Annotated in this window: 139 protein-coding genes, 2 tRNA genes and 1 pseudogene; 89 read left to right on the forward strand and 53 right to left on the reverse strand. The window is 69.8% G+C overall.

Annotation, left to right across the window (positions count from 1 at the left end):
• Positions 1-251 precede the first annotated feature (251 nt).
• The 4 genes from ACLJQ7_RS38990 to ACLJQ7_RS39005 all read right to left on the reverse strand — a co-directional run bounded on the left by ACLJQ7_RS38990 (position 252) and on the right by ACLJQ7_RS39005 (position 5,612).
• Positions 252-1,496: a helix-turn-helix domain-containing protein gene (locus ACLJQ7_RS38990; protein WP_410653214.1), complete on the reverse strand. Its 1,245-nt coding sequence runs from the start codon at positions 1,494-1,496 to the stop codon at positions 252-254.
• A gap of 36 nt (positions 1,497-1,532) precedes the next feature.
• A complete protein-coding gene (locus ACLJQ7_RS38995; RefSeq protein WP_410653347.1) occupies positions 1,533-2,723 on the reverse strand; it encodes a helix-turn-helix domain-containing protein in 1,191 nt (396 codons plus the stop codon).
• Positions 2,724-3,063: 340 nt separating this feature from the next.
• Entirely contained in the window at positions 3,064-4,053 is a 990-nt protein-coding gene (locus ACLJQ7_RS39000) for an alpha/beta fold hydrolase (RefSeq protein ID WP_410653215.1), read from the reverse strand.
• Positions 4,054-4,391: 338 nt separating this feature from the next.
• Positions 4,392-5,612 (reverse strand): helix-turn-helix domain-containing protein, encoded by a 1,221-nt coding sequence (locus tag ACLJQ7_RS39005; RefSeq protein ID WP_410653216.1) that lies wholly within the window; start codon positions 5,610-5,612, stop codon positions 4,392-4,394.
• 312 nt (positions 5,613-5,924) lie between these two features.
• On the opposite strand from ACLJQ7_RS39005, the gene ACLJQ7_RS39010 reads away from it, so the two are divergent.
• A complete protein-coding gene (locus ACLJQ7_RS39010) occupies positions 5,925-7,121 on the forward strand; it encodes a helix-turn-helix domain-containing protein (RefSeq protein WP_410653217.1) in 1,197 nt (398 codons plus the stop codon).
• Here the strand turns inward: ACLJQ7_RS39010 and ACLJQ7_RS39015 are convergent.
• The 3 genes from ACLJQ7_RS39015 to ACLJQ7_RS39025 form a co-directional block, all read right to left on the reverse strand.
• The gene (locus tag ACLJQ7_RS39015) at positions 7,061-7,600 is read right to left on the reverse strand and encodes a GtrA family protein (protein ID WP_410653218.1); all 540 of its coding nucleotides are present in this window, start codon (positions 7,598-7,600) and stop codon (positions 7,061-7,063) included. The genes ACLJQ7_RS39010 and ACLJQ7_RS39015 overlap by 61 nt on opposite strands.
• A 7-nt stretch (positions 7,601-7,607) precedes the next feature.
• Entirely contained in the window at positions 7,608-8,822 is a 1,215-nt protein-coding gene (locus ACLJQ7_RS39020; protein WP_410653219.1) for a lipase family protein, read from the reverse strand.
• 154 nt (positions 8,823-8,976) lie between these two features.
• Positions 8,977-9,549 carry a hypothetical protein gene (locus ACLJQ7_RS39025; RefSeq protein ID WP_410653220.1) on the reverse strand — a complete coding sequence of 191 codons (573 nt, stop codon included), beginning with the start codon at positions 9,547-9,549 and terminating at the stop codon, positions 8,977-8,979.
• 488 nt (positions 9,550-10,037) lie between these two features.
• On the opposite strand from ACLJQ7_RS39025, the gene ACLJQ7_RS39030 reads away from it, so the two are divergent.
• The 7 genes from ACLJQ7_RS39030 to ACLJQ7_RS39060 all read left to right on the forward strand — a co-directional run bounded on the left by ACLJQ7_RS39030 (position 10,038) and on the right by ACLJQ7_RS39060 (position 19,205).
• The gene (locus tag ACLJQ7_RS39030) at positions 10,038-11,264 is read left to right on the forward strand and encodes a DUF6801 domain-containing protein (RefSeq protein ID WP_410653221.1); all 1,227 of its coding nucleotides are present in this window, start codon (positions 10,038-10,040) and stop codon (positions 11,262-11,264) included.
• A 73-nt stretch (positions 11,265-11,337) separates the two neighbouring features.
• Positions 11,338-12,459 (forward strand): DUF6801 domain-containing protein, encoded by a 1,122-nt coding sequence (locus ACLJQ7_RS39035; RefSeq protein WP_410653222.1) that lies wholly within the window; start codon positions 11,338-11,340, stop codon positions 12,457-12,459.
• A 470-nt stretch (positions 12,460-12,929) separates the two neighbouring features.
• A complete protein-coding gene (locus tag ACLJQ7_RS39040; RefSeq protein WP_410653223.1) occupies positions 12,930-15,158 on the forward strand; it encodes a heavy metal translocating P-type ATPase in 2,229 nt (742 codons plus the stop codon).
• A gap of 48 nt (positions 15,159-15,206) precedes the next feature.
• Positions 15,207-17,090, forward strand: a complete 1,884-nt coding sequence (locus ACLJQ7_RS39045) for a serine/threonine-protein kinase (protein WP_410653224.1) — start codon at positions 15,207-15,209, stop codon at positions 17,088-17,090.
• A 9-nt stretch (positions 17,091-17,099) separates the two neighbouring features.
• Positions 17,100-18,944, forward strand: a complete 1,845-nt coding sequence (locus ACLJQ7_RS39050) for a serine/threonine-protein kinase (RefSeq protein ID WP_410653225.1) — start codon at positions 17,100-17,102, stop codon at positions 18,942-18,944.
• Between the two features lie 79 nt (positions 18,945-19,023).
• Positions 19,024-19,098, forward strand: a tRNA-Val gene (locus ACLJQ7_RS39055).
• 35 nt (positions 19,099-19,133) lie between these two features.
• Positions 19,134-19,205: transfer RNA gene (locus tag ACLJQ7_RS39060), tRNA-Val, on the forward strand.
• Between the two features lie 307 nt (positions 19,206-19,512).
• Here the strand turns inward: ACLJQ7_RS39060 and ACLJQ7_RS39065 are convergent.
• Entirely contained in the window at positions 19,513-20,109 is a 597-nt protein-coding gene (locus ACLJQ7_RS39065) for a TetR/AcrR family transcriptional regulator (protein WP_410653226.1), read from the reverse strand.
• Positions 20,110-20,197: 88 nt separating this feature from the next.
• Between ACLJQ7_RS39065 and ACLJQ7_RS39070 the strand changes: the two genes are divergently transcribed.
• On the forward strand, positions 20,198-20,617 hold the full coding sequence (locus tag ACLJQ7_RS39070; protein ID WP_410653227.1) for a VOC family protein: 420 nt from the start codon (positions 20,198-20,200) through the stop codon (positions 20,615-20,617).
• Here the strand turns inward: ACLJQ7_RS39070 and ACLJQ7_RS39075 are convergent.
• The 4 genes from ACLJQ7_RS39075 to ACLJQ7_RS39090 are packed head-to-tail and all read right to left on the reverse strand — an operon-like array spanning position 20,592 to position 28,649.
• Positions 20,592-22,082 (reverse strand): MFS transporter, encoded by a 1,491-nt coding sequence (locus tag ACLJQ7_RS39075; RefSeq protein WP_410653228.1) that lies wholly within the window; start codon positions 22,080-22,082, stop codon positions 20,592-20,594. The genes ACLJQ7_RS39070 and ACLJQ7_RS39075 overlap by 26 nt on opposite strands.
• On the reverse strand, positions 22,079-26,275 hold the full coding sequence (locus ACLJQ7_RS39080) for a beta-ketoacyl synthase N-terminal-like domain-containing protein (RefSeq protein ID WP_410653229.1): 4,197 nt from the start codon (positions 26,273-26,275) through the stop codon (positions 22,079-22,081). Before ACLJQ7_RS39080 ends, ACLJQ7_RS39075 begins: the two co-directional genes overlap by 4 nt.
• On the reverse strand, positions 26,272-28,011 hold the full coding sequence (locus ACLJQ7_RS39085) for a fatty acyl-AMP ligase (protein WP_410653230.1): 1,740 nt from the start codon (positions 28,009-28,011) through the stop codon (positions 26,272-26,274). Before ACLJQ7_RS39085 ends, ACLJQ7_RS39080 begins: the two co-directional genes overlap by 4 nt.
• 35 nt (positions 28,012-28,046) lie before the next feature.
• Positions 28,047-28,649, reverse strand: a complete 603-nt coding sequence (locus ACLJQ7_RS39090) for a hypothetical protein (protein WP_410653231.1) — start codon at positions 28,647-28,649, stop codon at positions 28,047-28,049.
• A gap of 504 nt (positions 28,650-29,153) precedes the next feature.
• Between ACLJQ7_RS39090 and ACLJQ7_RS39095 the strand changes: the two genes are divergently transcribed.
• Genes ACLJQ7_RS39095 through ACLJQ7_RS39105 form a run of 3 tightly spaced genes read left to right on the forward strand, consistent with a single transcriptional unit; the run spans position 29,154 to position 32,256 of the window.
• The gene (locus ACLJQ7_RS39095; RefSeq protein WP_410653232.1) at positions 29,154-30,200 is read left to right on the forward strand and encodes an alpha/beta hydrolase; all 1,047 of its coding nucleotides are present in this window, start codon (positions 29,154-29,156) and stop codon (positions 30,198-30,200) included.
• On the forward strand, positions 30,197-31,030 hold the full coding sequence (locus tag ACLJQ7_RS39100) for an SDR family NAD(P)-dependent oxidoreductase (protein ID WP_410653233.1): 834 nt from the start codon (positions 30,197-30,199) through the stop codon (positions 31,028-31,030). The genes ACLJQ7_RS39095 and ACLJQ7_RS39100 overlap by 4 nt, the downstream gene beginning before the upstream one ends.
• A complete protein-coding gene (locus ACLJQ7_RS39105; protein WP_410653234.1) occupies positions 31,027-32,256 on the forward strand; it encodes a glycosyltransferase in 1,230 nt (409 codons plus the stop codon). Before ACLJQ7_RS39100 ends, ACLJQ7_RS39105 begins: the two co-directional genes overlap by 4 nt.
• A 370-nt stretch (positions 32,257-32,626) precedes the next feature.
• Here ACLJQ7_RS39105 and ACLJQ7_RS39110 read toward each other — a convergent pair whose 3' ends face one another.
• A complete protein-coding gene (locus ACLJQ7_RS39110) occupies positions 32,627-33,061 on the reverse strand; it encodes an SRPBCC family protein (RefSeq protein WP_410653235.1) in 435 nt (144 codons plus the stop codon).
• A 200-nt stretch (positions 33,062-33,261) separates the two neighbouring features.
• On the opposite strand from ACLJQ7_RS39110, the gene ACLJQ7_RS39115 reads away from it, so the two are divergent.
• The 5 genes from ACLJQ7_RS39115 (at position 33,262) to ACLJQ7_RS39135 (ending at position 38,644) form a co-directional block, all read left to right on the forward strand.
• Complete coding sequence (locus ACLJQ7_RS39115; RefSeq protein ID WP_410653236.1) at positions 33,262-34,065, forward strand: LLM class flavin-dependent oxidoreductase; 804 nt, start codon at positions 33,262-33,264, stop codon at positions 34,063-34,065.
• Positions 34,066-34,224: 159 nt separating this feature from the next.
• Complete coding sequence (locus ACLJQ7_RS39120; RefSeq protein WP_410653237.1) at positions 34,225-35,208, forward strand: TerC/Alx family metal homeostasis membrane protein; 984 nt, start codon at positions 34,225-34,227, stop codon at positions 35,206-35,208.
• A 255-nt stretch (positions 35,209-35,463) separates the two neighbouring features.
• Positions 35,464-36,690: a PP2C family protein-serine/threonine phosphatase gene (locus ACLJQ7_RS39125; RefSeq protein WP_410653238.1), complete on the forward strand. Its 1,227-nt coding sequence runs from the start codon at positions 35,464-35,466 to the stop codon at positions 36,688-36,690.
• Positions 36,687-38,210 carry a sensor histidine kinase gene (locus ACLJQ7_RS39130; RefSeq protein WP_410653239.1) on the forward strand — a complete coding sequence of 508 codons (1,524 nt, stop codon included), beginning with the start codon at positions 36,687-36,689 and terminating at the stop codon, positions 38,208-38,210. The genes ACLJQ7_RS39125 and ACLJQ7_RS39130 overlap by 4 nt, the downstream gene beginning before the upstream one ends.
• Entirely contained in the window at positions 38,207-38,644 is a 438-nt protein-coding gene (locus ACLJQ7_RS39135) for a response regulator (protein ID WP_410653240.1), read from the forward strand. The genes ACLJQ7_RS39130 and ACLJQ7_RS39135 overlap by 4 nt, the downstream gene beginning before the upstream one ends.
• A gap of 56 nt (positions 38,645-38,700) precedes the next feature.
• Here the strand turns inward: ACLJQ7_RS39135 and ACLJQ7_RS39140 are convergent, their stop codons facing one another.
• Entirely contained in the window at positions 38,701-39,498 is a 798-nt protein-coding gene (locus tag ACLJQ7_RS39140) for a DUF2382 domain-containing protein (RefSeq protein WP_410653241.1), read from the reverse strand.
• A gap of 371 nt (positions 39,499-39,869) precedes the next feature.
• On the opposite strand from ACLJQ7_RS39140, the gene ACLJQ7_RS39145 reads away from it, so the two are divergent.
• Positions 39,870-41,471, forward strand: a complete 1,602-nt coding sequence (locus tag ACLJQ7_RS39145; protein WP_410653242.1) for an ABC-F family ATP-binding cassette domain-containing protein — start codon at positions 39,870-39,872, stop codon at positions 41,469-41,471.
• 4 nt (positions 41,472-41,475) lie between these two features.
• Here ACLJQ7_RS39145 and ACLJQ7_RS39150 read toward each other — a convergent pair whose 3' ends face one another.
• The 3 genes from ACLJQ7_RS39150 to ACLJQ7_RS39160 all read right to left on the reverse strand — a co-directional run bounded on the left by ACLJQ7_RS39150 (position 41,476) and on the right by ACLJQ7_RS39160 (position 45,471).
• Positions 41,476-42,297, reverse strand: coding sequence for a class I SAM-dependent methyltransferase (locus ACLJQ7_RS39150; protein WP_410653243.1), 822 nt, complete (start codon positions 42,295-42,297; stop codon positions 41,476-41,478).
• A gap of 418 nt (positions 42,298-42,715) precedes the next feature.
• The gene (locus ACLJQ7_RS39155) at positions 42,716-43,729 is read right to left on the reverse strand and encodes a YdcF family protein (protein WP_410653244.1); all 1,014 of its coding nucleotides are present in this window, start codon (positions 43,727-43,729) and stop codon (positions 42,716-42,718) included.
• A gap of 122 nt (positions 43,730-43,851) precedes the next feature.
• Positions 43,852-45,471: an ABC-F family ATP-binding cassette domain-containing protein gene (locus tag ACLJQ7_RS39160; RefSeq protein WP_410653245.1), complete on the reverse strand. Its 1,620-nt coding sequence runs from the start codon at positions 45,469-45,471 to the stop codon at positions 43,852-43,854.
• Positions 45,472-45,534: 63 nt separating this feature from the next.
• Here ACLJQ7_RS39160 and ACLJQ7_RS39165 point away from each other — a divergent pair, with 63 nt between their 5' ends.
• Together ACLJQ7_RS39165 and yidC are read left to right on the forward strand one after the other, a co-directional pair.
• Positions 45,535-45,891: a DUF6412 domain-containing protein gene (locus ACLJQ7_RS39165; RefSeq protein ID WP_410653246.1), complete on the forward strand. Its 357-nt coding sequence runs from the start codon at positions 45,535-45,537 to the stop codon at positions 45,889-45,891.
• 66 nt (positions 45,892-45,957) lie between these two features.
• The gene (yidC, locus tag ACLJQ7_RS39170) at positions 45,958-46,740 is read left to right on the forward strand and encodes a membrane protein insertase YidC (protein ID WP_410653247.1); all 783 of its coding nucleotides are present in this window, start codon (positions 45,958-45,960) and stop codon (positions 46,738-46,740) included.
• On the opposite strand, the gene ACLJQ7_RS39175 is transcribed toward yidC, so the two are convergent.
• Together ACLJQ7_RS39175 and ACLJQ7_RS39180 are read right to left on the reverse strand one after the other, a co-directional pair.
• Complete coding sequence (locus ACLJQ7_RS39175; RefSeq protein ID WP_410653248.1) at positions 46,730-47,377, reverse strand: GOLPH3/VPS74 family protein; 648 nt, start codon at positions 47,375-47,377, stop codon at positions 46,730-46,732. The genes yidC and ACLJQ7_RS39175 overlap by 11 nt on opposite strands.
• A 114-nt stretch (positions 47,378-47,491) precedes the next feature.
• The gene (locus ACLJQ7_RS39180) at positions 47,492-49,840 is read right to left on the reverse strand and encodes an excinuclease ABC subunit UvrA (RefSeq protein ID WP_410653249.1); all 2,349 of its coding nucleotides are present in this window, start codon (positions 49,838-49,840) and stop codon (positions 47,492-47,494) included.
• 56 nt (positions 49,841-49,896) lie between these two features.
• On the opposite strand from ACLJQ7_RS39180, the gene ACLJQ7_RS39185 reads away from it, so the two are divergent.
• Entirely contained in the window at positions 49,897-50,868 is a 972-nt protein-coding gene (locus ACLJQ7_RS39185; RefSeq protein ID WP_410653250.1) for a helix-turn-helix transcriptional regulator, read from the forward strand.
• A 46-nt stretch (positions 50,869-50,914) separates the two neighbouring features.
• On the opposite strand, the gene ACLJQ7_RS39190 is transcribed toward ACLJQ7_RS39185, so the two are convergent.
• Positions 50,915-51,385, reverse strand: a complete 471-nt coding sequence (locus ACLJQ7_RS39190; RefSeq protein ID WP_410653251.1) for an Lrp/AsnC family transcriptional regulator — start codon at positions 51,383-51,385, stop codon at positions 50,915-50,917.
• Between the two features lie 162 nt (positions 51,386-51,547).
• Here ACLJQ7_RS39190 and ACLJQ7_RS39195 point away from each other — a divergent pair, with 162 nt between their 5' ends.
• From ACLJQ7_RS39195 to ACLJQ7_RS39210, 4 genes are all read left to right on the forward strand, one after another.
• The gene (locus ACLJQ7_RS39195; protein WP_410653252.1) at positions 51,548-54,997 is read left to right on the forward strand and encodes an indolepyruvate ferredoxin oxidoreductase family protein; all 3,450 of its coding nucleotides are present in this window, start codon (positions 51,548-51,550) and stop codon (positions 54,995-54,997) included.
• Positions 54,998-55,112: 115 nt separating this feature from the next.
• Positions 55,113-56,021 carry an aminoglycoside phosphotransferase family protein gene (locus tag ACLJQ7_RS39200; RefSeq protein ID WP_410653253.1) on the forward strand — a complete coding sequence of 303 codons (909 nt, stop codon included), beginning with the start codon at positions 55,113-55,115 and terminating at the stop codon, positions 56,019-56,021.
• A 391-nt stretch (positions 56,022-56,412) separates the two neighbouring features.
• A complete protein-coding gene (locus tag ACLJQ7_RS39205) occupies positions 56,413-59,730 on the forward strand; it encodes a fibronectin type III domain-containing protein (protein WP_410653254.1) in 3,318 nt (1,105 codons plus the stop codon).
• Between the two features lie 53 nt (positions 59,731-59,783).
• On the forward strand, positions 59,784-60,089 hold the full coding sequence (locus ACLJQ7_RS39210; protein ID WP_410653255.1) for a hypothetical protein: 306 nt from the start codon (positions 59,784-59,786) through the stop codon (positions 60,087-60,089).
• Between the two features lie 191 nt (positions 60,090-60,280).
• Here the strand turns inward: ACLJQ7_RS39210 and ACLJQ7_RS39215 are convergent, their stop codons facing one another.
• Entirely contained in the window at positions 60,281-60,421 is a 141-nt protein-coding gene (locus tag ACLJQ7_RS39215; protein WP_410653256.1) for a hypothetical protein, read from the reverse strand.
• A gap of 64 nt (positions 60,422-60,485) precedes the next feature.
• Between ACLJQ7_RS39215 and ACLJQ7_RS39220 the strand changes: the two genes are divergently transcribed.
• Both ACLJQ7_RS39220 and ACLJQ7_RS39225 read left to right on the forward strand, forming a co-directional pair.
• Entirely contained in the window at positions 60,486-61,709 is a 1,224-nt protein-coding gene (locus tag ACLJQ7_RS39220; RefSeq protein WP_410653257.1) for a hypothetical protein, read from the forward strand.
• Positions 61,706-62,128, forward strand: coding sequence for a hypothetical protein (locus ACLJQ7_RS39225; RefSeq protein WP_410653258.1), 423 nt, complete (start codon positions 61,706-61,708; stop codon positions 62,126-62,128). Before ACLJQ7_RS39220 ends, ACLJQ7_RS39225 begins: the two co-directional genes overlap by 4 nt.
• On the opposite strand, the gene ACLJQ7_RS39230 is transcribed toward ACLJQ7_RS39225, so the two are convergent.
• Entirely contained in the window at positions 62,110-62,508 is a 399-nt protein-coding gene (locus tag ACLJQ7_RS39230; protein ID WP_410653259.1) for a winged helix-turn-helix transcriptional regulator, read from the reverse strand. The two genes, ACLJQ7_RS39225 and ACLJQ7_RS39230, sit on opposite strands and share 19 nt — an antisense overlap.
• A 98-nt stretch (positions 62,509-62,606) precedes the next feature.
• On the opposite strand from ACLJQ7_RS39230, the gene ACLJQ7_RS39235 reads away from it, so the two are divergent.
• On the forward strand, positions 62,607-63,440 hold the full coding sequence (locus ACLJQ7_RS39235; RefSeq protein WP_410653260.1) for an alpha/beta fold hydrolase: 834 nt from the start codon (positions 62,607-62,609) through the stop codon (positions 63,438-63,440).
• A gap of 21 nt (positions 63,441-63,461) precedes the next feature.
• A complete protein-coding gene (gene bluB / locus ACLJQ7_RS39240; RefSeq protein ID WP_410653261.1) occupies positions 63,462-64,109 on the forward strand; it encodes a 5,6-dimethylbenzimidazole synthase in 648 nt (215 codons plus the stop codon).
• Positions 64,110-64,262: 153 nt separating this feature from the next.
• Here bluB and ACLJQ7_RS39245 read toward each other — a convergent pair whose 3' ends face one another.
• The 3 genes from ACLJQ7_RS39245 to ACLJQ7_RS39255 all read right to left on the reverse strand — a co-directional run bounded on the left by ACLJQ7_RS39245 (position 64,263) and on the right by ACLJQ7_RS39255 (position 66,495).
• On the reverse strand, positions 64,263-65,252 hold the full coding sequence (locus tag ACLJQ7_RS39245) for a HEAT repeat domain-containing protein (RefSeq protein WP_410653262.1): 990 nt from the start codon (positions 65,250-65,252) through the stop codon (positions 64,263-64,265).
• Positions 65,246-65,911 (reverse strand): HEAT repeat domain-containing protein, encoded by a 666-nt coding sequence (locus ACLJQ7_RS39250; RefSeq protein WP_410653263.1) that lies wholly within the window; start codon positions 65,909-65,911, stop codon positions 65,246-65,248. The genes ACLJQ7_RS39245 and ACLJQ7_RS39250 overlap by 7 nt, the downstream gene beginning before the upstream one ends.
• Before the next feature lie 83 nt (positions 65,912-65,994).
• Positions 65,995-66,495 carry a MarR family winged helix-turn-helix transcriptional regulator gene (locus tag ACLJQ7_RS39255; RefSeq protein ID WP_378444744.1) on the reverse strand — a complete coding sequence of 167 codons (501 nt, stop codon included), beginning with the start codon at positions 66,493-66,495 and terminating at the stop codon, positions 65,995-65,997.
• Positions 66,496-66,691: 196 nt separating this feature from the next.
• Here ACLJQ7_RS39255 and ACLJQ7_RS39260 point away from each other — a divergent pair, with 196 nt between their 5' ends.
• From ACLJQ7_RS39260 to ACLJQ7_RS39300, 9 genes and pseudogenes are all read left to right on the forward strand, one after another.
• The gene (locus tag ACLJQ7_RS39260) at positions 66,692-67,738 is read left to right on the forward strand and encodes a leucyl aminopeptidase (protein WP_034314998.1); all 1,047 of its coding nucleotides are present in this window, start codon (positions 66,692-66,694) and stop codon (positions 67,736-67,738) included.
• A complete protein-coding gene (locus ACLJQ7_RS39265; RefSeq protein ID WP_410653264.1) occupies positions 67,735-68,532 on the forward strand; it encodes an aspartate/glutamate racemase family protein in 798 nt (265 codons plus the stop codon). Before ACLJQ7_RS39260 ends, ACLJQ7_RS39265 begins: the two co-directional genes overlap by 4 nt.
• On the forward strand, positions 68,510-69,781 hold the full coding sequence (locus ACLJQ7_RS39270; protein ID WP_410653265.1) for an FAD-dependent oxidoreductase: 1,272 nt from the start codon (positions 68,510-68,512) through the stop codon (positions 69,779-69,781). Before ACLJQ7_RS39265 ends, ACLJQ7_RS39270 begins: the two co-directional genes overlap by 23 nt.
• A gap of 34 nt (positions 69,782-69,815) precedes the next feature.
• The gene (locus tag ACLJQ7_RS39275) at positions 69,816-71,204 is read left to right on the forward strand and encodes an MFS transporter (protein WP_410653266.1); all 1,389 of its coding nucleotides are present in this window, start codon (positions 69,816-69,818) and stop codon (positions 71,202-71,204) included.
• Positions 71,201-72,067 (forward strand): FAD binding domain-containing protein, encoded by an 867-nt coding sequence (locus tag ACLJQ7_RS39280; protein WP_410653267.1) that lies wholly within the window; start codon positions 71,201-71,203, stop codon positions 72,065-72,067. The genes ACLJQ7_RS39275 and ACLJQ7_RS39280 overlap by 4 nt, the downstream gene beginning before the upstream one ends.
• Positions 72,064-74,461: pseudogene (locus ACLJQ7_RS39285) on the forward strand (xanthine dehydrogenase family protein molybdopterin-binding subunit). The gene ACLJQ7_RS39280 and the pseudogene ACLJQ7_RS39285 overlap by 4 nt, the downstream one beginning before the upstream one ends.
• Positions 74,458-74,958: a (2Fe-2S)-binding protein gene (locus ACLJQ7_RS39290; RefSeq protein WP_410653268.1), complete on the forward strand. Its 501-nt coding sequence runs from the start codon at positions 74,458-74,460 to the stop codon at positions 74,956-74,958. Before ACLJQ7_RS39285 ends, ACLJQ7_RS39290 begins: the two are co-directional and overlap by 4 nt.
• On the forward strand, positions 74,955-75,602 hold the full coding sequence (locus ACLJQ7_RS39295; RefSeq protein ID WP_410653269.1) for an SRPBCC family protein: 648 nt from the start codon (positions 74,955-74,957) through the stop codon (positions 75,600-75,602). Before ACLJQ7_RS39290 ends, ACLJQ7_RS39295 begins: the two co-directional genes overlap by 4 nt.
• The gene (locus ACLJQ7_RS39300) at positions 75,589-77,058 is read left to right on the forward strand and encodes an isochorismatase family protein (protein ID WP_410653270.1); all 1,470 of its coding nucleotides are present in this window, start codon (positions 75,589-75,591) and stop codon (positions 77,056-77,058) included. The genes ACLJQ7_RS39295 and ACLJQ7_RS39300 overlap by 14 nt, the downstream gene beginning before the upstream one ends.
• Before the next feature lie 140 nt (positions 77,059-77,198).
• On the opposite strand, the gene ACLJQ7_RS39305 is transcribed toward ACLJQ7_RS39300, so the two are convergent.
• Positions 77,199-77,975 (reverse strand): TSUP family transporter, encoded by a 777-nt coding sequence (locus ACLJQ7_RS39305; RefSeq protein ID WP_410653271.1) that lies wholly within the window; start codon positions 77,973-77,975, stop codon positions 77,199-77,201.
• Positions 77,976-78,087: 112 nt separating this feature from the next.
• Here ACLJQ7_RS39305 and ald point away from each other — a divergent pair, with 112 nt between their 5' ends.
• The 6 genes from ald (at position 78,088) to ACLJQ7_RS39335 (ending at position 84,770) form a co-directional block, all read left to right on the forward strand.
• Entirely contained in the window at positions 78,088-79,203 is a 1,116-nt protein-coding gene (ald, locus tag ACLJQ7_RS39310) for an alanine dehydrogenase (protein ID WP_410653272.1), read from the forward strand.
• 64 nt (positions 79,204-79,267) lie between these two features.
• Positions 79,268-80,731, forward strand: a complete 1,464-nt coding sequence (locus ACLJQ7_RS39315; RefSeq protein ID WP_410653273.1) for a PLP-dependent aminotransferase family protein — start codon at positions 79,268-79,270, stop codon at positions 80,729-80,731.
• 130 nt (positions 80,732-80,861) lie between these two features.
• Positions 80,862-82,490, forward strand: a complete 1,629-nt coding sequence (locus ACLJQ7_RS39320; protein WP_410653274.1) for an amidohydrolase — start codon at positions 80,862-80,864, stop codon at positions 82,488-82,490.
• Positions 82,487-82,699 (forward strand): DUF3311 domain-containing protein, encoded by a 213-nt coding sequence (locus ACLJQ7_RS39325; protein WP_037339284.1) that lies wholly within the window; start codon positions 82,487-82,489, stop codon positions 82,697-82,699. Before ACLJQ7_RS39320 ends, ACLJQ7_RS39325 begins: the two co-directional genes overlap by 4 nt.
• Positions 82,699-84,138 (forward strand): sodium:solute symporter family protein, encoded by a 1,440-nt coding sequence (locus ACLJQ7_RS39330; RefSeq protein WP_410653275.1) that lies wholly within the window; start codon positions 82,699-82,701, stop codon positions 84,136-84,138. The genes ACLJQ7_RS39325 and ACLJQ7_RS39330 overlap by 1 nt, the downstream gene beginning before the upstream one ends.
• Before the next feature lie 434 nt (positions 84,139-84,572).
• Positions 84,573-84,770, forward strand: coding sequence for an Rv0909 family putative TA system antitoxin (locus ACLJQ7_RS39335; protein WP_410653276.1), 198 nt, complete (start codon positions 84,573-84,575; stop codon positions 84,768-84,770).
• Here ACLJQ7_RS39335 and ACLJQ7_RS39340 read toward each other — a convergent pair.
• Genes ACLJQ7_RS39340 through ACLJQ7_RS39350 form a run of 3 tightly spaced genes read right to left on the reverse strand, consistent with a single transcriptional unit; the run spans position 84,753 to position 88,180 of the window.
• Entirely contained in the window at positions 84,753-86,441 is a 1,689-nt protein-coding gene (locus tag ACLJQ7_RS39340) for a cobaltochelatase CobT-related protein (protein ID WP_410653277.1), read from the reverse strand. The genes ACLJQ7_RS39335 and ACLJQ7_RS39340 overlap by 18 nt on opposite strands.
• Positions 86,438-87,370, reverse strand: a complete 933-nt coding sequence (locus ACLJQ7_RS39345; RefSeq protein ID WP_410653278.1) for an AAA family ATPase — start codon at positions 87,368-87,370, stop codon at positions 86,438-86,440. The genes ACLJQ7_RS39340 and ACLJQ7_RS39345 overlap by 4 nt, the downstream gene beginning before the upstream one ends.
• Positions 87,371-87,379: 9 nt before the next feature.
• On the reverse strand, positions 87,380-88,180 hold the full coding sequence (locus tag ACLJQ7_RS39350) for an IclR family transcriptional regulator (protein ID WP_410653279.1): 801 nt from the start codon (positions 88,178-88,180) through the stop codon (positions 87,380-87,382).
• A 144-nt stretch (positions 88,181-88,324) separates the two neighbouring features.
• On the opposite strand from ACLJQ7_RS39350, the gene xsc reads away from it, so the two are divergent.
• From xsc to ACLJQ7_RS39365, 3 genes are all read left to right on the forward strand, one after another.
• A complete protein-coding gene (xsc, locus tag ACLJQ7_RS39355; RefSeq protein ID WP_410653280.1) occupies positions 88,325-90,133 on the forward strand; it encodes a sulfoacetaldehyde acetyltransferase in 1,809 nt (602 codons plus the stop codon).
• A gap of 451 nt (positions 90,134-90,584) precedes the next feature.
• The gene (locus ACLJQ7_RS39360) at positions 90,585-91,949 is read left to right on the forward strand and encodes an aspartate aminotransferase family protein (RefSeq protein ID WP_410653281.1); all 1,365 of its coding nucleotides are present in this window, start codon (positions 90,585-90,587) and stop codon (positions 91,947-91,949) included.
• 67 nt (positions 91,950-92,016) lie between these two features.
• Positions 92,017-93,009, forward strand: coding sequence for a phosphotransacetylase (locus tag ACLJQ7_RS39365; RefSeq protein WP_410653282.1), 993 nt, complete (start codon positions 92,017-92,019; stop codon positions 93,007-93,009).
• Here ACLJQ7_RS39365 and ACLJQ7_RS39370 read toward each other — a convergent pair.
• Positions 92,987-93,982 (reverse strand): YeiH family protein, encoded by a 996-nt coding sequence (locus tag ACLJQ7_RS39370; protein ID WP_410653283.1) that lies wholly within the window; start codon positions 93,980-93,982, stop codon positions 92,987-92,989. The genes ACLJQ7_RS39365 and ACLJQ7_RS39370 overlap by 23 nt on opposite strands.
• Before the next feature lie 72 nt (positions 93,983-94,054).
• Here ACLJQ7_RS39370 and ACLJQ7_RS39375 point away from each other — a divergent pair, with 72 nt between their 5' ends.
• Positions 94,055-94,942 (forward strand): LysR substrate-binding domain-containing protein, encoded by an 888-nt coding sequence (locus ACLJQ7_RS39375; protein WP_410653284.1) that lies wholly within the window; start codon positions 94,055-94,057, stop codon positions 94,940-94,942.
• Between the two features lie 194 nt (positions 94,943-95,136).
• Positions 95,137-96,519 carry an amino acid permease gene (locus ACLJQ7_RS39380; protein WP_410653348.1) on the forward strand — a complete coding sequence of 461 codons (1,383 nt, stop codon included), beginning with the start codon at positions 95,137-95,139 and terminating at the stop codon, positions 96,517-96,519.
• Positions 96,520-96,796: 277 nt separating this feature from the next.
• Here the strand turns inward: ACLJQ7_RS39380 and ACLJQ7_RS39385 are convergent, their stop codons facing one another.
• The gene (locus ACLJQ7_RS39385; protein WP_410653285.1) at positions 96,797-97,138 is read right to left on the reverse strand and encodes a hypothetical protein; all 342 of its coding nucleotides are present in this window, start codon (positions 97,136-97,138) and stop codon (positions 96,797-96,799) included.
• Positions 97,139-97,144: 6 nt separating this feature from the next.
• Positions 97,145-98,026 carry an alpha/beta fold hydrolase gene (locus ACLJQ7_RS39390; protein WP_410653286.1) on the reverse strand — a complete coding sequence of 294 codons (882 nt, stop codon included), beginning with the start codon at positions 98,024-98,026 and terminating at the stop codon, positions 97,145-97,147.
• A 63-nt stretch (positions 98,027-98,089) separates the two neighbouring features.
• Here ACLJQ7_RS39390 and ACLJQ7_RS39395 point away from each other — a divergent pair, with 63 nt between their 5' ends.
• The 3 genes from ACLJQ7_RS39395 to ACLJQ7_RS39405 are packed head-to-tail and all read left to right on the forward strand — an operon-like array spanning position 98,090 to position 99,888.
• On the forward strand, positions 98,090-98,737 hold the full coding sequence (locus ACLJQ7_RS39395; RefSeq protein ID WP_410653287.1) for a winged helix-turn-helix transcriptional regulator: 648 nt from the start codon (positions 98,090-98,092) through the stop codon (positions 98,735-98,737).
• Positions 98,738-98,744: 7 nt separating this feature from the next.
• On the forward strand, positions 98,745-99,212 hold the full coding sequence (locus ACLJQ7_RS39400; protein WP_410653288.1) for a hypothetical protein: 468 nt from the start codon (positions 98,745-98,747) through the stop codon (positions 99,210-99,212).
• Between the two features lie 4 nt (positions 99,213-99,216).
• Complete coding sequence (locus ACLJQ7_RS39405; RefSeq protein ID WP_410653289.1) at positions 99,217-99,888, forward strand: acetyl-CoA hydrolase/transferase C-terminal domain-containing protein; 672 nt, start codon at positions 99,217-99,219, stop codon at positions 99,886-99,888.
• Positions 99,889-99,898: 10 nt separating this feature from the next.
• Here the strand turns inward: ACLJQ7_RS39405 and ACLJQ7_RS39410 are convergent, their stop codons facing one another.
• Positions 99,899-101,437, reverse strand: a complete 1,539-nt coding sequence (locus tag ACLJQ7_RS39410) for a hypothetical protein (RefSeq protein WP_410653290.1) — start codon at positions 101,435-101,437, stop codon at positions 99,899-99,901.
• Positions 101,438-102,155: 718 nt separating this feature from the next.
• On the opposite strand from ACLJQ7_RS39410, the gene ACLJQ7_RS39415 reads away from it, so the two are divergent.
• From ACLJQ7_RS39415 to ACLJQ7_RS39425, 3 genes are all read left to right on the forward strand, one after another.
• Complete coding sequence (locus ACLJQ7_RS39415) at positions 102,156-102,464, forward strand: hypothetical protein (protein WP_410653291.1); 309 nt, start codon at positions 102,156-102,158, stop codon at positions 102,462-102,464.
• Positions 102,465-102,496: 32 nt separating this feature from the next.
• Positions 102,497-103,744 (forward strand): nucleotide sugar dehydrogenase, encoded by a 1,248-nt coding sequence (locus ACLJQ7_RS39420; protein ID WP_410653292.1) that lies wholly within the window; start codon positions 102,497-102,499, stop codon positions 103,742-103,744.
• 82 nt (positions 103,745-103,826) lie between these two features.
• On the forward strand, positions 103,827-104,363 hold the full coding sequence (locus tag ACLJQ7_RS39425) for an EF-hand domain-containing protein (RefSeq protein WP_410653293.1): 537 nt from the start codon (positions 103,827-103,829) through the stop codon (positions 104,361-104,363).
• A gap of 35 nt (positions 104,364-104,398) precedes the next feature.
• On the opposite strand, the gene ACLJQ7_RS39430 is transcribed toward ACLJQ7_RS39425, so the two are convergent.
• The 6 genes from ACLJQ7_RS39430 to ACLJQ7_RS39455 are packed head-to-tail and all read right to left on the reverse strand — an operon-like array spanning position 104,399 to position 109,764.
• The gene (locus ACLJQ7_RS39430; RefSeq protein ID WP_410653294.1) at positions 104,399-104,800 is read right to left on the reverse strand and encodes a DUF6917 domain-containing protein; all 402 of its coding nucleotides are present in this window, start codon (positions 104,798-104,800) and stop codon (positions 104,399-104,401) included.
• A complete protein-coding gene (locus ACLJQ7_RS39435) occupies positions 104,733-105,677 on the reverse strand; it encodes a Gfo/Idh/MocA family protein (RefSeq protein WP_410653295.1) in 945 nt (314 codons plus the stop codon). The genes ACLJQ7_RS39430 and ACLJQ7_RS39435 overlap by 68 nt, the downstream gene beginning before the upstream one ends.
• Positions 105,674-106,723: an Ldh family oxidoreductase gene (locus ACLJQ7_RS39440; protein ID WP_410653296.1), complete on the reverse strand. Its 1,050-nt coding sequence runs from the start codon at positions 106,721-106,723 to the stop codon at positions 105,674-105,676. The genes ACLJQ7_RS39435 and ACLJQ7_RS39440 overlap by 4 nt, the downstream gene beginning before the upstream one ends.
• On the reverse strand, positions 106,720-107,940 hold the full coding sequence (locus ACLJQ7_RS39445) for a M20/M25/M40 family metallo-hydrolase (protein ID WP_410653297.1): 1,221 nt from the start codon (positions 107,938-107,940) through the stop codon (positions 106,720-106,722). Before ACLJQ7_RS39445 ends, ACLJQ7_RS39440 begins: the two co-directional genes overlap by 4 nt.
• A complete protein-coding gene (locus tag ACLJQ7_RS39450) occupies positions 107,937-108,755 on the reverse strand; it encodes a sugar phosphate isomerase/epimerase family protein (protein ID WP_410653298.1) in 819 nt (272 codons plus the stop codon). Before ACLJQ7_RS39450 ends, ACLJQ7_RS39445 begins: the two co-directional genes overlap by 4 nt.
• A complete protein-coding gene (locus ACLJQ7_RS39455; protein WP_410653299.1) occupies positions 108,745-109,764 on the reverse strand; it encodes a Gfo/Idh/MocA family oxidoreductase in 1,020 nt (339 codons plus the stop codon). The genes ACLJQ7_RS39450 and ACLJQ7_RS39455 overlap by 11 nt, the downstream gene beginning before the upstream one ends.
• A 252-nt stretch (positions 109,765-110,016) precedes the next feature.
• Here ACLJQ7_RS39455 and ACLJQ7_RS39460 point away from each other — a divergent pair, with 252 nt between their 5' ends.
• From ACLJQ7_RS39460 to ACLJQ7_RS39500, 9 genes are read left to right on the forward strand one after another with little or no spacing between them, the layout of a single operon-like run.
• Positions 110,017-111,081, forward strand: coding sequence for a DegT/DnrJ/EryC1/StrS family aminotransferase (locus tag ACLJQ7_RS39460; RefSeq protein ID WP_410653300.1), 1,065 nt, complete (start codon positions 110,017-110,019; stop codon positions 111,079-111,081).
• Positions 111,078-112,199, forward strand: coding sequence for a DegT/DnrJ/EryC1/StrS family aminotransferase (locus ACLJQ7_RS39465; protein ID WP_410653301.1), 1,122 nt, complete (start codon positions 111,078-111,080; stop codon positions 112,197-112,199). The genes ACLJQ7_RS39460 and ACLJQ7_RS39465 overlap by 4 nt, the downstream gene beginning before the upstream one ends.
• Positions 112,199-112,837 (forward strand): class I SAM-dependent methyltransferase, encoded by a 639-nt coding sequence (locus tag ACLJQ7_RS39470; protein WP_410653302.1) that lies wholly within the window; start codon positions 112,199-112,201, stop codon positions 112,835-112,837. The genes ACLJQ7_RS39465 and ACLJQ7_RS39470 overlap by 1 nt, the downstream gene beginning before the upstream one ends.
• On the forward strand, positions 112,834-113,760 hold the full coding sequence (locus ACLJQ7_RS39475; RefSeq protein ID WP_410653303.1) for a UbiA family prenyltransferase: 927 nt from the start codon (positions 112,834-112,836) through the stop codon (positions 113,758-113,760). Before ACLJQ7_RS39470 ends, ACLJQ7_RS39475 begins: the two co-directional genes overlap by 4 nt.
• A complete protein-coding gene (locus ACLJQ7_RS39480; protein WP_410653304.1) occupies positions 113,757-115,061 on the forward strand; it encodes a protoporphyrinogen/coproporphyrinogen oxidase in 1,305 nt (434 codons plus the stop codon). Before ACLJQ7_RS39475 ends, ACLJQ7_RS39480 begins: the two co-directional genes overlap by 4 nt.
• The gene (locus ACLJQ7_RS39485) at positions 115,058-116,551 is read left to right on the forward strand and encodes a class I adenylate-forming enzyme family protein (protein ID WP_410653305.1); all 1,494 of its coding nucleotides are present in this window, start codon (positions 115,058-115,060) and stop codon (positions 116,549-116,551) included. Before ACLJQ7_RS39480 ends, ACLJQ7_RS39485 begins: the two co-directional genes overlap by 4 nt.
• The gene (locus ACLJQ7_RS39490) at positions 116,542-117,333 is read left to right on the forward strand and encodes a class I SAM-dependent methyltransferase (RefSeq protein ID WP_410653306.1); all 792 of its coding nucleotides are present in this window, start codon (positions 116,542-116,544) and stop codon (positions 117,331-117,333) included. The genes ACLJQ7_RS39485 and ACLJQ7_RS39490 overlap by 10 nt, the downstream gene beginning before the upstream one ends.
• Complete coding sequence (locus tag ACLJQ7_RS39495; RefSeq protein ID WP_410653307.1) at positions 117,330-118,703, forward strand: CoA transferase; 1,374 nt, start codon at positions 117,330-117,332, stop codon at positions 118,701-118,703. The genes ACLJQ7_RS39490 and ACLJQ7_RS39495 overlap by 4 nt, the downstream gene beginning before the upstream one ends.
• Complete coding sequence (locus ACLJQ7_RS39500) at positions 118,700-120,160, forward strand: class I adenylate-forming enzyme family protein (RefSeq protein ID WP_410653308.1); 1,461 nt, start codon at positions 118,700-118,702, stop codon at positions 120,158-120,160. Before ACLJQ7_RS39495 ends, ACLJQ7_RS39500 begins: the two co-directional genes overlap by 4 nt.
• A 4-nt stretch (positions 120,161-120,164) precedes the next feature.
• Here the strand turns inward: ACLJQ7_RS39500 and ACLJQ7_RS39505 are convergent, their stop codons facing one another.
• Together ACLJQ7_RS39505 and ACLJQ7_RS39510 are read right to left on the reverse strand one after the other, a co-directional pair.
• Positions 120,165-120,341: a hypothetical protein gene (locus ACLJQ7_RS39505; RefSeq protein WP_410653309.1), complete on the reverse strand. Its 177-nt coding sequence runs from the start codon at positions 120,339-120,341 to the stop codon at positions 120,165-120,167.
• A 359-nt stretch (positions 120,342-120,700) separates the two neighbouring features.
• Entirely contained in the window at positions 120,701-121,426 is a 726-nt protein-coding gene (locus ACLJQ7_RS39510) for an SDR family NAD(P)-dependent oxidoreductase (RefSeq protein ID WP_410653310.1), read from the reverse strand.
• Positions 121,427-121,519: 93 nt separating this feature from the next.
• Here ACLJQ7_RS39510 and ACLJQ7_RS39515 point away from each other — a divergent pair, with 93 nt between their 5' ends.
• Both ACLJQ7_RS39515 and ACLJQ7_RS39520 read left to right on the forward strand, forming a co-directional pair.
• Positions 121,520-122,083 (forward strand): MarR family winged helix-turn-helix transcriptional regulator, encoded by a 564-nt coding sequence (locus ACLJQ7_RS39515; protein WP_410653311.1) that lies wholly within the window; start codon positions 121,520-121,522, stop codon positions 122,081-122,083.
• Between the two features lie 216 nt (positions 122,084-122,299).
• Entirely contained in the window at positions 122,300-122,905 is a 606-nt protein-coding gene (locus ACLJQ7_RS39520; protein WP_410653312.1) for a LysE family translocator, read from the forward strand.
• A gap of 361 nt (positions 122,906-123,266) precedes the next feature.
• Here the strand turns inward: ACLJQ7_RS39520 and ACLJQ7_RS39525 are convergent, their stop codons facing one another.
• Both ACLJQ7_RS39525 and ACLJQ7_RS39530 read right to left on the reverse strand, forming a co-directional pair.
• Entirely contained in the window at positions 123,267-124,427 is a 1,161-nt protein-coding gene (locus tag ACLJQ7_RS39525) for a cytochrome P450 (protein ID WP_410653313.1), read from the reverse strand.
• The gene (locus ACLJQ7_RS39530; protein WP_410653314.1) at positions 124,424-124,954 is read right to left on the reverse strand and encodes a MarR family transcriptional regulator; all 531 of its coding nucleotides are present in this window, start codon (positions 124,952-124,954) and stop codon (positions 124,424-124,426) included. Before ACLJQ7_RS39530 ends, ACLJQ7_RS39525 begins: the two co-directional genes overlap by 4 nt.
• Positions 124,955-125,085: 131 nt before the next feature.
• Between ACLJQ7_RS39530 and ACLJQ7_RS39535 the strand changes: the two genes are divergently transcribed.
• The gene (locus ACLJQ7_RS39535) at positions 125,086-125,496 is read left to right on the forward strand and encodes a hypothetical protein (protein ID WP_410653315.1); all 411 of its coding nucleotides are present in this window, start codon (positions 125,086-125,088) and stop codon (positions 125,494-125,496) included.
• A gap of 132 nt (positions 125,497-125,628) precedes the next feature.
• Positions 125,629-126,423, forward strand: a complete 795-nt coding sequence (locus tag ACLJQ7_RS39540; protein WP_410653316.1) for an SAM-dependent methyltransferase — start codon at positions 125,629-125,631, stop codon at positions 126,421-126,423.
• An 18-nt stretch (positions 126,424-126,441) separates the two neighbouring features.
• On the opposite strand, the gene ACLJQ7_RS39545 is transcribed toward ACLJQ7_RS39540, so the two are convergent.
• Positions 126,442-126,852, reverse strand: a complete 411-nt coding sequence (locus ACLJQ7_RS39545; protein ID WP_410653317.1) for an ArsR/SmtB family transcription factor — start codon at positions 126,850-126,852, stop codon at positions 126,442-126,444.
• A gap of 130 nt (positions 126,853-126,982) precedes the next feature.
• On the opposite strand from ACLJQ7_RS39545, the gene ACLJQ7_RS39550 reads away from it, so the two are divergent.
• The 13 genes from ACLJQ7_RS39550 to ACLJQ7_RS39610 all read left to right on the forward strand — a co-directional run bounded on the left by ACLJQ7_RS39550 (position 126,983) and on the right by ACLJQ7_RS39610 (position 155,071).
• On the forward strand, positions 126,983-127,387 hold the full coding sequence (locus tag ACLJQ7_RS39550; RefSeq protein ID WP_410653318.1) for an arsenate reductase ArsC: 405 nt from the start codon (positions 126,983-126,985) through the stop codon (positions 127,385-127,387).
• A 30-nt stretch (positions 127,388-127,417) separates the two neighbouring features.
• Complete coding sequence (gene arsB, locus ACLJQ7_RS39555; RefSeq protein ID WP_410653319.1) at positions 127,418-128,482, forward strand: ACR3 family arsenite efflux transporter; 1,065 nt, start codon at positions 127,418-127,420, stop codon at positions 128,480-128,482.
• Positions 128,483-128,529: 47 nt separating this feature from the next.
• The gene (locus ACLJQ7_RS39560) at positions 128,530-128,775 is read left to right on the forward strand and encodes a hypothetical protein (protein ID WP_410653320.1); all 246 of its coding nucleotides are present in this window, start codon (positions 128,530-128,532) and stop codon (positions 128,773-128,775) included.
• A 357-nt stretch (positions 128,776-129,132) separates the two neighbouring features.
• Positions 129,133-132,591 carry a beta-ketoacyl synthase N-terminal-like domain-containing protein gene (locus tag ACLJQ7_RS39565; protein WP_410653321.1) on the forward strand — a complete coding sequence of 1,153 codons (3,459 nt, stop codon included), beginning with the start codon at positions 129,133-129,135 and terminating at the stop codon, positions 132,589-132,591.
• A 141-nt stretch (positions 132,592-132,732) separates the two neighbouring features.
• Positions 132,733-136,188: an amino acid adenylation domain-containing protein gene (locus ACLJQ7_RS39570; protein WP_410653322.1), complete on the forward strand. Its 3,456-nt coding sequence runs from the start codon at positions 132,733-132,735 to the stop codon at positions 136,186-136,188.
• A 13-nt stretch (positions 136,189-136,201) separates the two neighbouring features.
• Positions 136,202-141,535 carry an SDR family NAD(P)-dependent oxidoreductase gene (locus ACLJQ7_RS39575; RefSeq protein WP_410653323.1) on the forward strand — a complete coding sequence of 1,778 codons (5,334 nt, stop codon included), beginning with the start codon at positions 136,202-136,204 and terminating at the stop codon, positions 141,533-141,535.
• Between the two features lie 196 nt (positions 141,536-141,731).
• Positions 141,732-144,761: a non-ribosomal peptide synthetase gene (locus ACLJQ7_RS39580; RefSeq protein WP_410653324.1), complete on the forward strand. Its 3,030-nt coding sequence runs from the start codon at positions 141,732-141,734 to the stop codon at positions 144,759-144,761.
• The gene (locus tag ACLJQ7_RS39585; RefSeq protein WP_410653325.1) at positions 144,758-150,184 is read left to right on the forward strand and encodes an amino acid adenylation domain-containing protein; all 5,427 of its coding nucleotides are present in this window, start codon (positions 144,758-144,760) and stop codon (positions 150,182-150,184) included. The genes ACLJQ7_RS39580 and ACLJQ7_RS39585 overlap by 4 nt, the downstream gene beginning before the upstream one ends.
• On the forward strand, positions 150,181-151,452 hold the full coding sequence (locus tag ACLJQ7_RS39590) for an ATP-grasp domain-containing protein (RefSeq protein WP_410653326.1): 1,272 nt from the start codon (positions 150,181-150,183) through the stop codon (positions 151,450-151,452). The genes ACLJQ7_RS39585 and ACLJQ7_RS39590 overlap by 4 nt, the downstream gene beginning before the upstream one ends.
• Positions 151,449-152,726: an ATP-grasp domain-containing protein gene (locus tag ACLJQ7_RS39595; protein ID WP_410653327.1), complete on the forward strand. Its 1,278-nt coding sequence runs from the start codon at positions 151,449-151,451 to the stop codon at positions 152,724-152,726. The genes ACLJQ7_RS39590 and ACLJQ7_RS39595 overlap by 4 nt, the downstream gene beginning before the upstream one ends.
• The gene (locus tag ACLJQ7_RS39600; protein WP_410653328.1) at positions 152,723-153,658 is read left to right on the forward strand and encodes a TauD/TfdA family dioxygenase; all 936 of its coding nucleotides are present in this window, start codon (positions 152,723-152,725) and stop codon (positions 153,656-153,658) included. The genes ACLJQ7_RS39595 and ACLJQ7_RS39600 overlap by 4 nt, the downstream gene beginning before the upstream one ends.
• 96 nt (positions 153,659-153,754) lie before the next feature.
• A complete protein-coding gene (locus ACLJQ7_RS39605) occupies positions 153,755-154,666 on the forward strand; it encodes a trypsin-like serine peptidase (protein WP_410653329.1) in 912 nt (303 codons plus the stop codon).
• Positions 154,667-154,855: 189 nt separating this feature from the next.
• Positions 154,856-155,071 (forward strand): hypothetical protein, encoded by a 216-nt coding sequence (locus tag ACLJQ7_RS39610; protein WP_410653330.1) that lies wholly within the window; start codon positions 154,856-154,858, stop codon positions 155,069-155,071.
• A gap of 27 nt (positions 155,072-155,098) precedes the next feature.
• Here ACLJQ7_RS39610 and ACLJQ7_RS39615 read toward each other — a convergent pair whose 3' ends face one another.
• The gene (locus ACLJQ7_RS39615) at positions 155,099-155,392 is read right to left on the reverse strand and encodes a hypothetical protein (RefSeq protein ID WP_410653331.1); all 294 of its coding nucleotides are present in this window, start codon (positions 155,390-155,392) and stop codon (positions 155,099-155,101) included.
• A gap of 73 nt (positions 155,393-155,465) precedes the next feature.
• On the opposite strand from ACLJQ7_RS39615, the gene ACLJQ7_RS39620 reads away from it, so the two are divergent.
• The 3 genes from ACLJQ7_RS39620 (at position 155,466) to ACLJQ7_RS39630 (ending at position 158,864) form a co-directional block, all read left to right on the forward strand.
• Positions 155,466-156,116, forward strand: coding sequence for a GNAT family N-acetyltransferase (locus tag ACLJQ7_RS39620; RefSeq protein ID WP_410653332.1), 651 nt, complete (start codon positions 155,466-155,468; stop codon positions 156,114-156,116).
• 115 nt (positions 156,117-156,231) lie between these two features.
• On the forward strand, positions 156,232-158,415 hold the full coding sequence (locus tag ACLJQ7_RS39625) for a DUF6461 domain-containing protein (RefSeq protein ID WP_410653333.1): 2,184 nt from the start codon (positions 156,232-156,234) through the stop codon (positions 158,413-158,415).
• 74 nt (positions 158,416-158,489) lie between these two features.
• Positions 158,490-158,864 carry a hypothetical protein gene (locus ACLJQ7_RS39630; protein WP_410653334.1) on the forward strand — a complete coding sequence of 125 codons (375 nt, stop codon included), beginning with the start codon at positions 158,490-158,492 and terminating at the stop codon, positions 158,862-158,864.
• Positions 158,865-159,610: 746 nt separating this feature from the next.
• Here the strand turns inward: ACLJQ7_RS39630 and ACLJQ7_RS39635 are convergent.
• From ACLJQ7_RS39635 to ACLJQ7_RS39665, 7 genes are read right to left on the reverse strand one after another with little or no spacing between them, the layout of a single operon-like run.
• Positions 159,611-160,774, reverse strand: coding sequence for a serine hydrolase domain-containing protein (locus ACLJQ7_RS39635; protein WP_410653335.1), 1,164 nt, complete (start codon positions 160,772-160,774; stop codon positions 159,611-159,613).
• Positions 160,771-161,967 (reverse strand): cytochrome P450, encoded by a 1,197-nt coding sequence (locus ACLJQ7_RS39640; RefSeq protein ID WP_410653336.1) that lies wholly within the window; start codon positions 161,965-161,967, stop codon positions 160,771-160,773. Before ACLJQ7_RS39640 ends, ACLJQ7_RS39635 begins: the two co-directional genes overlap by 4 nt.
• On the reverse strand, positions 161,964-163,244 hold the full coding sequence (locus ACLJQ7_RS39645; protein WP_410653337.1) for a cytochrome P450: 1,281 nt from the start codon (positions 163,242-163,244) through the stop codon (positions 161,964-161,966). The genes ACLJQ7_RS39640 and ACLJQ7_RS39645 overlap by 4 nt, the downstream gene beginning before the upstream one ends.
• Before the next feature lie 15 nt (positions 163,245-163,259).
• On the reverse strand, positions 163,260-164,879 hold the full coding sequence (locus ACLJQ7_RS39650) for a flavin-containing monooxygenase (protein ID WP_410653338.1): 1,620 nt from the start codon (positions 164,877-164,879) through the stop codon (positions 163,260-163,262).
• A gap of 22 nt (positions 164,880-164,901) precedes the next feature.
• On the reverse strand, positions 164,902-165,600 hold the full coding sequence (locus tag ACLJQ7_RS39655; RefSeq protein WP_410653339.1) for a hypothetical protein: 699 nt from the start codon (positions 165,598-165,600) through the stop codon (positions 164,902-164,904).
• 34 nt (positions 165,601-165,634) lie between these two features.
• A complete protein-coding gene (locus ACLJQ7_RS39660) occupies positions 165,635-171,904 on the reverse strand; it encodes an SDR family NAD(P)-dependent oxidoreductase (protein ID WP_410653340.1) in 6,270 nt (2,089 codons plus the stop codon).
• Positions 171,897-173,315, reverse strand: a complete 1,419-nt coding sequence (locus ACLJQ7_RS39665; protein ID WP_410653341.1) for a cytochrome P450 — start codon at positions 173,313-173,315, stop codon at positions 171,897-171,899. The genes ACLJQ7_RS39660 and ACLJQ7_RS39665 overlap by 8 nt, the downstream gene beginning before the upstream one ends.
• Before the next feature lie 534 nt (positions 173,316-173,849).
• Between ACLJQ7_RS39665 and ACLJQ7_RS39670 the strand changes: the two genes are divergently transcribed.
• The 5 genes from ACLJQ7_RS39670 to ACLJQ7_RS39690 all read left to right on the forward strand — a co-directional run bounded on the left by ACLJQ7_RS39670 (position 173,850) and on the right by ACLJQ7_RS39690 (position 177,628).
• Positions 173,850-174,434: a TetR/AcrR family transcriptional regulator gene (locus ACLJQ7_RS39670; RefSeq protein WP_410653342.1), complete on the forward strand. Its 585-nt coding sequence runs from the start codon at positions 173,850-173,852 to the stop codon at positions 174,432-174,434.
• Positions 174,431-175,864 carry an MFS transporter gene (locus tag ACLJQ7_RS39675; RefSeq protein WP_410653343.1) on the forward strand — a complete coding sequence of 478 codons (1,434 nt, stop codon included), beginning with the start codon at positions 174,431-174,433 and terminating at the stop codon, positions 175,862-175,864. The genes ACLJQ7_RS39670 and ACLJQ7_RS39675 overlap by 4 nt, the downstream gene beginning before the upstream one ends.
• Before the next feature lie 309 nt (positions 175,865-176,173).
• Entirely contained in the window at positions 176,174-176,500 is a 327-nt protein-coding gene (locus tag ACLJQ7_RS39680) for a hypothetical protein (protein ID WP_410653344.1), read from the forward strand.
• A 135-nt stretch (positions 176,501-176,635) separates the two neighbouring features.
• Positions 176,636-177,151 carry a TetR/AcrR family transcriptional regulator gene (locus ACLJQ7_RS39685; RefSeq protein WP_410653349.1) on the forward strand — a complete coding sequence of 172 codons (516 nt, stop codon included), beginning with the start codon at positions 176,636-176,638 and terminating at the stop codon, positions 177,149-177,151.
• 93 nt (positions 177,152-177,244) lie between these two features.
• The gene (locus ACLJQ7_RS39690; protein ID WP_410653345.1) at positions 177,245-177,628 is read left to right on the forward strand and encodes a hypothetical protein; all 384 of its coding nucleotides are present in this window, start codon (positions 177,245-177,247) and stop codon (positions 177,626-177,628) included.
• A 635-nt stretch (positions 177,629-178,263) separates the two neighbouring features.
• On the opposite strand, the gene ACLJQ7_RS39695 is transcribed toward ACLJQ7_RS39690, so the two are convergent.
• Positions 178,264-178,504 (reverse strand): hypothetical protein (locus ACLJQ7_RS39695; RefSeq protein ID WP_410653346.1); only part of this gene is annotated, 241 nt, incomplete at its 5' end.

Raw genomic sequence — 178,504 nt, forward strand, 5'->3', positions numbered from 1 at the left:
ACCATGGAGGAGCAGCTCATTAATTTGACAATCGCCGCATGTCTGCCACATTGCCACGTGCGCATCATCCCGACAGCTTTCGCAACGTCGGCCGCACCCGGTCTCCCGACCCGCCCGACGATCCCGTCGCGCGTGAAGGTTGAGTTCGTCGGCCGAGCGTGGTGTCCCCACAGTCCGCGGCCGAAGTCCGTGAAGGCCTCCTTGAGGGACCCAGAGTCCCTCAAGGAGGCCTTCACGGACTTCCAAAAGCCTCAAGAGGGGGCGGCCCGCAGGGCCAGGATCATCTCGAACCGCCGCTCCGGATCCCGCAGCCCGTCCGCGAACAGCGCCTCCAGTTCCTGGGCACGTGACCGCACCGTCTGCGGGTGCACCGCCAGCCGTTCCGCCACCTCCCGGACGTTCCCGCAGGTCTCCAGCCACGCCAGCAGCGTCCCCGCCAGCCGCGAATGCTGCTTCCCGGTCAACGCGGCCAGCGGCCCGAGGCGTTCCCGGACGAGCTCGGCGGCCAGAAACGGTTCCTTGAACAGCCACAGGCGCGAAAGGTGGTCGGCGCACCACGTCACGGGCTCGTCGGCGAGCGCGCCGGAGTCGACGAGCCGGAGGGCTTCGCGTGCGGCCCGCAGCGAGCGTGCCGCGAAAACGGGTGGGACGGCGGGGCCGATCGCGGCCCGCCAGCCGGTCAGTTCCTCGGCGAATCGATCCCGTTCGTCCGGTTCGGGGGCGGGGAGCAGAAGACAAGGGGAGGCGCTTTCGAAGTCGGCCAGCGCGCTCGACGCGGCCGCCGGTGCTTCGTCCGACGGCCGGTCGAGGGCGATGGCGACAAGCCGGTCCGGTAGTTGCCAGCGGGCAAGGTCGGCAGCGTGTTTGACGACCTCGGGCGGTGATGGCGGCTCGGCGAGCAGGAGTTCCATCAACCGGTGCCGCCGGCGCTCCAGTGCGCCGGCGGCCTTTTCCCGTGCCTCCGCGTGACCCTCGACCGACAGCGCCGACAGTTCGTCGATGTAGGCGAAGATGGCTTCCGCCAGCAGGCACAGCGTCGCCGAAGGAACTCCCGCGCGGCGGCCCGCTTCGGCCACCCGGCGCCAGGTCACCCTGGCGCCGACGCGGTACGCCGCCTGGAGGACGTCGACGTTGCGGCCCTGCTGGAACTCCTGGACGCCCAGGCTCAGGAACACGCTCCGGCGGTCCTCCGACGGCGCCTCCGGGTTGCCGATCCGTTCCACGAACTGCAGGAACGCCATCTGGACGCCGGTCTTGAGCGCCTTCCCGAACGCCCCGTCCAGCGGCCGGGCGTAGTCGGGGATGGTCCGCTGGATTTCGCGGACCACCTCCCCGGCCACGTCGGCCAGCACCGGCCTGAACACCGTCGCCAGTTCTCTCGGCAGCAGCGCCCAGAGCTGGACCGGGCGCCCGCTCGGCCCACCCGGCCGGGCAGGCGTGAGCAGCGGACCGTACGTCGCCTCGACCCCGCTGCGGGCGTCCTGCGGTCGGGTCACCTCGTCACCTCGTTGTGAGTGGGAAACGCTGATCTGTCAGTCCTCGGCGAGAAGGGCCTCCGCGCGCAGGGCGATCTCCATGTCGAGCCGGTCGTCGGCGTTGTTCAACCGGTCGCCGAAGAGATCGATGAGCTGGTGCATGCGGTACCGGACGGTCTGGGGGTGGACCTTGAGTTTCTTCGCGATCTCCGGTGCGCTGCCCCGGGATTGCAGCCAGATCAGCAACGTCTCGCCGAGCCGCGCCCGCTGTTTGGGGGTGAGGTCGTCGAACGGGGCGAGGCTGCGCGTGCACAGTTCCCGGACCAGGAACTCGTCCGCGAGCAGCCACAGGGTGGACAGGTGATCGCTGTACCGCGTGACCGGATTGTCCGGAAGGACCCCTCGCTGGACCAGCCGCAGCGTGCGGCGGGCCCACAGCAGGGAGCGCGGCGCTTCGGCGAGCCGCACGGATGGGCCGATCACCGCGCGCCAGCCGGGAAGCCGTTCGGCGAGATCCTTCAGGTGCTTGTCCGGATCGCCGGTGACCAGGCAGGGTTTGGGACCTTCGAAGTCGACGAGGACGTCGGCGTCCAGGTCGGCGCTGTCGGGGTCCAGCGGGCCGAGCCGTCGCTCCAGCGCGACGACCGTGATCTCGGTGGGCAGCGCCCACTGCGCGTTGGCGGCGTGGGACGCGATGGACTGCGGTGAGGATGGGGGATCGGAGAGCATCAGTTCGAGCAACCTGCGCCTGCGTCTGGCCCTGGTGCCCGCGGCCCGCTCCTGCGCGGCCGTGTAGCCCTCGATGGACAGTGCGGAAATCTCGTCCACGTAAGCGAAAATCGCTTCGGCCGCGGTGCACAGGAGATCGGCGTCCGCTCCGATCGCCTGCCCGAACTCCGAAACGTGCCGCCACGCGACGCGGCCGCCGACCCGGTAGGCCGTCTGCAGGCAGTCGAGGCTGCGGCCCTCGTTGAATTCGACCTTCCCGAGGTTGCGGAACACCGCCGACCACTTGTCGAGCGGCGCCGTCCCCTGACCGACGGTATCGAGGCAGTGCAGGATCGCCTGCCGGATACCCTGCGTGATGATCTGTCCGAACGCGCCTTCCAACGGCTGCGCGTATTCGGGGACGGCTCGTTGCACCTCCTGAAGGATGGCTCGTGCCAAGGGGTCGGCCCGCGGCCGGAACCGCTCGCCAAGGTCTCTGGGCAGTGACGCCCACAGTCCATTCGCACCGGTGCTGCGCACAGGTCGGTTCTCCACTGGGGTTCTCGGTGCCGGCGTGAAGGCGCGCGGTCGCTGGACCGGACCCGGTGGCTGGCGGAGCGGGGTGGCGGGGTGACGCACGGCGGGGTCGGGCCGTGCGGGCCGCAGATCGTGCCGCGAGAATCCGGTATCCAAGTCGGTCATGTTTTTTATCCTTGCTGGCAACAAAATCAGCCTCTTCAACGGTGAAGCCGATCCAGATTTTGTGGCTCACGCAACATAAAATCCGGCCGAGAGAACTGTCAACGGCTGACGGGAGCTTGATCGGCCACCTGGATGGACTACACCCGAACGGGTGGTCCGATCCGATGGTGAGTGACATTTAGGCAGGCCTGAGATGACGCCCGGATGACAATTTTTCCGGGACGTTTTCGGCCGCTTCCGCCGCCTCGCTGGCGCGGATGAGCACCTCGACGACCTCGTCGAGGCTCAACCGGGCCGGCGCGGTCCCGGTGAGGAAGCGTTCGAGCTCGTCACCGAACCGGGCCGGGTCGGCCACATGTGGAAAGTGTTTCGCATTTTCGAACACCGTCAATCGGCTGTCCGGCAGCACTTCGGCCGTCGAGCGGCCGTGGGCGACCGGGATGAGCGGGTCGTGCGCGCCCCAGACGACGAGGGTGGGCACCTCCCGGGCGAGATAGAGCTTGTCGATCGCGCTCGCGCGCTGACCCCGGAGGTCGATCAGGCTGCGCGCGATGAACAGGAACGCCCGCCGCCTGCCCGGGTCGGCCAGTGACGCAAGGTGACGGGTCAGCTCCCGGGTCTCGGCGGAGAGTTTCCCGCCGAGGGCGCGGCACGCCGCGGCGAGCCCGTGCGCGATCGCGACGGTGACCGGGTTGACCGCGAGGGTGAGCGTCGCGTTGGCCCCCGGCAGCGCCGTCGCGCGCAGCACCGGGGTCACCTGCGGGCCGAGGCCGGCACTTCCCACGAGCACCAGCCGGGCGCACATCTCGGGGAACTGGTAGGCGAACTGCATCGCGATCCCGCCGCCGAGGGAATGCCCGACGATGGTCGCGTGCCGGTTCCGGGTGAGCGCCAGGACGTCACGGACCACGCTGGCCATCGCGCCGAGGCCGTAATCGGCCCGAGGCGCGGCCGAATCACCATGGCCCGGCAGGTCGGGCGCGAGGACTTGGCGCCCGAACCCCGTCCGTTCGAAGTGGTCGAGCAACGGGACCCAGGTCTCGCTGCTTCCCGAGATACCGTGCAGCAGCACGACCGGTTCACCCGTGGCGTCCTTTGTGGACGGAACGTATTCCCGTAGCCGGATTTCCCGCCCGTGCAGGGTCAGTGTGCGCGCTTCGAGGGCCATGTCCCGCCTTTCCGTTGTCAGGCGTCAAAATAACGTGTAGAACGCCGGGTGTGTCAGCATGTCGCGGGACACGTCCGGCAATTGCGACCCGGGTGACAAGAATGCCGGTGCGGACCCCGAGGCGGATGCCAAAACCGCGCGGGCCGGGCAATTGCGCATCGACATTCTCCCACCGTCCCGGTATTCAGGAAAGCGTCGGTAAACACCCGTAACGACGGAGAACGCGATGGCCTGCCGGGCGGATTTCCACGTCGATCAGCCGAGGGCGAAGCGTGCCCGCCGCGGCCTCCGCTGGGTGCTCCCCACCGTGCGGCCACCGGAACGGCGGGTCCGGCGGGTCAACTCCCTTGCCGTCCTTCGTCGCGGCGGTGGGCGCGCATAAGCCGCTGCGCGCGGAGCGCGAGTTGCATGTTCAGCCGGTCGTCGGCGTCCTTGAGGCGGTCGCCGAACAGGTCCTCCAGTTGACGGAGGCGGTTCCGCACAGTCTGCGGGTGCACGCCGAGCCGCTGCGCGATCTCCGGCGCGCCGCCGCGCGTTTCCAGCCACGCCAGGAGGGTTTCGCTGAGCCGTTCCTGCTGTTTCCCGCTCAGCGAGGTGAACGGGTCAAGGCTCTGCTTGGCGAGTTCTGCGCCGAGGAAATCCTCGGCGAGCAGCCAGAGTGTGGCGAGGTGGTCCCGGCACCAGATGACCGGTCCGGGCGCGTCTTCGCTGTTCAGCAGTAGCGCGCGGCGCGCGGTGCGGAGGGCGGCCGGGGCGTCGGCGAGCGGCACGACGGGGGAGACCGCCACGCGCCAGCCGTCCAATGCGTCCTTCAGCGGGGCGAGATCGGTGTCCGGATCAGCGGTGAGCAGGTACGGCTCGGCCGTGTCGAGGTCGGCCAGCACGGTGGCGTCCAGGAGATGGGCCGGGAAGGCGGGCGCGCCGGGAGCGCGCTGCAGCGCGACCATGGCCGCCGCTCTCGGAACCCGCCAGCCGGCACCGTCGGCGAGGCTGGCGATGCTGCACGCGGAGCCTTCGGGTGCCTGGGAGATCAGTTCGAGCAAGCGACGGCGCCGGAGCGGGATCGCGCTCGCCGCCCTGGCTTCCGCCTCCTGGTACCCCTCGATCGTCGTGGCGCACAGTTCGTCGACGTAGACGAAGACGGACTCGGCCGCGAGCGCGATGACGTCGAGGCCGACGCCGAGCCCGCGCACGATGGGCCGCATCGCCCGCCACGCCGCGCGTGCGCCGACGGTCACGCTGTCGTGCAACGGTTCCAAGCTGCGGCCCTCGGTGAATTCGACCCGCCCGCGCATGCGGTAGAAGTCGATCCAGTGGTCGTGGGGCACGTCCGGATCGCCGATGCAGTCGACGTAGTGCCGCACCGCCCGTTCGCAGGAGACGACCAGGACGCGGCCGAAGACCCCGCGCAACGGCTGCGAATACGCGGTGACCGAGCGCTGCACCTGCTTGACCATGGCGGCCGCGGCGTGACCGGTATACGGACGCAGTTCTTCGCCGAGCGAACGCGGCAGCGCCGCCAGCATGCCGAAACCGCGGTACTCGACCACCAAGACCACCCTTTGATTTTTTTCGAACGCCGGAAGGAAACATGAATCCGTTTGCATAACCACGTCGGATCGACGGAACGGTGCGGGCCGTTTGTACTGGATCGGCGGACGGCGTGTACCCCGAATGTGACGTTGAATTTGCCACGGAAAGTCGTGACGCTCAGCCACGTGACAACGAGCGGGTGTTTCGGTGTGACGTCTTTTGACACGGATGTGGCAACGGTTCTACGCTCCGTGCATTCGAGTGCGCCGGTGGCGCGCGGACGAAAGGGAATGGGTGCCCGTAATCGTCGGCCTACTTCACAGCGGGGGATCGCACACGTGAGCTGGCAGCCCGTTGGCGTGTTGTGGGAACGCCTGCCGAGGGAACTCGGTGACGCCATCCGTCCGCGGATCCCGGCGATCGCCCGGCACTGCGTCGAAGGCGTGGTGTCCGAGATAGGCGAATGCGCCGAAGTGTTCAGTGACGGCGAAGCCCGTGCCGCGGCCGTCGAGCTGACCAGGCGCAGTATCGAACGCGCCATCGACCGGGTCGGCGTCCCCGAACTCCTGCAGAACGACCTCCTGGTGGATTTCCGCGCCCAGGGCCGGATCGCGTTCCAGCAAGGGCTCAGCCGGGAGGCCGCGCAGGCGGCGTTCAGGGTCTCGAGCCGGGTGCTGTGGCGTTCGATCGCCGCGATCGGCCGCCAGCTTCAGCTGCCCGGCGACGTCCTCTACGGCGCGGCGGAGTGCTTGTTCGGTGACGTCGTCGAGGTGACGATGGCGCTGACGGACGGGTACAACGCCGCGCAGGCCGAGGCGACGGGGCCCGCGGAGCAGAGGGCGAGGCTGTTCCGGCTGCTGACCGGTGGCTCCGGGTACAGCCAGGCCGACGCGGGCGCGCTCGCCGTCGCCATCGGCTGGCGGATCCCCGAACGGATCACGGCGGTCGTCTTCGCCGCGGCGCCCGGTGCGCCCGCGTTCCCGCCGGGCCTGTTGCCCTCGGGAGTTCCAGTGGACCTGGTCTCCGACGCGCCCGGCGCGCTGGTGGCCTGTCCGGAGGCGGACCTCGGCGGCCTGCGGGAACTGCCGTCCGGCTGGTCGGCGACGGTCGGGGTGTCCGTCCCGGCCGCGCAGGCCGCCGAGTCGTTCCGGATCGCGCGGCGCGCGTCCGAACTCGCCCAGCGGGGCATGATCACGACGGTCGGCCCGGTGCTGTGGTGCGAGGAGCACATCACCACACTGCTGTTGCTCGCCGACGAGTTCCTGCTCGACCGGCTGGCCGGCGAAGCGCTCGAACCGTTGTCGGGGCTGGCGCCGCGCCAGCACGACGAACTGGCGGCGACCCTGCTCACGCAGGTGCAGACCAGGGGAAGCGCACCCGAGATCGCCCGGCGGCTCGCCGTGCATCCGCAGACGGTGCGGGCACGGCTACGGCGGCTCACGGAGCTCTTCGGCGAACGGCTGGACGATCCGGATCAGCGGCTGCGGATCGAACTGGCGCTGCGCGCGGAACGGCTGCGGCCCGCCGACGTCTGACCCGCGACCGCCACCGGGAACACCCAGCGGCGGTACCCCCACCAGCGGAACGCCGAACCCGCCGCGGTGCCCAGCAGCATCCCGCTGACGAAGTCGGCGATCTCCTGGACAAGGAAGCTGACTTCGGGCACCTCGAGCCGCAGGACGTAGCGCGAGATCAGCGGCGGGCACAGGGTGATCATCACGGCGATCGCGTTCACGACGAGGAACAGCGCCGCTTCCGGGAAGCCGCGTCTGCCGCCGCGGGCACGGAACGCCCAGCGCCGGGACAGCAGATACGCGAAGGCGGTCGCCACGACGGTCGCGATCGCGAGCGCCGTGACCGGTTTCTCCTGCAGGACGGTGAGTTTCAGCCCGTAGCCGATTCCGAGCGTGAGCCCGAACGCGGCGAGGCCGACGGTGGCGAACCGGAGCAGCTCACGTCGCTTCCCGGTCCGCGCACCGTCGTCCACAAAGGATGCCGGGGCGGTTCTGAGCACCTCCCGCTCAGCAGTTCGACGTCGCCGGGGCGCCCGCGACCCGGTCCTTGAGGAAGGCGAGCACGTCGGCGTTGCCGGTGTAGACCGCCGTGATGTGGTCGGTGTCGAAGGTCTTCCAGGTCGTCTTGACCCCGGCCGCGCAGTAGGCCTTGTGCAGCGCGTCGGCCTGCGCGAACTGCACGAGCTGGTCCTGGGTGGCGTGGTAGAGGAACACCGGGACCTTGGGCGGAGTGCCGCCGAGCTTGTTCTCGTTGAGCCGCTTCACCCATTCCGGCCGCACGTAACCGGCACTGGTCGTGTAATCGGCGATCTTCTGGTTCGCGTACGTGGTGAGCAGCTCGAACGTGCACGCGCTCTTCTGCATCTCCGCCAGCTTGACGCGGCCGTTGTCGCTGAGGAACGAGTCCAGTTTCAGTTCGGGATAGGCGTGGTCGAGGCCGACCAGGGCGTAGGCGAAGACGCCGAAACCGAACTTCCCGTCGAGTTGCAGGGTGACCTGGACGAGGTCGGCGGGTACGCCGCCGGCGGCGACGCCGACGAGGTTCAGCTCCGGCGCGTAGGCCGGTTGCAGTTCGCCCGCCCAGGCCGCCGCCCCGCCGCCCTGCGAGTACCCGCGGAAGAGCACCTTGGCGTCGGTGGACAGCTTCGCCTCAGACAGGCGCTGTGCGGCGCGGACCGCGTCGATCATCGCCGGTCCTTCCGAGCGCCCGACCACGTACGTCGTCTTCGGATCCTGGCGATAACCCTCGTAGTCGGTGAGTGCGACGGCGAATCCGGCGTCGAGCGCGTCGTCGAGACCGGACTGCTCATAGAACGCGCCGATGTCGATCATCTTCGAGGGCGTGCAGTGGAAGGCGGGGCCGTGCGTACCGGCGCCGAACGAGACGATCGGTGCCTTCGCCGGGTCCACGTTCTTCGGCACCAGCACGGTCCCGGTCACCGCGTCCGGCCGCCCGAGGGCGTCGGTCGACAGGTACATCACCTGCCACGCGTTGACGGAATCCTTACGCGGACCGGCTTTCGAGACACGCGAGCGGATGATGTCGCCCGGTTTTCCCGCCGGGAGCGGCGAGGGCGGGGTGTAGAACGAGTCGTCGGCCACCGCCGGGGCGGCGGAGCTCGCCGGGTTCCCGCTCAGCACGGTCAGGAGACCGGCGGACAGGACGATCGCCAGTGCGACGGCGAGTGTCCGGCGGGACGGGTGGGGGAACGGGGTCGGCACGGCCGGGCCTCCATGACGGATGGGCTGAACGTCGGATTCGGGTTGTTCGCGGGCGGACGGACCCGGACAGCGGCGCGTTGCGAAAGCCACTTTCGCAACCTTGATGGTTGTGAAAGTGGCTTTCGCGACACCGCTTCCGCGCCGGTCACGGCCCTCAGGCGTTGCCGCCGTAGACCTGGCGGCAGGTCGTGGACTCGGCGAACGCGAGTTCCAGTTCGGGGTTGGCGCGCAGATGCTTGATGGGGCCTTCCGGCTCGCTCATCCCGCTCATCGTGCTGTCGGCGTCGGCGACCACCTTCTGCAGGCTCGCCTGGTCGGTGACCTTCGCGTCCTGCATCCGCGCCAGGGTGGCGGACACCTTCGACTTGGTCTCGCCGAGCGTGGTGGTGGCCTTGTCCACAGCGGACTGTCCATCCGGGACCGGCGGCACCCCGGCGTTCCGGATCCCGCCCGCCATGTCGTCGAGCGCGGCGGAAAGCGTATTCAGGAAACCGACCATGGCGGTCTTGGTCCCCTGCGGGTCGGCAGGGTCGAACGCGGGCGGCTGGGACAGTTTCGCCGAGCCCGTCGCGACACCCGAGCACACCTTGTCCACCCAGGCGAGCGCGGCCGGGTCGGCGTGCCTGCCGGCGGAGGCGGGGTCGTCGGACCCGCAGGCGCTCAGCAGGACCGCCGCGGCGGTCGTGGAGACGGCGGCGAACGCGATTCGCGCTGCCGTGCGGCGCATTCTTTTCATGGTTTCCCCGTCGAATTCGGCGAAAGAGGGCCTGCCCCGCCCGCGACGAGCAAGATTTCGCGCTGGTCGGCGGCGACCGGCTTGCTGAACCGCGAGGTTACTCACGAAAGATTCCGGCAGGCAAGGCGGTGCCGACCTTGAAAAGGGTGATTGGCACGCGCGAGATAGTTTTCCGCGGCGCGATTGTCACCCTCGTCAGCGGTTCCGTGAACCGGCTTACCTGGCTCTGAACTGGGGAAACCCATGTGTCGCTACTAGGAAGCAGTCGGTCCTACCGTGCCTGCGTGACAATTTATCCGTTGCCGGTCAACTTTTCCGGAGAAGCACTTGATAGCAGTGTGGACGCGTCGTTAGTTTACTGTTCGGTTGCGATCCGTCAGACATCGTCGCTACCCGGAGAATTCTCTCGGGCCGATATTCATTGCTCTGGGGAATTGTACGCCGTTTCGTATCATCGTTGATACCACGGAAGGACGATCGTGAGTCACCGTAGAGGAACCAAGAAGGCGGTCGCCGCCGCCGCTGCCGGTGCTGTGGGCCTTGCCGCCGCGGTACTCGTGGTCGGGGCACAGTCCAGTGTCGCCGATCCGATTTCGCTCCCGCTCAACTACCACTGCGACCTGCCGCTCGTGGGGTCGCAGTCGCTGAAGGTGGTGATCAACACCGATCTTCCGCTGTCGGTCAAGACCGGTCAGCCGACCGGCACGTTCGACATCAAGGCCGTCTCCACGATCAACGCGGACACGGTCAGCGGGCTCAACCTGATCGGTGCGACCACGCTGGAAGGACAGGCCATCGCGGCGGCGACCGTGGCGGCACCGGGGCTCAACCTCCCGGTCAGCGTCCCGAACGACATCGCCAAGCAGAACATCCCCACCTCGGGCGAGATGACGGTCAACGCGTCGGGCAAGACGCCTTCGCTGACCTTCAACCAGCCCGGCGAGGCGAAGATCACCGTGGGCGACCTGCGGCTGAAGGTCACCCCGCGCAAGGCCGACGGTTCGGTCACCGGCATCACGCCGGACGGCACGATCGACGCGCCCTGTAAGCAGGATCCCGGCCAGAACAACACCCTGGCCACGATCAAGATCGGTGACGGCGGTGGCGGCACGACCACGCCCACCACCCCGACCACGCCCACGACGCCGACCACCCCGACCACGCCGACGACCCCGCCCACTACCACCACCCCCGGTGGCGGCGGGATCAAGTACGCGTTCGGGATCAAGGGACAGACCGCGCTGAAGGCACTCGGCAGCACGGCGGCGATCAACGGTGGCTTCGACGCGGACGTGGATCTCGCGTCGAAGACGTTCACCGGCGACCTGAAGCTCGACCCGTCGTCCACCCAGTTCAAGCTGTTCGGGTTCGTCGACGGCCGTTCGGACATCAAGGTCGAGCAGGTCGGCAAGCAGTCCGGTGAGCTCGTCGGCACCGGGTTCAAGGCGCACATCAAGTTCAACGTGTTCCTGACGAGCGTGCAGGTCTTCGGGATCCCCATCAGCAGCGACCCGAAGTGCGGCACGGTCAGCCCGTCCACCAGCGAGATGACCACCGGTCCGGACTTCGACCTGCTCAAGGGCGGGAAGCTCACCGGTACCTACTCGCTGTCGGCCCTGCAGAACTGTGGTTCGTTCAACGACATGATCAGCATGTTCGCCAAGAGCGACGGCAACACGCTCGATCTGAACCTCACCAAGAAGTAAGTCAGGCAGCCGGTCCCCGTCGCGTTCCGTGACGGGGACCGGTGCCGTTTCCGTGCCGTCCAGGAAGGCGACCATGCCCCTTCGCATCAACGTCCGGATGCTGCTCGCGGCGGGCCTCATCGTCCTGCTCACGGCGGGCTGCCTGCTGTTCGTCGCCGTCCGCAGCGCGGCGGCCGGTACACCCGTCGACAAGAAACTGTCGTTCACCTGCCCGTTCCCGCTGATCGGATTGCAGAAGCTCGACGTGAACATCAAGGCCGACTTCGAGGTGCCGACGGCGCCCGGCGGCACGCTCACCACGTCCGGGCTGACCATCACCGTGACCGTGCCGGACAAGGCGGCGCGCGGGCTCAACCTCGTCGGCGCCACCACCATCGAAGGCACCGCGGCGGCAGGCGTGACCCTGGCCAACGGCGACGCGAACCCGCTTCCGGTGCGCATCCCGCTGAACGTCGGGAAGACCGACATTCCGCCGTCCGGCACGTTCAGCCCGGTGGCGACCGGCTTCGTGCCCACCATCACGCTGGCGAAACCGGGCAAGACGACGCTGACCGTCGGCGATTTCACCACCCGCCTCACCCCGAAGAAAGCCGACGGCTCCTTCACCGGGCTCGGTTCCTTCACCTCGGACTGCACGCTCGACCCCGGCCAGGACCCCGTCCTGCTCTCCTTCGAACTCGGCGACAAGCCCGCGGGGCACCGGTTCGCGATCGCCGGGAAGACCGGTGTCAAGGCACTCGGTGCCGACGCGCCGCTGACCGGCACCTTCGAGCTGAGCCCGACCGCGGCGACGGTGTTCAGCGGCGGCCCGGTGTTCGACAAGGCCCACGCCGACTTCCGGCTGTTCGGCTTCCTGCCGGGCTCGGCCGATCTGGAGTTCGTCGCCGACGGACCGCAGGGCGGCGACCTCGCCGGCACCGGTTTCGTCGCGCGATCCCGGTTCACCACCGTCCTTCCGCTGGTGACGCTCGTCGGCATGCCGGTCAGCACCGGACCGGGCTGCCGGACGTCGACCCCCTCGACGGCGGAACTGCGCACCGGCGACGGTTTCACCATGGCGAAGGGCGGCGCGCTCAGCGGCACCTACTCGCTGGCGCCGCTGACCGGCTGCGGCGCCTTCACCTCCTACGTGAGCACCCTCGTCCAGGGGGACGGCAACACCTTCGAACTCGCGCTGACCCCGCGCCAGACCTAGTGCTCGCGGTGGTCGCGTGCAGTACATGAAGGTCCCCTTCCTGTACCCAGGCGCAAGGAAGGGGGCCTTCATGTACTGGGGAGGCCTCGCGTACAGGGGTTTCGCGTGACTCTGTGGACGACACGCGTGATCCGATGGACGACACGCGTGATCCGATGGACGACACGCGTGATTGGACGGACGACACGCGTGATTGGACGGACGACTCGACCGCGGCCAGGCTCCGCCGCGAGTCGTCCGCTGGATCACGTGTGTCGTCCCTTCAATCACGCGTGTCGTCCATCTGGACACACGTGACCGCCACCTCCGCACCCGCGAAGGCCCGGCTCTCCGGCACCTGTTTCACCACCACCGCAGTAGTCGGGCCGACGGCGGGCCCGGTTCCCGGCGGCGGTAATCTGCCTCGCGACACGACCCGGACACCTGTTCCACCACCGAGGAACCACTGGTGAACCTGGGAGTGCCACGAAATGACGATTGCCGCGCCGGAGTCCGCCGTCCGCACGGTGGAACTGACCGTGTCGGGGATGACCTGCGCCGCTTGTTCGGCGCGGGTGGAACGCACGCTGAACAAACTGGACGGGGTCCGCGCGTCGGTGAACTACGCGACCGAGCGCGCCACCGTGCAGGTGCCCGAAACGCTGGCCGACGACGTGCTCATCGAGCGGGTCCGCAAATCCGGCTACACGGCGGAGCTTCGCGGCGAAGAGGATCCGGACATCGGCTTCGCCAGGGTCCGTGATCTCCGGCGACGGCTGGTCGTCGCGGCACTGCTGGCGATCCCGCTGGGAAACCTCTCGATCACCCTCGCGCTGGTGCCGCGGCTGCGGTTCCCCGGCTGGGAACTGCTGTGCCTCGCCTTGGCCGTTCCCGTGGTGTTCTGGTCCGCGCTCCCGTTCCACCGGGCCACGTTGCGGAACCTCCGTCATCGGTCGTCCAGTATGGACACTTTGGTGTCACTGGGCGTGCTCTCGTCGTTCGCGTGGTCGGCGTGGTCCGCCTTCGCGGGCGGCACGGAGCCCGGATATTGGATCGGCTTCGGTCCGACGGCGGCCGGCGCCGACGCGATCTACCTCGACGTCGCCGCCGGCGTGACCACCTTCCTGCTGGCAGGCCGATACTTCGAGAGCCGGTCCAGGCGCAGTGCCGCCGGGCTCCTGGCCGCGCTGGACGCCTTGGCGGCCAAGGACGTCCGGGTGCTGCGGGACGGCGCCGAGTACATGGTCCCGGTCGGTGAGCTGGCCGTCGGGGACCTGTTCGTGGTCAAGCCGGGGGAGTCGATCGCGGCCGACGGAGTCGTCCACAGCGGACTGTCCACAGTGGATGTCAGTGCGGTGACCGGCGAACCGGTGCCCGCGGAAGTCGCCACCGGGGACCGGGTCGTCGGCGCTTCGGTGAACCGGGACGGCAGGCTCGTCGTCCGCGCGACCGCGGTCGGCGCGCATACGCAGCTGGCCCAGATGACCGCGCTGGCCGAACGCGCGCAAGCCCGCAAGGCCGCGGTGCAACGGCTGGTCGACCGGATCTGCGCGGTGTTCGTCCCCGCCGTGCTCGGCGTGGCCGTGCTGACGCTCGCGGTCTGGCTGCTCGGCGGGGCACCCGCCCGTGAGGGATTCGCGGCGGCCGTCGCCGTCCTCATCATCGCCTGCCCGTGCGCGCTCGGGCTGGCGACGCCGACCGCGCTGATGGCCGGGGTCGGCCGCGGCGCCCAGCTCGGCATCCTCATCAAGGGGCCGGACGCGCTCGAGGCGAGCCGCACCGTGGACACCGTCGTACTGGACAAGACCGGAACCGTCACCACCGGGAAGATGACCGTCACCGCGTGCCGTCCCGCCGACGGGTTCACCCGCGGCGAACTGCTACGGTTCGCCGGGGCCGTGGAGGCCGGTTCGGAGCACGCGATCGCGGCGGCCGTGGTGACCGCGGCGCGGGCGGAGTTGCCGGATCTGCCCCCGGTCGAAGGATTCGGCGCGTTGCCCGGGCTCGGTGCGAAGGGCGAGGTCGAGGGGCACGAGGTCCTCGTCGGCAACGCGCGCTTGTTCGCCGAACGCGATACTGCCGTCCCCGACGGCTTCACGGCGGAGGACGGCAGCACGGAGATCCTCGTCGCGGTGGACGGCCGGATCGCCGGGCAGCTGGCGATCCGGGACGTCGTGAAGCCGTCGGCGCGGGCGGCCATCGACGCCCTGCACGCGCTGGGCCTGCGGACCGTGCTCCTGACCGGTGACAACGAAGCCGCCGCCCGCGTGGTCGCGGACGAGATCGGCGTCTCCGACGTGCGTGCCGGAGTGCTGCCCGCGGAGAAGGCCGCGGTGATCGAGGAACTGCGGGCCGGGGGAGCGCGGGTCGCGATGGTCGGCGACGGGATCAACGACGGCCCGGCGCTGGCCACCGCGGATCTCGGCATGGCCATGGCACAGGGCAGCGACATCGCGGTGCGCTCGGCCGACATGGTGCTGGTCCGCGAAGACCTGCGCGTGGTCCCCGACGCCATCCGGCTCGCCGACCGCACGCTGCGGATCATCCGGGGCAACCTGGCCTGGGCGTTCGGGTACAACGTCGCCGCGATCCCGCTCGCCGCGCTCGGCCTGCTGAACCCGCTGATCGCCGGGGCGGCGATGTCGCTTTCCTCGGTGCTCGTCGTGTCCAACAGCCTCCGGCTCAAGGACTTCGGCCGGGCGGACCGACGCGCCGCGTGACACTTGCGGGTGGTTTTGTACCATCGCCCTCGGAACAGGGGGGCCTTCGTGAAGCCGTTGAACACCGGCGAACCCACCGGCGTGGGGCGCTACCGGGTGTTCGCCGCGCTCGGTGAGGGCGGGATGGGCCGGGTGCTGCTCGGGATCTCCGCAGACGGGCGCCTGGTCGCGATCAAGCAGGTCCACCCGGGTTTCGCGCACGACCCCGGCTTCCGCGAGCGGTTCCGGCGGGAGGTCGAAACGTCCCGCCTGGTGTCCGGCGCGTACACCGCACCGGTCATGGACGCCGATCCGAACGCGCCGACACCGTGGCTGGCGTCGGTGTTCGTGCCCGGACCGGCGCTTTCGGAGGCGGTCTCCGCCGCCGGTCCGCTGCCGCCGATGGCGGTCCGACACCTGGCCGCCGGGCTCGCGCTGGCGCTGGGCGACATCCACCGTGCCGGGCTGATCCACCGCGACCTGAAACCCAGCAACGTCATCCTCACCGGCGACGGCCCCCGGGTGATCGACTTCGGGATCGCGCGTGCCGTCGAAGGCGACTCCGAACTCACGCACACCGGCGCGGTCATCGGTTCGCCCGGGTTCATGTCCCCGGAACAGGCCGAGGGGAAACCGCTGACCCCGGCGAGCGACATGTTCTCGTTCGGCGCGCTGCTGGTGATGGCCGCGAGCGGACGCGGCCCCTTCACCGGGACGTCCACTCCGCACACCTTGTACAACGTCGTGCACCTCCAGCCCGACCTGCGGCAGGTGGCGCCGGAACTGCGGCGGATCGTCGAGCCGTGCCTGGCGAAGAACCCGGCGGACCGGCCGCCACCCGCCTGGGTGCTGGAGCGGCTCGGCCCGATCCCGCCGATGACCAGCCCGTGGCCGCCGGTCGTGTCGCATCTCATCGAGACACAACAGGCCGAGGTCCGGCGGCTGCTGAACCCGCCACCGCCGAAGCGATCCCGGCGCGGCCTGTCCGCGGGACTGGCCGCGGCCGCCGTGGTGCTGCTGGCCGGTGGCACCGTCGCGGCGATCTCGCTGTCCGGAGATGACCCGCCGCCGGCCGCGATCGCGCCGAGTTCGGCACCGCAGCCGGACGAACCGGTCGCCACCCCGGTCAACCAGGATCCGCTCGGCCCGGACAACCTGCGCCGGGTCGATCTGTGCAAGGTGCTCGCGGGCAGGGACGTGCCCCGGTTCGGCAAACTGAGCACGAAGATCGACATCCAGTTCGACTCGTGCACGTACACCTCGCCGACGGGCAAATGGCTGGAGCTGAGCGTCGGCGGCGACCTGGTCGAAGGCGAAGCCGGTGGCGAGCTGGAAGGGCTTCCGCTGCGGATCAAGGGCTCCGACGACGCGTGCGCCGTCGCCGTCCCGGTGAGCGGCCTGCCGAACACCAAACTCAGCGTCGACGTCAACTCGATGTCCACAAAGGACGAAGCGTGTTCGGTGGTGAAGGCCGCGCTCGCCGACGCGGTCAAGCGGATCCGCGCCGGAGGCCACGAACGCGAGCTTCCGGCGGGCACCCTGGCTCCGCTGGACCCGTGCGCGCTGCTCGGCCCCGCGACCACGGATCGGCTGATCGGGCCGGTCGTCGAAACGATCCGCGAACACCTGCACCAATGCCGGTACGACGCCGCGGGCAGTGTCCGCCTGAGCTTCGTGCGCGCGTACCCGCCCGCGGAATTGAAGGACTCGTACTACACGGCGACCGCCACCCTGGATCTCGGCGGCGCCAAGGTGTACCTGGCCAAGGTGGACGACGGCATCGCGCGCTCCACCTGCTCGCTGACCTGGCAGCACCGGCCCGTCAGTGACCGCGTCGGGGAGAACGTCGAGCTGACGGTCGGGACCAGTGGTTCCAAGATGACCGCGGACGAAGCCTGCGAAAAGGCGAAAGGCTTCGCCGGGGCGTTGCTGCCGAAACTTCCGAAACCCTAGGGCTGGCCAGTGAAACCGTTGAATCCCGGCGAAGCCCGGCAGATCGGCCCGTACTGGATCATCGCCGAGCTCGGTGAAGGCGGGATGGGCCGTGTCGTGCTCGGCCTCGCCCCGGACGGCAGGCTCGTCGCCGTCAAACAGCTGCACGCCCAGTTCGCGCACGATCCCCGCTTCCGTGAACGGTTCCGGCGCGAGGTCGCCACGTCGCGGTTGGTCTCCGGCGCCTACACCGCCGCCGTCATGGACGCTGACGCGGAAGCGGAAACCCCGTGGCTCGCCTCGGTCTTCGTCACCGGACCGTCCTTGAAGGAGGCCGTGGACGGTGCCGGGCCGCTGCCCGTCGAGTCGGTGCGGCTGCTGGCGTCCGGGCTCGCCGCGGCACTGACCGAGATCCACCGTGCCGGGCTGATCCACCGGGATCTCAAGCCCAGCAACATCATCCTGACGAGTGACGGCCCCAGGGTGATCGACTTCGGCATCGCGCGAGTGGCGGAGGACGCGCAGGACCTCACCGGGACCGGCGCGATCATCGGATCGCCCGCGTTCATGTCCCCGGAACAGGCGGGCAGCGGGCAGGTCACCGGCGCGAGCGACGTATTCGCCCTCGGCGCGATCCTGGTCATGGCCGCGACCGGCCGCGGCCCCTTCACCGGCCCGACCGCGCCGCAAACCCTGTATAACGTCGTGCACGCCGCGGCGGATTTCAGCCACGTCCCGGACGAGATCCGGCGGATCGCCGAGCCCTGTCTGGCCAAGGATCCAGCGCGGCGGCCGACTCCGGAACAGATCCTGGACTTCCTCGGCCCCGTGCCACCCGGCGCGGCGCCCTGGCCACCCGCCGTGCACGCCCGGATCCAGCGGCAGGACGCGGAAGTTCGCTCGGTGCTGGCCCTGCCGCTGCCGATCTGGCGCCCACAGCCCAAGAAGATGGCGCCGCGGACGAAGAAGATCCTGTTCGGCTCGCTCGCCGCGGCCGTCCTGCTCGTCGTTTCGGCGATGGTCGCGCTCGGCCTCACCATCGCCGACTACGCCAAGCCGGAGAACCCCGGGACGACCTCGCTGTCGGCGAGCGAGGCGCTCGGCGCGGAACGCCTGCGTCTGGTGGATCCGTGCAAGGTGCTCGCGGGCCGGTTCGTGCAGGAGTTCGGCACCCTGAAACCGGAGACGCGCCCGACCTACCCCGCCCGCTGCAAGTACACCGGTCTCAGGGGCGTCACCTTCGAACTCCGGCTCGGCGAAGGAGTGAGCACCAGCAGCCTCGAACGGACGGACCGCACGGCCGAAGGATTTCCGTTGCTGCGCAGCACGATCAGCGGCGGATGCGACTCGGTGGCCCAGTTGCCCACGGACCGGCGGCTCGGCATCGTCGTCTCCCATCCCGGCCGGGATGGTGATCCCTGCAAGGCCGCCGACGACATGCTGACCGCCGCGCTCACCCGGCTGCGCACGCACGAGGTCGACCGAGCGGGTGAACCGGCGAGCCTGCTCCCGCTCGATCCGTGCACGATCGCCGATCCGGCGGTGCTCGGCAAGAGCATGCCCAACGCGCAGCCGGCGCCGCGGACCTTGCGGATCTGCGAGTGGGTGGGTGGCGGGGACACGCTGACCATCGAGTTGCAGCGAGGTTCCTACGCGCCGGAGGGGGCGCCGATCGACCTCGGCGGCGGTGTCACCGGCGACATGCGGGAGTTCGGTGGCTCGAACTGCGCCGTCACCTGGCAGCATCGCCCGCTGCCGGACCGCGAAGCCGAACATGTCGCCGTCCGGCTGCTGGCGCGCGAGGGGAGCGGAAGCCCGTGCGACCGGGCGAAGGAGATCGCGGGCTCGGTCGCCTCGCGGCTGCCGGGACCGTGAGCTTCGGGGGTAGGGGAACCCCTGTGGCGGCCCGGAAACGGGGTCCGCTAAGCTATCGCCGGTACGAACGACACACCACGCGCGTTTAGCTCAGCGGGAGAGCGCTTCCCTGACACGGAAGAGGTCACTGGTTCAATCCCAGTATCGCGCACCAGGTTCGCTTCCCCGGCGGACCGGAGTTCGTACCGCGGGCGATTAGCTCAGGGGGAGAGCGCTTCGTTCACACCGAAGAGGTCACTGGTTCGATCCCAGTATCGCCCACCGCAGTGAAGGCCCCACCCGGCGAGGGTGGGGCCTTTTTGCGTCTCTTGAGTGGCCCGGAACCGTGGCGTGCCTGTACCTGCGTAAATTCCGGGTTTCATCCAGGCCCGGGTCCGTGAAGGCCTCCTTGAGGGACTCTGGGTCCCTCAAGGAGGCCTTCACGGACAGTGGGTTCAGAGGCAGCGGCCGACGTTGCGAAAGTGGCTTTCGCAACTCCTCCGGCCAGCCCGGCACCCAACAGCCCCCGAAGTACATGAAGGCCCCCTTCCTTGCGTCAGGCGCAAGGAAGGGGGCCTTCATGTACCACTCACGAGACCGGAAGCCGTAGTGCCTCGATCATCGGCGTGAGCGTGTCCATGGTCGCGGCGAGGTCGGCCTTCGGATCGGGGGAGTGGGCGAGCCAGACGGCGGCCTCGTTCATCGCGCCGGAAAGCAGGCGTACCAACGGTTCGACCGGCCGCTTCGCCAGGACGCCCTCGGCCATCAGCTCGGTCAGCGCTTCGGCGAGGTGCCGGGCGGAGGACTCCGCGTCCAGTTCGCGCCAGTCCTGCCAGCCGACCACCGAAGGACCGTCCAGCAGCATGATCCGCTGCGTCACCGGATCGGTCGCCGCGGCGAGGAACGCGCGGCAGCCGGCGAGCAGCCCGCCCCACGAGTCCGGCGCGGCGTCCGCGGCCCGCGCGATCTGCTCGCCGACGTCGTGCTGTACGACGCCGAGCACGTGCCGGAACAGGTCCGCCTTGCTGCTGAAGTGGTGGTAGAGCGCGCCTTTGCTCACGCCCGCGGTCTGCGCGATGGTCTCCAGTCCGACCTTTCCGTACCCGTGCTCGGCGAACAGCCGCCGGGCGGTGGCGGTCAACGCCTCCATCGTCTCTTCGCGTTGCTGCTGCTTCGTGCGGGCCATGACCGGAATCTTGACATACCGACCGTCGGTTGGCTAACTTCGACAAAACAAACCGACGGTCGGTATTGTTCGTGAGCAAGGTGGCATCATGCGTCTGACCAGCTTCTACCCCGTTCTCATGACCGAGAAGATCGCCGAGACCCGGGACTTCTACCGCGACCTCTTCGGCTTCGAGCTCACCTTCGAGGCCGACTGGTACGTCAGCCTCAAACGCGGCGAGTGGGAGCTCGCGATCCTCGCCCCCGGGCACGACACCATTCCCGCCGGGGCGGGCAAACCCGTGCAGGGGCTCTTGCTGAACTTCGAGGTCGAAGACGTCGACGCCGAGCACCGGCGGCTGGTCGTGGAGGCGGGGCTGCCCGAGGCGCTTTCCCTGCGCAGCGAGGAGTTCGGGCAGCGGCACTTCATCGTCGCCGACCCCAACGGCGTGCTGATCGACGTGATCCAGGAGATCCCGCCGACCGGGGAGTTCGCCGAGCAGTTCACCGACGACGCACGCCCGAGCTGACGACGACGGCCACCACGAACAGTCCACAAGCGACGGCCGCCGACACCTGCAACCCAGTCGTGCAGGCGGCCTTCGCGGCCTCCAGCAATTCGTCGGCTAAACGCGATGCGAGGCCGGACGTGGCCGCTTCGGCTTGAGCGGGCCCCGACAAGGCGAGCACCCGCGCCGGTTCCGGCACGCCGGCCGGGACGGCCAAGTGGCCCGCGTACACCGCGGCGGCCAGGGAACCGAACACCGTCGTCCCGAAACCGGCGCCCAATTCGTAGCCCGTCTTCTCCACCGCCGCGGCGCCGCCCGCCTGGTCCGCCGAAGTCGCCGAAAGGAGGGTGTCGGTGCTCGACGTGAGCGCGAGCGCCATCCCCAGGCCCAGGCCGGTCAGCCCGGCGCCCAGCAACACCGGCGACGTCAGCGCGGCCGGACCCGCTGCCGGGACCAGCAACGACACCGCCGCCACCGCGAACCCGGCCGTGCGGACCCGGCCGTTGCCGAAGCGCCCCAGCAGCGACGGGGTCACGACGCTGCCGACTGCCGAAGCGCCCAGCACCAGGAGCAGCCGGCCCGCCGCCGCGGTGGGCGAAAGCCCGAGCACCACCTGCAGGTACTGGGCGAACAGCAGGCCCAGCCCGACGAGCGTGCTCATCACCAGCAGCACCCCGCCCACCGCGGCCCGCACTCCCGGCCGCCGGAACAGAGTGAGGTCCAGCAGCGGTGGATCGGTCCGGCGCTGGCGGCGCAGGAACAGTCCGATGAGGACACAGCCGGTCGCGCCCGAGGCGACGGCCGTGGTCCACGCGCCCGGATGCCCGACGGCGAAAGCGATCCCGAAGACACCGCCCGCGGCGAGGGCGGCGCTGAGCGCGTCCCACGGCCGCCGGCCCGGCCGGGTACGGGGGAGCCATCGCAGCGCCAGCACGACCGCCGCCAGGATCACCGGTGGATTCAGCAGGAACGTCGCCCGCCAGCCCCACGACTCGACGAGCACTCCGCCGAGGATCGGCCCGAACACCGATCCGGTGCCCGCGATCCCGCTGCACACGGCGATCGCCGTGCGGCGATGGCGCTGCTCCGGGAACAGTTCGCGGAGCAGCGACATCGTCACCGGCATGATCATCGCGCCGCCGCCACCGAGCAACGCGCGGAACGCCAGCAGTACCGGGACGTTCGGCGCGAACGCGCAGCCCAGCGACGCGATCCCGAACACGACGTACCCGGTGACCAGCACCCGTCGCCGTCCGTACCGGTCGCCCAGGGTCCCGAACGGCAGCAGCAGCGGCGCGGCGGTCAGCGGGTAGATCGCCACGATCCACACCTGGGCCGTCGCGCCGGGCCGCAGCTGCCGGACGAGATCGGGCAACGCGACGTGCAGCACGGTCGCGTCGACCGCCACGAGGAAGAGCCCGGCGCCGAGTACCGCCAGCAGCGGCCAGGCGCGGTCGACCGCTCGCTCGGCCCGGGCCGTGGTCACAGGAGTCCCGCCAGATGCCTCGCCACGACATCGACGTGGGGCGGGTCGACGACCGACAGGTGATGCGCCTCGACCGGCACGATCTCCAGCCCCGGGCACAACTCAGCCCAACCCGCCGCGAGATCCGTGCGTGAGTACCGCGGTTCCATCGCCAGCCCGGCCGCGTACTGTTCGGTCGCCCGGTAGAGCACGACCCGCCCGTCGTACCGGCGGGGCGTACCGCGTTCGGCCGCCAGCGTGTCCAAAAAGGACTGACGCTGGTGCCGGAGCACGCCGGGGCTGAGTAAACCCGCCTCGGCGACGCGCCGCATGGTCAGCTCGATCTGCTCCACTTCGGGTAGCGGAGCCAGCTCCTCGTGGCCGAGTCGCACTTCGCGGCCGTAGGTCCCCTCGACGTAGCCGGTGAACCGCAGGAACCGCCGGGCGGACGACGCCCTCGGGTCGAGGTCCGGTTCCGGGAGCGGGAGCATGGTGTCGATCAGCGCGACGAACTCGACCTCTTCGCCCTCTTCCGCGAGCCGCGCGGCGACGCCGTAGGCCAGCGCCCCGCCGAACGACCAGCCCGCGAGCCGGTATGGCCGGCCGCGACGCTGAGCCCGTACCAACGGCAGCAACTGCTCGACTCGTTCTTCGATGGTGATCCCGGGGACGCGTTCGAACCCGACGCACGGCACCGAAGCGGGCAGCCGGTCCAGCAACGGCCGGTACACGGTGCAGGTGCTGCCGCCGGGGTGGAACAGCAGCAGCGGCGCGACGCCCTCTTCACCGGGAGCGAGGACGTGCACCGGTCCCCGCTCCTCCCTCGTGTCGAGGACGGCGCGGGCGACGTCGGCGATGGCCGCGAGCGTGTCGTGCCGCCGGAGTTCGGCGGCGGTGACCGGTGTGCCGAGTTCGGTGCTGAGCCCCTCGGCGAGCAACTCGGCCAGCCGGTCGGGGGTGCCGGTCTCGGTCAGCCGAACGTGTGTACCGGTCGCCTCGATCCCGGTGTGCTCCTGCCACAGGCGCAGGACGAGGCGATCGGCCGCGTCCCAGGCGCGACCCCGGGAAGGCAGTGGTTCCTCGTTCTCGCGGGGCGCGAGATCGCGGCTGAGGTCGGCGAGGGTGGCGCCGCGGAGGACGCTGACGGCGTCGGGTTCCGTACCGAACTCGCGGCGGACGGCATCCCTGATCCTGTTCGCCATCAGGGAATCCAGCCCGAGTTCCACCAGCGGTACGTCGGCGGCGAGCCGATCGGGACGCAGTCCCATGACGGCGGCGACGATCTCGGTCAGCCGGTCGCCTCCGGCGGTCCGCGCCGGTTCGGGTTCCGGTGCGCGCGCGGCGAACGACGGCGGTGCTTCGGCGGTGGTGTACCAGTGGCGTTCGTGCCGCCACGGCATCGGCGGGACGTCGACCAGCCGGGCACCGTCGTCCGGATCGGCGGTCGTGATCCGGGTGCCGGCGCAGTACAACCCGGCCGCGGCGGCACCCAGCGTGCGGACCTCATCCTGGCCCCGGCGCAGGGTTCCGGTGACGACGGCGTCCTGGACGCCCTCGGCTTCGAGCGTCCTCGCCACCGAGCCCCGCAGGATCGGATGCGGCGACACCTCGAGGAAGACTCGGTGCCCGTCCGCGGCGGCGGCCGCCACGGCCTGCCGGAACCGCACCGGACGGCGCAGATGCGCGGCCCAGTACCCGGCGTCGAAGTCCGGCAATTCCCGCGGATCGGCCAGAACCGTGTCGTACCAAGGCACCGTCGGACGGCGGCCGCCCAGTTCGACGAGCGCCTCCCGGAGCGCGGGCAGCACCGGATCGACGCGAGCGGAATGCCCGGCGACCTCGACCGGCAGCCGTCGCGCGGTCAGCCCGGCGGCTTCGAGTTCCGCGACGAGCAGGTCGAGCACGGTCGCGTCCCCGGCCACGGTCAGCTGCCCCGGCGCGGATTCGACGGCGAGTTCGATGTCGGGGTACAGCTCCAGTTCCTCCGGCGCCAGCTCGACCGCCGCCATCGCGCCGCCCGGCCCGAGGGTGCCCAGGAGCCGGGCACGGGTCGCGACCAGGTGGACGGCCTCGTCGGGGGTGAGCACGCCGCTCACCACGGCCGCGGCCGCGGAGCCGAGCGAATGCCCGACGACGGCCGATGGCCGGACTCCGAGTGCCTCCCACTGGGCGGCCAGCGCGACTTGCGTCCCGAAGATGGCCGTCTGGGTTTCGGGCAGGGACAGGGGTTCCGTGCTGGTGAGCAGCGCACGCAGTGAACGGCCGGTGTGCTCGGTGAACAGGTCGTGCAGCTTGTCGACCTGCGCGGCGAACGCGGGTTCGTAACGCAACAGCCCTTGCCCCATACCCGGCCACTGCGAGCCGTGGCCGGAGAACACGAAGACCGGCCCGTCGGCGCTCCCGGCGGTGCCGGTGACGGCGCCCGCGGGCAGCGGATCGGCGCCGGAGCCGACGGCGCGCAGCAGTTCGGCCAGCTCGGCGGTGTCCCCGGCCACGACGGCGGCACGGTGCGGCCCGCCGTTGTCACGCCGGGACAACGTGTGGGTGACGTCGGCGAGGGAAAGCGACGACGTGGAGTCCAGCCAGTCCGCCAGCTGCGTCGCCCGTTCGGTGAGGCGATCGCGGGTGCGGGCCGACAGCAGGCCGATCCGGACATCGGCGCGGTCCGGCGCCGGTTCCAGCGGCGGCGCCTGTTCGAGGACGACGTGCGCGTTGGTCCCGCCGAACCCGAACGCGGACACCCCCGCCGTGGCGCGGCCGGATCGGCGCGGCCACGGCGTCGGTTCGGTCACCACCTTCAAGCGCAGGTCGTCGAACGGGATGTGCGGATTGGGCGCGGAGAAGTGCAGCTGCGGCGGCAGTTCGTCCCTGGTCATCGCGAGGACGACCTTGATCAGCCCGGCGATCCCCGCGGCCGCCTCCGCGTGCGCGATGTTCGTCTTCACCGAGCCGATCAGCAGCGGGGCGTCGGCCGGGCGGTCCTTGCCGAGCACGGCGCCGAGCGAGCGGGCCTCGATCGGGTCACCGAGCAACGTGCCGGTGCCATGCGCCTCGACGTAGTCCACAGTGGACGGATCGAGCCGGGCGCCGTGGTACGCGGTGCGCAGCATGTCCTGCTGGGCGACGGGATTCGGTGCCGCCATACCCTGTGACCGGCCGTCGGAGTTGACCGCGGTGGAGCGGATCACCGCCAGCACCCGGTCACCGTCGTACTCGGCGTCCGCCAGCCGTTTGAGTACGACGACGCCGCAGCCCTCGGCACGCGCGATACCGTCGGCGTCCGCGGCGAACGTCTTGCACCGCCCGTCCCCGGCGAGCAGGCCGGCGGCGGCGAACGCGGCGGTCGGACCGGGCAGCAGCATGAGGTTCACCCCGCCCGCCAGCGCCAGATCCGCCTCGCCGTCACGCAGCGCGCGCACGGCGTGGTGCACCGCGACCAGCGACGAGGAGCAGGCGGTGTCCACCGCCATGCTCGGCCCGCGCAGGTCATAGACGTAAGAGAGCCGGTTGGCCGAGATGCTCCCGGCCGCGCCGGTCGCGGTCCAGAGATCGACGCCACCGCCCGCCATCGTGAGATGCCCGTAGTCGTGGGTCGAGATTCCGGTGAACACGCCGGTCCGGCTGCCGCGCAGGGAGGCCGGGGCGATCCCGGCGTGTTCGAGCGCGGCCCAGGCGACCTCCAGCAGCATCCGCTGCTGGGGGTCCATTGTGGACGCCTCGCGCGGGGTGATGCCGAAGTGGTCGGCGTCGAAACCGGCCACGTCGTCGAGGAAGCCGCCGACGACCGGGGCAGCGTCGGAGTTCCACCGGCCAGGCGGCGCGGTCCGGACGGCGTCCCGTCCGCTGCGCAGCAAATCCCAGAACTCGTCGAGGCCGTCCGCGCCGGGCCAGCGGCAGCCCAGGCCGACGACGGCGATCGGATCGGTTCGGCGGCGGTCGGTGCCCGTCTGCTCGGGTTCGGGCTCCGTGCCGCCGGTGAGCGAACGGGCCAGGTGGTCGATGGTCGGGCTTTCCCACAACAGGGTGGCCGGGAGCGGGGTGCCGAGCAGATCTTCGAGGTCGGCGGCGATTCCCACGGCCTGGCGGGAGGACAGGCCGTAGTCGCTGAGCGGGCGGTCGGCTTCGAGCCGCGCCGCGTCGACGCCGGTGTGCCCGGCGACGGTGTCGAGCAGCCAGCGGCGCAGCGCCGGGGTGTCGAACGTCGGGTTTCTCATCGCACCAAAGCCTTTCCGTAATCACCGGCGAGGTAGCGGTCGCGGCAGGCGCTCCGCGCGATCTTGCCACTGGAGGTCCGCGGGACCAGTCCCGCCGGGACGAGCACGACGTCGCGCAGCGCGAGGCCGTGCGCGTCGGAGACCAGCCGCCGGATCGACACGGCGAGGGCTCGTTCGTCCTCCGTGGTCAGCGTGGTGTGACCGCGGTGCTCGGCGACGACCACCGCGGCTTCGGTGTCGGTGCCTTCGACGGCGAACGCGGCGACACTGCCGGGACGGATGTCGCGATCGGCCGAAGCCGCCGTCGCTTCGACGTCCTGTGGGTAGTGATTGCGGCCGTCGACGATGAGCAGGTCCTTGATCCGGCCCGCGATGTAGACCTCACCGTCGTACCGGACGCCGAGGTCGCCGGTGCGCAGCCACGGACCCGCGGGCAGGTCCCCGTGGTCCCCGGTCAACCGGGCGCCGAAGGTTTCGGTGCTCTCCAACGGTTTCTGCCAGTAGCCGGTGCCGACGTTGGGTCCGTGGACCCAGATCTCACCGACCGCGCCGTCTTCCAGCGCGACGCCGGTCTCCGGGTCGACCAGCGCGACATGCTGACCCACCGGGACGCCGCAGGCGACGAGCCGGAGCCCGGTTTCCGCCTCCCGTGCCGTTCCCGCACCCAGCGCGACGCGGTCGAACGTCGTCACACGCGGAGGGACGCCGGGGCCGGTGGTGACGAAGACGGTCGCCTCAGCGAGCCCGTACGAGGGACGCGTCTTGTCCGGCGTGTACCCGGATCCCGCGAAGGTGTCATGGAACCGGTCGAGCACTCCGGGGTTGATCGGCTCCGCGCCGTTGACGATCGCGGCGACGCGGTCGAGGCGGAGCTTGGCGCGGTCCTCCTCGCGCACCCGGCTCGCGGCGTAGTGGAACGCGAAGTTCGGGGCGGCGCTCCAGCTCGCGTTGTGGTCGCCGAGCAGCTCCAGCCAGCGCACCGGGCGCTCGATGAAGGCCAGCGGGTCCATCAGCACCGACCGCATGCCCATGGCCAGCGGCGTGATCAGGCCGAGAACTAGACCCATGTCGTGGAACAGCGGCAGCCACGAGACCGTGGTCCCCGCCGGGTCGATGCCGAGGCCCCGCACCGCCTGGCTGACGTTGGCCAGCACGTTCGCGTGGGTCAGCACCACTCCCGCCGGGCTGCGGGTCGAACCGGACGTGTACTGCAGGTACGCCACGTCGTCCGGGGCCGAGGCCGGGGTGGGCCACGCGCGTCCGGGCCCCGCGGGCTTGTCGGCCGCGACGACGGCGACACCGTCGCCACCGGGAAGGCCCACCAGGAACTCGCGGACCGAGTCCACCGACGCGGAAGTGGTGACCACCGCGGTGGGGGAGCAGTCGGTCAGCACCGCGGCGAGCCGTCCGGCGTGCCCGGGCAGTCCGGGGTCGAACAGCGGCACGGCGATCGCGCCCGCGGTGATCGCGCCGAGGAACGCGACGACGTAATCGGCGCTCTGCGGGCACAGCACCGCCACCCGGTCGCCGGGCTGGACGGGCAGCGCCGCCGCGACGGCCTCGACACGTTCCTGGAGTTGCTTCCAGCTCAGCGTCTTCCGGCGTCCGGCGCGATCGGTCGAGAAGTCGGCGAAGGTCAGCGCGGGCCGGTCGCCGTCGGTGTCCGCCCAGTGCCGGAGGCAGGCGGGGAGGGTGGGGCCGGCCGTGGCGGGCAGGTTTTCGGGGGCCAGGGACATGGCGTCTCCTCGGGGGTCGGCGGGTGGTGCGGGGATCAGCGGCCGAGTGGACCGGCGGCGTGCCGCCAGGCGGTGACGGCGAGGGCGTCGAGATCGAGGCCGGTCGTTCCGGCGTCACGAAGCACGACCAGTACGTCGTCGGCGGCGATGGCGACGGTGCGCAGACGCAGTCCCGGCAGCTCGGGGGGCTGACCGGGTAGCGTCAGGAGTTGTTGGTAGGAAAGGGTTTTCGCCCCCTGAACGGCGGGAGCGGGGTGGACGGTGACGGTCGACACCGCGGTACCGGCCGCGTCGTCGACCGTCACCTTCGAGCACCGCCCGGCCTGCGCGGCCCATGCCGCCAGATCGGGCGGGTTCGTCGTGCGCGCGACGAGTTCGGAAACCTGGCCGCCGGGTACGGCGGACTGGAAGCCCTGGCCGGTGGCGCCGTCACCGACCAGCCTGCCGTGGACGACGTCCTCGCATCCGCCGACGTCGACTCTGCCGCTCCGCCCGCGGTCCGAGGTGGACAGTGCCGAGGCCACGTCGAAACCCTCGCGCGCGGAGGTGTCCTGGACGGTTTCCGGCGGTAACAGGGCGGCGGGCGGAACAGTGGGGGAAGGTGGAGCGGGCGCCGCCTGAATCGATTCTCCTGGCACACCGGAAATGGTCAGCAACGCTGCGGACGACAAGACTAGTGCGCGAATTCGGGCAGTCATGAGTAGCCCTTTCGGAAGGGTCCTGATGGGGTCTGGTCCCTTCGGTGGGACGCGGGGCGCCGGGTCGCGTGAGGGACGTCGAACCCAGGCGGCACGACGAAGGCTACGACGGGAAATCGAATACCGGAAGGCGTCAAGAGAACGTAAATGTCCTTCGTGTACACGGTGTGACCTGCATGTTCCGGGATTTTCGCTGGTGCGCGCGCCCATTTGGTACCCCCGTGCCACAGTTCTTCACTGTCCGTGAGCGACGGGTCACCCGGATGGGGGAGGTGGAGGCATTTCTTGTTTCCCTGGCATTCACATTGTCCTCCCGGAATGTGGGCAGGACAATTGCCTGGAAGGGGTCCGTCCGCTTAACGTGTCGCCACCTTCGATTTCTTTCTCGGGTAATCGCCGTCACATTTTCGGATTCGATCGATCGACCGGGACAAAGGATTGCGTATGCGCACTACTTCGAGGCGGCTACGGGCCGTCGCGTCGCTGACGGTCGCGGCGTGCTTGCTGCCGAGCGTCGCCACGGCACCGGCGCGGGCCGAGGGCGGGATCCCGGACGCCCGTGCCGACGACGGCTCGCACGTCGTCGCCCAGACCACTGTGGACGGTGACCCGCGGATGCTGGACCTCACCGTGCGCTCGGTCGGCGTCGGGAGCTACGCGATGGTCCGCCTGATCCTGCCGTCACGATGGGAAGCCGAACCGGAGCGGAAGTGGCCGGCGGTGTATCTGCTCGCCGGGGAGACCCGCCTGCAGGACTACCGTGGGTGGACCGCCAACACCGACATCCGGAAACTCGCCGACGACGCCGGCGCGCTGGTGGTGATGCCGGGTTCGGGTTCCGCCGGGTTCTTTTCCGACTGGTGGAATTACGGCAAGGACGTCGTGCTCAACCAGTGGGAGACGTTCACCGCGGTCGAGATCCCGCAGCTGATCGACCGCGGCTATCGCGGGGACGGGCGGCGGGTCGCGGCGGGACTCTCGCTCGGCGGGTACGGCGCGGTGGAACTCGCCGCCCGGCGGCCGGGGGTGTTCCGCTTCGCCGGGTCGTTCAGCGGCAACCTCAACCCCACCGGCCCGTACGGCGAGCTGCTGACCAGCGCGATCGTCGCCTCGGCCCGGCAGGATCCCGAAGCGCTCTGGGGCGACCGGCGGCGGGAGGCGTCCCGCTGGGACGCGCACGATCCGCTGGTGAACGCCGACCGCCTTCGCGGCACCGAGCTGTATCTGTCCACGGGCAACGGCCTGCCGGGGCCGTTCGACGGGAAGCTCCCGATCGACGTGCTGCCCGGCGCGATGCTGCTCGAATTCCTGTGCTCCGGCCAGACCACCGCGATGGCGGACCGGCTGAACCGGCTCGGTGTCCCGGTCATGACGGATTTCTACGGGCCGGGCACGCACCACTGGGCGTACTGGCAGGACCAGCTGCACAAGACCTGGCCGAAGATGCTGCGGGCGCTTTCCGCGCCGGTGAAACAGGGGGAGGTGTCGTGACTCGTCCGTCCTTTGTGGTCACCGGGGCGTCGAGCGGGATCGGCCGGGCGTGCGTGACCGAACTCGTGCGGCGGGGCGCCCACGTCTGGGCCAGTGTGCGCACCGACGCGGACGAAACGGAACTCACGCGGGTTCACGGTGAGGCCGTCACCGTACTGCGGATGGATCTCCGCGATCCGGCGTCGATCACGGCGTGCGGTGAGAAGGTCGCGGCGGCGGGGCCGCTGTCCGGTCTGGTGAACAACGCGGGGATGGCCCGGCCGGGACCGCTGGAACACGTTCCGCTCGAGGACTTCCGGCAGCAGCTGGAGGTCAACGTCACCGGTCAGCTGGCCGTCACGCAGGCGATGCTGCCCGCGCTGCGTGCCGCGCCCGCCGCCAGGGTGGTGACGGTCGGGTCGATGGGCGGGCGGATCGCCGGGCCGATGGTCGGGCCGTATCACACGTCGAAGTTCGCCCTGGTCGGCTTGACCGACAGCCTGCGCGCCGAACTGGCGCCGTCCGGGATCGGCGTCGTCCTCGTCGAACCCGGTGCCGTCGCCACGTCGATCTGGCCGCGCGCCCGCGCCGCCGCCCACGAGGTGCGCGCCGCCCTGCCGGAAGCCGCGCGGGAAAGGTATGCGGCGCAACTGGACGAGGCCGAACGCAGTGCGGAACGGTCGGCACGGAACGGTGTGCCGCCCGAGCGGGCGGCGCGGGTCGTCGTCCACGCGCTGACCGCCCGGCGGGTCGCGCCGCGGTACCTGGTCGGCAGGGACGCGCAGATCGTGGCGGTACTGGCGAAGTTGCCGTTCCGCCTCCGCTACCGGTTGACGGCGGCGAAGCGATGACCCGGCTCGTCGTGATCGTCGCGCCGGGTTCCCGCGGCGACGTCCAGCCGTGCATCGCCTTGGGGCGTGGCCTCGACGGTGACCGGGTCAGGGTGCTGGCGGCCGAGCGGTTCCGCACCCTGGTGACCGGGCACGGTTTGGATTTCGCGCCGCTTTCCGCCGACCCGAGCGAGATCCTCGGCTCGGACGGCGGACGCGAATGGACCGAGGGACGCACGCCCGCGGCCTTCCTGCGCGGGCTGCGCGGTGCGCTGGCCCCGGTGATGAAGCGGCTGCTTGCCGATGTCCGGCAAGGAGCGGCCGGTGCCGATCTCGTTCTCGCTCCGACGCTCGGGTTTCTCGGCGCGCATCTGGGTGCGTCGCTCGGCGTCCCCGACGTCGAACTGCACTACCAGCCCAGCGTGCCAACCCGGGCGTTCGCGCATCCGCTGGTGCCGTGGGCCGCCAGGACCGGGTCGTGCGGCAGGCGGCTGAGCTTCCACGCCGTCGACACCGTCGCGTGGCAGGTGCTGAGGCCGGAGGTGGACCGGTGGCGCGAACGGTCACTTGGCCTGCCCGCCGCCGGCCTCCGTGGGCCCCGGCGATCGGAAACGCCGGTGCTGTGCGGTTTTTCCGACGCGGTCGTGCCGCGGCCGACGGATTGGCCATCGAGGGTGCATGTCACCGGGTACTGGTTTCTCGAAGCGCCCTCGGCGTGGCGGCCGGACCCGCGGCTGCGTGATTTTCTCGCGTCCGGACCACCTCCGGTGTACGTCGGTTTCGGCAGCATGCGGCCGTCGGAGGCGGAGCGGATTTTCGCCGCGGTCCGGACGGCGTTACGCCGTGCGGGGTTGCGCGGCCTGCTCGGTACCGACTCCGTGTCCAACGACGATGATCTGCTGACGATCGGCGACGTCCCGCACGCGTGGCTGTTCCCGCGCACGGCGGCGGTGGTGCATCACGGCGGCGCGGGTACGACGGCGGCCGCGTTACGCGCGGGCGTCCCTTCGCTGATCTGCCCGGTGTTCTCCGATCAGCCCTACTGGGGTGACCGCGTCTTCCGGCTCGGTGCGGGGCCTCGACCGCTGCCGCTCCGCGATCTCACCGCGGACTCGTTGACCGCGCGGTTGCTGGAGCTGTCCGGCAACCTGTTGTTCCGCCGCGGCGCCCAGTACGTCGCCGGGCGCCTGCGGGAGGAAGACGGGGTGGCGCGGGCACGGGAGGTCTTGCGGACTCTGGCCTGTTGAGGGTTGATCTCGAGGGACCGATGTCCATTCGATGCTTATCTGTACGGTTTTTGGCCGGGGGTCGTGAGTGGTAAGTGTCGTTAGAGCGACACTTACCACTCACGGCCCCCGGCACCGGCGATGTCACGTGACCGACCGGACGACACGCGTGACCGACCGGACGACACGCGTGATCAGGTGGACGACACGCGTGATCAGGTGGACGACACGCGTGATCAGGTGGACGACACGCGTGATCAGGTGGACGACACGCGTGATCAGGTGGACGACACGCGTGACTGGAGGGACGACACGACGCGCGACCGTGCTCCGCCACAAGTCCGGGGGGCGGTCTCGTTGGCGTTGCCAACCTCGCCACGCACCGTTTGCCTTAACGTTGCTCCGCGAGGTGGGTGACGAGGCGGCCGAAGCAGGACTGCCAGCCTTCGACGTGGCTGTCGCGTTCGGCCACTGTCTCGAAGATCGCCTGGTGAAACTCCATTTCGGTCTTGCCGTCGAGGTCGGAGAGGACGACCGTGACGAGGGTGTCGTGCCCGCGGGAGCCTACCGGTTCCTCCCAGGCGAAACTGAAGACGAGCCGCTCCGGCGGGACGATCTCGTGATAGACGCCCGACGCCCAGAGCTCCGTCTCGCCGTCGCTCATGCACATGCGCCACTTGCCGCCCTCGGTGAGGTTGACGGTGCAGGACTTGGTGGTGAACCCGACCGGGCCCCACCACTGGGCGAGATGGTCCGGGTCGGTCCACACGCGGAAGACGAGCTCCCGGGGAGCGTCGAGGAGGCGGGTGATCGTCAGGTCGGTCATCGAATTCTCTTCCGCAGGGCAATCAACCACGAGGTTAATCAACGTACTGGTTGAACTGTAGCGCTGGTGTCAAGCGTCGCTGGAGACACGCGAGTTACGGCTCCAATCACGTGAGTTACGGCTGGAAGCACATGAGTTACGGCTTAGCGCACGTCCGGAACTCGCCGCGACTGTCGGTGCCGGTCCGTACGGTCGCCGTCATGACACTGCGTTCAGCACTCTGGCTGCCGATCTTCGACGAACTCGCCGATCCGGTGGTCATCGCGCGTCTCGCCGCCGAAGCCGAGGAAGCGGGCTGGCACGGCCTGTTCGTGTGGGACCACGTCCGCTGGCGTGAGCCGGTGCGGGCGATCGCCGATCCGTGGATCACCCTCGCCGTCGTCGCGTCCGCCACCGAGAATCTGGCCATCGGCCCGATGGTCACGCCGCTGGCCCGCCGTCGTCCGGTCAAGCTGGCGCGGGAGACGGCCACCCTCGACCGGCTGAGCGGCGGAAGGCTGATCCTCGGCGCGGGGCTCGGCAGTGACCGCTTCGGCGGCGAGTTTTCTAAGACCGGCGACGAAGTGGACGATCGCCAACGCGGCGAGATGCTCGACGAGTCACTCGAGATCCTCACCGCCGCCTGGTCCGGGGAGCCCGTGCAGCACCGCGGCGTGCACTACACCGTCGATGACATCACCTTCCTGCCGCGGCCGGAGCGGCAGATTCCTGTCTGGCTGGCGGGCTTCCCCGGGAAGGCGAAGCCGATGCGCCGGGCGGCGCGGTACGACGGCTTCTTCCCGGTGCACCTGCCGCACGCGGACGAGTTCGCCGAGGTGGTCGAGACGATCACCGCGTTGCGTGAGGACGGCGAGAAGCCGTACGACTTCGCCATCGGTATCCCCGCGGGCACGGATCTCGCGCCCTACGAACGGGCGGGTGCGACCTGGTGGATGGCCGAATTTCCCTGGGACGACCTCTCCGTCGACGCGGTGCGCGGCGTGCTGCGGGAGGGCCCGGCTTGACCCGCCCTTTAATAACTCTTTACCAAGTGCGATACTGGACCGGCGAGGGGAGTACTTCCCAAAGGTCTGCCCGGTCAATACGGACGCTCCGCTGGTGTCCCCGGGAGGCCGCCCCGCAGGGGTGAAGGAGACCTCGAACTTCGAGTTCGAGGAGGCTTCATGCCCGAGTCCGTGGCAACCGTGGGATCACCGGGGTTGTGGGCGATCAGCATCGCCGTCCTGCTCGCGCTGCTCGTCGCCGATTTCGCCGTGACCCGTCGCCCGCACGAGGTGTCGATGCGGGAGGCCGTCGGCTGGTCCGTCTTCTACCTCGCGCTCCCGGTCGTGTTCGGGCTCTGGCTGTGGCTCGAGTTCGGTGGCGGCCAGGCGCTGGAGTTCATGACGGGTTTCGTCGTCGAGAAGTCCCTGTCGGTCGACAACCTGTTCGTCTTCATGCTGTTGCTAGCGGCCTTCGCGGTCCCCGCGGAAGTGCAGCAGCGTGTGCTGCTGTACGGCATCGTGGGCGCGCTGGTGCTCCGCGGTGTGTTCATCGCGGCCGGTGCCGCGATGCTGTCGGCGGGCACCTGGGCGTTCCTCGTGTTCGGCGTGATCCTGCTCGTCTCGGCGATCAAGATCCTGCGCGAGGCCATGTCCGGCGGCAAGGACGAGCTGGATCTTTCGCAGCTGCGGTCGGTCCGGTTGCTGCGGCGGCTGATGCCGGTCACCGACGACTACCGCGGCACCCGGCTCACCGTGCGTGAACACGGGCGCCGCGCGCTCACCCCGCTGGCGGTCGTGGTCGTCGCGGTGTTCGCCACCGACGTGGTGTTCGCGGTCGATTCGGTGCCCGCGGTCTACGGCATCACCGAAGACCCGTACCTCGTTTTCGCCACCAACGCCTTCGCGCTGATGGGCTTGCGCGCCTTGTACTTCGTTCTCCACTCGGCACTCGCGAAGCTGGTCCACCTGAACCACGGCCTCGCCATCATCCTCGCCTTCATCGGGGTGAAGCTGGTGCTCCACTGGGCACACGGGATCTGGCCGTCGGTGCCGCAGGTCCCGACGCCGGCATCGCTGGGTGTGATCATCGCCGTCCTGGTCACGGTTTCGTTCACCAGCCTGTACGCGCGCCGCCGCGAAGCCGCCCGGACGGCACAGGAGTGAGCGATGATCACCGCACTCGTCGTGGGCTTCCTGATCGACCTGGCGGTCGCCGCCCTCTTCCTCGCCGCGGTGTTCCTGGTCTTCGCGGCGATGCGGCCGCCGCGGCCGCCACGCGGTCCCTGACCGCGGGAAGCGGGCAAGGCGGGTGTCCGGACCGGCGGCATGTCAGGTGCTGCCGGTACGCTCGCAGCGGTTGAGAAGACAGCCGTCTTCTGTTCGTGCGCCGGAAAGCCCGGTGAGGAAAGGTGGCTGTCCGTGTCCAACGCCGTGCGCTACGGCGAGCAGTCTCCGCCTCGCAGGTCTTCGTCCCAGCCGACTCGGCTGCATGTGCTGCTGATCGAGGACGACGACGGCGACGCGCTCCTGGTCGAAGAGATGCTCGCGGACGCCGCCGACAGCCTGGAACAGGTCGTACTCGACAGGGTGACGACGCTCCAAGGGGCACTCGCGCGCCGGATCACGGCCGATTGCGTGCTGCTGGATCTCCAGCTTCCGGACGCCACCGGACTGAGCGGTCTGACCAGGCTGCGGGAGCACGCGCCGTCGACCGCGGTGATCGTCCTGACCGGCCAGGAGGACGAGGCCACCGGGGTGGCGGCGCTGGGTGCCGGCGCCCAGGACTACCTGGTCAAACAGCATGTCGACGGCAGGCTCCTGGCCCGGACGCTCCGGTATTCCTGGGAACGCAGCCGCGCCGAACGCGTCGAGCAGCAACTGCTGCAGCACCAGTTGCTGGCCAGGGAGAACGCGCGTCTCGAACGCGGCCTGCTGCCGACCCCGCTGGTGACCGATCCCCGCCTCGGGCTCGCGGTGCGGTACCGGCCGGGGCGGAACGGGGCCTTGCTGGGCGGTGACTTCTACGACGCCGTCGAACTTCCCGACGGCACGCTGCAGCTGGTCATCGGGGACGTGTGCGGGCACGGTCCGGACGAAGCGGCGCTCGGTGTCGCGCTGCGGATCGCGTGGCGTTCGGTCGTGCTCGCCGGGCTGCCGATGGCGGAAACCCTGGCGATGGTGGAGAAAATGCTGGAGCACGAGGCATTGGGCCCGTTGTTCGCCACCGTCTGCATGATCACGGTCGCCCCGGACCGCCGGTCGCTGAAGATGGCGCTGGCCGGTCATCCGCAGCCGCTCCTGATCGACGAGTCGGGTGGCAGGTTGCTGTCCAGGGAGAAACTCGGCCCGCCGCTGGGCGTCGTGCCGGGTACCGGCTGGCAGGAGCTGACGGTGCCGATGGGGCCGCGATGGTCACTGCTGCTGTACACCGACGGTCTTTTCGAAGGACGCGTCGAAGGCAGCGGAGAGCGGGTCGGGCTCGAACGGATGGCCGCCGCCGCACTGAAGAGCCTCAAGGCCGAAGAAGGTTCCGACTCGGCGCTCGACCACCTGATCAGTGAGATGGACGTCCTGCACGGCGGGCCGTTGGACGACGACGTCGCGCTGGCGCTGCTCACGTTCGACTCCGGGGAGCCGCCTCGATGAAGCCCGTTTGGTCGATCAGCCGCTGGGCCGCGCTGTCCGGGGTGATCGCCGGCCTGCTGCTCGGCGGCGCGATCGTGGCCGGGTCGCTGGCCTTGACGAATCTCACCGAGTCGCGCGCCAGGCTGCTGGACGTCACCGGCCCGCAGGTACTGCGGTCCACTTCTCTCGCGACGGCGATGCTGAACCAGGAGACCGGTGTCCGTGGCTACATCCTGGCCGGGCGGAGCGAATTCCTGGAGCCGTACCGGGACGGGTTGCGGGCACAGGACGCGGCCGTCACCGAGTTGCGCCGGCTCGGCGCCGTTCCGGGGACGGCGGCCGGTGACGACCTGGACCGGGTGCTGGCCGCCGCCACGACCTGGCGGAGGACGATCATCGAACCCCTGCTCGACGGCGCTCCGGCCACCGGCGCGCTGGTCGACGCGAGCAAACCGCTGTTCGACGAGGTCCGCGCTTCACTGAGCGTGCTGCAGAACCGGCTGGAGGTCGAACGCCTGGACGCACGCGACGACCTGTCGTCCTCCGCCGACGTCCTGCGGGTGATGCTCATCGTGATCGCGGTCCTGCTCTGCGGCGCACTGGCACTGGTCTTCCTGGTTCTGCACCGGAAGCTGATCCGCCCGATCCGGCAGCTGGCCGTCGAGGTCCGTGACGTCGCGCAGACCGACATCCACCGCGCGGTCCGCGGTTCCGGTCCGAAGGAGATGCGCGAACTCGCGTCCGATGTGGAGTCGCTGCGCTCCCGGCTCCTCGAGGAGGTCGCGGAGCTGGAGCGGGCGCAGGAACTGATCGTGACCAGGACCCGCGAGCTGGAACGGTCGAATTCGGACCTGGAGCAGTTCGCCTACGTCGCCTCGCACGACCTGCAGGAGCCGCTGCGCAAGGTGGCCAGCTTCTGCCAGCTGCTCCAGAAGCGGTATCAGGGAAAACTGGACGAACGCGGGGACCAGTACATCGGTTTCGCCGTCGACGGCGCGAAACGGATGCAGGCACTCATCAACGACCTGCTCGCCTTCTCGCGCGTCGGCAGGCGTCCTGGGGAGAACGTCCTCCTGGAATCCGGTGACCTGCTGGCTACCGCGCTGGGCAACCTCGAAGACGCGATCATCGAGTCCGGTGCCCGGGTCACCCACGGCGAACTTCCCGTCGTCCACGGGGAGAAGACCCTCCTGACGGCGGTCTTCCAGAACCTCGTCGGCAACGCGATCAAGTTCCGCGGGGAGGAGCCGCCGGAGATCGAGATCGCCGCGGAGCGTGACGGCGAGGACTGGCGGTTCTCCGTCACCGACAACGGGATCGGCATCAGCGACGAGTACGCCGAGCGGATCTTCGTGATCTTCCAGCGCTTGCACGGCCGCGGCGAGTACCCGGGGACGGGGATCGGCCTCGCCCTGTGCCGCAAGATCCTCGAACACCACGGCGGGAGGATCTGGCTGGACACCTCCGTCCCGACCGGGACCCGTTTCTGCTTCACCCTGCCCGCAGCCCAGCATCCCGACGAAGGAAACGAGCGACCATGACCGACTCACTGGAACCGATCCACATCCTCTTGGTCGAGGACGACCCCGGTGACGTCCTCATGACGCAGGAGGCGTTCGAGCACCACAAGATCCGCAACACCCTTTCGGTCGTCTCCGACGGTGAACAGGCACTGCAGTTCCTGCGCCGCGAAGCGCCGTACGAGGACGCGGATCGGCCGGGGCTGATCCTGCTCGACCTCAACCTGCCCCGCAAGGACGGCCGCCAAGTGCTCAGCGAGGTCAAGGCGTCGCCGGAGCTGCGCACCATCCCGGTCGTCGTGCTCACCACGTCCGAGGCCGAAGAGGACATCCTCCGCAGCTACGACCTGCACGCCAACGCCTACGTGACGAAACCGGTCGACTTCGACCGGTTCATCGACGTGGTGCGCCAGATCGACAACTTCTTCGTCACCGTGGTGAAACTGCCCCGCTGACTCAAGGGCGCTGACACCCCGGGGGGCGGCCTTCGCCGGCCGCCCCCCGCCGCGGGTCAGGACTTGCGGCGCTTGCCGTCGTCGTCGGTGACCTCGAACTGTTCCTTGCGCACCTTGCCGGAGATCGTCTGGTCCTCGGTGACGGTCTCGGTCTTGAGCCTCGCCCGTTCCACCGCGACGGTTTCCTTGTTCACCACCGGCTTCTCGGCGTGGAGCACGACTTCCTGTTCGTCCTCGCCGATCTCGGCGCGCTCGCCGCCCGGCTTCGTGATCGGTTCCCGTTCGATGCGCACCTCCTCGTGACTGACCGGCACGGTGATCTGCTGCTCTTCGGTGACGACGTACTTGCGCAGCCGCACGTGTCCGGTCTCGACCTGCTCGGTGCCGACGTTCAGCCGCTCCTCGGACCGCGTCATGGTGGGCTCGGCGTCCCGGTGCTTCTTACCGGTGTCCCTTCCCGTGTCCATGCCGGCCCTGGCCCGGCCGGCGTCGCCCCGGCCCTGTACCCGGTCGTCCATCCGGCCGTCCGGCGAGGTCCGCGGCATCGGCAGCCCGTAGTGCTTGTAGAGCTGCGCGCTCTCCTCGGCGGACAGGTGGCCGTCGGCCTCGATTCGAGGCGCGTCGGTGACCGCCTCCTTGTCGACGCGGACATGCACGCCATCCCGGTCCGTGTGCGCGCCGGAGAGCGGCACGAAACTTTCCTTGGTGCCGAACAGGCCCGTCTTGACGGTGATCCATTCCGGCTGGCGAGTCGCGTCGGCGAGGTAGACGTTGCCCACCTTGCCGAGCTTGTTGCCGGTCGGGTCGACCACGGCACTGTCGATGAGTTCCTGCGGCTGCATGGTCTTCGCCATCGGTCCCGCTCCTCTCGGAAGATCCTTGCTGAGAAGCCCACCGTCGAACGCGCCGGTGATCATGGCAACCGTCGTGATGCACCTGTGGGTGACCCCGGAAAGTGGTGGTTTGAAGCCGCGAACATGGGCAAGGGGTGTCGTGTCTTCGCAGGTGAAAGGGGGTCTCCGCGGGGTGACCGGCGGTCGCGGGTGATGGCGCGAACGTGTGATCCCGAAAATCGGATGCGGTGGTCCGGATACGTGACCTACCCTCGTGATCGTGATGCAGCAACTTCTGTTCCTCTGAGGAACGACGCCTCCACCGGTACCGCGAGCCGCGGTACCGGACTTCGTTCTTCCTGCTCATCACCTTCACCGGAGGCAGTTCCTTCATGTCATCCCCTCTTTCGCCCGCGCCTGTGCGCGCGGCGCACGTCCGCCTGTCCGGCGTCCACCTCTCCTTCGGGGGACGGCCCGTCCTGTCCGGGGTCGACCTCGTCGCCGCGGCCGGTGAGCGGGTCGCCATCGTCGGGGAGAACGGTCGCGGCAAGACCACCCTTCTCCGCGTACTCGCCGGTGACCTGGCCGCCGATCGCGGCGAGGTGCACCGCTCCGGTTCGGCCGGCGTCGCCGACCAGCAGATCCCGCTCGGCGCGGACGACACCGTCGGCGCGTTGATCGACCTCGAACTGGCCGCCGTCCGCGGCGCGCTGGCCCGGCTCGAGGCCGCCACCGAGGCGCTCAGCGACGGACGTCCCGGAGCCGACGACGCGTTCGCCGTGGCACTCGAAGAAGCCGAGGCCCTCGACGCGTGGGACGCCGACAGGCGTGTCGAAGTGTCACTGGCGGCCCTGAACGCCGTCGACGACCGCGACCGTCCACTCGGGACACTGTCGGTCGGGCAACGGCACCGGGTCCGGCTGGCCTGCCTGCTCGGCGCCGGGCATCCGGTCCTGCTGCTCGACGAGCCGACCAACCATCTCGACGCGGCGGGGCTCGACCATCTCACCGAGCGGTTGCGCGCGTATCCGGGCGTGGTCGTCCTGGTCAGCCATGACCGGGCGCTGCTCGCGGACGTCGCCACCACGGTGATCGACCTCGATCCGTCGAGCGACGGACGCCCGCGCGTCCACGGTGGCGGGTACGCGGCCTATGTCGAGGCCCGTCAAGCCGAACGCGCCCGCTGGGAGTCGGCGCACGCCGACCAGATCGCCGAGCGGCAACGGCTGGCCGACGACCTGTCCGCGGCGCGGAACCGGTTGCGCGACAACTGGCGGCCGTCCAAGGGCACCGGCAGGTACGTCCGCGCCACGCGCGCGCCCGGACTGGTCCGCGCGGTCCACCGGCGGCAGGAAGAGCTGGCCGAGCACGTGGTGGCCGTTCCACCGCCGCCCGCCCGGTTCGCCATGCCCGAGCTACCGGCGCACGGAGGCGCGACGCTCCTCCGTGCCGCCGGGGTGACGGTGGCCGGACGGCTCGCGCGCCCGGTCGACTTGGCCCTGGAAAGCGGCGACCGGCTGGTCGTCACCGGTCGCAACGGCGCGGGAAAATCGACGCTCCTGTCCGTGCTGGCCGGGGAGCTGGAGCCCGGGACCGGTACGGTCACGCGTTCGCGGTCCGCGCGGATCGGCAGGCTGGGCCAGGAATCCGACCTGCCGGGCAGGCGGACGGCGATGGAGCTGTACGACGAACAGCTCGCCAGGACCGGGATCCCCGGGCCGGGGCTGGGCGAACTGGGGCTGCTCGCCGGTTACGACCGGCACCGGCCGGTGGCCGAACTGTCGGTCGGCGCCCGGCGACGGCTTGACCTGGCGCTGGTGCTGGCTCGCCGCCCGCACGTCGTGCTGCTGGACGAGCCGACCAACCACCTCTCCGCCGCACTCGTCGACGAGCTGACCGCCGCGCTGGAAACGACCCCGGCCGCGGTGGTGATCGCCACGCACGACCGGCAGCTGTCACGGGACACGAAGTCCTGGCCGAGGCTCGCGTTGTGAGCCGTCAACCGCGGTGGGCGAGGGTGTAGCGCACGGTCTGCGCGAGCACCACGCTACCGTCGTCCTCGCGGAGCGGTTCGAGCTCCGTGAGGACGGCCTGGCGCACGGCGTCGAGGCGGTCTTCCGGGACCAGCTCCCAGAACATCCGCTGGCCGTGCGACCAGGACCAGGTGATCCAGTGCCCGGGGTCGGCGAACTTCACCGGATAGACGCGTTCCACGGACGTGACACCGGTGAAGCCCGCCGACTCCACGGCCTGGCCGAATCCTTCGAGGGTGGCGAACAGGCCCGACCTGATGGCCAGTGTCCAGGCCAGCTCCGGCGGAACGAACGGTTTGAACACCTCGCGCACGGCCGCCCACCGGGGATCGTCGGCGCCGAACGTGGTGACGCCCAGCCGTCCGCCGGGTGCGAGAAGGCGATGCCAGGACCGCAGGCCGTCGACCGGATCCGGCAGGAAGAACACCACGAACGACGCGAGGACGGCATCGAAGGCGGCGTCGTCCAGCGTCGGTTCTTGGGCGTCCATAAGGGAAACCGAGGCGTTGACCCCGCGTGACTCGATGTCTTTCGCGGTGCGCTCGACCATCTCCGCGGAAAGGTCGATACCCAGCACCGATCCTTCCGGGCCGACCCGCTCGGCCGCCGGGAACAGCACCGCGCCCCGGCCGCAACCGACATCCAGCACGCGCTCACCGGGGACGAGCCCGACGCGGTCGAGCAGTTCCGCGGCGAACGCGCCGAAGAAGTCGACGCCGAGCGCGTCGTAGGTCTCCGCCGTCCGGTCGAACAGCCGCGCCATCGCCTGCCGGGTGTAAGCGCTCATGCGCAGGACGATGACCCGGTGAAAACGGTGTTGTCAAACGGATGCGGAGGATTTGTCATGTCGCTCCGAGCGAGGGTGCCCGGCATTCGTCCCGGGGTGCCGGTTTCTTGTGCCGACCGTTCGGGCCGTTGCGAAAGCCACTTTCGCAACCTTCAACGTTGCGAAAGTGGCTTTCGCAACACGCTCGCTCATCGGTGCCGTCCCGCACCCCAGGCCCGGTCCGTGAAGGCCTCCTTGAGGGACTCTGGGTCCCTCAAGGAGGCCTTCACGGACTTGGCAAACACCACGCGCACCAGCAGTCACTACAGACGCGCGTGAAGGCCCCCTTCCCTCGGCTCAGCCGAGGGAAGGGGCCTTCACGCCAGGAACCACCTGGATCACGAAGCCCATCGAACAGACGTACCGGACAGTGCCTGACTCACGTGAAGGCGCGGGAGACCTGCGAAAGCACGATGAGCCCGCAGATGACGAGGTTCTTGTACTTGTGGTCCACCAGGATGGCCACGAATTCGCGAAGGGTGGCGCTCGGCCAGAAGTACCAGGCCGTCGGCGATCCGATGACCTGACCGTTCACCTTGGCGCGGCGCGCGGTGAGAGCGGCGCGGAGCACGTGGAAGTTGTTCGTGACCACCGTGCACCGGTAATCCGCTTTGCGCTGCTCCATGATCTCGGCGCTGAAGGTGAGGTTCTCGAACGTCGTCCGCGAGCGGTCTTCGAGGAGGATCCGCTCCTTCGGCAGCCCGTGCTCGACCAGGTAGCCGGCCATGGCGTGGGATTCCGGCAGGTCCTCATCGGGTCCTTGCCCGCCCGAGGTGACCACCATCGGCTCCCGGCCGCGTCGGGCTTCGGCGTCGATGACGCGTTTGGCCCGGTTCAGACGGCCCGCCAGCAGCGGCGGCACCCGGTGGCCGTCGAGCAGGCCCGAGCCCAGCACCACGACGAAGTCGATGCCCTTTTCGGTGCGGATGCGGCCGTAGACGATCGAATACAGGAGAAAACAGACGAAAAGGAACGAGAAGTAGACGACGATTCCGTTCAGGATGCCCCGGACGATGTCGAGCGGCTCCCAGGCGAGTTGCGTGACCGTCGCGTTGAAGACGATCAGCGCGCAGATGCCGAGCCCCGTCAGCAGCGAAAGGACGTTGGCCAGCCTGCGTCCCTCGCGGCGGAGCATGGTGATCCCGTTGCAGATCAGGAAGACCGTCAGCGCGAGGACCGTCGGGATGATCAGCAGGATCACGCCGATCGCGACGAAACCCGCCGCCTCGGGCGACACCGAGGCGAGCAGCGCGATGAACGTCACGCCGAGGAACAGCAGCGCGAAGAAGAGGTAAAAGCCGTTTCGCAACCGGCGGCGGTCGCGAAGGAAGCTCACCAGGAACGCCGCGCAGCACAAGGCCGCGATGGCGAAGGGGATTGCAGCGGCCTTCACGAGAACTCCAGCCTGGGGACGATGCGAGCACTCGGGTGTCGGCACGCGGCGGCATTCAAACACACGGCGGAACCGCTGGGAGCATCTCCCGCGGGTGTGTCGCCTTTCCTAGCCCGAGTGAGTCACCGCGCGCGTCGCACCGGCCGCTCATCCCATACCGGTTCCGCGGTTTCCCGCACGTGCCCGTCCGAGCCGAACACGAGGTACCGATCGAAGGAGCGCGCGAACCACCGGTCGTGCGTCACCGCGATCGTGGTGCCTTCGTAGGCTTCCAAGGCCTGCTGAAGCGCTTCCGCCGAGGCGAGGTCGAGGTTGTCGGTCGGTTCGTCCAGAAGCAGGATCGTCGCGCCGCCGATCTCCAGCAGCAGGATCTGGAACCGCGCCTGCTGGCCGCCGGACAGCTTCTCGAACCGCTGGTCGCCCTGGCCGTCGAGTTCGTAGCGGCGCAGGATGTTCATCGCGGGCCCGCGGCTTCGCGCGTAGCCGGTCCAGAGGATGTCGACGAGTGTTCGCCCGAGCAGTTCGGGATGGGCGTGGGTCTGCGCGAAGTGGCCGGGGACGACGCGGGCACCGAGTTTCCACAGTCCGTCGTGCGTGACGTCCTCGCCTGCCAGCAGTCGCAGGAAATGCGATTTGCCGGAGCCGTTCGAGCCGAGCACCGCGACCCGTTCGCCGTAGAAGACCTCCAGATCGAAGGGTTTCATCAGGCCGCGGAGTTCGAGCCCTTCGCAGGTGACGGCACGGACACCGGTCCGGCCGCCGCGCAGGCGCATCGTGATCTTCTGTTCGCGCGGAGGAGCGGCGGGCGCCCCGGCCTCCTCGAACTTCCGCAACCGGGTCTGCGCGGCGTGATACCGCGAAGCCATCTCGTCGCTGCGCGCGGCGTACTGCCGCATGTCGGCCACGAGTTTCTTGAGCTGGGCGTGCTTTTCGTCCCAGCGACGGCGGAGTTCCTCGAAACGTTCGAAGCGTTCCGCGCGTGCCTGGTGATAGCTGTCGAAGCCGCCGCCGTGCACCCAGACGTCGCCGCCGGCGGGACCGGGTTCGACACTGATGATCTTGTTCGCCGCCCGCGCGAGGAGTTCCCGGTCGTGCGAAACGAACAGCACGGTCTTCTGGGTCTCACGCAGCCGCTCTTCCAGCCACTGCTTGCCGGGGACGTCGAGGTAGTTGTCCGGCTCGTCGAGCAGGAGCACGCCGGACCCGCCGAGGAGCAGCGCCTCCAGCACCAGCCGCTTCTGTTCGCCGCCGGACAGCGTGCGCACCTCGCGCCACCGCGCCTTCTCGTACGGCAGGTTGAGCGCCGCCGTCGTGCACTTGTCCCACACGACTTCGGCTTCGTAACCGCGAGCGTCGCCCCAATCGCCGAGCGCCCGCGCGTACGCCATCTGGTTCGCTTCGTCGTCGCGTTCCATCAAGGCGAGTTCGGTCTCGTCGACCGCGCTGGCGGCGGCGCGGAGCGCTTCCGGTGACACCGATACGAGCAGATCCCGCACCGTTCGTTCGTCGCGTACGGAACCGACGAACTGAGGCATCACCCCGAGCCCGCCGCTGATGGTCACCGAGCCGCCGCTGGGGGACAGTTCCCCCGAGATCAGCCGCAGCAACGTCGTCTTGCCCGCGCCGTTGGCGCCGACGAGCGCGCAGACGCTGCCCTCCCCGACCCGGAACGAGACGTCGTCGAGAAGCAGTCGTCCGTCGGGCAGGTGGTACTCGACGTGTGCGACCTCGACGTGACCCATTTCGACAGACTGCCCGCGCCGCCGGGAGTCACGCAACGCAATATGTCCGGTAGTGTCGGTGACGTGGAGCGAACCTACTTCGGCGTGCGGCTCAAGCTGATGCTTGCGCTGTTCCTGCCCGAGTTGTTCGTCGTGCTCCCGGTCGTCGGCGGGATGAACCCGCTGAGCCTGGCCACCGCGCTGACGGCGTCGGTCGCGGTCGCCAACCCGCTCGGCCTGGCCGCCGCCCTGACCGCGTCCCTCGCCGCCGTCCTGCTCGCGCTGGCGGTGCATTTCCGCCTGGAACCGGCGGCCGCCGCGATGCGGGTGCGCGCCATCAGCCTGCGTGAACGCGCGCGACTGTTCTTGAGCCTGCGCGATCCCGACGCGCGTGGCCGCGTGCGGCCCCGAGCTCCGTCACTGGGCATCGCGACTGCCTGACCTTCCGTTCGAAGGTGAGGCAGTCACTCCTGCCCACACACCTTCGACCGACGGAGTGACCTGGTCATGTTCGATGTCTTCCTGTACCCCGTTTCCGCCATTCTCTGGTTCTGGCACAAGGTTTTCGGCGCCGTTTCGAGTCCTGACTCCGGCGTGGCCTGGGTGCTGTCCATCGTGTTCCTCGTCTTCACCCTGCGCTTGCTGCTGGTCAAACCCGCCCTCGGCGCGCTGCGCGCGGGCCGTCGCATGCAGGCGCTCGCTCCGCGGATGCGGGAGATCAAGGAGAAGTACGGCAAGGATCGACGGCGGATGGCGAACGAGATCCAGAAACTGCACGCCGAAACCGGTGCGAACCCGCTGGGCGGTTGCCTCCCCGCGCTGATCCAGCTGCCGGTGTTCCTTTCCCTGTACTGGGTTTTGCGCGATTTCACCCCGGGTGCGCAGTCGAACCACGTGTTCGACCAAGCCGGGGTGCTTTCGTTCTTGAACGCCGACCTCTTCGGCGCGAAGCTCGGCAACTGGCTTTCCCAACCGGCGGCGGAGCTGGCCGCGTTCGGCACGGATCACGGCCACATGATCGCCGTCGGGGTGCCGCTGATGCTGATCGCGAGCCTGGCGACGTTCTTCTCGATGCGCTCGGGACTCGCGCGGCAGGCCGCGACCGCCCCCGAGACGGCGGGGATCACCAAGCTGATGATGTACCTGGCGCCGGTCGGCATGCTGGTCTCGGGTGCGTTCTTCCCGGTGCCGATCGGGGTGCTGCTGTACTTCCTGGCCACCAACGTGTGGACGCTGGGGCAGCAGCATTTCCTCACCAAGATCGTCGACAGCGAGGAGACTAGCCGCTGACGGATCGGCGGGCGGCCACCGAGTACTGGACCGCTTTCCGTAGCCCGGGCAGGGCGGTGTCGACGTGCGCCGCGAGTGCCTTGATCGCGCCGCGGTTCGCGCGGTTCTCCTTCGAGGTGAGGACCGTGCGGACGTCGCCCTCGTACGACAGCAGGGCCAGGGCCGCGTCTTCGACCGGGACGGTGACGGGGTCTTCGCCGCTCAGCACCACGTTCCGGATCCGCTCGCGCAGCGCTTGCGCCCGCAGAGGATCGGCCAGCGTGATGTCACGAACCGGGAAGATCCCCATCGCCCGGTGCTTGTCGACGCCGATCGTTCCGGAAGCGGCGAGCTGGTCGCGGACGATGTTCTCGGCCTTGTGCCAGTCGCGGTCGATGAGGGCGAACCAGCGGCGAGGCTTCTCCCCGGGAGAGTCTTCCAGCACTTTCGCGAGGAAGGGGTCACCCGGAATGAGATCGGCCGCGGCCGTGCGCTCGGCCTTGCCGTCGCGATCCGCGAGGAGACCCCCGATGACCAGTTCGGCCACCGCCGCCGCCCGCAGGAGCGTGCCTCGCACGACGGCACTGGTGGGGTCGAGCCGGTTCTTTTCGGTGTCGTAACCGAGCAGGTACATCCGCTGTGGCAGTGAGTCGGTCATTTCGGCCTCCCGTCGTACAGCTTTCCCCTCCGCGGGAGGAAGGGCCAGGCGGGAGCGAATATCAGGGCGAAGAACTGTTCGGTACCGGCGTGTCGGGCAAAGCCCGATGGGGAATCATCGCGCTCGCCCGGGAACTGTTCCCGGGCGGGTGGGTGTTCCCGGCGCCATCCGGCGCCGGGAACGCGTTCGCAGATGCCGCCCGGTGATCGACGCGGAGTCCTCGGCCAGCGCCGACGGCGTGCCCTCGAACACCACCGTCCCGCCCTCGGCTCCCGCGCCCGGCCCGATGTCGATGACGTGGTCGGCGTGCGCGATCACCCTCTGGTCGTGTTCGATCAGGACGAGGGTCGCGCCGCCGTCGACGAGTTCGTCGCAGAGGGCAAGCAACCGGTCGACGTCGCTGCCGTGCAGTCCGGCGGTCGGTTCGTCGAGGACCAGCCGCAGTTCGTCCGCGGGGCCGGCGTCGGCGAGATGGCGGGCGAGCAGCAGCCGTTGCCGTTCGCCACCGGACAAGGTGTCGAGGCTCTGCCCGATGGTCAGGTAGCCGAGCCCGACCCGGTCCAGCCAGCGCAACCGCTGCCCGATGGCGGACCGCTCGCCGAACAGGCCGGCGGCGTCCGCCGGGTTCATCGCCAGGACGTCGGCGATGGTCCGGCCGTTCAGGCGCGCGGCGAGCGTGTCCGGGTTGAACCGGGTGCCGCCGCAGGCGTCGCAGCCGGTCTGGACGTCGTCGAGGAAGGCCAGATCGGTGATGATGACACCCTTCCCCTTGCAGACCGGGCACGCGCCGCGGCTGTTGGCGCTGAACCACGACGGATGCTTCCCGGTGGCCTTTCCGAAGGTTTCGCGAATGGGCTCGGCGACGCCCAGCACCGTGGCGGGGGTGGAACGGATGCCACCGCGCAGCGGGGCCTGGTCGACGACGACGAAATCGGGATGCTGCCGGGGGAGTTCGCCCGTGATGAGGGTGCTCTTGCCGGAACCGGCCACACCCGAGACGACGGTCAGGACGCCGAGCGGCACGTCGACGGTGACGTCACGCAGGTTGTGGCTGCGGGCGCCGGAAATCGTCACGACGCCGCGCGCGGCGCGCGTCCGCTGCCGGAAGTGAAGCGGGGTACCGAGGATTCGCCCGGTCTCGGTGCCCGCCGCGACGAGTTCGCCGGGACTGCCTTCGAACTGGATCCGCCCGCCGCCGTCACCGCCGCCGGGTCCGAGATCGATGACGTGATCCGCGGCCGCGATGACCGCGGGATGGTGCTCGACCACGAGGATCGTGTTGTGCGCGTCCCGGAGTTCGGCCAGCAGTTCGAGGAGACGGTGCACGTCGTGCGGGTGCAGGCCGGTGCTGGGCTCGTCGAACACGTAACAGACGTCGCTGAGCGCGCTGCCGAGATGGCGGACGATCTTGACACGCTGGGCTTCACCGCCGGACAGCGTCCTCGACTCCCTGGACAGGCTGAGATAGCCGAGACCGACCGAGTCCAGCGCGTCGAGGCGTTCGCGGATCGCCTGCAGCAGCGGCGCCACCGACGGATCGCACACCTTCGCGACGACGTCTCGCAATTCGCCGACCGGCAGCGCCGACCAGTCCGCGATGGAGCGCCCGTCGATCAGGCTGCCGCGCGCCGCCTCGGAAAGGCGGGTTCCCGCGCACTCCGGGCAGACGCCGCGGGCGACGACTCCGGCGAGTCCTTCCTGTTCCTCGGCCGTGAGCCGCGACGGCGTCTTGCGCAGGTACGTGTCACGCAACCGCGGGACGATTCCGTCGAAGAGACCGTGCTTGGGGTAGTCGGAGCCGGGGGAGTCGAGGACGAGTCCTTCGGCGTGCAGCAGGGTTTCGACCTTCGCCGACGGCAACCGTTCCAGCGGGACATCGGGGTCGACGAGTCCGGAATGGACGAGCCGTTTCCACCGGTAGGTCCCGGGGGCGAACGTCGGGAAACGCACGGCGCCTTCGCGCAGGCTTCGCGAGCGGTCGAGCAGCCGGTCGAGGTCGATCTCGTCGACCACGCCGAGCCCTTCGCAGCGCGGGCACATCCCGACCGGATCGTTGAACGAATAGGCGGGCGAAAACCCCGCGTTCGGTTCGCCGACGCGGGAGAAGAGCAGGCGCAGCAGTGGAGCGATGTCGCTCGCCGTACCCACGGTGGACCGCGCGTTGCCGGTGAACCGCCGCTGATCGACGATCGTGGTGAACACCAGGCCGTCGATCCGGTCGACGTCGGCGGGCGGATGCTGGGGCAGCCGGTTCCGCACGAAGGCGGGGTAGCCGCCGGTGACCAGGCGTTCGGCTTCGGCCGCGATCGTGTCGAAGGCCAGCGACGACTTCCCGGACCCGGACACGCCGGTGAACACGGTCAGCCGGTGTTTCGGCACCCGCACCGATACGTCGCGGAGGTTGTGCGTGCGGGCGCCTTCCACGGTGATCCACCGGCCACGGTCAGCTTGAACTTTCACCATGAACCGAGGTTACGATGAGATGTGGCCGGTTTGCGGCCACAATTACGGGAGGCATCGTGACGGCACCACGGGAACGAATGCTGCGGTTGTTGTCGCTTCTGCAGTCCGGCCGGGCGTGGCCCGCCGCCGAACTCGCGACGGCCATGGAAGTCCCGCCGCGCACCCTTCGCCGGGACATCGACCACCTTCGCGGTCTGGGCTATCCCGTGGAGAGCAGCCGCGGCCCGGGCGGCAACTACCGGCTCGTCGCGGGGACCGCGCTACCGCCGCTCATGCTGGAACACGACGAGGCGATCGCCACCGTGCTCGGGCTGCGGCTCGCCGCGGCGGGCGGCACCGGCGTCGACCTGACCGCCGAATCGGCCGACCGCGCCGCCGCGAAACTCCGGCGCGTCCTGCCGGCGGCACTGCGCAAACGGACCGACGAGATGCTCGCCGCGGTCGAGTTCGGGAGCGGTGAACAGCCGCGGGTCACCCAAGACGTCCTGAACGTCCTCGCCGCGGCGATCGCGGCCCGCCGGTTGTTCGAGTTCGCGTACACGGCGAAGGACGGCCCGTCGTCACGGACGGTCGAGCCGATGCGCCTCGTCCAGCTCGGCAGGCGGTGGTACCTGTACGCGTGGGACCTCGGCAGGCGGGACTGGCGGAGCTTTCGCCTCGATCGCATCGCCGGGCCGAAGACGACGGAGGTGGCGTTCGAACCCCGTGAGCTCCCGGTCGACGACGTCGCGGCTCACCTCCAGGAACGCTTTCACAGCCCGAAATCGCTCCGGATCACGCTGACCCTGGACGTCGGTGCGGACGAGGCCGCGGCCCGTCTGCATCGGGTCGACGGGAGTTTCGAAGCCCTGGGCGACGACAGGTGCCGGTATGTCGCCCATGTCGACTCGTTCGAGTGGCTGGCCGTCGTCCTCTTGCTCACCGACATCGGGTTCACGGTGGAGGAACCGGCGGAATTCGGCGAGTATCTCGCGCGGATGGGGGAGCGGCTGATGCGGGGGAGCGAGAAATCCGGTCCGGGAGGCTGACCGGCACCGTGGCCTTGGGCGTGACTCGCGTGATTGAAGGCGTAACTCACGGGTGGTCCGGGTGGGGCCATTGCTGACCGCGCGTCCAGGAGTCCAGCACCATCAGGGTTTTCGTGCCCGTCACCTGGTGATGCCGCCGGATCTCGTCGATGGTGTGCTGCAGGTGGCCCATGTCCCGCACCCGCAGCCAGACGAGCGCGTCGGGGTCGCCGGCGATGGTGAACACCGCCTGGGCCTCGGGCATCCGGGTGGTGGTGCGGACGATCTCGCCGACCTTCGTGGTCCCGGTGAACCGCAGTTCGGTGAACGCCTCGATGGCCCAGCCGAGTTTGGCGTGGTCGATCTGGACGGTGTAGCCCACGATGACGCCGTTCTCCTGCATGCGGTCGATACGGCGTTTGACGGCCGCGGTCGACAGCGTGACGCGGGCCCCGATGTCGCCCAGCGTGCGCCGGGCGTCCTCCCGCAGCAGTTCGAGAATCTCGCGATCGGTCTCGTCGATGAGCTGGTCCGCCATGAGCCAGGATGGTACGCAGACGCAACAGATCTCGGCCACCGGAGAGGATGGGCCGGATTTTTTGCGTGCCGGGTGCCAATAGACTGCCGCCTGTTGCGGCGGCCCGCGCGGTCGGGTCTCCTGTCGTGACGTCGCGCGGGGGTGCCGAAGGAGGCAGGTCTGGTGGAACAGTTCACGTTGGAGGACCGGTATCTGCGGGAGGACGGCACCGTCTACCTCAGCGGTGTCCAGGCCCTGGTCCGGATGCTGTTCGACCGGGTACGGCACGACCGCGCCGCCGGCGCGTCCCCCGCCGTGTTCGTCTCCGGCTACGAGGGATCCCCGCTCGCCGGGTACGACCTCGAGCTCGGCCGCCGCTCCGTCCTGCTCGAGAAGCACGACGTCGTGCACCGCCCCGGTCTGAACGAGGAGATCGCCGCGACGGCGGTCATGGGCAGCCAGCTCACCGCGTCGGTCGGCTCGTCGCGCGGCGGGGTCACCGGGTTCTGGTACGGCAAGGCGCCCGGCCTGGACCGGGCGACCGACGCCCTGAGGCACGCCAATCTCGCGGGGACCGACCCGGCGGGCGGTGCGGTGGCCCTGGTCGGCGACGACCCGAACGCCAAGTCCTCCTCGGTGCCGTGCGCCTCCGAACTCGCGCTGGCCGACCTGGCGATGCCGGTGTTCTTCCCGTCCGATTCCCAGGACGTGCTGGACTTCGGCCTGCACGCGGTCGAGCTGTCCAGGGCGAGCGGGCTGTGGTCGTCGATGAAACTTGTGGCGAACGTCGCCGACGCCGCGAGCACCGCCCACGTCCGCCCGCGGTGGACGGCGCCGGAGCTGGCGTTGCCCGCGTACCGGCACAAGCCCAGCTCCCGGTTGCTCGGCACCACGTTGATGGCGCTCGAACGCAGCCTCTACACCGAACGCCTGCCGCTGGCCGTCGAATACGTGCGCGCGAGCGGGATCAACCGGATCGTCCAGGAAGGACCCGCGGACCGCGTCGGCATCGTCACCGCCGGAAAGTCCTATTTGGACCTCATGCAGGCGCTTCGGCTGCTCGGTTTGGACGCCGAGGCGTTGTCCCGGTACGGGATCCGGATCCTCAAACTCGGCGTCATCCACCCGCTCGAACCGTCGATCGTCCGCCGGTTCGCCGACGGCCTGAGCGAGATCGTCGTGGTGGAGGAGAAACGTTCCTTCGTGGAATCGGCGATCAAGGAGGTGCTGTACGGCACCGCCGGCGCGCCCGCCGTGTACGGCAAGACCGGCCCGGACGGCCGCACCCTGTGCACCGAACTCGGCGAACTCGACCCGGACGCCATCGCCAGGGTGCTGGCCGGCCGTTTGAGCGACCACCACGAGATCCCGTCGGTGACCGCGTGGCGGCAGCGGCGGCGGCGTGAGCGCATCTCGGTGCCGTTGCTGACCAGGACGCCGTACTTCTGTTCCGGCTGCCCGCACAACTCCTCGACCAAGGTGCCCGAGGGAACCGTGGTGGGCGGCGGGATCGGCTGCCACGCGATGGCGCTGTTCATGGAGCCGGAACAGGTCGGGGACGTGGTCGGCCTGACCCAGATGGGCGGCGAGGGCGCGCAGTGGCTCGGAATGGAGCCGTTCGTCGACGCCTCGCATTTCGTGCAGAACATCGGCGACGGCACGTTCACCCATTCCGGCAGCCTCGCCGTCCGCGCGGCGGTGGCCGCGGGGGTGAACATCACCTACAAGATCCTCTACAACGCGACCGTCGCGATGACCGGCGGTCAGGACGCCGTCGGCGGGCTCTCGGTGGACCGGCTGGCGTCGCTGCTGCTGGTCGAAGGCGTCGCGAAGGTGGTCATCACCAGTGACGAGCCGAAGCGGCTCCGCGGCGTCCGTCTGCCCGACGGCGTCGAGGTCCGGCACCGCGACGAATTGCTGAGCACGCAAGAGGAACTGGCGCGGGTTCCCGGGGTGACCGTGCTCATCCACGACCAGGAATGCGCCGCCGAGAAGCGCCGCAAACGCCGTCGCGGCAAACTGGACACCCCCGCCGCCAAGGTCGTGATCAACGAGCGGGTGTGCGAAGGATGCGGCGACTGCGGCGAGAAGTCGAACTGCCTGTCGGTGCAGCCGGTCGGCACCGAGTTCGGCCGCAAGACCACGATCCACCAGTCCTCGTGCAATGTGGACTATTCGTGCCTGGCGGGGGACTGCCCGTCGTTCATGACGGTGGTGCCCACCGGGCGCAAGCACCGGGCGCGGCTCGCGGAGATCACGGCGGCTGAGCTGCCCGAGCCCGAGACCTCCGGCACCGACTTCACCGTCCGGATCACCGGTGTCGGCGGGACCGGGGTGGTCACCGTCGCGCAGATCCTCGCCACGGCCGCCGTGATCGAGGGCAAGCAGGTCCGGACACTGGACCAGACCGGGCTCGCGCAGAAGGGCGGCGCCGTCGTCTCGGATCTGAAGATCACCGCCGGCCCGACGCCGCAGGCCCCGAAACTCGCGGCCGGGGAATGCGATCTCTACCTGGCCTGTGACGTCCTCGTCGGCGCGGACCCCGCGAATCTGACGGTGACGGACCCCGGCCGGACCACGGCCGTGGTCTCCACGACCGAGGTGCCGACCGGCCGGATGGTGGTCGACACCACCGTTTCGTTCCCCGACGCGGCGGCGGTGCGGGGCGCGATCTCCGAGAGTGCGGCGCGGACCGTGGCACTCGACGCGCGGGCGCTGGCGGAGACCCTGTTCGACGACGACCAGTTCGCCAACATCCTCCAGCTCGGCGCGGCTCACCAGACCGGCGCCATCCCGCTTGACGCGGCGAGCGTGGAGCGCGCGATCGAACTCAACGGGGTCGCCGTCGCGGGCAATCTCCAGGCGTTCCGGCGCGGCAGGCAACTGGTCGCCGATCCCGATGGACTGCAGGCCGCGGTCGCCCCGCCCGCCGTCGCCGCGGCTCCCGCCCCGTCGGCCGCCACACTGCGTGCCCGCGCGCTGGTCCACGCCGAGCCGGGGTCGGAACTCGCGCGGCTGCTGGACATCCGCGTGCCGGAACTCGTCCTGTACCAGAACGTGCGATACGCGCGGGAGTACGCCGAGTTCGTCGAGCGTATCCGGGTCCTGGAAGGGGATTCGACCGCCGTCACCGAAGCGGTGGCGCGAAACCTGCACAAACTGATGGCCTACAAGGACGAGTACGAGGTCGCACGGCTCTCGCTCGATCCCGCCGTACTCGCCGGGATCGAGGCGGAGTTCGGCGTCGGCAGCCGTTACGCCTACCGCCTGCACCCGCCCGTGCTCCGCGCGCTGGGCATGAAGCGGAAGATCGCGCTGGGCCCCAAGTTCCGCCCGGTGTTCGTCGCACTGCGCGCCGCGCGGAAACTGCGCGGCACTCGCTGGGACCCGTTCGGAAAGGCGCAGGTCCGGAAGGTGGAGCGGGAACTCGTCGGGCAGTACCGGGAAACGATCCTGGCCGCTTTCGGCGCCGAGGGCGCGGACCGGGGCAGGCTCCTGGCTCTGGCCGAACTGCCCGATCTGGTCCGTGGGTACGAGGACGTCAAACTGGCGAACGTCGAGGCTTACCGGCGGGAACAGTCCGCGCTCCTCGCCGGACTCGTGCAGGGGGACCGGCTCGGCGCGAGCACCTGACGGCCGGAATTCGGTGCCGTGAGCGATCGTACGCGGGCAGGTCCGTCCGCTGAATATCCGCTGGACGGCGGGACGAGACTCGGTGTGGGTATCTCATCGAATGAAGGAAGTCGTCTTGGGCAGTACGCCGGATCTCGGCCCGCCGCCGCGGCGGATCACGGTCGACGTGGCACAGGTTCGCCGCCTGATCGCCGAGCAGTTCCCGGAGTGGGCCGGTCTTCCGGTCCGGCCGGTGGCCGAATCCGGTTGGGACAACAGGACCTTCCGGCTCGGTGAGGGAATGGTGGCGCGGCTGCCGAGCGCCGCCGAATACGCCCTGGCGGTGGACAAGGAACAACGGTGGCTTCCGGTTCTCGCTCCGCGGCTGCCGCTGCCCGTCCCGATCCCGCTGGCGAAGGGAAAGCCCGGAGCGGGCTACCCCTTCTCGTGGTCGGTCCATCGGTGGCTCGACGGCGAACCCGCCGGCGCGGGCGGGATCTCCGACCCGGTCCGGTTCGCTCTCGATCTGGCGGGTTTCCTGGTGGCGTTGAGGAACGCCGACGCCGCGGACGGCCCTCAGCCGGGCAAGCACAACTGGTTCCGGGGCGGCACCCTGCGCACCTTCGACCCGCTGGCCGAACGCGCGCTCACGGCGCTGGACGGCGAAATCGACGTCCGCTCGGCCCGCGACCTCTGGAAGTCGGCGCTGGACGTTCCCTGGGACGGCGTGGATCGGTGGTTCCACGGCGACGTCGCGCCGGGGAATCTTCTGCTCGCCGGTGGGCGGCTGGCGGCCGTCATCGATTTCGGTACCTGCGGAGTCGGCGATCCGTCTTGTGACCTGGCCATCGCTTGGACGTTGCTGACCGCCGACGGCCGGGAGGCGTTCCGCGAGCGGCTTTCGGCAGACAGTCCGGAATGGGAGCGTGGGCGTGGCTGGGCGCTGTGGAAGACCTTGGTCACCTGCGCCCGGACGCGGGGCCGCGCCGACGACGAAGCGGTGAACGCGCGTCGCGTCTTGGCCGGGATCCTGGCCCTTCGCTGAGGCCGGGTGGTACCGCGGTCGAACCTCTCCGGCCACCGGAGCCTGGCCGACTCGATCGCGGCCATGTTGGCCAGTAACCACCCCCGCGGAGGTGTGGTCGGTCGTTTTGGGGGTGCGGCTGACAGATTCGCGAACGGTGAATCGACCGCGTATGACAAAGACGAAGAATGGTCGCGCGGTCTCTGTGATTTTGCTTGCCTGGCGTGCCTCACGGGTGTGTTAATTCCCTGTGGCATACCCGTAAATGTGCACACGCGCCCACCGGGAAGAGCCCGCGAAAGCGGGCATTAATCATTTGTCCAGTGGTTTCGGCGGGCGTGGTCTATGTGTTGGAGAGGTACCTGTGAAACACAGAAGACGTAGTCGAAGACTGGCCACTGGGGGCATCGCCGTGGTGAGCACGGCGGCCTTGGTGGCACTGGGTCTCGCGATAGGCTCGGGCACCAGTGCCGCGGCTCCGGGTGAGCTCACGCAGAATTACTCGTGTCCGTTCCCGTTGATCGGAAATCAGAACGTCTCGGTCACCATCAAGACCACGCAGCCTTCGACGATCGAGACCGGGAAACTGACTCCCGCCATCGAGATCACCGCCGTGTCCAACGCGGGCAAGACGGCGACGGAAGGTCTTCGTCTCGTCGGTGCCGAGTCCATCAAGGGCACCGCGAAGGCGACCTCGACCGTGACGATGCCCGGCACTCAGGGCACGATGACGGTGAAGGTCGACTCCGACGTGCCGAACCAGCCCATCCCGCCCGCGGGCAACGACCTCGTCGTCAACGCGACGGGCAGCGCGCCCGCGCTGAGGTTCGATCAGCCGGGTACCGCGTCGCTCGCGGTGACCGGACTCCAGCTGGTGATGACCCCGCTGAAGGCCGACGGCACCCCGACCGGTCTCGGCACCTTCACAGCGGACTGCACGCTGGCGGCCGGGGCCGAGACCGTCCTGCAGACCTACACGGTGACCGGTTCCCCGGTCGCCCCGGAAGCCGTTGTCGGCACCGGGAACCGTCCGCCGCTGCGGCAGGTCTACAGCTGCCCGTTCCCGTTGATCGGGAACCAGGACGTTACGGTCGACATCAACGCCACGCTGCCCGACACGATCCCGGTCGGCCAGTTCACGCCCAAGATCGACATCACGGCCGTCTCCAACGCGGGCAAGACCGCGACCGAAGGGCTCCGGCTCGTCGGCGCCGAGAAGATCAAGGGATCGGCGCTTGCCACCTCCCTGGTCTCCAGCCCGCAGGGACATCTCGCGGTCGGCGTGCCGACCCCCGTCCCGCTGCAGCCGATCCCGCCGACGGGCAATGACCTGATCGTCAACGCGAGCGGTGCGGCGCCGTCGTTGCGCTTCGACAAGCCGGGAACGGCGACGCTTTCGGTGCACGATCTGGTGCTCACCATGACGCCGTTGACGGCTTCCGGCGCGGAGACCGGCCTCGGCACGTTCGTCGCGGACTGCACTCCCGCGAACGGCCAGGCCAACGTGCTGCACACCTTCACCGTCACCGCGGCCGCGGACACCACCCCGCCCTCGGCTCCCGGTGCGGTGACGGTCGGCGAAGTCACCCAGAACAGCGTCGCGTTGTCCTGGGGCGCCGCCACCGACGAGGTCGGCGTGACCGGCTACGACGTCTACCAGGGTGCGAACCTCGTCAAGTCCGTGACCGGAACATCGGCCACGGTCGACGGTCTCACCGCGGACACGGAGTACTCGTTCACGGTCAAGGCGAAGGACGCGGCGGGCAACGTCTCGCCCGCCACCGCGCCCGCCACCGCCCGGACCGCGAAGGCTCCGGACACGCAGGCGCCGACGACACCCGCGAACGTGCACTCGACCGGAACCACCCAGACCAGCGTGACGCTGGCCTGGGACGCGTCGAGCGACAACGTCGGTGTCACGGGCTACGACGTCTTGAAGGGCGGCGAGGTCGTCAAGTCGGTGACGGAACCGCAGGCCACGATCGACGGTCTGACGGCGGACACCGAGTACGGCTTCACCGTCGTCGCCAAGGACGCGGCGGGCAACGCCTCGGCGGCCAGCGCCGCGGTCACGGCCCGGACGCAGGCCGCGCCCGACACGCAGGCTCCCGGTGTGCCGGGCAACCTGCACTCGACCGGTACCTCGGCCTCCAGCGTCGGCCTGGCGTGGGACGCGTCCAGTGACAACGTCGGTGTCACCGGTTACGACGTCTACAACGGCACCACCCTGGTGAAGTCGGTGACGGAAACCAACGCCACCGTCGACGGTCTCGCCGCCGACACCGAGTACACCTTCACCGTCGTCGCGAAGGACGCGGCGGGCAACAGGTCGGAGCCCAGCGCGGCGGTGACCGCGCGGACCGCCACGGTCCCCGACACCGAAGCGCCCAGCGTTCCGGCCGGTCTCGCCACGACCGACGTCACCCAGTCCAGCGTCGCGCTGTCCTGGAACGCGGCGACGGACAACGTGGGTGTCACCGGTTACGACGTCTACAACGGCTCCACCCTGGTGAAGACGGTGACGGGGACTTCGGCCACTGTGGACGGTCTCGCGCCGGACACCGAGTACTCGTTCACCGTGGTCGCGAAGGACGCCGCAGGCAACGCATCGGCGCCCAGTGCCGCGGCGACGGCGCGGACGCAGACCGCGCCCGACACCCAGGCGCCGGTCGCACCGGGCAACCCGCGCTCGACCGGGGCCACGCAGACCAGCGTGAACCTCGAGTGGAACGCGGCGACGGACAACGTCGGTGTCACCGGGTATGACGTCTACAACGGCTCCACGCTGGTGAAGTCCGTGACGGGGACTTCGGCCACTGTGGACGGTCTCGCGCCCGACACGGAGTATTCGTTCACGGTGGTCGCGAAGGACGCGGCGGGCAACCTCTCGACTCCGAGTGCCGCCATCACCGTCCGGACGCACGCCGCGCCCGACGCGGTGGCTCCGAGCGTGCCGGGCAACCCGCGCTCCACGGGAACCACGCAGACCAGCGTGAGCCTCGAGTGGGACGCGGCGACGGACAACGTGGGTGTCACCGGGTATGACGTCTACAACGGCTCCACGCTGGTGAAGTCCGTGACCGGGACTTCGGCCATTGTGGACGGTCTCGCGGCCGACACGGAGTATTCGTTCACCGTCGTCGCCAAGGACGCCGCGGGGAACAAGTCGCCCGCCGGCGCGCCGGTCACGGCGAAGACGCGGCCGAACACCTCCCCGGTCGTCAAATACAGCTACGACCTGACCGGGAAGACCCAGCTGAAGAAGCTCGCGGGTCCGATCGACCTGCGCGGCGGCATCAACGCCGCGATCACGCTGGCGAACGGGACCTTCGACGCCGACCTGGCGCTGAACCCGACGAGCGCGAACCTCACGCTCTGGGGTTTCGTCCCGGTCAAGGCGAAGATCGAGTTCGCTTCGGCGGGCAAGACCACGGGAACCCTGGCCAACGGGGTGCTCAAGTCGAGCTCGGCGGTGACGGTCAAGCTGCCGCGGATCAGTGTCTTCGGCTTCCCGGTCTCGGCGAGCCCGGGCTGCCAGACGAAGACGCCGGCCCAGATCCCGCTCCAGTCGAAGGCCGGCTTCGACCCGCTGGCCGGTGGCAAGCTCACCGGCTCGTACACCCTGCCGCCGTTGCAGGGCTGCGGGTTCCTCAACGACATCGTCAGCGGTGTCGCCTCCGGCCCCGGCAACACGGTGGAGGTGAACCTGAAGCCGCGTCCGGTCGGCTGATCCCACGGAAACCCTGATCCGGCCCCGTCGCATTTCGCGGCGGGGTCGGATCCATGACCGGACCAGCGGCGCGAGTGGTCCGGGTTACGCCGATCGGCCCTGCCGGTGAAGACGGCCCGCTCGGCGACGCCGCCGGCCTGATTCGATGGCGCAGTTCATGCGACGCGAGTGCCCGGATCGAGACGCTGTCGGTGGTCAACCAGCAGTACAGCGCGGCGTGCTCGGCCGACTATCCTTTGTGGACGGCGAACGTCACGCTGTCGAAGGGGCTGCTTCCCGGGTCCTGGACAACGACGGGATCTACCGCCCTTGGTTTCTGGAGGGGCCTGGGGTTGCGAAAGCCACTTTCGCAACGTTGAAGGTTGCGAAAGTGGCTTTCGCAACACCTCCGGCCAGGCACGGCATCCGGCTGCAGGATGACAAGGTACATGAAGGGGGCCTTCATGTATTCAAGCGAGCAAGTCGCCGCGACGAACGCGGCCACCGTCACGACGAGGTAAGCGAGAAGGATCAGAACACCCGCGTCGACCATCGCGATCGGCAGCACGTCCTAGCGAAGCACGACCGTCGGCACGGCGATGACCAGCGCGAACGCGACACTCAAGCCGCTCCTGCGGCGCTCGGGCAACCAGATCCGCGCCGTCGACCGGGCCAGTTTCGCATGCGGTACTCCGTTCCAGTGATGTGACATTTCGTTGCAACCTGTCAGACTTCGGGAGCGTCGAAGGGACGCTTCCGAAGTACGAGGGGGACGAATGGGGCAGGGATTCTCGGTCGAACCGGACGCGGTGCGCGCGCTCGGTGACCTGGTCCTGAGGGCGGGCGCGGGTGCGGACTCCTATCGGCGGTGGTTCGACCGGCTGGTCAGTGCCGGGGCCGGGTTCGACACCGAACGCGGCGAAGGCTTCCTGGCCGCCGCCTGGTCGAAACTGGACGAGTGGCAGCGCGCGGGGTTGAGCCAGTCGCGGTTCGCGGCCGATCTCGCCGCGGGCGGCGGGCACGAACTACGGTGCGTCGCGCACTGGTACGGCGTGGTGGACGCGCACGCGGCCGAGTTGCTGGACCAGCTCAACCCGGAGCCGGACGCCCCTCGGATCCCGGTGGACGAGGTGCGCGACCCGGCGGCGGCCGCGGTGTTCCGCGACGCCGTCCTGGTCGGCTACGGCGGACCCGACCCGGCGGCCATCTCCGACCCGTCCTGGTGGCCGGTGAAGGCCGAGCAGGAGCGCGAGAAGCTGCTCGACCTCGGCGGGTCGCTGGGTGACGTCGCCGAGGTGATCAAGATGCTCACCGGGTCGGACAAGGACTTCATCACCATGCTCGCCGACCTGCTCGTCGGTGACTGGACCGTGCTGCAGGAGCAGGCGGTGCTCTACCACGACGCCGCGATCGGGCTGGAGAACATCGCGGCCAACATCAACCAGGGCCGGTTCGGGATCCAGGGGGCGTGGAAGGGCGAGGCCGCGGACCGGGCGAAAAACTGGCTGGCCGACTACCGCGCCTGCGTGCTGCAGCTGGCCCAGTACTTCCACGGCGCGTGCCGGGCGATCCAGGCGCTGGCGAAGCTCGCGTACCACATGATGCAGGAGATCAGGCACGGTTACAGCTCGGCGATCGACATCGTGCTGCTGATCCTCACCAAGGGCAAAAAACTCGGGCTGGAACGCGGGGTCCGGGTGGCGGAGGTGATCAGCGAAGCGCTGTCCCAGCTGGGACGCCGCGGCAAGCTCGTCAACATCTTCCAGGAGGCCGAGCTGCGCGACATCATCCATCTGGTGCTGTCCTTCAACGAGATCGTCGGGATCATCCAGACCTGGATCAGTGCCGCGCTCGGGCTGGCACACGCCTTCGCGGGGGAGAAGACGCTCGACGAACTGCTGGAAGCCACCATCGCGATGGGCGAACCGCCGCAGTGGCCGCAAGACTACGAACACCGGGACGCCGAGTGCCCGGCCAAGGGCAGGCGGGTGAAGCTGTGACGGGACACGAGCTCTTCGGATCCGAGCAGGGCGAGCGGGCGCGGCAGACGGCCATGCGACTGCTGGCGGCGACCGGCGGGGCCGCCGGGGACTTCGCGGGGGAGGTGCTCGCCGGGCGACGGCGGCCGCACGAACTGCTGGCCCACGGCCCGGTCCTGGACGAATTCGTCCAGGAGGCACGAGGCTGGTGGCAAATCATCGACGCGTTGCCCGCCGAGGAACGTCAGCGGCTCGCCGGTGAAGCCTGGTCGTCCTTGGAACGGCAGGTCGGCGAACTGGCCACGTTGGACGTCGACGACGCCGTCGCGGAGCTGGAAAAGCTGTCCGCGCCGGCGCCGGAACCGCCCGTGCGGAACCGTCGTCCCCGGGATGACGAGGACGACGACTGGTCCGAGCGGTCCTATCTGGAGCCGCTCTGAGCCGGGGAGTCGTCCGCCATCGCGTTGGCCTCGTCGATCCGGGCCATATGCTCTTCGGCCCAGTTCCGGAGCGCCGCCAGCGGCACGTCGAGCGACCGGCCCAGGTCGGTCAGCCGGTAGTGCACGCGGGGCGGCACGGTGGGCTCCACCCGGCGGTCGACGAGGCCGTCCCGGACCAGGCTGTGCAAGGTCACCGACAGCATTTTCTGGGATACGCCGGGGATCCTGCGCCGTAACTCGGCGAACCGAACCTCCTCCGGAGACGCCTCCGCGAGGACCTTGACCGCCATCGACGTCCATTTCGTGCCGACGCGGTCCAGCAGACGGCGGGTCGGGCATTCGGGATCGAACAGGTCGCCACGCTTCTGCCGGGAGGTCACCTGGAGCTCACCACCTGTGCGGAAAGTGCCGTCTTGGCGGCACGCTGAGAGTTACCTACGGTTTGCTGGTAACCAATGGTAACCACAGTGGAGGCGACGTGCCCCGGCTACGACGGATCGGCAGCAACGGCATCGAGGTCACCGTGGCCATCGCGGGCACCGGACCCGCGGTCCTGCTGCTGCACGGCATCCCGCACACCTGGCGGCTCTGGAGCGAGATCATCGGCCCTTTGGCCGAGCGGCACCGGGTCATCGCCCCGGATCTGCGCGGGCTCGGCGACAGCACCCGCGCCGCGGACGGCTATGACGCCAGCACGCTGGTCACCGACGCCGAAGGCATCCTCGACGCCCTCGGCGAAACCGAGGCGGACGTCGTCGCCATCGACGCCGGCACGCCGGTCGCCGTCCTGCTCGCCCTGCGGCGGCCGGATCTGGTGCGGCGGCTCGTCGTGATGGAGTCGCTGGCAGGTTCGCTGCCCGGCGCCGAGGATTTCCTCGCGGGCGGCCCGCCGTGGTGGTTCGGCTTCCACGCCGTTCCCGGCCTCGCGGAAACGGTCCTGATCGGACACGAGGCGGAATACCTCGACTGGTTCCTCGCGGCGGGAACCCTCGGACGCGGTGTGCCGCCGGAGATCCGCGATGCCTTCGTCGACGCCTACACCGGGCAGGAAGCCCTGCGCTGCGCCTTCTCCTACTATCGCGCCCTGCCGGTCACCGCGCGCCAGATCGGTGAAGCGGCGGCGGGCAGCAGGCTGACGATGCCCACGATGGCGATCGGCGCCCACCCGGTCGGCCGAGCGCTGGAAAGGCAATTGCGTCCCGTCGCCGACGATCTCACCGGTCACCTCATCGAGGACTGCGGCCACATCATCCCGCTGGACCGGCCCGCGGAACTGTTACGCCTGCTGACCCCGTTCCTCGCCGTTCCTTGAGTCCCAGGCACGATCAAGCGCATGACGCGTGAGACAGAGGACGGTTCGCTCTACGGCACGATCTTCCGGCGACGGGACACCAGGGGCGAGTTCACCGGCGAGCCGATTCCGGAAGAGGTGCTGCGCCGAGTGCTGAGCGCGGCGCACGCCGCCCCGAGTGTCGGTCTGTCGCAACCTTGGGACTTCGTCGTGGTGTCCGAAATGGACCTTCGAAAGCGGTTTCGCGAGCACGTGCTGGCCGAACGCGAGGTGTTCGAAGACCGGTTGGACGTCGAGCGGGCCCGTGTCTTCGCGAACATCAAGATCGAAGGGATCGTCGAGTCCTCCGCCGGGATCGTGGTCGGCTACGACCCGGCACGCGGCGCGCCCGACGTGCTGGGAAGACACGCGATCGCCGACGCCGGCCTGTACTCGGTGTGCCTCGCCATTCAGAACCTGTGGCTGGCGGCGACCGCCGAAGGGCTCGGCGTCGGCTGGGTCAGCTTCTACCGCGAGGAGTTCCTGCGTGATTTGGTGGGATTCCCCGGAAACGTCCGTCCGGTGGCGTGGTTGTGCGTCGGGCCGGTGCGGGATCTGCCCACCGTCCCCGATCTGGAGCGGCACGGTTGGCGGGACCGTCTTCCGCTCGACGCCGTGCTCCACTACGAACGGTACGAGCCGCGTGGATGATCAAGCGCCCGACTCAGGCGATCGGCACGGGGGTAAGGCAAACGTGGCGTGTTGCGAAAGCCACTTTCGCAACGTTGAAGGTTGGGAAAGTGGCTTTCGCAACGTCAGTGCCCAGGTGGTTTGTGCGCGTCTCCCTTGATGGACCCCGGTGGGTCATCGGTCCCGGGCGGCGAGGGCGGACGCGATCAGCGCGACAGCCGGATCGGCGTCCCCGGCGAGCCGCGCCAGCATGCCGCCCGCCTTCGCCCCCGGAATCTCCGCCAGGGCCTGGACCACGCGGATCCGGACCGCGGAATCCTCGGTGAGCGCGTCGGCCAGGGCGGTCATGATCCGTTCCTCGGACCGGGGGTTCTCCACCAGCGTGCCCAGGACCTCCGCGGCTTCGACGTCGTTCGTGCCGTCGACCACCATCCCGACGAGGGCGGGGATGGCCGCGGTCGTGCCCCTCCCGCCCAAGGCGAGCGCGGCGGGCCCCCGCACCCTCGCGTCGGAGTCCCCGAGCGCCTCCGTGAGCGCCTTGTCCGCTTCCTCGCCGGGGATCTCGGCGAGCGCCAGCACCGCGCGCTGCCGGACGTCCGCGTCGCCCGCGCGCAGTCCGGCCGCCACCTCGGCCACTCCTTCGCCACCCGCCCGTGCGAGAGCCCAGCGCAGGGCTCCGGCGACATTCGGGTCGGCCTCGGTCAGGATCGCGCCGGCGAGCCGGTCGGCGGGGACCGGCAGGTCTTCGGCCGGGTTCAGGGCGGCCTGCTGGCGGCGCGCCGCATGCGGCGAAGTGAGCCCTCGCAGGAGTTCCACGATGCGAAGGGCGTCCTGCCAGTCCGAAGGCGCGGACGCGTCGACCGTGCGCAGCCGCGCGAGCAGCTCCTGTTCCCGGTTCAACCGGTCCTCCGCCTGGCGGATGAGGTCGCCGACCAGCGTCGACGGCGTGAAGGTCGGGTCCTCCAGCGCGCGGGAGATCTGGCGCAGCGACAACCCCAGCGAGCGCAGGCTCTCCACATGGAAGATCCGGCGGATGTCCTCGTCCTGGTACTCCCGGTAGCCGCCGACGGTGCGTCCCGTCGGCCGCACCAGCCCGAGGGAATCGTAGTGGCGCAGCATTCGGGAGCTCACTCCCGAACGCCGCGCCACTTCGCCGATCAGCACGCCGATCCGCCGGCTCGCTGCGGACCGAGCGCGATGATCCGTTTCGCTTCGTCCGTGGTCACGTCGAACCCCGCTTCCGGGTCGCGGAGGAGTCGCTCCGTGGCGAAGGCGTGTGCGCGTACCGCGTCATCGCGGCTCTCCGAGGCCTTCCGCAGGGCCGGTTCGCAGGCGTCCCCGAGCGCGATGAGCGCCCGGCTGAGGCTCAGCCGCCTGTTCCGGTCACCACGGCCGAGTTCGATGGCCAGCTCCGCGGCGAGTTCGGCTCGCGACCCCTCCGGCACGAGGATGACTGCCGCACGCCAGGCACTTCGCGCCACCTCGTCGTCGGCGTCGTGCAGCAGGGACGCGGTGATCGCGGGCCATGCGGCGCGGTCCCCGATCTTCGACAGGGTGTGCAACGCCTGGCTCCGTGCTTGCGCCGGCCCGGACCGAAGCTCCACCAGGAGCAGGGGCACCGTGCTCGCCGGCGGGAGGCGGGTCAGCGCCCAGGTGAGCATGTCGCGGACGAAGAAGTCGGGCTCGACCGCGCATCGCGCGACGAGGGCGTCGGTGAAGCGCGGGTCGGGCCGAGTGCCCGCGGCCATGGCGGCCTTGAGCCGCGTCGACGAGTCCTCGGCGCCGAGCGCGTCGAGCAGCGTTGTGTCCGTGGTCGGGTTCATGGGAACCACCTCCTGCGCTTCAGTGAAGACCTTGTCACGATGTCAAGGTCAACCCCGGAGCGCCGGAACCCGGCGTGTCGGCCTCAGCGCAGCTTGTCGACCTCGGCGATCCGCTCCCAGCGGGCGCCCAGCGCGTTGAGCAACGCCGCCATGTCGATGTCGTCGTCGCCGTCGAGGAGTGCCTTGTCCAGACGGCGGGCGCGGCGGTTCACCTGGCTCAAGACCGACTTGCCTTCGTCGGTGAGCGAAAGCAGTTTGCGGCGCGCGTCGTGGGGGGATTCGACGCGCTGGATGAGACCTCGCCGTTCGAGCCTGCGGCACAGATCGGCCATCGTCGAGGTGTCGAGCGCGACGGCGCCCGCGAGGGAACTCTGGTCGCTGCCGGGATAGGCGCGGACCGCCGACAGGACCGCGAACTGCGGGCCGGTCAGCACCGGGTCCACATGGCGGTTCCACGCGGCGAGGTACGCCTGGTACAGCCTGCGGGCGCCGTAGCCGGGAGCCGCCAGCAGGTCCGACGGCGGCGCGGGTGTGACGGCCGGTGTGTCGTCCCTGCGCCGGCCCGTGCGCGCCGATTCACCCATCGCTGCTCCTTGTCGGCTCCAACCCGCTGCCCGGGCCCCCGCGGTGATCCTACGTGTCCGGACGGTCGCTCACCGGCAGGCCGCCGAGATCTGTCTTCGGTCACCCCTTGCGTATCCGGATAGTACGTGTTCGTATGAAGACAGGTCTTCCGTACCCGGATAGTACGTGCTCGGATTAATATGGAGGTGGTCGGCGATGGACCGGAACCTGTTCAACGACATCTGTTTGCGCCAGTTGACGTTCTCGGGGGTGCACGAGGGCGAGACCGTGGTGGTGCTGACTCGCGGCGGGGAGCGGGCGGAGTACGCCGACGCCTTCCTGTGGGCCGCCCAGCAGCTGGGCGCCTCGGCGTACCACATGCGGCTGCCGTCGCCGGTCAGCGCCGCGGGCGCGTGGGCGGTCGGCGACTCGGGGCTCGGGAACATCCCGCTGGCGGTCGAGGCGCTCAAGAGCGTGGACATGGTGGTCGACTGCACGTTCCTGTTGTTCAGCAAGGAACAGTTCGCCATCCAGGACGCGGGCACCCGGATCCTCACCGCCGTCGAACCGCCCGAACTGCTGGCCCGGCTCATGCCGACGAAGGAACTGCGCGAGCGGGTGGAGATCGGCGCGGAACTCCTCGCCAAGGCGGGCACGATGCGGATCACCAGCCCGGCGGGCACCGACGTCACGTATCAGCTCGGCGTGTACCCGACGCTGTCCGAATACGGCTACACCGACACCCCCGGCCGCTGGGACCACTGGCCGGCGGCGTTCGTGTTCACCGGCGGGGCCGACGACGGCGTCGACGGGAAGATCGTGCTTTCGCCGGGGGATGTGCTGCTGCCGTTCAACACCTACGTCCAGACCCCGGTGGAGATCACCATCGAGCAGGGCTTCATCCGGGACATCCGCGGCGGCGCCGGATCGTCCGGGCTGGACGCGGATCTGCTGCGCTCGTACATCGAGAGCTTCGAGGACCCTCGCGGCTACGGCATGAGCCACGTCGGCTGGGGGCTCGACGAGCGCGCGCACTGGCACGGCCTGACCCAGTTCCCCGGCGGGATGGGCATGGAACTGCGGAGCTTCTACGGCAACGTCATGTTCTCCATCGGCCCCAACAACGAACTCGGCGGCCCGAACGACACGCCCTGCCACTTCGACATCCCGATGCGCGGCAATTCCCTTTACCTGGACGACGAACTGATCGTCGACAACGGTGAGCTGACGGTCGCCGAGATGCGCCCGGCGGCCCGCCGATGAGCGACCACCACATCGGGATGATCGTCCCCAGCTCGAACCTCACCATGGAGACCGAGCTGCCGCGGATGCTGCGTGCCAGGGAGGAGGCCGAGCCGGGGGACCGGTTCGTCTTCCATTCCGCGCGGGCCAGGATGCGGCACGTCGAACCCGAACAGCTGCGGGCGATGAACGCCCAGGCCGGCCGCGCGGCGGCCGAACTCGCCGACGCCAAGCCCGACGTGGTCGCCACCGCGTGTCTCGTGGCGATCATGGCCCAGGGACCCGGTTACCATTGCACGGCCGAGGACGACATCACGCGCGTGCTGCGCGAAGAGGGTTGCGAGTCGCCGGTCGTCTCCAGTGCCGGGGCCCTGCTGTCCGGGCTCGGCGCGCTCGGTGCCCGCAGGGTCGCGATCATCACGCCGTACCTGAAGCCGCTGACCAAGGCGGTGGCGGACTACATCGAGGACGCCGGGTTCGAGGTCGCCGACGCGCTTTCCCTCGAAGTGCCGGACAACCTCGCCGTCGCCCGGCTGGACCCCGCCGGGCTGCGAGAGCATCATCGAAAACTGAATCTGTCCGATGTGGACGCTCTGGTGCTCTCCGCCTGTGTCCAGATGCCTTCGCTGCCCGCGATCCAGCCGGTGGAGGACGAGATCGGGATTCCCGTTCTGTCGGCGGCGACGGCGACGACGTTCCGGATCCTCTCGGAACTCGGCGTGAAACCCTGGGTTCCCGGTGCCGGCAGCTTGCTCAGTGGCGGGAAAGCCATGACGAAGACGGGAGGCGGGCATGGCCGCGAGTCAGTCGTTTGAGGTCGTTGTCGTCGGTGGCGGGCTCGGTGGACTCTGCGCGGCGTTGTCCCTGCGGCAGCGCGGTCTGCGCGTGACCGTGGTCGAGGCCGCCCCGCGACTCGGCGAGATCGGGGCGGGGATCCAGACCGCGCCGAACGCCAGCCGGATCCTCATCGGGCTCGGCCTGCGGGCCCGGCTCGAGCGGGTGCGGACGGAGCCGCAGGACCAGGTGCGCCGTCGCTGGGCCGACGGGAGCATCATCGCCCAGCTGGAGCTGGGCGGGCGCGTGACCGACCAGTACGGCGCGCCCTACTGGCACTACCACCGCGCCGACCTGCACGGAGTCCTGCTGGACGCCTGCCTCGATCCGGAGCTTCCCGGTCCGGTGGTGCGGGTGGCGACCGGCGCACGGGTGGTCGACCTCGACCGGTCGGCGCCGGACCGGCCGGCCGTGATCACCGCGGACGGACGCCGGTTCACCGGTGACGTCGTGGTCGGGGCGGACGGCATCCGGTCTTCGGTGCGCGATCTCGCCGGCTTCGACGACACCCTCGCGTTCTCCGGCGAGATGGCCTACCGCGCCCTGATCTCCGGCGACCTGATCGCGCAGGACCCCGCCACCCGGTTCCTCGTCGACCGCTACCACTCCACGATCTGGTACGGCCCCAACAAACACCTGGTGCACTACATGATCCGCGGCGGGGAGTACCTCAACGTGGTCGCGATCGTGCCGTGCACCGAAACGGTGGCCAAGGACTGGAGCGGCCCGGCCACCGCCGCCGAACTCGCCGCGGAGTACCACGACTGGGACGATCGGGTACCGACGATGCTGGCGAAGGCGAAGGACGAGGACGTCTCGGTGTGGGCGATGTACCGCCGCCGCCGTGACCCGGTCTGGGTCGACGGCCGGGTCGCCCTGCTCGGGGACGCGTGTCACGCGATGCTGCCGTATCAGGCGCAAGGCGCGTCCCAGGCGATGGAAGACGCGGCGGTGCTGGCCGAGGAGCTGGGGCGCGTCACCCGCGATGGGATCGACGGTGCTTTGATCCGCTACGTGGACCGGCGCGCCAAGCACGCGGGCATGGTGCAGGACGCCTCGCTGCAGAACATGGACTTCTACCACCTGCCCGACGGTCCCGAGCAGCGCGAACGGGACGAGAAGCTGCGGCGCTTCGACGGCGAATCCGACGTGTCCTACGACTGGCTGTGGAACGGCAGCCCGCTCACCGACCCCGACACCGAGTCCATCCACTACCAGTTCGCCCGCTGAGGCGCGCTGGCCGTCAATCGCAACGGAGCGGTTCATGCGTACTGGTGACCAGATCGTCCAGGACCTGCCCTGGCGTTGGAGCGTGCAGGGAAAGATCTTCCTCATCGGCGGGCTGGGCTACATGTTCGACGCCTGGGACGTCGCGCTGAACGGATTCCTCACCCCGCTGGTCGGGGCGGAATTCGGGTTGTCCGCCGGCGCGAAAGGGCTGGTGGCGACCGCGAACCTGATCGGCATGGCCGTGGGCGCGGTCGCCTGGGGCACGATCGCGGACCGGATCGGCCGGAAGCGGGCGTTCAGTGTCACGCTGCTGCTGTTCGCGCTGTTCTCCGTGCTCGGGGCGTTCGCCCCGAACGTCGAGACGTTCCTGGCCCTGCGTTTCCTGGCGGGGATCGGGCTCGGCGGGTGCATCCCGGTCGATTACGCGATCGTCAGCGAGTTCTCCCCGCGCAAGCATCGCGGCCGGGTCCTGTCCGCGATGGACGGCTGGTGGCCGATCGGGACCACGCTCGCCGCCGTCACGGCGACGCTGCTGCTCCCGGTCCAGGGAAACTGGCGCTGGATGCTGGTCTTGATGATCCTGCCCGCGCTGTTGCTGTTCTGGGTGCGGCGCGGTGTCCCGGAATCGCCGCTGTACCTGGTGCGCAAGGGGCGCGAGGCGGAGGCGCGGACGGTGATCGACGACCTCGTGCGGCGCACGGGCGCGACTCCGGAGCCGTACTCGGTCCCGCCCGCGGTGGTCGAGGACACCCGCGGTGGCGCGGTCGCGGCCGCGTTCGACCAGCTGCGCCGGGTGTGGGCGTTCAACCCGCGGATCACGGCGGTGGCGTGGTCGCTGTTCATCAGCGTCATGCTGGTCTACTACGCCGCGCTCAGCTGGATGCCGTCGATCCTGCGGGCGCAGGGCTTCGGCGAGATCGCCGCCTTCGCGTCGACCGCGCTCATGAACGCGACCGGCATCGTCGGGGTCGCGGTGGCCGTGCTCCTGGTCGACAAGGTCGGCCGCAAACGGATCATCATGGTCGCCGGCCCGCTCACCGCGCTGTCGCTCGTGGTGTTCTCCCTGCTGCTCGACACGCCTGCCGCGGCGGTCGTGGCGATCGGCGCGTTCGGCCTGTTCGCGTTGGTGGTGATCCCGGTGATGTACGCCTACGTGTCCGAGCTCTATCCGACGGAACTCCGGGCTTCGGGGTTCGGCTGGGCGTCGTCGTCGAGCCGGGCGATCACCGGTTTCGCGCCCCTGCTGTTCGGCAGCGTGCTGTGGCCGGTGCTCGGGCTGCCGCTCACCTTCACCGTGCTGGGTGTGCTCGTGGTGGCCGCGGCCGTGTTCATGATGACGGGCGCGCCGGAGACCCGCGGCCGCGAACTCGACCGGATCGTCGACCCGGCCGAGCCCGCCGCCGAGACCAGGTCGGCTCTGTGAAGCCCGCCGCGTTCCGGTACCACCGGGCCCACGACGTCACCGACGCCGTCGGACTGCTCGGCGAACTCGCCGCGGCGGGCGAGGACCCGAAGCTCATCGCGGGCGGGCAGAGCCTGATGCCGATGATGAACTTCCGGCTCGCCCGGCCGACGGCGCTGGTGGATCTGGGCCCGTTGCGGCGGGAACCGGCGCTGAACTCCTTGCGGCGTAACGGTCCCAGCCTCACGATCGGCGCGATGGTCACCCATCGGGCGGTCGAGGTCGCCGAGCTGGGACCGGACTACGCCGTGCTTTCCCGCGCGATGCGGTGGGTGGGGCATCTGCCGATCCGGTCCCGCGGCACGGTGGCGGGCAGTGTCGTCCACGGCGACGCGACCGCGGAATGGTGCCTGCTGGCCCTGCTGCTCGACGCGGTGATCGTCGCCGAAGGCCCGCGTGGGCCCAGGGAGATCCCGGCCGCGGAGATGTTCCACGGCTTCTACACCACGGCCGTCGAACCCGATGAGGTCGTGACCGCGGTGCGCTTCACCCGCCCGTCACCCCGGGCCGCGCTGACCGAGTTCGCCCGCCGCCACGGCGATTTCGCGATCGTCGACGCCGCGGTGAGCATCGACGCGGAGCACGGGGGCCGCGTCGTGCTCGGCGGCGTCGCCCCCGCGCCCGTCCGGGTGCCCGAGGCCGAGGCGCTGCTCGACGGCGGTGTCCCGGGACCGGAGCTGTTCGCCGAGTGCGGGGAGGCCGCGGCGGCGGCCATCGATCCGCCCGGCGACGCGGCGGGAAGTGCCGCCTACCGACGGCGACTGGCGCGCACCCTGGTCACCCGGGCGCTGCACGAGGCTTGGGAGAAAGGAGAAACGCGATGACCGCGCGGTTCGACGGGCGGAACGGCCGCTGGGTCGGCGCGTCCGTGCCCCGGCGCGAAGATCCCCGGTTCCTCACCGGCCGGGGCCGCTTCGTCGACGACATCCGGCTGCCCGGGATGCTGCACGCGGCCTTCGTCCGCTCGACGGTCGCGCACGGCACGCTCACCGGGATCGATCTGTCGGCCACTCTGGCGGTCGACGGCGTCGTCGCCGCCTACACGGCGCGGGATCTCGATCTCGGTGACATCGTCGCCCTGCTCGACCGCCCGCCCGAGGAGTTCTCGCCGACCGCGATGCCGATCCTCGCCAGGGAGAAGGTGCGGTTCACCGGTGAACCGGTGGCGCTGGTCGTCGCGCGCGATCCGTACAGCGCCGAGGACGGCGTCGAAGCCGCGGTGGTGGAGTACGAGCCGCTCGGGGCGATCGTGTCGGAGGAGACGGCGTTCGCCGCGGACGCGCCGCTCGTGCACGACGAGGCACCGGGCAACGTGCTGGTCGATGTTCGACACCCCCGGTGTCGACGCGGCGTTCGAGGCGGCTCGCACGGGCGGCGGCCGCGTGGTCGAAATCGTCACCAAGAGCGGACGGCAGAACGCGCTCCCGCTCGAAACGCGGGGAGTGGTCGCCTCCTGGGACGACCGCGACGACCAGTTGCTCGTCCAGATGTGCACGCAGGTGCCGCATCAGGTGCGCACGGCGATGGCCCGTTCGCTGCGGGTCCCCGAACGCACCGTGCGGGTCACCGTCCCGGACATGGGCGGGGGTTTCGGCCAGAAATGCGTCGTCGGCCGCGAGGAGATCGCGGTCGCGGCGGCGGCCCGGCGGCTGAACCGGCCGGTGAAATGGATCGAAGACCGGCGTGAGGCGCTCACGGCCGGATTCCTCGCCAGGGAACAGCGTTACCGCACGCTGGCGGCGTTCGACGAGGACGGGCGGATCACCGCGTTGGACGTCGACGTCGTCTGCGACATGGGCGCCTACTCCTGCTACCCGTTCACGGCGGGGATCGAGCCGCTGATGGCGTCGGCGGAGATGCCGAGCGTCTACCAGGTGCCCGAGTACCGCGTCCGTGCCCGCGCCATCGCGAGCAACAAGGCACCGACGGCGCCCTATCGTGGCGTCAGCCGTCCGCAGTACGTGATGGCGATCGAACGGGTCGTGGAACGCGCGGCGCGGGAACTCGGCCTCGACCCGGTCGAGATCCGGCGGCGCAACGTGATCACGCAGTTCCCGTACACCGGTGTCAACGCCATCACCTACGACCCCGGCACCTACCGCGAATCGCTCGAACTCGCCGAGGCGGCGATCCGGGACGAGGGCTGGTACGAGATCCGGGAGCGCGCCGCCGCCGAGGGCAGGCATATCGGCATCGGGTACTGCTGTTTCTCCGAGCGGACCGGGTACGGCTCTGGCGCCTTCGCCAAGCGGAAGATGGCGGTGGTCCCCGGTTTCGACATCTCCGAGATCCGGATGGACACCACCGGCTCCGTCGTGGTCACCAGCGGCACCATGAACCACGGCCAGTCCCACGAGACGACGCTGGCGCAGATCGTGGCCGACCGGCTGGGACTGCACCTCGACCAGGTCAAGCTCCGCCAGGGCGACACCGAGCGCATCGCCTACGGATGGGGGACCTTCGCCTCCCGCTCGGTGACGATCGGAGGCTCGGCGGTGTCCCTCGCGGCCGGCAAGCTCGGCGAACTGCTGTGCAAGATCGCCGCGCACCTGCTCGAAACGAATCCTGACAACGTCCGCCTCGACGGTGACGGAGGCGTCGTTCAAATCGACGATCCGGAGCGGCGCGCGTCGTTCGAGGAGATCGCCGATGTGGCCTATCTGCGCAGTCACCTGCTGCCCAAGGACGTCGAACCGACGCTGACGGCCACGGCGAGTTTCGACGTGCCCGGCGACGGCACCTTCTCCAACGCCACGCACGCCGTGGTCGTCGAGGCCGATCCGGGTACCGGCCAGATCAAGATCCTGCGCTACGCCTGCGTGGAGGACTGCGGCGTGGTGATCCATCCGCAGGTCGTCGACGGTCAGTGCCGCGGCGGGATCGCGCAGGGCATCGCCGGCGCGCTGTTCGAGGAGGTCACCTACGCGGGTAACGGGGAACCGTCGGCCGCGAGCTTCATCGACTACCTCGTCCCGACCGCGACGGAAATCCCCGACATCACCGTCACCCACCTCGAAACCCCTTGCGCTTTCACGGAAAACGGTGCGAAGGGGGCGGGGGAGGGCGGCACCATCGGCGCGCCCGCCGCGGTGCTGAACGCGATCAACGACGCGCTGCGCCGGACCGGGATCGAACTCGACACGACCCCGGTCCACCCGCAGACCGTGCTCGCCGCGCTCGACGCGGAGATCCACCAGGAAGTGAGCGTCCCATCATGAGCGACCGGCATCTGATCGTCCTGAACGTCAACGGCGAGTCACACGAGGCGCTCGTCGAGCCGCGCAAGACCCTGCTCGACGTCCTGCGCCACGACCTCGGGCTCACCGGCACCCACGTCGGCTGCGAGCACGGGGTGTGCGGCGCATGTACCGTCCTCGTGGACGGGGAGCCGGTGCGGGCGTGCCTGATGTTCGCCGTCCAGGCGGAGACATCCGAGATCCGCACGGTCGAATCGCTGGGGCGCGACGGCGAACTTTCCGATCTACAGCGGTCTTTCAGCGAGCACCACGGCCTGCAGTGCGGGTTCTGCACGCCCGGATTCCTCATGCTGGCCGAAGGATTCCTCGCCCAGCGGCCGGACGCGGGGCGCGAGGAGATCCGTGAGGCCGTCTCGGCGAACCTGTGCCGCTGCACCGGTTACCAGACGATCGTGGACGCGATCGAGGCGACCGCGACCCGTCGATGCCACACCCACGAGAAGGAGGCGACAGCGTGATCCTGGAAAACCAGCTGTCCGTACCGGCCGGACCCGACGAGGTCTTCGCCTTGATCAACGACGTCGAACGGGTGGCCGGTTGCCTGCCGGGCGCGACCCTCGACGGGCGGCAGGACGACGCCTATCTCGGCCGCGTGAAGGTCAAGGTCGGCCCGATCACCGCCGCCTACTCGGGCACCGTGCGGTTCACCGACGTCACCGCCGCCGACCGCAGCCTGCGGCTGGTGGCCAGGGGAGCGGACGCCCACGGCAACGGCGACGCCGAGGCCGACGTCACGCTGACCGTGCGCGAGGCACCCGGCGGTGCCACCATCGAGTTGCGCACCGATCTGTCGATCCGCGGCAAGCTCGCCCAATTCGGCAAGGGCGCGATCGGCGCCGTTTCCACCCGGCTGCTCGACCAGTTCGCCCGCAACCTCGCGGACCGGTTACAGGCGGGGCCGGACGCTGTTCCGGTCGCGAAACCCGCTCCGGCCGACGGCGGCGAAGCCCTCGACGGCCTCGCGATGCTGGTGCCCGACAACGTCAAACGCTATGGCGTGGTCGCGGCGGCCGCGGCCCTCGGATTGTTCCAGGGCTGGCTGCTGGGCCGGATCCGTACTCAGGACAAACTGATCAAGGAGTTGCAGCGTGCCCGCCGATGAACGTCTCGACAGCGTGTACGAGCGAGCCGGTTTCGGCGCGAGCGTGCCGCGCGGATCGCGGCCGGCCCTGGTCGTGGTCGACCTGACCCGCGGGTTCACCGAACCCGGTTTCCCGTCCGGAGCCGACCTGACCGCCGAGGTGACCGCGACCGCCGCCCTCGTCGCCGAGGCGCGGCGGCAGGAAGTACCGGTGATCTACACCGCGATCTCCTACACACCCGCCGAAGCGAACGGCGACGCCGTCGCGTGGCTCCGGAAAGCGCCCGGGATGCGGGCGCTGCGCGAAGGCAGCGAAGCGGTCGCCCTCGACCCCCGGCTCGAACGGCGCGAGGGCGACCATCTCATCCAGAAGAAGGGCGCCTCGGCGTTCCATGGCACGTCGCTGGCCGCACTCCTGACGAGTCTGGGCACGGACACCGTCGTCGTCTGCGGCGCGACGACTTCGGGATGCGTCCGCGCGACCGCCGTCGATGCCGTCCAGTCCGGCTTCACTACGTTGGTCGTGCGGGAAGCCTGCGGTGACCGGGCTCGGGGACCGCACGATGCCGCGTTGTTCGACCTGCAGGCGAAGTACGCCGACGTCGTCGGCCTCGACGATGCCTTGGCGTACCTCGCGGATCAGGATCGCCGCACACTGGGGCAAGCCGCGCTGGCGGATCTCGGCGACGTTCCGGCGACCAGCCGCTGGGTGCGCTCGGGGCCGGTCCGGTTGCACGTACTCGACTACGGGCCGTCCGACGGGGTTCCGGTGGTCGTGCTGCCAGGGATCACCAGCCCGGCGGTCACGATGGACTTCGTGGCGCGGGAGCTCACCGACCTCGTGCGGCCGCTCGTGCTCGACGTCCGCGGGCGCGGGTTGTCCGATGACGCGCCGGATTACGACCTCGCGAGTTACGCCGCGGACGTCGAGGCGGTCGTGGACGGGCTCGGGCTGCGCGATCCGATCCTGTTCGGACACTCCATGGGCGCGCGGATCGCCGCACGGGTCGCCGCCACTCGGCCGTTCCGGGGCACGGTGCTGGCCGACCCTCCGCTGAGCGGTCCCGGACGGGCGCCGTATCCCACCACCCTCGACGCCTTCCTCGGGCAGCTCGCGCAGGCCCGCCGAGGCACCGATGCCGACGAGGTCGCCCGGTCCTGGCCACGATGGCCGCGCCGCGAACAGGAACTGCGCGCCCGCTGGCTTTCTTCGTGCTCCCGCTCCGCGATCGCCGCCACCCACGCCGGTTTCGAAAGCGAGGACTTCTTCGACGACTGGCCGAAGGTGCCCGCTCCGGCCTACTTCCTGTACGGCGGCGCGAGTCCGGTCGTCACCGCCGACGGCGCGGCCGAAGCGGCCGACCGCAATCCGGCGGCGGAACTCGTCGAGATCGCGGGGGCCGGGCACATGATCTTCTGGGACGAGCCCGACGCCGCCCTCGGCGCTTTGCGGGACGCGTTGCGAAAACTGTTGTGAGCGCTCAGGTCTTGTCGGCGAGTCCAGTGCCGCTGCGACTCCTGCTGCAGGTGTGGCGATCATCGAGTCCGTGAAGGCCTCCTTAAGGGACCCAGAGTCCCTCAAGGAGGCCTTCACGGACCACGAGGTCGAGTCGCGCCTCAAGCGGCATGCGCCAGCGTCAGTGCACCACCCGCCGCCGAAAGCCCCAAAACGGACCAGCGGACGGCCCGTTCGCCGACCCGGCGGCTCAGCGCTCGCCCCAGCAGGTCACCGGCGAGCGCCGCGACCGCCACCGCGAGGAGAACGCTCACCGGCACCTCCACCCAGCCGAGGCTGGGCAGCGCGACCAGGCCGAGCAGGAAGAAGTAGATCGACAGCGTCCCGCGTGTCTCGTCCGCGCCCCAGCCCGCGCTCGCTCCGTACACCGCCACGGCGGGGCCGGACAGCCCGGCGACGGAGTTCATCGCCGCGCTCAGCACGCCCGCGCCGACGGCACCTGTCCTGCCCGCCAGCCGCCGACTGGTGACGCCGCTCGCCAGCACGCCGACGGCGAGGACACAGCAGCCACCCGCGGCGAGCAGCAGGGGGCGCGGGGGAACGCCGCGCACCACGAACGCGACGACCGGGGTGAAGACCACCGCGGGCACCGTCAGCCAGGCGACCTGCGTCCACCTGATCGCCCGCCAATGGGTGATCGCGACCGCCAGGTAGACCGGGAAGCCGAGCAGCAGGGTGAGCCGGACGGCGTCGAGCGGGCCCAGCGCCAGCGCGAGAAACGGTACGCACAGCAGGGAAAGACCCATCCCGGACAGACGTTGGGCGACGACCCCGGCCGCCGCCGCGAGCGAGGTCATGGCCAGGGTTCCCACCGGTCCATTGTGGAGCCGGTGCTCGAACACCGGTAGCCGGTATCCGGCGAGGACGTCATAGCTCATCGCTATGACTCGCGAACTGGACCCGCCGATCGCGCTGGTTCTGGCACTTCTGGCCGTTCCAGCCGTGCCGCACGCTCAGCGTCACTGCCTTTGGAACAGACGGGAGCGTGAGATGAAGATCGGTGTCCCTCGTGAAGTCAAGAACCACGAGTACCGGGTCGCGGTGACGCCCGCGGGCGTGCACGAATTCACTTCGGCCGGGCATGAGGTGTTCGTCGAGCGCGGAGCAGGCGAAGGCTCCTCCGTGCGCGACGAGGACTACGCCGCGGCCGGGGCGAAGGTGCTCGACAGCGCCGACGACGTCTGGGCGACCGGAGACCTCGTGCTCAAGGTCAAGGAGCCGATCGCGGAGGAGTACCACCGGCTGCGCCGCGACCAGTTGCTGTTCACGTACCTGCACCTCGCCGCGAGCGAGCCGTGCACGCGGGCGCTGCTGGACGCGGGCACGACGTCGGTGGCGTACGAGACGGTGCAGCTGCCCAACGGCTCGCTGCCCCTGCTGTTCCCGATGAGCGAGGTCGCCGGACGGCTGGCCCCGCAGGTCGGCGCACAGACGCTGATGCGCGCCAACGGCGGCCGGGGTGTGCTGATCGGCGGCGTCTCCGGGGTGGCCCCGGCGCGGGTTGTCGTCCTCGGCGCCGGTGTCGCGGGGATGAACGCGGTCGCCGGCGCGGCCGGGACCTGGGCCGACGTCGTCCTGTTCGACAAGAACGTCGACAAGCTCCGCGCCGCCGACCGGATGTACCAGGGCCGGATCCGCACCGCCGCGGCCAACGCGTACTCGATCGAGGAGGCCGTGCTCGAAGCTGACCTCGTGATCGGTGCCGTGCTCGTGCCCGGGGCCAAGGCGCCGAGCCTGGTGTCGAACGAGCTCGTGTCCCGGATGAAGCCGGGCAGCGTGCTCGTCGACATCTCCGTCGACCAGGGTGGCTGCTTCGAGGACACGCGGCCGACCACGCACGCGGAACCGACGTTCGCTGTGCACGACTCGGTGTTCTACTGCGTCGCCAACATGCCCGGCGCCGTCCCGCACACCTCGACGTACGCGCTGACGAACGTCACGCTGCCGTACGCGTTGGAGCTGGCGAACAGCGGTCTCTCCGGCGCGCTCGCACGATGCCCGGAACTGCGCGGTGGGGTCAGCACGGTGGACGGGCGGCTGACATCCGCGCCGGTCGGCGAAGCACTTGGAATCGACTCCGTTTCGCTCGACGACGTGCTCGGCTAGTGGTGTCGGCCGGGATCTGGAGCTAGGTTCAGATCCCGGCCCCGTCGCCGAAAGGGAGGTGCCGTTGCCGCGAACGTTGATCGAAATCGACCGGTCGTCCGCCGAGCCGCTCTACCGGCAGGTGCGGCGCGCCATCGAGCACGGCATCGCGATCGGCACCTTCGACCCGGCGCACCGGTTGCCGAGCTCGCGTGAGCTGGCCGCCGAACTGAGCGTTTCCCGCAACACGATCAACCTCGCTTACCAGGAGCTGGTCGCCGAAGGGTTCGTGGAGAGCCGGGAGCGCAGTGGGCTGTTCATCAACGCGGAGATGCGGCCGCATTGCGCGGTGCAGGAGCGCGGCACCACCCCGGCCATCGACTGGAGCGCGCGGGTGCGCCGATACCCGGACGCCGGGGTGCCGCATATCGAGAAACGCCCGGACTGGCACACCTATCCGTACCCGTTCCTCGCCGGTCAGGTCGACGTCACCGCGTTCCCGGCGCGGTCGTGGACCCGCTGCCTGCGCGACGCGCTGTACCGGCCGCACGTGTTCCCGAGCCTGCAGGACAGCGTCGGCTCGGACGATCCGATGCTGGTCGACCTGATCTGCCGTCAGCTACTCACCGCGCGGGGGATCGAGGCCAACCCGTCCGAGGTGCTGATCACCGTCGGTTCGCAGCAGGGGCTCGACCTGCTCGGCCGCGCGCTGCTCGGATCGGACAGCGTCGTGGCGATGGAGAACCCGGGATACCTCGACGCCCGGCATATCTTCCTCCGCACCGGCGCCGGGCTGCGTGGCGTCGACGTCGATCAGAGCGGCCTGCGCCCGCCGGAGACACTCGACGGCGTCGACCTGCTTTATCTCACCCCGAGCCACCACCACCCGACGAACGCGACGTTGAGCATCGGCCGCCGCCGTCGGCTGCTCAGCCTCGCCGCGAGTGCGGGCACGGTCCTGGTCGAGGACGACTACGACAGCGAGTTCCGGTACCACGGCAGCCCGACGCCCGCGCTCAAGGCACTCGACGGCACCGGTGACGCGATCTATCTCGGCACCTTCTCCAAGTTCCTCTCACCCGGTCTGCGGCTGGGGTACCTGGTCGGGCCGCGCGAGCTGGTGCGGGAACTGCGGGAGATCCGGCGGTACGTGCTGCGGCATCCGCCCGGTCACCTCCAGCGGGCACTGGCGCTCCTCATCGACAGCGGCGAGTACCACCGGTCCCTGCGCCGCTACCGCACGAAGCTGATGCGGAAATGGGAGGCGACCTGTGCCGCGGTCACCGAACACCTGCCGTGGACGCAGACGGCGTACCCGCCGGGCGGGGTCAGCCTCTGGATGACCGGGCCGTCCGAACTGGACTGCCGGGCGCTGATCGAACGCGCCGAGCGCGACGGCGTCCTGATCGAGCCCGGTGACATCTTCTTCGTCGGGGAAGACCCACCACGGAACCACTTCCGGATCGGTTTCGCGGCGGTGCCGCTGCGCGACATCGACCCCGGTATCCGGCTGCTCGGCGAAGCCTGCCGCGACCTGCTCGGCGGCTGAGCGCGCGACTGGTACCACCGCACCGGAGCGTTCTGGACCTGTTCAGGCGGCCAGATGTGCCGCACTGTCTGGGGATCCCTCGTGAGCCCGGGAGGCCTGTGTGGAGTTCCCTCGAGAAGATTCCCAGCGTGTGGCCGATTTCGTCGCGCTCGGCGGCACCGTCCTCACCCTCGACGCGGCGGGGAGACGGGTCCGCGCGCTGGCCGCGAGCGGCGGGCGGATCACCGCCCTCGGTCCCGATCGGGAGATCTCCCGGTTGATCGGCCCGGAGACCAGCGTGCTCGACCTGGCCGAGCGCACGGTGATCCCCGGTTTCGTCGAGTCCCACAACCATCCGGCGTTCTTCGGGATGACGCTGGCCGCGCCCGTCGACGCCGGCAGCCCGCCCAACGACACCATCGCCGACATCGTCGGCCGGGTCGCCCAGGCGGCCAAGGATCTCGGGCCGGGGGAGTGGATCCGCGGTTTCCGCTACGACGACACGCTGCTCGCGGACGGCCGTCATCCGACGCGCGCGGACCTCGATCCCGTCTCCGCTCGCAACCCCGTGGTCCTGACCCATGTTTCCGGGCATTTCTGCACCGCGAACTCGCTCGCGCTGCGCGAAGTCGGGATCACCGCCGAGACCCTGGACCCACCCGGTGGCCTCATCGTGCGCGACGCGCGTGGCGAACCGACCGGGGTACTCGTCGAGACGGCGGCCTTCCTCGTCACGTCCCGGCTCCCCGGGCAGAGCGCGGGAGAACTGGCCGCGGCATTGCTGCTGGCGGACGAGGAATACCTCGCCAACGGCGTGACGTCCGTGCACGACACCGGAATCGGCCTCATCGGCGGCGCGGCGGAACTGGAGGCGTACGCGTTGTTGCGGCGGGCCGGAAAACTGCGCGTCCGCGTGCGCGGCTATCTGTTCGACCGCCTGCTCCCCGGTCTCGACGAGGGTGAACCGGAAGCTCCGGAAGGCGGTGCGGACGAGAAGTTCGCGATGACCGGCGTCAAGATCGTCGCGGACGGGTCGATCCAGGGCAAGACCGGCTGCCTCGCGGAGGGCTACACCTGCGACCCGGACGAACACGGCATGATGCTGCTCGAACCCGCCGACCTCGGCCGCCGGATCGCCGCGCTCGACGCGGCGGGCTGGCAGGTCGCCGTGCACGGCAACGGGGACGCGGCGATCGACGCGATCATCGACGGCTATTCGCGGCTGGGCTCGCCGCGCGGCACCGGCAGGCGGCACCGGATCGAGCACTGCCAGACGGTGCGCGAAGACCAACTGGACCGGATGGCCGCCCACGACGTCCTCGCGTCGTTCTTCGTCAAACACGTCTACTACTGGGGAGACCGGCATCGTGACGTCTTCCTCGGCCCCGAGCGGGCCCGCCGGATCAGTCCGCTGGCCTCGGCCCGCTCGCGAGGAATCCACTTCGGACTGCATTCGGACACCCCGGTGACTCCCGTGCCGCCGCTCGAAGGGATCTGGTGCGCGGTACGCCGGATCACCAGGCAGGGCAAGGTGCTCGGCCCGGAACAGGCCGTGGACGTCGACGCCGCGCTGCGCGGTTACACGATCGACGCCGCGTACCTGGCGGGCGAGGAGGACGTCAAGGGCAGCTTGGAGGTCGGGAAGCTCGCCGACCTCGCGGTGCTGTCCGGTGACCCGACCACGGTCGACCCGGACCGGATCCGCGAGCTGACCGTGGAGGCCACCGTCAGTGGCGGCGAGGTCGTCTGGCGGCGCGAGAGGACGGGAGCACGACGATGATCCGCAGCTGGCCAAGTGTCCTCATAGGACTGTTCGTTCCCGCTTTCGCCCTGCTGGCGGGAATTCTGCTGCTCTCCGGATCGACGGCATCGGTACTGGGTATCCCGGTGCTGTTCTTCTGGGTGTTCTGCTGCTGCCCGCTGACCACCCTGTGCCTGTGGATCAGCTGGCGTTTCTTCGACCGCGCCCACTACCCGGAGGACGACTGATGCTGATCGCGATCGTGGCGGTGGTGATGGCGGGTTCGATCGGGCTCGCGGTGTGGGCGGGGCGGTCGACGCGCGGCGGCGGGATCTCGGAGTTCCTCGTCGGTGGCCGGTCGTTCCCGGCGTGGCTGGTGTACTTCCTCGCGGTCGGCGAGGTGTACAGCATCGGGACGATGATCGGGTTCCCCAGCGGTATCTACGCGCACGGCGCGAGCTACGGGATCTGGTTCCTGGGCTACATCCTGCTCGCGTACTCACTGGGCTATTTCTTGGCGCCGTTGGTGTGGCGGGCGGCGAAACGGTATGACGCGATGACCGTGCCGGACGTGTTCGGGCGGCATTTCGGCAGCAGGCGGCTGGAGCTGATCACCTGTGTCACGATGCTGATCGCGCTGGTCCCGTGGGGCCAGTACCAGTTCATCGGTCTCCAGGTGGTGCTGAGCAATCTGGGACTGCGGCTGGATCCCGTGCAGTGCGTGGTACTGGCCGGGATCGTGGCGTTCGTCTACATCGCCGTCTCCGGGGTGCGGTCGCCCGCGTTCGTTTCGATCCTCAAGGATTTCTTCATGCTGCTCGGCGTCGTGCTCGTCGGGGTGGCCGTGGTGATCGCCGCCGGCGGCACCGCGAAGGTCAGCGGACCCGAGGTGCTGAGCGCGGCACAGACCACCATGGGCGGCTCGGAACTCACCTTCGCGATGACGACGATCCTCTTCCAGAGCATCGTGTTCTACCTCGGTTTCGGTGGCGCCTATGTGTTCCCGGCCCGTTCCGAACGCGCGGTGAAGAGTTCGACCGTGTGGATGCCGATGTACATGCTGATCTACCCGTTCCTGGTGCTGGCCGCCTATTACGGCGTGCGCGCGCATCCGGATCTGGAGAACCCGAACACGGTGTTCATGGTGACCGCCAAGGGGTTGCTGCCGGACTGGCTGCTGGGCCTCGTCGCCGCCGGAGCGGCGCTGTCGGGCGTGCTGGTGCTCGCCGCGACCGCGCTCACCATCGGCGGCATGGTCTGCCGCAACATCGCGCCGAACGTCCCGGCCGCGGCGCAACGCCGGTGGACGGTGGTCGCGGTGGCGAGCTTCCTGGTGCTGGCGGCGGTGCTGACCCTCGTCGCGTCGACGTTGATGCTCACCATCCTGAACCTGACCTACAACCTGCTCGCCCAGGTCGTCCCCGGCTGGCTCGCGATCCTGTTCGTGCGGCGGGTGCGGACCGCCGCGGTCGCCGCCGGGATGGTCACCGGCGTGCTCACCGCGATCGTCCTGTACGTCACCGGCGCGACGTTCGGCGGTTTCAACGCAGGCCTGGTGTCGCTCGGGGTGAACCTGGCCGTGGTGGCGATCTGGAGTCTCGCGGCGCCGGACCAGGCCCGGGTTCCGGTGGCGAGGTCGGCCGACACCGCCCCGGACGCCGAGGCGGTGCCCTCCCTGAGCCGGTGACGTAACTCGCGAGTTACGGCTCCAATCACGCGAGTTACGGCTAGCTCGACCGGGTCCGCCACGACCGCAACGCGAGGCGAGGCGTCGCGTCGCGGGCTGAGCCGCCTCGGCCACTGGACTTCCGTACACCGCCTTCGCGACCGAGAGCTTCAAGTCCCGGTAGCCGATCAGAGCTGACCCCAGGGATACGAACACGAAAGGGCTAAAAGCGCCGATCGTGATCCGGTGAGGCGGTGGCAAGGTCACCCGAGTGAGCTACCTCTGGCGATGTGTTCGCGGTGGTCGACTTCGATTTCCTTACTGGCAAAGGGTAAATGAGGTGAAGTTCAGCAGACTCACCCAACCGTCCGGCTCAAGTTGCGATGGAGCGCGAAGGGACTTTGATGGAGTTGTGCGCCGGTAGCCGGCGTATTCACAATAGGTGAGGAGTTCTCATGGGTGTCGACTTCGAAGGCATGAAGGACAAGGTGAGCGGCGAGCACGTCGACAAGGCCGCCGATTTCGCGAAATCGCGTTTCGGCGACCACTCCGACAAGATCGACTCGGCCGCAGACAAGGCGAAGGACTACCTCGGCGAGTCCGGCGGCGAGCAGCAGGGCGAAGGGCAGCAGGACTCACCGCAGGGTCAGTAACCCGAGGACGTCCCGGAACGGCGCGTACCCGGACGTGACCGAGGTGTCGAGCACCCGGGAGCGGCGGTAGTAGGGGCTGAGGTCGAGCCCCACGCCGATCCCGCGGATCTCGACGGTGTTCTCCTCCCGCAGCACCGTTTCCCGCAGATGCTCGTCCAGGTAGTGCGGATCGTTCGCCAGGCTCGTCGCGCCGTCCATGGGGCTGCCGTCGGAGAGGACGAGCAGGATCCGGCGTGACTCCGTTCGCGCGCGCATCCGTTCGCAGGCCCAGGCCACCGCCTCGCCGTCGATCCCTTCCCGGAACAGATCGGCTTTCAGCAGCGCCGCGAGGTCCGGGCGCGCCCGGCGCCATGGGGTTTCTGCGTCCTTGAACACGAGGTGCAGACGTTCGTTGAGCCTGCCGGGATGGCGCGGCCGTCCCGCTCGTCTCCATTCCCGCGCGGGGCCGCCGCCGTTCCAGGCGGCGGTCGTGAAGCCGAGTACCTCGCAGGACGCACCCGCGAGTTCGATCGAGCGCGCGAAGAGGTCGGCCAGCGCGGCGACGGGTTCCGCGTGCGCGGTCATCGAACCCGAGCAGTCGATCAGGAACGTCACGAGGGTGTCCGCCACGGGTTCGATCCGCTCGGTGCGGAAGATCCGGCGTTCGGTGGGCGAACTGATCAGCTGCGCCAGGGTGCGGCCGTCGAGGTGGCCCTCCTCCTGGCCCCCGTCCCAGCCGTCGCGCGCGGGTTCGGCGAGCACCGCCTTGAGGTCGCGTGCCAGCCGCCCCGCACCGACGCCCTGCCTGGCGACCCGCCGGTCGAGCCGTTCGCGGAGTTCGGCCAGCAGTCCGGGCCGCACCAGGTCCGACGCGCGCCGTTCGCGGTCGTACGCGGTGGTGAAAACCCGGTACACCGCACCGGATTCGCCCAAGGTCCGGCTGGTTCCGGCGGTCGCGGAGGGAATCTGCTCCTCGCGGCTCGCGTCGTGGTCGATCACGAGGCTGAACCGCGGATCGGTGGGATCACTCTCGTCCTCGGCGTCCTGCTCGCTCCCGGCGAGCAGGACGCCGATCGTCCGGGCGATCGCCAGCGCGTGTTCGGCGAACGCCTTCTGATCCGTCCGGTGCCGCCGAAGCCCGGCGAGGTCGTGACCGAGCGAAGGCGCCAGCCCGAACCTGGTCGCCTCGATCAGGTCCTCGGTCTCCTCGACCACCGGTTCGCCGGTGATCCGCGACCGGCAGCTCTGCGCGACCGTGTACAGCAGTAGCCCGCGTGCGGTTTCGGTCAGGCCGGAGCGGTGGAACTCCAGTGACCAGCGCACATGACGGAGGCGCAGGTTCCGCCGCATGCCCGGCAGATCCGCGGGTGGGAGCGACTCGACGCGAAACTGTTCCAGCAGCTCGAAGATCCCGCGTTCGGCCGGGTCGCGCGGGCACCGGCTCCGGTGCAGGACGGCGTCGGAGGACGTCAAGCGCAGCGCCATCCCGTCCGCGATCCCGCGCGACGACAGCAGGTCGTCGTCGGCCGACTGACGAAGATGCGGTGCGTGCAGGGGGAGCGGTTCGCGTCCGCGGTGCAGCCGTCGTGCCCGGAAATGGAGCGCCGGATCGCCGCTGAGCGCCCGGACCGCGGCCGCGCACAGCTCTTCGACCTGGTTGCGGCGCCGGGTTTCCGTCTGCGCCGTGGTCATGCCGAGAGCAGCTGGAGCTCGTCGTCGAAGCAGCGCTGGAAGTACTCCGCCACCAGGTCCCGCTCGGCTTCGTCGCATTTGTTCACGAAGGACAGCCGGAAGGCCGTCGCCGGGTCACCGAAGATCTCGATGTTCTCCGCCCAGGTGATCACCGTGCGCGGGGACATCAAGGTGGACAGATCACCGGCCTGGAAACCCTTGCGGGTCAAGGCGGCCACCGCGACCAGCGACGCCGCGAGCGACTCGGAAACGCTGGGAACCCTCGCCCGCACGATCGCGATCTCCTCGGCGGCGGGCAGGTAGTTCAACGACGCCACGATGTTCCACCGGTCGATCTGCGCGTGGTTCAGCCGCTGCGCACCGTGATAGAGCCCGTTGAGGTTGCCCAGCCCGACCGTGTTGGCGGTGGCGAACAACCGGAACGACGGATGCGGCCGCAGGACCCGGTTCTGCTCGGTGAGGGTGAACTTGCCGTCGCGTTCGAGGACTCGCTGGAGCACGAACATGACGTCCGGGCGGCCGGCGTCGTACTCGTCGAGTACCAGCGCGACCGGACGCTGCAGCGCCCACGGGAGGATGCCCTCCTGGAACTCGGTGACCTGCTTGCCTTCGCGCAGTACGACGGCGTCGCGGCCGACGAGGTCGAGGCGGTTGAGGTGACCGTCCAGGTTGACGCGCACGCACGGCCAGTTGAGCCGTGCGGCGACCTGCTCGATATGGGTCGACTTCCCGGTGCCGTGCAGACCCTGCACCAGCACCCGGCGGTCGCGGGTGAAGCCGGCGAGCAGGGCCAGCGTCACGTCCGGGTTGAAGCGGTACGCCTCGTCGATCTCGGGTACGTGCTCGCCGCGCTCGCGGAACGCGCCGACGACGAGGTCCGAATCGATGCCGAAGACTTCGCGTACCGGGAGCCGTAGCTCGGGGACCATGAGAACTCCTTACGACGGAACACTTTCCGGTTCGGACGCGCCCTCGGCGTCGACGCGGCTGATCGCCTCGGCCGCCCGCTGCAGCGCGGGAAGCGTCTGGAGCGCCTTGTCCGGCGTCAGCCGCATGACGGGCGCCTGCACGGCGACACAGAGGTTGGCGCGCCCGGCCACGAGGACCGCGACGCACACCAAGCCGGGCAGGAACTCCTCGTCGTCGAGCGCGAACCCGTCGCGGCGGATGCGGGTGAACTCGGGTTCGAGCGCGTCGAGGTCGGTGTGGGTCTTGTTCGTGTACTGCTTGAGCGGCGCGTGCGCGAGCAGTTTCCGCCGCTGCGACGGGCTCATCTGCGCGAGGATCATCTTGCCGCTGGCCGAACAATGGATCGGCACGCGCGAACCGGGCCGGAGGTAGAACCGCAGCGGCTCGGGCGTCTCGACCCGGTCGAGGTACACGATCTCGTTGCCCGACAACGTGGTCACGTTGCAGCTCTCGCCGAGTTCGTCGACGAGGTGGCGCAGCACGGCGTGCCGGGCGCCGTGGTGGGTCGCGTTGAGGAGCAGGTTCTCCGCGAGCCGTCGCAGCCGGTGGCCGGTGCCGTAGTGGCGGCCGTCGGCCTGGCGGACCAGCAGGCCCGCCCCTTCGAGCTGCTGCAGCATGCGGTGCAGGGTCGGTTTCGGCAGGCCGGTCTCCTCGACGAGGCCCTGCAGGGAGACCAGCTGATCCTTGGCGGCGATCAGCTCGAGCAGGGAGAACAGCCGCATGGTCGGCGTGTCCCCGTTGATCGGATCGGGTTCGCGAAGCAGCTCCATGTTCCGGAAAGTAGCACAAGATGTCTCGATTTTCAGAATCTAGCGTTGACGCTCGGCGATCCGCGACCTATCGTCGGTCGCATCCTGATTTCAGGAACGCCACGTATCGTTTTTTGTAAATCTCGCCTGTCGAAGGAGCGGAACATGACGGAACGGAAGACGGGTGACGGCCGCGTGGTCGTCAGCGGCCGGAAGAAGATGACCCCGTCCGAGGCCTTCGTCGAGACGCTCGTGGCGAACGGCGTCACCGACATCTTCGGCATCATGGGGTCGGCGTTCATGGACGCGATGGACATCTTCGCGCCGGCGGGCATCCGGCTGGTACCGGTCGTCCACGAACAGGGCGCCGGGCACATGGCCGACGGCTACGCCAGGGTGAGCGGCAGGCACGGTGTCGTCATCGGGCAGAACGGCCCCGGCATCAGCAACTGCGTGACCGCGATCGCGGCCGCCTACTGGGCGCACAGCCCGGTCGTCATCGTGACGCCCGAGGCGGGCACGATGGGCACCGGTCTCGGCGGCTTCCAGGAGGCCAATCAGCTGCCGATGTTCCAGGAGTTCACCAAGTACCAGGGGCACGTCAACAACCCGAAGCGGATGGCCGAGTACACCGGCCGGTGCTTCGACCGGGCCCACTCGGAACTCGGTCCGACGCAGCTCAACATCCCGCGCGACTTCTTCTACGGCGAGATCGAGGCCGAGATCCCGGAGCCCGCCCGGCTCGACCGCGGCCCCGGCGGCGAGCGGAGCCTCGACGAGGCCGCCGCGCTGCTGGCCACGGCGGAGTTCCCGGTGATCATCTCCGGCGGCGGCGTCGTGATGGCCGACGGCGTCGAAGAGTGCAAGGCGCTCGCGGAACGTCTCGGCGCGCCGGTGGTGAACAGTTACCTGCACAACGACTCCTTCCCGGCGAGCCACCCGCAGTGGTGCGGACCGCTGGGGTACCAGGGTTCCAAGGCCGCGATGAAACTGATCTCGCAGGCGGACGTCGTGATCGCGCTCGGCTCGCGCCTTGGCCCGTTCGGCACCCTGCCGCAGCACGGCATGGACTACTGGCCCAAGGACGCGAAGATCATCCAGATCGACGCGGACCACAAGATGCTCGGCCTGGTCAAGAAGATCACCGTCGGCATCTGCGGCGACGCCAAGGACGCGGCGGTCGCGCTGACCAAGCGCCTGGCGGACCGGACGCTGGCGTGTGATTCCACAAAGGACGCTCGCGCGGCGAAGATCAAGGCGGAGAAGGACGCCTGGGAGGCCGAACTCGACGCCTGGACCCACGAGACCGACCCGTTCAGCCTCGACATGATCGCGGAGCAGGAGGGCGAGGAAGGCAACTGGCTGCACCCGCGGGAAGTGTTGCGGGAGCTGGAGAAGGCCATGCCGCCGCGGGTGATGGTGTCGACCGACATCGGCAACATCAACTCGGTCGCGAACAGCTATCTGCGTTTCGAGGAGCCGCGCAGCTTCTTCGCCCCGATGAGCTTCGGCAACTGCGGGTACGCGCTGCCGACCATCATCGGCGCCAAGGCCGCCGCGCCCGACCGGCCCGCGATCTCCTACGCCGGCGACGGCGCGTGGGGGATGAGCATGGGCGAGATCATGACCGCGGTCCGCCACGACATCCCGGTGACCGCGGTGGTGTTCCACAACCGGCAGTGGGGTGCGGAGAAGAAGAACCAGGTCGACTTCTACAACAGGCGGTTCGTCGCGGGCGAGCTGGAGAGCGAGAGCTTCGCGGGCATCGCCAAGGCGATGGGCGCGGAAGGGATCGTCGTCGAGAAACTCGACGAGGTCGGCCCCGCGTTGCAGCGCGCCGTCGACGCGCAGATGAACGAGGGCCGGACCACCGTCATCGAGATCATGTGCACCCGCGAGCTGGGCGACCCGTTCCGCCGGGACGCGCTGTCCAAGCCGGTGCGATTCCTGGAGAAGTACAAGGACTACGTGTAGGCCTCGTTTCGCGCGTGAAGGCCCCCTTCCCTCGGCTCAGCCGAGGGAAGGGGGCCTTCACGCGCGTTGGGGTAGGGGGAGGTGGTGCGTTGCGGCGGCGCGTTGCGAAAGCCACTTTCGCAACCTTCAACGTTGCGAAAGTGGCTTTCGCAACGTCGGCAAGGGGCGAGTGTGGTGCCGGTGCTGCCGTGGCGTGTCGCGAAAGTGGTTTCGCGACAGGAGCGACGGGCCGGGCAGGGGGTGACTGGATCCATCGGACGCCACCGCGGCGGCGTGTTGCGAAAGCCACCTTCGCAACGTCCGGTGCGATCGGCAAGCGAGCGCGTGGGCGTTCGAGCGTGACGCGAGGCAGCCAACTGGACCCATCGAACGCCGCCGCTCTGGTGCTGGGCCGGTGCCGGCCGGGTTGCGAAAGTCAAAGCACAGACTCGTGTCTCGAAGGAGGTCTCCGGTGGACGTCACCCAGCTGCGAGCGCAGGCTCGACGGCATCTCGGCCCGCACTTCACCCGCAAGGACACCTGGGCCTCGGATTTCCCGGTGTTCGTACGCGGTGAGGGAAGCTACCTGATCGACACCGAAGGACGCCGCCATCTCGACGGTCTCGCCGGGCTCTTCTGCGTCAACATGGGTCACGGCCGCGCCGACATCGCCAAGGCCGCCGCCGACCAGGTCGGCACCCTGGCCTACGCGAGCAACTGGGGTTCGGCGCACACCCCGGCGATCGAGGCGGCCACGCTGCTGGCCGAACTCGCGCCCGGCGACCTCGGGACGACGTTCTTCGTCAACTCGGGCTCGGAGGCGGTCGAAACCGCGCTGAAGTTCGCCCGGCAGTATCACCGCAGCCAGGGGCGGCCCGAGCGGACGAAGATCATCAGCCGCGACATGGCCTACCACGGCACGACCATCGGCGCCCTCTCGGTGACCGGGCTGGCGAAGATCAAGGAGCCCTTCGGCCCGCTCATGCCTGGTGTCCGGCATGTGCCGAACACGTTGGGGCTGCTGGGAGACTGCGGTCCGGCGTCCGAATTGGACTGTGTCACGTCGATCGAACAGGTCATCCTCGAAGAAGGGCCGGAGACCATCGCGGCGCTGTTCGCCGAGCCGGTGCAGAACGGCCGGGGCGCGCTCGTGCCGCCGAAGGGCTACTGGCCCGCTTTGCGCGCCCTGTGCGACAAGTACGGCATCCTGCTCGTCTCGGACGAGGTCATCTGTTCGTTCGGCAGGCTGGGACACTGGTTCGGGCACGGTGTCACCGGGGTCGTGCCGGACCTGATCACCTTCGCCAAGGGATCGACGTCGGGGTACGCGCCGCTCGGCGGGGTGATCGTGCGCGAGAAGCTGGTCACCGAGCTGTACGACTCGCCGAAGGGCGGCGTCTTCACCCACGGCGCCACGTGGGGCGGGCATCCCGTCGCCACCGCCGTCGCCGTCGCGAACCTCACCGCGATGCGGGACGAGCGGGTGCTCGACAACGTGCTCACCGAGGGCCCGGAGCTGTTCGCCGCGCTGAATTCGCTCAAGTCCGCGCACCGTTGCGTCAAGGACGTCCGCGGCACCGGGTTCTTCTACGCCATCGAGCTGATGGCCGACCGCGACAGCGGCCGGGAGCTGACCGAGGCCGAGTCGCTGAAGGTGCTTCGCGAGGTGCTCCCGGAGGCGTTCCGGCGCACGGGCGTCATCCTCCGCGGCGACGATCGCGGCGCGACGATGCTGATGATCTCGCCGCCGCTCGTCGCCGATCGCGAGGTGCTCACCGAGCTTCTCCACGGCGTCGACGCGATGCTCAACGACGTCGAGAAGGCCGTCCAGCCCTGATCCTCTTTTCACCACGTGGGGGTCGCCGTCTTCCGGCGGCCCCCACTTCGTCCGTGGAGGTACTTCGATGAGCCTGACCACCGAGGTCACGCCGGACGCCACGCTCGACGGCTGGCGGGAGGCGTTGCGCGGCCGGAATCTCCGCGTCGCCTTGCCGGACGGCGACGACGAGCGCGCCGTCCGCGCCGCACTGACGCTGCGGGACGACGGGATCGTGCGGCCGCTGCTTTTCGGTGATGGGGCGCGCCTTCGCGCGGCAGGCGCCACGGACGACCTGATCATGGACGTCGCGGACGCCCTCGGTGACAAGGGGATCGAGGCCGCCCTGACAGCGGGATTCGCGCGTCGTCCGGAAAACCTCGACGCGGCGCGGCGTGATCCGGTGTTCGTGGCGGCCGCGGCCTTGCGGGCGGGCGTCGTGGACGCTTGTGTGGCCGGCGCGACCCGGCCGACCGCCGACGTCCTGCGCGCGGGTCTGCGGGTCGTGGGCCTCGCTCCGGGAGTGTCCACTTTGAGCAGTTGCTTCCTGCTGCTGCTCCCGAACGGACGGCGGCTGACCTTTTCGGACTGCGCCGTGGTGCCCGAGCCGGAGGCGGCGCAACTGGCGGACATCGCCCTCGCCGCCGCGGCGACCCATCGCGGCCTGACGGGCGAAGACCCCGTGGTCGCGATGCTGTCGTTCAGCACGCAGGGGAGTGCCGCCCATCAGCGCGTCGACGTCGTCCGTGAGGCGACTTCCCTGGTGCGGCAACGGGAACCCGGCCTTCCCGTGGACGGCGAACTGCAGTTCGATGCCGCGCTGGTGGCGTCGATCGCGGCGGCCAAGGCCCCCGGATCCGCGGTCGCCGGCCGCGCGAACGTCCTCGTCTTCCCGAACCTGGACGCCGGCAACATCGGCTACAAGATCGCCGAGCGGCTCGGCGGCGCCGTCGCGCTCGGCCCGATCCTCCAGGGCCTCGCCGCGCCGCTCAACGATCTCTCCCGCGGCTGCTCGGCCTCCGACATCGAGACGCTCGCGCTCCTGACGGGAGTCCAAGCTAGCCGAGCAGGGCAAGGCTGACATAGGCGATGGAGCCGACGAGCAACGTGGAGAGCAGGCCGAGCAGCAGCGCCCGGCCACCCGTGCGCACCAGGGTGCCGATCCGGACCGCGCAGCCCAGCCCGAAGAGCGCTCCCGCCAGCAGCAGCGTGCAGACCACCTTGGCGACGTCGAGCGCGACGCCCGGCAGGATGCCGGTGCTCCGCACCGCCACCATCGCCAGGAAACCGAGGACGAACAGCGGGACCAGCGGCGTGCGCTTCCCGCCCGCGGACGGGCGGCGACGGCGTTCGTGCACGCTGACCGCGGCGACCATCGGCGCCAGCAGGACGACCCGGCTCAGCTTCACCACCACGGCGACCGCGACAGCGGCGGTCCCCGCCGGGGTGGCGGCCGCGACGACCTGCGCGACCTCGTGCACGCTCAACCCGGCCCAGCCGCCGAGCCGCAGCGCGTCCATGCCCAGCCGGCCGCCGAGCAGCGGGACCGCCGCGATCGCCAGGCCGCCGTAGAAGGTGACCAGGGCGACCGCGGTCGCGACGTCGGAGTCTTCCCGTTCGACGACGCCTTCCATCGCCGCGATCGCCGACGCGCCACAGATGGAGAACCCGGTCGCGACCAGCATCGCGAGACCGCGCGGAACGCCGATCAGCCTGCCGAGCCCGATCGTGCCGAGGAACGTGAGGCCGACCGTCAGCACGACCGCGAGCAACGTGCCAGGGCCGAGGGAAAGCACCGAAGGGAGCGCGAGTTGCAAGCCGAGAAGGACAACACCGGCGCGCAGGAGCTTCTTCGTCACCTTCGCGATGGCTTGCCGGGTGCCGTCCGAGAGCACCGGCAGCGAGCCGGCGAGCACCCCGAGCACGACCGCGAGGATGAGGGCGCTGAGCACGGGAACGGCGGTGCTCAGCAGGTACGCGACGGCCACACCGAGGGCGGTGACGGCGAGACCGGTCAGATGCGGCTTGGTCCGCCGCGCATACGTGGTGCTCATGGTGTCGAGCGTCGTCCGGAGAGGACGGTGGCGGTAGCCGGGACTGCAGCGGGTAGGTCATGCAGTTTGGCTATGACCGCGCCGGAGCTGGACTCGTTGCGCCTGCTCGTTCTCGTCGGTGAACTGGGCAGCATCGGGCAGGCCGCCGCCACCCTCGGGATCGCGCAGGCGTCGGCGAGCAAGCGGTTGTCCTTTGTGGAACGACGGCTCGGTCTGGTGCTGATGGACCGGACCCGTCGCGGTTCCGCGCTCACTCCGGACGGTCGCGTGATCGCCGGCCGGGCGCACCGCGTGCTCACCGAACTCGACGGACTGCTCGACGGCGCCGAGGCCCTGCGGACCCGGCACCGGGCCGGGCTCCGCGTCGCGGCGAGCATGACACTGGCCGAGCATCTGGTCCCTGGCTGGATCGGCGAGCTCAACCGCGCGAACCCCGGCCTCCACCTCGGCCTCGAGGTCACGAATTCGGATCAAGTGGCCGTACTGACCCGCGAGGGCAAGGTCGACCTCGGCTTCGTCGAGTCGCCCGGCACGCTGCCCGGTCTCACGTCGCGGAAGGTCGCCGTCGACCATCTCGTGGTGGTCGTTCCCGGCGCCCATCCCTGGGCAGGTGGACGTCGTCCGCTGACCCCGGCGGAACTGGCGAGCACGCCACTCGTGGTGCGGGAACACGGTTCCGGAACCAGGGAGACCGTCGACACCGCCTTGCGCGAGGCCGGGGTGGGCCCGGTGAAACCGTTGCTGGAGCTGGGTTCCGCGTCGGCCGTCCGCAACGCCGTGCTCGCGGGCGCCGGCCCCGCGGTGATCAGCGCGTTGGACGTCGACGGCCGCGATCTCGTGGTCGTCGCGGTGGAAGGTGTCCACTTCGGCCGCGTTCTGCGCGCGGTCTGGCCCGCCGGACGGCGCCTCGACGGCGCGGCGGCGGAACTGCTGGCCTTGGCGACGCGCAAGCCGTCCTGAGTGGTATCTGGACCCCTTTCCCACATCGTAACTGGCACTCGCTCAGGGCCCGACTTGTTCCTACGGTGACCGGAACCACAATGGAGCTCCCAGCGCCACCGCCCCGGCGGTGCGTGCGAGAAGGAGGAGACGTGACTTCAGCGTCCGACCCGGCACAGAGCAGCGGCCTGAAACCAGGGCTCAAGCAGCGACATATGAACTTGATCGCCCTCGGCGGCGTCATCGGGGCCGGGCTGTTCGTCGGCAGCGGCGTGGTCATCCAGTCGGCCGGGCCGGCCGCGGTGGTCTCGTTCCTGATCGCGGGTCTGATCACCGTGCTCATCATGCGGATGCTCGCGGAGATGACGATCGCCAAACCCGCGCTCGGCTCGTTCTACGTCTACGCGAGGGAAGCGCTCGGCAACCGCGCGGGCTTCGCCGTCGGCTGGATGTACTGGTACTTCTTCGTCATCGTCGTGGCGGTCGAAGCCGTCGCGGGCGGCCGGATTCTGCAGCTGTGGGTACCGGACGTGCCACTGTGGGTGCTCAGTCTCGGCCTGCTCCTGATCCTCACCGGTACCAACATGGTCTCGGCCCGGTCCTATGGCGAGTTCGAGTACTGGTTCTCGTCGATCAAGGTCGTCGCGATCGTCGTCTTCCTGGTCGTCGGTGCCCTGTACCTGTTCGGTTTCTGGCCGGGTGCCCAGGGTGGGCTGACGAATCTGGTGTCCCACGGCGGATTCGCGCCACTCGGGATCGGCGCGGTACTCGCGGCGGTGGTCCCGTGCATCGGTTTCTACACCGGCGCGGAGATCGTCACCATCGCCGCCGCCGAGTCCGCGGAACCGAAGAAGGCGATCGCGAAGGCCATGCGGTCGATCATCTTCCGGGTGGTGCTGTTCTACGTCGGTTCGGTGTTCCTCGTCGTCGCGATCAAGTCCTGGGACGATCCGGCGACCGCGGTGAGCCCGTACGCCGCCGTGCTGGAGGTGCTCGGCATCCCCGCCGTGGCCACGATCATGAACGCGATCGTCCTCACCGCGGTGCTCTCCTGCCTGAACTCGGCGCTGTACACCTCGTCGCGGATGCTGTTCGCGCTCACCAGCAACGGCGACGCGCCGAGGGCCTTCACCCGGCTTTCCCGCAGCGGCGTGCCGCGGCGCGCGATCCTGGCCGGGACCGCGATCGGGTACGTGTCCGTCATCGCCGCCTACACGTCGCCGGATCTGATCTTCCAGTTCCTGGTCAACTCCTACGGTGCCGTCGCGCTGTTCGTGTACCTCTCCATCGCGCTCGCGCAGGTGCGGCTCCGCCGCAGGCTGGAACGAGAGGATCCGGACAAGCTCACGCTCAAGATGTGGCTGTTCCCGTGGCTGAGCTACGCGACCATCGCGCTGATGGCCGCGGTGATCCTGGCGATGGCGCTGCTGCCCTCGACGCGCTCGCAGTTCTGGCTCAGCGCGGTGACGCTCGCGTTGATCCTCGTCGGATTCGAGATTCGCAGGCGGCGGGGGCGGCCGGTGGCCAAGGTGCCGTCCGGGCCCGTCGATCCCGTCCCGGACGAACCCGAGCGTGCCCCGGCGACCGTCCGGGAGTGACCTGAGCGGGCTGAAAGCGTCCTTCACCGCATCCGACGCGGTGAAGGGCGCTTTCAGCCCGGCGGATCATCGGCTCACGGTGATTTCCCTTGTCACGCTTGAAAGTTTTTCGGAATTGCGGACGTGGTAGGCGCCGGTGAGGTAGCCGTTTTCGACCCGGACCGCCAGCACGCCGTCGATCTCCCGCCGACGCGGATCAGCAGACCGGGGCCACCATTGACCTGTACCGGTTCGACGGACCTTTCCGCGCCCACGGTCGGCCGCGGCAGGACGTGTTTCACCCCGCCGCCGTCGCTGAGTGCGACGACGTCGGGCGCGAGGATGTCGAGCAGACCAGCTCGTGACCGGTCGCGCCGTGGCCGCGGAACTGGTCGAACCGGCCGTCGCTCCGGCCGCGCCGGAAACGCCGATTCCCGAGATCGCCGGGCCGCGCCGGGAGATCATGGCGGAGGCGGTCAGACTCGTCGGCGCCCGCCGGGGTATCGAGGTTGCCGACGCCGACGCGGCGGGCGTGCCCGACGGCGAGATCGCCGCCCGAGGCGGGTTCCTGCCCGGCCCGCACGCCAAGCTGGCCGGCCACCTTCCGGGACTGGCTCGAAACCCAGCCCTGAACCGTCACCGCGATTCAGGCTTCCAGCCAGTCGCGGACCGCGGCGACGAATTCCTCGGGGGCGTCGGACTCGACGTAGGTTCCGGCTCCCTCGACGATCACGGTCCGATGATCGGGGAAGGTCGCCTCCAGGCGTTCGCGTTCCTGGGGGCGGAAGGCGATGTCGGCGTCGCCCCACACGATCAGCGCCGGAAGATGGGCGACGTCGGCGAGACCGGCCTCGACTTCTTCGAAGAAGGCTTTGCTGGCGAGGGTCCGGCCGGGGAGTACGGCGGAAGCCTGCCGCCGCGCGGGAGTGTCCAGCGCCCGGCGGTACTGGGTCATCTCGGCCGCGGTGGGTTTCCGCTTTCGGTGGCCGGTGGGGATGAACGTGTTGACGAGAAGGTTGAACCGGCGGACCAGGAAGCGGACGGCGGGCCCGCCGATGACGCGGGAGAAGGCCTCGAAGTGGAGGATCCCGTTGACCGGCCACGCCCAGGTGTTCGCGAGCACGAGCCGATCGAACGCGCCTGGCCGTCGCTGAGCGGCGGCCAGGCCGATCAGGCCGCCCCAATCCTGCCCGACGAGGGTCGCTTTCTCGATGCCGAGCGCGTCGAGGAACCCGGTGACCACGTCCGCGTGCTCCTCGGGCCAGTAGCGGTAGCCGGGCTTCGGCGTCGACAGCCCGAAGCCCGGGTAGTCGAGGGCGACGCACCGGAAGTCTGCGCGCAGTGCGCGGATGACGTCGCGCCAGAGGAACGACCAGGTCGGATTGCCGTGCAGGAACACCAGCGTGGGACCCGAGCCCTCGTCGAGGTAGTGCACGGTGTTCCCGTCGATGTCGACGAAGTGGCTCTCGAACGGGAACAGGTCGTCGTCGACCCAGGAGGGCCGGGCGCTCTCGGTGATGTCGGCCATCGGGCCCCCTCCAGCATCGGTATGCTTGAGTTTTTCACGCGCACTTGAGAAGGTCAAGCGGAGGTGGCGTTGCGTAGTTACGGCCAGTACTGCGGGCTCGCCCGGGCGCTCGACGTCGTCGGCGACCGGTGGAATCTGCTCATCGTCCGCCAGCTCCTCATCGGCCCCGCCCGCTACCGGGAGCTGCTCGGCGGGCTCCCCGGCGTGGCCACCAATCTGCTCGCCGATCGCCTCCGCGACCTGGAGAACGACGGCGTGGTCGAACGGCGGCTGGCCGAAGGGCTCAACGCCGTCGTCTACGCCCTCACGGAGTGGGGCGCCGAGCTGCGCGAGCCGATCGAAGGCCTCGTCCGCTGGTCCACGCCGCTCATGACGCGCGGACCGGACGGCGACCGATTCGACGCCGCGTGGCTCGTCGTCGCCCTGCGAGCGTTGCTGCCCGGCGAACCCGCCGTGAGCCGGTCGTCGACGATCGGTATCGAAGTGGACGGCGGCCTCTTCCAGCTGCGGACGACGCGTAGTGGAAGGGAGATCGAAAAACACGACGGCCGGGAACTCGACGCCGTGCTCCGAGCGGACGCGGCGATCGTTCTCGGGCTGGCGGCGGGTGCTCTCAAGCTGGACGACGTCGCCGGGCTCGTCGACATCGAGGGGAGCGAAGCCGCGGTGCGGGACACCTTCCGGGCCCGCCACCCGATCCCTCGGGCATGATCGGCTCATGCGCGTCCTGTCGGAGAGTCAGCTCGGTGCCGTCCTGGCGGGCGTTCCCGCGTCATGCCCCCGCGTGGTGGTGAGCGGGAACTTCGCCACCCCGATGCGGGCGCTGAAGGTGCTGGACGCGGCGCTGGCGGAGTACCGGTTGTTCGCGCTGAACGCGCAGGCCGGACTGCCGGACCGCGAAGGTGTGCTGCTGGAAACCCCGTTCGTGGGTCCGGGGATGCGCGGCCGCGCCGGGCTGCGGTACTTCCCTTCGCGCCTGTCGCTGGTGCCGCAACTGCTCAAGACCGCGTTGCCGCCGGACGTCGTCCTGGTCCACACCTCGGTTCCGGTGGACGGCGTGGTGTCGCTGGGCACGGAGGTGAACATCCTGCCCGCGGCCGTCGAGGCGGTGCGGGCGCGCGGTGGCCTGGTCGTCGCGCAACTCAACCCGGAGATGCCGTTCGTCCACGGCGCGGACCATCGGTGAGCGAGTGGCGGGCCTGGTCGAGGACGGCTCGACCCTGCAACTGGGCATCGGCGGGATCCCGGACGCGACGCTGGCGGCGGTGACCGGACGACGCGGGCTCGCGATCTGGTCCGAGATGTTCAGCGACGGCGTGCTCGCGCTCGACCGGGCCGGTGCCCTCGATCCGGCGGTGCCGGTGACGGCGTCGTTCGTGTTCGGTACCGCGGAGCTGTACCGGTGGCTCGACCGCAACCCGCGGGTCCGCTTGCTGCGCACGGAAAAGACGAACGATCCCGCGGTGATCGCCCGGCAGCGTGGCCTGGTGTCGGTGAACAGCGCGCTCGAGGTGGACCTGTTCGCGCAGGCCAACGCGAGCCGGGTGCGTGGGGCGATCTACTCGGGGTTCGGCGGGCAGACCGACTTCGTGGTCGGCGCGTTGCATTCACCCGGCGGGCGGGCGATCATCGCGCTGCCGTCCTGGCATCCGAAGGCCGACGTCTCGACGGTCGTGCCGCGGCTGACCGGGCCGGTGACGTCGTTCCAGCACAGTTTCCTGGTCAGTGAACACGGCGTCGCGACCATCTGGGGCAACGATTCGAGCGAGCAGGCGCGGCAGATCATCGACCACGTCGCGCATCCCGCGGCCCGGGACGAACTCGTGACGCGGGGCCGGGAACTGGGCTTCGGTCTTTCGTAGGGGGTACCCGTCAGTTCTGGGCGCCTTCCTTGTCCGGGTCCAGGTCGATCCGGTCCCGCCGCGCGCCCTCCGGTTTGCCCTGTCCCTCCTTGCCCCAGCCGGCGAGCGAGCCGATCGAATCGCCGAGCCGCTCTTTTTGGTCGGCGTCGGTCCGCGCGTACTTCTGGGCGGCCTCTTTGATACGGTCGCCCGCCGCCAGATAGCGCGCGGTCGTCTTCTGGAAGAAGGATTCGACGTCGTCCCGTACTTCCTTCAAGGCGTTGTCGCCGTCGGTGGGGGTGACCCCGCGGCCCGCCAGCTGGCCATCGGCGTACGAGGTCTTCGCGAGCTGCCCGAGGAAACCCGAGTAGACCTCGGCGACTCCGTAGCAGGCTTCGGCGAGCTCCAGCACGATCGCGACGTCCACGGCGAAACGCTGGGAGCCGTCCGGGCCGCCCTTGCCGTCGCTCGTCGCCGGCGGCTGGGTCATGTCGTAGAGCTCGAGATCCTTGCGGTCGGCCCGGGCGATCTCCTGCGCGATGGTCTTGACGGCGTCGCGGTATTCCGCCTCGGCCTTGTCCAGCTCGCTGTGGAGTGCGCGGACCTCGGTGTCCAGCTGGGCGAAGAAGGCGTCCAGCTGCGGGAACTTCAGTTCCGAGTTCATCGGTGGCGCGGTGATGTTCAGCGCGAAGTCGATCAAGGTCAGTGTCGTGCCGACACCTGCGGGAGCCTTGCCGCCCAAGGCCCCGACGACCGTACTGGCGATGTTCCAGACACCGCTGACGGCGTTCACCGCCAGCTTCTCCTTGGGCGCTTCCGTCGACGCCGGTGCGGCTTCGGTGAGCCCCTTGGTGGCCGCCGCGACGAGATGCAGGATGTTGTTCCGGGCGGCGTGGATGGTCGTCGCGCGGAACGAGTAGCTGTTGGCCAGCCACTTCATGAGGATGGCCTGGTTCCTCCGGGTGGGTTCGACCGTCGCGAGGAACCCGTCCTTGAGGGTGTTCGCCGCGAGACCCATCCAGCCGGTCATCCAGTTCCGGGTCGGCGCCTCGTTCCCGCCGGAAAGGCGGGTGATCAGCAGGTAGAAGTCGTGGTCGCCGACCGAGCCTTCCGTCCTCATCTGCTTGTCGACGGACGCGAAGGCCTGGTGGGCTTCTTCGAGCGACGACAGTTCCGGCCCGCCCGCGAGATCGGGGACCCCGGTCGACAGCTGTTCCCGCTTCCGCCAGGCCCAATCCGCGACCTGGGTGAGGACGTCGAACGCCCGGCACTCGGCGTACCTCGCGTCCGGCACGCTCCAGCCGTCGCAGGCGTCCGCCTGTGGACGATTCGCCGGGGTGCCGTCGTCGACCGCCCACGCGACGATCGGGCAGGTCGTCAGGTGACCCCGGGACTCGACCGGGACCTGCCAGCGAGCGGGCTCGGGCGCCCCGGGGAACTGGCTGGTGCCACCCCGCAGCCAACGGCCGGCGTCGCGCAGCCAGCGTCGTTCCAGTGTTTGCCAGTACTCGTTGAGCGCTGCGGAGAGGGAAGCGGCGTACTCGCTTCCGCTCAGGTATTTGCCGGTCATGACGGCCACCCCGTTTCGCGTCCCGCTGCCGGAGTGCGGGAACGCGGACCAGGCTAGCAGGGGCATGTGACGTATCGGGCCATCTTGTCACTTTTGGGCTTGAAGGCCGAGGTGGCGTGTTGCGAAAGCCACTTTCGCAACGTTGAAGGTTGCGAAAGTGGCTTTCGCAACGTCAGCGGCCTGCCCAGGTCACCGGGCATCGGAGTCCGCTCCCTCCCCCCGGCAGGCTTCGGTCGAGAGTCCGTGAAGGCCTCCTTGAGGGACCCAGAGTCCCTCAAGGAGGCCTTCACGGACCAAAGACCCGTAGGTACCCAAGACGCCACCCATGAGCCCCACGCTGGAGTTCGACCAGTGTCCCTTGTGGACAGTCGAGCGGTCGACACGCTTCGGCGACGCCCGGCGCGAGCCCTATCGGCACCGGAGCGGTCATAGGTCGCGAAAACACCCAGCCGTATAAGCCTTTTTCGGCCGGACAGGCCTGGGCCACTCAGCGTTCCGAATCGCCACCGATCGTCCCTGTCTTCACTGTCCGCGCCACTCGTTCATGTGAACCGCCCGCGTTCGAAGATCACGCGAAGAGTGCTTGAAGCCGCCATCCGAATGATCCGGCGGAACGGACCGCAACCTGCGCGCGTGAAGATCCGGCGGGGAGCCGGTTTTACCAAGAGTGACTGTTAGCGTGCGGAGTGAAGTCGTGATCTTGGATGTGGAGGCATTGATGAACCGTCTTGCCATCGCCGCGTTGAGCGCGGCATCCGCCGGCGCCCTGCTGATCGTCGCGAGTCCGCCCGCCCAGGCCGCGGCGGGGGAGGTGGTGGTCTTCTCGACGGAGTTCCAGCGGCTGGATACCTACCGGAACCCCGAGGGTTGTCACAAACTCCCCGCCGCCGCGCATGTCCTGGCCAATCTGACCTCTGCCGACGTGGTCATCCACGGTGATCCGCTCTGTCTGACGCCCGGGACGCGGGTCCAAGCGGGGTTCGGCTCTCATGTCCCGCCGGGCACCGGTTCGTTCTCGGTCAGCTGATCGGTTCGCGACATCGAGACTGAGGGGGTCCCGTGTCTGTCGATCTTGTCGTGGTCGGAGTGGGGTACGTCGGATTACCGCTGGCCGAAGCCGCTTGCGCGGCGGGGTTGTCGGTCGTCGGGTACGACACCTCGCAAAGGGTCGCGGCCGCTGTGGCCGCGGGGCGATCGCATGTGCCCGACGTGACCGCGAGCCGCTTGCGGGCCATGCGGGCGGGCGGTTTCACCGTGACGACCGACCCCGCGGTACTCGGCACGGCGGAAACGATCGTGCTGTGTGTACCGACCGGCCTCGACCAGACGGGCGGGCCGGATCTCGCCGCGGTGCGTGACGCGGCGGAGACAGTGGCCGAACACCTGCGGCCCGGGACGCTGGTGGTGCTCGAGTCGACGAGTTTTCCCGGTACCACCGACGAAATCGTCCGCCCGATCCTGGAGAAGTACGGCCTGACCGCGGGAGAGGACTTCGCGCTCGCCTATTCCCCCGAGCGCGTCGACCCCGGCAACCGCCGCTTCGGCATCCGGAACACGCCGAAGGTGATCAGCGGGCACACCCCGTTGTGCGCCAAATACTGCGCGGCGTTCTACGGCCGCTTCGTCGACACGGTCGTGGTGGCGCGCGGCACCAGGGAAGCGGAGATGGCCAAGCTGCTGGAGAACACCTATCGCTACGTGAACATCGCCCTGATCAACGAGATCTCCATCTTCTGCGACCGGATCGGTGTCGACGTGTGGGACGTGGTGCACTGCGCGGCGACCAAACCCTTCGGCTTCATGCCCTTCGTGCCGGGCCCGGGAGTCGGCGGGCACTGCATCCCGGTCGACCCCAAGTACCTGCTGGACAAGGCCGAACGGGAAGGAGCCCTGCTCGGCGTCGTGCACGCCGCCCGACTCGTGGACGACCGGATGCCCGAGCACGTGATCGACCGGGTGACACGCCTGCTCGCCGAGCGGGGAAAACCGTTGCGGAACGCGAAAGTTCTGCTGCTGGGCGTCGCCTACAAGGCTGACGTGCCGGACACCCGCGAGTCCGCCGCCATCCGGATCGCCGTCCGGCTGCGCGCGCTCGGCGCCGACCTGTCCTACCACGACCCGGTGGCCGCCGCGGTACCCGAACTGGGGCCGCCGGCCGCCGACCTCGACGAGGACCTCCGTACCGCGGACGTCACCGTCCTGCTGGTGGCGCACCGCGCCTACGACCTCGGCCGCCTGGCCTCGGCGGCCAGGCTGCTGTTCGACGTGACGGGACAGGTTCCCGGAGAGGAGGTCGTCCGGCTTTGACCGCGTCCGCCCGGGTCGAGCGACGGCGGACACGCGCGTACCGCAGATTCTTCCGAGTCCACGCGAAAAGGAGAGTGCACGAATGACCACGGCGGTCAAGAACGACAGGCTCAAGAAGCGTTTCGAGAAGTGGGACGTCAACGGTAACGGCAAGATCGAGAAGTCCGATTTCGAGGCCGAAGCCGGCCGGATCATCAACGCGTTCGGCGAAGACCCGGCCTCACCACAGGCGCGTGCGGTGAAAGACTCTTTCGTGACGATGTACGAATACCTGGCCGGTAAGGCGGGCGCCGGCCCGAACGGTGCGCTGAGCGAGAAGCAGTTCACCGAGGTGATCGAGGCGCAGATCTTCCAGGAGGGCGACTCGGGATTCGACCGGGTGATCCGCCCGACCATCGCGGCGATCGTGGGCCTGTGCGACACCGACGGTGACGGCGAGGTCAACCAGCAGGAGTTCGGCAAGTGGCTGGCGGCCATCGGGGTCGAGCCCTCGGCCGTGGCCTCCGCGTTCCGGGCGATCGACGTGAACGGCAACGGAAAACTGACCGTCGACGAACTCGTGCACGCGGTACGCGACTACCATCTCGGCAAGTCGGACGTGCCCCTGCTGGGCAGGTAGCGCGAAGTGGTGAGTGTTCCCGGGGCCGGGAACACTCACCACCGGCCGCGGAAGCGTACTTCCAGTTCCGGCTTCAAGCCGAGTTCTTCACCGGTGACCGGCCGCGTGACGGTGACGAGAATGTTGTAGTGGTTGGGAAAATGACAGCCGTCGAAGCCGAGCACGGTGCCGACGAGTTCGCCGCCGACCCACAGCTCGTCGCCCCGGTCGATCACGCCCGCCCGGTCTATTTCGGCGAAGCCGAGGAAACCGACGCGGTCGATCGGCGCGCCGGGCCTCGTGTCCTCGTGACTGGTCGTGACGAGTTCGTGGATCTCCCCGGCGCGAACACATCGGCTGGCGAAGGGCTCCAAGCTCATTCCCCGATCGTCACGGTGATGCACCAGCACCTTCACCACCGTGCCGGTGATCTCCCGTTTCGGCCCGTCCTCGCGCATCGTTCTCCCTCCGGTAGCACTCGTCCACTATGGACAGATTGGTGAGCCCGCTGTCGCGCCAGGCACCGCCTTTGCGCACGGCTTCCTCGAATTCCCGCAGCAATCCGTCGTACTCGTGCCAGAGTGATTCCTTGAACTCGGGGAATCCGGCGAGCATGTCGGCGCGCAGGACGGCGCCGTCGCTCAGGGTGACTTCGATGTCCTTCACCTCTCCGGGGAACGACCAGTCGAGTTCCACGACCGCGTTCTCGAGGACGAGTGTCGCCTGTCTGTCGACGCCCCGAGCGTCGCGCGAGATCCGCACACTCCGCAGCGCCACCGAGCCGAGGAACAGCTGGACGAGGTCGAGCGCGTTCGGTCCGTTGTCCGCCACGCAACCGCCACCGCAGCGCGCGGTGTCGAGATACCAGCGATCACCGCCGACGTGTTCCTCGATCCGCTCCAGATAGCGCACCGTGAGTGACGCGATCGGTGCCCGGCCCGCGAGCGCCTCGCGCAGCGCCCGCACGTTGGTGTTGTACCTGCGATGGAACGCGGTGAACAGGGCGACCTCCCGCCGCGCCGCTCTCGCCACGAGATCCTCGCCGTCGAGGAGCCCGGTGGCGAGTGGCTTCTCCACACACACCGGGAGGCCGGCGTCCAGCACGTCCCGGCAGACGGTCGCGTGGACGTCGTTGGGCGCGGTCACGATCACCGCGTCCAGCCCTCCGGCGGCGAGCATCTCGCGATGATCGCGGTAGCCGGGCACACCGATTCCCGCGAGTGCCGCCGGGTCGAGATCGCAGACCGCGGTGAGCCCGAAGGCCGGGGACTGTTCCACCGCGGCGAGATAGAACCGCGAGATGACACCGAGTCCCACGACACCGACCCGGATCATCCGGCCGCCCTTTCCCGCACCGCGTGCAGTTCCCGGTAGACGTCGTCGGGCACCGGCACCCCGTGCGCGCGGAACCGGGCCGCGCGTTCGCCCTCGTGCCAGCCGGGATAGACGACCGGGACGGCGGCGTCACGGGCGGGCCAGCCGCGCACGGCGGCGAAGAGCGCGGTCGCGTCGGCGGCGAATCCGCCACGCAGGAGTTCCGGTGCGATCGCCAGCGTCAGCACGCCGATGTCGTCGTCTCGGTTCTCGTCGGCGGCCAGCGCGCCGAGCGCGGCGCCGGGCACCAGCGCGCCGAGCACTTCGACGAGCAGACCCAGCCCGAATCCCTTGTAGGCGCCCGTTTCGGGGTCGCCGCCCAGCCACAGCAGGTGGGCGTCCCCTCGGTCGAACGCGGCGGCGTCGGTCACCGGTGCGCCGTCGTCGGTGGCGAGCCATCCCGGCGGGATCGCCCGGCCTTCCCTGGCCGCGGCCCGCACGCGCCCGGTCGGCACGACGGTGGTGCTCATGTCGAGGACGAACGGATGTGCGTCACCGGCGGGACAGGCCAGCGCGAGCGGGTTCGTGCCGAGCATCGTCGCCGTGCCGCCCGGGGGCGGGGCGATGCGCTGCCCGCCGCAGTTCGACACGACGAGGCCGATCATGCCGTGGGCGACGGCGCGCGCGGCGTGGTGCCCGGCACAACCGATATGCGTGGCGCCCCGCAGGGACACCATGCCGATGCCGTGCCGCGAAGCCCTGGCGCACGCCAGTTCCATGGCCTGCGACGCCGACCACAACCCCAGCGTGCGACGGGCGTCGGCGAGGACGCACGCGCCGAGATCGGTTTGGATCACCATGTCCGCCGCCGGGTCCGCGCGTTTGTCGTCGAGCAGTGGCAGGTACAGCCGGGTCAGGTTGACCAGTCCGTGCGAGGTCACCCCGGTCAGGTCACCGTGGCACAACGCGGTGGCGGCGATCGCCGCCCGGTCCTCGGGAACGCCGCGGTCCACGAAGATCCTGGTGACCAGGGAGAGAAGCTCGGGGTAGGGCATCAGCACGGTCATGCTCCTTCGTTCCGGCTGAACCGCACGACGATCTCGCGGACGAGATCACTGAATCCGTCGAGTTCTTCGATGCCGGCGTACTCCCCGGCGGAGTGCGCGTTGTTGACACCCAGGGAACCTGGACCGAGGACGGCCGTGCGGGTGCCGGGGACGTCGGCGAGCCAGAGGGCATCGCAGGTGAAACCGGGTTCGTCGTCGGGCCAGCGGGGGACCAGCCCGTCCAGCAGCGGGATGTCCTGCGCGGTCAGGGCGGGCAGGTCACGTTTCAGCCACCGCACTTCGGTGATCGACGCGGCGTCGGCCGCGGTACGGGCGAAGGCGGGGGTCTCACCGAACCGGGTGACGAACGCGGCGATACCCGACCGCAGGCCGTCCTCCAGCGCCGAGGCCATCTTCGACGCCGCTTCCCGGCTGTCGTAGGGAATGTTGAGCAGAAGTTCTCCGCTGCCGTACACCCTGTTGTGCAGGCGGCCGGTGTGCAGCCCAGCCACGCAGACCCGGCCATGGTCCGCCAGGTCGAGCGCGAGGTGCTGGGCGAGGAAGCCGAGCAGGACGGTGGCGTTGTGCCCTCGATGCGGTTCGTCGTCGATCGCGTCGTCCCCGCGCACCCGCACACACGCGGTCATCGACGCCGAGCAGCGGGGCAGGTAGCGCAGGCCGGTCGGTTCGCAGAAGATGTTGAGCTCGCCGTGGAAACCGGCCTCCACGAGCGGCCGCGTGCCGAACGTGCCCATCGCGCCGCCTTCCTCACCGGAGACGGCCTGGATGAGCACACCGGCGTCCCTGCCCACCGCCGGATCCACCGCGACGGCGGCCCGGAGCCCGGCCAGCAGCGCCACCGCGGGCCCCTTGGCGTCGATCGCGCCCCGGCCGGTGAACCTGGCCCCGTCGAAACCCGCCGGTTCGAACGGCGCCACCGTGTCGAGATGGACGTTGAACATCACGGCCGGGGTGGCCGGGCCGAGCCGGAGCACCAGGCTCGGCTGACAAGCGAGGAAGTCCGGTCCGGCATCGCGGACCGCGGCCGGAACACCGGGCCGGTTCAGCACCGAAGGGTCCGGGCTGCCGAGGTACAGCGTCTCGAAACCGATCCCGGCCGCCGCGTCGGCGTAGGCACGCATCGCGTCCCAGAGGCGGACTTCGCCGGTCGTTTCGAGCGGGCCCGCCGTCGGCAGGTCGAGCAGCCGTATCAGCAGCTCCCGGTCCTGGCGGATCACCGGATCAGCCCGGCCATCGCCCGGCCCGCGGCGACGAACGTGGCCGCCGCGTCCCCGGCGAGCGCACCCGGCTCGTGTGGTTTGCCCGCGAGATGCGGTTCCAGCGACCAGGCACCGCTGTATCCGTTGCTCTGTAATAACTTCACGCAGTCGGCCACCCGTGCGGACCCCTCGCCGGGGAGGGTGAAGCCGCGCTCGTCCGCGTCCTTGACGTGCACGTGCTCGACGTGACGGACGATGTCGGCGAGCAGGTCGAATCCGTCGTAGCCGTGGGCCACGCCGTTCCCGGTGTCGAACAACAGCTTCAGTGCCGGGTTCGCGACCTTGTGCAGCAGTTCGAGCATCCGCTCGGCGCTCGTGCCCGCCCAGCCCGAACAGTTCTCGTGCAGCAGCGTCACGCCGTGTCGTTCGGCGTGTCGGGCGAGAACGGTGATCCTCGCGATGACCCGGCGATGCCACTCGTGCTCACTCAGGCCGTCGTTGGGATACGACATGATCCGGACGTAGCGGGTGCCGATCGACCGCGCTCGCGCGGCGAGGACGGCCAGCTCCGTGAGGTCGTGCCGGAAGTCGGTGGTGATCGGCCTGCCCCATCCGCCGATCCGGGACGCCAGGCAGACCACGCCGATCGCCTTGTCCGCCAGCGTCGTCGCGACCTCGCCGAACCGCTCGTCGGTGAGGTCGGCGACGGGGATCCGGTCGATGGTGCGCAGCTCGATCGTGCGCCAGCCCAGGGCGTCGAGCGCCGCGATCTGGCCGCCGAGGTCGTCGGCCGCCTCGTCGGTGATACCCGCCTGCACCGGGTCATTCGGCATGGGCCGCCACCGCGTCGGGCTCGGGGCGGGAGACCGGTTCCGCGCAGATGTTCTTGGCCACCGACAGCAGTTGGACGACCTCGGTGGCGAAGGTGAATCCCTGTGTCTGTTCCCCGTGCACCTGGAACTTCCGGTAGGCCTCGAACATCCACTCGGTCATCGCGTCGTCGCGCAGCACGACATGCTCCGACCGGCCGTTCGACCGCAGGGTCAGCTGCGAATGGTGGTCGTCGCCGCTCACCGCGAAATGCCCGACCGCGGTGCCCGTTTCGAATTCGACGGTGACCCGCCGTTCCCGTACCGGTGAGGTGAGGTCCGAACGGATCTCCGTGTGGATTCCCGAATTGTGCCGGAGCCCGACCCTGGCTCCGCCCATCCGGGGGCCGACGTTCCCCTCGACCTCGAGATCGGTCCCGGACGCGTGGGTGACCCGTGCGGCGCCCGCGAGCCGCAGCGCGAGCGCGACTCCGTGCGGCAGCTCGACGTCGAAGGCGGTCGGGTGCCCCGGCATCACGAGCGAGCGGCGGAATCGCGGTTTGTTCTGCACGATCTCGATGGACTGCGGAGCGCCGAACCGGCCGCTGCGGATGAGCCCGACCAACCGGGCGGTGAGCGTGCTGGCGAGCCAGGGTTCGACGACCTCGACGTGCAGTTTGTGCTTGCGGCGCAGGCGGATGATCCGGGCGAGGTCGTCGATGTCCGCGGCGAGCGGCTTCTCCACGATCACCTTGCGGAAGCCCAGCGTGGCCAGTTCGGAGAGCACGGCGAGGCGTTCGGTCGGCGGTGTGCAGACGTGCACGACGGTCTCGGCGGGGTCGAGCCCGGCGGCCGCGGCTTCGATGGTCGGCGCGACCGCGAGCCCCGTCCGCGAGGCGACGTTCGGTCGCGGTTCGCACGCGCTGACGGGAGCGTCGTCGAAGAGCCGGGGTGTCCGGGTACGGAGTTTGGCCAAGACCGGCAGATGCAGACCCGCGCCCGCTCGGCCGAGTCCCACAATGAGTGAACGCACTGGTGAGCCTGCTCCTCAGAGTTTCCCATTCGGAATCCATCGCAAAACTGACATCCGTGATGATCAAGTGTCAATACTTGCCGCTTGAGTTGACCAGGAAGTGCGAACGTGGCCGAGAGCCCGGTTTTCCTGACATACGCTCGGGAACGAGTCTCGACGCCACCGGAGGTGGGTACGCTGTCGGTGTCATTTTTCAACCAATCGAGCACATTCGAGCGAACGTGGCCGAGTGCAAGACGACATATTCTCGACGTGTTCGAAAATGGCAAATATTCGCACGGTCGCAAGGTGGCGGAGCTGGAAGCCGCGCTGGCGGCTTACACCGGCGCGAAGTTCGTCATCGGGGTCAACAGCGGAACGGACGCGTTGGTCCTGCTGCTGCGGGCGGCGGGCCTGCGGCCGGAAGACGAAGTGGTCGTCCCTGCCTTCTCCTTCGGGGCGTCGGCGACGTCGGTCGTGCTCGCGGGCGGGCGTCCGGTCTTCGCCGACATCGCCCCGGACGGGTACGGCATCGACCCCGCGGCGGTGGCGGACGCGGCGGGGGAGCGCACCCGGTTCGTCATGCCGACGCATCTGTTCTCGCGGCTCGCGGACATCGACGGCGTCCTCGAAGTGGCCCGGCGGCTCGGGCTCACCGTGGTGGAGGACAGCGCGGAGGCCATCGGCATGCGCCTTCGTGGCAAGCACGCGGGGCTTTTCGGCGCGGGCGGGGTGCTGTCGTTCTTCCCGACGAAGACGCTGGGTGCGATCGGTGACGCGGGCGCGGTCCTCACCGACGACCGGCGGATCGCCGAGACGGTCGACGCGCTCCGCCACCACGGCCGGTTCGGTGGCACGATCGCCGACTTCCCCGCCATCTCGACGGCGACCGGTCTGCCCGGCGTGAACAGCAAGATGGACGACATCCAGGCCGCCGTCCTCCTCGCGAAGCTCACCAGGCTGGACCTCGACATCGCCCGTCGCGCGGAACTGGCCGCCCGGTACACGGCGACGCTCGCGGACGTCGCGGGGGTGCGCAAGCTGCCGTCGGCGCGGCCGGACAGCGTGTTCTACGTCTACGTGGTGGAGGTCGACTCGCGCGACGACTTGGCGGCGCATCTGTCGGCGGACGGTGTGCAGACCGAGGTCTACTACCCGGCGCCGCTGCCTCTGCAACCCTGCTTCGCCGGGCTCGGCCATCGGAAGGGCGAGTTCCCGAACGCCGAGGACGCCTGCCGTCACACCCTCGCGCTCCCGCTGTATCCGGACATGTCCACCGGGGACTGCGACCGCGTCTGCGACTCGATCCGCGCGTTCTACCGCGGGCGGCGTGGATGACGCTGCCGTTCTTCCCGTCCGATCTCTTCGACGAAGACCGTGCCGAACTGCTGGACATCGTCCGCCGTATCGGCCTCGCACCGGAGCAGAAATTCATCCTCGGCGACCACACGGCCCGTTTCGAAGCGGCGATCCGTGACTCGGTCGGCGCGGCGGCCGCGATCGCTTGCGGGAGCGGAACTTCGGCGCTGACATTGGTGCTGCGCGCGATGGACGTCGGCGCGGGGGACGAGGTGATCGTGCCGGCGTTCGGCTGCGCGCCGCTCGCGGCCGCGCCCGCCTTGCTCGGCGCGAGGCCGGTGTTCGCCGACATCGATCCGTGGTCCATGGTCGTCGATCCCGAAGCGGTCGCCCGGCTGGTCACTTCGCGGACCAAGGTGATCATGCCGGCGCATATGTTCTCGATGATGGCGGACATGCCCGCCTTGCGCCGGATCGCGACCGAGGCGGGCGCGCGGCTGCTGGAGGATTCCGCGGTCGCGCAAGGAGGAAGCCTCGCGGGTATGCCCGCCGGGCGCTGGGGCGACGCGGGCGTGTACTCGTTCGTCCAGGTGAAGACGTTCGGTATGCCGGGCGAGGGCGGCATGGTCGTGACCGACGATCCGGAACTCGCCTCGGCGGTGCGGATGCTGCGCAATCACGGCCAGGACGGCGAGAACCGGTTCCTGTACCACCGTGTCGGCTACAACAGCCGGTTCGACGAGATCATGGCCGCGTTCCAGCTGCACCGGTTCCCAGGCCTTCCCGGACGGCTCGCGCGACGCGCACAAATCGGCGAGTACTACACCGAGCGCTTCGCCGACCTGGCGGGCTGTGGCGTGCTGGCACCGCCCCCGGCGAAGGACGGACGGTGCTACTACGTCTATTCGCTGCTCGCCGAGCGCAGGGACGAACTTCGCGCGCATTTGGCGGCCCGGGGGATCGGCTCGCACGTCTACTACCCGGCCCCGCTGCCACGGCAACCCGCGTTCGCGCCCTACACCCGGCCGGAGGACACCTGGCCGTCGGCGGACCTCGCCGCGCGGCGCACGCTGGCCATCCCCATCTACCCCCATCTGTCGGACGAGCAGGTGGAACGCATCGCGGACGCGGTGTGCGAGTTCGCGAAGGAGTCGTGATGCGGCAGATCACCCGGACGCCCGCCCCGAGCGAGGTCGCCGAGGAGTGGCACAGGCGTGCCGAGCGCGCCGGGCTGTCCCGCGTCATGCGCGCCTCCCAGCCCGCCGAACTGGCGGCCGAGACGACCGCTCGCACCATCCGGCTCGTCACCGATCTCCTGCGTTCCCTGGGCGACGTCGGTGCCGCGCTGGAGATCGGCTGCGGGATGGGCAGGCTCACCCCGGCGATCGCGGCGCGGGCCCGCGCGGTGACGGCGATCGACATGACCCCGCGCATGCTCGCGCTGGCGAGGGGGAACTGCGCCCATCTGTCCACTGTGGAATTCCTCCGCTCGACGGTCCAGCGGTTGCCATGGCAGGACAAGCGGTTCGACGTCGCCGTCTGCGTATGGGTGCTGATGCACGTACTCGACGACGACGAGATCGCCGAAGCGTGCCGGGCGATCGCCGGGGCGGCCCGGCATCTCGTGCTCGTGGAGTACGAGGAGGCCGATATCCCCGTCGGCCGGTTTTCGCGGTTGCGGACCGTGGAGGAGTACTTGGCCCTCCTCCCCGGTGCGCGGCTGCTCGAACGACGCGACCTGCATTACGGCGGTGACCGGTCCTTCGCCGCGTTGATCGCGTTGGACGGGCGATGACCGCGACACTGGCCGCCACGCGCGGCAAAGCGTACTTCCGGCTCGCGAAACTCGACATCGTCGACTACTACCTCGGCGTGGTGGTGGTGTGGACGCTGCTCACCCCGGCGGCGAGATTCGACACCGGCGTCCTGACCTCCGTCGGCGTGTTCCTGCTCGGCGAGGTGTTCGTGATCGCGGCGATGGTCGCGCTCGACGATCTCACGGGATACCGGGACGGCAGCGACATCACGAACTACTCACCGGACGACCCCCAGCGCAAGCGGTACCGCAAACCGCTGGTGGCCGGCACCCTCGACGAGGGCCAGGTGCTGCGGTTCGCGTGGGCGACCGCCGTCGTCGGCGCCGCGCTCTGGCTGACGGCCATCGCGATCGCACCGCATCGTCCTTTGTGGACAATCTTGCTGATCGCGGTGACCTACTTCTTCTCGCTTCAGTATTCCTGGGGCGTGAAGCTCAGCTACCACGGCTTCCAGGAGTTCTTCATCGCGGCGCTCGGCTGGGCGCTCGTGCTGGCGCCGTACGGCCTCGCGTCCGGCGAATTCACCGGGTTCGCGCTCGCTCAGGCGTTGCTCTTCGGGCTGGGACCGCTGCTGTTCGGCGTGTACTCCAACACCAACGACGTCGACGGTGACCGGCGGGTCGGCAGGCCGACGGTCGCGGCACTGACCACTCCGCGAGGCAACATGTACTTCGTGGTCGCCGTGTCGGCGGCGGAGTTCGCCCTGATCTTCGCCGTGCCCGCGCTCGGTGGCCCGTGGTGGTTCCCCCTCGCGTTGCTCCCGACCCTGGTGGCGCGGATCCGGCAGCTCTGGCTCGGGTTCGCGCTGGGCGACATCATGCGGGCCCGGATGCTCGGCATCCGCATCCACCGGATCACCGTGCTGAGCCTGGTCGTGGTGAACCTGGTGGTGATCGCGTGACCGATGTCGAGGTGGCGGTGGTCGGCGCCGGCGTCGCCGGGCTCACCACCGCGTACCGGCTGGGCAAGTCCGGTCGGGAAGTACGGGTGTTCGAAGCGGCCGACGTCGTCGGCGGCCGGATGACGACGCTGCGCGAGGACGGCTTCCTGATCGACACCTGCGCCGAGCAGCTGGCCGAGCAGGGCTATCGCGAGACCTGGCGGCTGCTGGCGGAGCTGGGCATCGACGCCGCCGACGCTCCCCGGATCGGCCGTGGCATCGCGATGTGGCGAGGCAGGCCCAGGTCCGGCGTCGCGGAAACCAGGGGGCTGCTCACCGGAGCGGGATTGTCCGTCCGGGCCAGGCTGGCCGGGATGCGGGCGATGCGGGGCGAGTTCGACATCGAACGGCCGGAGGTCTCCCGGCTGGGCGGGCGCACCGTCGCCGAGTTCGCCGCGCCTCACCACCGGGATCTGCTGGACTACCTGTTGCAGCCGGTCGTCTCCGGGTTCTTCGGCTGGGATCCGGCGCGTTCGGCGGCCGCGCCCCTGCTCGCCCTGCTCACGTCGGTCGGACCGCCGCCGACGTGGCGGGCGTACCGCGACGGCATGGACACCTTCGCCCGCGCCCTCGCCGGGAAGGTCGACGTCAGCACCGGCTTCCGTGTCGATCAGATCGTCGACGACGGTTCCACGGCGCGGATCATCAGCGGTACGCGTGAAATCAGCGCGAAGGCCGTGGTGCTGGCCGTGCCCGCCCCCGTCGCGGCCGAGCTGCATCCGCGACACGGATCCGCCTTCCTCGCCGCTTGCTCGTTCACGCCGGTGGTCAAGGCGCATCTGCTGCTCGAACGTCCGCTCGGCGGTCCCGACTACGCCTTGATCGTGCCGACGGCGGAGAACGGCACGGTGGCCACGATCATCTTCGACCATCTGAAACATCCCGGCCGTGCGCCCGCGGGCCGCGGCCTGGTCACGGTCATGGCCCATCCGGACGCGGTGCCGGAACTGCTGACCGCGGCCGACGAGGACGTGGTGGTCCGCTTGACCGACGCGGCCGAGCGGCTCGTTCCCGGCCTGCGGGCGGCGACCCGCCGCGCCATCGTCCGGCGGGTGCGGCACGCGGCACCCGAGGCGACGCCCGGCGCGCTCGCCTTGCGTGCTTCCTTCGAGGCCGGTCTCGGACGGGGCGTCGTCGACTACGCGGGCGACTGGGTGTTCCTGAGCCCGTGCAGCGAAGCGGCCGTCCGCTCCGGCATCCGGGCCGCGCGGCGCTTGACCGATCGGATCGCGTGTCCCGTCAAGGAGGAAAGTGCCGGATGAAACCGCACGACATGGGCACGTTGTTCGACGAATGCGTCCACACGCGGACGAAGGTGCGCCTCGACCGTCCCTTCGACATCGCGCCCGAGCGCGGAACCGTCTACCCGGTCGCCGGGCTGGCCGAGCTGGTGCGGGACGCGGCGGGATGGCTCTCCGAAGCCGGTGTGCGCCCGGGGGACCGGGTCGCCATCGTCAAGCGGAACCACTGGGACTACGACCTGCTGGCGTGTGCCGCGGTGCGGATCGGGGCGGTCGCGGCGAAGCTGTCCGGTCATCTTCCGGACGACACGCTGGAAATCCTGCTGAAACGACTGGACGCCGCGGTCGTGGTCACGGATCGGCCGTCCCCGCGCGGAGACCGGGTCCTGCCCATCGAAGGTTTCGCCGCCGCCCCATCGCCGGAGCCGTACCGAAGGCACGCCGACGAACCGCTGCTCATCTGTCATACGTCGGGGACGACCGGGACACCGAAACTGGTGGTCCACACGACGCGGACGATCATCGACCGGCTGGCTCGTCCGGAGGCGATCCGCTGGCCCGTCCTCGGCGTCCGGCGTGACGACGTGCTGGGCAACGCCAGCGCCTACGCGCATGGCCGGACCTTTTGCTGGACGGCGTCGGCGCTGTGTCTCGCGCCACGGGAGATCGTGGTCCTGAGCGAGCCGGCTTCGGCGGAGCGGATGTTCGGACGGCATCGGCCCACCGTCATCGAGGCCCTTCCGTCGACTTTCGTGCGCTGGCGGCCACTCGCGCACTCACCGGAGAACCCGTTCCGCCGGGTCCGGAGGTTCGTCAGCACCTACGACGCCGTGCACCCGCCGGTGATCAGGACCATGCTGGCCGCCTCCGGCCGCGAACGTCCACTGTGGATGGAAGGCTGGGGCCAATCGGAGACCGGTCCTCTCTCGTTCCGGTTCTTCACCAGGCGATCCGTGCGGGCGACGCGGGACATCGGCAGGCCGCTGCCCGGCCTCGCGAGGCTGCGCGTCGTCGACCCGGAGACCGCCGAACCGGTCCCGCGGGGCACTCCGGGACTCCTCATGGCACGCACTCGTGCTCGTTGTGTGGCGTACGTGGGCGAACAGGATCGCTGGGAGGACAAGGCACACGGCCGGTGGTGGAACACCGGCGATCTCGGCGTGGTGAGCCGGACCGGCGCGGTGACGTTGCTGGACCGGGAGGTCGACAGCGTCCCCGGGCTGAGCTGTCTCTCGGTGGAGGACGCGATCGAGGACCGTCTTCCCGCCATCGCCGAATGCGTCGTGCTTTCCGCGGCGGGGCGGGCGCCGATCCCGGTCGTCGTGACCGACACCGGACTCGATCCGGCGCGGTGGCGGGCCGCGGTGGCCGATCTGCCGCCGATGGGGGAGCCGGTGACGCTCCGGTGGGACGACGTACCACGCACCGGCACCGGGAAGGTGCGGCGGCTGGAACTGCTGGAGCGGCTGACCGGGACGGCCGCCACGAACGGATCGGGAAGGTGGACGTGACCACGGCCTACGTGTTCGACAATCACAGTGACCACGCGACCGAGCAGCATCGGTGCCTCTCCGAGGCGTACGACCCGGCCACCTTCGCGCGGCTGGAGCAGACCGGCGTGCGAGAGGGCTGGTCCTGCCTCGAAGTCGGCGCGGGCGGCAGCGGGGTCGCGCGGTGGCTCGCCGCCAGAGTGGCGCCGACCGGGTCGGTGCTGGCGACCGACATCAAACCCTGCCACATCGGAACGGGGCCTGGACTGACCGTCCTCCGGCACGACGTCGTCCACGATCCGTTGCCGGGTGGCGGGTTCGACCTCGTGCACGCCCGGCTGGTGCTGCAGCATTTGCCGGAGCGGGAAGCCGTCGTCCCCAAGTTGGCTCAGTCGGTGAAGCCGGGTGGCTGGATGCAGATCGACGAGTTCGACATCTCCTACGGTCCGGTGCTGCTCGCGCCCGGCGCCCGTGCGGCGAGGATCTACGAGAAGTTCCTGGCGGCCAAGGAAAAGACGTTCAAGGCGGCGGGCGGGGACGGTACCTGGGGCCGTCGGGTCGCCGCCTCGATGGCCGCCGCGGGTCTGGTCGAGATCGACCCGGTGCCCCTGATCTTCCCGTGGCGGGCGGGCTCGCCCGGCCTGCGGCTGTTGATCCACCACACCCATCACCTGCGGGATCGGCTGATCGCCGCGGGGATGACCGACGGCGAACTCGCCGAGGTGCGTTCGGTCATGGCGGATCCGGGATTCCGGGCCTCGTCGTGCGTGCTGTACTCGGTGCACGGGAGGCGCCCCGCATGATCATCGAGGTGGACGCCGTGACCGTCGCGGGTCCGGTCGGCCTGCCGCTGGCCGGTGAGCTCGACGTGCAGGCCGCCTGCGGGATCATGCACGTCCACGGGCGGCGATTCGGCGAACCGACCCCGCTCGGACTCGACTACGCGTCCATCCTCGCGGCCGAACTCGCCGAGCTGGGCATCGTCGCGCTCGGCCTCGCTCGTGACCGCGGGATCCCGCTGCGGGGTGTGTCCACTTCGCTGGCGCAGGCGGCTTTGCTGGCGATCTCCCAGTATCTGGCGGCGGCGACGGCCGAAGACGACCAGATCGAGGACTTCCGCCCCGGCGGACCGCCGTTCCGCTCGTCCGACGGTGTCGCCTATGAGATCGAGTCGCTCGATCCGGCGGTGTGGCAACGGTTCTGGCGGGCTCTCGAGGTCGACGAGAGGGTGATCTCGAGCGGCTGGCGGCCGTTCCTGCACCGGTTCGCGACCGCGACCTGCCCGTTGCCGCCGCCGCTGCCGAAAGCTCTTGCCGCACAGCCGATCGAGGCGGTGGAGCGGGCCGCGATCCGGACGGGAATGACGCTGGTGAGGGTGGCGGATCGGGTGATCGACGGGCTTCCCGCGTTCGTCGTGAGCGGTCTGGGGCGCGGACACCGCCCGGTCCGGCCTGCCGTACCGCTTCCGTTGTCCGGCTTGGTGGTGCTCGAGTCGTGCCGCCGGGTGCAGGGCCCGCTCGCCGGTCACCTGCTGCGGCTGCTCGGTGCCACGGTGCTACGGATCGAGCCGCCGGGCGGCGATCCGCTGCGATGGGTCCCGCCGATCGCCGGCGACGCGTCGGCCAGGTTCCGTGCGCTCAACGACGGCAAGGAGGTCATCGAGATCGACCTGGGCACCCGGAACGGCAGGAGCCATTTGCTCGACCTCGCCGTCGGCGCCGACGTCTTCCTGCACAACTGGGCGCCGGGAAAGGCCGCGCGGTGGTCGTTGAGCGCACTCGATCTGGCGCGTGCCCGGCCGGGGATCCTGTACGCGCACGCGTCGGGATGGGGCGCCGAGCTGGGGCCGGAACCGCCGGTGGGCACGGATTTCGTCGTGCAGGCCCACGCGGGGGTTCCGCCGTCGCTGATGACGATCGTCGACGTGTTCGGCGGTGTCGTCTGCGCGCACGGGATCGTGACGGCCTTGGCCCGCGGCGCCACCCGGGCCGACTCGTCGCTCCTGTCCGCGGCGAGCAAGCTCAACGCGGGCGCCCGGCGGCGCTGTGACCGCCCGCTGACCGTGCCGGTGTGCGACGACCTCGCCGCGCTCGCCGCGGATCCCCGGTTTTCCCGCGCGCTGATCCAGGATGACTGCGCACTCGTCGCGTCGCCGTGGAAGTTCACGTCATGACCTGGGTGTCCGAGACCGGGGTGGTGCTGCGCGACCTCGTGCCCGCCGACCTCCGCCGCGAATGGGTCCGATGTGGACATTGCCCGGACCGGGACCTGTATTCGCTTTTCGGCGACCGGGTGCGCCTGCACCCACTTCGCACGGCGGTGATCGACGACGAGGGATCCCTCGACTACGCGCGTTTGGACGCCGCGGTACGGGAGCTGGCCGCGCGCTTGGCGGCCGCCGGATGCGGCTCGGCCGACATCGTCGGGGTGCGGGAACCGGCCGGACGGGCCGCGGTGGTCGCGGAACTGGCCGTGTTCGCGATCGGTGCCGTGGTACTGCCGTTGCCGCCGGGCTCGGACGACCTCCTCGACCGCGCTCGGGTGCGGTTCGCCGTCGAGAACGGGCGGGTGGTGGGCGAACCTCGCCGCGCGGCCCGTGTCGTACGCCCGCATCCGGAGGCCCCGGCTCGGATCCTGGTGTCGTCGGGCTCGGAATCGGCGCCGAAGATGATCGCCTACTCGCACAACGCCTTCGCCGGCGGGCGGGCGAACTACGTCCGTGCCGTCCACGGCGGGACGGTGGTTCCCCGCGACCTCGTCCTGGTCTCACCGACGTCGGGATTCGGGTCGTTCGGGGTGCCGGTGACGTTGTGCCGCCTCGGTGGCACGCTGATCTTGACGCGCCGGTTCGAGGCGGGCGCGGCGCTGCGGCTGATCACCGAGCACCGCCCGTCCCACGTGTTCGCCGTACCCGCGATGTGGCGGCGCATGGCCGACCATCCCACGACGGTGGACACCGCCGGGCTCGCGGCCATCGTGTCGAGCGGCGACACGCTGCCCTTTTCGACGCTGGCCGCGTGCCGGGAGCGGTTCGGCGTCGGGATGATCGACGTCTACGGTTCTTCCGACGGCGTCAACTGCCATACGACCGAACCGGAGAACGGTGCCGGCGTACCGGATCCCGCGGTGTGCGAGATCCGGATCGCGGACAGGGAAATCCACGCACGAGGCCCGATGACACCGCTGTGCCACGTCGCCGCGCCGGAGCTGGACGCCGAATACCGGCCCGACGGTGGCTGGGTGCGGACCGGCGACAACGGCCGTTTCGACGAGCGCGGCAGGCTCCACGTCACCGGCCGGAGCAAACGCGTGGTGATCCGCGGCGGGTACACGATCAGCCCGGCGGAGGTGGAGCGCACGCTCGGCGAGCATCCCGCGATCAGGGAGGTCGCCTGTGTCGCGGTGCCGGACACCGAGCTGGGAGAACGGCTCTGTGCCTGCGTGGCGGCCAGGAACGGCCACTCGCCGAGCCTGCCCGAACTCACGGCGTTCCTCACCGGCCGGGGCCTCGCCGTGCGCAAGCTGCCGGAGTTCCTGGTCGCCCTTCCCGAGCTTCCGCTGGGCCGCACCGGGAAAACCTGCCACCGGACGCTGGCCGCTCTCGCGGCCGGCTTGTACCGGAGTACGTGAACGGTCAAAGGCCGTTCACGGGCATGGCCACGATGTCGAGCGGCGCTGCGAACTCGCTTTTGCCCTCCCGGACCGTCGGCGGCGCGGTCAGCAGGCCGATCGGGTCGGTGATCAGGAACGATCGTCCGCCATTCCAGCTGCCGGCCCGCCTGCCGCGCCGGGCCGCGCTGAAGGTCGCCAAGAGCTGTTGCGAAAGCCACTTTCGCAACGTTGAAGGTTGCGAAAGTGGCTTTCGCAACGCCTTCGTCCACTCCCCGCGCCGGGCCCGCAGAGGACCGGTAACTCGTACCTCGCGTGTTCCTAGCCGGAACTCGCGTGATGGAGGGCGGAACTCATGAGTTACGGCTCCGATCACGCGAGTTACGGCTTCAATCACGTGAGTCACGGGTTCCCGGCGCGAAAGCGTCAGCCGCCCGGTGAGTTCCTGGACGACGCCCGTCGGCTTGTCGGGGCTTTCGGTGAAGGATCCCGCGGCCGGGCGAAGATTCACGAGGGCTCGGCACGGTGGAGGGGAGTGTCCGCGACGGCAACCATTCCTCCTTATCTGGTCGGGTGCGCGCCGCCGTTGACCCCGAGGGTCTGCCCGGTGATGTGCCGGGCGCCGGCGGAAGCGAGGAAGTACACCGTTTCGGCGATATCGACGGGAATCCCGGCACGGCCGGTGCAGGTCGCGTCGACCAGTTGCCCGGCCCGCTCGGCGGGGAGCTTGTCCCGGAAGAACTCGGTCTCGCGGATGTAGCCCGGCGCGACCACGTTCGTGGTGATCCCGCGGGCGCCAAGCCGCCGGGCGAGGTCGACGTTCCACGACGACAGCCCTGCCTTGGCCGCGCCGTACGATCCGGCGCCCTGGTCGGCGGCGATGGACCCGATGTGGATCACCGCCCCGCCTTCGGCCAGCCTGTCCTCCACCGCGGTGGTGGTCAGCACCGCGCTGATCAGGTTGGCGTCCAGATTGGCGCGCCAGCGCGCGAGGACACCGGCGAGCCCATCCTGGTCGGGGAGATCGAAATCGGTGTTGCCACCGGCGTTGTTGACCAGCACGTCGATCGGCCCGTCCAGCTCCGCCAACGCGGTGGTCACCTGTTCGGGATCGGTGTTGTCGCAGACGAGCGGCCGGACCGAAGAGCCCAGCTCGGCCGCCGCCGAGACCAGGACGTCCTTGCGTCGTCCGGTGATGTGCACGACGGCGTCCGACGCCGCGAATCGCGCCGCCAAGGCCCTTCCGATGCCGGTGCCCCCACCGGTGACCAGGATTGTTCGAGTCATCTAGCCTCCTTCGTGTTCATCGACCAACTCACGTTTAGGCCTAAATGATAGGCTGTGTGCCATGCAGCCGACAACCGCGGTGGAGGTCTGGGGATGAGTGCAGCGTCCGAAATGGACCCCACGCCGGACGCCGCGGACGAGATCGAGGCGGCGTGGCAGCGCGAACGGCCCGGAACGTCGACGGAGTCCATCGGCATCGTGACCAGGGTGTGGCAACTCGCCAAGTTGTTCGGTGAGGACCGGCGCCGCGTCCTTCTCGACTCCGACGTCGATTCGGCCACGCTGGACCTGCTCAGCGTGCTCCGGCGCAGCTCCCCGCCGTACTCGCTGACGACCAGGGAGCTGGCGAGGTTGACCCTGGTCACGGCGGGAGCGATCTCGCAGCGGGTGGCCCGCGCGGAACGCGAGGGGCTGGTCGAACGGCACACCGAACCGCCCGGCCGCAGCGTGTACGTGACACTGACCCCGGCCGGGCACGCGCTGGTGGATCAGACCGTCGATCGGGTGCTGGAGCGGGAACTCGAACTGGTTTCCGGGCTGAGCGACGAGCAGCGGGCCCAGCTCGCCTCACTGCTGCGGGTGCTGCTCGCCGAGGTCCAGAGCCGCTGCGACGATCACGGAGTCTCTCACGTCGGAGATGTCGGAACGGTGCTTTGAATGAGAGCTTGAGTCGCGCCGGGGTTCAGAGCGGCAGGATGAAATGCCGGATTCAATCGCAGGCAGATTCGTCCCTGTCCAGCCCCAGTGCGCCCGTCGTGCCCACGGCCTTGAACTCCGTCATCACCCGGCTCTGAGATCGTCTACACGACGCGTCGGCAGATCGGTGAACATTTGGGCTGAACGACGTGGGGGGACCGCTTGACGCTTTTCACTGTGCTCGCTTTCACGGCCGCGGCGGCGGTCATCGTCATCGTTCCGGGGCCGGATCAAGCGCTGCTGCTCCAGACGAGTGCCGCCGCCGGGCGTCCGGCGGCGGTGCGTACCGCCGCCGGGGTCCTGCTCGGTATCGTCCTGTGGGGTATCGCTTCGGTGGTGGGGTTGTCGGCGTTGCTGGCCAACGGCAGCGTGGCCTTTCGGGTCGTCACCGTGATCGGCGCGGCGTACCTGATGTGGCTCGGGATCACGGCGCTGCGTTCCGCGCTGTCGCCGTCGGCGCCCGCGCCGAAACGGGAAGATCGCGGGAACACGGGTTTCTTCCTGCGCGGACTGCTCATGAACTGTCTCAACCCGAAGATCGGCTTGTTCTATCTGTCGATTCTTCCGCAGTTCCTCCCGGGCTCGGCGACGTCGGCCCTCGGCGCCGAGCTCGTGCTTTTCGCCATCTATGTCACGGTGAGCGCTCTGTGGTTGTTCGGGTTCGCGTTCGCGGCCGGAAGTCTCCACCCGTTCCTGAACCGGCCGCGGGTCAAGAGGTCGCTGGATTCGGTGGTGGGCGTGATCTTGCTAGGCCTCGGCGTCATCACCTTGGTGGGAGTGTGACGGTGTGGTCGTAAGACAGGATGAGGTAGGACGCGGTCGAACGGGCCCGGCGCTGTGTCCCTGATCGAAACTTCGGCGGCACGAAACGGAATGTGACGCCGACACCCTGCACAGCGCCTTGGGTGCGGCTCGTGTGCTGGTCGGCGAAGCCGTTCGTGACGGCTATCCGGGGGCCGAGCTGAGCGTTCTATTGAGGGGTAAGGCGAACGTGTCGTATAGGGCCATCACGTACTTGAGGATACGGTCACGCTGGAGCCGCTCCCCATTCCGAAAGCCACTTTCGGGACGCGCCACGTTTGCCTTACCCCTCGATAACGCCACTCACGCCCCGCGCGGACGGGTCGTCAAGCACGGGGAGGCGTTACCAGGTGATGGGGACGCTGACGGGGCCGCGCAGGGTGAGGAACATCGGCCGCCAGGTGAGTTCGTCGAACGGTACGGCCAGCCGCAGCCGTGGTGCGGCGGCGAGTAGCGCGGCGATCCCGGCCTGGAGTTCCGTGCGGGCCAGTGCCGCCCCGAGACAATGGTGTGGCCCGTGCCCGAAAGTGAGGTGGCCGGGCGTACGTGAGAGGTCGGCGAGGTCCGGTTCCGGAAAGCGCCTGCGATCGTGGTTGCCCGCCCGCAAGGGGGCGAGGACGAATTCGCCCGCACGGATCGGAACTCCGCCGATTTCGGCGTCCTCGACGGCGATCCGTCCTTGGTCCGTGGCCGAACCCTGGTCCTGTCGCAGGAGTTCCTCGACCAAGGCGGGGATCCCGGCAGGGTCCCGGGGGAGTGCCGGTTCGGCGGCCAGCCGCAGTACGGCCCGGGCCAGCGCGTTCGCCGGCGGGACGTAGCCGGCGATCATGATCGCGAAGGCGAGCTGCGTGATCTTGTCCGGGCGCAACGAGTCGCCGGAGTCGTCGCGGGCTTCGAGCAGGCCGGTCAGCAGATCGTCGCCCGGAGTCTTTCGCTTGGCCTCCACCAGTTCCGCGAAGTAACCGCCCAGATTTTGGGCCGCTTCGGCCATTTCCGCATAGTTCGGCGCGGTGAACACCGCGACGATGCTGTCGGTCCAGGCCCGCAGATCGCCGCGAGCCGCTTGCGGGACACCGAGAAGTTCGTTGAGCGCGGCGAGGGCGAAGGGGATCGCGTACTCGTTCAGCACGTCGGCGGGCCGGTCTTGCGAGATCAGTTTCGCGGCCGACTCCGCCGCGATGGTTTCCAGGCGCGGACGCAACAGTTCGACCCGGCGCGGGGTGAGTGCCTTGGCGGCGATGCGCCGAAGCCGTGCGTGCTCGGGACCCGACATGGTGAAGAGCAATCCTCCGCCGTCGGCCGAGCCGGTCCCGGGTACCCAGGGGCGGAACCGCGGATCGCTGAGCAAACTCCGGATATCGGCATACCGTGTGACGAGCCAGGCGTCCTCGCCGGAGGCCAGGCGCACCCGGCCGACGGGCTCCTCGTCCTGACGGCGGATGAATTCCGCGGGACACCGCAACGGCTCCGTGTCCGTGAACGGGTATTCGGCTGCCCCAGTCATGTTCTCTCTCCGTTCCTCGGTCTTCCGGTCGTCTTCTCGGCCAGCGAGTGCAACGGTGTCAGTGCGGCATCTTCGTCCACCCCCAACGCGCGAGCGGTCAGCAGCCGGTACAGCTCCTCCGCCGCCCGGGTAAGCCGTGCTGCCCGGTCCGCGACCGAATCCCGGTCCGGATCGAGCTCGGCGAGCGCCGCGGCGAGGATCTCTTCGGCGGCACGTTGCTGGCGCCGGGCGATCGCCTCGACCAGCGCCTCGGCCGGGACGACCAAGGTGCGGCGGCGATCCGCCGGATCAGGACGCGTGACGACCGCGCCCATTGCCCGCATCTTGGCGACGGCGCCGGAGACGTGGCTCTGCGCGAACCCGGTCCGGGCGGTCAATTCCCCGATCGACATGCCCGGCCCCTCGACGAGCACCGAGATCAGTACGTCGTAGATCTCCGGCGTCTCCGGATCCGCATCGTCACGCATGCCCCGGGCGGCGAGCTCCATCAGATGCTTGCCGAGCAGATACAACTCACTGGCCTTCACATCGATAACGATACATCTAAAACGATGCTATTGGTGGATTCGGGCTCGATACGTTGGGTGCCTTGGGAACCACAGTGGGTGGCCGATCGTCGAAGCGTCGTCGAAGTCGTAAGAGGAGAGAGGATGCGTCGATGCGCGAAAGCATCAGCATGATCGGCTTGGTCAAGCGAGCGGTGTTCATGGCCGGAGCAGTGACGGTCGCGGCGCTCGCCTTGCCCTCCGTCGCGAGCGCCGCACCCGCCGCGGGGTGCTCGGCGTTCATGAACTCGGCGGTCAGTGGTGGTTACGAAGCCACTCTCGCCTGCAACGGTATCGGGCTCTCTTTCATCGACGGGCTCGGCACCACCCTCACCGAGGCCGGCGGGGAGGCACGTGCGCTGGCGCAAATCGCACTCGGCGGCGGCGACACCTGTAGCGCTTTCATGCACGCCACCGCTCCTGGCGGCTACCAAGTCACACTCACCTGCGTCGACAACGGGCTGGTGTCCGGTGTCGGCACCACCTTGACCGCCGCCTCGCGAGCCGCTCGCGCGTCCATCTGAGGCGCCGAGCCGGGCTGTAGTCGTTGTGCGACAACGCCCGTGTGGTGGATTGGGTGGTTACGAACGAGGCAGCGCAGTCGGTACCGTACTGGCGACAGAGGTGTATCGAGGCGATGCGAGGTGTGGGTGTCCGTGGCGGGCGAACGGGTTCCAGAGGGTGTCGACATCCGAGTGCCCAGTGCGGCACGGGTCTACGACTGGCTGCTCGGCGGTAGCCACAATTTCGACGCCGACCGCGCTGTCGGGGAGAAGGTCATGGCCGTCCTGCCCTCGGGGCGTCAGGTCGCCGCGTCCAACCGGGCGTTCCTTCGCCGCGCCGTGCAGTACATGATCGGTCAGGGCATCACCCGGTTCCTCGATCTGGGCTCCGGGATCCCGGCGGTCGGCAACGTGCACGAAATCGCCCAGGCCATGGATCCCGCATGTCAGGTGGTCTACGTCGACTACGACAAGGTCGCCGTCGCCCACAGTCGCCTCATCCTGGACGGCGACCCGAACGCCACCGTCGTCGAGGAAGACCTTTGCCGGCCCGAATCGGTCCTGAACTCGGCGCCGGTGCGGGCACTCCTGGACGTCGACCAGCCGATCGGGCTGCTCATGGTGGCCGTGTTCCACTTCATCCCCGACAGCCTGCACCCCGCCGAGATCGTCGCCCGTTACCGGGAGGCGCTCCCGGCCGGCAGCCTGATCGCACTGTCGCATCTGACCGCCGACCACGCGCCCCGGGAGATGGCGGCGGTCACCGAGGCGATGAAGAACAGCAGGGATCCCATGTACTTCCGCCCCTACGCCGACGTCGCCGCTCTCTTCGACGGACTGGAGCTGATCGATCCCGGTGTGGTGAGCGCGCCACTGTGGCACCCGGAACCAGGCCTCCGCGACATCGAACCGGACGACGTCTACGCCGGCGTCGGACGCAAGGTCTGACACAAACGGATTTCCCCGTCAGCAGCGCGCGGGCCGCTGCCCGGCCGACAGCGGCGCGGTCCGATCGGCCAGTGGCCCACCGGTCGTCAGCAGCGCCTCCAAGGTCCGCAGCGGTTCGGGAACGACGCTGTACCAGCTCCACGTTCCCCGGCGTTCCCGCTCGAGGATGCCCGCCGCGACGAGGACGCGGAGATGATGGCTGAGTGACGGCTGCGGCATGTCGAACTCCTCGGCGAGATCGCAGAAGCATGCCTCGCCGCCCGGTGAATACCGGACCAGGGAGAGCAGCCGGATCCGCACGGGGTCCGACAGCGCCTTGAACAGCTTCGCCGCGTGTTCCGCCTCGTCCTGGGCCACGACCGCCGCGGGCTCGGCCATCAGCAGGGTGATGGGCACCGGCTTCCGGGTGCGGCCGTTCTCGGTCGCCATACGCCCCCTTCCTCGGATCCTGTGACCTCTGACGGCAGACTACCCACTGGATTGACAAACGTCGATGCAGGCCGTTGAATTGGATTCACAGACTTCGATCCAGTCCTCATCCGTTGTTCTGAGGAGAGCCATGACCCGCACGCCCGAAGTGTTGTTCGTCTGCGTGCACAACGCCGGCCGGTCCCAGATGGCCGCCGCGCTGTTGCAGCACCACTCGCTCGGGCGGATCGCGGTGCGGTCCGCGGGCTCCGAGCCCGCGGACCAAGTGAATCCCGCCGCTGCCGCGGCGCTGGCGGAGTGGGGCCTGGACATCACCGCCGAGGTCCCGGGCAAACTGTCCACTGAGGACGTCGAAGCCTCCGACGTGGTGATCACCATGGGCTGTGGTGACACGTGCCCGGTGTTCCCCGGCAAGCGTTACCTCGACTGGCCGCTGGAGGATCCCGCGGGTCAGGGGGTGGCGGCGGTGCGCCCGATTCGTGACGAGATCGATCGCCGCGTCCGTGGCCTGGTCGCCGAAATCCTCGACGCCTGATCCCGCTTCCGACTTCTGGAGACCCAGCTCGTGACTCGAACCGCCGACAAGGCAGGCGCCGACGTCCTGCATGAACTGTCCTTTTTGGACCGGTTCCTCCCCGTCTGGATCATCGTCGCGATGGGCGCCGGGCTGCTGCTGGGCAGCGTGATCCCCGGTCTGCAGGGGGTACTGGACGCGGTGAAGATCGGGCAGGTTTCGCTGCCGATCGCGCTCGGGCTGTTGCTGATGATGTATCCGGTGCTGGCGAAGGTCCGCTACGACCGGCTCGGCACCGTCACCAGCGACAAGCGCACGATGGTGCTTTCCTTGGTGCTGAACTGGATTCTCGGTCCGGCGCTGATGTTCGCGCTCGCCTGGCTGATGCTGCCGGACCTGCCGGAGTACCGGACCGGGCTGATCATCGTCGGTCTCGCCCGGTGCATCGCGATGGTGATCATCTGGAACGACCTCGCCTGCGGTGACCGCGAAGCCGCGGCGGTGCTCGTCGCGCTGAATTCGGTGTTCCAGGTGATCATGTTCGGGGTGCTCGGCTGGTTCTACCTTGACCTGCTGCCCGGCTGGCTGGGCTTGGACACCACGAGCCTCGACTTCTCGCCGTGGGAGATCGCGCTCAGCGTCGTCATCTTCCTCGGGATCCCGCTCGCCGCCGGATATCTCTCGCGCCGCGTCGGGGAGCGGAGCAAGGGACGCGACTGGTACGAGGAGAAGTTCCTGCCGAAGATCGGTCCGATCGCGCTCTACGGCTTGCTGTTCACCATCGTGATCCTGTTCGCCTTGCAGGGCGACAACATCACCTCCCGCCCGCTCGACGTCGCCCGGATCGCGCTGCCACTGCTGGTGTACTTCGCGATCATGTGGGTCGGTGGTTACCTGTTGGGCAAGGCGTGCGGGCTGTCGTACGAGCGCACCACGACGCTGGCGTTCACCGCCGCCGGCAACAACTTCGAGCTCGCGATCGCCGTCGCCATCGGCGTTTTCGGCGTGACCTCGGGGCAGGCCCTCGCCGGGGTCGTCGGCCCGCTGATCGAAGTACCCGTACTGGTCGCGCTGGTCTACGTCAGCCTCTGGCTGCGGAAACGCTGGACCGCGTAGTCGTATCTCCCCGACGCGGCATGGGTCCGTGCCCAGGTGGCCGATGCATGTCGAAACGGTACGAACTCCCGATCCGCCGCGCGGAGACGGTGACCGCCGTGTCGAGGAGTTCGCGGTCCTGCGTGGACGGCACCGGCTGCACGCTGCACTTCCTCGGCTACGGCGACTGGACCGGTCCTGCCTCGGCCACGCTGATCGGTGTCGGCATGACCTGGCGCTCCCCTGAAAACTTCACGCCGCCGCGGCCGGTAGTGGAATTCGAGGACCGGCGAGCGACGGGATCCTATTTCTGAATCGATGGTGGAAATTGACTCGCCGACCGCTCGTGAATGTATTCGATGACAAGGGGTCGGTTAATATCCGACGTGTCACCGAAGGTGATCGATCGAGTGTCGTTTGTGTCCGAAGGATCGTGGTGAAGTACCGCCCAGGGCGCCGATTCGGTCGCGAAGGGCGGATAACTGCGACGTATGGTCCAATATGGATGGATCGTTCGGACTAAATACGCGGAATTCGTATTCCACGGCGCGGCCGGTCGTCTTAACCTTGCGTGATTCTTCACCTGAATCTGTACTGGGGAGCAAGATGAAGTCCACGCCGTTGTTGTTGTCGCGCGCCCGAAAAACCTCGGAGCGACTGCTCGACGCCCGATGACCCGACCCGGCTGCGTCAGCCGATTCGACGTCCACGCCCGGCAGTCGTCCGACCGGATCGCGGTCTTCGAGCACGGCACCGGGCTCACCTACGCCCGGCTCGCCGGGCTAGCGGGCGGCCGCGCCCTGCGGTTGCGCGACGCCGGTGTCCGGCCGGGGGAGCGGGTCGGGCTCGTCACCGGGCACGGCAGTGCCGCGATCGCGGCGATCCTCGGCACCCTCGCCGCGGGCTGCACCTACGTCCCGCTCGACCCGACCTTTCCCCGGGAACGTCTCGAGTACCAGCTCACGGCCGCGCGGGTGACCGCCGTGCTCGCGGATCCGGAGTACATCGAGCTGGCAGAGGCCCTGTGCCGCACCGGAACCGCGCGGCTCGTGTGCTCGGGCACGGAGACCGCTCCGCTCCCGGTGCCCGAGCCCGATCCGGACAGCCCGGCGTACGTGCTGTTCACCTCCGGGTCCACCGGGCTGCCGAAAGCCGTCGCGCAGACCCACCGCAACCTCCTGCACGTCGTCGACAACCAGATCGCCGCGCTCGGCATCACCGCGGCCGACCGGCTCAGCCTGCTCGCGTCGTTCGGCTTCGACGCGGCGATCCCGGACCTCTACCCGGCACTGCTCACCGGCGCCGCGCTCGTGCCGGTCGACCTGCGCGCGCACGGCCTCGCCCACGCCGCCAGCGAGCTGGCCGGGCACGAGGTGACCGTCTACCACTCGACGCCCACGGTCTACCGGCACCTGCTCGACGTCCTCGGCGAGACCGGCCTCCCGTCCGTGCGGACCGTGCTGCTCGGCGGCGAGCAGGCGACCCACGCCGACGTGCGCCGCGGCCGGTTCGCGCCGGAGTGCGTGTTCGTCAACGGCTACGGCGCCACCGAGGTGACTTTCGCCGCGCACTACCGGACGACCGCCGCCGAACTGGACCCGGACGCCGAGGGCCCGCTGCCGATCGGGCGCGCCTTGCCCGGGTTCACGCTCACCGTGCTGGACAGCGGTGAACTCGAAGTGCGCGGGCGGCACCTCGTCGACGGCTACCTCGATCAGCCGAGCCCGGCGTTCGGGGTGACCGCCGACGGCGGCCGTCGCTACCGGACCGGGGACCTCGCGACGCTCCTGCCGGACGGGAACCTCGTCTGCCTCGGCAGGCTCGACCGGCAGGTCAAGGTCCGCGGCTTCCGGGTGGAGCTGACCGAGATCGAGGCCCGGCTCGCCGAACAGCCCGGCGTGGCCGAAGCCCGGGCGATCGTGCGCGACGGCGACCTGCTGGCCTACGTGACCGCGGCCAACTCGCGTCCGGACGGCCGGGTGCTGCGGGCGGCGCTGGCGGACGTGCTGCCCGGCTACTCGGTACCCGCGGCCGTCGCGGTGCTGGACGGATTTCCGCTGACCGTCACCGGAAAACTCGACGAACTGGCGCTGCCGGACCCACGGTCGGCCGCGACCGTCCCGGCCGAGCGGCTGACCCCGGACGAGGAACGCGTGCACCGGATCTGGTGCGCGGTGCTGGGCCGTGACCGGGTCGGGCGTACCGAGCCGTTCTTCGACGCCGGGGGCGACTCGTTGCGGCTCGGCCGGGTGCAGGCGCGGCTGGCCGACGAGTTCGGCGTGGACGTCCCGCTGCTCGTCCTGTTCGAGCGCACGACGATCGCCGGGCAGGCCGCCTGGTTCACGGAGTCCACTTCGGACACTCCGCCACCGGTCACCGCGGAGGAGCAGGGTGGCGATCTCATCGCCGTCGTCGGGCTGGCCTGCCGGTTCCCCGGCGCGCCGGACGCCCCTTCGTTCTGGTGGAACCTCTGCGCGGGCGTCGACTCGATCCACGACTACGCCGACGACGAGCTGGCGGCGCTGGGTATCGGGCCGGGCCTGCGTGCCGACCCGGCGTACGTGCGGGCGGGCGGCCGGATCGAGGGGGTCGAGGAGTTCGACGCCGGGTTCTTCGGGTTCACCGCCGACGAGGCCGCGCGGACCGACCCGCAGCACCGGCTCTTCCTCGAAACGGCGTGGCAGGCACTCGAAGACGCGGGACGCGACCCCGCCGCCGAAACCGGGCCGGTCGGGGTGTTCACGGCCGCCTCGGTGAACCGCTACTTCCTGTTCCACCTGTTCGGGAATCCGGCGGTGACCGGCGACGTCGACCCGGACGACTGGGAGGGGCGGCTGACCGGCCGCCAGCTCGCCGACCACCTGCCCGGCCAGGTCGCCTACCGGCTGGGACTGACCGGGCCGGCGGTGGCCGTGCAGAGCGCGTGCTCCAGTTCGCTGGCGGCGGTGGCGCTGGCCGCGCAGAGCCTCGCGGACTACCGGTGCGACGTCGCGCTGGCAGGCGGGGCGAGCGTGACGTGGCCGCGGTACCGCAGTGGCGGGCTCGCCTCATCGGACGGCCGGTGCCGCGCGTTCGACGCCGCCGCGGCGGGTGCCGGGTTCAGCTCGGGCGCCGGGGTGGTCGTGCTGCGGCGGCTGTCGGACGCACTCGCCGACCGCGACCACGTCTACGCCGTGCTGCCCGGCTGGGCGATCACCAACGATGGCCCCGACCGCGCGGGCTACGCCGTGCCGGGACCGGCCGGTCAGGCGGCCGCGGTGGCCGAGGCACTGGCCGTCGCGGAGGTCGCCCCGGACGAGGTCGCGCTGCTCGAAGCCCACGGCAGCGGCACCCCGCTGGGTGACGCGATCGAGGTGGCCGCGCTCAACCGGGTCTACGGGGACACGCCGCCGGAAACGTGCGCGCTGGGCTCGGTCAAGACCAACATCGGGCACCTCGACGCGGCGGCCGGTATCGCCGGGCTGATCAAGGCCGTGCTGTCGGTGCGGCACGGCGTCATCCCGCCGAGCCTGCATTTCACGGCGCCGCACCCGGAGGTCGATCTGGCGGGCGGCCCCTGGTACGTCCCGGCGAAGGCCACCGATTGGCCCGCCCGCGAACGGCGGGTGGCCGGGGTCAGCTCGTTCGGCATGGGCGGCACGAACGTGCACGTGCTCGTGGAGGAGGCTCCCGCCACCCCGCCACGGCAGGCGGTGAGCGGCCCGTTCGTACTGCCGGTGTCCGCGCGTGACGCGAAGGCGTTGCGCGAGGCGGTGTCCCTGCTGCGCGACCGGCTCGCCACGGACGCGCCGGACCTCCGGGACACGGCGTACACGCTTTCGGTGCGGCGGGCTTTCGTCTGCCGGGCCGCCGTGGTGGCGGACTCGGTCACGTCGGCGGTCGCCGCGCTCGATGCGGTGCTGGCGAACGGAACGGACGTCGAAGGCCCGGCCGGGGCGGAGCGGGACCTGGCCGCCCACTGGGCCGGTGGCGGCGAGATCGAGTGGGCGGCGCACGGCGATCCGGGCCGCGTTCCGTTGCCGGGCTATCCGTTCCAGCGGGAGCGGCACTGGATCGACCCGCCGCCTCACCACACATCCGAGCCTGTTGGCGGAGCTGAGACTTTGTCCGGAAAGTGGCCACATGCGTGAACCCGCCCGGCCGGAGGCCCCGCTATCGCGGTGGCGGGGCGCCCTCTCGGCTTCTGTGACATGGATGACCAGGCAGCGTCCTGCCGACGTCGATCGCGGACGCGGGTTCACCAACCGACACTCAGACCAGGAGAACCCTCGGTGACCGACACCTTGCCCGTCGTGGGCGGCCATGGCCCGCCACTGTCCTATCCGGACACCACCCTCACCGGGCTGATCCTCGCCCAGGCCGCGCGCACCCCGCACGCGGTCGCCGTCCGGCAGGGTGACGCCCGGCTCACCTACCGCGAACTGGTCGCGTCGGCGACCGGCGTCGCCCGGCTGCTGCGGGCCCGCGGTGCCGGGCCGGGGAGCCGCGTCGGCGTCTGCGCCGACCGGCGGCCGGAGCTGATCTCGACCGTCGTGGGCGTCCTGCTGTCCGGTGCCGCCTACGTGCCGCTCGAACCCGGCGGCCCCAAGGCGCGGCTGGCCGAAATCGCCGCGGACGCCGGGGTCCTCCTCGTCGTAGGTGACTGCGCGCGGGCCGAATTCGGTGCCACGCAAGGCATCGAGGCCCTCGACGTGCCCCCGCCCGCGGACGGGCCCGTCGACTGCCCCGCCGGGCCGGACGATCTCGTCCACCTCCTCTATACTTCCGGCTCCACCGGCCGCCCCAAGGGCGTGCTGACCAGTCACCGCAACGTGGTCGCGTTCGTCACCGGATTCGCCGCCGCGCTGGGAATCCGGCCAGACGCCCGGTCGCTCGGCATCTCCTCGCTCGCCTTCGACGCCTTCACCATGGACGTGTTCGTCCCGCTGACGCACGGCGGATCGGTCCAGCTCGCCGGCGCCGCCGACCGGGCCGACCCCGAACGGCTGCGGCGGTTCCTCGTCGAGCACGACGTCGAGTGGGGCTTCGTCACGCCGACGCTGCTGTCCATGGTGGACCCCGCGGCCGTGCCCGACTGGCGCGTCATCGCCTGCGGTGGCGAGCCGGTGCCCGCGGAACTCGCCGCTCGCTGGATGCCGGGACGGCGGTTCTTCAATGCCTACGGCCCGACCGAGACCACCGTCGTGGTCGTCACCGACGAGGTCACCGGCATCCCCGCCGACCCACTGCCGCTCGGCCGCCCGACGCCGAACCACCGGGCGTACGTCGTGGACGCCGAGCTGCGGACGGTCGCGCCCGGCGAGATCGGCGAGCTGCTGATCGGCGGTCCGGGCGTCGCGCTCGGCTACCTCGGCAGCCCCGAGCTGACCGCCGCGAAGTTCGTCGACGACCCGATGACGCCGGGGGAACGGCTCTACCGCACCGGCGACCTGGTCCGCGAGCTGCCCGACGGTCGTCTCGAGTTCACCGGCCGCGCCGACCGGCAGGTGAAGGTCCGCGGCCAGCGGATCGAGCTGAGCGAGGTGGAGGCCGCGCTCGTGACTCATCCGGACGTCGACGCCGCCGCCGTCGAGGCCGTCCCCGGGCAGGCGGGTATCCGGCTGGTGGCCTTCCTGGCACCGGCCTCCGCACCGTCCGATGTGGACGGTCTCGGCCAGGACCGGCTCACCGCGGCGATGCGCCCGGCCGCGGTCCGGGTGCTCGACCGCCTGCCGGTCAACCCGGTCACCGGCAAGATCGACCGGGCCGCGTTGCGGGAGTTGGCCGAAGCGGCGCTGGCGGGACACCAGGAGGACCTCGGCCCGCTCGGTACCCCGGCCGAACGCGCGGTCGCGGCCATCTGGCGGCGAGTGCTCGGTGACGGCGCGGGGACGGATTTCCTGGCCTCTGGCGGGAACTCGATCGCCGCGATGCGCCTGGTCGCGGCACTGCGGGCGGAGCTGGCCACGGACGTCGCCACGGAGGACGTCTTGGCCGGCGGCACGCTCGACGGGCTCACCCGCCGGGTCGCGACCGCGCCGCCGCTGACCGGCCCGGGGCTGACCACCGGGCACGCGCCCGCTTTGTCGCCGCAGCAGCGGCGGCTGTGGTTCCTCGACCAGCTCGCGCCGGACGCCGCGCCGTACAACATCGCGATGGCGTTCCGGCTGACCGGCGCACTGGATGTCGACGCGCTGCGTCACGCCTTGCGCGCGGTCGCCGACCGGCACGACGTGCTCCGCTGGCGGATCCGGGCCGTCGACGGCGCGCCGCAGGCGGATCTCCTGCCATCGGCGGAAGTTCCGCTGCCGGTGGCACCGATGACCGAGGACGGTCTGCGGGCCCTGCTGGCCGCCGACGCCGCGACGCCGGTGCACCTCGACCGTGCGGCTCCCTGGCGCGTGCGGCTCTACCGGCTCGGCGAGACAGAGCACGTACTCGGCATCACGCTGCATCACGCGGTTTTCGACGGCTGGTCGCAGGACCTGCTGTGCGCCGACCTGGCGGCGGCCTACCGAGGCGAGCCACTTCCGCCGCCGGTGGCGTCCTATGCGGACTACGCGGTGTGGCGGGCCGGACGCGACGAACGCCGGGAGGCGGTGGACGTCGCCTGGTGGACCCGGCATCTCGCCGGGGCACCGACCACAGTGGACCTTCCGCGAGACCGGCCGCGCCCGGCCGTGCAGACCTACCGGGGTGCGAGCCTGCGTCAGTCCTTTTCGGACGGTCTCGAGGAATCGGTCCGGGCACTGGCCGCCCGCACCGGCACGACGCGCGCCGGGGTGCTGCTCGCCGCGTTCGGCCAGCTGCTGCGGCGGCTCACCGGCGCGACCGACCACCTGGTGGCCACGGTCGTCGCGGACCGGCAGCTCGCCGAAAGCCAAGACGTCGCGGGGTTCTTCGTGGACATCGTGCCGGTGCGGCTGCGGGCCGACGACGCCGCGGACTTCGCGACGCACGTCCGTGACGGCGGCGCGGAACTCCTCGCCGCGACCGCGCATCCGTCCGCGCCGGTCGAGCGGATCGTCGACGCGCTCGGCGTGCCCCGCGATCCCGCGCACGCCCCGCTCGTGCAGGTGATGTTCAACGTCCTGAACTTCACCGAGCCACGGCTGGACCTGCCCGGCGTGGCCTCGGCGTGGCTGCCGGTCGACAAGCCGGGGTCACCCTTCGACCTCACGGTGTACGTCCACGACGACGGCGTCGAACTGCTGTACAACCCGGACCTGTTCGACCACGACCGGATGGCCGGGCTCGCCGAGGACTACGTCGCCCTGCTCGGCGCGCTGGCCGCGGCGCCGGACGCGCCGGTCGGGACGAGCGTGCCGGAGCTGCCGCGGGCGGAGGTCCGCACCGCCGCGCCCGGGGCGGCGGTCCGCGCCAGGGCACGGCCACCGTCAGTGGCCGTGGACCCGGAGGCGGCCGCGGCGACCGAAGTGGTGATCGCTCGTGCCTGGTGCGACGTCCTCGGCGTCGCCGAAGTCGGGCACACCGAGAACTTCTTCGACGTCGGCGGGAATTCGCTCGCCCTGGCCAGGGTGCACGCCCAGGTCAGCGCCCGGCTCGGCCGCCGGATCCCGTTGGTCGACCTGCTCAGCCACCCCACCGTCCGTGCCCTCGCCGCGCACCTGCACTCCGGCGGCGCCGCCGTCCCGGAACTGGCCCGCGCCGCCGAGCGCGTCGCCGCCCGCCGAGGCCGGACCCAGACCAGAAGACCCCGTCGCACCGCCGGCCCGGCCGGCCCCTGATAGGAGCACCACCGTGACCCACCTTCCCGAAACCGGCACCGGCGATCCCGGAGCCGAACCGATCGCGATCGTCGGACTCGACGTTCGCGTGCCCGGCGCGCGTGACGTGCGGCAGTTCTGGCGCAACCTCGTCGACGGCGTCGAGTCGATCGTGCCCGCCACCCGCGAGGAGATGATCGCCCGCGGCGCGGCACCGGACACCGTGGACGATCCGAGCTGGGTGAACGCCACCGCCGTGGTCGACGGCTTCGACGAGTTCGACGCCGAGCTGTTCGGCATGACCAGCCGCGAAGCCGAGATCACCGACCCGCAGCATCGGCTGTTCCTCCAGTCGTGTCACGCCGCGCTGACCGACGCGGGCTACGACCCCGCCCGCTTCGACGGCGCGATCGGCGTCTACGGCGGGTCCGGGGGCACCGGATACCTGACCGAGAACCTGATGCGCAACGAGCGGCTCCTCGCCTCGCAGCACGGCGGTATCGGTATCTCGACCGGCAACCAGCCGAGCTACCTGACGACGTCGGTGTCGTACAAGCTCAACCTGCGCGGCCCGAGCCTCGCGGTGTTCACCGCCTGCTCGACGTCCCTGGTCGCGGTGCACCTGGCCTGCGAGGCGCTGCGCAACGGCGAATGCGACATGGCGCTGGCCGGCGGGGTCAACCTCGAGATGCCGCACGGCGTCGGCTACATGGGCGTCGACGGCTTCACCTCGCCGGACGGCCATGTGCGCACGTTCGACGCGGGTGCCAACGGCACGGTCTGGAGCAGCGGCGTCGGGGTCGTGCTGGTGAAGCGGCTGTCGCAGGCCATCGAGGACGGCGACCACATCCGGGGCGTCGTGCTGGGCAACGCGATCAACAACGACGGCGCCACCAAGGTCGGCTTCTCCGCGCCGAGCGTGTCCGGGCAGACGGAGGCGATCGCGCAGGCCGTCGGCATGGCCGGGATCGATCCGCGCACCATCGGCTACGTCGAGGCACACGGCACCGGCACCGCGCTGGGCGACCCGATGGAGATCTCCGCACTGTCCACTGTGTACGGAAACGCGACCGCGGACACCGGCTGGTGCGCGATCGGCTCGGTGAAGTCCAACATCGGCCACCTGTCGCAGGCGGCGGGCGTGGTCTCGTTGATCAAGGCCGTGCTCGTCATGGAGCACGGGCTGATCCCGCCGACCATCAACTACCACGAGCCCAACCCGGGTATCGATTTCCCGGCGAGCCCGTTCCATCCGGCGCGCGAAGTGACGAAATGGGAGGCGGGCCAGGCTCCGAGGCGGGCGGGCGTCAGCTCGTTCGGCGTCGGCGGCACCAACGCGCACGTCGTGCTGGAGGAGGCCCCGGCCCCCGAGCGGTCCCGGACACCGCATCCGGCGCACCTGCTGCGAGTGTCGGCCAACACCGCGGAAGCGCTCGCGGCGGCGGTCGACGGGCTGGCCGAGCGGCTGGCCGGGGATGTCGACCTCGACCTCGCGGACGTGGCCCACACCCTGGCCGCCGGGCGCACCGAGTACCCGCACCGCGCGGTCGTCGTCGCCCGTGACGCGGAGGACGCCGTCGACGGGCTGCGTGACCCCCGGCGTCTCGTGTCCGCACAGGCCGGGGAGACGAACGTGGCGTTCCTCTTCCCCGGCCAGGGTTCCCAATACGCCGGGATGGGCGCCGAACTGTACGAGGCGGAGCCGGTGTTCGCCGCGGCTGTCGACGAGTGCCTGCGGCTGCTCGAAGCCGAACTGCCGGAGCTGCGCGACCTGATCTTCGGGCGCGGTGGCGAGCAGGCGCTGCGGGAAACCCGCGTGACCCAGCCCGCGTTGTTCGTCGTCGAGTACGCGTTGGCGAAGCTGTGGCAGAGCTGGGGCGTGCGGCCCGCGGCGATGATCGGTCACTCGGTCGGCGAGTACGTCGCCGCCACCGTCGCCGGGGTCTTCACCCTGCCGGACGCGCTGAACCTGGTCGCCACGCGCGGCAGGCTCATGCAGTCGATGCCCGCCGGGGCGATGCTGGCCGTCCAGCTCGACGAAGAGAGCGTTGCCACGCGACTGCCGGACACCCTCGCGATCGCCGGGGTGAACGGGCCCGGCACCTGTGTCGTGGCCGGGCCGTCGGACGCGATCGCGGACTTCGCGGCGACGCTCAAGGCCGGTGGCGTCCAGTGCCGCGAGCTGGTGACCTCGCACGCGTTCCACTCGCCGATGATGGACCCGATCCTCGCCGAGTTCACCGCGGCTGTCACTGCCGTCGCCCGCACCGCGCCCGCGCTGCCGTTCCTGTCGAACGTCACCGGCGACTGGATCACCGAAGCCCAGGCCACCGACCCCGCCTACTGGGCCTCCCACCTGCGTCAGGCCGTCCGGTTCGGCGACTGCGTCAGAAATCTGTACGTGCGCGGGGATCGCGGCGGCCGTTGGGCGCTCGTCGAATGCGGTCCTGGTCATCAGCTGTCCGGGCTCGCCCGCGGCCAGGTGCCGAAGGGGATGCCCGCGCCGCAGCCGAGCCTGCCGGGCCGGACCGAGCGCATCGGTGACGTCGAAACCCTGTACGGCGCGGCCGGTCTCTTGTGGACGAACGGGGTTTCGCTGGAGCCCCGGATGTTCGGCGCGCCCGGCCACCGGGTGCCGCTGCCCGGCTACCCGTACGCGCGCAAGCGGTACTGGGTCGATCCGGATCCGGTCACGGACATTCAGCCCGCGCGGCGGAGCGGTCCGCTGCCCCTGCCCGAGTGGTTCGCGGTCCCGGCCTGGCGGCAGGCGGAACCGGATCTGAGACGCGAGTCCTTCGCGAACGCGCTCGTCTTTGTCGCCGACGACGTCCTGCCCGGTCTGCTGCGCGAAGCGGGTGTGGCGGTGACTGAGGTGCATCGTGGTGACGGGTTCGCCGCGACGGAGACCGGATTCACCGTCCGGCCCGGCGCGCGCGAGGACTACGAGGCGCTCGTGGCCGCGCTGCCCGCCCGGCCCGAGCGGGTCGTGCATGCCTGGACGCTGGCCGGGGACGAGCGCGGCATGGCCGCACAGGACCACGGGTTCTTCAGCCTGCTCAACCTCGTGCAGGCCTGGGGCGAGCCGGTGCGGATCGACGTGGTGAGCACCGGCACCGCCGACGTCACCGGCACCGACCTGACCCGCCCCGAGCACGCGACCCTCGCCGGTATCGCCCGGGTGGTGCCGCTGGAAGTCCCCGGCACGGTGGTGCGCCGGATCGACGTTGTCGACGCTGCGCATCCGCAGGACGCCGTCGCCGAGCTGTTCCGTCCCGCCGACGCGGCGGCCGAGGTCGCGCTGCGGGCCGGTCGACGCTGGGTGCTGGACTACACCCAGCTTGAACTGCCCGCGGCCGGAGAGCCGGTGTTGCGTGACGGCGGCCGGTACCTGATCACGGGTGGGACCGGCGGCATCGGCATCACGCTCGCCGAGGATCTCGCCCGCCGGGTGCGGGCGAAGCTCATGCTCCTCTCCCGCGCCGGGTTGCCGCCGCGCGCGGAGTGGGACGCGCACCTCGCCGTGCACGGCGGCACCGACCGCGCCGGGCGCACGATGCTCGCCGTGCGGCGGATGGAGGCCGCGGGCGCGGTGGTGCACGTCGTCGCCGCCGACGTCACCGACGCGGCTCGTCTGCGCGAGGTGCGTGAGCTGGCCGAGCGCGAGTTCGGCGGCCTCGACGGGATCGTGCACGCCGCCGGGCTGCCCGGCGGCGGCGTCGCCGAGGTCAAGGAGCGGGCCGCGGCCGAGTCCGTGCTGGCCCCGAAGATCGCCGGGACGCTGGCTCTGGCCGAGGCGTTCGCCGACCTGCCGATGGACTTCGTCGCGCTGTGCTCGTCGATCACCGCGGTGGCGGGCGGCATCGGACAGGTCGACTACTGCGCCGCCAACAACTTCCTCGACGCCTACGCGCGGGGCGGCCACGGCTGGCGGGCACGGCTCGTCTCGCACGCCTGGGGTGGCTGGGAAGAGGTCGGCATGGCCGCGGAGGTGGCCGCGCCGACCACGATCCGCACCGCCCGGTCACGGGCACTCGGCGCGGTCGAGCACCCCGTGCTCACCACGCGCACCGAGGACGGTGCGCACGGGCTCGTCTCGGCGGCCACGCACTGGCTGCTCGACGAGCACCGGATCGCCGGGGTGCCGGTGGTCCCGGGCACGGGACACCTGGAGACCGTCCGCGCGGCGGTGGCCGCGGCGCTTCCGAAGCCCGGTGACGGGCACGTCGTCGAGCTGCGGGACGTCGCGTTCCTGGAGCCGTTCGGCGTCCCGGACGGCTCCACCGCGGAGTACCGCGTGGAGTTCGACGGTGACGACTTCACGGTGACCAGCCACGTGGCCGGCGCGAGCCGGACCCACGTGCGCGGTTCCGCGGGATGGGTCGAGGCGGGGTCGACGTCCACTGTGGACATCGAGGCGGTGACGGGACGGACCGAGCCGATCGAGGACGGGAACGGCTTCGGCACCGGCCGCACCAGCATGGTCACCTTCGGCCCGCGCTGGGCGGCGCTCCGCGAACACCGCATCGGCGCACAGGAAGAGCTGGCCACGATCACGGCTCCCGAGGCGGCGGCGGGTGACGCCGGCGCATGGGGGCTGCACCCGGCACTGCTCGACGTCGCGACTGCGTTCGGCCGCGGCCGGGGGAGCGGAACCTACCTGCCGATGAGCTACGGCCGGATCGTCGTGCACGACGCGCTCCCGGCGAGCTTCCACAGCCACCTGCGCTACCGCGACTCCGGCGGCGACCAGGTGGTGGCGGCCGACCTCTCGCTGTGCGACGACACCGGCCGTGTGCTCGTCACGATCGAGGACTTCGTGCTACGGCAGGTGGATCAGGACGCCGTCGGCGGCGGACTGACTTCTGTGCCCGCAGTGTCTACTGTGGACACGAAGTCGACCGGGATCCGGCCGGTGGACGGAGCCGAGGCGTTTGTCCGGGCGCTGGCCCCCGGCCTCGGCGGGCAGGTGGTGATCAGCACGCTCCCGGTGCGGGAGCTGATCGAGCACCAGGTCACCGTCGAGGAGCTGGACGAACCCGACGAAACGGCGGTGAAGGTGTCGGAGGACGACTACGTCGCCCCACGCACCGACCTGGAGGCCGAGATCGCCCGCCAGTGGACGGAGCTGCTCGGCGTGGAGAAGATCGGCATCCACGACGACTTCTTCGCCCTCGGTGGCAACTCGCTGGTCGCCATCCAGCTCATCGCCCAGGTGCGCAAGGCCACCGGCACGCGGCTGGCGATGAAGACGCTGTTCGAAGCGTCCACAGTGGCCACGCTGGCCGAGCGGATCGAGGAGCTGCGCGCCGACAAGGCCGAGGCGCCGGCCGAATCCGCCCGGACCACCATCCCCAAGCTCGAACGGTGAGGCGGTGACGTGGTCGTGAGTGATAAGTGCCGTTCTGACGACCCGAAACACTCACGACCCCCTGGGCCTGGCCGCTGACGTTGCGAAAGCCACTTTCGCAACCTTCAACGTTGCGAAAGTGGCTTTCGCAACACGCCACGGCTGTACCCACCACGCCACCAGCGGGTTCACCACCAGAGACTGAGAACAGGAAATCATGAGCGACACGAAGGAATGGACGTTCCCGGCCTCGTTCGGCCAGGAGCGGATCTGGCTGTCCGGCCAGCTCGACCCGGCGTCCCCGGTGTACAACCTGCACTGCCAGGCCCGGCTGGACCGTCCGCTGACCGCCGAGCAGTGGCGCGCCGCGCTCGGTGTCATCGTGGGGCGGCACGAGGCGCTGCGCACGTCGTTCCGCATGGACGGCGGCGCGCTCATGCAGGTGGTGCACGCCGAGGTGCCGATCGAGCCCGAGGTGCACGACCTGCGGGATCTGCCCGCCGACGCCCGTGAAGACCGGCTCGCCGAACTCGTCGGTGATGTGTCGCGCGGGGCCATCCCGCTCGACTCGCCGCCGCCGTGGCGGGCCCAGGTGTGCCGCATGGCCGACGACGAGTGGGTGCTCACGTTCGTCGTGCACCACACCGTGTTCGACGCGGGATCGGTGCTGGTGCTGGGGGCCGAGCTCGGCGAGGCGTGCGACGCCGTGTTCGAGGGCCGCGAGCCGAAGCTGCCTGAGCTGTCCATCCAGTACCCGGACTACTCCGCCTGGCAACGCGGCCAGCTCGAAGCGTCGAGCGAACAGCTGGACTACTGGCGGAAGCAGCTCGCCGGGTTGCCGCCGGTGCACGGTCTGCCCACCGACCGGCCGCGGCCGCCGGAGCTGACGTTCGCCGGTGACCAGGTGCACTTCGCCCTTCCGGACGGTCTCATCGACCGGGTCGGCGAGCTGAGCAGAGAGCTGTCGGCGTCGCCGTTCATGGTGCTGCTGGCCGGCTACGCGGCGCTTCTGTCGCGACTGTCCAGAGTGGACGACGTCGTCGTCGGCGTGCCGGTGGCAGGCCGCGACTTGCCTGAGCTGGCCGACCTGATCGGCATGTTCGTCAACCAGATGGCCGTACGGATCGACTGCTCGGGCGCTCCCGCGTTCACCGAGCTGGTCGGCCGGGTCCGGACCACACTGCTGGAGGCGATCGACCACAGTCAGGTGCCGTTCCAGGCGGTCGCCGAGGCGGTCGGGACAGAACGCGACCCCGGCGTGCAGGCGCTGTATCAGCTCGGGTTCAACTTCCTGCCCGACTCGGGGCTGGAGCCGATCCGCTCGGCCACCGCGAAGGACGACATCGCGATCGACCTGACCTCCGTGGACGGCAGGCTCGTCTACCGCACGGACCTGTTCGACCGCGAGACCGCCGAAGCCGTGGCCGAGCGGTACGTGCGGCTGCTGACCGCGGCGATCGCCGATCCGGCCCGGTCGGTCGCGGACCTGCCACTGCTGTCGGACGACGAGCGTGAGCTGGTCCTGAACAGCTGGAACCCAGTGGCCACTTCGGAAACAACGACCGTGCACGCCCGCTTCGAGGCCCAGGTGCGGCGGACCCCGGACGCGCCCGCCGTCGACTTCGGCGGGGTGCGCCTGACGTACGCCGAGCTGAACGCGCGAGCCAACCGCGTCGCGCACCGGCTGCGCGAGCTGGGTGCCGGGCCCGGCACCGTCGCCGGCGTGTGCGTGCCGAATTCGGCGGACCTGCTGACCGGTGTGCTCGGGGTGCTCAAGAGCGGCGCGGCCTACGTCCCTCTCGACCCGGACAACCCGGCCCCTCGGCAGGCGCTGATCCTCGCCGACGCGGGCGTCCCGTTCGTGCTCGTCACCGGTGAGTCCACTTTGGACACCAAGACGCTGGTGCTGGACGACCCGGCCGAGTGGTCCGCCGCGGGCACCGACGACCCGGAACCGGCGGCCGGGCCGGGCGACGTCGCCTATGTGATCTACACGTCGGGCTCGACCGGGCGGCCCAAGGGCGTCGAGGTCGAACACCAGGCCGTCGACACGTACCTGGCGTGGGCGCGTGAGGCGTATCCCGGTTTGGCCGGACGGGCGTTGCTGCACACGTCATCGTCCTTCGACCTCACCGTGACGACGCTGCTCGGCACCCTCACCGCCGGGGGCGCGGTGGTCGACGGCAACCCGACGTTCGTCAAGGCGACCCCGACGCACCTCGCAGTCCTCGCCGAGGAGCTGTTCCCGACCGGTGAGCTGGTGCTCGGCGGCGAAGCGCTGACCGCCGAGACCGTCCAGCCGTGGCGGGAGCGGCACCCCGGCACACTCGTCGTCAACGAATACGGCCCGACCGAGGCCACCGTCGGCTGCGTGGTGCACCGCATCGAACCCGGGGACGAACTGCCGCCCGGACCGGTCCCGATCGGCCGTCCGGTGCCCGGCACCCGCGTGTACGTCCTCGACGAGCGGCGGCAGCCGGTGCCACCGGGCGTCCCGGGCGAGCTGTACGTCGCCGGGTCGCAGCTCGCCCGCGGCTACCTCGGGCTGCCGGACCTGACCGCGGAGAAGTTCATCGAGGGTCCGTATGGCCGGATGTACGCCACGGGCGACCTTGCCCGCTGGCGCCGCGACGGCACGCTCGACTACCTCGGCCGCGTCGACGAGCAGGTGAAGCTGCGCGGCTACCGCATCGAGCCCGGTGAGGTCGAAGCGGCGTTGCGCGAGCTGCCGGAAGTGCGGGACGCGGCCGTGGCCGTCCGCGGCGACACGCTCGTCGGCTATGTCGTCGGCAGCACCGAGGGAGCGGCCGACGCCCTGCGGAAGACGTTGCCGGAGTACCTCGTGCCGACCCGGTTCGTGACGCTCGACGCGCTGCCGATGGCGGCCAGCGGCAAACTCGACCGGGCCGCGCTGCCGGATCCCGAGCCCGGCGAGGCACCGGCGTACGTCGCACCCCGGACCGCGGCCGAAGAACTCGTCGCCGAAGTGCTCGGCGAGCTGCTCGGCATCGACGACCTCAGCGCGCACGACGACTTCTTCGCCCGTGGCGGCAACTCCCTGCTGGCGATCCGCGCCATGGCCCGGATCCGCAAGCAGGTCGAAGTCGACATCCCGGTGCGGGGGCTGTTCACCCTCACCACCGTCGCCGGGCTCGCCGCCGAGATCGAGCGGCGGCTCGCCGAAGACCTCGACCAGCTCAGCGACGAAGAAGTCCAGCGCCAGCTGGCCGAAGGTGAGCTCGCATGACCGCGATCGACGAAACCAGCGCGGCCGCGCGCCGCGCCCTGCTCGAACGGCGGCTGCGACGGCGCACGGAGCAGGCCGCGACCATCACGCCGCGCCCCGCGGACACCGTCGTCCCGCTGTCGTATCAGCAGGAACGCGTCTGGTTCATGGAGCAGTTCGCGCCGGGCACCGGGTCGTACCACATCCCGGTGCCGATCCGGCTGACCGGCAGGCTCGACGTCGCCGCGCTTCAGTCCGCTTTGGACACCCTTCCGGTGCGGCACGAGGCGCTGCGGATGCGGTTCCCTGCTGGGGACGACGGACAGCCGACCGTCCACATCGAACCCTCGGTCGCGGTCGACTTGTCCATTGTGGACGCCGGAAGCGAGGAAGCGGCCCGTGCCGCCGTCGACGCCGCCGCGGCCGAGACGTTCGACCTGGCGACGGGGCCGCTGCTCCGGGCGACCCTGGCCCGGGTGTCCGACGAGGAGCACCTGCTTGTCCTGTGCACGCACCACATCGTGGGCGACGGCTGGTCGGTCGACCTGCTGCTGCGTGACCTCGCCGCGCAGTACCACGCCCTGAGCACCGGCGGCACGGCCGAGCTGCCCGCGCTGAACATCGGGTACGGCGACTTCGCGCACTGGCAGCGCCGCACGCTCACCGGCGGCGAACTCGACCGACAGCTGGAGCACTGGAAGGCGCAGCTCGCCGGGGTCGAACCCCTGGAGCTGCCCACCGATCGGCCTCGGCCCGCCAAGCAGAGCTTCGACGGCGCGATCCACGAGTTCTTCGTCGAACGCGACCTCGCCCGAGCTCTCGGCGAGCTGAGCCGCGAGCACGGGGTCACGCTCTTCATGACCTTGCTGGCCGCCTACCAGGTGCTGCTTTCGCGGTACTCGGGCCAAGAGGACTTCGCGATCGGCTCGTCGTCGGCCGGGCGCGGTCTGCCCGAGCTGGAGGGCGTGGCGGGCATGTTCATCAACATGCTGCCCCTGCGCACCCAACTCGCGGGCGACCCGACGTTCGCCGAGCTGCTCGAACGCACCCGGCGGCACGTGCTGGACGCCTTCGAGCACGCCGACGTCCCGTTCGAGCGGCTGGTGAACGCGCTCGGCGTGCCCCGCGACGTCAGCCGGTCGCCGGTGTTCCAGGCCATGTTCGTGCTCCAGAACTACGAGATGGGCCGGATGGGCGCGGCCGGGGAGTCCGCTGTGGACTTCCGCTGGCTGCCGATGGACCTGCCCGCGACCCGGTTCGACTTCGAGTTCCACGCGATCGAGGTCGAACGCGGGCTGATCGGCAAGTTCGTGCACAACACCGCGTTGTTCACCGCGGACACGGTCGCCGGGATGGCCGGACGGCTCGTCACGCTGCTGCGGTCGATCGTCGCCGACCCGGACCGGCGACTGTCCGAAGTGGACATCCTCGACGCCGGACAGCGCGAACTCGTCCTGGAGCGCTGGAACGCCACGACGGCCGAGTTCCCGCGGACCACGCTGCACGCGCTCGTCGAGGAGCAGGCCGCCCGGACACCGGACGCGCCCGCGGTGACCTTCCGCGGCGCGTCGTTGACCTACCGCGAGCTGGATGAACGGGCCAACCGGCTCGCGCACCGGCTGCGTGGCCTCGGCGTCGGACCGGGCGTGCTCACCGGGGTGTTCGCGGAGCGGTCGTTCGAGCTGGTCGTCGCGCTCCTCGGCGTCCTGAAGGCCGGTGGCGCGTACGTCCCGCTCGACCCGGAGTACCCGGCCGACCGGTTGGCGTTCATGCTGCGGGACGCGGCCGCGCCCGTCGTGCTGACGCAGGCGGCCTTGCGCGAAGCGCTCCCGCCGGGTGACGCGACCGTCGTTGTCCTGGACGACTCTGCCGATTTCAACGAGACGACAGAGCCGCCCGAACCGCTCGCCGGACCGGACGATCCGGCGTACGTCATCTACACCTCGGGCTCCACGGGGCAGCCGAAGGGCGTGCCCAACGGCCACCGCGGCATCGTCAACCGGCTCGACTGGATGCAGCGCGCGTACCGCCTCGACGGCACCGATTCGGTGCTGCAGAAGACCCCGGCCGGCTTCGACGTGTCGGTCTGGGAATTCTTCTGGCCGCTGATCACCGGCGCGCGGCTGGTGCTCGCCGAACCCGGCGGCCACAAGGACGCCGCGTACCTGCGTGAGCTGCTCGCGTCCGAAGGCATCACCACCGCGCACTTCGTGCCTTCGATGCTCACGCTCTTCCTTGCCGGACAAGGCGTCGAGACCTGCACGGCGTTGCGGCGGGTGGTGTGCAGCGGGGAGGAACTGCCGCTCGACGCCGCCCGCGAGTTCACCCGGCGGCTGCCGGACTGCGAGCTGCACAACCTCTACGGCCCGACCGAAGCCGCCATCGACGTCACCGCCTGGCACTGCACGCCCGCCGCGCTCGCGGAGGTCGCGTCGGTGCCGATCGGGGCGCCGATCCAGAACATCCGGATCTACGTACTGGACCGTGCCGGACGGCCCTGCCCGGTCGGCGTTCCCGGCGAACTGCACATCGCCGGCGTCGGCCTCGCCCTGGGATACCACAACCGCCCGGAGCTCACGGCCGAGCGGTTCGTGCCCGATCCGTTCCACAGTGGACGGATGTACCGTACCGGCGACCTCGCGCATTGGCGCCCGGACGGGACGATCGCCTTCCTCGGCCGGATCGACCACCAGGTCAAACTGCGCGGCCTGCGCATCGAGCTGGGGGAGATCGAGACGACCTTGCGCGCCCAGCAGGGTGTGCGGGACGCCGCCGTGATCGTCCGCGAGGACACGCCGGGGGACAAGCGGCTGGTCGGGTACGTCGTCGGCGACGCCGAGCCCGGCGCGCTGCGGACGGCGCTCAAGCAGAGCCTCCCGGACTACATGGTCCCGCCGTCCTTCGTCGCGCTCGACGAGCTACCGCTCACCCCGAACGGCAAGCTCGACCGCAAGGCGCTGCCCGCTCCGGTCGCGTCCCGGGACGCGACCAAGGAACTGGTCGTGCCGTCGACCCCGGTCGAGATCCTGCTGGCCGGGATCTGGCGGGACGTGCTCAAAGTGGTCGAGCTGGGCGTCGACGACGACTTCTTCGACCTCGGCGGCCATTCGATGCTCGCCACCCAGGTGGTGGCACGGATCGGCAAGGCGGACGCCGGCCAGGTCGGCGTCATGGATCTGTTCCAGCACCGCACGATCCGCGAGCTGGCGTCCTTCATGGACGGTGACGCCGCCGACCGGCCGCGCCATCTGCTCTACGAGCTGACCAAGCCGGCGACGCAGCGGACGCTGACCTACGTCTGCTTCCCCTACGGCGGCGGCAGCGCGATCGTCTACCAGCCCTTGGCCGACGCGCTCCCTGAGGGCTATTCGCTCTACTCGGTCGCCATCCCCGGCCACGACGTCGGACTGTCCGAAGAGGCCCTGCCCTTCGACGACCTGGTCGAGCGGCTGGCCGACGAGGTCCTCGACCGCGTCGACGGCCCGCTGGCCATCTACGGCCACTGCGGTGTCGGCAACGCGCTCGCCGTCGCCGTCGCCCGGCTGCTCGAAGAGCGCGGCCGCGAGCTGGAGGTCGTCTACATCGGCGCGATCTTCCCGTTCGCCCGGATGAAGGGGCCGGTGGGCACGCTGCGCACGCGGCTGGAAAAGCTGCGCAGCAACCGGTACTACTCGAACTGGCTCAAGGGTATGGGCGTCGACACCGACGACCTCGACCCGGCGCAGGCCGACCGGATCATCACGAACATGCGCGCCGACAGCCGCGCCGCCGAAGAGTACTTCAGCGGCCTGCTCGACGCCCGCGTGGCCAAGCTGCGCGCGCCGATCGTGTCGGTGGTCGGCTCGGAAGACCCGGTCACCGACTACTACGCCGAGCGGTACCGGGAATGGGAGTTCCTCACCGACACCACCGGGCTCGTGGTGCTCGACCAGGCCGGGCACTTCTTCCTGCGCTACCGGGCCGAAGAGCTCGCGGAGATCGTCACGCGCGTGCACCCGGCGCTGGACGATCCCGGCGAACTCGACGTCCGGGTCCGCGGCGAAGACGCGGCCTGGGCGGTCCACGAGACCCACCGGGCAGAAGTGGACGACAAGCCCGCGGTGCGGCCGAGCATGGCCCGGTTCGTCACGATCACGATCGGGCAGCTGGTGTCCTCGACCGGTTCGGCGCTGACGTCGTTCGCGGTGCCGATCTGGCTCTACACCCGCACGGGCTCGGTCGCCGACCTCGGCCTGCTGTGGGCGCTCGCGCTGCTGTTCGGCGTGCTCGTCCTGCCGGTGGCAGGCGCACTGGTCGACCGCGGTGACCGGCGGCGGATCATGATCGCGGCCAGCAGTGTCGCGGGCGGGATCCAGCTGATACTGGCGTTGCTGCTGATCACCGGGCACGTCCAGCTTTGGTTGTTCTACGTGCTGATCCCGCTCGGGTCGGTGGCCGCTTCGTTCCAGCGCATCGCCTATCAGTCGTCGGTGGCGCAACTGGTGCCGAAGCAGTACCTCGGGCACGCGATGGGTCTCGCGCAGCTGTCCACCGGATTCGCCCAGCTGCTGATGCCGGTACTCGCGGCCGGGCTGCTGGCGACGATCCAGCTGTCCGGCATCCTGATCCTGGACATGGCGAGCTACGCGTTCGCGATCGTGGGACTGCTGCTGGTGCGGTTCCCGGACATGCTGGGCTGGCGCCCGCGCGAACCGCTGCTGACGGCGATCGCGGGCGGGCTGCGGTACTCGTGGAACCACCGCGGCTTCCGAACGATGCTGCTGTACTTCGCGCTGGCGAACGTCTTTCTCGCCCCCGCGCTGGTGCTGCTCTCGCCGCTCGTGCTGTCGTTCGGCTCGGTCACCGACGTCGCGCAGGTGGCGCTCGCCGAGGCCGTCGGCGCGGTGGCGGGCGGGATCGGGATGGCGCTGTGGGGCGGCCCGCGGCACCGGCGGATGGTCGGCGTGCTCGTCGGCAACGTCGGGATCGCACTCGGCTGCCTGGTGATGGGCCTGCGGCCGTCGCTGATCGTCGTCGCGGCCGGAGTGTTCCTCCTGGCCGCCGCGATGTCCGTGTCGCAGGGCATCTACGCGACGCTGGTGCAGGTGAAGGTGCCGCAGCGGTTCCACGGCCGGGTGTTCGCGATCAACCAGACGATCACGTGGTCGACGCTGCCGATCGGGTTCGCCGTGCTGGCGCCGCTGGCCGTCGGCTGGTTCTCGCCGCTACTGGCGCCCGGTGGCGCGCTGACCGGGTCGGTCGGCGCCGTGCTCGGCACGGGCGAAACCCGGGGCATCGGGCTCGCCTATGTCGTCTTCGCGTTGATTCTGCTGCTGATCAACATCGGCGGGTTCTCCCTGCGGCGTCTTCGCCGGTTCGACACCGAGGTGCCCGATTCGCTGCCCGACGACCTGGTGGGAGCACAGGAACGGGAGCGCAAGCTCGCGGGGAAGGAAGCCGCATGAGTACCGCAGTGCTGATCAGGGAGGCCCGCGGGCACTGGGTCGGCGAGGTCGCGCCGGTGATGCGGGCGGCCGGGCACCGCGTCGTGCTGCTCGCCCCGCCGATGGACGCGGCCGAGCGGGCCGCGCTGGACGGCGTGGTGGACGACGTCGTCGCGCTCGACGACGTCCACGACCCGGACGCCGTCGCGGCCAAGGTGCGGGAGATCGACGGCGGCGCGCTGGCCGGGATCTTCACCGGCTCGGACGGCGCCATCGCGAGCACCGCCCGCGCCGCGGAGATGCTCGGGGTGGCGCGCTGCCCGGCGTCGGTGTTCGCTTTGTGCGCGAACAAGTTCGCGGTACGGGAGACGCTCGCCGCGGCCGGACTGCCCGGACCCGCGTACGCCCTGATCTCGTCGGCCGCCGAGGCGGTGTCGGTCGCTTCGGCGGTCGGGCTCCCGGCGATCGTCAAACCGGTCAACGGAGCGGGCAGCAACCTGATCCGTACAGTGTCCACTGTGGACGAGCTGGCGGCCGCGTACGAGCTGCTGGCCGCACGGTTGCCCGAGTCCGCCGATCCGCGTTATCACCGTCCATTGGGGACACTGGATCCTTCGACGACGTTCCTCGTCGAAGGATTGCTGTCCGGCCCCGAGTACGCGGTGGACGTGCTGGTCCGAGACGGGGTGGCCGAGCCGATCGAGATCCTCGACAAACCGCTGATCGACGAGCGGAAGTTCGAGCTGGCGCTGTCGTGCCCGCCCGCCGGGCTCACCGCCGCCCGGGCCGAGCTGGTCACCGCGGCGGCGGTCGCCGCGGTCCGCGCGCTGGGGCTCGACAACACCTGCGCCCACGTCGAGCTGATCGTCGACGTCGACCGTGGCCCGACGATCGTCGAGGTCAACGCGGGCAGGCCCGCCGGATCGATCATGCCGCTGCTGGCGAAGCTGCGCACCGGTATCGACGTGTTCGCCGAGCTGGCGGCGCTCGCGGTGGGCGCTCCGCCGCCGGTGCGGGAACCCGCCAAACTGCCGATCCCGCTGGGCATGCTGATCCTCTACGCGGCCGGTTCGGGTCGGTTGACCGGCATCGGCGGACTCGACGAGATCGCCGAGCTGCCCGAGGTGATCGACGTCGTCACCACCGTCTCGCCGGGGCAGGTGCTCACCGACGAACAGGAGATCTACGCGGTCAACCTCGTCGTGGCCGGGTTCGCCGATCACGAGGACCTCGCCGACCTGCACGCCGAGGCGAGCAAGCTCGTCCGGCTCGAACTGGAGGAAGTGTGAACACCGCGTTCGTGGTCTGCGAGACCACAGGGCAGTGGATCGCCGACTTCGTGGCCGCCGTACGCGCGGCAGGGCTCGGGGCCGAACTGGTCACGCAGCCCCTGGAACCGGCCGAACAGGCACAGCTGGCCGAACTGGTGGACGGCTTCGTTTTCGTCGACGACGTCCGTGACGCCGAAGCGGTGGCCGAGGCGATCCGGGCACGGACCGCGAGTCCGGCCGGAGTGGTGACCGCCGCCGAGGGGATCATCGCGAGCGTGGCGCGTGCGGCCGAGCTACTTGGCGTCGCGCGCTGTCCAGCGTCGGTGTTCACCTTGACGCACAACAAGTTCGCCGTCCGGCAGGCGTTGGCCGCGGCTGGGTTGCCGGGGCCGCGCTGCGCGCTGATCTCGGCGGAGTCCGAGGCGGCGTCGGTGGCTTCGGCGGTCGGGCTCCCGGCGATCGTCAAGCCGGTGAACGGCGCGGCGAGCAATCTCGTGCGCACGGTGTCCACTGTGGACGAGCTGGCGGCGGCGTACCGGCTGCTGGCCGAGCGCTTGCCGCTGTCGGAGGACGCCCGGTACCACCGGCTCGTCGGTGGCGGACCGGCGCCGATCGACCCGCTGAAGGTGTTCCTCGTGGAAGGCCTGCTGCGCGGTCCGGAGTACGCGGTCGACGTCCTGGTTCGCGACGGCGTCGCCGAGCCGGTGGCCGTGGTGGAGAAGCCGCTGATCGACGAGCGCAAGTTCGAGCTGGGCATGGTCTGCCCGCCACTCGAACTGTCCGAAAAGGACACCGAACGGCTGTTCGCCGCGGCGACGGCCGCCACGCTCGCGCTGGGCCTGGACAACACCTGCGCGCACCTTGAGCTGATCGACGACGCCGAGCTGGGCCCGGCGATCGTCGAGGTGAACGCGGGCCGCCCGGCCGGCGGCGCCCAGCCGGTGCTGCTGAAGCTCGCGACCGGCATCGACGTCATCGCCGAGGCCGTGTCGCTGGCACTGGGCACACCACCGCCCGCGCGAGGCGTGGGCCTGCCGGTGCCGGTGGGCTACCTGATTTTCTACGCCGAGGGCACCGGGCGGCTGGTCCGCGTCGAGGGCACCGACGAGGTCGCCGACCTGCCCGAGGTCCTGGAGGTCGTCACCATCGTCCGCCCCGGCCAGCTGCTCACCGACGACCAGGAGATCTACGCGGTGAACGTCATCGCCGCGGGGTTCGCCGACACCGAAGACCTCGCCGCGTTGCACGCCGAGGCCGCCAAGCTGATCCGATTCGAACTGGAGGAGTCATGACCGCCGAACTCGCGGCGAACCTCGGTCACATCGAGGGCAACGAACACACGAAGCTCACCGTATACGCGGCCACGGGCCTGGACTGGGTGCGCGCGCACCACGAAGCGCTGCAGGACCGGCTGCGCGAGCACGGCGCGATCCTGCTTCGCGGGATGCCGGCCGACCTGACGGTGTTCAACCAGGTCACCGAGGAGATCGGCGGCTCGCTGCTGACGTACACGGAACGCTCGACGCCGCGGTCGGCGGTCTCGGGCAACATCTACACCTCGACGGAGTACCCGCCCGCCGAGTCGATCCCGATGCACAACGAGAACTCGTACTCGGCGCACTGGCCCGACCGCCTGTTCTTCCTGTGCGACACGGCGGCCGAAACCGGCGGTGCGACGCCGATCGCCGACAGCCGCGCGATGTACGACCTGCTGCCGTCGGACCTGCGCGAGCGGTTCGCGGGCGGCGTCACCTACACCCGGGCGTTCCGCGAAGGCCTCGGGCTGACCTGGCAGGAGGCGTTCCAGACCGGCGATCGCCAGGTGGTGGAGGACTACTGCGCCGGTAACGGGCAGACCTACGAGTGGACCGACGAAGGCCTGCGGACGCGGCACGTGCGGCCGTCCTTCGTCGAGGAACCGCATACCGGCGCGATGGTGTGGTTCAACCAGGCCAATCTGTTCCACGTGTCGAGCCTGGGGGAGGAGGTCAGCGAGGCGCTGCTGGAGCTGTATCCCGTGGAAGACCTGCCCCGCAACGCCTTCTTCGCCGACGGCTCGCCGATCCCGCAGGCGGACCTGGACGCGATCAAGGCGGCGTACGACGAGGTCGGCTACGCGTTCCCCTGGCAGCCGGGTGACATCATGGTGATCAACAACATGCTGATGGCGCACGGGCGCGAGCCGTTCACGGGCAAGCGGCGGACCCTGGTCGCGATGACGTGACCCCGCATGGGGAGCGCGATGCTTTGCGGGAGACCGTAAAAGCGCCGGCGGAGAAGTGCCGAACAACCTTCCCGGCGGCCGGCGCGTCCATTGATCATGGACTTGAAACTCGTAGCTCGCCGAATCGTCGCGTTGACGGGGATCCTCGGCGCCGGGGTGGTGGCTACGGCCGCCCCGGCGTCGGCGGCCGACGACGAGGTGGTCACGCAGGTGAGCGAGGCCGATCGGGCGTCGGCGTTGGCTCATTGGACTCCGGAGCGGATGCGTCAGTGGGTGGGTGACGACGCGCTGCCGCCCGCGGAGAAGATCGGCCGCGAATGGGAGCGACCGGTACCTTCCGGGGTCGGGCGGTTGTTCTTCACCGCGGCACCGGGCGTCGACGGATCGTGCACCGCGACGGTGATACCCAGTGCCAGCAAGGACGTGGCGCTCACCGCGGGCCACTGCGTCAACGGCGGATTCGACCGCTACGACAATCCGATCAAGATCATCAACGTCGTGTTCGTTCCCGGCTACGACCACGGCGAAGCGCCCCATGGGGTGTTCGCGGTACGAGCGTTCGCCTGGTCCGCGACCTATCCCGGCCCATCCAGCGGAATCGACGATGACGCGGTGCTCGCCCTGGACCCGGTCGACGGCCGGCATGTCGCCGACGTCGCGGGCACACAGGACATCTCCTTCGAGGAGCCACCGCCCCCCGTGGACGCGACCCTCCTCGGTTACCCCGTGTCGAAGGCGGCGGGCGGTGAGGCGCTGTTCTCCTGCGCGCGACCCGCGGCACTCGACGCGAACTCGGTCAGCGTCTCGTGGAAGACCGATTGCGACCTCGCCGGTGGCTCCAGCGGCGGCCCGTGGCTGCGGAACTTCGATCCCGCGACGGGCAAGGGGACCATTTTCAGCGTCACGAGCCGGGGAACGATGAACGAGGACCTCGTGACCCTGGACCTGAGCGGCGCCGCACTGAGCGAACCGGTGCGGAAGCTGCTCGAGAACGCCGACAACCTCTGACCTGTGGGTCGCCGGTGCAGTCGCTCACTCGAGGCGGCGTTATCGGCGGGTGCTCCAGTAAACCGAGCGGGGAATCCACGCCCCACCGCTGGCTGTCGGGATCCGGAGCCCGGCGGGGTATGTCGCGAAACCGGAGACCCGCGCGTCGCAGTACTGTGTGAAGGTGGGGGGAGGAGGGTTCCTTGGTCCATGACGATCGATAGCGGTAGACACCTTTGTCGCCGTCGGAGCTGCGACGAGGTCGAGTTCTGGCTGGGCTTGTGCGTCCAGCACTGGGTGCGGTGGCAGGACGGCTTGGAAGCCCTTGACCTGCCGGACGACGAGAGGGCCGCACCACCTCGCACTGTGTTCGTCGCCCCCGTGCACGCAGGCAGCGTGTCGCAGCGGGCGCTGGCGACGGGGTGACGACGCCGACCAGCGGCGATGGTGTGGCTACGGCCGTCCCGTCGACCCCGGGCCAGGGTGGGCACCCTCGTCGGCGGGGAAGGCGGTGCCGGTGAGTTCCTCGGAGATCCGCCAGATGCGTGCGGCGTCGTCCGCGCTACGAAGCCGCGAGTAGACGGCCTGCTCGGCGGGTGCGCCCGCCAGGTGCCCGAGCCCGCTGGGGCCGTACAGGCGGCCGCCGCGTGCCTCGGGTGAGCAGGGCGGGAAGCAGCGCCGTCTCGAGGAGGATGCCGCGGCCGGCGAGAGAAACTCCAGCTTCTCGCCGTCATCGGACCTCGGCACGGAATCTCGCGGACACCTCCGGACGCATGACGATCGGGATGAGCTGTTCCTGGGCAGCAGGCACGATGGCGGCATGCTTGCCGACCACTTCCCACTGCTTGGGCTGCGGCTGACGACACCACGACTGGAACTTCGCTTGCCTTCGCCCGACGACCTCGGTGCTCTGGCCGATCTGGCGGCCTGCGGCGTTCACGACGCGGACGCCATGCCGTTCATCGTTCCCTGGACCGACCAAGCACCAGCCGAAGTCGTATTGAGCGTGGTACAGCACCACTGGCGGCAACTCGGTAACTGGACCCCGCACGACTGGTCGCTCGACTTCACCGTGTTCACCGGCGGCGGCGTTGTCGGGCAGCAAAGCATCAGTGCCCGCGACCTGGCCATCAACCGCGAAGTGAGCACGGGTTGCTGGGTCGGGCAGCGTCACCAGCGGCAGGGAATCGGCACGGAAATGCGCGCTGCGGCGCTCCACCTCGCGTTCGTCGGCCTTCACGCCGACGAAGCGATCTCGGCCGCATTCGACGACAACCTCGCCTCCCGCGCGGTGTCCCGCAAACTCGGCTACCAACCTGACGGCGTCCACCGCCGTGCCGTGCGCGGCCGATTGACGGTCGAGCATCGGCTACGCCTGTCCCGAGCGCGGTGGGAGCAGCACCGCACCGTCCCGGTCCGGATGGAGCGGCTTGCCCCGTGCTTGCCCTTGCTCGGGCTTGACGACCGGTAAGCCCGGCGGCACCCGCCTGTAGATGCGCCGGTGCCTCCGAAGCCTCGGCCGGTGAACGTCTGTCCACTTCGGACACGACACGAATCTGTCGGTGGCACCCGCTACCGTGTGCGCGTTGCCGAACATAGGGGGTTTCGAGGTGGAGGAGTACACGGAAGTGCCGACGAGCCTGGCGGACGCGCTCGCGCCGGTGGTCGCGGAGTTGATCCCGACGCTGCGCGGGCGGATTCCGCACGGTCCCGCGGCGGCGCTCGGCAGGCTGGGCGTCCCGGATGCGAAGCCGGGCGTATTCGGCGTCGAGGTGGGACGACTGGTCGTGGGACACGGTGAATCGCCGGCGTTGAGCCGGTTGCGTTCGCTCGGAGATCCCGTCTCCGAGCGGTTGCTCGGCGCGCTCGAACTGACCTTGGACGCCTTGGCCGTCACCATTCCGGACGAGGTCGAGGCGGCGGTGCCGGGTCCGGACTCGACGCCGCGGGCTTTCGGCTTCGGGATGATCGGCGGGCCGAGCGCCGAGACCGTCACCGCGGTACGCCTGCTCGATCAGTTGCGGCCTGGGATCTCCGCGCTGATCGTGGCGCTGGTCGAGAAATTGGCCGGACACGAGGACCTGCTCCCACTGCTGGAGCCCTCGCCGGAGCTCACCGGCGAGGAGGAGCTGGCGGCGGCGCACGGAGCGGCGCATCTCGCGCTGGCCGTCGCGGTCGCCGCGTCGGTGCTGCGGAGGGCGGGCGCTCCGCTCCTCGCGGGGACGTCCGCCGCTGTCGTCGGCGTCGCGTTGGGCGCTGTTTCGGCTTTGTTGAGCGAAAGCCCGATGCCCCCGGCGTATGCGGCCGCGCTGCTGGAGAAACGCCGCGCCGAGTACGTGCTCCCGGTGTCGGCGTCGGGTTCGGCGGAGGTGCGCGGGCATCGGTTCACTTTGGCCGAGCGTGCTGTCCTCGGCGAGGCCGACTTCAGCGGTAACGGCCTGGCGGTCGCCGTCCCCGGCGGCGTCGCCGTCCGAACCGGGTTGGGGCAGGGCCAGGTGCCCGTGTCGACGCGGATCCTCGAAGCAGCGCCGGACGAAGTCGAACTCGACTGGTGGGACGAGGTCGTCGAGATCTCCTGGCGAGCGGAGCGGGGTGACGCCACGTTGAGCGAAAGTGCCTCGCGGCACCTGAGAACACCGCCGTGGCCGCGCGATTTCCGAGTGCGGGTGCACGCGATCGGCCGAGACGGCGAGGAGCGCGAGCGCTACGAACTCCTGCTGTGGCAGGGGCCGCCGGGCCCGGACATCGTGCACAAACGCGGTGACAAGCTCGGTTACGTCGTCCGCGGTGAACCCGTGCCCGACATCGAGGCGCCCCCGGAGGCCGCCTATCGGTGGATTCGCCAGAGCGTGCTCGGTGACGCGGCGACGGTCACGGTGGTCGCGGACGCCGCACCCGCCGAGGTGCTCCGCGCCTTCGGTGCGGACCCGGCCGAACCGGAGTCCGCGCAGGAGTTGGCGACGGAATTCGACCTCGACCCCTGGGTTGCCGTCCTTCCGGTCGCGGGCGGGGTGCTCGCTGTCGAGTTCAACGGTTTCCAGGGGTCGTACCGGCCGGTGGTGGAGCCGTTGTCGCGGGAAGGCAGGACGGCGAGCCTGTTTTGGAACGTCAACGCCGTGACGCGGCTGTCCTTCGCCGACAACGGAAATCTCCTCGCATCGGCCGAACTCGGCCACGCGAAGGAGGTCGCCGACCCTGAGGTGAACCGAGCGTTGGCGGGTCTCGATTTCGGCGGGTTTCGCGACAGGCTGGAAAAGGGCCTCCTCGCCGTCGAGCGGTACACCGGATACCGGCTGCGGAAGGAGGACCTCGAGCGGATGGTCGAGGAGGACGTCGCCTATCGCATCCTGCCGCACCTGCCCGAGCTGTACCCCGAGGCGCGTGAGCCCGACGGTTCGCGCGCGTTCCCCGGTAATGGTCCTCTCGGCGAGGACACCGATCGGCTGGCGTTCGTCCCCGCCGAAACGTTGCGGGAGCTGGCCTGGCGGGCGGCGTCGGCTGTGGCCGAGCACGCGGGCGTGGCCGGAGACCCCGTCATCGCGGCCGTGCTCAGGGAGCGTCGGCTGAGCCCGGAGGCGGAACTCGCGGCCAGGCGATCGCAGCTACGCGCGCATCAGGAGCACGCCTGGTTGTGGCAGACGCTCCACAAGGCGACCAATCCGGATCCGCTGGCCGCAGCGATCGGATCGCTGTCGGCGATGCGATACGTGGCCGGGCCCAGAGGGGAGGAACTGCTGGAGCACGCGCGGCGAGTAGCTCGAGGGCAGTAGGGGGCGGACAGACGGACGTCAGCGGAACAGCCGGAGCGGGCGAGACGATCGCCGAGGCGACCCGTCCCCGTGTCGTGTCCGCTGCGGGGCGGACGCTGGCGTTCTTCAGCTTCTGCTCCGCGCTCCCGCTGGGCTTCAACGCCACGGCCGAGCGTGCCGGGATCGGGGCGATGTTCGGCTCGACGGACATGGGCAACGTCTCGCTGTGCGTTCCCGTGATCCACCCGATGCTGTCGTTCGATCTCCCGCCCGAGGACGGCAACCACACCGCCGCCTTCGCCGTCGCGGCGGGCGGCCCGGAAGGCGACCGGTTCGTCCGCGACGCCGGTTTGGCGATGGCCTTCACCGTCGCCGCCGTCGCGCGGTCCGGGGAGATCCGGGCACGGCTGATCGCCAGGGCGCGCGATTCAGCCAGGATCACCCATTCTACTTCCGGTGTTTATTCATGAAGACGAGTACTCGTGCTACCGCAAGGAGCTTTCTCCGGAGTGGCCGAGATCGTCGCCGCCGCCCACGCCTGGAACCAGCTTCGAACGCCGAGGTAGCCTCGTTCGACGCCATACGGCCCGATCGCACCGGAAGCCGTCCGTCGCTCTTCGTGGATGCGTTTGCCTGCCTTCTGCGGAAGCTCTCAGTCGAGTGACGCCCCTATCGGCGAAACCTAAGCGAACGCGGTGGTCCGCGCGACAGGGGTTCGGTAGCGTCCGCGCCGTCATTGCCGCGCTTGATGACGAGGGAGACGCGAGATGACGAACCCGGAACAGGACGCCGAAGAATCACGCACGCTGATCATCTCCACGGATGAAGCGGGCCACGAAGAGGACGTCTTCGTCCGGGAATGACGAGATGCCGCATGTCATCCCCCAGGCGGATGTTGCGAAAGCCACTTTCGCAACACTCAAGGTTGCGAAAGTGGCTTTCGCAACACGCCCCGCCGCCTGTTCAGCCGGTGAGCCCCCCGGCGCTTGCGTATACGAGCAAACACGTGGGGCCGGCCGAAGGTGATCAGCACCGGCACCTATGTGGCCAACATGGGCAAGCCGATCTCCTGGGCCGCGGCCGGGTAGGCGCTCCAGTCGCTCGCGGACGGCGAGGTCGATCGCCTCCGAACCGGGGCCTCGCCGCGGTCGAGGCGGGGGCGCACCTCGACCGCGGCCGCGAAGAGTTCTGACAACCGAGTGGGCAATTCCTGTTCTCAGGACTGAGATCGTTGCCGGGCGCGGGTGGCTTGCTCGATGTCGGTGAAGAGCCTGATCACCGCGGGATCCGCGAACGGGACGAGTTGAGTGAACAGGACACCTGCCGTCGCCCCGTCCGTGTCCACCCAGTAGTAGCAGTTCGCGCCGCCGGCCCAGGCCACCGTCCCGGCCGGACGGCCTTGCGGCGTGCGCTTCTCGTTGCGCATTCCCAGTAGTGACCACGACACCGGTGTGCCCGGCAGCATGTCGATGTCGTGTGACGTCGCGGGATTGGCCGATGCCAAGCGTCCGAACACCGCCGAATGACTCTGCTGGGCCGCGGTCAGGGTCTCCGGCTCGAGAAGCTTCGACCCGTTGAAGACCCCGCCGGCACCCAGCATCCGTAGAAATGTGAAGTAGTCCCGCGGGGTCCCGTACAGCCCACCCCCGCCAGAGAAGAACTCCGGGGCGGCGGGAAGCTCGAACGGAACCGTCACCAACCCGTCCGGTGTCTTCGCCCGCACAGTCGCCAGCCGAGACCGGTCCACGATCCCGAACGCCGTGTCCACCATCCCCAGGGGGTCGAAGATCGCCTCCCTCAGGTGGGTGGCCAGATCCCGCCCGGTCAACCGCGAGATGGCCAGCCCCACCCACTCGAGACCGGTTCCGTACCGCACGTCGGTCCCCGGTTCGTACACCAGCGGTGAGTCCACGATCGAGGCCGGCTTGCACTCCAGGCTCGTGGGGATCCTGTTCTCCCGCTGGTAGCGCGCGAGGTCCGTCGACAGGAACGAGTATCCCGCGCCCGCCGTGTGCGACAACAACATCCGCAACGTCACCGGCGTCCGAACCGGCCGCAGGCGAGGCACGTCCCGGTCATAGCCTTCGAGCACCTGGGCCGCGGCGAGTTCGGGGAGCACGTCGGCCGTCGGCGTGTCCAGCCCGATCACACCGCGTTCCACCAGTTGCAGAGCGGCGACGGCCACAATGGACTTGGTCATCGACGCGAGCCACGCGATGGTGTCCTCCGCCCAGGGAGCTTTGCCGTCACGTGTGCCGGCGCCGCCCGTGTACACGACCCTGTCGCGGTTGGCGGTCATCGCGTAGAAGCCCGCGGCGACGCCGGTGTTGACGGCCTTCTCCAGCAGAAGGCCGATCGTCGCCGCATTCGAGATGGTCACCACGTGACGGGCAGTTCGTTCACTCCGTAGATGCCCATGGCCGGCTCACGGAACTCGATGTGGTCCATGTCCACCGCCCGGCGCAACGTCGGGATCCGGCGCAACAGGGTCGGGAACGCGACCTGCAGTTCAAGTCGGGCCAGGGGCATGCCCAGGCACTGGTGGGGCCCGTGGCCGAAGGTCACGTGTTTGTGCGCGGGCCTGCGCAGGTCCAGGCGGTCCGGCTTCTCGACTACCGACGCGTCCCGGTTGGCCAGATCGCCCGCGAGGATCAGTCCGTCCCCGGCGCGGATGAGCAGGCCGTTGATCTCGATGTCCTCCAGCGCCACCCGCCGCCTGCCGCCCTGTGGGACGGCGGTGTACCGCAGGATCTCCTCGATCGCGCCCTCGATCTCCTCCTGCGTGTCCATCTCCAGCAGGAGGTCGAGCTGGCCACGGTTCTCGGTCAGCGCCAGCACACCCAAGGCGATGGTGTTCGACGTCGTGTCGAAGCCGCCGAGAAGCATCAGCATGCCGGTCAGGGTGGCGTCCTGCTGCGTCAGGTTGCCGGTGGCCACGTGCTCATTGGCCAACTCCGACAGCATGTCCTCGCCCGGGTCGGTGCGTTTGACCGTCAGCAGCCGGTCGATGTAGTCGACCAGGCCCTGCCGGGCGGCCATGGCTTCCTCGTGGGTGGCACGCGGGTCGATGAGCGCCTTGGCACTCATCGAGAAGAACGCGTGGTCCTCGTACGGCACGCCCAGCAGGTGGCAGATCACGGCGCACGGCACCGGCAGTGCGAACGTCTCCAGCAGGTCGACCGGCTTCGGTCCGGCCAGGATCCGGTCGACCAGGTCGTTCACCAGCTCCTGGATCGCCGGGCGCATGGCCTGGATGCGCTTGGCGGAGAACGGTTTGGCGACGAAGCGGCGCTGGCGGGTGTGCTCCGGAGCGTCCATGGTGAGGAAGCTCAGTCGCTGCATGAACTTGCTGGGGGTCGAGTGCGGGTAGCCGGGATGCTCCGGTTTCGCGCTCAGCCTCGGGTCGCGTAACAGGGCACGCACCTCTTCGTAGCCGCTGACCAGCCATGGGGTGCTGCCGTCCCAGATCTCCACGCGGGTGATCGGGGCCTTCGCCTGGACCGCGCGCAGCGCGGGCGCCGGGTCGAACGGGCTGCTTCGGGCCCGGGGTGAGGGAAAGCGCGGGAGGCTCACCGTGATTCGCCGAAACTGGCGAACAGATCGTTCGCCGTCTCGAAGTCGGGTCCGGTCCGGGGGCCGGGGGTGAACCGGGCGGGCATCTTCACGTGGCCGTTGATCTGTCCGACAGTCGGGTAGCGCACCGCCGCGCCCTCGATCAGCCGGTAGTCCGGCAGCCGCGTGAGCACCTCCCCGACGACGACCTGGAAGTCGGTCTGCGCGATGTGGCGGCCGATGCATCGGTGTGCGCCGATGCCGAACGCCGCGTGCTTGCGGGTGTCCCGGTCGAAGTCGATGGTGAGCGGCTCCGGGAAGACCTTCTCGTCCAAGTTCGCCGCGGCCCACGAGATCAGCACGCGCTCCCCGGGAAGCACGGTCGCGCCGTCGATCCTGGCCTCCTCGGTGGCCGTGCGGCCGACGCAGACCACGGGGGTGTAGTACCGGAGGAACTCCTCACACGCCTTGGGGATGTCCTCCGGATGCTCGGTCAGGCGCTTGCGATCGTCGTGGTTACGGTCCAGGTATTCGAAAGTGGAGGACAGCAGGGCGGTGGTGGTGTCCATGCCACCGGCGATCATCGCGTTGCAGACGGCGATGATGTCCGGGTCGCTGATCTTCTCACCGTCGATCTCCAGCTGGGTGAGGAAGCTGATCAGATCGTTGCCGGGGTTCGCACGGCGCGCCGGGATCGTCTCGACGACCTCCGTGATGAGCATCGCGAAGCCCTCTTCGACCGCCTTGTACTGGGGTGTGTCCGACGGCGTGTAGGCCAGCGAGTGCACGGCCTCGGCGTAGACGCGCCAGTTGTCCATCGGCAGGCCGACGATGTCCAGTGTCAGCAGCGCGGGTACGGCGTTGGCGAGATCCATGACCAGGTCGATCTCACCCGACTCGATGAACCGGTCGAGGCACCAGGTGGTGTAGGCCTCGATGCGCGGCCGCAGCTTTTTCGCCGCGGTGGGGGAGAAGAAGGTGTTCAGCGCCCGGCGCCACGGCAGGAACTCGGGTGGGTCCATCTCCAAGGGCAGCGCGCGGAACGTCGACGCCGGGATGATCGTCCCTTGTGGACGGCCGGGGGTATTGGGCAGCTCGTGGGCGGAGGAGAACACCTCCGGGCGGCGGGCCACGGAGACGACCTGTTCGTAGCCGGTCACCACGTAGAAGCCGCCGTAGTGCGAGCTGTGCGCCACCGGGCACTTCTGGCTGAGGGCTGTGTTGGCTGCCCAGGGATCGGCCGAGTACTCCGGCGAGTGGTGGTCGAAATCGATTTCCGGGACGTCGGGGTGTGTCATACGGGTGTGCTCCTGTCAGCTTCGGATGGCCGGGACCGGGGCGTGTCTGAGCGCGAAACCGGGGTAACCGGTGGCCGCGACGTCCGCGCACTTGGCGGCGTAATCGGGGAACCCGACCAATGGCATGAAGACGCGCTTCTTGCCGGGGACGTTCGCGCCCAGGTACCAGGACCCGCACGAAGAGAGCAGGGTCCGCTCGGCGACGTCGCTGACGTGGTGCCGCCAGGCGTGTTCGGCCTCCGGAGTGGCTTCGATCGTCCGGATGTCGTTGTCGCCCAAGTACTTGAGGCACGCGCCGATCCAGGTCGCGTGCTGGTGGATGGCGACCAGGACGTTGGTCAGCACCGACGGGCTGCCGGGGCCGGTCATGGTGAACAGGTTCGGGAAACCGGGGATTCCGAGCCCCAGATAGGTGCGCGGCCCGTCCGACCACAGCTCCCGCAGCGACAGCCCGTCGAGGCCGCGGATGTCGATGCGCGACAGCGCACCGGTGATGGCGTCGTACCCGGTGGCGAGCACCAGCACGTCGAGTTCGTGGGAGCCCTCCCCGGTACGCACCGAGGTCGGGGTGATCTCCTCGAACGGATGGGTGGCGATGTCGACCAGGTGTACGTTCGGCCGGTTGAAGGTCTCGTAGTAGCCGTCGCCGAGACAGACGCGTTTGCACCCGATCACGTGTGCCGGGATGAGTTTCGCGGCCACCTCGGGGTCTGTGACGGTCTGGCGGATCTTGCCCCGGACGAACTCGGCGACGACCTCGTTGGCCGCCGGGTCGACCAGCGGGTCACCGAAGGCACGCAGCAGCAGCGGCCCGCCCCGGTTCCAGAAGTGCTCGAAGATGGCCTCCCGCTCCTTGGCGGAGAACAGGAACACCGAGTTCGGGTTCGTCGGGTACCGGGAGAGACCGGCCGTGGGAACCGCGTTGTTGCGCGCGCGGAATCCCGGGTAGTCGGCCTTGATCGCCGCCTGCAGGTCCGGATCGAGCGGCTCGTCGCCCGCGGGCAGCGTGTAGGCGGGGGTTCGTTGGAAGACGACGAGTTCGGCCGCCGCCTTCGCGATGATCGGGATGGCCTGCACCCCGGACGAGCCGGTGCCGACGACACCGACGCGTTTGCCGGTGAAGTCGACCGGTTCCCGCGGCCAGCGTCCGGTGTGCAGGATGTCGCCCTTGAACGTTTCCACGCCGGGGATGTCCGGCAGGTTCGGCTCCGACAGACAGCCGGTGGCCATGATGACGAAGCGGGCCACGACCTCTTCGCCGGTCTCGGTGCGCACGGTCCACGCGGCACCGGCCTTGTCGTAGGTCATCGCCTCGACCCGGGTGTGGAACCGGATGTCGCGGGCCAGGTCGAAACGTTCGACGACGTGGCCGATGTAGCGCATGATCTCGGCCTGGTCGGCGTACCGCCGGGTCCACTCCCAGTCCTGCTGCAGCTCGGCCGAGAACTGGTAGGAGTACTCCAGGCTCTCCACATCACAGCGGGCGCCCGGGTAGCGGTTCCAGTACCAGGTGCCGCCCGGGCCGCCCCCGGCCTCCAGCACCTGAGCCGCGAGCCCGGCCTTACGGACCTCGTACAGCATCTGCAGACCCGCGAGACCGGCACCGACGACCACCACGTCGAATTCGCTTGTCATCCCACGACTCCAGGGCAGGCGTTCAGCTTCCCGAGTACGTTTCTTCCCGGCCCCGGCCCGGTTTCGCCCGTTCCGAGCGGATGGCCGCGACGCTCGCCATGGCGATCCAGACGACTACGGCGAACACGCTCGCGTAGGTGATCAGCCCACCCGCCTTCAGCGAGCTGTCCGGTGCGAGCAACGGAACGCACCCGAAGACCTGGACCAGCACGACGACCGCGGCGAGTGGTTTGAGCCAGCCCGGCCATCCCGCGGTCCTCTTCGTGCACAGCGCCGCCGCGATGACCGCGACCGCGGCCGGGACCGCGCTGAACATGAAGCCCAGCACGTACGCGTCGGAGAACGCGCGCAGCAGCGCGTGGGTCGCCGGGTCCGCGGCCCAGCCCGAGAAGATCTGGAACAGACCCAGGTACACCACGGCGAAGCCGACCCAGGCGGTGCCCGCCGCGATCATCAGCACCGGCAGCGGACTGTCCGGAACCTCCCGCCGGAACCGGGTGTAGAGGTAGGTGAGGAACCACAGCGCGGCCATCAACGCGATGCCCGCGATGAACTGATAGACGTAGCCACTGGTGGTGTGGGTGGCGTAGAACCGCACGACCTCCGCCTCCGGCGACCCGAAGGGCGGGATCGGTGCCAGGACCAGGATCGTGGAGGCCAGGATCAGCAGACTGATGATCCCGCTGGCCGCGTGCATGATCTGGGGCGGACGGTCGTCCACGGTGACTCCCTCTGCGCGGTCGGTTGGTGTCCATCTACTGCGCCGCCCCGAGATCGAGCCGGGCGAGGACGTGCGCTGCCAGCGCCGACGGGCTGGAGTCCTGGCGCATCTGCTTGGGCGTGACCCGGATCCCGAACTCGCGGTTGATCCGGGTACCCAGCTCCAAGGTCATCAGGGAGTCCAGGCCATGGTCGGTCAGTGACCGGTCCGGGTCCAGGCCCGAGGCGTTGACCCGGAGGATCTCCGCCGCGTGCGCGGTGAGGTGCTTCTCCAGGAACCGTTGCCGTGCCACGAGTTCGGTGCTCCGCAGCTCCGCCAGCACGGCGTGCCCGGAGAGCTCGCCGCCCGGATCGGCCCCGCGATCGGCGGGGATGGCGGCGAAGAACGGCGAGGTGCGGAACCTCTCGGAGAACGTCGCCTGCCAGCCCTTGTCCAAGATCGGCAGGTATCCCGCGCGGGCCCGGTCGTGGCGCAGCAGCGCGTCGCAGGCCTTCACACCCTCGTCCGGGTCGATCATGGCGTTGCCGCGTTCGGCGAACATCGTGCCGCGCCCGTACTCGGCCCACGCGCCCCAGTTGACGCTCAGCGCGGGCAATCCCCGCCCGCGCCGCCAGGTGGTGAGGCCGTCCAGCAGGGCGTTCGCCGAGGCGTAGCAGGCCTGTCCGGCGAAGCCGACCAGGGCCGACGCGGAGGAGAACCCGAACCACCAGTCCAGCTCGCTGTCCGCGCACGCTTCCTGGAGCCGCAGCGCACCCCGCACCTTCGGCGCCCACACCCGCTCGACCAGGGCGTCGTCCACGCCGGTGATCGCCGCGTCGTCGACCACCGCGGCGGCGTGGAGGACGCCGCGCAGGGACAGGCCGGTAGCGGTGGCGGCGCGGACCAGTCGCTCGGCGGTGCCATCCGCGGCGATGTCACCACGCACCACCTCGATGTCGGCGCCTGCCGCACGCAGTTTGCCGATGGTCTCCCGCGCCTCGGCGGACGGGGCCGAGCGGCCGTTGAGGATGACACGGCCCGCGCCCTCCTCGGCGAACCACCGGGCGATGATCAGGCCGAGACCGCCCAGACCGCCGGTGACCACATAGGCGCCGTCCGCGCGGATGACCGGCACGTCCTCCGGCCGGACCACGGCCTCGCCGTCACCGTCCTGGGGGAGGGCGAGGACGAGCTTGCCGAGGTGGCCACCGGAAGCCAGCGTGCGGAACGCGGTTCCGGCGTCGTCCAAGGGAAGCGTGGTGTGCGGAGTCGGGGTGAGCGCGCCCGAGGCGAGCAAGTCGTGGACCTCGCGGAGGATCTCGCCGAGCTGCTCGTATGCCACGACACCGAGGTCGACACTGTGCAGGGAAATGTTGCGGCGGAACGGAAAGAGCCCGATGCGCGCGTCGGCGTAGATGTCCTTCTTGCCCAGCTCGACGAACCGGCCGCCGATGCGGAGCAGATCCAGGCCTGCCCGCTGGGCGGCACCGGTGAGCGAGTTGAGCACCACGTCCACCCCTTCGCCGCCGGTCAGCTCACGGATCTGACCGGCGAACTTCGTGGAGCGGGAATCGAAGACGTGCTCGATGCCCAAGTCGCGCAGGTACCGCCGTTTCGCGTCGGTGCCCGCGGTGGCGTAGATCTCCGCGCCGAGGTGGCGGGCCACGGCGATCGCCGCCAGGCCGACGCCGCCGGTCGCCGAGTGGATCAGCACCCGTTCGCCGGGGCTGAGCCTGCTCAGCCGGTGCAGGCCGTACCAGGCGGTGGCGAACACACTGGGCCGGGCCGCGGCCTCCTCGAACGTGACGTCGTCGGGGATCCGGTTGGCCTTGCAGGCGGGCACCACCGCGAACGACCGGAACACGCCGGGGTGCATCGCCGCCACCCGGTCACCGACCTGGACCGAGGTGACTTCCGCGCCGACGGCGACGACCGTGCCCGCGCAGTCGAAGCCGAACGGCATCGGGCTGCCGTCGACGGTCTTGTAGAGGCCCATGGCGTTGAGCACGTCGGCGTAGTTCAGGCCGAGGGCCTCGACCCTGATCTCGATCTCGTCCGGGGTGATCGCGCGCGACTCGGTCGTGACCAGCTCCAGGCTGCCCAGGTCCCCGGCGTGCCGGGTGGCGAGGGCGAACCGGTCGCGTCCGTAGCGGATCGGGCGCCTCCGGCGCTCGCCGTCGTGCAGTGGCGCCACTTCGAGCCGGGCCAGGAACAGTTCGTCGCCGCGCAGCGCCACCTCGTCGGCGTCGCCGTTCGCGCCGAGCAGCCCGGCCACCCGCCGGGGGGTGGACTCGGCGTCGACGTCGAGGTGGCAGACCTCAAGTTCGGGATGCTCGTGGCCGATCACGCGGCAGAGACCGCGCAGCGCGGTCTGCTCCAGGTTCCGCCCCTCGCCCTCGTTCACCTGCTGGGCGTCGCGGGTGAGCACCCACAGCCGCGGCCTGTGCGCGTCGGTGCGCTCGACCAGGAACCGGACCAGGTCGATCATCCGTTTCACCCGGTGCTCCGCGCGCTCCACGGCTTCGAGGTCGGCGACGCCGGTCGGCGCCGGATGCACGACGACGAGCCCCTGCGGCGGCTGTGCGGCCAGCCTCGCTTCCAGTTCGTCCGCGGAGGCGGCCAGCGTGAGATGGGAGGTTTCGGTGCCCAGCGCGGAGATCAGCTCGTCGACGAACGGCTCGGGCGCGGCGTCCGCCTCGGTCAGGACCAGCCACGGGCCGGAGACGGCGTCGGCCTCCGGGAAGCCGGCACGGTCCCAGCCGACGGACAGCAGGCGCTCGGCCAGCCGCCGGTCCGTGGTGGTCAGGCGTACGCCCGTGACCTCGGCGACCACGGTGCCGTCCTCGTCGAGCAGGGTCGCGTCGCCGACGGCGAGCTGGTCGCTGAGATGGCGCAGCCGGGCGAGGCAATAGCGGGCGTGGTGCGGGTCGCGGTGCACGCGCAGCGCACCCACCCCCACCGGGAAGGCGTCGCGGATCAACGCCGGATGCGACGCCAGCGTCTGCAGGCAGCCGTCCATCAGTGCCGGGTGCAGCAGGTAGGAATTGAGGTCGCCGCGTACCGCCGCGGGCAGCGTCAGCTCCGCGAGCACGGTCTGCTCGACACCCGGATCCTCGGACAGGTGCAGTGCGACCAGGGCGGCGAACGCGTCACCGTGATGGACACCGGCCCCGTGGAACTTGGCGTAGGCCTCCTGCGGGGCCAGCGATCCGGGGTGCGTGGCCAGGAGCCCGGCCACGTCGAGCCGGTCCGGCTCGGTCATCGTGCGCGTCCGCAGGGTCCCGGTGGCCAGCGGCGTCGGATCCTCGCCGTCGCGGCGGGTCAGCGCCTCGAACCGGACCGCTCCGTCACTCTCGGGGCGGGTGCGCGAGGACACCACGGTGTGCTCGTCGAGGTGCAGCATCTCGTGGATGGTCAGGTCGGTCACCTCGACGGTACCGAGTTCGGCCCCGAATACGGTCTTCGCCGCGGTCAGCGCCATTTCGCAGTAGGCCGCGCCCGGAAGCACCGGCTGGTCGTGGACCTGGTGATCCTCCAGGTAGCGCAGGTCGCGGCCGCTGAGCGTGGCCTGCCAGGTGTGCTCGTCGCCGATGTCGATCGGTTCGAGGTGCACGCCGAGCAGCGGGTGCGTGTCCACCCTCGCGCCGGGCTTCTTCACCTGCAGTGCCAGTACGCCCAGGTCTTCACCCGCCCACGCCGGCAGCGGCACGTCGACCAGGTTGCCCGCCGGGTAGGTGCGCTCCCAGCCGACCGGGACACCGCTGCAGTGCAGGTCGGCCAGCTGAGAGAGCAGCCCGGTGGACTGGTCGCCGTCGCGGCGCAGCGTGCCCATGGCGGTCGCGTCGCGGCCGATCGACTTCGCCGTCTCGGCGATCGGGTGGGTCAGCAGGGGATGCGGGGACAGCTCGACGAAGATCCGGTGCCCGTCCAGCACGGCGGCCGTGACCGCGTCGGCGAAGCGGACCGGGCGGCGCAGGTTGTTCACCCAGTACCCGGCGTCGAACGAGGCGGGCTTCTTCGGGTCGTCCAGCACGGTGCCGTAGACCGGAATCTTCGCCGCGGCCGGGGCCAGATCGTCCAGCCGCTCGGCCAGATCGTCGAGGATGCTGTCGACATGCGGGGAGTGCGAGGCGTAGTCCACCGCGATTCTGCGGGCGTGCAGGTCGCGGGCCTCCCAGCCGGCGACCAGTTCGTCGACCCGGGCGGGGTCGCCCGCCACCACCGTGGACCCGGGGGAGGCGATCACCGCGACGGTGACGTCCTCGATGCTCGCGGCGGTCAGTTCGGCCGCGACCTCCTGATGCGGCAGTTCGACGGTGGCCATGGCGCCGCCGCCCGCGATCCGGGTGACCAGCCGCGACCTGCGGCAGATCACCTTCACGCCGTCGTCGAGGGTCAGCGCTCCCGCCACCACCGACGCGGCGGTCTCACCGAGCGAGTGCCCGATCACCGCGGCGGGCTCCACCCCTCGCGACCGCCAGGCGGCCGCGAGGGCCATCTGCATGGCGAAAATGGTCGGCTGGACCTTCTCGATGCCGGTGACGGTCTCGTCGGCTATCAGTTCCGCGCGTACGGAGAACCCGGCCTCCCGGGCGATCAGCGGCTCGAGTTCGGCGATCATCGCGGCGAACGCGGGCTCGGTCTCCAGCAGTACCCGGCCCATTCCCGCCCACTGCGAGCCCTGGCCGGAGAAAACCCACACCGGTGCCCCGCTGTGGCCTGCCGTGCCGGACACCACGCCCGGCGCCGGCTGCGACGCCGCTGCCGCGAGTAACTGCTCGGCCAGTTCGCCGTGTGACGACGCCAAGGCGACAAGCCGCTCCGCGCGGTGCTCCCGGCCGCGAGCGAGGGTGTGGCCGATGTCGGCCAGCGGTGCCTGAGCACCGTCGCGGGTCAGCCACTTCGCCACGCGGCCGGCGGTCTCCGCCAAGGCCTGCGGAGTGCTTCCGGAGAGCAGGATGGGAAGCGCTTTCCCGGCCGGTGCGCGAACCACGGCGGGGACCGCGGCGGCCGGGGTCTCTTCGAGGACGACGTGGACGTTGGTGCCGCTGAACCCGTAGGAGGAGACCGAGGCCAGCCGAGGCGAGCCGTTCGCACTCCACTCACGCAGCTCGGTGGGCACGTACAACCGCGTCCCTTCGGGGGAGATGTCCGGGTTCCACTCGCTGAAGTGGAGGTTGCCCGGGATCTTGTTGTGCCGCAACGACATCACGGCCTTGATGAGCCCGGCCAACCCGGACACCGACTCGGTGTGCCCGATGTTGGTCTTCACCGAACCCAGTGCGCACGGCTTGTCTCCCGCGCCGTACACGGCGGACAGTGCGCGGAACTCCACCGGGTCGCCGGTGGGGGTGCCGGGGCCGTGCGCCTCGACCAGTTCGACCGCGGACGGGTCGACGGCGGCGGCACGCAGAGCGCTGCGCTGCACGGCTTCCTGCGCGGTCGCGGAGGGGACGACGATGTTGTCGGAGCGGCCGTCGGAGTTGGCCGCCGAGCCGCGGATGACCGCCAGGACCCGGTTGCCGCCGCGTAGCGCGTCGTCGAGCCGCTGCAGCGCGACGACAGCGCAGCCCTCGCTGCGGACGAATCCGTCGGCGGCCGCGTCGAAAGCGGCGCACCGGCCGTGGGGGGACAGCATGGACCACTGGGAGAACAGCACGCCGACCTCGGGGCCCAGTTGCAGCATCGCCGCACCCGCCAGTGCCAGATCGGACTCCCCGGTGCGCAGGCTCTGGCAGGCCAGGTGCACCGACAGCAGGCCCGACGAGCAGGCGGTGTCCACGGCCACGGCGGGTCCGTGCAGCCCGAGCAGGTAGGACACCCGGCCCGCGCCGACGGAGTGCGCGTTGCCGGTCATCACGTACGGGTTGTCCACGAGAGAGTCGTCGAAGGTCCGCAGCAGGTAGTCGTGGTGCGCGAGTCCGAAGAAGACACTGGTCTGCGAACCCTTGAGCGACCCGGGCGCGATGCCCGCGTGCTCCAGCGCCTCCCAGGTGACCTGGGCGAGCATCCGGTGTTGCGGATCCATCGCTTCGGCCTCGTATTCGGTGATGCCGAAGGCGGCGGTGTCGAAACCCCCGACGCTGTCGAGGAATCCGCCCCAGCGCGAGACGGTGCGGCCGAGCACACCGGGCTGCGGGTCGTAGACCTCGTCCACGGCCCACCGCTCCGGCGGGACCTCGCGGATGGCGTCGCCGCCGCGCTCGAGCAGGTTCCAGAACGTGTCGGGGGAGTCGACGCCGCCCGCGAACCGGCATCCGATGCCCACGATCGCGATCGGCTCGACGGCGGTGCCCCGTCCCGGGTAGGTGGTGGTGTCAGGCATGGGACAGCTCGCTCCCATCGGTCTTGAGCGGAGTGACGATCATGGGCAGGCTGTTCGGGCGCGGCATCGCCGCGGCGACCCGGCGCACGGTGTGGCCGGGTGCCGGGACCAGACGCCAGCGGCCGAGGATGGTCGCCAGCGCGATGACGGCCTTGGCCTGTGCGTAGGACTCGCCGATGCAGCGGCGGTTCCCTTCGCCGAACGGGAGGAACGCGGTGCGGTCGGGGAGGTTTTCGCGGGCGACGAGCCAGCGTTCGGGGTGGAACCGGTCCGGATCGGTGAACGCTTCGCCGTCCCGGTGCAGGTCGATCTGGCTGAACATGATGTCCGCACCCGCGGCCAAGTGGACGCCGTCGATGACCACGGGCTCTTCCGCTCGGCGGAACAGCATCAGCAGCGAGTACCGGCGGAGGACTTCGTTCACCACGGCGCGGGTGTAGCTCAGCTTTTCGATGTCGTCGTACTCGGCGGGGCGCCCGCCGAGGACGTCCCTCAGCTCGGCGCGCAGCTTCCGCTCGATCTCAGGGTGCTGGGACAGCTCATGAAACGCCCAGGTCAGGGTGGCGGCGGTGGTCTCGGTACCCGCCATCATGATCGACACCAGCTCGTCGCGGATGAGGTCGTCGCTCATCGCCTCACCGGTGTCCGGATCGCGGGCGGCACGCAGATGTGAGAGCAGGTCGGTTCCGTCGGCGGTCTTGTCGGTACGCACCACGTGATCGACCGCGGCACGCAGCCGGTCCGCCGCGCCGAGGAAGCGCCGGTCGAAGCCGGAGACCTTGCACAGCCAGGCGGGCAGCACGGTGCGGGCGACCATGCCGTAGGTGAAGATCGGCAACGAACGGATGATCTCCCGCACGACGTCTCCGGGCAGGCTGCCGGAGAACATCGACCGCACGATGGTGGTCAGCGTCAGCTCGATCATGGCCTTTTGCACGGCGACCTTCTGCCCCGGCTTCCAGGACTCGGCCAGCGATTGCGACTCGGCGGTCATGATCTGCGCGTAGGAGGCGATCATCTTCCGGTGGAACAGCGGCTGGATCAGTCGTCGCTGGCGGCGGTGCAGCGCGCGATCGGAGGCCAGCAAACCGTTGCCGCTCAACGGATGCACGGCTTCCCATACCATGCCCTTGCCGAAGGAGCGGGCCTCTTTCACCAGCACCTGGTGCGCAAGCCGCGCGGTGGTGAGGAAATAGATCGGCCGCTTGCCGATGTAGAGCTTCACCATGTCGCCGCCGGCGCGCAGGTCGGCGAAGAAGTCGAAGGGATTGCGCATGAGCGGCCATATATGACCGATCATGGGCAGTCTGCCGGGTGCGACCCGCACCGTCCGGGCGGGTGGTTCTTGTCCTGTTCCCGCACCGCTGAACGGGCATGCGGGTGTTTGTCGCGCAGACGAGTCGTTGCTCATTCGCTTCCCCCAGTAAATTTGGCCTGATTGAATCCATGTCGTCCCAGGCGAAATTGTGAAGCGTCGCAGAAAGGGTGATGGATTACCCGATTCAGGGCAGCTCAAATGCGTTCGGACCCATTCGCGTTCCCATTGATTCGGGTCGACGTCGGCCCGAAGATCGTCGTTGTCATCGGCGGGTAACCGGGACACCCCATCGCTGTGAAATTCATACTTGGCCGCCTTGAGGTGCGTCAACAATGCGGTGCGGCGGCAATGATCGACCAGGTCGGCTTCGGCGGTGACAGCTGTGGGTTAACACCTGCCCATTAGGTCAGTTCGCGGGATATTGTCCGAATTCGGTTCGCCTGATCGGCGGTTCCTCAAGTCGACTTCGTGATTCGGGTCACAATCGCGCGCAAGGTGTGTCACGTGCCTGGTCACGGACGCACCGGTTCACCGTCCGGCGAGGGGCGGCGACCGCACCGCGGCGAGCGATGGGTGGCACCTCAGGTTGTGAGTGGTTAGTAACTACTTCCTGCTAGCCTGGCCGCTATGAGTACGGACGCTGTCGAGCGCATGTCCGCCCCGCAGCGGCGCGAACAGCTGCTGAAGCTCGCGGCCGAAGAATTCGCCGCGGCCGGGCTGCATGGCGCCTCCACGGAGGCGCTCGCCCGTCGCGCGGGGATCTCGCAGGCCTACGTTTTCCGGTTGTTCGGCACCAAGAAGGCCCTGTTCCTCCAGGTGGTGCAGCGTGCGTTCGCGCGGCTCATCGAGGGTATGGACCACGCCGCCGAGCACACCTCCGGGGTGGAGTCGATCGCAGTCATGGGCGCGTATTACGACCGCGCCTTGGCCGACCGCACGGATCTCCTGGTGCAGCTGCAGGCCTTCGCCGCCTGCGGCGACAGCGAGGTCCGCGAGGTGGTGCGCGACCACATGGCCAGGATGTGGGCGGCGACCGCGGACCACACCGGCATGCCGCCGGTGGCCGTGAAGAGCTTCGTCGCCTACGGCATGTTGCTCAACGTCGCCGCCGCGCTGGACGTCGACGACGTCGACGCGGAGTGGGCACGCGGCCTTCGCACCCGCATCCACGCGGGACTGTTCGAGCACCTGACCGAGGAGACCAACCAGTGAGTGCTTCCATGAAGCCTGAGGCGGGCCAGGTGGAGGAGACCGGCCACGGTGGTACCACCCTGGTGGCGGCACTGGTCTTCATCGCCCTGGTGGTCGCGGCGATCGGGAGCTTGGGCGCACCGCTGATCACGTCCGTGGCCAAGGACTACGACGTGTCGCTGTCCGACGCGCAGTGGACGCTGACCATCACGCTGCTGACCGGTGCCGTGGCCACCCCGCTGCTCGGCCGCCTGGGATCCGCCCATCGGCGGCGAAAAGTCGTCCTGGTCACCCTGGTCCTCGTGGCGTTGGGCAGCGTGGCCACCGTCGTTCCCGCGCCGTTCGTGGTGCTGCTGCTCGGCCGTGCCGCGCAGGGAGTCGGCCTGGGACTGACCGCGCTGATGATGGCCACCGCCCGCCAGCACCTCGGCGACCGCTCGGCGAGCACGATCGCGATGCTGTCGGTGGCCTCTACCGTCGGCATCGGCGTCGGCTACCCGATCGCGAGCCTGCTGGCCCAGTTCGGCGGCGTACGCGTGGCCTACCTGCTCGGCGTGGTGGTCGCCGTCGCCGCGCTTCTCATCGCCGTGGTCGCCATCCCGCGCGACACCTCCACCGCACCCGCGAAGGAGCCGGTGGACTGGTTGGGCGCGTCCCTGCTCTCCGTCGGCCTCGTGGCGGTGCTCGTAGTGACCAGCCAATCGAGTTGGTGGTCCAGCAACCCGCTGCCGGTCGTGTTGATCCTGCTTGTCGGTGCCGCGGTATTGGCCGCTTGGGTCGTCGTCGAGCGGAAGGTGGCGCGCCCGCTGGTGGACCTGACCGCGCTGCGGCATCCGGCCGTCGCGGGAGCCAATGTGGTCATGTTCGTCTCCGGTGTCGCCATGTACTTGCTCTTCACTTTGATCACCCGCTTCGTGCAGACCCCCTCACAGGTCGGCTACGGCTATGGGCTCAGTGAGGTCGAGGCGGGCCTGGTGCTGGTCCCGTTCTCGGCGCTGGGTTTCGTCGCTGGCCGTGTGATGCCGAAGATGCGGCAGAAGGTCAGCCCGTTCGGCCTGCTGACCGCCAACGGTGTCGTGATCGCCTTCGCCTGCGTCTTGTTCGCCGGCGTCCGCGGCGGGGGCGTGGAGTGGCCGATCGTGATCATGGGCGTGTTGGGCTTCGGCGTCGGCGGCTTCTCCGCGGTGATGCCACAGGCGATCCTGGCGGTCACCCCGGCCGAGGAGACCGCCGCCGCGATGAGCGTCAACCAGGTCGTGCGCTCGGCCGGGTTTTCCCTCGGCAGCGCGGTCAGCGGCCTGATCTTGGCCGCGCACACCGCGACCGGAAGCTTCGCCCCCACCGATTCCGGCTACTCCATCGCCGCCTGGACAGCCGGCGTCCTGGCACTGGTCACCATCGTGCTGGCGGCCGGAATCAACGCCTCCCGGAGAAAACAGCACCATTCATGACAAGGTGAACGGCCGGCGGATTCACGAAAGCCCAGAGCCCGCATCTGAGTGCCACGTTCGATGACATGCGGCTCGAGACCGTTCGGAAGGCCCTCGGCCGCCGTCTTGAGAACGTCTGAAGCCCTGCGACAACAGATGGTGCGCATTTTCCACCCACACGTCTGCTGCGCCTCGGACCGCACGTCCAGGTCATCGCGCCCGGCCGACACGATCCAGGAGATGGCCGTCTCTATCCGCCCCGCCGAATGTCAATCGGTTCACGTGAGCGAATGAAAGCTCGTCAGGCTGTGCGTGGCTGCGGGAGGTTTCGTGTCGCCTGATGCGCTGCATCGCACTGTTCTGGTTGTGGACGCGGAGCAATTCAGCGGCCGGAAGAACCTGGAACAGAGGAATGTGCGCAACGCCGTCTATGTGGCCTTGGCTCATGCGCTCGGCTCGCACTGGAGCGCCTGCCATCGCAAAGACCGAGGTGACGGTGTGTTTCTTCTGGCGCCGGCGGATTTCCCGAAGCAACTGTTCGTCGAGCGGATCCGGCTGAGATGGCGGTGCACGCTGGGGAAGTTCTGTTCGACGCGCACGGCGCGACCGGCGTGCCGATCAACCACACGTTCCGGTTGCTCGACGCGTCGCCGTTGAAGGACGCCCTCGCCGGCTCGGACGGCGTGCTCGCGGTGATCACCTCCGTATTGGAACAGTTCCGGGGTACGAGGGAGGGGCCGGCGATGCCGAAGCAGGTGGGTGGTGGAGCGGCACGGCGTCACTCAGCTGACGATGCGCGTGGTGGCGCAGGAGGCGGGCATGTCACTCGGGCAGCTGCAGAACTACTTCGCGTCCCGGACCGCCATGCTCTCCTTCGCCATGGAATTCGCGTCCGAGCAGACCGCCGTACGCGTGGACCAGGGGCTCGAAAAGCTCGGTGACCGTCCGCACCCCCGTGACGTGCTGCGGCTGACGCTCGCGGAAATGCTCCCCCTGCATGCCGACGCCCGCGCGACCAGCCGGATGAGCGCCGCCTACGTCCTGGAGGCGTTGCACGACGAGGCCGTGCACGAGCAGGCCCGCCGCGGCCTCAGCCAAGGGCGGGCCCTCGTCGAGCAGTTGGTCCGCCAAGCGATCGCCGACGGGTACATCGACTCCGGCCTCGACCCGGCGACCGAGACCAACCTGCTCCTCGCCCTCACCGGCTTCACCTCCCTGATCGAACTCGACGTGATCGAGCCCCAGGACGCGCTCGCCGCGATCGACGTGCATCTGGATCGGTTGTTCAGCAGTACACGACCTGCCTGATCACCTACCCGCAGGACGGCGAGTCCGGCCTTTCGGCGGGCGGGGGTGTCTGGCAGCATTCCGGGGCAGGGTCAAGCTGGTCTGGGAGGTTCCGTGAAGATCGTCCGCCATGTTCTGTCCGGTGTGGGTGCGCTGGGCGTGTCCGCCGTATTGCTGGCCGCCACGGCCGGCAGCGCGAACGCGCATCCGGCCGGCGACCGCGCCATCTGGTCGGCGCCGACGGTGCCGATCCCGGTCACCATCCACGATCTGAAACCGCGTACTTGTTACAACGTCCATGGCCTGCTCGGGGAGAAGGCCAACTACCTGGCGAACCGGACCAAGTCGTCGGTGCTCAACCTGTTCTCCGAACCCGACTGCGGCGGCGGCCTGTTCATCGACGCCATCTTCCCGCCGGACAATTCCGGGAACCGGTCGGAGTCCCGCAAGGATTACTACAGCTTCAGCGTGTCCCCGCTGTCGGGCGGCGGAGTTTGATCGCGCACCCTGCGCCGCCGGTCGGCAGGGGCACCGGGTCAGGACCTGGGTGATATCGCGAGGCGCAGTCCGCCCGGTCTAGTGGCCATGGGCTTCATCTCGAGATGGGCGAATCTGATGAGGTGGGCCGCCGCGTGCTGCCCGACGCCAAGGAGTCCTCGGTATCTAGCGGCGAGGCCTAGTTGCCTGTCGCCGGGTTTCGGCTACGCGTCTTTGGCGGTGAGGCCTAGTTGCTTGTCGCCGGGTTTCGGCTACGTGGCTTTGGTGGTGAGATCTAGCCGTTTGTCGCCGGGTTTCGGCTACGTGACTTTGGCGGTGAGGCCTAGCCGTTTGTCGCCGGGTTTCGGCTACGTGACTTTGGCGGTGAGATCTAGCCGTTTGTCGCCGGGTTTCGGCGACGTGACTTTGGCGGTGAGGCCTAGCCGTTTGTCGCCGGGTTTCGGCTACGTGACTTTGGCGGTGAGATCTAGCCGTTTGTCGCCGGGTTTCGGCGACGTGGCTTTGGCGGTGAGATCTAGCCGTTTGTCGCCGGGTTTCGGCTACGTGACTTTGGCGGTGAGGCCTAGCCGTTTGTCGCCGGGTTTCGGCTACGTGACTTTGGCGGTGAGGCCTAGCCGTTTGTCGCCGGTTCCCGGCTACGCGTCTCTGGTGGCGAGGCCTGACCGCTTGTCGCCGGGTTTCGGCAACGCGACTCTGGCGGTGAGACCTGACCGCCTGTCGCCACTTCCTGGTAACGCGACTCTGGCGGCGAGATCTAGCCGCTTGTCGCCGGGTTTCGGCGACGTGGCTTTGACGGTGAGATCTAGCCGCTTGTCGCCGGGTTTCGGCGACGTGGCTTTGACGGTGAGATCTAGCCGCTTGTCGCCGGGTTTCGGC

The organism is Amycolatopsis sp. cmx-4-54 (genome assembly GCF_046548895.1).
Lineage (GTDB): Bacteria > Actinomycetota > Actinomycetes > Mycobacteriales > Pseudonocardiaceae > Amycolatopsis.

What these genes read in the sequence shown, in the direction of transcription:
- ACLJQ7_RS39000 (WP_410653215.1), bottom strand. Translation starts at nt 4,053, where the DNA reads ATGGCCCTCGAAGCGCGCACACTGACCCTGCACGGGCGGGAAATCCGG.
- ACLJQ7_RS39025 (WP_410653220.1), bottom strand. Translation starts at nt 9,549, where the DNA reads ATGCGCCGCACGGCAGCGCGAATCGCGTTCGCCGCCGTCTCCACGACC.
- ACLJQ7_RS39035 (WP_410653222.1), top strand. Translation starts at nt 11,338, where the DNA reads ATGCCCCTTCGCATCAACGTCCGGATGCTGCTCGCGGCGGGCCTCATC.
- ACLJQ7_RS39040 (WP_410653223.1), top strand. Translation starts at nt 12,930, where the DNA reads ATGACGATTGCCGCGCCGGAGTCCGCCGTCCGCACGGTGGAACTGACC.
- ACLJQ7_RS39065 (WP_410653226.1), bottom strand. Translation starts at nt 20,109, where the DNA reads ATGGCCCGCACGAAGCAGCAGCAACGCGAAGAGACGATGGAGGCGTTG.
- ACLJQ7_RS39070 (WP_410653227.1), top strand. Translation starts at nt 20,198, where the DNA reads ATGCGTCTGACCAGCTTCTACCCCGTTCTCATGACCGAGAAGATCGCC.
- ACLJQ7_RS39080 (WP_410653229.1), bottom strand. Translation starts at nt 26,275, where the DNA reads ATGAGAAACCCGACGTTCGACACCCCGGCGCTGCGCCGCTGGCTGCTC.
- ACLJQ7_RS39085 (WP_410653230.1), bottom strand. Translation starts at nt 28,011, where the DNA reads ATGTCCCTGGCCCCCGAAAACCTGCCCGCCACGGCCGGCCCCACCCTC.
- ACLJQ7_RS39095 (WP_410653232.1), top strand. Translation starts at nt 29,154, where the DNA reads ATGCGCACTACTTCGAGGCGGCTACGGGCCGTCGCGTCGCTGACGGTC.
- ACLJQ7_RS39105 (WP_410653234.1), top strand. Translation starts at nt 31,027, where the DNA reads ATGACCCGGCTCGTCGTGATCGTCGCGCCGGGTTCCCGCGGCGACGTC.
- ACLJQ7_RS39110 (WP_410653235.1), bottom strand. Translation starts at nt 33,061, where the DNA reads ATGACCGACCTGACGATCACCCGCCTCCTCGACGCTCCCCGGGAGCTC.
- ACLJQ7_RS39115 (WP_410653236.1), top strand. Translation starts at nt 33,262, where the DNA reads ATGACACTGCGTTCAGCACTCTGGCTGCCGATCTTCGACGAACTCGCC.
- ACLJQ7_RS39120 (WP_410653237.1), top strand. Translation starts at nt 34,225, where the DNA reads ATGCCCGAGTCCGTGGCAACCGTGGGATCACCGGGGTTGTGGGCGATC.
- ACLJQ7_RS39130 (WP_410653239.1), top strand. Translation starts at nt 36,687, where the DNA reads ATGAAGCCCGTTTGGTCGATCAGCCGCTGGGCCGCGCTGTCCGGGGTG.
- ACLJQ7_RS39135 (WP_410653240.1), top strand. Translation starts at nt 38,207, where the DNA reads ATGACCGACTCACTGGAACCGATCCACATCCTCTTGGTCGAGGACGAC.
- ACLJQ7_RS39140 (WP_410653241.1), bottom strand. Translation starts at nt 39,498, where the DNA reads ATGGCGAAGACCATGCAGCCGCAGGAACTCATCGACAGTGCCGTGGTC.
- ACLJQ7_RS39145 (WP_410653242.1), top strand. Translation starts at nt 39,870, where the DNA reads ATGTCATCCCCTCTTTCGCCCGCGCCTGTGCGCGCGGCGCACGTCCGC.
- ACLJQ7_RS39150 (WP_410653243.1), bottom strand. Translation starts at nt 42,297, where the DNA reads ATGAGCGCTTACACCCGGCAGGCGATGGCGCGGCTGTTCGACCGGACG.
- ACLJQ7_RS39160 (WP_410653245.1), bottom strand. Translation starts at nt 45,471, where the DNA reads ATGGGTCACGTCGAGGTCGCACACGTCGAGTACCACCTGCCCGACGGA.
- yidC (WP_410653247.1), top strand. Translation starts at nt 45,958, where the DNA reads ATGTTCGATGTCTTCCTGTACCCCGTTTCCGCCATTCTCTGGTTCTGG.
- ACLJQ7_RS39175 (WP_410653248.1), bottom strand. Translation starts at nt 47,377, where the DNA reads ATGACCGACTCACTGCCACAGCGGATGTACCTGCTCGGTTACGACACC.
- ACLJQ7_RS39180 (WP_410653249.1), bottom strand. Translation starts at nt 49,840, where the DNA reads ATGGTGAAAGTTCAAGCTGACCGTGGCCGGTGGATCACCGTGGAAGGC.
- ACLJQ7_RS39190 (WP_410653251.1), bottom strand. Translation starts at nt 51,385, where the DNA reads ATGGCGGACCAGCTCATCGACGAGACCGATCGCGAGATTCTCGAACTG.
- ACLJQ7_RS39210 (WP_410653255.1), top strand. Translation starts at nt 59,784, where the DNA reads ATGACCGGACCAGCGGCGCGAGTGGTCCGGGTTACGCCGATCGGCCCT.
- ACLJQ7_RS39215 (WP_410653256.1), bottom strand. Translation starts at nt 60,421, where the DNA reads ATGTCACATCACTGGAACGGAGTACCGCATGCGAAACTGGCCCGGTCG.
- ACLJQ7_RS39220 (WP_410653257.1), top strand. Translation starts at nt 60,486, where the DNA reads ATGGGGCAGGGATTCTCGGTCGAACCGGACGCGGTGCGCGCGCTCGGT.
- bluB (WP_410653261.1), top strand. Translation starts at nt 63,462, where the DNA reads ATGACGCGTGAGACAGAGGACGGTTCGCTCTACGGCACGATCTTCCGG.
- ACLJQ7_RS39250 (WP_410653263.1), bottom strand. Translation starts at nt 65,911, where the DNA reads ATGAACCCGACCACGGACACAACGCTGCTCGACGCGCTCGGCGCCGAG.
- ACLJQ7_RS39255 (WP_378444744.1), bottom strand. Translation starts at nt 66,495, where the DNA reads ATGGGTGAATCGGCGCGCACGGGCCGGCGCAGGGACGACACACCGGCC.
- ACLJQ7_RS39260 (WP_034314998.1), top strand. Translation starts at nt 66,692, where the DNA reads ATGGACCGGAACCTGTTCAACGACATCTGTTTGCGCCAGTTGACGTTC.
- ACLJQ7_RS39265 (WP_410653264.1), top strand. Translation starts at nt 67,735, where the DNA reads ATGAGCGACCACCACATCGGGATGATCGTCCCCAGCTCGAACCTCACC.
- ACLJQ7_RS39270 (WP_410653265.1), top strand. Translation starts at nt 68,510, where the DNA reads ATGGCCGCGAGTCAGTCGTTTGAGGTCGTTGTCGTCGGTGGCGGGCTC.
- ACLJQ7_RS39275 (WP_410653266.1), top strand. Translation starts at nt 69,816, where the DNA reads ATGCGTACTGGTGACCAGATCGTCCAGGACCTGCCCTGGCGTTGGAGC.
- ACLJQ7_RS39290 (WP_410653268.1), top strand. Translation starts at nt 74,458, where the DNA reads ATGAGCGACCGGCATCTGATCGTCCTGAACGTCAACGGCGAGTCACAC.
- ACLJQ7_RS39305 (WP_410653271.1), bottom strand. Translation starts at nt 77,975, where the DNA reads ATGAGCTATGACGTCCTCGCCGGATACCGGCTACCGGTGTTCGAGCAC.
- ald (WP_410653272.1), top strand. Translation starts at nt 78,088, where the DNA reads ATGAAGATCGGTGTCCCTCGTGAAGTCAAGAACCACGAGTACCGGGTC.
- ACLJQ7_RS39325 (WP_037339284.1), top strand. Translation starts at nt 82,487, where the DNA reads ATGATCCGCAGCTGGCCAAGTGTCCTCATAGGACTGTTCGTTCCCGCT.
- ACLJQ7_RS39330 (WP_410653275.1), top strand. Translation starts at nt 82,699, where the DNA reads ATGCTGATCGCGATCGTGGCGGTGGTGATGGCGGGTTCGATCGGGCTC.
- ACLJQ7_RS39335 (WP_410653276.1), top strand. Translation starts at nt 84,573, where the DNA reads ATGGGTGTCGACTTCGAAGGCATGAAGGACAAGGTGAGCGGCGAGCAC.
- ACLJQ7_RS39340 (WP_410653277.1), bottom strand. Translation starts at nt 86,441, where the DNA reads ATGACCACGGCGCAGACGGAAACCCGGCGCCGCAACCAGGTCGAAGAG.
- ACLJQ7_RS39345 (WP_410653278.1), bottom strand. Translation starts at nt 87,370, where the DNA reads ATGGTCCCCGAGCTACGGCTCCCGGTACGCGAAGTCTTCGGCATCGAT.
- ACLJQ7_RS39350 (WP_410653279.1), bottom strand. Translation starts at nt 88,180, where the DNA reads ATGGAGCTGCTTCGCGAACCCGATCCGATCAACGGGGACACGCCGACC.
- xsc (WP_410653280.1), top strand. Translation starts at nt 88,325, where the DNA reads ATGACGGAACGGAAGACGGGTGACGGCCGCGTGGTCGTCAGCGGCCGG.
- ACLJQ7_RS39365 (WP_410653282.1), top strand. Translation starts at nt 92,017, where the DNA reads ATGAGCCTGACCACCGAGGTCACGCCGGACGCCACGCTCGACGGCTGG.
- ACLJQ7_RS39370 (WP_410653283.1), bottom strand. Translation starts at nt 93,982, where the DNA reads ATGAGCACCACGTATGCGCGGCGGACCAAGCCGCATCTGACCGGTCTC.
- ACLJQ7_RS39375 (WP_410653284.1), top strand. Translation starts at nt 94,055, where the DNA reads ATGACCGCGCCGGAGCTGGACTCGTTGCGCCTGCTCGTTCTCGTCGGT.
- ACLJQ7_RS39380 (WP_410653348.1), top strand. Translation starts at nt 95,137, where the DNA reads ATGAACTTGATCGCCCTCGGCGGCGTCATCGGGGCCGGGCTGTTCGTC.
- ACLJQ7_RS39390 (WP_410653286.1), bottom strand. Translation starts at nt 98,026, where the DNA reads ATGGCCGACATCACCGAGAGCGCCCGGCCCTCCTGGGTCGACGACGAC.
- ACLJQ7_RS39400 (WP_410653288.1), top strand. Translation starts at nt 98,745, where the DNA reads ATGCGCGTCCTGTCGGAGAGTCAGCTCGGTGCCGTCCTGGCGGGCGTT.
- ACLJQ7_RS39410 (WP_410653290.1), bottom strand. Translation starts at nt 101,437, where the DNA reads ATGACCGGCAAATACCTGAGCGGAAGCGAGTACGCCGCTTCCCTCTCC.
- ACLJQ7_RS39415 (WP_410653291.1), top strand. Translation starts at nt 102,156, where the DNA reads ATGAACCGTCTTGCCATCGCCGCGTTGAGCGCGGCATCCGCCGGCGCC.
- ACLJQ7_RS39425 (WP_410653293.1), top strand. Translation starts at nt 103,827, where the DNA reads ATGACCACGGCGGTCAAGAACGACAGGCTCAAGAAGCGTTTCGAGAAG.
- ACLJQ7_RS39430 (WP_410653294.1), bottom strand. Translation starts at nt 104,800, where the DNA reads ATGCGCGAGGACGGGCCGAAACGGGAGATCACCGGCACGGTGGTGAAG.
- ACLJQ7_RS39435 (WP_410653295.1), bottom strand. Translation starts at nt 105,677, where the DNA reads ATGATCCGGGTCGGTGTCGTGGGACTCGGTGTCATCTCGCGGTTCTAT.
- ACLJQ7_RS39440 (WP_410653296.1), bottom strand. Translation starts at nt 106,723, where the DNA reads ATGACCGTGCTGATGCCCTACCCCGAGCTTCTCTCCCTGGTCACCAGG.
- ACLJQ7_RS39450 (WP_410653298.1), bottom strand. Translation starts at nt 108,755, where the DNA reads ATGCCGAATGACCCGGTGCAGGCGGGTATCACCGACGAGGCGGCCGAC.
- ACLJQ7_RS39465 (WP_410653301.1), top strand. Translation starts at nt 111,078, where the DNA reads ATGACGCTGCCGTTCTTCCCGTCCGATCTCTTCGACGAAGACCGTGCC.
- ACLJQ7_RS39470 (WP_410653302.1), top strand. Translation starts at nt 112,199, where the DNA reads ATGCGGCAGATCACCCGGACGCCCGCCCCGAGCGAGGTCGCCGAGGAG.
- ACLJQ7_RS39475 (WP_410653303.1), top strand. Translation starts at nt 112,834, where the DNA reads ATGACCGCGACACTGGCCGCCACGCGCGGCAAAGCGTACTTCCGGCTC.
- ACLJQ7_RS39485 (WP_410653305.1), top strand. Translation starts at nt 115,058, where the DNA reads ATGAAACCGCACGACATGGGCACGTTGTTCGACGAATGCGTCCACACG.
- ACLJQ7_RS39495 (WP_410653307.1), top strand. Translation starts at nt 117,330, where the DNA reads ATGATCATCGAGGTGGACGCCGTGACCGTCGCGGGTCCGGTCGGCCTG.
- ACLJQ7_RS39500 (WP_410653308.1), top strand. Translation starts at nt 118,700, where the DNA reads ATGACCTGGGTGTCCGAGACCGGGGTGGTGCTGCGCGACCTCGTGCCC.
- ACLJQ7_RS39510 (WP_410653310.1), bottom strand. Translation starts at nt 121,426, where the DNA reads ATGACTCGAACAATCCTGGTCACCGGTGGGGGCACCGGCATCGGAAGG.
- ACLJQ7_RS39515 (WP_410653311.1), top strand. Translation starts at nt 121,520, where the DNA reads ATGAGTGCAGCGTCCGAAATGGACCCCACGCCGGACGCCGCGGACGAG.
- ACLJQ7_RS39525 (WP_410653313.1), bottom strand. Translation starts at nt 124,427, where the DNA reads ATGACTGGGGCAGCCGAATACCCGTTCACGGACACGGAGCCGTTGCGG.
- ACLJQ7_RS39535 (WP_410653315.1), top strand. Translation starts at nt 125,086, where the DNA reads ATGCGCGAAAGCATCAGCATGATCGGCTTGGTCAAGCGAGCGGTGTTC.
- ACLJQ7_RS39545 (WP_410653317.1), bottom strand. Translation starts at nt 126,852, where the DNA reads ATGGCGACCGAGAACGGCCGCACCCGGAAGCCGGTGCCCATCACCCTG.
- ACLJQ7_RS39550 (WP_410653318.1), top strand. Translation starts at nt 126,983, where the DNA reads ATGACCCGCACGCCCGAAGTGTTGTTCGTCTGCGTGCACAACGCCGGC.
- ACLJQ7_RS39560 (WP_410653320.1), top strand. Translation starts at nt 128,530, where the DNA reads ATGTCGAAACGGTACGAACTCCCGATCCGCCGCGCGGAGACGGTGACC.
- ACLJQ7_RS39565 (WP_410653321.1), top strand. Translation starts at nt 129,133, where the DNA reads ATGACCCGACCCGGCTGCGTCAGCCGATTCGACGTCCACGCCCGGCAG.
- ACLJQ7_RS39580 (WP_410653324.1), top strand. Translation starts at nt 141,732, where the DNA reads ATGAGCGACACGAAGGAATGGACGTTCCCGGCCTCGTTCGGCCAGGAG.
- ACLJQ7_RS39585 (WP_410653325.1), top strand. Translation starts at nt 144,758, where the DNA reads ATGACCGCGATCGACGAAACCAGCGCGGCCGCGCGCCGCGCCCTGCTC.
- ACLJQ7_RS39590 (WP_410653326.1), top strand. Translation starts at nt 150,181, where the DNA reads ATGAGTACCGCAGTGCTGATCAGGGAGGCCCGCGGGCACTGGGTCGGC.
- ACLJQ7_RS39600 (WP_410653328.1), top strand. Translation starts at nt 152,723, where the DNA reads ATGACCGCCGAACTCGCGGCGAACCTCGGTCACATCGAGGGCAACGAA.
- ACLJQ7_RS39605 (WP_410653329.1), top strand. Translation starts at nt 153,755, where the DNA reads ATGGACTTGAAACTCGTAGCTCGCCGAATCGTCGCGTTGACGGGGATC.
- ACLJQ7_RS39610 (WP_410653330.1), top strand. Translation starts at nt 154,856, where the DNA reads ATGACGATCGATAGCGGTAGACACCTTTGTCGCCGTCGGAGCTGCGAC.
- ACLJQ7_RS39620 (WP_410653332.1), top strand. Translation starts at nt 155,466, where the DNA reads ATGCTTGCCGACCACTTCCCACTGCTTGGGCTGCGGCTGACGACACCA.
- ACLJQ7_RS39645 (WP_410653337.1), bottom strand. Translation starts at nt 163,244, where the DNA reads ATGACACACCCCGACGTCCCGGAAATCGATTTCGACCACCACTCGCCG.
- ACLJQ7_RS39650 (WP_410653338.1), bottom strand. Translation starts at nt 164,879, where the DNA reads ATGACAAGCGAATTCGACGTGGTGGTCGTCGGTGCCGGTCTCGCGGGT.
- ACLJQ7_RS39660 (WP_410653340.1), bottom strand. Translation starts at nt 171,904, where the DNA reads ATGCCTGACACCACCACCTACCCGGGACGGGGCACCGCCGTCGAGCCG.
- ACLJQ7_RS39665 (WP_410653341.1), bottom strand. Translation starts at nt 173,315, where the DNA reads ATGAGCAACGACTCGTCTGCGCGACAAACACCCGCATGCCCGTTCAGC.
- ACLJQ7_RS39670 (WP_410653342.1), top strand. Translation starts at nt 173,850, where the DNA reads ATGAGTACGGACGCTGTCGAGCGCATGTCCGCCCCGCAGCGGCGCGAA.
- ACLJQ7_RS39685 (WP_410653349.1), top strand. Translation starts at nt 176,636, where the DNA reads ATGCGCGTGGTGGCGCAGGAGGCGGGCATGTCACTCGGGCAGCTGCAG.